Here is a 230,686-nt window from a genome sequence, read left to right on the forward strand (position 1 = left end):
GTTCCGCCATTTTCTAGGATCAATTTTTTTGTGATTTCAATATCTTTCACACCAAAAGTACAGACCCAATATTCATACGATCCTTTGTACTGATTGTCAATTTCTACAATATCAGCAATATATTCATTATTGGAATTGTAAACAGCATGCAATCCGCTAGTTTTTTGAATGATTTTCCAATCAAAGATTCCTTCGTAAAACGGAATGGCTTTGGAAGCATCTGAAACATGAAGTTCGTTCCAAATAAGCGTATTTGCTGTATTTTTTGTTCGAACATTGGTTAATTGATCGCCTTCATACACCGTGAATCCAGCACCAGAAAGATCGCGAATCAAAGCAATTTTAGTATTAGAAGCAATTTCAGATTGCAATTCGATAATTCCGCCTAATTCGCGCGCTTTTTCAACTGTTTCTGCAACATTGTCTACTTGAATATACGACATCCAAAAGTGCGGCATGCGCATTTGTTTGAATTTATCTGGCGTTTCATACAAACCGGTAACTTCAGTATTTTTAATAAACGCCGTATAATAGTCATCGTACTGATAGTATTTCCACCCAAAAACAGTTTCATAAAAAGATATCGTTTCTTTTGGCGTGTATGTAGAAAGATCGGCGTATATAAAATTATTAGTTTTCATTATTAATGAGGTATCAGTTTGATAATAATTAAATCTATTACAGAAAGCATTAGTAGTATAAACATCCAAACCCACCATTTTAGCTGTATTTTTTTAGCTATTTTCATTTCTGCCCAAGTCCATACTGTAATATAACCAATCCATAACCATATATTTTTGATTTTATACATGATCATAAGAATCATTCCGATCATAAAGATGATCATCACGAGTGTAAATTTAATCCAGTCTTTTTTGGTAGCATTTTGCCCAACAGCATTCATGATTTGGGAATCTTTTGATTGCTAGGCATCCAATCTGGCGGTTTTATAAAGGCTAATAATTTATTGTGTATGCCATCAATTTGCTTGAGTTTTTTAAAGAAACGTGTAATTCCATGAAAAAATACTTTGATAGGATTCGTACTTTGCAAAGGTTCCGAAATTCCATAAACCACTTTTTCCACTTCAGGTTCAAACGTACCTAATAATCGATCCCAAATAATAAAAATACCAGCATAATTTTTATCCCAATACTGTCGGTTTGATCCATGATGCACTCTGTGATGCGATGGCGTGTTGAAAATAAATTCGACAGGTTTTATGAGTTTCCCAATGATTTCTGTGTGCAATAAGGTTTGAAATACTTGTACAAATACTTCTGAAAGCAATACTAAAATAGGATCGAATCCTAACATGACTAACGGCAATGAAAATACAATAGGCATGATGGCGTCAAACGGCCCAAAACGATATGCAACCGACATGTTAAAGTGTGGCGAACTGTGATGTACAGTATGTGTTGCCCAACCAATTCCGATACGATGCATCATGCGATGTTCCCAGTAATATGCAAAGTCAGCCAAAATAATACAAGCGATGATGGTTGCCCAATTCAAGTCTAAATGTGGTAAACTTATATTTTGATAGATCCAAAAATAGAGTTTTGTAATGGCCAATATTCCTAAGAGAATTTCAATAGCAAAGAAGGCTCCGAAGGTGATGATATTCGCAAGGCTATCAAAAATTACGTTTGCGTTCAAGCGTTTTAAATAGGCGTATCGAATCAATTCCAATACAAAAAACGGAACAATGAGGTAGAGTAGACTTAGGTCATTGAATATGTAAAACCAATATTCAAGATCAATCCAACTGATTTTTTGTGATAAAAACTCTATCATGATTTAAATCTTTTCCAAGTTTCTACATCACCATATCCATAATAATCATAGCTGAGTTTAAATGAATTTTCATCAACCATATCAATATTACATTGTACATCATATGTTTCTCCTTCATATTCAATTTTATACGTGCCTTTGCCTTTGTAACCGTCAAATGAATTTATGGTAAGAGTTTTGGTTTTTTCAGCTTTTTCACCATATCCTTTTTCATCTTGATATTCATAAGTATAGGCATTGAATTTGTTGCCTTCTTTTTTGATGTCATATACGATAGCACCTTTATAGTCGTCACTGTTATAGTTTACAATCCATTTACCAACGATATAGTCTGTTTCGTAATTTGGAGCGGTGTTTTCAGTGTCAGGAATTACTTCATTTGTAGTGATTGAATCTTTGTTTTGAGCAGCATAGGTCACTAAATGTGCACCGCCAGCGAGGAGGATAATGACCAATAAACTTCTAAATAATAATGTTGAATTTTTCATCTTTTTTATATTTACCACAAAGATTCACCGACTTTTAAATTGTTTTTTTGATCTAGATCAAAAAATTATTTCTGTGTCCGTAATCGGCTCAACGTTTCTTGAGAGATTCCTAAAAAAGAAGCGATATAGCCTAATTTGACTCGCAATTCAATATCAGGAAAAAAAGAAAGCAAGGTTTGGTATTTTTCTTTTGCGGAAAAGAAGGACCAACCTTTATTGAATTCGTCTAAAAAGATCAACATTTCTTCGGCTAACAGTCGCGCAAAATTTCCAAAGGCAGGAAAATCGGCAATTAACTTTTGATAATTGGCGTAACTAATTTGATACACACAACAATCTTCTAATGCTTCAATTTCTTCAAAACCCGATTTTTGTGCATAAAAACTATGCCACGACGTAATGAATTGTTCTTCTTTATAAAACCATGAAGATACTTTTTTTCCATCGTGATAATAGTAGTTGTGTAAAACTCCTTTTTCTATAAAATACAGGTAATTTGCCTTATTTCCTTGCGATAAAATAATGTCGCCTTGCGGAATTTCTTTTCGCTCAAAACTTGTCTGAAGCCTTTGTAATAACTCAGGACTTACAAAGCATCGATTACTTATTTGCTGGAGTAAATTTTGCATTGATATATTGAAATACGTTACAATTGATAGTTAAAACTACAAGAAACCTTATAGAAAACCTAAGTAGAATGTATATTTTACGGTGAGCGTCATTCATGAATATTCCTTAGGTTTGTAGTTATGAAGTACATTCAATACGCAATGCTATTTTTCTGTAGTGTGTTATTTGCCCAAAAGCAAGCAACACATACGTACAGTGAATCCGAAGCTATTTCTTCAGAAGCTTATCAATCAATGACGTTTAACGGTGTTTGGAGTTGGTTTTCCGATCCAAGAGCTGTGTATTATGAAGGAAAGTTCAAACGAACGTATGCAGGTTGGATAGACAATTACGGTGATGTACATATTGGTTATTACGATCATGATACTAAAAAAGTAGCTTCAAAAGTTATTTATGATAATTTAGAAATTGACGATCATGATAATCCTACCATTTTATTGGATGATGACGGACGTTTATTAGTGTTTTTTAATACACATTTGCAAGAAGCGAGTCCGTTGTATATGCGAACGTCTACACATACCGAAGACATTACAGAATGGTCGCCCGTTAAGGAATTATTTTTAAATGACACTGAAAAGTTTCGGAATGCAAGCGCCATGCATCATACATATACAAACCCTGTGCGATTGTCTGCCGAAGACGGTAAAATTTATTTGTTTTGGCGCGGAACATTTTTAAAACCTTCGTATGCTGTTTCTTCGGATAGCGGAAAAACATGGTCAAAAGGAAAAATTTTATTCATGCCGACTCAGAAAGAAAATGCAAAGGCTCCGTATACCAAAGTCTATTCCGATGGTGTTTCTAAAATTCATTTTGCGTTTACAGACGGACATCCAACCAAAGAAACCAACAATGGATTGTACTATATGTATTATGAAAATGGAGCGTTTTACAAAGCCAATGGAACAAAGATTAAAGAGGTTTCGCAATTGCCTGTGTATCAATCGGAACTTGATGTAATTTTTGAATCTGATAGTGTAAAATCGTGGAATTGGGATATTGCGCAAGATGCAGAAGGAAATCCGATTGTGACGTATGCGAAGTTTCCAGATGCGCAAACACATATCTATTCGTATGCAACGTTTCAAAATGGACAGTGGAAAAGTCATGATGTGGTCAATGCTGGTGGATGGTTTCCCAAAACTAGAGAAGGAACCAAAGAGTTAGAACCGCATTATGCTGGCGGTATTGTGCTAGATCATGAAACACCAAATACAGTATATCTTTCCGTAAAACAAGATGAAGTTTTTGAAATAGAGCAGTGGACGACGAATGACAATGGAAAGTCCTGGAATGCGAAGAAAATCACATCGAATTCTACCAAAAATAATGTGCGTCCGTTTGCAGTTCGCGGTGCAAAAAAAGGAAATCCGTTGCAAGTATTATGGTTGCAGAATACAAAATATATCTACTATGCACACGATACACGCGGAAAAGAAACTACCTTAAGTTTTAAAGATCGTTATCATACGGCTGTGAAAATGAATCTAGAGAAACCAACGCTAAATTCTGAGCTTACTGAAGAAAGTGTACAAGAATTATTGCGCCAAATTGCAGAATACTTACTTGAAAATCCAAATCATGAGATAGCTCAAAACGATTGGCGTTTCGGAATTATGTTTGCTGGAATTGATGCTTTTTACAAGATGACTAAAGAAGTACGTTATAAAAATGAATTGGTAAACATTCAACAGTATCAACAGGAGGAAAGTGAAGATTCTGATGAAGATGAACTTGATGTGTTTGGTACAATTTGGTCATACAATGCAAGAAATGATCGTGTCGCGCTTCAGAAAATAGAAAATTTGATTCCTAAGGACTTTTCTTTGAAAACACTTTATTTTCCAACAGCTTCTTTGATATATGCGATTCGAAATTTTAATGAAAGTATCACAGCAATTGAAGCCTTAAAAAAAGAATTTACTAGAATTGTAGATGCTTTGTTAATTAATGAAATTGAATCAGCATCATTCATAGATGAAATCCCTGAAAATAAAGCGTTTGTAATTTACTGTTTTGCAGCAGGAATGAATGATGGTTTAGTCGATAAGAAATATACTGATATTGTGCTAAAGACTTGGAAACAACTCCAAGAAAAGCTTTTGGAAAATGATCAATTCAAAAAATTGGACGTAGAAACAAACGCCGCCATTTTATTAGCAGGAAAAGAGATTTACACGATTTTAAAACGTAACAACTAACATCTGTCTATTCCAATTTCTTGAAATCAGTTTCTGTAAAGTTTTTTTCTATGAAATTATAGCCTAAATCATAGGTTGTCATATGTCCGTCTTTTAGGTACACTTTGTATAATTGACCGTCAGATTCTATTTTTTTTATGCTTGACCTAAAATAACCTCCATGAAAAGTATATTTCTTTTCAAAATTCGCTGGTGTAATTGTTGCGTTTTGAAACGCTTGCCATAATAAAAATCCCTCTGATTTCTCTAGAAACAATCGTTTTGTGCCTTTTTCAAAATAGACTCTATCTAATATAGGCACCTTTGTGTTGAATGGAATTGAAGAGAGTTTTATTTGCTTGTCTAAATTTAAAGTAGCGCAATATGCCCACAACATTTCTTTGGTTCCTGCTTGCCCATAATCGCTGATGGTTTTTACGATGTTCCCATTTTTTAGGAATGTTGAAGAAATCGTTTCATCGTCTGTATGACCAACACTGTAATACTCATCTACTTTTGAGATTTGAATGTCTTCTAATTTTTTGAATATATAGTTGGTGAATTCTGGTGAAAGTTTCCCTTGAAACACTCCAATATGATCTGTAAATTTTTCTCCATAGTACACAAGTCTTCCATCTCGCTGAATAGAAATATTCATAATAGGGCAGGAGCCAAAACAACCAGAACGCGACAATACAACTTGATCAAACTGAAGCGAGTCTTTTGGTTTTTTGACCAATGGTACAAGCGTAAGATAGGTAGTGTCCTTTTTTTTCAGTAAGAGTGTATCTTTTTTAGAAGCATCTATCGTGCACTTAAACAAAAGTTTGTCCTTTAAAGGATGCTGTATAAATAGACTATCGGCTTTTAATTGATACGGAACAAATCCCACGAAAGTGTCATAACTACGTTTGCGCGTAATAGTATCTAGCTTATATTCAATAAATTGCTTGAAATATTCTAGTTTGTTTTTTTGAAAGTTTATTCCAATTGGTATTTGAAAAGGCGAAGAATTGTAAGTCTTTATAATTAAACCAGTATCCGTACTCTGTTCCGTTTCTGCATATCTGGCGTCAATCCAAGAGCCTTGTATTTTGGTTTGTAATGGAATTTGTTGTTGCTTTTTTGGTGTGCAATTATAAAGTAAAAGGGAAATAAAAATGCAATAGGTAATGCTTTTCATATACGAGGTTTTAATGTATATGTAAGGTATGAATATTATGAGTTTTTTACTGATTAGACTTTATAAAATATATTTTAAAGAAAAACCTTACTTTTTATATTGTGTAATTACTATTCTTTTAAAATATAGTTGCTACATTCATAGACTATAAACCATTAAAACACGAGAATCATGTTAAAAAGCATTTTAAACGTAAAAGGAACAGAAATCTTGACGAAGAAAAGTCAAAAAGTAATTGGAGGAATAGGAGGAACAGTTGGAGAAGGTTTTGGCGGTCCTTGCGTTGACAGCCATGATTGTACTGCAACCAATACTATACCTTCTATTTGTTGTTCAGGGATTTGCATTTACACTACAAATTGGCGAGATGTTTGCTAAAAAATGATTTTATTACAACTTCATAGTGACCCGTTTTGAAAAACGTTACAGTTTTCTAGGATGGGTTAATGTACTTTTTGTACTCGTAAGTATTTTACAAGAGAGAATAATGAAATCAAAGTCCAAATTCCTTCCAAAATTATAAATGGAATGTATTTTAAGAGTACAGAAGCTAGGCATGCCATTCCTGCGCCAATTAAGTTGAGTAGTATGGAAGACAGATCGTTGTGTTTAACTTTTCCAGTTATATTCAAAAAATAGGCGAGTAGTATTTGAAATACGCCAATAAAGCCAATCCAATCAATTAAATTCATATATAATATATTAGTGGGGTTGTATATAAACAACTCTTATGGCTGTCGAAAAAAATCCTGAAACTTTCATTATTATATATATTATCATTTTGCTTGTTGTAAAAATTAAACTAAAAAAGCCATTACAACGATTGTGTAATGGCTTTTTTAAATATATTTTTTCTAACTTTTCCTTACTGAATAGTTACATCAAATGTCGCAGAAATATCAGTTTCTCCACCTGCATCACCTAAACCAGTATTTGGTTTTGTTGGCTCATGACGTAAAGTTACTGTGTATGTACCGGTACTTGCCGCACCAGTAGTAACATCAAATGAAGTTCCTAAAACATTACCAGCTGTATCTAAATTAAAGTTTGCTGTGGTTACATTTAAACTTCCGCCAACTGTATAGAAAAATTGGTGTTCTAAATCTTCTTCTTCAACTTCAGTTGTAATGTTTTCAGCAGGTGTTTCTGTTTCGTTTAATAAAACCACTGTTCCATTATATGTTGTACCAGCTGCTAAATCTCCAGAAACCGTTATTACAGGAGCATCCGATCCGTCACCGTCTAAATCTCTAGACTGTAAAGTAACTGCAGTTCCGCCACCAGCAGGTGTTAAGGTAACAGTTAGTGTAGTAATAACCTCTTCTTCATTTACGGGCGCTGGTGCCGCATCATCGTCATTAGAACAGCTAGTAAAAAGTGTTCCTGTGATTGCAATGGCTGTTATGATTGAAATTTTAAATTTTTTCATTTTTGAATTTTTAATAAGTAATTTTTAGATTTATTGTAAAGTTTCTACCCAAATCATCTGCATAATAACGCAAACGGTTTAAGTAATTTCGATAGTTAGTATCGAAAATATTTGAGACTGACAATCCAATGTTGAGCGTTGAATTTTTACTCAAAGAAAAGTCAGCATTTGTATGTAAATGCAATAAATGATACGCATCAGGTGGCGTACTTACATCTACCAATTCTAACGTGCTTGTTTCAGGAATAAAAGCCTCAAAGTTGTTGTCTGGGAATTCATTTTGTCTAAATGTATATTCACTTCGCAATTCAACTCGTAAGTTTTTTAATTCCTTGTTTTGATATACCAATCCGTTCATTGTACTTACGGGTGGCATATCTATTAATGGCAAGTCTCGTGTTTCATCATATCCTTTTACCATTGAAAATTGATGGTAGAAATTCCAATTGTCATTAAATGTAAGCGACGCGTCAACATCAACTCCTACGAGAGTGGCGTTGGTTTGTCTGTATTCCCAAACTTGGAAATTTCCACGAATGGTTTGACGAATTTCTGTTGGCTCAATGAGCATAAAATCATTGATAAAATTGATATAAGGATTCACTGAAAAGCCAAATGTATTTCCTTGTTTTTGCAAGGTAACCGACACTTTGTGTGCAATTTCCGAGTCAAAACGCAAATCTCCTAATTCGATACGAGATGCAGAATGATGCAATCCTTCACTAAATAATTCGGATGGATTCGGAGCGCGCGAAGCCAATGAATAATTTGCAAATAATTTATAGTCATCATTAAATGTATAGCGTGTTCCCACAGTCGCTGAAACGTTTGAATAGTCCAATTTCGGGTTTGTCAATATTTGATTACCAAATACTTCGACTACGAGTTCTGGAAACAGTACATCGTAGTTTCGATCTTCCCAGAAAGAACTTCTATAAAACTTTTGGGCGTCAATATTAAAATAATCAAATCGACCACCAACTTCGACCAAAAAGTTGTCCGTTATTGAAAAATCAGCAACTCCATAGATTCCAAAATTGAATCGCTCATAATCAGGAATCAATCTTCGTACACCTGTACTTGGGTCTGCCACATTTTTTTGATATTGTGCCAAGATTCCAGTTTTTAGGTTGAAAAGATCGGAGTTATTTGTATCTAAATCCAAACGAATGGTTTGTGAGTTTAATGCTAAATCTAAAGATGCTCTATCGTTATCATCGCTACTTCTACGAACATCAAATTCGAGACGTTCATTTTTTTGAAAGTCGTATTGGAGCGTTACTTTTCCTAAATTTTTAAAATTTTTGAATCCACGTACTTTAAACAAGTGATGTGTTACATCCTGCTTTGGAGCGTCAATGTCATACGTGAAATCTCTAATTATAAGTGGAATACCACTATTGATGGAACGCACCTGATCGCTGGCACCACCAATATGTGATGCACGCAAAATGCCGATTTCATTTTTAAAGAAAGAATAATAAGCTTCTACACCATAGTCAAAACGATTGATTCCAATTCTCGCAGCAATACTGCGCCCAAAGATGCCTGTGTTGCTTAACACATAATCTGGTGCTTCATAATCACCAAATCGTTTGAGACTTCCTTGAATTGAACCATACCAACCATTTACATAACTTTTTGTGAGCGTTGAGGTAATTACTCCTCCACGACCATTGGATGCAGCCGCTACATGTGTTTTACCATATATGGTATCTTTTACAGGAACTTTGGCAGCTTCCGCTACAATAATTCCTCCAACAGCATCACCACTATATTTTAATGCTCCTGCACCTTTAATAAGTGTGATATTTCCGATGGAATTTACATCAATACTAGGTGCGTGTTCTGCTCCCCATTCTTGATCTTCCATACGGACACCATTGTTCATGATAACAACTCTGCTACTATGCAAACCATTAATCATTGGTTTTACTAATGTATTTCCTGTATTTAACGAAGAAACACCACTCAAGGTATTTAACACATCTCCTAAAGAACCGTTACTAAAACGATCTAATTGTTGTTCCGTTACTTTTTGTTCAAAGTTTGTCTTTGTTTTATTGCCAAAAATCGAGGCGCGTAACGTTATGGCATTCAGTTCTTCTAAATGATGTTCTAGTTTGAAATTTCGTTTCGTATCACTAGAAACTTTTACTTTAAAAGCCTGCGTGTCACAATTAGGATGTGATATTTGTATGGTGTACGTTCCTTCGCATAAGTTAGAAAACGTATAGATTCCATTGATGTCAGATTCAACTACTTTCTCTAGCCCTGCTATAATTAGCGTAGCGCCAGGAAGTACAGAGTCGTCATGTAAATCGATAATCTTACCAGATAGTGTATAGTTACAGTTTTGACTTTGCATAACCATAGCACTACATAGCATTAACATATATAAATATGTTCGCATGTAAATTCTTTAATTAAAAATAAATGTATCTTGATTGTACTCAAGAAAATACCGGCGGTGCACGAAGTTGCGTATTTGTAAGCGGTAAATAATAACATAAAGGCGTTGTAGAGCCTAATGTTGATTTTGAAATAATTGGAGATACTTCTAATTCTGGGTAACTTGTGAATTCAAAATAGAAATTCGTAAAGTGATAATTACACAAGTCACAATGCACATTGTTTTCATGAACGTGATCTTCTTGTTCATGACACGTAATGTATGCGTGATCTTCTTCTAATTGATGTGAAAACTGTATATAAGAAGGAAGCACCAATGTTACAAGTAACAATGAAGCAATCAATATTTCTTTTATGTTTTTTACGGTTTTCATTGGGTTTATCACCAATTCATAGAATGATGAACGCTCACAAAAATAGTAAAAGCTTTCTTGTAAAAAAAATAAGTGCTTACAGAATTGTCAAATTATAACAAAGTTGGTAGAGTTTGTAGGTATTTGAAGAGATAAATCTGTTATTAATTCACTATAAAACGATCAAAAGATTGCCAGTATTTGTCTTTATAGATATCGAAGTCTATTTTAATGCTGTTTTGATATTCTTGTTGAATGTTATAAAGAACTTTAGAAGGTTTTCTGAATTCTATACAGGCAAAATATACTTCTCGTGAAGAATCTGCCGTTTGCCTTCCAATATTTATATAACCATCAGCATCTTTCAATTCAGTCACTATTTTGTCTTCTATTTCAGAAAGCAATTGATAGGTTTTTTCATCAGGCATTCCGTTGGTGTTTTTACCATCGTATTTTATTTCTAAGACAGCGATCCAAGGATGTGAAGCTTTGCTATCCCAATTCAATACATCTGTATTTACGACGGCAAATAATGGAAGTCCATTTTCTAAAAAAGCTTCCAATCCTGCATAACTGTCGTTTTCAGTATCGTGACGTAAGCCTTTGTATTTTTCTATAAATTCTTTTTCTCTCCAGATTAAGAAGTCTTTTAGTTTTCTTATCGGAACTAGTTCTTTTGTAGCATCTTTGGTGTTGATAATGTGTATGTTATCAATAGTGGTGACAGTGTTCAATTCTCCCAAGAAATTATCTAAGGTAAGATATACGCCATTAACGACATTGTTTTTAGTTGCTTCCGAAAAGTCTTCATGTGTAATGGTAATATCAATTTCATCAGGCAGATGCGGATGATCGTTTGAATAGAAGAATAGCGTATCTTCACTAAATACATGTCCATTCATTTCAAGACTATATTTTGAAATATTGGAAGGTTGTTTGAGCGCAGTTATTTTCCAATGCTTCATTTTTGGAGCTGCAGCTACTAATTCTTCTGTAAAAACAATGTTTTTGGTAATACCATCAGCTGTTAAAATAAGTTCGGCTGTATCATCGTCAAACATACCTGCTAGATACCAAAAACCTTCTTTTAATTCAGTTAGTTTTGGACCAAGCTTGTGAAAGAATTCACTTTGAATATCGCCATCGTTTTTTAAAACTTTATAGAATTTATTTTCGTGTTTTTCAAACCATTCCCAAAAGTCAGCATATGAATTTATGGGTTCTTTTTTTCCGTTAAATAGTGATTTGAAAAAATTCATGTCTTTTGAGTTTGAAGTCTTATTTGATGATACGCATACGTTTGAGCATTTTCTTTTCAAATTCCCAGAAAAATTTAAATTGCCCTAGAAGCGTTCCAAATACAATCAATAGTACTTGATAAATTGGTAGAATGATGATGATTCGAATCATCCAATATAAAAAACCACCAAAAAAGCCTTCTGGAAAGATAGTTTGTGTAAATCCAACCCATTCTAACAACGGTTTTGCAATGCGTACTGAGCTTGTTCCTGTTAAGGCAAATACCAAAAATATGGCGATGATTTCCCAACGATAATTGGTAATCCATTTGCCTTCCAATTTTTTAAAACACCACAAAAAGAAACGCAACATGATGTAAAAAAACAAAATGACAGCGACTGTTACGAGTGCGTAATATAGTATTTTGGTTTCATGACGATCAATAAAAGAACGAATGATATTTTTTGAAAAAAGATATGCAGTATAGAATAACGAAAGGATTCCTAAAAAAGGAAAGATTAGTTGCCAGTTGTGTTTAATTTCCCAACGTTCTTTAAATGAAGTCATGTGTATTTTTTTGCGCTAGCAAATATACATAACTTCTACCTTATATCCGAGCAGGAAAAGCTGCTAACTGTTGCTTGTATTTTTGTTGAAAGAATACAAAATAATAATACAGTTGGTAGTTTACTTCATACCCATAATCAACATTTGAACGGTAATTGATTTGCTGCTGATACAACGTATTGTCATATCGAGAAGGTTCAATAACACGCTGATTCCACTCCGTTACATAAATAATGTTCTTGTTTTGTAAGAAGTTTTTAGAGTAATACTCTCTCGGTCTTGCATAACTTTGCAGCCAAGCACTAAAACCAGGTTCAAAGATGATAATTTCGTGCTCTAGCTCATCGCTAGCAATACGAATGGTATCAGATACTTTTTGAGGTTCGCCTTTTTTTTGGGTGATTGTTTTTTCTTGACTTGCACATGAATAGACGACAATTCCGGCCAAAGCCATTAATAAGAATACTTTTTTCATAAAATAATCATTTTACATAAAGGTACGATTTTTTCAATAGTTGCCATGCGGTAAGGAGCGAACTGCTTGTTTCAATTCGTGAACGTAGCTTTTGAGTGATTTTATTTTTTAGCATATCAGAATTTTTTATTTCAGTAAAAAAACTATCTTTATAAAGTCTCTCCCAAAATATAGTTGATCTAGCCATTCACTATAAACCAAATATTATTATTGTTATGTTATCAAAAATTACACGATTAGACATTTTTCAACTTTCACTACTTATTTTAACAATTACAGCGATTACTCAGATTTTTATTTTTTCTGAAAAAAATATTTATAATGAACAGAGTTCAAGAGCAATACAATTTTTAGGCGCAATGATTGGCTTTGGTCTGACTGCTGCAGCAAGTATTATAGGCATTATTTGGATCGAGGTTTTCAGAATAAAAAATAGAAAAGCCTAAGCTTATAATACGATCTCTTTATTTCCTCGGAATTTATGAATCACGAGCATACGAACTTGTAATGGACTTTAATATCTTTTATTTTTAAATGATTATTAACTTTAAAATCATTTGTCATGAAAAAAAGGAATCTTAAAACCTTGGATCTGAATAAAAAAACAATTTCAATTCTAGAACAAATAAGTGGAGGACGTGTAGATGCAAAAGAATCTTGGAGTGTATGTTTTTGTATGACTGATATGTGTCAAACAAAAACGATATGTAAGCCAAAAAAACCCGGACAAAACGATTGATACATGAGCGAACATAGTTCTGTAGAAAATTATGTTTTCTCTTTCAGTTATTATTCATTTAAAAATCATTAAATCATGAAAAAAAGAAATCTTACATCATTAAAACTCAACAAAAAAGTTGTGTCACAATTCTATTATGAAGCTCCTATCTTTGGTGGTGCTGCGGCGATTCAAAGTATACCGCTTACAAAATGTCCATGGGTGCAACGTGTTTGTAGGGAGAAAAAAGATGTGCCTTTAGATCACAGTCCACAGGCTTAATTTTTTTAGTGAGCTTCGGTTCGCTTTTCTCGTTGTTTTAAAGCTATTTTTTAGTCTTTAATTCAATAAACTCAGAACTATTCTTTGGCCTTACAGTTATTATTCATTTAAAAATTATTAAATCATGAAAAAAAGAAATCTTACATCATTAAAACTTAACAAAAAAGTTGTGTCACAATTCGAATATGAAGCTCCTATCTTTGGTGGAGCTGCGGCGATTGCTAGCACACCGCTTACAAAATGTCCATGGATGCATCGTGTTTGTTGGGAGAAAAAAGATGTACCTTTAGATCACAGTCCACAATCTTAACTTTTTTAGCGAACTTCGGTTCGCTTTTCTTTTGCCAAGTATTTTCATAATTACAACGGTTTGCATACGTAAATGAATTCATCTGCTACGCTTTTACATTGTGTATTTCATCTCTATGCTGCTTTCTTTACATTGCTCGCTCAACACTAAAATATAGTTATTATGAAAAAAAGAAATTTTACATCTTTAAAACTGAATAAAAAATCTATTTCTAATCTTCAAAGTGGAAACGTATTAGGAGGAGCAATTTCAATTTTTTCGTGTCCAACAGTTCGAAACTGTAAATCTGTACACATTGATTGCCATACTACAGATCCAGGAGAAATAGGACCTTGTACAGAGTGTGAAAGATAATCACATCGTATATTAAATAGACCTCATACCAAAGCGTATTCAACGGATTTTAATGAGTATGCGTTTATAGAAAGATCATATATTTCTACTGAATATGCAGGCGCTATTATTGCTTGTGGTTTTATTGCAATGTCATGTATTATTTCTATTGTTTGGATTGAAATTACAAAGGTAAAATTACAAAAGGACGGTTTGCATAAGGAAAACATGCAAAAGGAAAACCAGCAAAAACCATGGCTTTAATACCATTTATTAATGTGATTTTTTATACCAAAACCATCCGCCAAGTACTAACAAACTAATTAATACCGCAATGAGATAGTTTGAGAAATTACTTTTTTGTTCAAAAGTAATCGTAGTATTAGCTCCAATATGTGTCCACGCAGACCAATAAAATGGTAGGCGAGAAGCTGGACTGCTAATTTCATCGTTTTCAAAATATTCAATTTGTGCTTTTTGCAAAGCAATACTTTTGGAATGTCCTTCTTGTAAATAAGTGTAGTACAGTTTCATGATTGTTGCCGAAGATGCATCTGGAATGCTCCATAAGGTTGCCGTAACACTTGGTATTTTGGCAAAATTGAACGCGCGTGCAAGACTTTGCAAACCTTCTCCTTTTTGATATTTTCCAAATCCGGTATTGCATGCGCTCAATGTAATCATATTGGAATTGAAGGTATGATTGTAAATTTCATCTAATCGTAAAAGATTACTGATAGAATCCTGTGTTTTGGTAAAAATTAAGGATGAAAAGTTAGGATTTTTGGTGTTTATCAACGAATGTGTTGCTAAGTGAATTCCAGAAACATTTTTAGCATGCTTGATAAAGTTTGTTTTTGTTGCGGCTGAATTTGTCCATGAGTTTCCATGCATGAGTTCTGCAAGTAGCAAAGCTTCATCGTCTGAATATGTCAGTTTTTTCAGGGCTTCTCCACGTAAGTTTACATTGGCAGTCATGCTGTTAATGCTATCCTGCGTAAGTCCTTGCAAATAATTTAAGGTATAATCATCTAATTCTAAACCAAAGGAAGCAAACGTTTCTTTTGAAGAAGTTGTTGCTGTTGGATTTTGCATCATTTTACAAAAATAATGATAGCCAATAGCGTACTTTTTGATCACAGTATTTTCTAAAGTTGTCCATGAATCACTTTTTTCTATTAGCAATGCTTGAAAAGGAATGGTATGTAAAATACCATCTGGAATGATCACTAATTCCTTGAAATCACCATTTTTAATAGATTGTAATGGTTTTTCTAAAAGTGTTTTATATAAGGAATGTGCCGACTGTAAATATTGTTGTTCCGCAAGGTCTGGCGTATTGTTTATAAAGTCAATATCGCTTAATGCTTCTCGATATTGAAAAATAGTCGTTTGAAAATTTTCGGGGAGTTCAATCTGATGTACCTGGAAATCTTGTTTTGTAATCGAGAAAATATACAAGGTTTTAGCGCCTAAAAAGTACTTAATTAATACGGTATGATCGGCAATATTTTTTTGTAAATCGGTTACTAAAATACCTTCGAGATCATTGCGAAGCTTGTCGAACTTTGGATATTTTTCAGCGATCGCTTTTTTGAGATTTTGAAAATCTTCTTTTGTGCTGATGAGTTTTTTCTGAGAAGCATTAAAATCGATAGAGTCTTCTACTTTCCGATTGAGAATTGCTATGTTTTTTTGGTATTCCTGAAACAAGTTAAAAGTATCTTTAGGAATATTCGCAGCTCTCAACGCTTGTTGTTCATTGACCAATTCGCGTAATACAAATGCATTGGCATGTTGTGATATTTGAAAAGCTTCTCGTTGAAATTTTTGATCTTTCGTGCGTTCAAATAACGCCAATTTCACTTTGATGAGTTCTTCATAAAACTCGTTGGTATAGGAACCTAAAATCAATTTAGATTTTGTCTCTGAAAAGTTTAAACGTATCGTTTCGCTAATATTTACGGCAAATTCATAATTTTCAGCGGCAACTTGCAACCATGTATCATTACCAGATTCTTGGTATTTAGAAAAATAACAATCTCCTTTATTTCGAAAGATATCCATCAGCCAAATTTCCAATGTCCACATGTCCTTTGAAGGATTTTGAAGCGGATCATGTTCTTGAAAATCAGGAATAAATGAATGCAATGCTTTTTGGTAACTGTTTAAAGCTTTACCAAATTGTTTGAGCTGTTTATAAGCATCGCCAATAGCAATATGCAATTGACCAATTCTTCGTTGGTTTCCAATACTTTTTATGTGTCCTAGACAGCTTTGAAACTGAATAAGAGCTTTGTCTGGTTGTCCAAGTTGCAAATAAATTTGACCAAGCAATTCAATTGCGGAGTTGAAATTGCGTTGACATGTATACGTATCTTTAGAAACATCTTTTTTGCAATCACTAGTCAAGCGAATTGTTTCTTTAGTTACTAGTAAAGCCTTTTCATATGCTTTTAATTCATATAAAATTTCAGCATCAATAAGTTCAAATGTTCCATCTTTATCATCAATAATCTGTTGTGCTTTTTTGAATGTTTTTTGTGCTTTTTCAAATTCACTAGCATAAAAATAGGCATCTCCTAAAGCTTTTGTATTCTTCCAAATGGTGAGTGTGTCTTTATCAGTTTTTGCATAGGTAATTGCAATTTTTGAATAGTGTTGTGCGTTGCCATAATCGCCCTGCTGTGTATAAATTAGACTAATATTTCCGAGTATTTTAGCTGCTTGTTTATAATCGTTTGCCTCTTTAAAATACGCTTGACTCAGTTTGTAATGAGTTAAAGCATCAGAAATACTTCCTAATGCATTTGCTAAATATCCGAGTATGAATTGAATTTTTCCATGTACAAATAGTTCTGTTTTTGGAAGCTGTGAGATGTTTTTTTCAATCAGATCAATACTGGTTTCATAATCTTTAGCATAATAGCCATTATAAAAAATAGCATTATAAGCTTTGTACCATAAATTCCATTTTTTTGCTTTTTGGAATATAGTCGCTGCTTGTAATGCTACTTTATTGGCTTCTGTATATTTTTTTTCTTTAGCTAAAACTTTTACTTTTTGTAATAAGTCTTTCGCAAAAATGGTATCGTTTTGTACAGTTTGTGCGGTTGTTTTTGGTATTAAAAAAACAAAGACACACAGAATAATAATATTTTTTATACTTCGTAACTTGTAATAATGGCTCAATTTTTAATAACTTTTTTTGTATATATTCCCTTATAAGTTTTTAAAGTTATAAAATACAAACCGCTTGAAAGATTTTTTATGTCAATTGTTTTGGTAAAAATTGAAGAATCGTTTTTTTGAAGGTCAAATTCTTTGATTACTCTTCCTGAAAAATCAAGTAATTTTATCGTAAAATCTGAACTTTCTTGTGTACTGAAATTAATATTGAGATTTAAAGCATCTGTTGCAGGATTAGGAAATGCAGTAAACTGAAATTCTTGTTGGGTTTCTGTTTTTTCAAATTGTGTTGCAGCTTCTGCTTGATTTCGCTGATTAGGATCTATAGAACATACATCATAATCTGGACAATCTCCCATGATGCAAATTTTTGAAACATTGGTGTAAAAAACAGGTTGTGTGTCAAATACAATACTCGCTTGATTTTTAATACAATCAACTAAATTCGATTTGGTGCATATCTTAAATGAAAAATATGTGGAGGCATCATCGTAGGTGTACATATACGGAATTGTTTGATTGGTGCCAGGCAAATTGATGTTTAAAAAATTAAAATACAATATTCCATTATCTTCTAGCCAAGTTGGCTGTACTTCATAATCAATGAGTCTGATATTATCTTTATCAAAAGCACTAGCAAGTTGATCTTTTACATAAACATCTTGTGCAAAGTATTCTCCATCATTAAAAAAACCGATGGTATAAATTAACTCTTGTTTATCAGATATTCCTTCCTTTATACAGCTCTTATTGACGATCTTAAAATTTGGATCATGTGGATATCTGCGTGTTAAGAATTCATAGTTCAAATCTGTATTTTTTCCTCTATCCTTGCAATGAATATTATATTTTACTCTTAGGTCTAATTCTTCTCCAATGGCAGTTTTGGTTACTGCAGGGATGTATACATATCGCATTTCGTTGTATTGTAGTCCTGTAAATTGCCAAGATATTTTATAGTTGTGTATATTATTATTTAGTGTAGGAGTTCCAGATGAAATTGTATTTGGTGTCACCCAATTATTATACACTTCTATGTTTGGAAAATTAATGTCAATTTCGGCATCGTTATAATAAAATTCAATACAACCATCTATAGGAGTTTGAGAAGTCGTATTTGTAAATGCTATGATATAATAATTCTCATATCCATATGCAGTTGCCCAACTTGTCATTAAATGTATATCATTGGTCATTTGTATGGTTGGGTTTGTAAACGATGTTGGGTTTGGAGTTCCTGTAGCAGTAAAAGGCGGAACGTCTATGGTTTCTTTAGGTGGTAAATTGGGGTCATAAGCACGCGCAAAATATGTTTCTGTAGTATATCCAGTAGTACTTGGCTCAAATATGTGTCCAGGATTTTTTTGTGTACTAAATGTACCATCTCCAAATAAGGTAAAAGTGTATACATCTTCGATATTGTCAGTTCTCATTTCATACTTAACGTATCCGTTTCCATCAGTTAGAAAATCAATACCAGTATTATTTTGCGCCTGTACTGAAAAACAGCAATACGTCCATAGTAAGGATGTTATGATAAAATTTCTTATGTTTTTCATATTTTATTTTTTTGAGATTAAAAATTTACTATGTAGCTTTTAAATATACATAAAAGCAGTAAGAAAATATCACATAGCGATGAATCGCTATGTGATATAAAGTGTTAGCAATTTAGTTTAGTTGTCTCTAAGAATGTGTGCATCTCCAGTAATGGTATTTGTACCGCCAAACTGATCGATATAAGTTCCTGAAAAACTAACATCAATATAGGCACCTACACCACCAATACTTGTGATGTTAAATACAATACTTCCTGTAATACCTGTAGAAGAAACTGGATCAATACCCGTTGAAGTTCCCAAACGTTTTATGGCCATTGAAGGTGTTCCTGTAGCAAATGGATTGCTATCAAAAGGATACGTACCTAAAGTTGTAGCATTCCCAATAAGCATTGTGCCACCTCCAATAGGAGAAGTAGTTCCCATAGAAAGGTACATTCCTTGTTCAATATTTGCCCATGGACTTTGAATTTCATAGACCACTGGGTTTCCATTAATGCTATATCTAATATACTCTGGAGCTAATCCGCCACAAGCAGTTAAATTTGCGGTAGCGTTTGGATTGGCAATTACTGTGGTAGAAGCAATAACTTGTCCTGTACCTACATCAGCACCTTCAACATTAATAGTTGCAGGAATACTACATGATACGGCACTATAACTATGTGTTCCAGCTGTGACTAAAGTAGTTCCAAAAAATTGACCGCCACCGCTAGAGTAGGTAACATATCCATTTGTTACAGGAAGTCCGTTACAATCCAATACAGTTCCCGATACGTTTATGGAAGAAACGGATACTAAGGAGACTGGAATTGTAATACTCGTAGCGCCTGTGAAAGGACCAAAATTAGGATCGTTATAAAGAACAGTTCCACAATGATCCGTAATTGTTAAGGTCATTGTTTGATTCGTTGGAATTTTTCCACTAACGTTTCCATTGTTATCCGTAATAGCATAACGTGAAAAACTGTTATAATTGATTGTTACTGTAAGACCAGAAACAGGAACTAATGTTCCAGCATCAACTACGGTAGCATTAAAGTTGGCTACTGGGAATGGTGCATCACAATTCCAAAAAGAAAAATGATTTACAACTGCTTTATAGTATGCTCCATCTTTATAGGCAACAGTTTCTTCAAACCACGTGCCTGTTTCTTTAATGAATGACCAAAATGGAACTTGACTTGGAGCCGATGCCATTTGGTTAGGATGGATAGGCATTAAAATTGTTGCAGGATTAGAAATTTGTAATTTTTGTCCCATACTTCCTCGAAGTTCAACATGTACCATTCCGTACGAACCTAAAGCAACTTCTTGATAATTTCTGTCAAGTCCATATAATTCTCCAGGCATTGTATTGGCAGTTTCTTCAGATAAAGGATCTAAATGATTTACGGTTACTGCTACATTTCCTGAATATGGGTTTCCGTTTTCGTCTACAAAACCTCCGTCAAAAGCTATAATAACTTCTCTTCCTAATTCTGTTCTCACTGAAACTTCACCTCCCGAAGAAGAAATAGTTTGTGCATTTTCTAAACTAAAGAGTTTTATAGTAAAGGTATTTTCATTATTATCTCCATAATTTGGCACCATAACTCTTGAACCGTCTGTGTACCCTGAAGCAGTTGCAGTTGCGTATGCAAAATTTTCATATACCACAGCACCAATAAAAGTAACAATTCCATTATCATCAGTTACTTGTTGTTGTCCGCCTAAAGTAACCGTAGCACCAGCAATTGGTTGGTCTCCACGACCTATTACACGACCAATAAAGTTTGTTCGCACACGTCTTCCTTGAAATTCTCTGAGCGCTTCCCTTATACGATCAGTGTTTACGTATTGTGCTTTTTGTACAACTTGTGTTGCGTTGGAGGATTCCGAAAGTGGTTCATTTTCTTTTTGACATGCTAGTAAGGCTATCGCTATGATACCAAACATTGCCAAATACTTAAAAAGGTTTTTTTTCATGATTAAAAATTGATTAAAAATTGTTCCTACTCTATTGAAAGCTTTTCGGATCACGCTTTTTCTGTTAATTAGTGGTTAGGTTGATGTACTATTTGTGCTATTTTTTGAATGATGTTGTGATGATAATGAGGTGATCGTTGTTTAAAAATGTTTATAATTTGTAGTTTTATTTGTCATATAACTTTCGCGAAAAAGAAACGTGACAATTTTTTTAGTCACATTTCGTTTAATTTTTATTTATACTAGAGATGAAGACTTTTTTCTTTAGTTTTATAGGAAATTATGAAACATCAACCTGCCAAAAATATTACAGACGAAAAGCGTACTTATGCACACCAAAACTTTGGGCTTAGTGAAGCAGATTTTGAAGAGATGCTTCAAAAAATGAAAGAAGGTGATGATGGTTTGTTTGAAAAGATATTTTTAGCGCAGTTTGAAGAGACGATTTCTTATTTAATGTACCGTTATAAAGTCAACCAATCCAGTGCGTATGACGCTACTATGGAAGCGTTGTTAAAGTTTAGAAAGCGATTGTTAGAAGGGAAAATAGCGTATTTCAATATGCGTTTTTTGTTTACGCAAATCGCTGGGCAGTTTTTGATTGCTTCATTGAAAGAGAATAATAAATCGGTAGAAATAACAGTCAATGATGATGTTGGAGAGGAAGAAGAGGAGAAGATAGATGATGCAATTCTTGATTATTTGGACATTGCTTGGAAACAATTAGGAGAACAGTGCAGTAAATTATTAGAAAATTATTATTACAAAAAAATAGCGTTAAAAGAAATAGCAAAAAAACTCGGCAAATCGGATGTAGCATTAAGAAAGCAAAAACAGCGATGTTTAGAAGCATTGCGATCCTTTTTCCTAAAACAGTATAAACCTTAATGACTACCATTGCAGGCATGTAATGGGAAAAAAGTATAATGGATCATAAAAAATATACAGAAGGAACAGAACTTTCGGGAGATGAACTTGAAGCAATTAGCGAGAAATTGATTCAAGCGAAGTTTGATCGAGAGAAACGAAAAGCCTGGGAGCATCGGCTTAGAGATGAATATGGAGTAACGCGTGAATCTACTCCTAAAAAGAAAAAATTTCCCTTTTCGAACTTAGCAATTGCCGCAATTTTAATGTGTATTGCAGGGATTGTAACATACAGTGTTGTTTCATATTTGACGCCAAGCTATGATTCGGTTGTCAATGAATCTATTGAACAATTGATTACGATAGACAATCACGCTGTTGTGACACGTGGAAACAAATTGGTTAATGAAGAAGTTTTAGCAGCTATCAATGCCTATGAAGATAAGAAATATGACGAAAGTATCGCGATATGGAAAAAATTGATTTCTTCCGAAAAAATACGAGGAACTTTCCATTATAATTTAGCATTGTGTTATTTACAAAAAACACCTCCCGAAACAAGTAGTGCCATTACAAATTTAGAAGCAGCTCGTAAAACGAAAACCATTCAAGAAGAAGCAAATTGGGCATTGGCTTTAGCGTATTTACAAATAGATCAAAAAGATAAAGCAAAAAAAGTTTTACAAGAGATTATTCAAGCGAAAGCATATAAATATAAAAGAGCAGAAATAATACTAGCAAAGCTGTAACATAAAGCAGAAACTTTACGATCACTTTTTAAAAAACAAAACATTAAGTTTCATTTGTTAAGTTATAAAATGCAAAAAAGCATCAACTTTCGTCAATGCTTTTTTTAATGTATGTTTTGTAAGAACGCTTATTTTCCTCCAAAAAGACCACCTAGCAATCCGCCTAATCCGCCGCCGCTATTGTTATCGTTCTTGTCATTTCCTCCGCCGAAAAACATTCCAGCGATATCATCTAAAACACTTCCGTCATTATCACCATCTAAAATAGACTCAATAAAACTTTGTTGTTGAGGTGCTTGTGCTGCTGAGTTTCCACCACCAAGTAATCCGCCAAGTAAATCTCCAATTCCGCTAGAGCTTTGTACATTTTGTTGACGTTTTTGCTTTCCTAACATTCCCATTAATAATGGAGCTGCTACTTTTAAGATGTTTCCGATAGAAGAAGTATTTACTCCAGATTTTTTACTGATAGCATTTTCAACATTCTGTCTACTATTTCCTAATACATGTCCAAGAATTCCATCTCCATCATCTTTTACTTCTTGATCCACTCCGCCGCCAAAAAGACCAGCTAAATTATCTAAAATACTACCATCGTGTTTTTTCTCTAAAGCACTATTTAATCCTTCAGCTCCTTCAGGTGAATTTGCGTTTCTTTTCATTGCTCCCATAAGTACAGGTAGCGCCATACTTAATACAGAAGCAGTTTTGTTTTGATCTTCTCCAACTTCATTACTCACTCCACCAATGATTTGTTTTCCCAAATCACTATTTAATAAATCTAAAATTCCAGACATTTTAAAAACGATATTTATTGTTAATATGAAAACAAGATAGTAATATTCTGTAAGACTTGTAGTATGTGTTCTTATTTTTTAGATGAAGTGTATGAAATGCAGAAATATCAGATGAAAGGATTTTTTTCTCGTCTAAAAACACGAAAAGCACTCCGAAGAGTGCTCTTTTATATTGTTAAAAGTTTTCTTATCCTTTTAAAATAGTATTGATTTGTGAAGCCAATTCAAGTCCAATTCGGTCTTGTGCTTCGTTGGTTGCTGCTCCAATATGTGGTGTTAATGATACATACGGATTCATTAATACTTTGATGGCTGGCGTTGGTTCGTTTTCAAATACATCCAAACCGGCAAAACTTATTTTTCGTGCATCTAAAGCATCAATCAAAGCTACTTCATCAATAGTACCGCCACGAGATGCATTTACAATTCCTACACCTTGTTTCATCAATTCAATTTCTTTCTTTCCTATGATATATTCTTTCTGAGCAGGAACGTGTAAAGTGATAAAATCAGCATCTTTTAAAACACTTTCCATAGATTCAGTTGCAATATCAATATCAATAGATTGTCCGTTGAAGAAATCTACAGTAATAGTAGCTTTGTCAATAAACTTGTCTGTAGCAATAACTTTCATGCCTAAACCAAGCGCCATTTTTGCAGTAGCTTGTCCAATACGACCAAAACCGATAATACCTAAAGTCTTTCCTCGTAGCTCAACACCTTTTGCATATGATTTTTTCAATTCTTTAAAGCGAGAATCACCTTCTAAAGGCATATTTCTGTTGGCATCGTGTAAAAAACGAACACCACTAAATAAATGGCCAAAAACCAATTCTGCTACTGAGCTAGAAGACGCTGCTGGCGTATTGATGACATGAAGTCCTTTATCGCGAGCATATGCAACATCGATATTATCCATACCAACACCACCGCGGCCAATGATTTTTAAGCTCTCACAGGCATCAATAATATCTTTACGCACTTTGGTAGCACTACGGACTAAAAGTGCTGTAATTTGATGCTCATTGATGTAATTGATTAACTGTTCCTGTGCAACTTTTGTAGTAATTACTTCAAAACCATCATTCGTTAATGCGTCAACTCCGCTTTGAGAAATTCCGTCGTTTGCTAATATTTTCATGTGTATTTGATTCAAAAATTAAAAATAATTGAAAGCTTAGGCTTTCTTTTCAAGCGCTTGCATTACATCTACTAATACTTGTACACTTTCTAATGGCAAAGCATTGTACATAGAAGCACGATAGCCACCAACACTTCTGTGCCCGTTTAATCCATTAATGCCAGCTTCGGTCCACATTGTATCAAAAGTTTCTTTCAACGCTTCATTTGTCAATGTAAATGTAGCATTCATATGACTTCTATCTTCTGTGGCAACAACTCCATTAAACAATGGATTTCTGTCAATTTCATTATATAATAAAGCAGATTTTTGCTCGTTGATTTTTTCAATCGCAGCAATTCCGCCTAAATTTTTCAACCATTCTAAGGTTAGCATAGAAACATATACTGGAAATACAGGTGGTGTATTAAACATACTGTCTTTTCCAAGATGTACTTGGTAGCTTAACATTGATGGAATAACTCTGTTTACTTTTCCTAAGATATCTTCTTTAATGACAACTAAAGTAGTTCCTGCAGGTCCCATGTTTTTTTGTGCACCTGCGTAGATTAGATCAAATTTTGAGAAATCTAATTGACGAGAAAAGATATCAGAACTCATATCACATACCATAGGGACATTAGTTTCAGGGAAACTCTTCATTTGTGTTCCAAAAATGGTATTGTTACTTGTACAGTGAAAGTAGTTTGCATCTGTAGGGATTGTATATCCTTTAGGAATATACGTGAAGTTTTTATCTTTAGAAGAAGCAACTTCTACAACATCTCCAAACATTTTTGCTTCTTTTACTGCTTTAGAACTCCATGTTCCTGTATTTAAATAGGCAGCTTTTGTGTCTAATAAGTTATAAACAACTGCTAGAAACTGTGTGCTTGCGCCACCTTGTAAAAAAAGTGCTTGGTATCCTTTTCCTTCTAAACCTAATAATTCTATAGCCAAACTACGCGCGTTTTCCATAACGTTTACAAATGGCTTACTTCTGTGCGAAATTTCAATTAATGAAAGGTTGTCATCATTAAAATTAATCACTGCTTCAGAAGCTTTTTGTAATACTTCTTGTGGTAAAATACAAGGTCCTGCGCTAAAGTTATGTTTTTTCATTGTTATGTATATGTATTTGTCGTATGCTGTTAATTTGAGTGCAAAGTTGCTAAATTATGAACAAACTGTTGTTATGATTTTATTAAATATTTTAAGATAAATTGGTCAAAAATTCCAAAGTATCAACACCGTCTGCATAATCGTGTAATTCTGGATGTTGTGTGCGTCCAAATTGGACTTCATTTTTCATATTGATATCCGCTACAACACACTGAATTAGCTCAGCATCTGTATGAAGTTTTTCTTGAAGTGTATCCAAATCTTCATAATACTCATAAAAAACAGTAGCAATGGGAGAAGCATATTGTGCATCTTCTTTAATCATGACAAAACCATTTTCCAAAATGTCGAACAAACTCATTAAATAAACAGCTTTGTTATAATCGTAATTATTAGCGTATTTGGCGCTGTTCATAATATTACTTTTGGCATAAATACCTTTGAAAAAAGCGTCGAAGTTATAGTCTTTCGGAACAAAAATTTTAGAAACGCTTCTACAACCCAATCCGAAATACGTAAAAATATCGTCACTTAATCCTACCATTTGTGCTTCCGTTTCATTGCCTGTTAAGATGGCAACCGAATTTCTGTTTTTACGAATGATGTTTGGTTTGTTTTTAAAATAGTATTCAAAATAACGCGCTGTATTATTACTTCCTGTAGCGATGACAGCTTCAAAACCTGTTAATTTTTCATCAGTAAATGTTATTTTACCTTTAAAAGAAGGTTCTGCATATTCTAAGAATTTTGCCAAATAGGGTAGCAGGTGCTTATCATTTGATGATTGTTTTACCAATACTTCATGACCAGCAATTAACACAGATAAAAAATCGTGAAAACCTACTAGCGGAATGTTTCCAGCCATAATAATGGCCACTTTTTTAGGAGTTACCGTATCAATTGCATACTCAGCTGTCCAACGTTCCAATGAATCTTTTTGCAATGCTTTTGCCCAATTTCTGATAGCAAAACGCAGAGATTCTTTTGTAAACCAACCATTATTTTCTTGAGCCAGCTTCAATTGATGTTTCATTCCATCAAAAAAAGGATCGTTAAGATGCACCATCATATTGGGTTGTGGATTTTCTGTGGAAAATTGTGATAAAAAGTCACCTAATTTTACAAAAGCGTTAATTCTTTCTGCTAAAGCCATCTGAATTTGTTTATGAATAGTTTTGGCGTTATTTTTGTAATTCAATAAATGTTGCCAAACATTAATTTTTGGCGAATTTATAAAACTTTTACCGCATATGTGGTAGAACCTAAAAAGATTGTAAACGAATACGAAAAAATAATGGCAATAATTATAACTGACGAATGTATCAATTGTGGAGCTTGCGAACCAGAGTGCCCAAACACTGCAATTTATGAAGGCGCTGATGATTGGCGTTATGCTGATGGAACTGCTTTGACGGGAGATGTTGTACTTCCTAGTGGGACAGCAGCCAATGCTGATGAAGCACAAGAACCAATTTCGGACGAAATTTATTATATAGTTCCTGATAAATGTACTGAATGTAAAGGATTTCATGAAGAGCCACAATGTGCTGCAGTATGTCCTGTAGATTGCTGTGTGCCAGATGAAGATATTGTAGAAACAGAAGAAGAATTATTAGGAAAGCAAGCATTTATGCATCCTGAAGAATAGGATTTGCTTTAAAAAGCTGCGTGATTTTACGCAAATCACTAATGCTCAATAAAATATATAAAAATTAAAAAGCCACTAACAAACTTGTGTTTAGTGGCTTTCTTTTTTTGGTTTTTGGGTTGGTTGTAGCTTGTTATATATCTTCGAAATTGATATCCGTAAAACTTTCTACATCTGTTTTTGGTAATACTGAAGCGGTTGCATCTTCTGTATTGAATTCTCTTTTAAAATCTTTTTGGTGACGTTCAGAGATGACTTCTTCTCCTTTTTCGTTCACAATGTACTGAGTCATTTCGTTCAAAATTTCTGAAAATGCTGAGAAATCCTCTTTGTACAAATAGATTTTGTGTTTTTTGTAATGGAAAGATCCATCGTCGTTCGTAAACTTTTTGCTTTCAGTAATGGTTAGGTAATAGTCGCCAGCCTTGGTAGCTCTGACATCAAAGAAATAAGTTCTCCTTCCTGCCCGCAATACTTTAGAGAAAATTTCTTCTTTCTCTAACAATTCTTTGTCACTCATAATCCCTTTTTTCTAAAATTTAGTTGTTTGTTAATCTCCCTCAAAAATGTAAAAAAAAAATTAACTGAACAACAAAATCTTACAAATCTTTTTCGGAAAGCTGTTTTAAATAGAGCTCTTTGAAGTAACCATCTTCCTCTATAAGATCGTCATACGTACCGTTTTGAATAATGTTTCCATCGTCAAGTACAATAATCTTATCGGCATTTTTGGCAGATGAAATACGGTGACTTACAATGATAGTCGTTTTGTTTTGAGTCATTCGCTCAATGTTAGATAAGATTTCTTCCTCTGTCTCAGTGTCTACAGCTGATAAACAGTCATCTAGCAATAAAATATTTGGATCTTTAATGATAGCTCTTGCGATAGAAACACGTTGTTTTTGTCCACCACTTAAGGTAATACCACGTTCCCCAAGAATGGTGTCATATCCTTTCTTAAATCCGATAATATTTTTGTGGACAGAAGCAAATTTTGCAGCTGCAATGACCTCTTCTTCAGTAGCATCTTCTTTTCCAAACTTAATATTGTCCTGAATGGTTTCCGAAAATAAGAATGCATCTTGCGGTACAATACTAATTGCGCTTCGTAAATTGTTTAGGTTGAGGTCTTTAATTGGAACATTGTCGATTTCTATCACACCTTGACCAGTATCATACATTCTACTTATCAAATCTAACACTGTCGTTTTCCCAGAACCTGTTTTCCCAACAATGGCTAGGGTTTCTCCAGTATGAAGCGTAAACGATATATTTTTTAATGCCGTAATATTGGTGTCATCATACGTAAACGATACATTTTTAAATGCAATATTTCCTTGAATAGGTGTTGATTCGGTAACTAAGTTTTGAATTTCAGGTTCTACCTTCAAAAATTCATTGATACGTTTTTGAGATACTTCTGCTTGTTGCACAATAGAAGTTACCCAACCAATTGTTGCTACGGGCCATGTAAGCATGGCTACATACATAATGAATTCTGCCAGTACTCCAAATTCAATTTGTCCATTGATATATTGCAATCCACCAATATAGATAACAAGAATACTACTGGCGCCAATTAATAAGATCATCATAGGAAAAAACCAAGCATTTACTTTAACCAAGGCCATATTTTTAGTCTTTCCTTCTACAACCATATCGTCAAAAGTTTTTTTGATTTCTGGCTCTATTCCGTAGGCTTTAATAACTGAAACTCCCGAAAATGATTCTTGTGTAAACGTAGAAAGTTTGGATAAAAACTGTTGTACAATAGTACTTCGCTTTTGAATAGCTCGACTCAATTTATAAATTAGAAATGATAAAATTGGTAGCGGAATTAAGGTATAAATGGCAACTTTTGGTGCAGTAATAAACATTAACGGCACTAAGCAAGCAAACAAGGTAATGGTACGAATACTGTACATAATAGCAGGTCCTGCATACATACGCACCTTTCCAACATCTTCGCTAATACGATTCATTAAATCACCCGTACGATTTTTTTTATAAAAATTAGTAGACAAGTCTTGATATTGTTGATATACCTCATTCTTTAAGTCATATTCAACAAACCTAGAAATTTTAATAATTGTTTGTCTCATTAAAAAGGTGAAGAAACTTGCCAATATTGCGTAACCTATAATATAGAATATATTTTCTAGCAAGGCACTTTCTACAATCGCTATATCTGTAACTTCTCCTTTATTATATTTATCTACGATTGTGAGAGAATCTCCTATAAGTTTTGGAGGAAAAAGCGCAAAAATTTGTGCAATTATGGTAATTAATATTCCTAAAAGTAATCTTCCTTTATATTTTAGAAAGTATTTATTTAAGTATTGTAACTCTTTCATTAGCTAAAAATCAGGCTCTTAAATTTGGTTTCTATTTTGAAAAATATTCATTTTAACAACAAGTTTATTGCATAAACTGTAATTATCACTATTTTTGCAGTCTATTTTTTATATAATATATAATTTAACATACAGTAGCCTATGGTTTCAGATGTCGTAAACACAAGCGAATTACACAAGGTTGATCCTGTTTTTGGACAGCTATCTTTTGACAATCATGAACAAGTTGTTTTTTGTAATGACAAAGATACAGGATTAAAAGCAATAATAGGAATCCATAACACAGTTTTAGGACCTGCACTCGGAGGAACTCGAATGTGGCAATACAAAAATGAATGGGAAGCCTTAAACGATGTACTTCGTTTATCTCGTGGAATGACATTTAAATCAGCGATTACAGGATTGAATTTAGGTGGTGGAAAAGCCGTAATCATTGGAGATGCTAAGACGCAGAAAACACCTGAGTTAATGAAAAAGTTTGGAGAATTTGTACATTCTTTAAGCGGACGTTATATTACTGCTGAAGATGTAGGAATGGAAACTAGTGATATGGATCTTGTACGTGATGTAACTCCATATGTAACTGGAATTTCAGAATCAAGAGGTGGCGCAGGAAATCCATCTCCAATTACAGCATACGGTGTTTTTATGGGAATGAAAGCTGCCGCAATGCACAAATTTGGATCAAATCTTTTAGAAGATCGTATTGTATATGTACAAGGAATTGGACATGTTGGTGAAGCTTTGGTAGAGCATTTGTCAAATGAAGGTGCAAAAATTGTCATTGCAGATATCAATGAAGAGCGTTTGCAAGAAGTAAGTAAAAAATACGGAGCCGAAATTTACCGTGGCGCTGATATCTATGCAGAAGATATGGATATTTATGCACCATGTGCTTTAGGAGCTACTATTAATGATGATAGTATCTTTAAAATGAAAGCACAGGTAATTGCTGGAGCGGCAAACAATCAGTTGAAAGACGAAGTTAAGCACGGAGAAATGCTAAAAGATAAAGGCATTGCATATGCGCCAGACTTTTTAATCAATGCAGGAGGAATTATAAATGTATACGCAGAATTAGAAGGTTACGGAAAAACTGAAATTATGCGTAAAACAGAAAATATTTACAATACTACTTTGGAAATATTCAAACATTCTGAAAACAACAATTCCACAACACACAACTCTGCATTAAGTATTGCATTGGATAGAATAGAAACTAGAAAAAAAGAAGCGAACAAATAGTAGCATTCTTTTAAAATAATTATATTTTTGCGGGGCGAAAGAATTAATTTCTTTCGCCTTTTGTTTTTTATTTTTATAAAATTAAAGTTCTTACGCAGATGCTAACAAGAAGACATATTCGAGTTAAAGTAATGCAATCTATTTATGCATTGTCACAATCACACAGTGATCAAGTTGATAAAGAATTGAAATTCATCAACATGAGTATAGCGAATATGCATGATTTGCATGTGCTTACGCTTGATTTATTTGTGAAATTGAGTGAGTATGCACAAAATCAAATTGAATTATCTCAAAAAAAATATCTAGCCACTTCCGCAGATAAAAATCCAAATAAAAAATTCATCCAAAATGCCATCATTTGTCATTTGGTAGAAAATGAAGCATTAAAAGATGCTGTTCATGATCGTAATTTGAACGATTGGGAATTGAATGATGAGTACATTCGTGTGATTTTTGAAGCCATGCAACAAAGTGATTTGTATAAAAAGTATATGGCCGACACGGAAACGGGATATGAAAAGGATAGAGCTTTTGCCGCAAAGTTATTTTCAGAAATCATTGCGCCAAATGAAAAGTTATATGAATTCTACGAAGACCAAAAACTTACGTGGATTGATGACTTGCCAGTGGTAAATACGTTGATTCTAAAATCAATCAAACAAGCCAAGCAAGGAAAGGAACGTATTTTTCTATCAGAATTGTATAAAGACGATGAAGATAAGGCATTTGTGAGAGATTTGTTCCGAAAAACAGTACTGAACGATGAAATGTTAACGACAGAAATTCAAGGAAAAACACCAAATTGGGATAAAGATCGAATTGCTAATTTAGATTTAATACTCTTAAAAATGGCCATTTGCGAATTCTTAAAATTTCCTTCAATACCTGCAAAAGTCACAATAAACGAGTATATTGAACTCGCTAAAGAGTATTCCACATCAAAAAGTAGTATGTTTGTAAATGGAATTCTTGATAAGTTAATTAAAGAATATAAAAAAGAAAATAAGTTAAATAAAATCGGTCGCGGTTTGATGTAACGAAAACAATTATTAAATTTACCCCATTAAAATTTTAGATACTATGATCAGAAAAGGATTTTTACTATTAGGAGCAATGACATTAGTCTTATTCACATCATGTAAAGACGATGCTACAAAAAAAGTAGATATAGCGAAAGTTGAAGATGCAGCTAAAAGAGATGCACAACCAACAAATTTTGCAGCAATGAAGTTCGACAAGACGGAGCATGACTTCGGAACAATCAACGAAGGTGACCAAGTAGAAACTGTATTTAAGTTTGAAAATACTGGAAAAGCACCATTGTTAATTTCTCAAATTAAAGGTAGCTGTGGATGTACAGTTCCTAACGATTGGCCAAGAGAACCTATCGCGCCTGGAGCAAGTGGACAATTTACTGTAAAGTACAACTCTACTAACAAGCCAAACCTTAAAAAGAATACAGTAACAATTACTGCTAACACTGAAAAAGGAAGAGAAATTGTTCGTATCCAAGCATTTGCAAATCCAAACCCAGAGTTGGAAGCAAAAAGAGCTAAAGCAAAAGCTGAAAGAGAAGCTAGAATGAAGCAACAGCAAGCAGCTCAAAAAGCAGCAGGAGCTAACAATGCAGCTGCAACAAAGACTCAAGCAGGTCACGAAGGACACAATCATTAATCACTTATTTAAGAAAGATTGGAACAGATATTACCACTATTATTAATGGTTGCCGTGTTATATTTTTTAATCATAGCACCATCAATAAAGAAACAAAAAAAGGAGAAAAACTTCATGGCATCCGTTAAAAAAGGAGATCGTGTAATCACCAAAAGCGGAATTCATGGAAAGATTGTTGAGCTCAACGACAAAGATTTTACCTGCGTTATTGAAACAGGAGCAGGGAAAATTAAGTTTGAACGAGCTGCGCTTTCAGTAGAAGCAACAGCAAGACTTAACAAGACTTCTGAAAAAAAATAAATGTACTATAGTGTACAACAAAGAAAAAGCATCGTATGTACGATGCTTTTTTTATGTATAAATTTTTGTGAAATAGCGTGTTTTATGCTAAAAGATCAAAAACAGCTTTGCTATTGGTTTTACTAATTGGAATTTCTTGATTGGCAATCGTAACAGAGCGTTTCGATTTTGAAAATGTTGAAATATGCTTTCTATGAATCATCCAGCTTCTGTGCACGCGAATTATTGAAGCATGTTGCTGAAAAATACCTTCGTAAAAATTGAGTTTATGCGATTGTAAATAAGATGCTTCAGTGGTTTGAATGTGTGTATAAGCACCTTCTGCTTTAAAGTATAAAATATCGGAAACATTAAGTATTTTATAGCTGTCCTTGTATTTTATAGTTATGGTTTGTACTTCATTTGTAGCTAGGTTTGACTTTAACCCTTCGTAATTTAAAGCTTCTTTTTCCGTCTTTATCTGCTGAATCATACGTTCAATAGCAACTAGTAAACGTTCTGGTAAAATAGGTTTTAATAAATAATCAACTGCAGAAGCTTCAAAAGCTTTTACCGCAAATTTCTCATAAGCTGTAGTAAAAATTATTTTTGATTTGTGTTTCTTCAAACAATCAATGATATCAAAACCATTTCCACCAGGCAATTCTATATCCAAAAAAACAAAATCAGGTGTATAGGTAGCAATATCTTTTTTAGCTTCCTCTACCGTGCTAGAAATGTGTGCAATTTGTATAAGTGACTTATGTTTTTCCAGCAAATTGATCAACACACGTTGTGCAAAATATTCATCTTCAATAATTCCAATAGTATACATCATCATTTATTTCATTAAAGGAATTGTAATTATCACTTTAGTACCTAAACTTTCGTCATTTGAATCGAGCAAATCTTCATATAGATATTTCATCTCCATATCATGATGTTTTTTATACAAATCAAATCGTTTTTGTACCGAAGAAGTCGCCATATTTAAATGCGCATCTTTGCGGTTTTGAGAAAGTAATCCGGAAGCTTTTCTACCAATTCCATTATCTACAATGATGCAATGCACATGATTTTCGTCTGTTTGAAATTGAATGCTCAGTTTTTTTGTTCCTTGTTTGTGAAGTAAGCCGTGTTTAATGGCGTTTTCTACAAATGGTTGTATAATCATTGCTGGAATTTTATAAAAACGATCTTCCAAAGCCGTATCATCAATTTGGTAATCGAGTTGATTGTTAAAACGTTTCGATTCAATTTTTAAATAGGTTTCCAAAAAGGTAATTTCTTCATTAAACGTATTAAAAGTTTTGGAAGAGAAGTCAATGCTTTTGCGAAATAGATTGGAAAAGTGTGCCAAATACGTATATGCATCTTCTTTCTTATCATCCAAAATGAGTCCTTGTACTGTATTTAAAGCATTGAAAGTGAAATGTGGATTCATCTGACTCGTTAGATTTTGCAATTTGGCTTCTGCCAGATTCTTCTCTAAATCTAATTGCTCCAATTCAAAACGTTGTTTAGTTCTTATTTTTCCTAAATACAAACGCAAAATAATGAAAGAAATGCTTAGTACTAAAAGTAATATGGTTGTAAAAAACCACCATGTTTTCCAGTATGGATGTAAGATGGTAAATTGGATATTGTCTTCATGAATGACTTTATCATTTTGCAATGTTTGATAGGTTAGGGTATAATTTGCAGGCGATAAATAGCTGAGATAGATAGGATTTTGGATATCTGAAATTGTTTCCCAATTGTTAGAAATATTATTTAATTTATACCGAAATGTATACGTATTCCTTCCTGAGAAATCTATGTTCCTTAAAAATATTTTTACAGAGTTTTCATCGTATGAAAGTGCTGTTAATTCATTTTTCTGCTTGGAAATTTCATTCACTAAAATTTGCTGAATTACAGTTGAAGCAACTGAATTTTTGAAACTGTCTTTATATAAAGAAATTTGTAAAATACCTTGATTGGTGGTCAAAAAACAAGTTTGGTCAGTGACTTCGAAATCTACAACTTTTATATTTTTTATTTGTGAAGAAATATCTTTTACCAAATCTAACGAAAGTGCTTTTTCATTAATTTGAAATAGTTTTCCAGTCTCTAAAACATAAATATTATGATTTGATTTTTTTACAATTGCGTTTTTTCCTTGCAATCTAGAAAGTTGCTGAAAGGTATTATTTTTTGTATAAAACAGCCCTTGATTCTTCTTGAAAGCCCATAAATAATCAGCTCCTGCAAACAAACGATCCGTATATAAAATTTTATCTTGATACGTAACAGGCGTGTAGTTATTGTTGTGTATGCTAAAAGTACCATCTGCAAAAGCACCATAGAGTTTGCCAGCAAAAGATGCTACAGATAGACATCTTTTTTGTCTAATAGCTCTTTTTTTAGTAGTGCTTTGAAAGTTATCAATTTGATCCAAACTGTATGAATGTCCAATATAAAGTTTGCCTTTATGTTTCGTAATATCTTTAATAGAAGAAAAGCTAAAACCTTTTAAAGATTGCAAGTCGCTATCGATTTTTATAATGTAATTTTCATTCTCAATCACATAGGCTTTTTTATCAAAAGCAAATAATCTTTTCAGTTCCTTCGGACTCTGCCATTGATTTTTTAGTTGTAATTGCCCGTTTAGTTCATATTCATAGATGTTATTGCTAAAATCTGTTACAACATAATTTTGAGCATCTGTTTGTACAATATGGTTTAAATTGTTGGATTGCAAGCCAGAAGTTTCCGCTTGATATTTAAAATTCTCTTGTCCATCCCAATAATAAATACCGTTATTTAGCGTCGTGAAAATATAATTGCCAAAATCATCTTCTAAGATTTTTGATACTTTTGAGTTTTGTAAAAACGTATATTTTGATACCAATGCATCTTCGGTTTCTTCCATGACAAAGCCTCCTTTTTCTGTACCTAAGTATAACAATCCGTTTGAATCTTTAGATACATCATACACTTCAAGATATAGAGCTTTAGGAACAGAAAGTTTAACGAGTTTGCCATTTTTTAAGATACATAAATTTGTGAGTTTAAATTTTTCATCATGCAGAAGTATATAAAAATCTTCGTGAAGATTATATATTTTCGGATTGGTTCCTTTGAATGATAACGGAAAGATTTCTAAGGTATTTGTCTTAAGGTTTTTCTTGTTGAGACGATTCAGATTATGATAAAATAAATCATCCTGAAACCTCACAATATTTGTAAATTCTCCAACTGAATCGGTGAGTATGGTTTTTTCTTTAGAGTCAAAGTGATACTGAAATAGTTTGTTGTTATCTATTTTTACAAAGAGGTGTTTTTTATAAAGTTCGTATGCAGGCAACCGACCGATCAATTCCTCTGATACATCAATAAAAAACTCTAGCTTGTCTTTAGCAGGATCGATCACAAAAAACTGACCATTCAAGCTATTGCACCAAATGCGCCCAAAATCGTCTTCCTTTAAATTAAATAGTGATTGACTGCGTTGCGCTGGATTTGTATAATGTATAAACGAAATTCCATCAAAACGATACAAGCCAGAATCTGCACAGAACCAATAATTTCCCTTTGAATCTTGTAAAACATCGTAAAACTCATTGTCAGGCAAACTGGCAAGTTCAGCTACATTTTTAGTAACAACTTCTTGTGCATAACCCGTAGTCAGTACAAAAAGAAATATCCAAAAAAGATATTTTACAAAAAATGTATTCATATAAGAAGGTTTATAAAAAATATTTACAAAGTATATCAAAAGTAATAGATACAAAACAAGACAACAAATTACCTTGCTGCCTTGTTTTTTAAATAGCTTCTAAAATTTATTGTTTCACGATTTTAAAGCTGGTGTTTGAGGGTGATAATTTTAAAATATAAACTCCTGATTGTAGTGTGTTTATTGGGAATCGATTATTTTGAGAACTAAGTTCTTGTGTGCGAATCAGTCGTCCACTAATATCATATAAATCTCCACTTTTGACAGATGATGGTACGTTTGAAATGATAATTTCTGAATCTGAAGTAATTACTTTTATGTTTTTTGTAGAAACTTCTGGTGTACTTAATACGATGGCATCATTTCTCAAAATTTGAATAAATCCGCCAGAATTAGCTCCGCTGCCATTGTTACTGGTAAGAATATCTAAATCTCCGTCATTGTCCAAATCTACAGCATCAATCCAAGTAGGAGCGTTTGTAGTAGAACTTAATACGGAAGTTGTACCAAAAGAGATGTTTGTTGTGGCCATACCACTTGAAGCATTATTGGGGAATAATAAAACTTCATTTGTTACATTATCAATGGCAGCAATATCTGGTACATTATCATCATTAAAATCACCTGCAGCAATTGATATTAAATTTCGACTTCCATCGGTTGAGAAAAAATGTGAAGTTTCACCTTGACTCGGATTATAAGATTTGATACTTGTGGTAGTTCCCGCAGCACTTACAGCAATATAGTCATTCACACCGTTTTCATTAAAATCATCAATCACAGTCTTTCGAGTGCCTGCTACCGTATGTGTTGCATTGGTAATCAAACTAATTCCAAAGTTATATGAGGGACTTTGCAATGTTTTTACTCCATTTGTAGAACTTGTACTGTTGTTAGCTTCTGAACCTGTACCAAATGAAGAATAGATAAGATCTTGAATACCATCATTTGTGATATCAGTCGAAGTTACATGCAATGGTCTACGATTGGCATAATAATTTAATAAAACGATACTGCCACCTGAAGTGGTGATATTTAGTATTTTCAGATTTCCAATGGAATTATTATCACCTGCAACGACTAATTCATCGCGTGCATCAGTATCAAAATTCCCTTTATAAATGCCGCGACATCTATCATGGAAACGAATCAATTGAACACTTCCAAATGTTCTACTTCCTGTATTTTGCATCCAATACACGCCATCGGTAGCATTTGCAGTATTGGCGTAGTTTGAAAAAACAATATCGTCCGAGTTGTCATCATCAATATCCATAATTACAATTGCCCAAGGTTTCATGTTGCCACTTACTGTCGGATCTACGAGTGTATATCGAACCATGGTATAACTAGATAAATCGCCAGTACCATACAAAACACTAATGCTGCTATTGGTGTTTTCGGGAACAATGATGTCAATATGACCATCGCCATCAATATCTCCAGTGGCAAACTCTCTAGGATTAAAAATGTTCTGACTAGGAACGGAATATTCCGTAAACTGTTGTGCATATAGGCTACTAGCAATACAGCCAAAAAGAAGTAAAGAAAGTACAGTTTTTTTCATAATGTTTGTGAATTTTGACACAAACATAGAATTGAAATTAATGGAGAAAGAATCTATTTCATGAACGGGAACTTTTTCTTCATGAATTGATAGTTAGCTAATTATTTTTTAAAAAAGAAATTGAATACGAGTCTATGAAACAGTATGTTATCGATACTTATCATTCAAACCAGCACCTTCTAAAATCATCGGAATAATCTTTGCCAAGCGACTTTGTTTGGTAGCTTCTCGTTTTGCTGTATCAATATATTCAGCATATTCTCTGCGCTTTGAAAGTGATAGCTTTGAAAACGCTGCTTCAAGATCATTATTTGAAGTCAACACCTCTTGTAGTTCTTTTGGAACTTCTAATGTCTTGCTTTTTCGTACGGGTTTTACTTCTTTGCCGTCACGCTGATTCTGAATAGCTTCTTGTATATAGTTGCTCACCAAATCAGGAACGATATCTTCTTCAGAATTAAAACGCCACTGACGCATTGCTTTGGTTTTTCCTTCTTGTGCATTCATCAATACCTGTGAAGCATCTTTTAAGAAAACACCTTGAAAAAACCACAATCCTACATAAGACTTAAAAGCTCCAAGACCTACAATATTTTTTCCTTTAAAAGTATACGTCGGTGCTCCCCATTTTATAGTTTCCTCAAGTTCATCTTGCTGTAAGACGATATCATGCAATTTTCTGAGTGCAGTTTCCCATTGCGGAAAACCATTTATAAAATCTTCTACAGACGTATACTTTTTCATTTATTTAGCGTATTTAAGAGCTGTCAACTCTGTAATCTTTACAATTACATCAATGGCACTTTGAATGCTTTCTACAGGCACGTATTCATAACGTCCGTGGAAATTATGTCCACCTGCAAAAATGTTTGGACATGGTAAGCCCATGAAAGACAATTGCGAACCATCTGTTCCGCCACGAATTGGTTTAATTAATGGTGTAATTCCTAACGATTTCATTGCTTCTTCAGCAATTTCTACAATATGAAATACAGGCTCTACCTTTTCTTTCATATTATAATATTGATCTTTAATTTCTACAGAAATTGGATCAGTTGCATGCTTTTCATTGATGTCTGTAGCAATTTGTTGCATCAATACTTTTCTCGCTTCAAATTTATCCTTATCGTGATCCCTAATAATATATTGTAAGGTAGTTTCTTCAACTTTACCATTCATAGTATGTAAATGATAAAATCCTTCACGACCAGTTGTTTCTTGCGGAATTTCATTTGAAGGCAATGCAGCAATAAACTCATTGGCGATCAACATTGAATTGATCATTTTCCCTTTTGCATATCCAGGATGTACAATTTTTCCTTTAATCGTAACAACAGCTCCAGCAGCATTAAAATTTTCGTACTCTAACTCTCCGACTTGGCTTCCATCCATCGTATATGCCCAATCTGCACCAAACTTTTCTACATCAAACTTATGAGCGCCACGACCAATTTCCTCATCTGGAGTAAAACCAACACGAATTTTTCCATGCTTAATTTCAGGATGATTGATCAAATATTCCATCGCAGAAACAATTTCACAAATTCCTGCTTTATCATCGGCACCGAGTAGAGTAGTACCATCAGTAGTAATCAATGTATTTCCTTTGTATAATAATAAATCATCAAAATAATCTGGAGAAAGTACAATGTTTTGTTCAGCGTTCAATACAATATCTTTTCCGTCATAATTGGGTACAATTTGCGGTTTTACATTGGCACCAGTAAAATCTGGCGAAGTATCAAAATGTGAAACAAATCCGATGGTTGGTACTTCATGAGCTACATTACTTGGTAATGTAGCCATAATATATGCGTTTTCGTCAATAGTAACGTCTTGCATGCCAATTCGTCTCAATTCATCAACTAATAAATTAGCTAAATTCCACTGTTTCTCAGTACTTGGCGTAGTTTCAGAAGTTGGGTCAGATTCCGTATCAATAGTAACGTAACTTATGAATCTATCTATAATATGTTGCATGTGTTATGTTTTTGTCAAAAATAATGCATTTTCAAAATGATACATATTTTATGAAGGATTAATTTGTAACTTATTGAAGATGAATTTTAAAAAAATATTCATTTTAGTTTCCTAGTCTGGAAACTTTGTTGTAGTTTCGCATCATGGAAACCAAAGAAAAAAGAAAAAAAGATATCATTAATACTTTCGGAGAGCTATTGGTAAAAGACAATTATCCACCAATCGCTGGGAGAATATTAGGGTTATTTTATACGTCAGATCAAAAGTATTTCACCTTTGAGGAGATCAAAGAAGAACTGAACATAAGCAAAAGTGCAACGAGTAAAGCTTTATCATTTTTGCATAATATTGAAGAGGTAGGTTTTACATACGATGAAAATAACAAGCGTTTGCGCCTTTTTTATGTAAATATTGAAGGACTCGTTAAAAGAATTAGTCTGGTATTAGAAGCCTATAATGAACAAACGAAATTATTTGAGGAAGTACTGGAAATCAGGAGTAAAGAGAATGAATTATTGAACAATTATATAGACAAAAGCATCCTATTTAGTCAAGATATTTTAGGTTTTGTACAAGAAAAACTAGAACATCATTTCAAAGATATTTTAAAAGCGAACTAACAAACCATCATGAGGAATATTTTTTCAATCGTACTTATTTTATGTACAACATTGGCTTTTTCACAAGTAAAAAAGTCATACGACATTGGGATTCTGTTAGATAACAGAACTCAAGAACTAGAGCCACTACTACAACAGCTCGAAAATCAAATCAAAGCAGTTGTAGGAGAAGATGCCATCATTAATTTCCCAGCACAAAACATTCTGGTTAATAATTATGATTTAGAGAAGGCAAGAACGCATTACGAAAAGCTGATAGCAGGTGAAACAGATATCATTTTGGCGTTTGGAGTCATCAATAATTTTATCGTAAGCAAACAAAGTACACACAAAAAACCTACGATTTTATTTGGTGCCGTAAATCAAGATATCAGCGGAATTGATATTGCTAAGAAAACCTCAGGAATTCAAAACTTCACGTACCTTATTGAATCAAAAACTTTTAGAGGCGACTTGCAAAAGCTAAAAGAGTTGACCAATTTCAAAAAAGTAGGCGTAATTATGGAGAAACAATTGGTAGATGTACTATCAATAGAAGAAACATTTGCGCCCATTGTAAAAGAGTTGGAAGCCGAATTCAAAGTAATTCCGTTTACGTCTTTGGCAGATATTGTAGATAACTTAAACGGTTTGGATGCAGTATATCTTGCAGGCGGATTTTTCTTGACTAGCGAAGAAGTAAAAGCGTTGGCAAAAACGTTTATAGAGAAAAAAATACCATCATTTACGAATAACGGAACCAATCAAGTGAAGTTAGGATTTATGGCGACGAATCAAGCTGAAAATAATTTTGAGCAATTCTCCAGAAGAATCTCACTTACGGTAGAATCCTATGTGAATGGAACGCCGCTTTCAGAAATGCCCGTATTTATAGATTATAATTCGCGATTAACGATGAATTACAATACAGCTGAATTGGTAGATGTATCTATAAAATATAGTTTGATCAACGATACAGACTTTGTCGGCGAGTTTAAAAACGTATTATCTGAAAAGCAATACAATTTACTTTCTGTGATTGAAGATGTTATTGGTAAAAACTTATCGCTACAATCATCACAAAAAGATATTGATCTTGTAGAGCAAGATGTAAAAACATCCAAAAGTAACTATTTACCTAGTCTTACAGCTTCTGCAACGGGCGCGTATGTCGATCCGAATTTGGCAGAAGTGAGCAATGGACAAAACCCTGAGTTTTCAACTTCTGGAAATATTACACTGCAACAAACAATCTTTTCAGAATCGGCAAATGCCAATATTGACATTCAGAAAGACTTATTGGAAGCACAAAAAGAGAATTTTAATGCAGAACAATTAGATTTGATATTTAATGCTTCCAATGCTTACTTTACAGCATTAATTCTAAAAGCAAACGCACAAATACAATTGCAAAACTTGGCATTGACTAAGAAAAACTTAGAATTGGCAGAGCAAAACTTTGATGTTGGAGAATCTGGGAAATCAGACATGTTACGTTTCCGAAGTGAAATGGCACAAAACACACAAGCCATGGTGGAAGCTGTAAATCAATTGGAACAATCTTTTGTGTCCTTAAATCAATTGCTAAACAATCCTACAGGAACCGAAATTGACATTGAAGATGTAGAATTGGGCGAAGGAATTTTTAAAACCTACAACTACGATGAGTTAACGCAATTATTGGACGATCCAAAATTAAGAGAACCATTCATTGAGTTTTTAGTAGAAGAAGCGCAGCGAAATGCACCCGAATTAAAAGCATTAGGATATAACCTAAATGTAACGGAACGAAACATAAAGCTAAACGGAAATGGACGTTTTTTACCAACGGTTTCCTTGGAAGGACAATACAATCGTACCTTCAGTCGATCGGGCGTAGGAAGCACATTTCCTACGGGATTCCCTACAATACCAGATGGAAACTATAATGTTGGTGTCAATGTGTCAATTCCAATATTTAACAGAACACAAACAAACATCAACAAGCAAATCGCAACCATTCAAAAAGATCAAATAGGAATTAATATTGACAATACAGAATTGGCGATTTCTGCAAACATTCGAAATAGCGTATTGACATTGGTCAATCAAATTTCAAACTTAGAGCTCTCTAAAATTTCTGAAGAAACGGCAAAAGAATCTTTAGAATTAACACAAACATCTTATGCTAGCGGCGCTGTCAATGTTGTACAATTACTAGATGCACAAAACAATTATTTAAGTGCACAATTGGCGCGTGCCAATGCAGTATACAACTATTTAATCAGCATTTTAGAACTAGAACGCAACTTAGGATATTATTTCTTATTAAACACACAACAAGCAAATACGGCGTTCAGACAACGCTTTGTAGATTATTTAAATCAAAGAAACTAACCATCAACGCAAAATCATTTAAAGATGAAGCATTTATATAAAATATTAATCGTAATTACACTATTCTCGTTTACTTCTTGTGGAGAAGAAGAAAAAGAACAAGTACAAGTCAAACGTCCAGTAAAATATCAAAAAGTAGGATATTTAGGAGGCGAAAAAATCCGAACATTCAGCGGAACAGCACAAACAGATAAAATCGTAAAACTAAGTTTTCGAAACTCAGGTATTGTAACGCAGTTTGGTATAAAACTAGGACAAAAAGTAAAAAAAGGACAGCTTTTAGCAAAATTAGATAATGTGTCTTCTCGTTTAGCGTATGAACAAGCAGTTACACAAGTAAATAGTGCAGAATCACAGGTAAATACTGCAAAGTTAAGCTTAGACAGAATCCGTACTTTATACGAAAAAGGAAGTGCTTCCTTAAGCGATTTTGAAGCTGCCAAAAACTCACACAAAACGGCTTTAGAAAGCTATAAATCTTCTAAAAGAGGTTTGGCAATTCAGCAAGAACAAATCAATTACGGATATGTATATGCACCAGAAAATGGAACCATTTCGACAGTAGACGTGGAAATAGACGAAAATGTAAGCACAGGACAATTGATTGCAACACTCAACTCAGGAACAGACATGGAAATTACTTTGGGAATTCCTGAAAGTGTCATCAACGGAGTTAAAAACGGTATGGAAGTTTCTGTAGATTTCTCTTCGCTAGCAAATGAAAAATTTCAAGGAAAAGTTACTGAAGTATCGCCAGCAGTAGATGTCAATACTGCAACCTATCCTGTTCGTGTTACTTTAAACAATCCATCCGAAAAAATAAAAAGTGGAATGACGGCAAATGTTACCTTCGATTTTGGCGATCAAAAGATGAATAATAAAACTTTAGTCGTTCCAGCAAATGCTGTTGGAGAAGATAGCAATGGACGTTTTGTCTTTTTGATAGAAGGCGAAGGAGACAATGTGAAAGTGAAAAAACAACAAATAACGATCGGTACCTTAACTCCAGAAGGTTTTGAAATTACATCTGGATTGACTGTAGGACAAAGAATTGCAACAGCAGGTTTACAAACCTTACTCAACGGTCAAGCAGTAAAACTTAACTAATCGATCAACACAAAAGGTATGAATTTAGCAAAATTTTCCATAGAAAAGAATAGAATTACGCTGATGGTACTGATTACAATCATCCTTATGGGAGTAGTGATGTATTCAGGATTATCGCGAGACAGTATGCCGCCTTTCACCATTCGTGTTGCTTCTGTAGTTTCAGCATTTCCTGGCGCAAGTCCGGAACGTGTAGAACAATTAGTGTCCGATAAAATTGAAAAACTAGCACAAGAACTTCCAGAATTAAAAGAAGTGACAAGTACTTCCAGAACAGGATTGTCGATTGTGGCAGTAACGTTGAAAGATGAAGTAAAAGAAGAAAAATTACAAGCTGTTTGGGATCGTTTGCGTAGAAAAATAAACGCATTGCAAGGATTGCCCGAAGGTGTAGTTCCCGATTTGCAAGATGATGGAATTGGTGATGTATATGGAATTGTGATTGGAATTACTTCGGATGGTTTCTCGTATGCAGAAATGAAAGAATATGCAGATGATATCAAAGACGATCTCATCAAGCTTCCAGATGCCGCAAAAGTGGTTTTAGGAGGAACACAAGAAGAACGTGTCTTTGTAGAGTTTGACAATGCACGTTTAAAAGAATACGGTTTGTCCGCTTCCAAATTGCAACAAACAATCGCGGCAACCAATATTTTAAGTTCGGGAGGACAAGTAAATACAGGACAAGAACGTGTAATTTTAGAACCTACAGGAAACTTCAACTCTGTAGAAGAAATCAAAGAAATGTTGATTCCCGTAGGAGCCAATGGAACTCAATTGGTAAAATTGGGAGACATTACCACCATCAAGAAAGGATATATTGATCCGCCGAATCAAAAAGTACGTGTCAACGGAAAAGATGCGGTTTCAATTCATGTAAATCTAAAAGAAAACTCCAATGTCATAAAACTCGGAGAAGAAGTAGACAAAGTCGTCAATCGATGGAAAGCAAAACTTCCTGTTGGTTTGGAGTTAACACGTGTATCTTCATTGGATACGTATATTGATGATAAAGTGCAAAATTTCATCAGTAACTTAATGCAATCCATAGGAATTGTGTTAATAGTAATGCTCATCTTCTTAGGATTGCGAACAGGATTTGTAATTGCCAGTTTAATTCCTATCGTAACCATCATGACATTAATGATCATGGGCGTGATCAATATGGGGCTCAATCAGGTAACACTGGCAGCGTTAATTATGGCATTAGGAATGTTGGTAGATAATGCAATTGTGGTCGCCGAAACCATTATGGTAAAAATGGAACAGGGAATTGACCGAAAAACGGCTGCCGTCAAAGCATTTTCAGAATTGTGGATGCCATTGCTAATTTCAACCTTAACCACTTCGGCAGCATTCTTAGCATTTTACATGTCGCCAACGTCTATGGGAGATATCGTAGGACCTATTTTTGTGGTAATTACCATTGCGTTAATGTCTTCTTGGATTATTGCCTTGACAGTGATTACGATGTTTTGTTATTTATTCCTAAAAATAAAGCCAAAAGGAGAAAAGAAACCGAGCTTTATAGATAGAATCATCAATACCTTAAAAAAATATTATAAGAACTTAATTCTTTCCGCTTTGGCGAATAAATACAAAGTCATCGTCGGTATTTTTCTAGTATTTTTCTTGTCGCTATATGGTTTTACAAAAATTGAATTTCTGTTTTTCCCTGATAGTGATCGTAATATGGTAACGATAGATATTAATTTGCCTTCCGGGACAAAAATTGAAGTGACAACAGACTTGGTAAAAGAATTAGAACAATACATGACCGATTCTTTAAAAGTCAACGACAGCAGAACCAAAGGAATTATAGATTGGTCATCGTATATTGGTCAAGGACCAGAATCGTACGATTTGGGATATTCTCAAGACGAAGCTAATTCTAGTTATGCGCATATCTTAGTCAACACGTCTTCATTCAATGAAAACAACGAAATTATAGCGAAATTGGATGCTTATGGTTTTGAAAACTTTCCGAATGCAGATATAAAAGTAGGTTCGTTGGCAGCTGGTGGCGGAGGAACGCCAATAGAAATCAAAGTATCGGGAAAAAGTCCTGATGAATTGGCAAAAATTTCAGAAAGCATCAAAACAAAACTGTTCAATATTTTCGGAACTAAAAATATCAAAGACGATTGGGGACCAAAAAGTAAAAAGTTCTTAATTCAAATTGATCAAAACAGAGCGCAAACGGCTGGAGTTTCGAGTCAAGATATTGCTACTTCCTTAAAAACGGTGTTGGACGGATTTCAAACAGGAGAATACCGAGAAGAAGACAAATCAATTCCAATCTTAATGCGTAGCAATGCGAGTCAGCAACAATCGTTAGCGTCGTTAGAAACGTTAAATATATATGCGCAGAGTTCAGGGAAAAGTATTCCATTATTACAAGTAGCTTCGATCATTCCTCAATGGCAATATTCCAAAATAAAGCGTTTGGATTTAAGTAGAACCATCAATATTTCGAGCGAATTACGCGAAGGTGGAAACGCATCGGCAATTACGGCAGAAATTACGCCTTGGTTGGAAGAACAAATGAAAACTTGGCCAGCAGAATACACGTATGAATTTGGAGGAGATGCAAAAAGTTCAGCAGAAAGTATGGGATCTGTAATAGCATATTTGCCTTTATCAGGATTCATCATCGTTATGTTACTCATCATACAATTCAACTCGTTCCGTAAAATGATCATGGTTGTATTGACTATTCCGCTAGGAGTAATTGGTGTTGTTATAGGATTGCTAGTCTTTCAAGAACCTTTTGGTTTTATGCCGTTTTTAGGTGTAATTTCCTTGGCGGGAATCGTTATCAACAATGCCATTGTACTCATAGATCGCATGGAAATAGAACAAAACGAACTCAAACGAACCGAAGAAGATGCTGTCATTGCGGCGTGTTTGCAACGTTTTCGTCCAATTTTATTAGCTACATTTACGACCGTATTAGGATTGATTCCTTTATATTTAAGTGGAGGAGAAATGTGGGAAGGAATGGCTGTTAGTATCATGGTAGGACTGCTTTTTGGAACGGTAATTACCTTACTTTTCATTCCAGCATTATACAGTGCTTTATTTAGAGTGAATTACAAGAATTACGAGTTTAATGAAAAACTTTTAGAAGACTAATATGGAGTCTATTGTAAACTATTTATACAAACATCGATTCGAACTGTTTATAGCAACACAGTTCTTTATTCTGTTCGGATCGTTGTTTTTTCCAGATGCTTTGTTTCAAAATACCTTATTACCTGCATTATTTATCTTAAATATTGCCAGTGGAGTTTTGTTAGTATCTAAGCAGCGAAAAATCATGTGGTTTTTAATCATTTTATTCATTGTTGCCTTATCCGTGTTTGGAAACAGTTTATTTACAGAAGTAGAGCGAAGCGAGTTCATCCTTACACGATTATCTGTATATTTTCTATTTTACATCATCGTTACAATTCACATCATCAAACAAATTTGGATTGAAAAAGAAGTTGATAAAACGGTTATTATTGGCTTAATGAGTGGTTATATCTCGCTAGGGTTTCTAGCATTTTTTATGTTGGTTTCTATCGAATTGGTGACGCCAAATTCGTTTACAGGAATTCTATTAGATTCTCAAAATATTGAAGTGCGGGTAGACAGTCTCATGTATTACGCATACATTACTTTGTTAACTATTGGATACGGAGATATCATTCCGGTTACACCGATTGCACAAAAAGCAGTGGTTTTAATTGGATTGATAGGACAATTTTATATTGTAATTATTACTTCGGTTGTGGTTTCAAAATATATAAACACTGCAATCATTGGGAAAAAATAGCCATAGCTATAATTTCCTAAAATTACAGCGTTAAAATATTTGACATCTAAAGAATAGACTATATTTTTGCACAAACAAAACAACATGTACCAATTCCTCGTAAAACCTATTCTTTTTCGATACGATCCAGAAAAAGTTCATCATTTTACCTTTTCATTGATTCGAACACTGTGCAAAATTCCCGGAGTCTCTAGTATTTTTAGAGGAATCTACACAGTAAATGACAAACGTTTAGAACGTACTGTTTTTGGTTTAAAATTTAAAAATCCTGTAGGTTTAGCTGCCGGATTTGATAAAGATGCCAAGTTGTACAACGAACTGTCAAACTTCGGATTTGGTTTTATAGAAATCGGAACCTTAACGCCAAAACCACAAGTAGGAAATCCTAAAAAACGTTTATTCCGTTTGAAGGAAGACGAAGCGATTATCAATCGTATGGGATTCAATAATGGAGGAGTAGCGGAAGCTGTAGAACGTTTAAAAAAGAACAAAGGCGTTTTAATTGGTGGAAACATTGGGAAAAATAAAGTCACACCAAATGAAGAAGCTGTAGAAGATTACAAAATCTGTTTTGAAGCTTTATTTCCACATGTTGATTATTTTGTGGTGAATGTAAGTTCTCCAAATACGCCAGGTTTACGAGAATTACAGGACAAAGAGCCGCTCACTAAGTTACTTGCAACCTTACAAACGATGAATAAGGAGAAAGATGCTCCGAAACCAATTCTACTCAAAATTGCTCCCGATTTAACAAACGAGCAACTAGAAGATATCATCGAAATTGTGGCAGACACTAAAATTGCAGGAGTCATTGCTACCAACACAACTATTTCGAGAGAAGGTTTGCAATCAGAAGACAAAGGAGAAAAGGGCGGATTAAGCGGAAAACCATTAACCAATCGTTCTACAGAAGTCATTCGTTTCCTAGCTGAAAAAAGCAACAAAGCATTTCCAATCATTGGAGTAGGAGGAATTCACTCTGCAAAAGATGCATTAGAAAAACTAGATGCTGGAGCGGATTTGGTTCAACTTTACACAGGTTTCATCTACGAAGGTCCAAAACTGATCAAAAACATCAATAAAGAGTTGTTGAAAAGAGCTTAAAACAAGAAAATTAAAACAATACTTTTTTAGTCACAATTCCATTCTCTGATTGTAGTTTTACAAAATACAATCCACTCTTTGCTGTTGGAAAAGTCAGTGTTTTAGCAGCTTCATTTGTTGGCGTTGCATATTGTTTCACGAGATTCCCGATAGCATCATACACAGCAATTTGTTCAATGGTTTTTCTACTTGAATTGTATATCTGAATAGACTTCGTATTTGAATTGGTAATGATCTGAATTGGAGATTTCGCATCTACGTCTTCCGTACTTAACGAAACCAACGTAATGGTCAACGTACCCACTTTTGCATTTGAAAAAGGAGCAATGTTCTGTAACGGATGAATCAATTCTTGCGGATCACTTTCTGGATTGATAAATTCATACATATCTCCATCTTCGGTGCCTGCATCATACGGGAACAAATCCATCACAATAGACGGTTTCCAATCTCCATTAGTATCTATCAAAGACAAACTATTCACCTGAATCATCCAATCGGGACTAGGCGCAATCATAGAAGCTAAGGAAAGTAACGGAAAATTACTATTTGCAGTTACATTCACAGAAGCGCTAGCTGTTGGGGAAAACGCATCAAAAGGCTGATGAATATAAAGACTGGCATTTCCTGCAGTAATTGCATTCTGTACTTCATTGCTAAAAGCATCATTCACGCCTCTTTCTGCTACATCTTCAATTCCTGTAGTGGCCAATGTTCCCGGACTCACAAAAACAATAATATTATTATGCAGCGCGCCTACTAAATCAGACCAATGCGCATTTGATGGAAAATTAGGATACGGATGTGTAGCATCGCTCCAAGTTCCTTGAAATGAAATTATATAATTTGCAGTTGCGGTTTGCGCCTGTGTGACAAGTGTGAAAAATAAAATAAAAATACTAGTGTTTATATGTGTTTTGATCGCTTTCATAGTCTAATCCTATCGTTTATTCTAAGTCAGTCGTTGCAAAAAGGAATTTCATTACAGTGCGAGTTGTTAAATTAAAAAGATATATTTTTATACACTCAAAAATCATTGTATTGAATATAGAAATACTCATAGGATTTATCACGGCAACATCACTCTTAGCCATTTCGCCAGGACCTGATAATATTTATGTACTCATGCAGAGTATTGTAAATGGACGTAAATACGGAATTGCAACAGTTGCAGGATTAATGACAGGTTGCATCATTCATACCACATTAGTGGCATTTGGAGCTTCTACGATATTAAAACAGAATCCTAAAGTATTCTTTGCTGTAAAGCTTTTAGGTGCATTGTATTTAGTATATCTGGCATACAAAGTTTTCAAAAGTCCAAATACGATTGAATTAGAAGGCGATGCTGTGCCTAAAAAGTCAATGTTTGAATTATTCAAGCAAGGATTTATCATGAATGTGCTAAATCCGAAAGTAACCTTATTCTTTTTGGCACTATTTCCGGGATTCTTATTCAGTGATACGATGAGTGAAGTATTGCAATTCTACATTCTTGGATTCATCTTTATCTTGGTATCTTTCATTGTTTTTGGAGCTTTTGCGGTTTTTGGCGGAACCATCTCAGAATCGATCAAAAAAAATAAAAACATAGGAATATATATGAAGTGGCTACAAATAGTAGTTTTTATAGGAATTGCCGTGTATATTATGGTAACAGATTAAAAAGGCGAACCAAAGTCCGCCTTAGTACGTTTTTAGTCATCTGGACATGTCAATTTAGTTACACAAATTAATACGCAAGACAAAGTGGTGGGTTTTTGACAAAAAGGAATAATCGTAGTAAGATCGCCTATAATAATAGAAGTGGCACCTTCACCTGCTTTTATTTGATCAAGATTAGCAATAGACTTTTTGTTCAATTTCAAATTTTTTAAATTCTTTTTTTTCATGATAATATGTTTTAATGTAAATTAATATATATCAAGTTACTGGTAAATAAAGCATTATCATAAAGTTGTAACTCGTATTTATAAAATACAGAGTTGTTTTTTTGAGAGAGAATTAATTTTTAAAACATTGATTATTAGAATTTTAAAATGCTGTATGTAATAAATAAAAAATACTTTTTACTCTTTTCGTTAGGATTTTTTCTAGCAACGATTATTGGTACACAAACACATGAATTGGGACATATTGCTGTGGCAAAAAGTTTAGGCTATGAAACCACATTGAGTTATGGAAGTATGTCACATAACTACAAGGGATTTGCTGAAGATGAAGATGTGATTGCTTGGCGAAATATCTTTAAAAATATAAAATCAGATGAAGAACTTACACAATCTCAAAAAGAGGAAACAGGAAGACTATATAAAAAAATAAAAGAAAAATATCCAATAAACGAAAAGCATAACTTTTATGTGACACTTGGCGGACCTGCACAAACCATTTTAACATGTTTTATTGGACTCTTTATTTTGGCATATAGAAACACAAACAGACAAGAAAATTTCAAATTTGTAGATTGGCTAGCAGTGTTTATGTCGCTCTTTATTCTCCGCGAAGTATTCAATACAGTGATGGCGGGCGGAAGCTACTTTATCAATGGAACCAACAATTTTAGAGGAGATGAATTTGGAATTTCAATATATCTCGGATTCAGCAAATGGACAATTCCCATTATGACAGCTATTTTAGGAGCTATCATTGCAAGTTTTGTCATTTTTATGATTGTGCCTAAAAAGTACCGATTTACCTTTATGCTAGCAGGTTTTTTTGGAAGCATACTAGGTTTTGTTATGTGGTTCAATTACTTAGGACCATGGTTATTTTCTTAACAAAATCTGTTATAAAAAACATTTTCTAAAACGTTTTCGTTGTGTATCTTTGGCATTCTATGGAGAACATTAAAATAATAGAATGCCCACGTGATGCCATGCAAGGTATCAAGATGTTTATTCCAACAGAAAAAAAAGTACAGTACATTCAATCCTTGCTTCGCGTTGGCTTTGATACGATTGATTTCGGGAGTTTTGTATCACCAAAAGCTATTCCGCAAATGGTAGATACTGCTGAGGTATTGTCAAAATTAGATTTGTCTACGACCGAAAGTAAATTGCTTGCCATTGTAGCCAATGTTCGTGGTGCCAATGACGCAAGTACACATCCAGAAATTCAATACTTAGGCTATCCGTTTTCGATCTCAGAAAACTTTCAAATGCGTAACACACACAAAACCATTGCGCAATCCATAGAAACATTACAAGAAATTTTAAACATTGCCGATAAAACCAACAAAGAAGTTGTGGCGTATCTTTCCATGGGATTTGGAAATCCGTATGGAGATCCTTGGAATGTAGAAATTGTAGGAGAGTGGACAGAAAAACTCTCTCACATGGGCGTAAAAATACTATCGCTTTCGGATACTATTGGTTCTTCTACACCAGAAGTGATTGACTATTTATATTCGAATCTCATTCCAAAATATCCAGAGATCGAATTTGGTGCTCATTTACACACAACACCAAGTTCATGGCACGAAAAAGTAGATGCAGCTTACAAAGCAGGTTGCAGACGTTTTGATGGCGCTATTCAAGGTTTTGGCGGTTGTCCGATGGCAAAAGATGAACTCACAGGAAACATGCCTACCGAAAAAATGGTATCCTACTTTACAACGGCAAAAGCCAATGCAAATATTCAAGCCATGAGTTTTGAATCGGCATATAATGAAGCTTCTAAAATCTTCAACTACTATCATTAAAGTTCTGTTTTACTGTTGAATACGGTATGATTATTGATGCTTTTGTGTTATGCATTAACATAAAAAATTACGTATTATGATCAATTACCTTTACCCAGTAATAAAAAAAGCAACACTTTTCATTTTCTGTCTATTTTCTTTTTCGCTAACCGCGCAAGATGCAGGTTTAGAAATACTTGCTGTCACAACGCAACAACTTCAAAACAATGATGAAATGTACTTTTATAATGGAAGAATTCATCTCAAAGACAACACTGTTTTAGAAGGAAGAGTGAGCATTAACGATCGAAGATATGGAGAACACTTTACGGTAGTAAGAATGAAAGATTCTTGTAAATACATTCCAAATACTAAAATCAATGCTGTCATCATGTATGAAGAAAAGGATGATGTAATTATAGAGACAAAATTTGAAGCTTTAGATCATGGAGATAAATTGTACAGAGAAATTTTTTACAACGAAAAAAAGAACATTACTGTATATGATTCTTTCGAAAGACCTTTTAAGAATCATTTGGGCTATGGAGTCTTTGTAAAGGAAAATGGAGTCATTACAAATACCTATGATTTCTGGACATCAGGACCTAAAAAAGACCTAATCAACTACATCAATAAAAGAGATAAAACCAAATACAAACGAAGAGATTTTAAAACCTTACAAGACCTGTTTGATAAACTATAGCTAGCATTGAAGACCTGCGAAAGTAAACCCTGTTATTAATAAATTGTTATCTGCTGTAGCAAATAGTATTAATTATTGAAAAAGTAGTATATTTGCACGCAATTATATTTTAATTGCACAATGACAGCACACAACAACAAAATTCTAGGCGAAGGTTTAACATATGACGATGTCTTATTAGTTCCAGCGTTCTCCGAAGTACTTCCAAGAGAAGTTAGCATTCAAACAAAATTTACGAGAAATATAACAATCAATGTTCCTATCATATCGGCAGCGATGGATACGGTTACAGAATCGGCGATGGCAATTGCGATGGCACGTGAAGGTGGAATTGGTGTGTTACACAAAAACATGACGATTGAGCGACAAGCGCAAAAAGTACGCAAAGTAAAACGTGCCGAAAGCGGAATGATCATCGATCCAGTTACTTTACCACTAACAGCGATTGTTGCAGATGCCAAAGCAAGCATGCGCGAACACAGTATTGGAGGAATTCCAATTGTAGATGAAGAAGGAACTTTGAAAGGTATTGTAACGAATAGAGATTTACGTTTCGAACATAACAATCAACGTCCAATTATTGAGGTAATGACCAGCGAAAACTTAGTTACATCTTCTGAAGGAACTTCGTTAAAAGATGCTGAGGCAATTCTACAAAAAAACAAAATTGAAAAATTGTTAATTGTAGATGGAAATTACAAACTGAAAGGACTCATTACTTTTAGAGATATTACGAAAGTAACGCAAAAACCAATCGCAAATAAAGATTCTTACGGACGTTTACGTGTCGCAGCTGCATTAGGAGTTACGGCAGATGCAGTAGAAAGAGCAGAAGCTTTAGTAAACGCAGGTGTAGATGCTGTTGTGATTGATACAGCGCACGGACATACCAAAGGTGTGGTAAATGTACTAAAAGACGTAAAAGCAAAATTCCCTGATCTTGAAGTCATTGTTGGAAATATTGCTACTGGTGCTGCGGCTCGCTACTTAGTAGAAGCTGGTGCCGATGCAGTAAAAGTAGGAATTGGTCCAGGATCTATCTGTACAACAAGAGTTGTCGCTGGTGTTGGATTTCCACAATTTTCTGCGGTACTAGAAGTTGCTGCAGCGATTAAAGGAAGTGGTGTTCCTGTTATTGCAGATGGAGGAATTCGTTATACAGGAGATATTCCAAAAGCTATTGCAGCAGGAGCAGATTCTGTGATGTTAGGATCATTACTAGCAGGAACCAAAGAATCTCCAGGAGAAACGATCATTTACGAAGGAAGAAAATTCAAATCATACCGCGGAATGGGTTCTGTAGAAGCTATGAAACAAGGATCAAAAGATCGTTACTTCCAAGATGTTGAAGCAGATATCAAAAAATTAGTTCCAGAAGGAATTGTAGGTCGTGTACCGTACAAAGGAAACTTAGACGAAAGTATTCACCAATTTATCGGAGGATTACGTGCTGGAATGGGATATTGTGGAGCAAAAGATATTGAAACACTCAAAGAAACAGGACAGTTTGTGCGTATTACGGCAAGTGGAATCAACGAAAGTCATCCACATGATGTTGCTATTACCAAAGAAGCACCAAACTATTCAAGAAGATAATTATATATTTTACATAAAATACAAAAGGCTGTTTACATTTCGATTTCGCTCAATGTAAGACAGCCTTTTTTTCATACTAAGGTTTCCTTCTTAAGGATTCGTATCTGTTGGTGGGCATTGTGCTGCACACTTCAAGAAATTACTTGTCTGTACTCCATAACATAAATCTGCAAAAATAGTTGTGAAAAGTGTCGTTCCAGTTCCTCCTTTAGCAGCTTTATCAGAAAGTGAAGAAATAGTTCTCTTCTTTAAGGTTAATCCGTTTTTTAAATTTCTTTTTTTCATGATTAATTGATTTTGATTTGATCTCAAGATATTAAATCATCAATGTTTTGTGAAGAAAATCAGGAGAATAAACAGGAAGTACTGCCTCAAATTCAAGAATTTGAGATCAGTGATGAGCATAAAAAAAGCCTTGTACTTACATGAAATACAAGGCTTTGTATGTTTTAAAGAAGAATTTACTTCTTAGTTTCTAATTTAAGACCGAGTTTTGTCGCGGTTTTTAATGTAAGATCAAACGCTGGATCCACATACGCCAATTCGTTTCCATCAAGTGTAAAAACTTGTGTATACTTTTCAGTTTTTGCAACTGCTGCAACAGCATCACCTACCTTTTTATACAACGGACGCATCAATTCATCTTGACGTAACTGTACTAACTGTACTGCGTTTTGTCTGAATTTTTGAATATCATTTTCTAAATCGAAAATTTCTTTTTGCTTTTTCTTTTTATTTTCCTCCGTCATAGTTGCAAAAGCTTTATTAGCTTCTTCAACTTCCTTTCCGTAAGCGTCTAATTTAGCTTTTAAATCAGCTTGTAATTCTTTTTCATACGATTCCATTCCTGATTTAACACTAGCAATTTCTGGTAATTTAGAAACAAGAATGTTAATATTAACCGTTCCTACTTTTGTTTGCGCAGTAACTGTGTATGAACAAAATACGATAGCGAATGTGTAAAGTAAATGTTTAATTTTCATTAGATTATATTTTTTAATTTTCAAAGTTGGCTAATGTAATGAAAACATCATACCAAAAAAACAAAGTTGTACAAAATTAACGTTTTTAACATGCTTTTTTCACGAAAAACTATGCTTCAACTCGTTGTCCTCTATGTGGTTTTAACTTTTCTCGCATAAATGGAACATCTTCTTCATTAATAATCATAATAGCTGCAGCGTGCATTTCTGAAAATTCTACTACTTCGATCGATTCTCCATGGATATTTTCCATTTTAATAAAATCACGTAAGTGAATGCAATGATGCTCGGCAGTTCGTTTTCCGGATGGACCTCTAAAATCCCAAATCAATTTTACTTTTCCCATTCAAATATTTTTTGCAAAAATAACCATCTAACATGAAAAAATATGTAAAACATAAAAAAAGCGAATGAAAATCATCCGCTTTGTATATTATATGTTGTTGTAATTGTTGTATCTAAATTGATCTAAAATCACTTCGCAACAATCTTAAATGTTTTCGAAAATGTCGGAGAAGAAATTTTTACGATGTAAATATTATTCTTTGGTAAATCTAAATATTTAGTGAAAGTGCCATTAATCGCTACATTTTTTAAATCAACTACTTTGCGACCTAATAAGTTATAGATTGCGATATTTGAAGTCGTATTAATTCCAGAAATTTCTAGTTTTCCACCATTATAGCGTGTTAATACGTTTGTTTTAGAACGATCATTGGTACTCAACGTACTACTATTTAAAGTATCATCAACCAAATCTATAAACAAATCAACAGTTTGATTATTTCCGCCGCCGCCAAATTGATTTTGGAATAAAAAATTGATTCCTAAGATGTTTTCATTTTCTAAAGAAGGAAACATCATTCCTGGTGTGAACGTAATTTCATAAGTATTTGATGGAGCAGAAGCATCTCCGTCTGTCAAATTCAACACTGGTTGCCAAGTTAAATCATTAAAATCTCCTGGAACGGCTTGAAAAACGCCACTACTTGTTTGCAATCCTAAATACATATAAATAGAATTTTGATTCTCAGAATAAAAATTATTGATGATGTCTGTATCTTCAAATCGGATTGTAATTTCATCATTAATCGTGGAAGTAGTTGCCGTTACTGAATTAGTTGCACCATCATAGCCTACAAAACTCAACACTTCTTGAGAAAAACCTACTGTTGTCTGTAGTATAAAAAATAATAAAAAGTAAATTTTCTTCATATGAGTTAATTTTTAGATAAAATTAGGTTAAAAACACCAAAGTTCAAAGTTGTAATATTATGTTTTTTTATTGTAAATATTCAATAATTAAGCCAAAAAGTGAAAAAGCATATAATAATAGACTTTCTATTTAGTTGTGTAATATTGATGAATTCTTATTTTTGTCTTTCTCAAAAAACAGATTAAAGAAATTTACTGTATAATATATGTTGATTAAAGAGAAATTATATTTGACAGAAATACCTAAAAAAAGATACATGAAAAAGAGCATTCAATTACTTCTCATTCTTTTTATAACGTTCACAAGTTTTGGACAATCTAAAAAAGACAAAGTATTATTTACGATCGAAGATGAGCCTACGTATGTCTCAGAATTTTCAAGAGTATACAAAAAGAATCTTGATATTATTGACAAGAAAGATCAGAAAGAGATTGAAGAATACTTTGATTTGTTTCTTGAATATAAGCTAAAGTTGAAAGAGGCAAGAAGCTTAAAACTTGACGAAAAAGATTCGTATAAGAAAGAATTGGCAGGATACCGAAAGCAATTGTCTAGAAACTATCTTACAGATAATAAGGCTACTGAAAAATTGACAAAGGAAGCATACGATCGTTTGCAAAAAGAAGTGAAAGCGAGTCATATTTTAATCAAAGTATCACTAGATGCGGCTCCTCAAGATACATTGGCTGCCTATGAAAAAATCATGAAACTTCGTACATCTATTCTTGATGGTGCTGATTTTGGAGAAGTTGCGATGAAAAATTCAGACGATCCATCTGCAAAAGGAAACAAAAATATTCCAGCAAATAAAGGGAATCTAGGCTACTTTTCTGCATTCCGAATGGTATATCCGTTTGAATCTGCTGCATTCAACACGAAGGTGGGAGAAATTTCAATGCCAATTCGTACGCAGTTTGGATATCATATTATAAAAACAGAAGATATTCGCGATAATGTTGGTGAGGTAACCGTAGCTCATATTCTATTATTGGATAAAAAAGAAGGTGAAAACAAAGAAGATCCTGCACAAAAAATAAAAGATATCTACTCGCAAATTGAAGCTGGTGGCGATTTCGGAACATTGGCAAAGCGTTTTTCTGAAGACAGAAGCTCTGGTGTAAACAATGGAAAACTGCCAAAATTTGGACGTGGACGTTTGCGCTCAAAAGCTTTTGAAGAAATTGCTTTTTCATTAAAAGAGCCGAATGAAATCTCTAAACCATTCAAATCTGAATTCGGATGGCATATTGTACAGTTAGTGTCAAAACATGCAATGAATAGTTATGAGCAAGAAAAAGCAAACCTAGAACGTAAAATAAAGAATGACAAAAGAGCAAATGTGATTAACTCTTCAATTCTTAAGAAAATAAAAAATCTATATAAAATAGAAGAAGGCGAGAATGCAAGAAGTGATTTTTATGAATTGGCAGATGCAACCTTTTTCAGTAAAAACTGGAAAAAACCAACTGATGAATCATTCTTAAATAAAACCTTATTCCAAGTAAAAGATACGAAAGTAACGTATGATGAATTTGCGACGTATTTATTAAAAACGCGTGCACGTATGATGATTAAAAGTCCAGATGGAAAAGGATTTATCAATCGTTATTACACAGAATTCATGAATGGCAAATTGATGGCTTTTTATGAAAATGATTTAGAAAACATCAATGAAGAATTTGCCGCAATCTACGGAGAATACCGTGATGGTTTATTATTATTTGATTTAATGGAAACGGAAATCTGGGAAAAAGCAAAAACAGATACGATTGGCTTAGAAAAATTCTTCAATGCAGCAAAAGATGATTACAAGTGGAAAAAACGTGCAGAAGGCGTTATTGCTTCTTGTACAAAAGAAGAGGCTGCTAAAAAAGTACAACAACTTTTAAAAGAAGGAAAATCATTAGATGAAATCAAACAAGCGATCAACACAGACAACAAAGTAGATGTTATCTTTTCGCCTGGCGTATATGAAGAAGGACACAGAAACTTGCCTAAAGATTTCAAATTTGAAAATGGTGTTTCTAAAATTTTCAACGACGGAAAAACAGATTTTACCATTGTAAAAGTGAATGAAATCATGCCGGTGAGTTACAAAAAGCTTTCTGAAATCAAAGGAAAAGTGATCAGTGACTACCAAGTACATCTCGAAAAAGAGTGGATAAAAACCTTAAAAAACAATTACAAAGTAAAAATAAACAAGCGAACTTATCGTAGACTAGAAAAACTCGTAAAATAATCATATTGAGAAAACTAAGTGTCATAATTGCGGTCTTTCTATGTATTTCTTGTGAATACTTCCAATCTAAAGATGTGGGCGAACCTGTAGCTAGAGTTGGAGAAAGTTATTTGTACAAGAGCGATTTAGAACCGTTACTTTCAGACAATATAAATGCACAAGACAGTGCTATTATTGTCAGCAATTATATTGATCGTTGGGCTACGCAAGAACTCTTCATCCAAAGAGCTAAAATCAATCTTCCGCAAGAAAAACAAGATGCATTTGAAGAATTGGTGGAAGAATACCGAAACGATTTATACATTGAAGCGTATAAAGAAGCTATTGTAAAACAATCGATTGATACAATGGTGACAAGTTTTGATGAAGCATCGTATTATGCAACGAACAAAGAAAACTTTAAACTCAATGAAGAATTATTAAAGTTGCGTTATATTAATATTGCTAAAGACAATTCGAATATTGACGAAATCATAGAACGTTTTGAACGCTTTGATGTAGAAGATAAAACGGTATTAGATTCCTTAGCGATTCAATTCAATAACTACTCATTAAACGACTCTATTTGGGTAAAACAGACACAGATTTTCAATAAAATTCCTGTCATAACTAACGAAAACAAAGATAAATACTTAAAAAAATCACAATTTTCTCAGATAGAAGATTCATTAGAACTATATTTGGTGCGAATTGAAGATAAAATAGGTAGAAACGATATTGCGCCACTCGCGTATGTTCGTCCTACAGTTCGACAAATCATTCTCAACAAGCGCAAGCTTGAATATATCAGAAAATTAGAAAAAGACATCACAAAAGATGCAATTAAGCAAAAACAGTTTGAAACTTACAATTAACATGAAGCGAAGTATATATGTACTTATGCTGCTTGTAGCATTTGGAATGCAAGCGCAAGAAAAGGACGATGCAACCGTGGTTTCTGAAACCATGATGGAAGCGAAAACACAAGTGAAAGACTCTACAAAATCAAACACAAAACGTGTCAAAATTGATGGTGTGGCCGCAGTAGTGGGCGATTTTGTCATTTTAGATTCTGATGTAGATAAATTTTTGTTGGATTTAAAACAACAAGGAGTGAATTCTACAGACTTAACAAAATGTGGTCTATTAGGGAAATTAATGGAAGACAAATTGTATGCACACCACGCAATACAAGATAGTATCTCTGTTTCTGATGGCGAAATTAACGATCGTGTAAATCAATCTATAGAATACTTCAGCCAACAAACTGGAGGAATGGAAAACTTATTAAAGTTCTACGCAATGGAAGATGAAGCATCACTTCGTAAGCGTTTAACAGAAATCACGAAAGTACAATTCTTAACCAACAGAATGCAGTCAAAAGTGGTGCGTGATGTGGAAATTACACCAGAAGAAGTACGTCAGTTTTTTGAAAAAATTCCTGTAGATCAACGTCCAGTAATTGGTGTTGAATTAGAAGTGTCTCAGATTCTTATTGAACCAGAACCTTCAAAAGAAGCTGTAGACAAAGTCATCAAAAAACTAAAAGACATCAAAGCGGAAGTAGAAGCAGGTTCTAGTTTTGGAACCAAAGCAATCTTATATTCTAAAGATAGAGCTTCTGGTCGTCAAGGTGGTTTAATGCCAATTAACAAAAGAATGTCTTTAGCAAAAGAATTCAAGGACATGGCATTCTCATTGCAACAAGGTGAAATTTCAGATCCGTTTGAAACTGAATTTGGATGGCATATTGTAATGGTAGATAAAGTTCGTGGACAGGAAAGAGATGTACGTCACATTCTATTAATTCCTGAAGTAACGGCAGACAAATTAGAAGAAGCACGTAAAGAAATAGATACCTTACGTACACGAATTATTGATGGAGAACTTACCTTTGAAGAAGCAGCTCGATCATTCTCAGATGATAAAGAAACGCGTAACAATGGAGGGAAATTAATCAATCCTGCTACGTTTGATACACACTTCGAATTGACAAAAATGGATCCTGAGCAATATTCGCAAATCGAACCATTAAAAGGTGACGAAATCTCAATTCCTTTAATTGATGAAACTCGTACAGGTCAAAAAAGATTCAAGCTACTTAAAGTAACCAATCGTTACGATGAACACGTAGCAGACTATTCTAAAGACTACATTAAAATCAAAAGTTTGGCACTCAAAGAAAAACAGCTGAAAGAAGTTGGGAAGTGGATCAAACAAAAGATTGAAGATACCTACATTAATGTAAACTCAGACAATCGCAACTGCGAATTTCAAAATAACTGGTTAAAAAAATAATAATTCTATGTCAGACGTTGCTGCTATTGAAAACCTTGTAAAAAAACACAAGGAACTCAAGGATGAAATCTCTAAAATAATTGTTGGTCAAGAAACAGTAATAAATCAAATATTACTTTCTATATTTTCTGGCGGACATGCCTTATTGATTGGTGTTCCAGGACTAGCAAAAACGTTAATGGTAAATACCATTGCTACCACTTTAGGATTAGACTTTAAGCGTATTCAGTTTACACCAGATTTAATGCCGAGTGATATCTTGGGAAGTGAAATCTTAGATGAATCAAGAAATTTTAAATTCATCAAAGGTCCGATCTTTGCAAACATCATTTTAGCAGATGAGATCAACCGTACGCCACCAAAAACGCAAGCTGCTTTACTAGAAGCCATGCAGGAGCGTGCTGTAACGGTTGCTGGTCAACATTACAAATTAGATTTACCATACTTTGTATTGGCAACACAAAACCCAATTGAGCAAGAAGGAACCTATCCGTTACCGGAAGCACAATTAGACCGTTTTATGTTTGCCATTCACTTAACATATCCAACGTTTGCAGAAGAAGTAGAAGTTGTAAAAGCAACAACTACCGATGTTGAAGCTTCTGTAAAACCATTATTCAATGCGCAGGAAATCATTAAAATTCAACAACTCATTCGTAAAATTCCAGTAGCGGATAATGTAATTGAATATGCAGTGCGTTTGGTGTCTAAAACACGTCCAAAAGAAGCAAGTGCTATTGATATCGTAAAACAATATGTAGATTGGGGAGCAGGACCAAGAGCTTCGCAAAACCTAATCTTAGCAGCAAAAGCACATGCAGCAATCAATGGGAAATTTTCTCCAGATATTGAAGATGTGCAAGCAGTTGCCATAGGAATTTTATCGCACAGAGTCATTAGAAATTACAAAGCTGAAGCTGAAGGAATCACAATTGAAAAGATTATAGAAAGTTTATTCTAAAAGAAAACATACTTTAAAATCATATAAAAAATCACAAGCAACTGTTTGTGATTTTTTTTGTTTTAAATAATATCAAGTTGTTAATACGAATTTATATCACCATCAAATTTTAAAAAAGCAACGGTTCGTTGTATATTACGATTAAAGACAATCATATGAAGAGATTGATGCTATTAATACTACTAATTTTCACTTCCAATATTGCATGTGCTCAAACAATTAAAAATTTGAAAACATTCAAAGAAGTAGTAACATTCCTTGAAAAAGAAATCAATAAGGAATATACTTTTGAAGCAATTTTTGAAGGAGAAAACGAAATTGACACAGAAGATTTTAACGAAGTTGTTCAAAAAATAGACTTAGACAATAATGGAACTACGGATGTAATCATTGATTATATTGGTGATCCGATCTTTATTTTAGATAGAGGACATAATGTCTACAAAGAAATAAAAATGTTAGATGTTAATAGAGTTTGGGAAGGTGAAGAACTGACCTCAATGGTAATGAAACAAATTGATAACAAAACTATTTTTATTCGCGAAATAAAGTTGCCATCCTATACTACTGAGAAATCAAAAAACATCATTATTAAGAAGAATCAAAAAGACGTTGTTTATGATCGAAAAACAAATAAAGCAACTGAAGTTATTCGTGATCGTAAGTTTCGGGTTGATACTTTGGAAGTCAAATTTGGAGATTTCGTAGCATCTAATCCCAATAAGAAAAAAATAAAAAACAAAATCAAAGAAATTCATTTTGAAGCAACTCCTTGCTACGGAAGCTGTCCTGTATTTGAATTAAAAATAACTTCGGATGGAAATCTAGAATATCATGGAAAGCAATCTACCAATTTTATAGGACGAAAAAAACTAAAACTAGACGCAACGCAATTAGAAGAATTATTTGGACTTATTGAATATATGGATGTTAAAAGCCTAAAAGATCGCTATGCGGTAAATGCAACAGACAATCCATCTGGAAATCTCAAAGTTGTTTTTAAAAATGGAGATATAAAAGAAATTTATGATTACGGACGGTTCGGAACATATAACCTACGGGTTGTTTATAAAAAACTGATGCAAATAAGTGATGATATAAAGTAGCGCAAAAAATGCTCATATTTTGTTTGAATTTAATAAAATTAGCAATTTTAAGAGTTTCTGCACCAAAAAAACTAGCTGCAATCTGCCAAAAATACCATTCAAATACTATCAAAGAAACATATCAATTTCGTGTATTTTTGAGGATATCGAAATTTTAAACGCCTAAATTATGAATTTCGTAATTTGAAGTGTTTTTTTTATCCAATTTTAAATTTAATTCAACAAAATTGAATATTTGGTAAAAATAATTCGCTCAAAATAATGTTATACTGTTGATTTTTAAAAATCAAGATAATTTCGTAATTTCGCTGGACTTTCAAAAACACTAAAAAACGAATATATGGCCTTTGATATTGACATGATAAAAAAGGTTTACGAAACAATAGTGGAACGTGTAGACAAAGCACGCGAAATTACTGGTAAACCATTAACACTTTCAGAAAAAATACTATACTCACATTTATGGGATGGAACGGCAAACAAAGCGTTTGTTAGAGGAAAAGACTATGTAGATTTTGCTCCAGACCGTATCGCTTGTCAAGATGCAACCGCACAAATGGCATTATTGCAATTTATGCAAGCTGGGAAAAGCAAAGTAGCAGTTCCTACAACCGTTCACTGTGATCACTTAATTCAAGCAAAAGTTGGTGCAACTACCGATTTACAGTTTGCAATGAATAACAGTAGTGAAGTATTTAATTTCTTAGAGTCAGTATCAAACAAATACGGAATCGGATTCTGGAAGCCAGGTGCAGGAATTATTCACCAAGTAGTATTAGAAAATTATGCCTTTCCAGGCGGAATGATGATCGGAACAGATTCGCATACAGTAAATGCTGGTGGATTAGGAATGGTTGCCATTGGAGTAGGTGGAGCTGATGCAGTAGACGTAATGGCTGGAATGCCTTGGGAATTAAAATTTCCTAAATTAATAGGTGTAAAATTAACTGGAAAAATTTCTGGTTGGGCAGCACCAAAAGATGTCATCTTAAAAGTAGCCGGAATTGTTTCTGCAAAAGGAGGAACAGGCGCTATCGTAGAATATTTTGGACCTGGAGCTGTATCAATGTCTTGTACAGGTAAAGGAACCATCTGTAACATGGGAGCTGAAATTGGAGCAACAACTTCAACATTTGGATACGATGAATCTATGGAACGTTACTTACGTGCAACCGATAGAGCAGATGTAGCTGATGCAGCAAACGAAGTAAAAGACTATTTAACAGGAGATGCAGAAGTGTATGCAAATCCTGAGCAATATTTTGATCAAGTTATTGAAATTAACTTATCAGAACTTGGCCCATTATTAAACGGACCATTTACGCCAGATTTATCTACAACAGTTGGTTCAGAAATGACAGGTAGAGCACAAGAAAAAGATTGGCCACTTCAAGTAGAATGGGGATTAATTGGTTCTTGTACGAACTCTTCGTATGAAGATTTATCAAGAGCATCTTCTGTTGCACAACAAGCTTTAGACAAAGGAATAAAAATGAAGTCTGAATTAGGAATCAATCCAGGATCAGAACAAGTACGCTACACAGCAGAACGTGACGGAATCTTAGATATATTCGAAAAACTAGACGCCAAAATATTTACAAACGCTTGTGGACCTTGTATCGGACAATGGGCACGTTATAGCGATCCTAAAAATGCACCAAAAAACAGTATTGTTCACTCATTCAACAGAAACTTTGCTAAGCGTGCAGATGGAAACCCAAATACACATGCATTTGTAGCTTCTCCTGAAATTACTGCGGCAATCGCAATTGCAGGTCGTTTAGATTTCAATCCAATGACTGATACATTGATCAATGAAAATGGAGAAGAAGTAATGTTAGACGAACCAACAGGATGGGAATTGCCTCCAAAAGGTTTTGATGTAAAAGATAACGGATACTTAGCACCAGAAGAAGACGGAAGTGGCGTAGTCGTAACCGTAGCGGATGATTCTGAACGTTTACAACTATTAACTCCTTTTGTACCACTTGGAGATGCTATTACAGGAGCAAAACTATTGATCAAAGCACACGGGAAATGTACAACTGACCATATTTCTATGGCTGGACCATGGTTACGTTTCCGCGGGCACTTAGATAATATTGCAAACAATACGTTAATTGGAGCTGTCAATGCATTCAACATGAAAACGAACTTTGTAAAAAGTCAGTTAGATGGAGAATATGATGCTGTTCCAAAAACGCAAAGAGCATACAAAGCAGCAGGAATCAAAACAATAGTTGTTGGAGATCACAACTACGGAGAAGGTTCTTCTCGTGAGCATGCAGCGATGCAGCCAAGACACTTAGGTGTGGCAGCAGTAATTGTAAAATCATTTGCACGTATCCACGAAACAAACTTGAAAAAACAAGGAATGTTAGGATTAACTTTTGCAAATGAAAATGATTACGATTTAATTCAAGAAGATGACACGTTCAACTTCTTAGACTTAAACGAATTTGCGCCAGGAAAGCCATTAACAATTGAAGCAGTTCATGCAGATGGAAGCAAAGACGTAATCTTAGCGAATCATACATACAACCAAAGTCAGATTGACTGGTACAATGAAGGTTCTGCCTTAAACTTAATCAAAAAAGAAAACAACGCTTAGTAGTAAACAAGCACGTTTTTAATCATACAAAAGCTCTGAACGAAAGTTTGGAGCTTTTTTTTGAAATAATTTTAAAGAAAAATACAAATAGTATATACTAAATAACTTACAACTGGCGTTATAGTGTCATAGTATTGCTACTATTTCATTTGGAAAGCCTTGGATGTATGTTCAAGGTTTTTTGTTTTTAAAAGTCTTTCATTAAAAAAATACAAACGCCAAACACTAACAAAGCACACATAAATGCACAAACAAACCATAAAGATTTGGCAAACTGCTTAGTAATTGTGAAATTAGCAGCTTAAACTTGAATTCTTGAGAGTCACGTTAAAATTTTCCCTAGAAAACTCAGTATCTATAAAGCAACAATTGTTGTTATGGAGTCAACAATATCACGAAGTGGTTTGGCTCGATTCTAATAAGTATCACTCGCAAAGCAATGAATATGATGCGATACTTGCGGTAGATGCATTGACGCTTTTACAAACAGATGCCGTCAATGGTTTTCAAAAACTAGAAGAATATCAAAAAATAACTAACGACTGGATTTTCGGGTATTTATCGTATGATTTAAAGAATGATGTTGAAAACTTAATTTCACAAAATCATGATGGTTTAGACTTTCCAGAATTGTATTTCTTTCAACCTAAAAAAGTATTCTTTCTGAAAGGGAACATGCTTGAAGTTCATTATTTATCAATGGTTGATGATGAATTGCAAAGTGACGTTCATACAATTTTGAATACAAAAATTGATCAAGAAGTATTCAATCATGAGGATTCTAACAAAGAACATCGTCCCAAAATAAAACTTCGAATTCATAAAGATGAATATCATGAGAAAGTAACAAAAATGCTTGCGCATATTCATCGTGGTGATATTTATGAAGCAAATTTTTGTCAGGAATTCTATGCAGAAAATGCTGAGATTGATCCGCTTTCCACATATACACATTTAAATTCCATTTCAAAACCGCCTTTTGCAACCTATATGCGATTGGAAGACAAGTATATTCTGTCGGCTTCGCCAGAACGTTACATTAAAAAGAAAGGCACAAAAATTATTTCGCAGCCCATCAAAGGAACTGCAAAACGTTCAAAAGATGCGGAGGAAGATCAACAATTCATAGAAAATCTAAGAAACGACGAAAAAGAACGTGCAGAAAACATCATGATTGTCGATTTGGTACGAAACGATTTGTCAAAAACGGCCATCAAAGGAAGCGTACAAGTGCCTGAGCTTTGCAAAATATATACCTTTGATCAAGTACATCAAATGATTTCCACAGTAGTTTCTGAAGTTACAGAAACACAAAATCCTATCGAAATCTTAAAAACTACCTTTCCAATGGGAAGTATGACTGGAGCTCCAAAAATTTCTGCGATGCAAATCATAGAAAACTTAGAGGAAACCAAACGCGGTATCTATTCTGGAGCCATTGGTTATTTTACACCAAACAATGATTTCGATTTCAATGTGGTCATTCGTTCTATTCTTTACAACAGCACAAAAAAATACGTTTCGTATTCGGTTGGCGGTGCCATTACTGCCAAATCTATTCCTGAAAAAGAATACGAAGAATGTTTAATAAAGGCAAAAGCCATGCGCGAAGCTTTAGAATCATAAATTAGAATGGTCTTTTTATCTAATTTTTTGAAGTAAAACGATTCTCTTTTTTCTCAAATTCTTGTGAGAAACATAACACTTTGGTAACATTTCTAGGTCGTTTTCATGGTTAATTCGTCTATTTAATTATCTTTGGGAACAGTAAGTATAATAAGGGTTCTACTCTGTTTAATCTATTCGTTTGCTAGGAAATATAGAGAAACATATTGCTGAGCATTTATCATTTTTGAAGGCGTCAAAATTATTGATTGCCATCAGTGGAGGATTGGACAGCGTAGTATTGGCAAAACTTTTTTATGATTTGAAATTTTCAGTTGCTTTTGCGCATTGTAATTTTCAATTGAGAGGAGAAGAAAGTGATGGTGATGAAAGTTTTGTAAAGCAATTAGCCGCCAACTGGAATGTAAAAGTATTTACCAAGAAGTTTGAAACAGAAAATTTTGCAAATACTCAAAAAATTTCCATTCAAATGGCTGCACGAGTATTGCGTTACGAGTGGTTTCAGGAAATTGCCAATACCTATGAATACGATTATATCTTAACAGCGCATCACAAAGACGATGCACTGGAAACGTTCTTAATCAATCTGTCACGCGGAACAGGAATTGAAGGTTTAACTGGAATTCCTCAGCAAAACGAAAATATTGTACGTCCACTATTAACATTCACGCGAAGTGATATCAAAGCATATGCAGAAGCACATAATTTGCAGTGGCGAGAAGATAGCAGCAATGCTTCTACAAAATACATTCGCAATAAAATAAGACATGATATTGTACCGTTGTTAAAAGAATTGAATCCAGCGTTTATGGACAATTTCGAAAAAACACAAGAATATCTGCGTCAAAGCAAGGACATTCTTCACGAAAGTGTTCAAAAGCTTCGGGAACAATTTGTAGAAAATGTTGCAGACGGTCAGTATAGAATTGAAATTGACGAATTACAAAAACTCGCAAATCCGAAAGCATATACTTATGAATTGCTCAAAGAATTTGGATTTAATGCTTGGGACGATATTTCAGATTTGTTGACAGGACAGAGTGGGAAACAATTATTTTCACCCAACTATCGATTGATTAAAGACAGAGCGTATTTGTTAATTCAAAAACGCACAAATGAAGAAACTGCTTCCGAAATTCTAATTAACGATTCGGAATCAATAATAAAAACACCTATTCGACTACAAATCGAAGAAGTAACGCGCATAACTGATACAGGAAAAAACGTCTTATATGTTGAAAAAGAGATGTTAAAGTTTCCATTAATCGTAAGAAAATGGCAAAATGGAGACTATTTTTATCCATTCGGTATGAAAGGAAAGAAAAAGTTAAGCAAATACTTCAAAGATGAAAAGTATTCGTTGATTGATAAGGAGAATCAATGGTTGCTTTGTAGTGGAGAAAACATTGTATGGATTATTGGAAAACGCTCCGATAATCGGTACAAATTAACCAAACCAACTAACACAATTATTAAGCTAACATTGCAATGAAAAAATTAATTACGCTCTTACTTTTATGTGTGTCCAGCTTTGCGGTACATGCACAAATGAACGATCCTGTACAATGGACTTCTGAGATTGAACAAATTTCGGACACCGAATTCAACCTAATTTACAAAGCTGAAATTCAAACAAAATGGCGTTTGTATTCTCAGTATTTGGGAGAAGGAAGTGGTTTTCCAACAGAGTTTATGTATGACTCAATTCAACAAGTCAGTGATTTTAAACTGGTAGGGAAAAACGAGGAAAGTAAAGGAATTACCAAGTTTGATAAAGTATTTCAAGCAGAACTTACATATTTTACCGGAACTGCAACCTTCACACAAAAAGTAGAAGTCACAAACCCCAATTTGACTACAATTACTTCTGAAGTGATTTATCAAAGTTGTGACGATGAAAAATGTGTTTTAGGAGATAAAGAATTCACCTTTGAAATTCCAGGAAGAGAAAATGTACTTCAAAATCAACAATCAAAAATATTTGATCCAGTACAATGGAAAGGCTCTGTAAACAAACTGTCTGATGACGAATATGAGCTAGTCATGGATGCTACTGTAGAAGACAAATGGCATTTATACTCACAAAAAAGTTATGGAGACGATGGTCCTTTTCCAACTGAGTTTTCTTTTATCGATGCAGGTAAAGGTTATCAAACTGTAGGAAACGTAGAAGAATCAGAAACCAAAGAAGTATTTGATAAGGTCTTCAATAAAAATATTTCTTTTTACGAAGGAAAGGCAACATTTACTCAAAAAGTAAAGGTAACAGATAAGAATATCAAGGATATCATTGCAGAAGTAGTATTCATGGTATGTGATGATGAAAAATGCTTACCACCAACTGCTAAAGAAGTTAAGTTTAACTTGACGACAGCGAAAGCCGTTAAAAAATCTGGGAAAGGAGATTCTAAGAGAAGCTTGTGGGCTACATTCTTTATTGCTTTCGGACTCGGATTTGGAGTATTACTAACACCATGTGTATTTCCTATGATTCCTATGACCGTAAGTTTCTTTACGAAGCAAAGTAAAAATAGGTCAACAGGAATTAGAAATGCAATACTTTACGGATTATTCATTATCGTAATTTATACAGGTTTAGGAACCGCTATTTCTGCACTATTTGGATCGAATGTCATGTACGACATTTCCACAGGAGTTACCTTTAACTTGATCATGTTTTTAGTCTTAATGATCTTTGCATTCTCGTTTATGGGAGCATTTGAAATTATGTTACCTAATTCCTGGATGAACAAAGTAGACCAACAATCGAATCGTGGAGGAATTATAGGAATCTTCTTTATGGCATTGGCATTGGCGATTGTATCGTTTTCATGTACATTTCCAATTGCAGGAACAGCTTTATTAGAAGCAGCTACAATAGGAGGAATCACACCAATTATTAGTATGTTAGGATTCTCTTGTGCTATTGCAATTCCGTTTGCATTATTTGCTATTTTCCCTGCATGGATGAATTCTTTACCAAAATCAGGAGGTTGGTTAAATACGGTAAAAGTATTCTTAGGTTTCTTAGAACTTGCTTTTGCGTTCAAGTTCCTATCAATGGTAGATATCGTTTTAGAAACACATTTCTTAGACAGAGAAGTATTCTTAGCGATTTGGATTGCTATTTTTGGAACGCTTGCCTTATATCTTTTTGGAAAAATTCAATTGCCACACGACAGTCCATTGCAAAAAATATCAGTGGGAAGAGCCTCTTTAGGAATGCTAGTATTGGCATTTACACTATACATGCTGCCAGGATTATGGGGAGCGCCATTAAAAATGATTAGTGGTTTTCCACCACCAATGAATGGATTTAGTGAATCTCCATACGGAGTAGGTTATAAAAAGAATGTACAGGCTAATGTGAATTATTCTGATGCAAATCATAAAGATCAACCTAAACTAGAAGAAGAAGTATCGCATGAAGGACCACATGGAATTATTGCCTTCTTAGATTACGAAAAAGGACTAGAATACGCTAAAAAAGTAAACAAACCAGTAATGATTGATTTTACTGGAGTAACTTGCGTAAATTGTAGAAAAATGGAAGAGCAAGTGTGGACAGAAGGAAATATTTTGAGCATGATTAAAAACGATGTTGTTTTAATCTCTTTATATGCAGATAACAGAACGAAGCTTCCAAAAGAAGAGCAATATGAATCAAAATTAACAGGAAATAATGTTCGTACGATAGGAGATAAGTGGAAAGAATTTCAACAAACACGCTACAATACCAATGCACAACCATTATATGTGATTCAAGATGTAAATGGAAATGATTTAACAGAACCTGTTGCCTATACACCGAATCCAGTAGAATATGAAAAGTGGCTACAAGATGGTATTGATAAATTCAATAAAAAGAAATAAATCAACTCGAATAAGTATATGAAGAAGATCACCAAAAGTTTAGTAATGCTTCTAGTTTTTACAAGTTTTATTGCTTGTGAAAGTGAAAAAAAAGAAACTACAAAAACATACACAGAAGCAGAAATTACTGAACATTCAACACGTTTAAATAATTGGTTTCAAGAACAATTTAAGCAAGACTTAAAAGATTCGCCAGAAATGCAAACGCGTATTGGAGATAAAACCGATTATGGAAAATGGGACGATATTTCAGCTGCAGCCGAAGAAAAGCGCCTGCAAGTAGCCAAAGATCGTTTAAAATGGCTCAATGAAAATATCGATGTAGCTGCTTTAAATAAAGATGCAGCATTGAGTTATAAATTATACAAGCAAGATGTTGAAAATCAAATCAATGATTATAAATATCGTTTGTATAACTATCCATTGAACCAGATGCATGGAATGCAAGCAGAAATTCCAGCCTTTTTAATCAATATGCATCAAATAAAAGATAAAGGAGATGCCAAAGCCTATATCTCACGTTTAATAGGAATGAACAATCTTTTCACACAATTGGAAGGAAACCTAAAAGGCCGTGAAAAAGCTGGAATCATGCCTCCAAAATTTGTATTTGATCATGTCATTAGTGATTGTGAAAATATCATCAAAGGAAAACCATTTGACAACAGCAATAAAAACAGTACGCTTTGGAATGATTTTACATCTAAAATAGCTGCTTTAGCCTTAGAAGATGCCGATCGTAAAAAGTTAGAAATGCTGGCTAAAGATGCTTTGTTAAACTCAGTACGTCCAGCGTACGGTTCTTTAATTCTATTACTAGAAGAACAAAGAAAACGTGCAACCGATGAAGATGGTACATGGAAATTTCCAAACGGAATGGAGTTTTACAACACAGCCTTACAACGTACGACAACGACAAATATGACTGCCGATGAAATTCATGAGCTTGGATTGCGCGAAGTAGATCGTATTCATAGCGAAATGAAAAAAATCATGCATCAAGTTGGTTTCAAAGGAAACTTAAATGAGTTTTTTGTCTTCATGAAAAACGACAAACAATTTTATTACCCAGCTACAGATGAAGGGCGAAAAGCATATATGGACAAAGCTACAGCGATGATTAACACTATGAAATCTCGCTTAAACGAATTGTTCATTACCAAACCAAAAGCGGATATTCAGGTAAAGGTCGTAGAAGCTTTCCGCGAAAAATCTGCAGGAAAAGCATTCTATCAACAACCAGCATTAGACGGTTCACGACCAGGAACATATTATGCAAACATGTACGCTATGGAAGCTATGCCAAGTTACCAAATGGAAGCATTAGCCTATCACGAAGGAATTCCAGGACATCACATGCAAATTGCCATTGCACAAGAATTAGAAAACGTACCAATGTTCAGAAAATTTGGGCGTTATACAGCGTATATTGAAGGTTGGGGATTATACTCTGAGTTCATTCCAAAAGAAATGGGCTTCTATAGCGATCCGTATTCAGACTTTGGACGATTGGCAATGGAATTGTGGCGCGCATGTAGATTGGTAGTAGATACGGGAATTCACGCACGCAAATGGACACGTCAGGAAGGAATCAACTATTACACTTCACATACGCCAAATGCAGAGTCGGATGCTATAAAAATGGTAGAGCGACATATTGTAATGCCAAGTCAGGCAACGGCTTATAAAGTTGGAATGAACAAAATCATTGACCTCAGAAAAAATGCAAAGGAAAAGTTAGGAGAGAAGTTTGATATTCGCGAGTTTCACGAAGTTGTGTTAAGCAATGGAGCAGTGCCGTTAAATGTACTAAGCGATTTAGTAGACGAGTGGATTGACAGTAAAAAGTAATTCAATCTCATATAAAATATAGAAAAACGAGTGCTTTTAGTGCTCGTTTTTTTTATCCCTAATCCCTATTCTTCACACTTTCGTGGGATTGTACACGTTTCAAATAAAAGTCAGTAATCAGGAAATAAAAATAGCAAAAAGTACAGCCATTCTCTTTGTTTTCGTAAGGTTTGAAGCAACTCAGTAATATTAAATGAAAGAATTTGCTATTAGAAAAAAATCTAAAGAAAGCGAGTTAGCTATAAAAAATCATATTCTCATTCATGATGGAATAAATAGTGATCACTCCGAGCGTGTCATATCGAGCGCAGTCGAGATACATTCAAAATGAAAAATTTAGTGTATAAGAAGAACTCCAAGCCTTTATAAGTATGATATAAAAAAACGGATACAAAATGTATCCGTTTTTTTATGCTATATTAAAATCAAGAATTACTTGATAATTAATTTCTTAGTTGTAGAAGCATCATTCGTTGTTAACTTCATGAAATACATTCCAGTATTTAAGTTTAAACTTAAATCTGTATTTGTAGTAATTCCATTCATTTCAAATGATCCCATTGTACGACCATTCAAGTCAGTAATTGTAACATTTTGTAATGCTACACCTGAGTTACGAATTGTAATATTTCCATCAGATGGATTTGGATATACTGCAAATGAATTACTTAAAACCTCTTCAGTTGATAAAACCATTAAATTTAATTGATCTGGCATTGCTAAAACAGCATTACTATGATTAGCGTCTAATGTGTTAACTTGCAGGTAATTACTAGGGTTTTGAAAAGAAGCTTTGGCAGAATTAATAGCTTCAGCTTCTGTAGTAAAACCAGAAAAATCATATGAAGCGTTGTAAATTACATTGTCAAACTCATTATCAACTCCAGTGTTTGCTCCTAAAGCTAAAGCGCTAACAGGACTGCTTAATGTAGAAGGTAATGAAGTTTCATTACTATCAGTAGGATCTCCTGTAAAAAGAGTTGAAGCAGAACTTAAAATATATATAAAAGTAGGATTGCTAGCAGCATTTGTTCCACCAACAGGATTTCCAGTATCTTGAAATACTACAATTTGATCTCCACCAGTTGATAATAAAAAGTTAGTTCCAGTTATTCTACTATCAGAATAATTTGTAAAATCAGTTCCTCCACCAGAATACTTTATGATATCACCAGCATCTAGACCTCCAGCAGGAGCAGTATATTTTCTAGCACCTTCTGTACATGCAGGTGATCTAAATTGATCTGTTACAGAACTTACTCCACAATCTGTAAAGAAAATTCCAGTTCCAGCATCTATGTCTACAAAAGTTACAAATGCAAAAGAATCGGGATCATCTCCTTGTAATTGAATAACAACAATATCTCCAGGAGCTAAAGTTGTTTGTGCTAACGCACCGGTACTAAATAAAAAAATTGGTATTAAAACCAATAAAGAAAGTAATTTTGTTTTCATATTGTTTAGGATTTTTAAACAGTAAAGATAGTAAATTAAAAAAGATACCTACAAACTGCTAGGGAATAATTAATGTTAAGTTAAAATTCCTCTCTAAAAATTGAATTTCAGAGAGGAGTATAATTTTTAATTAGCTTCTTGAAGGAAAAGTTCCTTGCATTGCAATAATATAGTTAATACCTAAGAAAGGATTTCTTATATTAAATGGTTGATTATTACCAGAAGCCCCAGTATTACCAGTTATTTGAACAGAGTTAGGTGCCATTGCTGTAGTAGCAGTTATACCCGTATTGTACAGACTAATATCTCCGTTACTAGCTTGTGCTACCCCTAAATTGCCAGCAGCAGGATCGTCAGTAGTAGCATCTTCATCGTTTACACCAATGCTACCTTTCATATTTCCAGCATTATGGAAGTGATTAGGTAACTCTAGAAGAGTTAGTGTTTTTGTTTCAATACCACCTCTTTGTCCTAATTTGATGTCAGACAATCCTGGACCACGACCTGCATGGATTGGATTTCTACTTCTTAAATCTGGCAAAGCAAACGTTGTTCTTCCATCACCTCCGTACGTAGTACCCAAAAGTGAAAAAAGCGCTTGGTTAGATGCTATTGGCAGTAATTGTCCGTCACATAATGCCCAACCTCTTGGAGCAAAATTTCCGGCAAACATTACTATTTGCGCTAAAAATGGATTCATAATATATTTTTTTAATGTTAATTAATTCGATTTTATAAAAGCCCAAATTTTAGCTTCTTGATGGATATACTCCAAGCATTGCAATGATAAAGTTTACACCTTCAAATGGATTTCTAATATAGAAAGATTGATTACCTCCTGTCGCTAATGTGTTTCCTGTAACAGAAACAGAGTTAGCTGCCATTGCTGCATTATTATTTATAGCATTGTATGGACTTACATCTCCTTCACTTGCCTGTGCTACACCAAAATTTGCATTAGCAGGATCATCTGTAGTTGCGTCTTCATCATTTACCATAATACTACCTTTTAACGTAGCTCCACTATGTGAGTGATTAGGCATTTCTAATACATTTAACGTATGGTACTCAGCACCACCTCTTTGTCCTAGCTTAATTGTAGACAAACCTGGTCCTGTTCCTGGGTGAATAGCACTTCTACCACGTAAATCAGGTAAAGCAAATGTAGTTCTACCATCTCCTCCATAAGTTGTTCCTAAAATAGAAAACAAAGCCGAGTTTGATGAGATAGCTAATAATTGTCCGTTACATAATGCCCAACCTCTTGGTGCAAAATTTCCTCCGAACATAACAATTTCTCCGATAAATGGATCCATAATAATATAGTTTATAAGGTTAAAAAAATAAAGATAGCATTTTTTATTAAATACCAGTGTTTCAAAATTATATCTATTATGTTATGATTACAGAGGTCAAATCACTTAAAAATAAAAACACGTAGAAGTACGTAATTCTAAATAAAAATTATTCTTTTAAGTAAGAATTGTAGAAAGTAGAACCATATATTTTACTATTTTTAAACCATACTAACTACAAAATTTAATAATTATGGATTCAAAATTCGGAGAACAAAAAAAAGGAATCGTTTACCCAACAAATGCAATTCCTTTATCCACAGCAGAAGACTGGACAAAAGCTTGGAGAAATAGAACATCGATTCAAGATATTGATGGTTTCTTTATACCTATGGCAGATATTAATGAAGCTCGTGCGGAACTAGGAATAGAAAATATGAGAGGATATTTAGGAATTGATGGAACTGGAGTTTGCCATCTTCTTCTTGTAGGCGTAGACGCAAAAGGAAATGATATGATTGATGAAGCTGCTGGTCAATTTGTATACGATTATACCAAACCATGTCCTCAACAATGTGGAAATAATAATGGATTAAACGGGAGAAAATAATTTATGTCATTATTAGATATATTTTCTGATGGCTCTACAATAGTTTTACTATTGAATGCAATACTGTATTCAAAGCATGCGATATCAAAAGATTTGGCGTACAAGTATTTTGCCATTTATTTATTGTTAATGGCAATAAACCAAAGTATTGTTACTATTTTTTTTGAATTAGAAATAGATAATACTTTTTTGGCGCATACATATATGATTGCGCAGTTTATAATGTTGAGTCTATTTTATCATGCAATATTTGAAACGCAAAATCAAAGAAAATATATTTTAATAATATTATTAATTGTATCAATAATATTAGGAGTCCAATATACTCGGACTCCTGATTTATTTTTTAATTACAATACTATAGGAATTATTGCTACATCAACGATCCTTATATCATATGCAATTACCTATTTTTTCTATCATATTGGAGATAAGGAGCTTAAGTTGTATTTAGTCAATAGCGGAATATTGATTTACCTTTTGGGTACCATATTAATATTTTCAATTGCAAATGTTGGCTTAAAGTTAGATCCAAAGATAGAGAGTGCTTTATGGATACTTAATGCAATAATATTTTTAGTCTTTCAAATTATCATATTGATACAATGGTTTGTGGATAGAAAAAAGAAGAAAAATAGTTTAAAACAATTTTAATGGATTCACCTTTTTTAGAAGATATTGGAGTCATTACAGTCGTTATTTTTGGCGTAATTCTTCTGTTGGTTATGGGATTAACACTGATTCTGTTTTTCTATTTGTCACGAAAAAAAATTATTCAAAAAGAACTCGAAAAGAAAACATTAGAACTCAATCATCAAAAAGAAATGCTCAAAGCTACAATTGTAGCGCAAGAGGTGGAACGTAATCGTATTGCGCAAGATCTACACGATGCTATTAGTGCCAAATTAAATGTGGTAGCATTAAGTGCAAATTTTTTACTAGAAGAAGAAAATGTTACAGAGCAAGAAACCGATGAAATTATTACGCATGTGCTAAATGTAACCAATAAAACGATTGAAAGTTCGCGTAAAATTGCACATAACTTATTACCACCAATTCTCGAAAAGTTTGGACTTGGCGCAGCTTTAGAAGAATTGTGTGATGAATTTAGCAACAGTAAAAAAGTAAAAGTCTTCTCAAAAATCGATTACAAAGCAGGAAGACTTGCAAAAGATAATGAATTGCATGTCTTTAGAATAGTGCAAGAACTTATGAATAATTCCATGCGTCATGGAAAAGCAAAAGAAATAGAATTAAATTTTAATCCGAAAGCAGCGAACTTATTTTTATATTATAAAGATGATGGTTTAGGATTTGACACCAAAAAAATTGGAGAACAGAAAGGATTAGGGTTGCGAAACATAGAAAGTAGAGTATCTTTACTACAAGGAGAAATTAGCTATCATAGCGAAGACCAAAAAGGAGTAAAAGTAGAAATTACCATATAAATACACCAAATCATGGATACACCAATTATAAAAATAGCCATTGCTGACGACGAAGCTCTGTTTAGGGCAGGAATGTCGTTTATACTAACACGTATAAAAAACTTTGAAATTATTTTTGAAGCCGAAAATGGCGCGGACTTAATAGAAAAGTTAAAAGTAGCAACCGAAAAGCCAGATGTAATACTAATGGACTTAAAAATGCCATTACTCAATGGTGTTGAAAGCACAAAAATTCTACAAAAAGAGTATCCCGAAATCAAAGTCATAGCAGTCACAAGTTACGATGGTAAATCATTTATTACAAACATGATAGATGTTGGAGCTTCTTCTTATCTACTCAAAAATACATCCCCAAAAGTAGTAGTACATACTATCAATGAAGTGTATGACAAAGGCTTCTATTATGATGAACGTGTGTTAAAAATTATTCATGAAAACCTATTATCTGCCAAAAGCAAACGCATCAAAAGCGACTTAGATAACAATCTCCTCACAAAGCGTGAAAAAGAAATATTAGAACTCATCTGCAATCAATATACCACCAACGAAATAGCGGATAAACTCTTTATCAGTCCGCGAACAGTAGAAGGACATCGAAATAACTTATTACTAAAAACAGAATCTAAAAATGTAGCAGGTTTGGTAATTTATGGAATTCAAAAAAAGCTCATAGAATTATCACCTGATTTTTAATCGCTACGTATTGACAATTTTGTAATAAACTTATCACGATAGAAAATAACAAATATATTCATGATGTTATTTTCTACACGCTATGAATATCCAGAATATTATCTTTACTTTTGAAGCCTACAAGTAACATTTACATGAAGAACAACATATTCATTGCTATAGAAGGTATTGATGGAAGTGGAAAAAGTACACAAGCTAAAAACATTGCCAAACGATTAGAAGCAGACGGACACAAAGTCTATCTCACATTTGAACCAACTGACATGCGTATTGGTAAAATGATTCGTTCGATTCTTGGCGGAAAAGAAAAAGCAGATGAAAAAGTAATTGCGGCTTTATTTGCTGCGGACAGGTTGGATCATTTGCTACATGAAACACAAGGAATTCTCAAAAAACTAGCAGAAGGATATATTGTTATTACAGATCGTTATTACTTTTCTTCCTACGCGTATCACGGAGCGCATTTAGATATGGATTGGGTAATTTCGTCCAACAAAATGGCGGCAGAAATCTTAAAACCTACGGTAAACATATTTGTCGATGTTTCTCCAGAAGTGGCCATGAAACGTATCAATGCCAACAGAGAAACAATTGAAATTTATGAAACGTTGGACAATCTAAAAGCAGTACAAACGCAATACATGCGAGCGTTTGAAAAACTAAAGCAAGAAGAAAATATTGTGTCGGTAAATGGTGATGAAACGCCCGAAAAAGTAACAGAAGCACTTTGGGAAGTCATTCAAAAAGAAATTAGTATCAAAAAATAAATTCAATTCGTAGTGGCTTAAAATTCGAATTTACAAAAGATAGCCACAAATTTTAATTCTATCGAAACGTATATATATTCTGTATTGTGAATATTTAGATTAAAAAGGATCTTTAAAACACAGTGAGCTTGTACTTGCTGAAAAAAGATTTATAAATTTAAATTATTCATTATGAAGAAAAGATTTTTCATGATTTTTCTAGCAGGACTATTTTTCTACGCTTGTTCGGAAGAATTAAAAGAAACGACAGAAACTACTCTGAAAACCGAATTGCTAGCTCAAACTCAAAAATCAAAATGGGTTGCAGCTAAAATCTCAAAGGAAATTGTTCAAAATCAAAAGAAAATCTCCCATTATGATTTTGATGTAAATGCATTAGAAAAACTCATACATACAGAAGATGTAACCTATATTTGGTTTGATCTTGGACTCAATGAAAACAATCAAATCACATTTACAGCTACAGGAGAACAAAGAGAAACTGGAGAAATAAAAGCACAGGTATCTTCCCAAATTATAGGAAAAGATACATACAAAGCTGATTTATCAATATTCCATAAAATCGGAAACATTCCATTAGATGATGTACAAGGATTCAATCATATCTTAGAAAACACAGATGCTTATGAATATATAACTTCTATGGAAAAGGCGTATGATAACTTTGAAGCAGCGTTAGATCAAGAAGGGCAACGTGTAGAACGTTTCGGATTAGACGTGATGGTAGTAAAACGCATGTTAACAACTCATAACATTCATTCTTTGGCGTTGTTTTTAGGAAAAAACAAAAAGCAAAAAATGACAACTGTATTTATTGGGAAAGACAAAAAAGGAAATCTACTCATAAATAAAAGTACAGATGCTTCTACAGCAGGCAAAGCTTATGATTTTACGCACCCATGTCCTACAGAATGCGATCCGTGTAGAAAATGTGTGAAATATTGTGAAGGTTCTTGGTGGGAATGTTGTAAATACGAACCATGTGGTGGCGGACCAAGATAGTTAGTTCATCATAAGAATTAAAAAACCAAGCTTTACGGCTTGGTTTTTTTTGATATCTCATTAAATATTACTTCTTATAAATTCTTAAAAGGGTGTTTTTCCTTAATAACTTAATTTTTTACACTGAATTTAAAAGCGTGTTTTTCCTGTGTCAAATTAGCGAATTGACTCTACTAAATCGTCATTACTATACATAGATTTGTTTTCGTAATCAATAAGGGGAAAATGATTAATAAATTCGTAGATAAGCTAAACGCAGATGGGCTCGTAACCTATATTAATACTTTGGCAGGAATCACTGTCAAATTAGGAGCACAAAATGTGGGCGATATTCAATCGGACGAAAGTGATATAGAAGGAGATAATTTACTAATAACCATTGTGCGTATAGAAGAAGAAAGTACCTTAAAAAACTTTCCGAACAAACGATTGGTAGAAAATGGAGGAACTTTCAAACTCGACAAACGTTTTCCAAAAATTCATCTCAACTATTACTTACTATTCTCTTGCACATTACAATATGACAAAGCAGTAGCAGTCATATACAAAACAGTCAAATATTTTCAGCATTTAAAAAAGTTTGCTTTTACAGCAGATGAAGACGATATAGAACTCAATATGGAACTATGTTCGCCAAGTTTTGAACAACTCAATAATATTTGGGGAATGTTAGGAGGGAAACAAATACCTAGTATACTCTACAAAGCAAGAGTATCTGCGCTCGAAAGAGACATAGAAAAACTAGCATCAGTAATCACAACCATTGGAGGAGAAGAAAAACACTATGAGTAGATTCAGCTACATATACGTACCATTAACCACGGTGAGATTAAACCATGAAAACGAGTTGGAAGCACAAAACTATGTGAAAATCTACCCAAGTAAAACTTCTGAAGCACTCATCCAAAAATACAAACTTGTGGTGAAAAAGATTCCCGAAGGTTTTGTGCTTCTTTATAAAAAACAAGAAGAGTTTGTAGCGCAAACAGTCGATGAAGTTTTTATGATTGATGAAGATGAAGTTACTGATCAACGAATTGTCGGATATGTGTCAACAACTCCAAATCCTACGTATTCAAACTGGTTGCCAGATGTAGTTGATTTTGATTTGGAATTTTATGCTGTCGCCGATAAAGAATATAAAAATGATACCGATTGGAACAACTTAGCATTGCGCGACTTTGTAGTATACAGTGCCACCGATTTACAAGGAACCATAACAGAAGATACCACGGTAAACGAACGAATACAACCCGATGCAATTTTGCAACTCAACATAAAAGATACAAACATCACGACGCCAGTTTCATTGGCGTTTGAAGTCAATCTTAATCCATAGATACTCATAACAATAGCGTTAATGTCGAATTACATTTTAATTAAATACTAACAAAACTTTTAAATCATAAATATTATGCCTAGTACATTAAAAACACCAGGAGTTTACGTAGAGGAAATTGTAAAATTTCCACCTTCCGTAGCGCAAGTTGAAACGGCTATACCTGCATTTATTGGATATACTGAAAAAGCAACCAATAAGCTTCCAGGAGATCTAAACAACATTCCTACACGAATTACATCTTTACTAGAATACGAACGTTTCTTTGGTGGTGCCAAAGCTGAAACAACCATCAGTGTAACGGTAACAGAAGATTCAGATAACAACAAAACAATTGCGGTAACACAACCTTCAGCAAAGCAACCTTTTATAATGTACTATTCAATGCAATTATACTTTGCCAATGGCGGAGGACCATGTTACATTGTTTCTGTAGGACGTTATGGAAGTGAATTGGCAGATGCTGAAAGTGCAGTAGCAACTATTGCAGATACAGTAGCATTGAAAGCAGGATTGGATGAAGTAGCAAAAGTTGACGAACCAACATTACTTTTATTTCCTGATTTAACTAGAGCAGATGGCATTGATACAAATACATTTTACGGATTGTACAACGATGCATTAACACAATGCAACAAACTACAAGACAGATTTACCATCATCGATACATTAAGCTATGACGGTTCTACATCAACAGATCCAAATGTTGCAGCATTACGTAGTGGAATCAGCTTAGGAAAAGACTTCGTAAAATATGGAGCTGCTTACTATCCACACTTAGAAACCATTCTAAACTATGTAATTAGCGAAACAGGAATTTCAGTAGTACATACTGGAGGAAGTTCACCAGCGCCAATTGCACAAGCAAAAGCAAATGCTGCTAAAGATGTGTTAGAAGGATATACAACAGATGGAGTTTTAGCTGCTTTAGAAGCTACCATGGAAGCTGCCATTACAGCAGTAGCAGGAGCTTCAGATGATTCAGGAGCATTAGCATTAGTGCCAGATGTAATCAATGGAGTCGATGCTATTATTGCTCATTTAGAAAATGTAATTTCAGAAGCTGAAAAACTAGTAGATGCAGGTAGAGATGCTGCAGATGCTTCTTCGGTTCCAGCAGATACTGCAGCAGTAAATGCCGCTGTAAATGCTTTAGACACGGTAATTACATCGCATGTTCGTAGTGGAATTGTAAGCTTAGAAGGAAATAAAGATAGCTTAAGCGCAGCAGCAGATCAAACGGAGGCAGATGCAGCAGGAACAAGTGCAAATGCAAGCGTAGATACTCTTGATATTGCAACAGAAATAGATGCCAGAATCGCAGCAATCATCACAGCAATTGATACAATTGTAACTGCAGGAGGAAGCGCAGGAATCTTAAACGGAAAAACATTAGCAGAAGTAGAAACGCTTGACAATGCTACCTATAATAAAATAAAAACGGCTATCAATAACTTACCAATGGAATTGCCGCCAAGTTCAGCTGCTGCCGGAGTATACGCTAGAGTAGATAGTACTAGAGGTGTATGGAAAGCGCCAGCGAATGAAGGATTAAACTATGTAGTGAAACCAACAGTTCGCATTACAAACGATATTCAAGATGGTTTAAATGTCGATACAACTGCAGGAAAATCAATCAATGCAATTCGTTCGTTCACAGGAAAAGGAATCCTAATTTGGGGAGCAAGAACGTTGGCCGGAAATGACAACGAATGGAGATATATTTCAGTAAGACGCTTCTTCAACATGGTAGAAGAATCTGTGAAAAAAGCAAGTGATCAATTTGTATTTGAAGCAAATGACGCTAACACATGGGTTCGTATCCGATCAATGATTGAAAACTTCTTAACCAATCAATGGAAAGCTGGAGCATTAGCAGGAGCAACTACAGACGATGCATACTATGTAAAAGTTGGATTGAATCAAACCATGACGGCAGACGATATTTTAAACGGTATCATGAATGTAGAAATAGGAATGGCAGTAGTACGTCCAGCAGAATTCATCGTATTGAAGTTCTCTCACAAAATGCAAGAATCATAATTGATTATTACAACAAAACAAGAAGAAATAACTCATTAAAAACATAAAACTATGTCATATCCATTACCAAAGTTTCACTTCCAAGTAGAATGGGGAGGAACTAAAATCGGTTTTCAAGAAGTATCAGGACTCGATATGGAATTCGAAATGTTAGAATACCGAGAAGGATCAAGTCCAGAATATAGCAAACTCAACATGCCAGGAATGGTAAAATACACAGATATTGTACTCAAAAGAGGTGTGTTTAAAGGCGATAACGAATTTTACGAGTGGATGAAAACGAACAAGCTTAACAAAGCAGAGCGTCGCGATATCACCATCAGTTTACTAGATGAAGAACACGCACCAGTAGTTGTTTGGAAAGTATTGAACGCTTGGGCGAAAAAAATTCAATCTACCGACTTAAAAGGGGAATCAAACGAAGTCGCTATCGAAACATTGACCTTAGCACACGAGCGTATAGAAATTAGCAACGAAGGATAATCCAAACTATGGCACTTTTTGACAGTTTTAAATATCCAGTTTCTGGTTTTCACTTTGTAGTCTATTTCAATGGACTCTTACCAAATCCTGTTGACATGAGTTTTCAGTCAGTATCAGGTCTAAGTGTTACTGTAGAAACAGAAAGCTACGCAGAAGGTGGAGAAAACAGATATGTTCACGAAATACCAAAAGGATTAAAATTTAGCACGCTTACGCTCAAAAGAGGACTCAAAAGTGTACCATCGTCCATAGCAAAATGGTGTGAAGATGCGTATGAAAAATTCGAATTCAAACGCTTAAATCTAATCGTTGTATTGCTAAGCGAAAATCACATTCCTATCAAAACTTGGAATGTTGTTGGAGCCTATCCTATCAAATATGAATTGGGAGAATTTAACGCAGAAACGCAAAGCATACTTATAGAAACCTTAGAGTTGAAGTATGATTATTTTAAACTTTTATCAGTAGGAGATCTAATATAATGGGAATCGAAATAAAAAATTTGCGAATCAAAGTAAATGTCAACGCTCAAAAAGAGGAAGAAATGTCATTGGTCAAAGAAGAACGCTCCAATTGGACGTCTCATGAAATCATGACAACAGTTTCAAAAATGATCACTAACAAAAAAGAACGCTAACTATGTCTATACTTGGAGAATTAGAAAAAATGCTCATATACAAGCTTGATGACAAAAGCAACAGAGTTGGTGATCCCATTAAAGTAGCGATCAATCCTGAAGGATACAAGGAAACATTCTCTGTTGAGTATAATCAAGATCAAGAAGCAAACTCAAGTGGTAAAACACCAAAATTTGTCAAAGTAAAACCAGGCGATTTTACGTTCAAATTACTATTTGATGCTACCGGAATCTTTGAAATTGTAGACTTAAACCTAACAGATACGCTCAACAGTATTGCGGATGACATTGCAGGATTCAATCCATTTCAAGATGATGAAGCCAGTGAAAAGAATGTTGTAACCGAAATCGATAAAATAAAAGAACTAGTCACATACAAAGGCGAAATGCATAAACCGTATGAGCTAGAAGTTGCATGGGGATCATTAAATCTTAAATGCTTTCTCATAAAACTAGATATCGATTACAAACTATTCAACACCAAAGGATATCCAATTCGCGCAGTTGCCACACTTACGTGTAAAGATAGTACGGCAGATGTACTTCGTGAAGCAGCAGTAAACAAACAATCGCCCGATTTAACACACATACGACGTGTGCAAGAAGGTGATACGTTGCCACTAATGAGCTATCGAATCTACGGAGATCCAAAATACTATTTAGAAGTAGCGAGAGTAAACAACTTGCTCAATTTTAGAAATATAGAACCAGGAACTGAATTATTTTTTCCACCATTAAATAAAACGCAAAGCGCATGAGTTTAGTCGGCGACATATCGACAGATCAACAAAACTTAGTCACGTTTACGGTACTTATCGGAGATGCGGAAGAAGAAGTAAGTGCAACATATGGCGTAAAAACCATTACGGTAGAACGTACTTGCAATCGCATTCCAACAGCAACCTTAGTAATTGTAGATGGAGACAGCGTAACACAAGAATTTGAAGCAAGCAACGCTGCATCATTTGCGCCAGGAGAAAAAATTCATATAAAAGGAGGTTACGATTTTGATGATAAAACGCTTTTCAAAGGAATCATCACCAAACATTCAATCAAATCAAATAATACAACAAACTATCTGATTATTGAATGCAAAGATGAAGCCTTCAAAATGACGCAAGCACGTAAAAACAAAATCTTTTATGAAGCTACAGAAAGTGATGTTGTAAGTGATATTATTAGCGAAAATGGACTCAGTGGTTCCATGACTTCGACCTCACATACGCATCATGAAATTGTACAATACCAAGCTACGGATTGGGATTTTATTCAGTGCAGAGCGCAAGTCAATAACATGTTGTGTTTTGTGCAAGATGGAGAAATCACGATAGAAGCACCAACGCTAAGCGGAAGTGTATTTACAGCAACATTTGGAGACAATGTATTCTCTTTTGAAGCAGAAATTGATGCCCGAAATCAGTATGATGCATTTGAAGCATCTGCTTGGAACTATTCAAATCAAGAATTAGTGACCAAAACGGCAAGCAATAGCGGACTAAACACAGCAGGAAATCTTGACTCAGGAGCATTGGCAGAAGCCGCAGGAGCAAATACGGTTACACTCACACATACGGGAGACATTCCAGATGAAATATTGACATCGTGGGCAGAATCTAAAAGTATGTATCAACAGTTGGCTAAAATATGCGGAACTGTAAAAGTGCAAGGAACTGAATTAGTTCTGCCAGGTTCGGTAATCACACTTGCAGGAATGAGCGATCGCTTCAATGGAGATGTATTTGTATGTGGTGTACACAGCACAATTACGGATGGAAACTGGCTCACAACCATAGAATTTGGATTAAATCCAGAATGGTTTGCCGAAACCTACGAAGTAAGTCAACTACCAGCTTCAGGAATGTTACCAGCCATTGGCGGTTTACAAATAGGAGTAGTTTCAGCCTTAGAAGGCGATCCAAAAGAAGAACACAGAATACAAGTCAAATTACCAATCATAAGTCCTGATGAAGAAGGCGTTTGGGCACGTGTATTAACCATGCATGCAGGAGAAGAATATGGCGTACACTTTTTACCAGAAATAGGAAATGAAGTCTTGGTAGGTTTCTTAAACGACGATCCAAATCAAGCTGTTGTATTAGGTTCATTATTCAGTAATACCAATGTATCACCTGTAGAATATTCGGATGATAATTTTGAAAAAGTCATCAAGACGAAAAGTGAGATTAAAATCACGATGAACGATGAACTAAAAAGCATCAAACTGGAAACGCCTGCTGAAAAATTCATCAATATTGACGATGACGAAGGAGTAATCATGCTTCAAGATGAAAACGGTAATATAATTACGATGAATGCAGACGGAATTACGATTGAATCTGCAAAAGACATCATCATGTCAGCAGCGCAAGGAAACATCACCATGGAAGCTATTAATATAGAATTGGCCGCTTCCGCAGAATTTAAAGCAGAAGGAGCAACGGCTACTTTAGAAGGTTCAGCCAGCACAACCATAAAAGGCGGAATCGTACAAATAAATTAAAACAACAACACAATGCCACCAGCAGCTAGAATAACAGATATGCATGTATGTCCAATGGTCACAGGAGTTGTGCCACACGTAGGCGGACCTATTTTGCCACCAGGAGCACCAACAGTACTCATTGGAGGATTGCCAGCCGCAAAAGTAGGAGATATGTGTGTATGTACGGGTCCACCAGACACCATTGCTGCGGGTTCAGGAACAGTAATGATAGAAGGAATGCCAGCCGCAAGAATGGGCGATTCAACAGCGCACGGAGGAAGTATAATACTAGGAGAACCAACCGTAATAATAGGATAAAACTATGGATTCATCAATAGCAGCATACTTAGGAAAAGGATGGGATTTTCCGCCAAAGTTTCTAAAAAATCAAGGAGAAGTAAAAATCATCTCCGATATAGAAGACATTGAAAAAAGCTTACACACCATCATTACGACACGTCGTGGCGAACGTGTCATGCGTCCAAAATTTGGTTGCGATCTCACAGATCAAATATTTGAGAACCTAAGCGCGACGCAAATGACCATTATGAAGAATAGAATTGAAGAAGCCATCATACTGTATGAGCCAAGAGTTGAGGTCATAAAAATAGCATTAGACACACAAAATTTCTTAGAAGGAAAGTTTCTAATCAAAATAGAATATCTAATACGAGCAACAAACACGAGGAGAAACATTGTATTCCCTTACTATATAACTGAAGCAACAGACATATAATCATGAGCGATTGTACAGAAAATACACTAATAAAGTTACGCGAAGGCACTACGCAGCAAGAGCGTTACCTTTCTTTGCTCGATCCTGAGAATGTAAAACTCATGGGATTCGAAGTAAAAGATTGGATGAACTTTGCGGAAGAGTTTTCGAAGCACGTACAATTATTCGACCAAAAAAATTACAAAACTCCAAGCGGAACTTGGGAACCGTTTCACAATGCTTCTGAGGAAATTAAAGAAGTTATTGAAACCTATACAGAAGGAGACATTACGCCACAATTGGCATTATTTATAGCGTTCTTAAAACTATTAAACAAGAGCAAAGAACGATTCAATCAAATTACACAACGTCATCTTGATTTTTACTACAAAGAAGTATTACAACTCAAGAAAAACGACGAAAAAGCAGATCATGCATACATCATTTTTGAATTAGCTAAAAACGCAAACGAACAACATTTAGATAAAGAAACGCAGGTAGATGCTGGAAAAGATAGTAATGGAAATACGATTCATTACAAACTGGAAGACGAAATTGTAATCAACAAAGCTACCATTGCAAAGTTGCGCAATACCTATGCTTATCAAGACGAATCAAATTGGCATGCTTCTGACATTGCAGATTCTGCCGATGGAGAAGGAGGAGAAGCTGAAGATGGAGGAAAATCTTGGTTGCCTTTTGGTGATGATAAACGCAATTTGGCGAAAAAAGGATTCTCGCTCAGTGCACCATCATTACTACTATCAGAAGGTGTTAGAACCATTACAATCAACGCAGCATTTACGTCATTGCCAAGTGGAGAAGAATTACGCAACATCTTAAAAATAGAACATACAGGAGAAAAAGGTTGGGTAGCACTTCCGTTTACGGCCGTTACAAAAGCACAAACACTCACCAATGCTGTAGAAATTGTTATTGAACTGACTGAAGACGATGAAAAAATAACAAACTACGATGCAGAAATACACGAAGGTGCTTACAACACAGCACATCCAATTGTACGTGTGTTATTCTCGCAAGAAGATACTTCGGAAGATACCTACGATACCTACTTATTGCTAGCAAATGCCGTATTAAAGGAAATTACAATTACAACGACAGGATCTTATGCTGAAAACCTAACCATAAAAAACGATCTTGGAAAGGTAAAAACAGACAATCCATTTTATCCATTTGGAATTCAAGCAAAAAAACGTGCCAGTCTTAAAGTATCTTCTGATGAATGGATTGGAAAACGTATCAGTGATATCGAATTGACTTTAAGTTGGAAAGATCGTCCAGATAGTTTCCAAAAGCATTATCAACAATACATCAAAGAATATATTGAACTAAAACCAACAGAAACGTTCAAAGTTGTTTACGATGAAATCAAGGATGAAACAAGAACAGCTACAAAATTAGTAACAGGAATTGATGGAGAAAATCGTTTCAAAGTAGATGCAACTTATATTGGAAAAGTAAAAACACGCACAGAAAGTGTGGCAGATGCAGTAGCAAAAGAAGAAGCCGATGAAGCAGAAGCTGCACGCAGAAGAAAGTTAAAAGAAATAGCAGATCGCGAAAGAAGAAGCAGACGTAGTAGAGATCGAAGATGGTACGGAAGAAGAGATAAAAGATCAAAAAGACATACCGAAGAAGAATCGCGCGCAATGCGTCACACACATTCTGATGATAAAACGACGAGTGGTGGTACAGATGCAGCAGCAGCAACGACAGCTTCAGGCGGATTAGGACAACGTATGTTTAACGGATTTTCAAGTGTAACATTCAAGAATTTTTTACCGACAAACGCAACATACGTACCTAAAAAGACAGACGATCATTTTATAAAATTGTCTTTACAAAACAGTTTTTTACACGATGCGTTTCCAAAAATATATACCTATCATGCCTTAAACGAATTGGCATTACCAAATGCGGCGTATACACCATTTGCGGAAGATCTATCAGTAAAAATTACAACGGTAGAAAAAATTGGAGCGACTAAAAATGAAGTTCAATTATACCACGAATTGCCTTTCGGAATCAACAAAGTAAAACGTTCTAACCTATCACTAATGGCCTTGCCAGAAGATGGAGGACAATTATATATTGGAATAGACAAAGCTATACCAGATCAAAACATACAACTGTTATGTCAAATAGAAGAAGGTTCTGAAAATCCAGATGCGATTGAAACCTATAGCAAAGCAACCGTTATTTGGCAATACTTACACAACAATACATGGAATAACCTAAAGCCAGCATATTTACTCAAAGACCAAACGGACAATTTTTTAAAAGCTGGATTGGTAGCCTTTACAGTGCCAAAGCAATTTGGAGACAATACGCTCTTTGCAGAAGATTATTTATGGATTCGCGCTACGATTTCCAAACCTTATGATACGGTATCAAAATTTACAAACATTCATGCGCAAGCAGTAGAAGTTAAATTTGTAAATAAAGAAAATACCCTAGAACATTTGGAAAAAGGAATGCCAGCCGAAACCATTTCCAAACTAGAAGACCGTTTGGCAACTGTAAAAAAAGTAACGCAACCGTATGCTTCTTTTGATGGTTTTCCAAAAGAAAGTGACTTGGATTTTTATCGAAGAGTTAGCGAACGATTACGTCATAAAAACAGAGCCATTACACTTTGGGATTATGAACACCTCGTACTCCAAGAGTTTAATTATTTACACAAAATCAAATGTCTTAATCACAGTACAAGCACTAGCTTTAAAGCTCCAGGAGAAGTATTATTGGTTGCCATTCCAAACATCATCGATCAAAATGTATATGACATATACAAGCCGAAATTGAGCCAAACGAAACTCAATGCTATCGAAACCTACATTAACGAGCTAAACACTTTGCATGTAAAAGCAAAAGTAGTGTCGCCAGTATATGAACCCGTTAAAATTATGTTAGATGCACGATTCTATGAAGGATTAGACGCTAATTTCTATGCGAAAAAACTAAAAGAAGACCTAGCACAATACTTGTCACCTTGGGCATTTGACAAAAATCAACCGATCTCGTTCGGAAATGCACTATACGCAAGTGAAGTCATCTTTTACATTGAAAATTTAGACTATGTAGACTATATAAAAGATTTCAAAATGTTGCACGATGGAGACGAAAAAGATGAAATCATACCAACAGATCAAAAAAGTATATTAACCTCAGTAGTGCCAGAAACACACGCTGTTAACGCTATTACAACTGTAGAATGTTAAACGTAGACGAACATATCACCATACCGAGCAATGTAAGCTATCAAAACGACTTGGATTTTCAACATCTAAGAGATGCGGGACAGCAATACATTGAAAATCTCAGTCGAAAAATCTGGACAGATTACAACATCACAGATCCAGGAATTACGATCATGGAATTGTTATGCTATGCCATTACAGATTTAGGATTGCGCATGGATCAGCCAATTGAAAATTTGGTAGCATCCGAAGAAGATAACTTCGAAAAAATGCACGAGCAATTCAAATCGGCTAAAAACATTTTAACCTGCAGACCTGTAACAGCTTTAGATTACAGAAAATTATTCATCGATATCAAAGGTGTAAAAAACTGTTGGTTAGCAATTCACGCATTACCACTGCATGCAGAATGTAATGAAGAAAATCCGCGCATCAGTTTCGAACCATTTGTAGGTTCAGCATACACTACAGAAACCATCAATATCAAAGGATTATACACCATTTTAGTCGATTTTGATGATGATGAGGAATATATAGAAGAAGACATTATTGCTGCCATCTTTACAAAATATCATGAAAACAGAAACCTTTGTGAAGACTTAGTAGAGGTAAAAAAGATATCAAAACAATGCATTCGTGTATGTGCAGAAGTTCAATTGGAAAATGATGCAAATGAAGAAAAAGTACACGCTACCATTAATTGGGAAGTAGGGCAGTATCTATCACCAAGTGTAAAAGCAAACTCGCTGACAGAAATGTTAGATAGCGGGCTTTCGCCAGATGAAATATTTGAAGGTCCAATCTTAGAAAATGGTTTCTTAACGCCAGAAGCATTACAAAAGTCAGAGCTGCGAACGCAAGTACGCTTATCAGACATCATGAACATCATCATGAAAATTGAGGGCGTAAAACTAATAGAAGACATCAGTATTGACAATTGTCCGCCAAAAATAAACGGTGAAGATGGCGATTGCAATCAAAACATAACAGCAAAAAGTGATCCTTGGCTCATTTGTGTAGAACCAAATCACTTGCCAATACTTTGCGATCAAAGTACATTCAAATACAAAAAAGGCTTCTTGCCAGTTGGATTGAACCAAGAAATGGTTGCACAATTCACAGAAGAATTAGAAGCAGAAGAAAAAGCAAGTACAGAAAAATCATTTGACGATTTACCAATGCCATTAGGTGTGTACAGTCAAATCAAATACAATACGGTACAACATCATTTGCCAGAAAACTACGGAATTTCTAAATACGGATTGTCCAATACAGTGGCAGACGAACGCAAAGTACATGCAAAACAATTGCAAGGATATTTGCTCTTTTTTGATCAAATATTAAGTACATATTTCTCGCATTTAGAACATGTAAAAACACTTTTAGCAGCAGATGAAAACTTGCAACAAACGTATTTTTTCAAAGCGGTAGAAGGCATCAACGGAATAGAAACATTGCTTGACAACTATTCAAAGTATCAAAACAATGTAGAAAGTATCATTGACAAATTGGAAGATTTCAACGAGCGCAGAAATGAACTCTTAAATCACTTAATTGCGCGTTTTGCAGAAGTTTTTGAAGACTACACCAACACGATGCACAAACTCTTTGGGAAAGACAAAGACAGTGTGGAAGCAAACATCATCAGTACAAAAAACAGATTCATCAAAGAGTATGACAAAATCAGTTCGGAACGTGGATTGGCTTTCAATTACAGAGGTGCAGAACAATGGGATACAGAAAATGTATCAGGGTTTCAAAAACGAATTGCACTCTTATCTGGATTAGACGATTATTCTCGACGCGATTTATTCAATGATCATATCAGTATAGAAACATTGAAACGTGATACCGAAAAAGATGGCGTTCATTTCGAATACCGATGGTTAATTAAAAGTGATTCGAAAGTATTTCTATCATCGCAAAAAGACTTTGTATCAAAACAACAAGCAATCAACGAGTTGTTGGAAGTATTGAAATTGGCAACCAATCAAAACAATTACGTATTACGCCAAACGGAAACAAAATCGCAACGATACTATATCGCATTAGTGGATGAAGAAGGAGAAGTTGTTGGAAGACAGTACAATCACTACTATGCTACGCTAGAAACGGCTCAGGAAAGACTAGGAGAAACCATTGCATACATCAATAGTTTAGTATTTGATGAAGGGTTTTACTTAATAGAAAACATTTTAACCTTACCATATCACACCAAAAAAATAGACGATTTAAATGACTGCTTGCCTTTATGTTTAGATGGATGTAATACCTGTAAAAAAATAGATCCATTCTCGTATCAAGTAACCATTATATTTCCAGGTTATACGCCGCGATTCTCTAATATTGATTTCCGCATTTTCATGGAAGATTTAATTCGTAGAGAATTACCAGCACACATATTACCACGTATTTGTTGGGTAGGACACATTGACGGCGCATTGACACGTGTAGAAAAGATAGAAGTTATAACCAATCCAACTGATGGTATACCAAACATGGAAATTATTGCGGAACCCGTAGAAGTAGCATCCGAAATAGAAGCTGCAGAAGCATCCGTATTTGAAATAGCAGAAGAACTCACGGAGGCCGATTTATACCAAATTATTGACAATGATGAAGACTATGACATGAAGCACATTCAAAAAGCCTGGAAACAATTTTTAGAATCTAAAAAAGAAGCACCAGACTATATGGCATCGCACAAAACAACCAAAGCATTACTCTGCGCGATCAACCAAATGAACACTATTTACGCCACAGGAACACTACATGATTGTAATGACGATGACGGCGAAAATAAAAACAGAATCATACTTAACAGAAGCGCGTTAGGCTCACTGTAAGTAGTATAAATTATATACTAGGTATTAGGTATTGGCTGTAAGGTCTTAGGACTCACCAAAAAACCAAGACCCAAGATCCAAAACCAGTAAAAAATAAACAGAGATGAAAACAATAGAGAAAAGAGAACCGTATTTACACACCTTGAACACACGCGGCAATATCTATGAAGAATTTTTGCCAGATCAAGTTTTAACACATAAAAATCTAAATAAAGTTGTAAATTACTTCGAAGATCAAGATCGGTTAGGTCGTGTGTACTTAATTGGTGTTGGAGTTGGATGCGGATTAAACATTGTTTCATACTCAAATTCATACATAGAAATTGGTCAAGGTGTCGGTGTAACGACCGATGGCGACATTATAAAATCAGAAACACGTAGATTTCACTACTATTCGGTACTGACTGATAGAGCGTCTTACGAACTATTTGATGGACTACAGGTATATGAGATCTACGAACAAGAGGGAGCGGGACGCCCAAACGGCGAGCTTCCGCTCTCCTCTTTTACAAGTAATGAATCCGGTGCGCTCAAAGATTATATTTTAGTTGCATATGTAGAAGATTACACAGAAGATGAAGGTTTGTGTGGAGGTTCAGGTTGTGATGAAACAGGGAATAAAGTATACAGCAATCTAAAGTTTCTCTTAGTTCATAAAAGTAATAAAAGTGCGCTTGTTGCTGAGGATACCATATACAACAGTCACGATGTACTCTCGTACTATGACACACTTCCTGAATTGTGTATGCCACGTTTATTACTGACTAAAGACAATACAACTTCCGGAATCTCTATTCACGATCAGTTTACCACAAGCTTTTCACTAAAAACAGATTTATACAACGGAATTACTACGATTATTGATCGTTTCAGTCATCGTATCAACTTTGCAAAATTTGGAGTTACCATTCCACAAATCACAGCCTATTTTGATGATATTTTTGTAGTTCAGGATGAACCATACATTCAATACAAATACGATTTATTAAAAGACTTAATAGATACCTATCGTGAAATTAGAGACTTAATACTATTCACTCGTTTTGAATGTGTAGCCAACATAAATGCGTTTCCAAAACACTTACTCTTAGGAACACTAGAAGAAGCAACACGTTTACAAACACGCCACGAATTTTATCCTTCACCGACAGTTTCTGAAAATGATGAAAATTTAATGGCAATCAGAGCGTTGTGTATCAAATTTTTCAATCAATTAAAAGAATACAGAATACCAAACACAAGTTCGGCTGCCATCAAAATAACGCCATCAAAGAATTACGAATTCAAACTCAGTGAGCGTTCCATTCCGTACTATTACGAAACAAAAAATTCGCTGATTTCCAACTGGAATCCATTGGCGATTCAATTGCGAAAACTAAAAAAGCATTTAGGATATCATGTAGCAAACCTACAGAACATTCCATGTGTGCAAAAACCATTAGAATACAGTCATTTAGACAAAGATTTTTATCGAATTGAAGGACATATTGGAAAAGATTTCCGTTCTGCATTGCGTAAAATCAACAGTCTAAAAGCAAAATATAACTTAGCATTTGATGTAAAAACAGTTAGTATCGGATTTCCTGTAAACAAAGTTTCTTTGGAAGATGATACCTGCAATACAAAAGATTATTCCATCTTACTACAAACATGGGAACAAGAATTTTGCTGTGTAGCAGAAAGCGCGACGGAATTCTTTTCAAAATATCAATTTGACGATTTAGGAAACAACGATACTAGCACTTCCATCTACGCGCTTGCTACCCAAGATCAGCAGCAAGTATTACAATTACTAGGAAGAAGAAGCGCTACGGGAGAAACAACGAATCCAGAAAAAATAGAAGGAAGAACCATCAATACAAATGTAGATGCGTTAGAAGTAGACGCTGGACAACGAACGGAATCAGCTCGCTACAGTCAATCACTTCAATATGCCATTGATGAAGCATACTCGTATGTAGGAACGCAAAATGTGGCAGGATTATACCTAGCTACTGTAGCTTTAGGAATCATCGATCAAGCACAAGGAACGGTAGATAGAGGAAGCGATTATTTCTTCTACACGGAAGCGCCAATCAAAATCATTGCAGGATTAGCAGATATCAAGCGTAACTTCTTAAAATCATTGGATGAAGTGTATGTTACTGAAAAATGGACAGCACTCAACAATGCTATTGACGGACTATGCACGCATGTTGATCAAGTATTATTTGCCATATCAGAAGCTACAGACGACGCTACGTATGGAACAAAGACGCATGATAAAATGTATGAATTCTTTATCTATGAATTGTCTAAAATCTGTTGTCTAAAAGAAAAATTAGCGTGGCTAAAAGCGCAAATAGATGAAATAAGAGACAATCTATACAGAGAACTCATTTTATCAAGACTCATAGAAAAACATCCAGGAATTGAACACATGGCAGGTGTACCAAAAGGAGGAACATTCTTAATGGTATATCTTGGGGGAACAGAAGAATTACTAGAAGATGAAACCAGATTAAGTCAGTTTAATGGAATTGTACAATTTGACTTTGCATTACCATACATGTGCTGTTCAGACTGTCCGCCAGAAACCATTGTGTACAATGCGGAACCAGACATTACACTGACCATTTCAAAAACAAAATACTGTTTACCAACAGACGAAGGACAAGTAGACTTTATCATCGGTCCAGCGGATGGCATTATAACTTCTCCACAAGGAGATGCATTCATTGTGGCAACAGACTCAGGGTACGCTTTTGATCCTACAGCAGTGCCAGACGATTTATTAGGGCAACCGTTAACGTTCTTAGTAAATGGAACAACACCATTAGTACCATTAGAACTTTGTGTATTCAAATTGCCTACAGATATTACGCCAAGCGTAGAATTTTTATCGTGGGATGAAACAGGAATCAACTTAGATTTATTGCTAAGTCACGATTTAGACACACAAACCTATTATTCATACATTTGGAATCGTGCTGACGGATCAGAAATAGCAATTACAAAAGAGGTCATAGCAGCATTCTTTGCAAATCCGGGAGACACTTTCCAGGAAACGTTTACGGTAACAATCAGTATCACAGGAAATCCAGTGCCATGTACCGTAACAACTGATTTAGAATTAGATTTCTCAAGACCTGTAGGCAACAGTGTAACGGTACCGCCAATTATCTGTCACCGACTCATAGAAACAACGCCTGCGTGGACACAAATTATCATAACACCTTCTGATGCAACATTAACGTCTCCAGAAGATGCTTCGCCAAGCTTTATAGAACAAAACAATGATGGAAACTACTTCATTGATCCAGCAAAAGTACTAAATGAACTAGCAGGTAATCCAATTACATTTGCTATAAATGGAGAAATTGTAGATGGCGTATCAACACGTGTCGCTAAATTGCCAAGTACTATAAATACAGACATACCAACTTTTGATGTGATAGCATGGGATGAAACAGGTGTGAATATAAATATTAGAGCTGAACACACATTCCAATCAGAAAACTATATTCAATATCGTTGGATTGATTTAAACAATGATAACACAGAAATTGGAACTACAAGAAACCTCCCGAATTTTAGAATTGAAAACGGAGGAGAAGCCACAGTAACCGTAAATTACAGACTTGTGATGAGTGTTATTGGGTTGGAAGATTCTTGTACAGAAACGTTCAATATTAATTTTACGATTAACAGACCTAGTCTAGAAATACCACGAGGTATTTGTTTCGGACAATCGATAGAATTAGGTGTAAACGCAGGTGATGTAGTCACTACTTCATTAAGCAATAACGTAATAGAAAACAATGATGGGATCATTACTTTTGAATCAGGATTTGTATTAGACGCAGATATAGATCAAGAAATACAAATTTTTATAAACGGCTCGCCAGTAGGAATAACAAGAGTATACAAACTTCCAACAGATGGCAATATTGATAGAGGTTATCAATTGGATCGTTGGGATGGAGGTGATTTAATCATAGATCTTGGACATGATATACGAATACCAAATATCGCTAATCCTGAAAACTATTTAGAAGCAAAATGGTTTGATGAAAATGGAAACCCAATCGCAACCACTACAAATCATAGAATTCTTGCAGGTGGAAATGACGTAAACTTAACATATACAATAGTTATTTGTGTACAATCTAGCTTAATGGATGCAGATCCTTGTGAAACAATTCCAATTAATGTGACAATTAGTGAAGACGCACCAACACCAGATCTACCAACCGATTTAGGTTTACTAGATAGATATTGTTGGAAAGAAGGAGATCCTGCATTCAGCATTCCTATTGCTGTATCACCAACCGATTTTGTGATTACGTCACCACAAGTAGGAACTAGTATATTAAGACAAAATGCAGCTTCACATACATTCAGAGCTTCGGCAATTTCAAATACGCTCGCTGGAGAACTTATTGAATTTAGAATTGGAACAACGCCAATCGATTCAACAACAGTATACAAATTGCCAGCAGAAAATACGATTGCACATGATCGATCAAACTCACAATTTCAAAATGGAAGCTATGAATTTAGATTCAGTCATACTTTTGATGACAAAGACTATTTTGAATATGAAGTTATAGAAATACAAACAGGACAACAAATTGGTCAAGTAGCGCCAGGTGTCTTTAAAATATCTGCAGACAATTCTGTTAATGTAAGATGTAGTGTTAGAATATCTATTCCAAATTTATGTACAACAGAAGTTGTTACTGTAACGGTTTCTGATATAAGGCTCACCGAACCAACAGAACCAACAGAACCTACAAATCCAACAACAGGCTTTAGAACACTCAATTGTGGGACGCCTTATGTTGACAGGTTGAACGAATTAGGAGTAAATACGGGCATACAAGACTTAGAAAACAAATTCTTCTCTGAGCCATTTAGTAATGCTATTACGGGCAATGTCATAAACCCAATGAGAAATGTAGTCAAGCAAATACAAGAATCTACAGACGTAAACAATGATAGTATTGGAGCAATCAGTCAAATTAATGGATTGCGTCAAGAATTAAATAATAAATATTTGCGAAGTTCAGGATTCACGGGTGATAAAAAATCCATCTTAGAATTAGACGAACTCTTGGAAATCATGTCATTAGAATTACTGCGTTGTGTAGATGAAAATAATGCTGAATTAAGAACGATTTACAATGAAATGATTAACGTTTCCAATACTAGAGAAGCTGATTATGGAGACAATTCACGATCAAAAATCACACAAGAATATCTAGATAGTTTTGACACCAAAGATGATACATTTAAAACAACGATCAGCAATACATTTGTCAAAGGAGGAAGTGTAAGATAATATGCATACAATCCATAACATAGCGTTTGAAGTAGATGTCAACTACGACAATTCGTTGGTTTCTTGGGAACAATACTATGTCGATTTTTTTCAAGAACGATTATTGCCGCGGGTAGAACGTATGTGCGATGATTGGGATAAAAAACATCCAAATACGAGATGTATAATCGATGAAATTGATATTGATGTTGAGGTAAATGATTTAGATTTAGAAACCTTGCAAAAAGAAATCATTCAGCAAATAAGTCAACAATTAAACAGCATACAAGCGGATGGAAATAGTTCCGATGGAAACATAATAGCAACGATTACCAAAGAAGCTTCTCCGTTTGATGCTTTGATAAGTTATTTGCATGATGGAATCCTTCCGGGATACATTTCTGTAAAAGTTTTTAAAGAATGGTTGGGAACTATTATTGAGTTCACTTCCGTGGAAAAAAACAAATTAACGACACTATTTGCCAACAAAAAAGATGCTATAGAACGTATGTTGTCGCTATTGCGGAATGATTATGAGAAATTTTCAAAACTCATCGAAAGCAAGCAAGAAATCACGTCTCAATTTATAAAACTAGAAACCACATTCTTTCAACAATTCTTGAAGGTTATCTGCACGCAATTCAAACTGACTTACAAACCAGAAGAAGTTGAAATTTGGTTTAAAACTTTAGGATTTAGTAGTTCTTTGCCACAATTCTCAAAAACATTCATGCAGTTGCTTACGCCAAAAGCACAAGCGGAAAACAAACGTTTCAAACAAATTGATGAACTACAACTAACAGTATTGGTTTTACAAGCCATTACACAATATGAGCAAGGAGAAAGTATCACAATAAAGGCTTCAAAAATAGCAACAATTGTCAATGATGACAAAGGAAAAGCGGAAGCAGGCAATGTACCAACGATAACAACATCTACTAAAAACACGAGTTCCAAAGAAACAGCAAAAAACACGGAAAGTAAATCGCAAAATAGTGAGGATAAACATAAAATTCAAGAAAGCAACAACGCAGAAAAAGCAACAACAAAGGAGTTTCAAACAACGCAAAATCTAAACGACGAAGCAAAAGAACATCCAACAAAAACTACCAAAGAAACGGCTGAAACGACTGAAATAGGTAACGATCAGGCTAAGAAAGCGGCAGAGTCCAATCTCGCGAAAGCGCATTTACTACAACAAAAAGCAAAAGAGTTTTCAGAAACGACAGTAACTCGAAAATCAACGGCAAAAGATATGGCATTAACCACAGAAAAAGCAGGACTAATTTTGCTACATCCGTTCCTATTAAGGTTTTTTGAGGGTGTCGGATTGCTCTCAGAAGACAAGCAAATCACCGATATTGGCAAAGCATGTATGCTCTTACATTTCCTAGCAACCGAAACAGAAGAAGTGACAGATATTGAGTTGACACTCGAAAAAATACTTCTAGGAATTCCATTAGAAACCATCATAAACTATCAAACACCACTTACGGAAAAAGACAAAAATCTTTGTGAAGAACTGTTATTAGCAGTATTAGAACATTGGGTTGTACTCAAAAAAAGTACGATCAATACGTTGCGAGATATGTTTTTAAAGCGAGAAGGAAACCTCACTGTTTCAGAAAGCAATATAAAGCTCAAAATAGAAAGAGCAGCACAAGACATTTTACTAGAAAGAGTCCCGTGGAACATTAGTTTAATCCGCTTAAAATGGATGGAAAAAATGATGCATGTAGAATGGTAATATAACTACAAAATAACTATAAATAACAATGAATACAGCGCGCGTTCAAAAAAATACAACTGAAAAATCCAAAGGAAATTCCTCTGGATCAAGCTTGTTTATTGCGCCAACTCAATTAAAGAAAACGAACGAAAAATCTACTGAAAACGAAAGTCCAGACTTATTTATTGTTCCTTCACTTCAACAAGAAATGCAGGGAACACAAGAAACTTCTCAAATGTCTGAGATGGGAAGTACTTCTTTTATAAATAAAACTGCACAACCACAAACCACTGCTGTAGCGAATCCTACTGCGATAGAAGAACAAAAAGAAGAAAGTGTAGAAACGCAAACTCAAGAAAAAACGGAAGCTGTAGCTCCAAAAGCAGAAACAATCGCAGAAAAAACAGCAACTGCAGAAGTAAATGGAACTGCAAAAACACAGACGGAAGGCAAAGGAGAATCGAAAGCAGGACCGAATGGAAAAGGTACCAAAGGTAAAGGAAAAGGTGCAGCAGGAGGCGGAAAAGGATATTCCGTTCCAGGAGCAGCACAAGCAGGTATTCCAGAAATAGAAACCGTCAAAGAAGACGATGCGCCGCTAGCACTACCAACAGAAAATGGAAAAGTATATGCTGACGGATTGGTGAGTCAATCACCAACAAACTTCATGCGTGGCGTTAAAGAATCAAATACAACCTTATCGGAAGTTCGAAAAAATGAACAAACAACACTTACAGATTCACTTCCAGAAATAGAACAACCTACAGGAGTTCCAACGAAATCTGCCGCACTAAAAGAAAAAGCGAAAGCAGCTTCCGATCAAGTTGGAGCAGAAATACAAGGAGACAAGTCAATTCTGGGCGATTTAACACCGACAGGAAAAGCAGAAGGCGCTCAAATTCCTACCGAAAGTGTACAACCTGCAAGCTCTGTATTGGCCAAAATAAAAAGCTTCTTTAGTATTGGAAAAAGCGGAAGCGAAGAAGATCGCAAGTCGGAAATAAAAAGTAGTATCAATAAATTACCAACTTCAGAAAGTGTAAGTACCAATCCTGGAGAAAAGCCAACGGTTGATTTAACCGGACAGGCAGATCCAAACAAAAACAAAGATAATTTAGACGAATCTGCTGCAACAACCAATAAAGAACAAGAAAAAAATCTTGCGGAAAGTAAGCTCTACAAAGGAGAAGATGATATCTATCCAGAAATGGAATTGGAAATGTTATCGCCAACAGTCGAATTGACTGCACCGCCAGAAACGGCAGCACTTTCAGAAGAAATACCAAACGTATCTGCAGAAGTAAAAAGTAGTTTTGATACGCAAGCAAAATCATACATCGACCAAGAATTGGAACCTGATATGCAAAAGCAAAATGAGGAGTATGATAAAATGCAAGCAGATCAGGAAAAAGAACGCATACAATCTGAACAAGACATTGATGCAGAAACACAACGCGTAAAGCAAGAGCAAGAGACAGCGCAAAGTGATGCAAAATCGGATGTTGAAGCACAGCGTACGGAATGGCAGCAAGAAAATGAAAATGTCAAAAAAGAATACAGCGAAAAATCAGAAGCTGAAAAGAAAAAAGTAGATGGTGATATTGATACACAAGTAAAAGATGCAGATACCAAAATCACTACTGAATACGATAAAGCTAAAAAAGAAGCAGACAAAGAAGTAGCCAAAACAGACCAAGAAGCAGCAGCGAAAAAAGCACAAGCGAAAAAAGATTCTGAAAAGAAAAGTTGGTGGGACAGAGCTATTGATGCCGTAAGTAGCTTCTTTGACAAGCTAAAAGAAGGACTCAACAAGCTTTTTGATGGTTTACGAAAACTCGTCAAAGGACTAATTGAAGCTGCGAAAAAATTGGCCAACAAACTCATTGATCTTGCGCGAGATGCTATTGTGGGAATGATCAAAGCCTTTGGAGAAGCTTTAAAAGCTCTTGTAAACGTTGCTTTGGCAGCTTTCCCGAAACTTCGAGACAAATTTAATGCAGCTATTGATAGTGCCGTAAATGCCGCTGTAAAAGTGGTAAATACATTGGCAGAAGGACTCAAAAAAGCAGTAAGTGCTTTACTCGATGCACTCGGCGCCGTGCTCGACGCCATACTCGCAGCATATCAAGCTTTATACAATTTATTGTTGGATGCAATGAAGTTCTTAGTGTCTGGTTTAATTCAAATCATACGTTTCTTATGGAATTTACAAGTAGGAGCGTGGTATGCGCCAGGACAATTCTTTGGAGCATTGGCAGAAGTTGCTTTAGGAGGAAATCCTGCAGAACCATTAAAGAATTTTGAAGTTCCGCTCGGACAAGAAGAAGCTTGGGCAGCAGCTATGGGTAAAAATGCGGGAGAACAAACAGCAGATGCAGCAAGTGCTACACAACCAATTCCAGAAGCATTACAATCAGTATTGACAAAATCAGAACTAAGTAATGACGATGTTTCCATAGAGCCAAATCCAGCAGTAACCTTAGAACCTGAGTTGGTATCTAGCTTGCCACCATTACAAGAAGGCGTTCCGTTTGAGCTCGGAGGTGCAGGTCCAGATGCTGTAACCGCACAAGATTTCCAAGCGTCTGCAGCAGATGCAGCAGGATATGCATTACCGCCACAACAAGTAGAGCAAACGGCAGAACAAAGCGCAGGAACAGCAAGTCAGTCTGTAGACCAAGCCGCTGAAAAGCCGCCAAAACCAGATTGGATTAACATGACCGATCCAGCAAAACTAGATCATTACAACGCACAGATGTTGGTAGAATCGGAAGAAGTTGGAAACGCAGAACCACAACCAGGAAAAGCACCTTCTACACCAAATATGGACAATGATCCAGCAACATTAATTACAAAAACGGGACGTTTAGACATCGCAACACGTTTAGCGTTTATGGGACGTCAAATGATGACCGGACTGCAAGTATTTTGGAATAAAAACAAAGTATGGATTATTGCTGCCTTAGTAGCCGCATTAATTGCAGCAGGACTCATAGCGTTCTTTACAGGTGGTGCAGGATTAGTAGCCGCTGTAGACATAATTGTAAAAGCAATGGTGATTATTTTTGGAGCGTATGCAGTTTACCAAGCACTAGGACATATTTGGGATTATGTCAAAAAAGCCTGGGCAGGAGATGCTGTTGGAGCAGGTAAATCATTAGCGATGGCAATGGCTGTCATTGTGATGGAATTCTTATTAGATAAAATTCTACTAGGAATGGGGAAAGTCTTCAAGCGTGTCATGGCAGCAGCAAAAACAACTCGAATCGGTCAAAAAGTAATGAAAGGTGTCAACTTTGTTCGTAGCGGAGTTACCAAAACTGGAAACGTCATCAAAAAAGGAGTTGCCAGAATAAAAAATACACGCTTAGGAATACGAATCCAAGGTATGGTTGGAAAAGGAACTAAGAAATTAAGTAACTTACGTCAGAAAATATTAGAGAAGTTCAAATTCAAAAGAATTTGGTTTCAAAAAAGAGGAAAGTGGGTTGAACTTTGGGCTGAATTTAATCCTGATTTCATGCTCTCCAGAACTGATCCTGATACTGGGAAAAATGTAGAAGTACATGCAGATAATAGGTTTAAAGCGCAAGCAGATAAACCAGAATGGAGAAGAAATACTGATGGAACCTATGAAGTGAAAGTAGATGCAAATTCTCCTTGGGAAAGTGCTAAAAGAGTCGATGATCAAATAGATGTAAATGCTAAATTTAAAACAGATGCTCAAGGTAACATCATAGAAGATTCATTTGCTCGTAATAGACCACAAAACCCTAAAAACAAAGCAGAAGTTGATGCACTTCCAGAATTAGATAGAAAAATGCTAGATGCTGAAACAAGACGTACACAAATTGATACAGAAATAACAACAAGTAAAACACCAGAAGTAGAAGCAGCCTTAGCTAAAAAGAAAGCAAAACAAGATTTAACACCGCAAGAGCAAGCATTATTAGACGATCATTTTAAAGTAACTAATAAGAAAGTTAAGAATAGTGAACAAATTGGTGATATTGGAGCAGAAGATGCTATCAAAAAGAAACATGGAAATATAAATCATACAGATACCTTTGAAGGTCCAGGTGTATTTGACCAAGTTCATAAAACAGATACGGGTGACTTTATTTTAGTAGAAGCAAAAGGAGGAAGTTCTACCTTAGGTTCTGCTAAGCATGGTACACAACGTGTAGAACAAGGAACAAAAGAATATTTTGATTATGTTCTTGGAAGAATGCGAGGTTCTGGTGATGCTGCAAAAATGCGTATGGCAGATGATTTAGAGGCAGCGTATGATTTAGGAAATGTAAGATTTTATAAAGCACAAACACCAATTAACTCTGCAGGACAAGCACAAAGTACAGTACTTACTGAGTTTTTAATATAAAAGAACAAGATGGGTAATAAAATAGATTTTAAAAATTGGGATCAGGAAATCTTTGAATATAAGTTATCAAAAAACTTTACAGGTTTTAAAGAAAAATTTATTGGAGTTGTTCAAGGAAATGCAACTCGACTCCATAATTTATTTATCAGAAATAGGCTTTGGTTCACATTAAAATATATAGAAGATAAAACTTCAATAGAAGAACTGAAAAACTATTTCAGACATGCAATGCAAAGTATTTATGGGCATATTATTACTGAAGAACATATAGGTGAGTCACAAGAAATTTGGGTAGCAGATAAGAAAGTACAGCTTAAAAAAGAGCGAAGAGGTTCAGATACATCGATAGACACTCTTATCAATTTCTTTAATTTTGCATCTATCTGTCGTTGTGAAAAAGCAATAGAAGCTATCTTTAGACAAGATGGTACAGGTCCTTTTCTAGATAATCCAAATTCTGTAAAATCGTATTACTATGAATACTTTTTTTTAGAACGATCCTTGCATAAAATTGACGAATCAATCATAAAAAGAGAGTTAGATATTGGAAATAAAAAGGCTGAAAAATTTTATGAAGGAGAAGACGAATGGAAAGATTGGTATCAAGGAATTTATATTCCTTTGAGTGAGTTAAAATATGCCTTCTTTTTGGGAGATGAAACTTCGTTTAATGAAAAATTACAAATAGCATTAGACAAAGATCGCGCTTTTAGTGACGATTCAAAAGGAAGATGCTCAAATTCAGATTATTGGATTCCTTGGGATATTATTGCGCTAGCCTGCAGAGCCCATGACAAAGGATGGAAAATCACAGTAGAAGATAGCCGATTGCTTACATTTTTAATAGAAGGAAAATGTAATGTCTCGAATTTGGAACCTTAACAGTATAGGGAATAATACCCAAACATAGGTAAAAGTCGTACAAATCTATTTTTGTATATTTAAAAAAAACAAAAGTAAAGTCGTACTCGTATGGAAACCAATCTGTCTAATGAAGAAAAAACCAAAGAATCTATGATGGTCAAAATTGGCAACGGATTCTACAACTTCTTTACATCAATCAATAAATTTCGACGCTCTTCTTTTTTAAGTATCATCATACTTATTGTAATGTTTTTATTGATCAAAGGACTCGATCAGGCATATACGCTTTTGGTTGATATGATTGAAGACGATGCTTCTTGGTCTCTGATTTTATGCTATGTCATTATTTCTGTGTTTGCGTTGGTGATTTCGCATTATCCCATCTACATTTATTATGCAAAAGATATCAATGACAGTAAAGATGAAAACTATTGGTATGCGCATGTTTGGTTAAAATTTTACAAAATCTTTACGTTTAGTAAAAAGCCAACTCCTCAACATCAGATAGTGTCCGAATATGAAGATGATAAGAAGGAATATAAGCAAGATTATATGGCAAAATACTTCCGTTACAGTTTGGGATTGCTCATATTCTCTATATGGACGTATTATATTTACAAAACCTATGAGCCTAAATTATTCTACGCGTATGATACTTTAGATGGAATATGGTGGTGGAATTTAATTTTTTACGGTTTTCCTTTTTTAGCAATGTCGTACATGCTTACCCGAAAGCATAAAGTGGAAAAAGAAAATGCTTTATACAAAAAGGAACATGGAGAAAATTCCAAAGCCTATGAAAAGTTTTATACGTTTGGAGTCATATCATTTTACTCAATCACAGTAATTTCCATTATATTATTGCTCTTAATAGCGTTTTGGGCAAGTTTCAATACAACGTCTTATTTCTTATTACAATTTCTAACGCTTTCATTATCCTTAAACTATATTAGTTTCCGACTCTTTCGATCAAAACTAGATACCTACGCTTCCATACGATTGGTAAAATATATAGAAGTGAACTTCAATTATGTTGTCTTCTTCTTCATCATTGCACTATGTCTTCTAGGATTAATTATCTACAGTAATATTGCAGTAGCGTATGATTGGCACATGCCAAATGCAATGGTCATTTTGTTCAGTTACTTTTATATTATTTACTACGGATTGGCCTGTGTGTTAAAATATCTCTTTGTAGTACAAGCAATCAAAAGACAGAGCGAAGCGTATTCAAATGGAAATATTGATGAAGATGAATATTTAGCCTATTCAGGATTACAAGAAGGCGGAATTTCTAGACTCATTCAATTATCTGAGCAAGAAAAATTTGTAAAAAAAGGGCAAAAGAAAACCGTGTATTATTTAGCGGCGCTTATTCTTGTTGTTGGCATATCGATGTTTATAAAAGAAAGTCCAGTGCATGAATTAGATACCTGTGAATCGCGCGTTGATGCGGAGGTTTTACACATGAACGATTATATAAACACGCTTAAAACAAAACTACAAAAAGACAAACCGCTCATTTTTGTAGCATCACATGGAGGAGCTTTAAAAGCCAATATTTGGACTATGAAACTCTTAAATCATATTCAGAAGGTTACGGATGGTGAGTTTTTAAATCAAACGGCTTCCTTTTCAGGTGCTTCAGGAGGAATGATGGGACTTTCCATGTATGCAGTATTGGCAGGGAAATTTCCAAAAAATACGGAAGATTGTTATAAAAATATTGCTGACAGGATAGATGCTGTAGCTTTAAAAAATTATGCTTCTATGGATGTTTCCTATACTTTAGGTTGGGATTTTCTTCGTAAAGCAATCTTATTCAGATATTTTAGTCAGCATAAAGACAGATCTTATTATTCCATGGTTTCGTATCGTAATTTATTAGAAAACAGAAAAAATGATCGAAAATTAGACACGTTTTCATTTCAAAACTATTGGAAAGATAGTATCTATGATGAAAATAAATACTTTCCAGCAATCTTAGTCAACACGGCTAAAACCAATGGGCGAAGAGGTGTTTTTAGTTCTGTTCGTTACGATCAAAAGGAAACAGATTTGTTTTTGAATGCAGACAATTTAGCACAATTACAACCTATAGAAGCCGATGGAAAAAGACCTGTAATTTCGTTTTATCAGGCAGTTTCTTGTACCAATCGTTTTCCGGGATTAAGTCCCGCCGCAAAAATAACAGGTTACGGACATTATATTGACGCAGGCGCCATTGATAACAGCGGATTGCTCACGAGTTTAGATTGGTATGACCGACTTAAGAATATGAATGATTTTGTCATTAAACCAGAAACCAATGTCATATTTGTCGAAGTCATCAATGGGAAATCTAACTACATCAAATATTTAGTTGAAGAATTTAAAAAGAAAGCAGAGATAGATTTTATAGTATTTAATGAGAAAGAGCAAGGAAACCTCTCGGCAGTCATCAGTGCAGGCGCCAACTTAGATAAAAATCCTGACTATTTTAGTGATTTAATCAAGCGTCTTGAAAAACGTGGAAGAAAGCCTGTTGCACAAGTAAAAGATTCTTTAGATGCTGTGGCGAATTCTAAAAAGTATCGCGTGAAACACTTACCAATCTACTTGCCAAGAATCATCACGATAAAAGATGTAGAGAGTTTTATTGGTGGAGTTGTAGCAGATTCTATCAAAAATTCTGAAGGAAAAAAAATAGGAGTCAAAGCTAAATTAATTGATTATCTCTCTACAAAAAACAAAGAAATTTATGCAATGACAGAAGATACCTTGCATAAAACAGAATGGGAAACGTACGAGCCTACTTTGGCAAGACACTTAAGTCCAAGTACGCTTTTATATTATGATAAAATATTATCGGATTCTACTAGTCAAATACAAGAAAAAGTCAAATTTATAAAGAAAGCACTAAAATTGTAAGGAAAGAAAAGGGGAAAAACACCCTAAAAAAAAGTGTTTCAACGGTTTTATAAAACGAGAAGTATCCTTTTATTTATATGTTAGAAATCAGCACCTAAAAAGTGTGTTTTACCATATAAATTCATAGGATAACCATGACTACAGAACTCATAGACTACATTAAACAAGCTGTACGATTTCGATTGGCAGATATTTCAGGAAGTGACGAAACTGTTGAATTTCCTACCTTCGACTTTGCCAATGACGATTCGGAGTTTTCAAAATTCATAACAGAAAACAATTTCCAAATCTATGAAACGCTCATTCTGTTGCTCTCTATGTTGCCCTATATTGCACCTGGTTTCTTAACAAGTATTCTCTCAGAATATTTCCCGAACGGAAGTGACTTTCCAGAGTTTGGAGGCGTAAAAGGAACACAATACCGAGGAATTTTACCAACAGGGGAAACAGCTATCTTTATTGTGGTTGGAGACAATTACAGAGCGCGAAACTTTATCATTTCTATATTTAATGAAGAACATGCTTTTGCCAAAAAATCAATCTTACGATTAGGAAATGTGCCTATTGGCGAACCAAAAATAAGCGGAACGCTGTTGTTAGATTTTGAATATGTAGAACTGTTTGTATACGGTTCGGTTTCTAAACCAAAACTAAGTCAAGATTTCCCTGCCGAGTTGTTAGAAACACAAATGGAATGGGACGACTTGGTACTCAATGAAAATACGCTCGAAGAAGTCAACAATACCTTAGTTTGGATGGAACACAATGAAACCTTACTAAACGATTTCAACATGCGAGACAAAATAAAACCAGGCTATAAAGTCATGTTTTTTGGAGCGCCAGGAGTTGGAAAAACACTTACGGCAAGTTTGATGGGAAAACACACAGGAAAAGATGTCTACCGAATCGATTTATCACTTGTGATTTCCAAATACATTGGAGAAACGGAAAAAAATCTCTCCAATCTCTTCAACAAAGCCAAAAACAAAGACTGGATTCTATTTTTCGACGAAGCAGATGCTATCTTTGGAAAACGTACTGGCGTTCGCGATGCGCATGATAAATATGCCAACCAAGAAGTATCCTACTTACTGCAACGCATTGAATCACATTCAGGTTTGGTCATTCTCGCTTCTAATTATCGCAGTAATATTGACAAAGCTTTTACCCGAAGATTCCAATCCATCATCGATTTTGAAACACCAGGAGTTCCTGAACGTTTGCGACTCTGGCAAAAATACATTCCAGAAGCGTTTATGAATGATGAAATTGATCTCCAAGAAATCTCAGAAGAATACGAAGTAACAGGAGCCAATGTTGTGAATATAGTACAATACGCTTGTTTACAAGTGCTAGCAGCAGGAGGAACGCAATTAACCAACGAAATCCTAATCGATGCTATTCAAAGAGAATTCATCAAAGAAGGAAGAATGGTGTAGTGGTATGTTTTATATATAAAAACTAACAACTACGAAAATGTCAATAGCCAATATAAGACTGAGTTCTATTATGATAGCGATCCACTATAAACGCATTGCCTTCAGCATCAAAAGCTTTTGCAAAGCCTTCATTTTTAGAAAAATAGATAAAGTCGTCTATGTTGGTGTATAATAGAGGAATCATTTCTTTACCCGTAACAACGTCTATAAAGCCTTGCAAACCATTCAAAGAAACCTGTAAAAAACCATTATGAGATCGATTACTAATTCCATCATATTTTAAAGGAATTACGATACGATTCGTTTTGGTTACAATACCAACTTTTTTATGAAGACTTACAATATAGTGTTCATTTTTAGCCGGATAGTAATTTGATATATTCTCATATTGAATAGATATTAGAACAGTCCCTTTTTTATCAAACAATCCCCATTTATGATCTAAACGGACAGCGTAATTTTTGCCTAACTTTCTAATTTCTTGATACATAAAAGGAATCATTGTCTTTCCACGTTTATTGATAACGCCCCATTTTGAATCTTTTCGAAGTGGAGAACTCTTTGCAATTCTATAACTTACATTATCGTATATCATAGGAATTTTAAGTTTTCCTTTTCTATTGATATATCCGTGTTTTCCTGTTTCTTCATCTATAAGTGGCGCAAGTCCGCTTACAAAATTTCCAAGAAGCTTATACTGAGCTAATACTTCCTTACCAGATTTAGCGTCTACATATTTGTTTTCGGAATTAAATTTCCCGCCAAAAATGCCTTCTCCCAAGTAATATAAAGGCAAATCGTATTTTGTAGGAACGATAATTTTGCCCTTAGAATTCATAATTCCCCAACAATCACCATCGCGAATTGACAAAAACTCCTCTGTTAATTGTTCTACCCTTGTATACTGTGTTGAAGTTATTTTTTCTCCTTTTTGATTGAATACAAGAAAACCTTCCTCAGATCTTACAACCAATGTTTCTGCTTTAGCATTTGATTCATGCTTCGTAATATTATAATCTTGTAAGTTCGCTGTACGTGTTATAAATGGTGTCAATTGTTTTCCTGTTTCATGGTTTAGCAGAGCAAACTTTTCACCACTATATCCTAATAAATAGCCGTTGTAAATTTCGAATCGATCATATATAAAAGCAGAAGCTGGTTTTCCTTTTGAGTTTAAAAGACTCCATTTTTTGTCTTTAGATACCATCGTAAACGTTGTATATTGTTTGATGTCATCATATTCAAAAGGAAGGAGAACTTCACTTTTATAATTGGTTATTCCTGCTTTTTCATTTTTAAATGCAACGACAGTATCAAAATACAAAGATGCTATTCTGTCATACGTATCAATCGTATTTCCATGAATGTCTATAAGTTTATACTCATAACTAATTGTATAATCAGTAGTTCCACATCGATCAATAAACGCTGCATTTTTATATATAATAGACGAAACTACAGCGATTCCATCTTTAAAATAACTTGGAAAAGCATACGCAGGCTTAATGACTTCGTTTCCGTAGGAATCTATAAATCCCCAAAGATCGTTTCGCAAAACTGGAGCATAATAGATTTTTGATCGTTTTTTGACTTTTGAAAAATTTCCTATCAATTCATATCCTTTTTCTTTAATAAGTTCATGAAAACGAATATCTGAAATATATCCGTTTGCGTCAACTTCAAATGCTTTCTGGGCAAATGTTGTAGCAGTATAAAAAGTGATGAATACTAAAGCAATATAATATTTCGGAAACATGGTTGCATCTTTTTAATAAATCAAATATATGGCTTACCTAAAGTAAACGAAATGACAAAAGAGTAAACAAACCTTTTGAATGCGTAAAGTGTATCAATCTTCTTGTTTTGTAGTTTTGAAAACAGAAGGTCTAAAAGGTAAAAGGTTTGTTACATAAAAAAATGCGCCTCTGAAATTTTCAAGTTTCAGCAAAGTGCTAGATTTTAAGGTAATACAAATTGAATTAATATAGAAGAAAACTAGTTAGTTAGAAGCACAATTTTTACTTCATTTTATTCTAAGCGAATTCATTTGAGGTAGGAGTATTTTATGTAACGCTTGTTTACAAGTGCTAGCAGCTGGAGGAATGCAATTAACCAACGAAATCTTGATAGATGCAATCCAAAGAGAGTTTATCAAAGAAGGAAGAATGGTGTAATATTAGTGCATACTTGTTAAATTTATGATAATTTTCAGATAGTATACTGTAAGAATTTGTTTAGTTTAAAAAGTGTATATATTTTGCGGAAAACCGATAAACTATATACTTTATGAAAAAACGATTACTCTTACCACTTACTTTATTTTGTTGTGTCTTAGCTTTAGCACAAGTTCCTGCAAATGACAATATTGAAAATGCAACAGATATTACTTCAATACCTTATGTAGAGCTTTTTGCCAGAACTGGAGAAGCCACTGTAGCGACAAATGGTGACCTTACTGGCTGTACTATTGCCACTTTTGGATTTACAACCATACATTATCGATTTGCTCCTACAAATGATATTTCTTTAAAAATGGAGCTAAGTAATGGAAATATCAATTCCTTTATTATGGTGGCAAAATCCAATGTAGATGTCGCAACTTCCTACGATGATATTTTTTTAGAGGATGATAGTATTTGTGCTTTTAGAACTGAGTTTGAATACGACTTTATAGGAGGTGATGTTTACTACATCATTATCCATAATTCAGTAAATAGTAATATAACTTTTAGTGATGCTAATGTAGATTATGACATTACATTTCAAGATAGTTCATTGGAAAATGTACTTATCAATACTAGTTGTGTAGTTCAAGATATCGATGTAGATGAAGTTAACTTTTCATCGAGTGTAAGCAGTCCAGTTTATACTCCTTTTGATGCTGACTTAAATGATGATGGTAAAATACAAACATATGAAGCTGCTGTTATAAATGGATTAAGAATCTCATACGGATCAATTGGAAATCTTTCAGGTTTAGAGTTTTTTTCAAATCTATATTACTTAGATATTAGCAATAATAATATTTCAGATATTTCTATGTTGTCTAATTTTGAATTACAAGTTTTGGATTGTGAAGTAAATCCGTTACCAGCATCTTTAAATTTTTCTCAAAATGAAGAACTAGTTGTTTTACACTGTGGACATGAAAACTTGACTAGTTTAGATATTTCTCAAAATACGATCTTAAAAAAACTAAGCTCTTCAGTAGAAGAAAATAGTCAGTTAAATACTTTAGATATTTCAAATAATCTACAGCTTGAAGCTCTTAGGCATGAAAATTCGCAAATGAGCGCAATAGATTTTAGCCTTAATTTAAATTTAAAAGAGATTAGATTGTGGAGAAATAACCTTTCATCTGTAGACGTATCTCAATTATCTATGTTAGAATATTTGGATATATCTAGGAATAATTTTACAAATATCGATGTTACTCAAAATCCACAGCTTACATATTTAGGTTGCATTGAGAGTCAATTGACTACTATTGATGTATCTCAAAATCCATTACTTGAGAATCTGAGTGTAAGTTTAAATCAACTCATAACTATTGACATCTCTCAAAACCCGTTGCTAGAATCTTTATTTTTTCAAGGTAATCAATTAACAACAATTGATATTAGTCAAAATCCTAGTTTAAAATTTTTAAATGCAATTGACAATGAAATCAGTGTATTTGACTTTTCACAAAATCCTATTTTACAGATTGTTGGAGTGTCAATGAATCCTATCACAACCTTGGATGTTACCAACCTGTCAAATCTAACATACATAGAAAGTAATAATACATTATTAACAACTTTAGATCTTAGTCAAAATACAGCATTAAATGCTTTTGAAATTGAAGACAATTACTTTTTAGAAAGTCTAAACATTAGAAACGGAAATAACTCAGCAGTTACGAATGTTAACTTTCGCCTAACCAATACACCAAGTTTGCAAGCTATTTGTGTAGATGATATTGCCTATGCAACGGCTAACTTTCTTGATAAAGGACCCAATGCGTACTTTACTGATGACTGTAGTGCAGTTACAACACCGCAAAACCTTATTATTGGTAATGTAAATTACGATTTAGCAAACAATGGATGTGGTTCAGGAAACATTTCAATGGAAAATGTAATGGTTACAGCATTGACAAGTAATAATTCTTTATCTACGTTTACCAATTCAAATGGTGAATATGCACTTGCAGTACCTGAAGGAAATTATTTTGTAATACTCAGTGGAGGATCTTCTGGCTATATGGTAAATCCAAATAATATTTCTCAAAACTTTACAGGATTAGGAGCAAACAGTACAGGAAATGATTTCTGTGTAAGTTCTAATGAAAATACAAGTGATGTAAACATTGTAGTTTTACCAATATCTGAAACAAGACCTGGATTTGATGCTGAATATCAAATTGTATATCAAAATGCAGGGAGCATTTCTACAAATGGATCTATAACATTTGAATTTAGTGATGCAAGTCAAAATTTTATCAGTGCGTCTCCAGCAGAAAGTTCTGTTTCTGGAAACATAATAACATTCAATTTTACAGATTTACTTCCTTTTGAAACACGTACTATTGATTTGGTTATGAATACCAATCCGCCACCAACAGTAAATGGAGATGATATACTAAGTTTGACTGCTACAATTACACCAACTGCTACAGATGCTAATCTGGAAGATAATCAATATGTATTGACTGAAGTAGTAGTAAACTCATTTGATCCGAATGATAAACAGGTCTTAGAAGGATCACAAATTTTATTGGAGCAAGCAGACGAGTATTTGCATTATTTAGTACGGTTTCAAAACACGGGAACAGCAAGTGCCATAAACGTTGTTGTTACTGATGAATTAGATGATAAGTTAGATTGGGTAACATTACAACCAATTTCAGCAAGTCATGCATACAACACTCGAATTATTAATGGTAACTTTTTAGAATTTAGTTTTCCAAATATTAATTTACCAGACAGTACTACTGATGAACCAAATTCGCATGGATATATTGCATTCAAAGTAAAACCAAAATCAGATGTTGTAATTGGTGATATAATTAATGGAGAAGCTAAAATTTATTTTGATTATAATGCGCCAATAATCACAAACATGGTATCAACAGAAATTGCAAATGTCCTCTCTGTTACAGAAAATACAAATTATAATGAATTCGAGGTATATCCAAATCCAGTTTCAGATAATTTGACTGTAAATGGAACGACTCCTATCCAAACGATTTCTATATATGATATTCAAGGTAAATTATTAAAAGAGTTAGATTTTAATAAAATATCACCTCAAAAAACAGTCGAAATGAACAGTCTTACTGCAGGAATTTATTTCGTGAAGATAAAAACAGCTTTTGGAATACAAACTGTAAAAATCATTAAAAAATAGATGGGTTTCTTTTAAAACATTTATCTGTAAAAGAACTTCTATCGACATAAGAGAATTTTTTTTCTTGTGAACGCGTACAAAGACGCAATACCAATAAAATAAGGTATTGCGTCTTTTTTTATATCCAAAAACCAATCCTCTCAATCCAAAATATCACATAAATAGGTGAGACTAAAATCACATATCTGTGTGTTTCGCTGCCTATGTCTCAACACTACTTTTGGAGGGTACAATTAAATGATCATTTAAGTGAAGGAGGCATCTGAAAATCCTAAACAGAGTAAGAATCAAATTATAAAATTAAAGTGTTATGTCATTTCATACTACAATAATAAAAGCTGAAAATGGTGCTGTCTACGAAGGATATAATGTCCGTTATGTGGAAAAAAGCACACCAGAAAAATACAAGTTTCAACCAAGTGTCAGATTTACCGCAGATGGAAGCGGAACGGTAGTTTTAGAAGTAATTGCCAAAACTGCCAAAGAGAATTATGCCAAAGTTTTTACAACCAATGCAGCAACAAGTTTTGTATATGCGCCTATCAAAAATATTACGATCGAAATAAAAATCACAGATTTCAAAAAGAACGATAAGCATATAGAATTTAAATTTTTCATAAAAGGTTGTGGGGAAGTTCCACTCTTAGGAAAACAATGTGTTGAACGAACATTTCCTGTAAAATTACCCATGCCACTTGCATTAGCTGAAGAAGAACAAGACTACAATATCAGTTCGGGCGATTTGGCGCTACTTCTTATTGCTGAACAATACGAAAAATGCAATTGCAAATAATCATCAACCTTAAAAATTAATATCATGGAAAATGTGTTTGAAACTGCTGTAAAATTTATAGAGCAGAACAAAAAAGATGACCCGAGAGTATGGAATCATCTAAAAATCGCAGGATCATCTAATGAAATACAAAATGTATTCTGGTGGAATCATACGATTCGATTATATGATATTCCGCTTGAAAACAAGGAAACAATGGAACGAGCAGGTTATTTATTAGTCTCTGAATCTAAAGAATTGCCGCCAGTTGTTGAATATGCCACAGAAGGACTATCACTCAAAGAACAAATTGATCAAATGTTACAACCAACTTTGGCAATTTCGCAAATGAACGTGATGCCCAAAAAGTACTATTTCGCTTCTTCTACAGAGTTGTATGTATCGTTAGAAGATGTAAGTAGCAAAGAAGAAGTCCTGCTAAATCTTCCAAACTTTTTCATACTAACTAGCGATGTTAGAAGAGATTTGGATAGAAAACCTTCAGATGAATTCACCTCTGAAAACGTTGCAAAATACTGGAAAGAACTAGATGAAGTACGCACCGAAAGTTTGCCAAGTAAAACCTTAAGTTCAAAACCTACAAAATACCAACAAAACTGCAGTTCGTATACGTTTGGTGAAGTCTGTACGGTAGATAGAAGTTCTGGTAATACACCATGTCATCCAAGAAAAATTTCAGGCTGTGTTCCTGTGGCGTGGGTCATGTTATTATCTGCCTTAAAACGTGCACGAATTTCAGGCTATGATAAAATTTGGAAAGGAAACACTTGTTGGACCATCGATTGGCCAAGTCACTTCAGTACAAGCAATCCAAGTCAATGTGCCAAAGTAGAAGAAACCATATGGAAGTTGCATACGCTTATGGAAACATCTGATAGTGGCAGTACAAAAGATAGCAATACCATCAAAGGAAAAGAAATCTTAAAAGACTTCGGACTTACCTGGGAAATGCTTCATAAAGATGGTGAGAACTTCGCTTTTCTTCAAAAAATCATTGATGGCAACGAACCTTTTCTCTTTGACGGTCATGGAAAATGGAGTGACGATAAAGCAGGACATGGAGTCGTGGTGTATGGTTACAAGCAAGAAGGACACATGATGAAAGTGTCTTTAGGATGGGGAAAAGCATTCCCAGACAAATGGATAAATTTTGATCAATTCTCAAGCAAAGGTTTTACATATAGAGAAAATTCAAAAACTCAAGAATAAAATTGATATACAATGGCGGTATCCGAAAAGCCATAAAAGAGTAGGAACAAAAATCAAAACTATATATTATGTCTACATTTCAATTAGAAATCGCCTTTTCAGACGATGAATTAAGAGCTATTTACGATTCAGGAACGAGTGTTATTATTGCCAAACCTTCTATTGGCGGTGACGATCCAAACGTTGCTTGGCAAGTGTTCAAGCCATTTCAAGCCAATACACTCTCGTGGAAAGAAGAATACGGGATTTATGCTTCTACGAGCGAAGTGAAAAATGGTGCGCAATTAAGTCAATTATCAAGTGTTCCTGTGGGAGCTTCAATGAACAAATTGTATGTCTTAGAAGACAATGCTACCGTTTCAGGACCTTTAAGTGGAGGAGAAGCAAATTCGTATGCATTAACTAATAGCTATTCTGGAGGAATCATTCCAGGAACCGACAATCCAAACAAACGAATTATGACTGTCGGATTGTTTCAAGATGCTAATGTAAATGGAACCGATATCAAAGGAAACGCCGTATCTGCTGCACCTGTATTATTAGCAAGTACCGCAATGATGACGCCGTACACAACGGTTTACATTTGGTTGCAATCACAAGTAAAAAGTAATTCTGTAGTAACTACGGTGACATCTAAGAAAACTGCTTTAAAATTTGGTGGTGGTATCAATGAACTTTCTGTAACCTACGATGCGCCTACAGGAAAATTTCTTCCAGCCTAAATACTGAAGAATAACAAACAGAGTGATAAAACACATATTGCTCTGTTTTTTTCTTTTCAAAAAAAGTAGTTTGTTTTCATCTTTTCATGAAAGAATTTTTAACTAAATTGATGGTATATTAATCACGAACTATATATACCATGAAAACTGATGACAATCCGGTAAAATCATTAAAATTAGTAAAAGTAGCAAAAGAAAAAGATAAAAAATCTACCAATAAAATTCATGTGGAAGTAGCGATAGAAACCATATTTGAAAACCTTAAAATAGCAGAATTTTCTGCGGAAGACATAGAGAATCTTAAAACTGATGGAAAAGAACCGCTAAATATTGTCCGACTATTTGTGAACTTAATTCCTAAAGGAGAACTTGTAATAGCAGAAAAACCAGGAGATCCACTTAAAGACAAGTTAAAAATAGACAAGGCAGAAGGAGCTAAGTTTGAATTTAACGATGATGATAACTCTATATTAGTGGTAGAAACCCGAATTCTTGGAATTAGACCAGAAGGAACAAAACGTAAGGTAATAACTTATGAAGATTCTGATGTTATCGATCAAACAGAAGACTAAAAATTACGATTCAAATTCTAACAATCTATTATACATGCGAGAAAAAAAAATCCTTTCAATTTGTACGATTCTTTTTTTTGCGCTCATCTGTGTACAATGTGAAAAGAAAAAATCAGCAACACAAAATACGTTTCAAGTTGCAGTTGATAGTTTAAATGCTGAGGCTTTTAAATTTATGATACAGAAAGAATGGGAACTATCTTTTAAAACAACTAAAAGGGCAGATTCATTGGCTACGCATATCAATTACGCTAAAGGAAGAGGCAAAAGCTTTCGAATACAATCCTATTATTGGAATCAAAAAGGAAGGTTAGATAGTGCTTTTTCCATATTACAACATGCAGAAGATATTGAAAAGAAAGCAATGCATTATAAAGGCTTGTTGGCTGTGTACAATACCAAAGCGCTGCTGTACAAACGAAATGAATTGTATGAAGATGCTTTGGAAGTCTATAAAAAAGCATTAACGATTCAAGATAGTAGCATTACTAATGCACAACGCAGTAATACGCATGTAAATTTGGGTAATGTTTATGTGAAGAAAAGTGTCTATGATTCAGCAGTATATCATTTACAACGCTCTTTATTGATCAACAAAAAGGATTCTTTGAGCAGACAAACCATTCAAACATATACTAATTTAGGAAATGTGTATAGTCTTTCATACGATTATAAGCTGGCAGAATCGTATTATCAAAAAGCACTACAACATTATCAGACCACTAAAAATCAAGAAGGAATAGCCAAATTGTATAACAACTTAGGCGCTTTATTCTATGAAAAAGGAGAAGATTCTATTTCATTACATTATTTTACAAAAAGCATTCATCTCAAAGAAAAATTACAAGACTCTTCCGCGTTAGTAGATAGCTATTTAAATATTGCCGAATTATATTCAGAACGCAATACAAAACTAGCTTTTGAATATTTGAATAAAGCTACAGGATATATGACTGAAGAAAAATTGGCAACCAATTTGGCTAAAGTTCACCTTTCGAAAGCCTCCATGTATTTAGAAAAAGATCAATTGATAAAAGCTAAAAACGAATTGAATCAAGCTATGCAACTTTCTGAAGATATCAATAAGCATACAGTCAATAGATATTTTGCGAAAATGCAAGCAGAAATAGCTTTTAAAGAAGGAAACTTTCAAGAAGCATACAAACATCGAATTGCTTACGAAAAATTAAATGATGCAGTTTTTAATGAAGAAAAACTCTGGGAAATAGCGGCTATACAAAGGTCTTCACAAGCAAAAGCAAAAAAAGCAGAAGTATCTTTATTAGAAAAAGACAATGCGTTGGCAGAAGAAAAAGCGTTGCGAAAGCAGGAAGAGAATGAAAAATTGTATGCCTTTTTAATAGCTTTTGGTGTGATTGTGATTTTAGTATCGATCATTGCTTTCTATTTCTATAAATTGAAAAAAACCACGAGTCAACTCGCAAAACAACAAGAATTATTACTGCAAGAACGCATTCAGAATTTAGTAAACGATCAAGAAATTGAAATCATCAATGCAACATTAACAGCACGTACCAAAGAGAAGGAGGAAATTTCGAAAGAATTGCATAACAATATTGGTAGTTTGTTGACATCTATGAATTTTCACTTCCAAGCTTTTGATCAAAAACTGCTTTCTGCACATAAAAACACTAAAAAACTGTATGACAAAACTTTGCAAATCATTCAGGCTATTACGTATGAAATCAGGAATATTTCGCATCGTTTTGATCAAGATCCGATTCCAGAATTTGACCTAAAAACCGCAATTACTAATTTCTCTGAAAAAGTAGGGAATGAGCAACTCAAAGTACATACAACAATTCATGGTTTGGAGCATTTTCAAAACTCGCAAATCAGTATTTTTATCTTTCGAATCTTGCAAGAATTGGTCAACAACACCATCAAACATGCAGAAGCAACGACATTGACTATTTACATTACAAAAAATAGAGATGCTATCAATATCATGGTAGAAGATGATGGAAAAGGTTTTCATGAAGATCAATTAGCCAACGGAATTGGATTGAAAAATCTCCGAAAAGACATTCACATCATGGAAGGAAGCTGCGATATCGATTCAAACCCAAATCGTGGAACGACTATAAACATTGATATTCCAATAAGAAATTAATAAAACATTAAAAATGAAAAAGTTACAATTACTTATATGTGATGATCACAATTTGGTTTCAGAAGGCATTGCCATCATGTTGCAGAGCGAGAATCGTTATGAAATACAAATTGTCACTTCCGGAAAACAAGCATTGCAATACATTCACACACAGGTTGTCGACGTTTTGATTTTAGATATTTCAATGCCAGAAATGAGCGGTTTGGATGTTTTAGATGCATTAACAGCAGCAGAAACAACACAAAATGTATTGATGCTTACCATGCATGATCAAGTCAAATTTATCAAAGATGCCATTTCCAAAGGCGCCAAAGGATATGTTTTAAAAAGTACCAGCAAAGCAATGCTGATAGATGCTATTGAAAAAGTTGCCAAAGGAGAGAATTTCTATGATCCACGATTGACAACCATCTTACTCAATGATCCGCAAGAAGCTTCTCAAAAGAAGCAAACAGAACTTGTAAAACTCACACCAAGAGAAATAGATATTTTAAAACTCATTGCACAGAATAAAAAGACAAAAGAAATCGCGGATATGCTGTTCATCTCTGTAAACACGGTACAATCGCACAAAAAGAATTTATATAGCAAACTCAATATTCATTCCGTTTCAGAATTAGTAACCTATGCGTTTCAACATGGTTTTGTGGAAATTTAGAGGAGAATATTATTTATTTGAAATATAACTAACAAAGGTTTTATATTTAGTTTATGAGACTTTTCTTTTAGTAATTGTCTTCAATATTTGACCTCTATTTTTCATGGCATAACCAAAAACTAAGGTTGTAAAAAAGGAAAAAATAGCAAAAACCAATGCAGGTTGCGCCATAATTTCGTTTTGAACAATGGTGGTACTTACAAGCAATGCCAATCCAGTATTTTGCAAACCTACTTCGATTCCAATGGTAGTTGATTGTAGATTATTCAATTTTAACTTTAAAGATAAAAAATAACTGCCCAGCATTGAAATCAAATGTAGTAATAGGCAAGAAGGAAGTAAAATGTAAATTATTTCTGTGTTTATACCGCTTCCTCCATTCGTTTCAGATGCAAAAAACTTTACACCAAAAACAAACGCCAACAAAATAATGTTGAAATACTTTAGATAGCTTTGTATTTTTTGAATGATTTTAGAATACATTTCATTCAAAAAGAGTCCGATTAAAACTGGAAAAATTAAAGTCAAAAAAACTTGTGTAATCGTATTTACAAGACTGAAATTATCATTACTATTTTCCAATTCAAAATAGTCCAATCCCAAAAAAACTAACGTTGGAATGGTAAATAAGATAATAAAAGAATTGACCACTGTTAGTGAAATTGATAAAGCCACATCTGTTTTCAATAAATAACTTATGAAGTTTGATGTGGTACCACCAGGACAGATAGATACTATAAAGACTCCCATTTTCCATTCAGGACTCAAATTTGTAAAAGAAACAATGACCAAAGCCAATATTGGTAAAGCTATAATTTGTAATAATAAGCCAATTGTTAGGCTTTTTGGGGTTTTAAATACATTTTTGAAATCTTCTATTTTTAAAGAAGAACCTATGCCAAACATTATGAGTCCTAAAGCAAGGGAAATTAGAAAGTCGATATCCATATTTAATCTCTATACCGCCAAGATATGCAATTATATTTTTTATAGAAATATAATGCTCTTATTTGTACCATTAAACACAATTTTGTGGAGTTTCGAGTAATATAATTGATTGATAAAAAGTTGATTATGTGAAAATAATTTCTTCTCATTACGGGAATCCTCATGATTTTAATGTTGACATATTTTATATTTAACTAAAGTAAATATATAGTATGTCAAATTCTAGTCTATCCAAGTATTCCGCAAAAATTAAAGATGTATACATTGAACTAAAAGGGTATGAGTTTTTTCATAGTCCTTTTTATAAAGATAAAGAAAGTAAAGATTCTGCGAACTGTAATAATCGCTTTATTGGTAGGGAGAAAATTATAGAACGAATCATATCTATACTAGCGAATACTAAAATTAAGTCAGGAGCTTACTTGATTACAGGTTTTCGTGGTATGGGAAAAACAAGTGTAATTAGAGAAGCTATTTTTAATTTTAATGAAAAGGAAGTCATAAAGGAAAATAAATGGCATTTATACATATCCATATTTCTTAAAGTCATTTTTTTTACATTAACAATTATATTTTTTATATGCTCAGTATTTAAGTTTGAAACTCAAGCAGTGTTTTATGCTATTATAATTTCATCAATAGTACTTATAATAGCATTAACCTTTTTGTCGCAAAAATCAGAGAATTATAAATTACAGAGAATTTTATCTCTATTGAAACGAATATATTTTATTTTCTTTATTTGTTTCGTGTTTTTAGTCAACCTGATTAAATTTTATATTTCCGAATTAGACATTTTTCATTTTCCCATTTTAGAAGCATACTGTAGAACCTTATTCAATGGAGATATTCAAGCATTATATAGTCTAGGCGAAAAATTTGTAGATATTTATGAGCCAGTAACATCATATAGTAGTATAGAATGGCTTAAACTTACTCTTAGTATTATCGTTTCCTATTTGATATTGATTTCTATTTTTGGACTTTTTGATCTATTAAAATATTTACTTAGAAGAAGGAAGCAACAAAAAAAACAATTAGTTAAATACGAAAAATTTGAAATTAACTTATCGCAAGAAGGTCTCAATGAAATTGATGTATTGCGCCGAATAGCAATTAACGTAAGAGAATATTGGAAAAATAATGAACAATTTTTAAGAACTGAAATTTTTCGCAGAAAAATATACCAACCTATAAAGTTTTTGATGTTTTTGGTCAATGATAGGGTTTTAAACAGATCTCAAGTTAATTATAATAATGTTCTAAAAAAGTTAGATAACCTGATTAATCGTATGAGTGGTCAAGTAAGTTCTCATAAAGAACTTAAGTTAAGTACAGAATCAACATCAAACTCATCTTGGTTAACAAATTTTTCTATGCCTATAGGCTCATATTCGGATAGAAATGCCATTACCTACCCGGTTGCTAATTCTAAAGAAATAGAAGACTACTTAATAGAGATATTCAAAGACATTGATGTCTTAAGAGAAAGAACCCACAAAACAATTAGTCAATTTGCTTTTATTATAGATGAGTTAGATAAAGTAGAACCACAAAGTACTATAGTACTTCAAGAGAAAGAATTTGCTAACCCTACATTAGATTTTAATTCATTAGAAGATAATAAAATACGTAAGCGTCAAGCAGCAGTTGCTAATCTTTTGGCTAATTTAAAAGGATTTTTAAATGTAGTAAGAGTTAAGTTTTTCTTTATTGGAGGAAGAGAAATGTATGATGCTTATTTAGCAGATATAGCAGATAGAGATTCATTTTATAGTAGCATTTTTAATGATGTAATCTACGTAGAAAGTTTTTTTAAAGATTCTTTTCGAGATATTCCGGGTAGCGGAGGAGTTACTCAAATGACAGAAAGATACCTGTGTAATATTATTATGAATAATCTTGGAGGCAATGAAAATAAAGAGAAATTATGTCCAAAACCTAATCTAAAAAAATTATATCAAAGTATTAAGAGTCATAGTATAAACGAATTTGATGAAAATAGAAAATTAATAAATGTTGTCGATTTATTAATGCTTAGTTATTCTGATAAAAAAATCGCATATAATGAACTAAGTGATCAATTTAGTAATGCATCTGAAGAAGAACGAAAAAAAATTTTTAAGATAATATCGACACTTCAAAATTATATTATTTATTTAACATACAGGAGTAATGGAACTCCTAAGAAACTTACAACACTTACAGAGAAAATAATAGTCTCTATACCGTTTGAAAATGAAAAATTCCCCGAAAATTTTCTGCAAGATAATTTAGTTGTTCTCCAAGAGAATGATAAAAATGCGAAAGAGAATAAAAATAAAAAAGATCAAAATACAGATCGGTTATTTTTGAAATTTAATTTTAATTTTCAATATGAAATTGGCTTAACAGCAAGTTTATATAGACCTTATATAATTAGTAATAGTAGGCATTTAAAATCTTTAGGAGATAAATTATTATTCTCATCATCATTCATTATAGACCATATATTTAAGTTTCATTCATTTGGATTTTCATGGCGTAATTTAGAATTAATTCCAGAAGTAGTTTTGGTGAACAGAGAACCAAACCTTCGAAAGTTTATAGAAGATTTAATGCGTTTTTATTCTTCAAATTACATTGAGAATACTACTAGTGGAATTTTTGATTATAAATTTAGGAGCATTGTTAGGAGAGAATTAATATACCTTTCTAAAACATCTGATTTGAGTTCTGCTGCTTTTAATTTTACATTAGATGAATCTTTATTTACCAAAAGACACTATAAAAAAAAGCTACACGAATTAGAAAAACGATATGAAAAATATATTCCAATAGCAGATGATAATCAGTTTATTCATTCTGTAAGTTTTGTACAAACCATTTTAGGGGACTTACATTTTTATGACAAAGAATATGATGAAGCAATTGTTTATTACTCAGAATCAATTCAATCATTACGTTTTCCAAGAGCTATAACTGATAGAAAAATTACACGACATCAGTTTTTAATATGGTTAAGAAACCAGCTTAAACTTGGCTTAACTTTAGAAAAAATACGCGCTTTTGACTCTGCATTTTCGTTGTATAAAACATTAATCTTAGATACGGAACGCTATTTAAAAATAGTTGTTGGCTTAAATGAAAACAATAATAAACATTATGCAAGAAATATATATAACAGTGAGAATATAGAGGTCTCAGAGGATCATAGAACCTTGCAAATCATAAGTATGCCGTTTCTGGCATTACTAGCAGCTACAGAAAAGTCGCGTCTAGATGGAATAACTTATGCAAGCTTATCACGTAATCGAAGTGAATTTAAACGAGTTATAGGTATTAATAATTTAGGACAAAACCCAGAAAATGAAAATCAAAAACTAAGTGTATATAGAAAAAATTACTTATTGGCAGATTATTATAACAATATCGGAAGTTTGATATATTTTAAAAATTGTCAGTTTCCGAAATTCTTTTTAAATGAAAATTACTTTCTTGAGGTTTTTAAACTAAAAAATAATATAACATCAGATAAAATTTTAAAACAGCAACAAAATATATATGATAAAACAAAGAGGAAAGATTATGATTTCTATCCATCACTAACATCATTTAACTATTATTGGAATTCACTGTATTTTTTGGTTGACAGTCATAAAAACAGGATAGAAGAAAAAATAAAAAAGAAGTTTTCTAGTAAAAACGCCTCAGCTGTTACTAATAAAGAAATTTCAGAAAAATTGAATAATAATCTTTTGGCAATAACGGCTGGTTTTTTATTACCAGAGTGTATAGATATGATTAGTAGTAAAAGAATGTTTTACATTGCTAATATAATCGTAAAATTAGGAGATAGTATTTTAGGGTCGTTAAAACATGCAAATTTAAAGATGCCCATTAAGAAATTAGATATTTTTAAAAAATATAATGAAGCTAATAAACTATCATCACAAAAATATAAAATACGATTATTTTTAGATTCAGTAGGAACCTCTATGTATACTATTGAAATGGTTATTAATATATATTATTTAGCAGCAATTTTGTACAGACGTTCAGGAGATAATACTTATTACGCTTCATTACTAATGAAAATTCTTTATTTATTGAAGGATTTGATTGTTTTAAGCTCAAACAATAGAACTAGAGAGAAAACAATAAGGAAATTTAATACGAGTCTCAATATTAATGTGAAAAAATCAGACTTTAGAAGTATTGAAGGAATTGCAGAAAATATTTTTCAAATAACTAGTTGGAATAATCAAATATCAAATAGACCTCAAATTCTTAAGTACAGAGAAGTACTAGGAATTTATGATAATAAAGATATTGGGAGAGATATATTGTATAATAATTTAAGTAATACATCTGATAATAGAGAAGTTATAATACTTGTTGAAAGTATAAAAATGAAACTATATTCATTAATTGAAAACATTGGGGATAATAATATCAAGCATTTTGCATTAGGGAAAACAATTGTATCACCCTATGGTTCAATGAACAATAGATATATTAGAATGTTAGAACTTAAATATAGGGCAGAGCGTTGTTATTTTATTATGAAAAGAGTTCTGAATTTAGATGAGTTATTTTTAGTAGATCTTAAAGATCAAGTTTCATTACATATGCTACATGCTAATAGACTAAAGAAAATAAAAGAAAATATCAAAGTAATTTTAAATCATGATACAAATATAATAGATAGAGAAAGAAAAATTCAAATAAGCAATGTTATTGAGTTTTTGATTAAGGAAGCTTTGTTCTGTTTTGGAGAACTCATAAAAATGTTCAAACTTTACGATCCAGGTTACGTAATAGGATATTCGTATATTGCTTTAACACATGATAGAATGGGGGATTGGTGTAACGCATATGAGAATTATAAAAATATTCTGTTAAATGCCTTCAACTTCAGCAATTTTGATGATGAGAGTAAAGAATCTATTAAAAAATTTGATAAAAATAGTACTATTGAAAATATAAAATTTGATAAGAAAAAAGGAGAAGTTTTTATTTCAAAAATAGAGTATTTTCAAAAAAGTATACAGCAGATACTTGATTCGGAAGTATCTTCCTATATTGATTCTAAATCTCATTATGAAATTGCTGCGCAATATTATTATAAAATGATACAATTACATTCTGATGGTAAATCATATAATGATAAGCTTCATGAACTATATATTTTAGAAGATGATTATAATGATATTATAACTCATCATATGATAGCAGAGGAAAGGTTTAGGATAAATACTGGTTCTATTAGAAAAAAAATATTGAGAATAGAAGATAAGTTGTTTGATGAAAAATCGCGTGTGTATCAATATAAATCTTATTTGCCTGAAAACATTGAAAAAGATAATTTAGATTATGAAAAGGAATTTAAAAAAATATACCTAACTACAAAGTATTTAGATTTTTTTGATACACCTATATAATGTGTATAATTCTAAATTAAATGTACATTTAATTTAGTCATAAAATATATTTAATTCCTCTCAACACGGTTTTGTGGAGTTGTGAAAAGTTCTTACTTTTAAAATAAACAACCAAACCATTTTCGCATGTTAAAAGTAACGCACATTCTTTGTATTCTATTTTTAACATGTACATTTTCTCATGCACAAAAAGTATCTGCAGAAGTGTTGGCAAAACAGATAAAATCTTCTTCAGTACATGAAAAGGATAGTATTTTTAATGAGTTTTTAGATATTTCGAATAAAGATGAAGTCTGGACAAAACATGCTTTGGATATAGCATATCATTTCTACAAAAAAGAAAAATATGATAAAAGTATGCTCTTTACAGAAGCTGTCATTGAAGTCAGTCAAAAGATTCAAAACAAAACCGATCTCTCCAAAGCCTACTTGCGTAAAGGAAACATATACATGCAGCAAGGAGCACATGAAAAAGCGTTAAATGCTTATTATTCATTGTTACAAATTGCGGAACAAGAAGAAAATCTAAACTACCAGTTTTTTGCTAGAATGAATATTGCGGTCATTCACAGAATGATGCGTCAATACAAAAAAGCTTTGGAAAAGTGTACAGAAGCATTGCAAATCATTGATCAGACGAAATATAAAAACAAGCGAAATCATGTAAACTTACTCACCATTTTAAGCGAAACCTATTTGGATATGGAACAATTGGATGACGCTTTACATCATATAGAAAAAGGACTTCTAATTAGTGAAAAACTAGACTATTCACACGGAAAAGTAGATTTGCTCATCAAAAAAGGAATCATTTCTTATAAAAAAGAAAATTTTGAAGAAGCATTGACATATCTGCGGCAAGCGGAAAATATCTTAAAAGAAGATGTCTTAACGAATGATTTCTACCAAAAAACATACACAAACTATTTCTTAGCTGCCTGTTTCTTCAAACAAGAAAAATACCAACAAACTGTTGATCAACTGCTGAAAACGATCAAACTTCTAAAAAATGATACCAAAAGAGATGCGTACATCTTAGATACGTATTTGCTGTTATCTAAAAGCTATAACAAACTTAAAAATACGGAGCAAACATTATTGTGGCATGATGAATATCTTAAGTTGAATGCAATTTTAGAAAAAGATGAAGACAGAGTTCAAACCAACATATATGAGCAAGAAACACAGCTTTTCAAAAATCAAATAGCATTGCTCAAAAAAGAGAAGGAGCAAAGCAACACCATTATTTGGTACGCTGTAGGTTGTGCTGCCATTTTTATCATTGTCTGGATATTTACCTTGTCTAAATCTGTAAAAAAAGAACGATCTAACAAAGTTGTCTTTAACAAACTGACGTCAAAAATAGAATCTCTAAATGCACAATATCAAAATTTGACGAATAAGAAAAGTGCGCAAAAACTATTTGATATAGAAGATGAAAAAGTAGCAAGGATTTTAAAAGGAGTTGAGAAACTAGAAACGTCTCATTACTTTTTAAATTTAGATTGTAGTTTAAGTGCGATGGCAAAAAAACTAAAGACCAATAGGAGCTATTTATCACAAATCATAAAAACGCACAAAAAGAAGAAATTCAACGAATATATCAATGATCTTCGCATCACGTATACCATCAACAGACTGAAAACAGACACACAATTCTGCAAATTTTCAATTGCTTCCATCGCAAAAGAAGTTGGCTATAAAAGTGATTATTCCTTTGTAAAGCACTTTAAAGAAAGAACAAAAGTGAAGCCATCGGATTATATTAAAAACCTTCTACAAGAAAATGCTTAAAAACATAGAATAAGTACCGCATTTTGTTCAAAATTAGGAACACTGTTTTTTAAAGAACGCCTTTATTTACTATCATTGAAGAGAATATTTCGCCAAAAAAAACTTTGGAAAATATACTACTAGTATTAACTTTTTAAAAACAATCACATTATGAAATCAAAAACGAACAGAAAAATTGAGTTAAAAAAACGTACAATTGCAACGGTACTAATGACAAAATTAATTGGAGGACAATGCGTCATAGGCGACGATACAGAGCCGATTCACATTGATAGACCTACGGATGGAGAAATCTGTAATCACTAAAAAAAATAATTCTAAATTCATAACGAAAAAGCGTCTTTATTTTGTTCAAAATAAGGATGCTTTGTTTTTTTTCATACCGATACCAACATAACTTTCGGTCACATTAATGCATTAATCTACAAGGCGAAACCGAAAACCTTTTAACAGAGTAGGTATCATGTATCAAAACGATTATTATGAAAAAATCAAAATTAAGAGCACCAAAACTTAAAAAAGAAACTATTAGTAACTTTCAGGTTAACAAAGTAAAAGGAGGTGTAACATTGAGAAACGGATGTGAGATTGAAACAACACCTCCTGGAGCATGCCATTCATTTGGACAACAGTGCGATCAAACCATTGGATTTGCTTGTAACTCTTTGGTCATTTGGTGTCCGTAAATAGTACAAATCAACAGACTTGGGTTTTGCTCAAGTTTGTTGATTTTTTATTTAAAATTCAACACTCACAAAGTAATTTACGACTTGTATAGGATAAAAGATTGCTTTATCATAAACACGTCTTTAGTATGCTTAAAAAAGTCTACAGAAATACCATTTTTGGTATTGAAGCTACTAAAACTATTGTTGAAGTAAATATTGCGAAAGGAATTGACTATTATTTTGTTGGTCTGCCCGATAATGTCATTCGTGAAAATAACTACAGAATTACTTCAACTTTACAGAATATTAATTACAAAACTACTCTTTTCATAATCGAAACTGATTTTGACAACCAATAATACCCATTCATAGGTATTGTGCTGTGCTTTTTATATGCCGTATTTAGTAATCAATAATGTTTTGATTATCAGTTTAATAAATATCAATATAAAATGACACCAGCAAATATATTTTTCAATAAACTAAAAGGAACTTGGCAAAATAAGTTAAATGGTAAATGGGTTGATAATTGGGGATGGAATATTATTTCTCAACCAAATTTTGGAAGACCAGTAGCAGCCGATTTTACACTCCGATTTGATCAAATGCGTGAGACTATAGTATTTAAAAAATTAGGTGTAGCTAGAAATATAGGCATCAGTGGAGAAGAAGGATTTTGGGATGGAATGAGCTATGAAATAACGATTCGGAATCCTGCGATAAAAGATCCAGATGGTCATAAAGATGGCAAGGCAATACATCAAGAAATGGGGCATTTCCTTATACGTGTTATAAGTGAAAAAGAACCTTTGGCAAAACTGCCGCCAGAAGAAAGTGGAAATGGAGAAAAGGCGCAAATCATCAGACAAGCTGCAATTCCTAGAGCAAACTCATTTATGACTCATGGGATGTTGTTTATTGATAGTGTAAGCAACGCTTTGAATTCTAAATTTGAAGATATAGACTTTTTTTATAGTCCAAAAGTTGTTTCAAATGATAAAACTCTACAAAAGGAAATAAACAAACAATTTAAAAGTGTTCAAGGAAAAGTTACTAGGCGTAAAGGACCTAACCTACAAAAAATGGTGACTTTCTTGAACGATACTTCTATAAAGGATTTAGGAGAAAAATCAGAAGATCCACTAGATTGGGTGTTTTCTTTTAGGCAAGATAATACTCCAACACAAATGTCCAGTGGACAACGCGTTCCAAATCCGGTTTCAATAGGAAACTTATTGAGTGATTTCTGGATAGGAGATCGAGGTGAAGGAAGTGAGAAAAAAGAAATTCTTCAATACAGTCAAAAAGTAAACATTGGTTTCAATCAGATAGACTGGCCACATGTAGCAATTAATACACTTATCAAACAATCTTAAAAATTATATACGATATGAAGATGAAAGAAGAAATATTCAAACTGTGTAACAAATTGGCACAAAATGGATGGAGAGAATTAATTTTATCTGTTACTAAAAACCAACTTGACATTGAGCAAAATTCGGCTGATAAGCTTAAAGAAGCATTGCTTATGCCTATTGATGAAATAAATAGAGATTTAGAAGGCTTTGATGATTATAGACTTGATGGAAATCAAGGTATCACTCCAATGAGTTTTTCAAAAAGTCTGCTATATCATGCACTTGCAAGTCCAGATGTAATTGATTCAAATATTACATACTATCCATCTTTAGAAGAATTGGACTTAATTGAAAATTTTATTTATTCAAATGAGATACAAAAAGAAGGAAACAAACAAAGTTTGGCTAGTCTTAAAGCAAATTATGGTTCCAAATTAGTCGTCGCAGTCTTTGCGTATCAGTATCGAACTTGGGAAGAGAGTTCACATAGAGCTCATGCAGGTATGAATTATTCCAGAACAGGAATATCACGAATAGGAACTTCTGAATCTATACATGATCCAAAACGCAGATCCTTTTGGGTAGGCGACACTGATGGTGCTATTTCTGCATTACCTTGTCGTTATGGTGCTTTTTTGGCTATCAAAGATACTGGGGAAAACATTAAAACTAACTTCTCTATAATGGACTCTAATTCAGATGATTCTGATATGGATTTTGTAGTCCCTGTATACAAATTATTTGAAGGAGATGAGTGTTTATCAGATATTCAAGATTTAAAGTTAGAGTTTGAAACATATCATAAAAATGAAAAATTAAGAAAAGCTCACGATTCCCAAATAAACTATACTATCCCAATTGATTCTAGTTATGATCAAAAAGCATTTCCTTTCATAATTGATGATATTACAAAACCTGATTTTCTCTATTCAAAAAAAGATTTAAAGTATTCTAGTAACAATTTTATAGGTTCTATACTAATTGAACCTACAAAAGGAGCCATTTCGGAGCCAGCTATCCAAAATAATAAATATGTAGCTTTTAAAGTTCCTGAACATGATGAAAATTTGGCAAACAGAGGTAATCGCTATAATTCATCATTTCAAATTCCAGCAGGACAAGGTAGAAGCGCTCCTGAATATGTAAATATTCGACAAAGAGTTAAAAACCTTAACGTTGTTAATCCAGAATTGGATATCGAAAATATTAATAATCTTCGTTCAGATAAGTTTAATGAATTGTTAAATAAAGGAGGATATTTAGCTGTTGATTTTATTGATCGAACCGGAGATGGTTTTGTTAAAATTAAAGAATTTGAAGGCTTGTCTAGTTTAGCGGCATATTCATTGATTACAGCTATTGACTTTTTTCCATTAGTTAATCAAAGAGATATTTTTAGGTGGAACTCAGTTCCTGGGATAATTCAGAATAGTCAAGGAAATTGGCAAGTCAACCCAGATTCTGATGCTCATTTTTTACAAGGTGGTACTTCTCCACTTTCAGATGGGAGAAGAGTAAGGGCAAATATCAATCACTCACCTTTTATTTCAGATATTAGTGTGACTAATACATCTGTTATCAGTAATAAGAACTCTCTTCAAATCAAAGAAAATCTAAAATCAAACGATCAATTGTCTATTAGTTATTTACCAGATGCAGCATCTAATGTATTTGCACCAGGTTGGGACATATCGGTAGATATAAATAATGGTACTGCCTTCTATGCAGCTTACGGACTAGGAAGCCCTTTCCCTGAGGATGCCAAACTATGTGCAGCTTTAAATTCATATTGGCCAGCTGCTGCGCCAGACGCATCCAGAACATTTTTCTTATCAGATACTTTTATTGAATTTAGAAAGAAAATGACAGCGATCCCATTAACAGATGAAGAATTAGGTATTCATCCTAAGGTAGCCAATATTATTGGAGTTTCGTCTTTCACAGGTTGGGATGGGGAGTATGGTCCATTCTTAGAATCTGATTCAGATGACGAATATGTGAATTATGCTGATATTGCCCGTAGTGATTACACTTTTAATGCATGGCAAGGTTTTATGAATATGGATTTACTAAAAAAAATTACTACCTCACAGTTAATAGGACGTATGGAAGCTTTACGAAAATGCATTTTAGAACTTCTTCCTCCTGTTAATGATTTAGTTCATTTCAATCAATTATGGCTTGCTTCTTTCCAAGAAATTGATAATTGGAGCACACAAAATGATCGTATGAACAATAGACTTAATGGAAGTGGCTTTAGATTTATTTTTATTACACCAGAAGGCGATACGCCTCTTGTCGATACTACAGACATAAAAAGACTAAGAATGAAAGTAGATAAAAAGTACGAGTGCCAACTTGATAAAGATACTTTTGTTTGGCAAGAAATAACTCCAATTAATATGGTAGCATTTAATGATAATGATATTCCAAAAATCAATTTTATTTCTGGAATGAATTTATGAAAATCCTAATCCTAGGAGCCGGTCCAGCTGGCTCCTCAACTGCGATTCAATTACTGAAAAATGGACATCAAGTTACCATGATTGATCGTGCTAAATTCCCTAGACATGCACCCGGAGAAACACTCCATCCGGGAATAGAACCGTTACTGAAACAATTAAACATACTAGATGAAACATTACTATCAGCACCACTTCGTCATTTGGGAATTGAGAATATTGTAAACGGAACTTCAACTTTTAAAGCTTATAATGAAGCTGAAAATTGGAGAGGATTTCAGTTGTTTAGAGAAGAATTTGATACAATTCTTCTCAACAAAGCTATTGAACTTGGAGCAGTTTTTCATGGAGGAGTGAGTCCTACGAAAGTTAATTATTCAATTCAAGGAATTCAATCAATTGAAACTAGTACAGATATATTTGAAGCGGACTATTTTATAGATGCAACAGGAAAAAGAGCTTGGCTAGCAAATAACTTTGCTATTAAGTTTAATGAGTATTCATCCAAACTAATCGCTTATTATGGTTATGTGAAAAATAGTAAACATGATTCATTACATCCAGAACTGATTTGGGATGAAAACGGATGGACGTGGATAACAAAAGTTAAAAAAGACCTTCATACTTGGGTTCGATTAGATCTAAATGAACATGTAAAAATAGGAAGTAAATGGCTACCTAATCAGTTAACAGATGGAACTCAAACTGGTATAAGAAAAGCTGTTGATGTGACATGGAGAAAAGCTAAAACTTGCGCTAAAAACAATTGTTTTCTAATAGGTGATGCTGCTTTTGTACTAGACCCAGGTTCTTCACACGGAGTTTTAAAAGCTATAATGAGTGGTATAATGGTAGCATATCTCATCAATCAATCATCAAGTCAATCTACACATACAATAATGAATCAATACAATCTGTGGGTTCATGAGCAATTCCATAAGGATATTACAAAACTGAGAGCGCTTTATTGTGAATACAATATTAAAAACAGTAAGTATTGAATTAAAAACAAATCATCATTTATCTTTTTAAAATTACTTGACTCCAATAGTGATAATTCAACGTTTATTTAAAAAAATCAACGCTTACAAAGTAATTTACGACTTGTATTGGATAAAAAGATAGCTTTATCATAAACATGTTTTTACTATGCTTAAAAAAGTTTATGGAAGTGCCGTTTTTGGTATTGAAGCTACTACAATTACTGTTGAAGTAAATATTGCGAAAGGAATTGGGTATCATTTGGTAGGTTTGCCCGATAATGCGATTCGGGAAAGTAACTACAGAATTGCTTCTGCTTTACAGAATAATGGTTATAAAATTCCAGGGAAGAAAATTACCATTAATATGGCTCCAGCCGATTTACGCAAAGAAGGCAGCGCGTATGATTTGACTTTAGCCTTGGGAATTTTGGCTGCGTCCAATCAGATTCAATCTGAAAATTTAGATCAATATTTAATTATGGGTGAATTGTCTTTGGATGGAAGTTTGCAACCCATCAATGGTGTATTGCCCATTGCCATCAAAGCGCGCGAAGAAGGTTTTAAAGGTTTTATACTACCTGAGCAAAATGCCAAAGAAGCAGCCGTTGTCAATAATCTAGAAGTATATGGTGTGCAAAATATCAAACAAGTCATTAATTTCTTTGACAAGGATGAACCTTTGGAACAGACGGTCATTGATACACGCGCCGAATTTTTGAAAAATTTGGCTTTTCCAGAATTTGATTTTTCGGATGTTAAAGGTCAAGAAAGCATTAAGCGTTGCATGGAAATTGCTGCGGCTGGCGGACATAATATTATTCTCATTGGTCCTCCAGGTTCAGGAAAAACGATGTTGGCCAAGCGATTACCATCAATACTTCCGCCATTAACGTTGCATGAAGCCTTAGAAACGACCAAAATTCATTCGGTTGTAGGAAACATCAAAGATAAATCGGGACTCGTTGCAGAAAGACCCTTTCGGAATCCACACCACACCATTTCAGACGTCGCACTAGTCGGCGGTGGAAGCTATCCGCAACCAGGAGAAATCTCATTAGCGCATAATGGAGTATTATTCTTAGATGAATTACCAGAATTCAAAAGAAGTGTCTTAGAAGTGATGCGACAACCGTTAGAAGACCGAGAAGTCACGATTTCTAGAGCCAGATTTACGATTACCTATCCAAGTAGTTTTATGTTGGTGGCCAGTATGAATCCGAGTCCAAGCGGATTCTTCAATGATCCAAATTCTCCTATGGCAGCTTCTCCCATGGAAATGCATCGCTATATGGGAAAAATTTCAGGACCTTTGCTAGATCGAATCGATATTCATATCGAAGTCACGCCAGTACCTTTTGAAAAGCTCTCTGAAGAACGAAAAGGTGAGACCAGTGCAGAAATTCGTGAACGTGTCATCAAAGCAAGAGAATTTCAAACAGAACGTTTCAAAGAATCAGAAATCTTACATTATAATGCGCAAATGAACACCAAACAAATTCGTTTATATTGCAAGTTAGACAAAGAAGCACTTAATCTTCTCAAAAGCGCTATGGAACGCTTAAACTTATCTGCCCGCGCATACGACAGAATCTTAAAAGTTGCACGTACCATTGCAGATTTAGGACAAGAACCAAATATTTTACCAAATCATATCGCGGAAGCTATTCAATATCGAAGTTTAGATCGTGAAGGTTGGTTGGGTTGAAGTATTTGGTGATTATAAATTAGAGTTTAAGATGAGTTCTTTTCTAAAACTACCCTTTTGAGTAATACATAGCAACCAATTAGTTATTATTTTTGCTCAAAACCTAATAATAATGAATACTAGATACAGTAGAAATAGAATTTATCTTTCCCCAGAAGAGCAAAAAACAATTAAAGATTGCCCAATATTTTTAGCAGGAGCTGGCATTGGTAGCGTAATTGCTGAATGTGCTCTTAGAGTGGGCTTTGAGAATATAACAATCATAGATGGAGATCAGGTAGAAATGTCAAACTTAAACAGGCAAAATTATACCCAAGAAGATATTTCTACAGATAAGGTCAATGCGCTAAAGAAAAGGTTATTATCAATTAATAAAAATGCAAACATAAAGATCCATAATTGCTTTTTAACGCCAGATAATGTTAAAGAGTACGTAAGTGATCATAAAATCGCAATCAATGCTTTAGACTTTTCTTCTGATGTGCCTTTAATTTTTGATGAAGTCTGTCAAGAAAAAAATATTCCGGTACTACATCCTTATAATTTAGGTTGGGGAGGATTAGTCACCGTAATTTCACCAGAAGACTTGGCTTTAAATTCTATAGAAAAACCTGGTCAAAAGTTTAATGAAGTAAAGATGGTAGAATATGCATCTAGTTATTTGAAGTTTTGGAGAACTCCACATGATTGGATCGATGAGGCTTTGGAAAAGTATATGAAAGAAAAAAGCGTGATACCACCACCACAATTATCTATAGCTTCATGGACAGTAGCTGCTATGTGCACACATCTACTATTTAATATTGCTACAAATAAAGAAATAAAAAAATTCCCGAAATTTTACTTATCAACAATAATGAATGAATAATTAAATTAATTTATTATTTGTAGCATAAGTAATTGCTTCAGAAATATTGGCCACTGCTAATTTTTCAAACAGTTTTTTTCTATGAAATTTTACTGTATCAGGAGACACAAACATGATTTCTGCTATTTGGCTTATAGTATAGCCTCTAGTGGAGTGTTTTAGAATCTCTTTTTCCCTATTAGTTAATTTAAGAGCTTCCGTTTCTTTCCAAAAATCACCTTCTAAATCGTAGCTATATACTTTATTACTTTTCTTATTAGTTACTTTAATATTACCAGATTTAGCTTCAGAAGAAAGAGAAATAATGGCAATAGCTTTCCATAATTTTCCTTCAGCCGTTAGAAATAAAGGTGTCATTTTGTGATTGATCAAAGTTTTCTCACCTTCTTTATTAATCAAATGAAAATCATAGGATATTGTATAATCTTTACGTTCTTCAACAGGTACTTTTTCATAATATTCAAAACCAATTGTATTAATTTTCAGAAGAAGCTCTAAATCTTCTTCAACTACATGTTTAAAATAAAATGCATATCCCATTTTCTTTACTTCTTCTGCGGTATTACCGCATAAAAATAAAGGGTTATCAGAAACATAATCGAATCCTTTTTCTTTGTAATCTATTACATAAAGACTTTTATAAGTAGTCCTGGCAAAGGCATCAATTGATTCTAAATAATTAACCGCTTGTTTTTGATCTTCTTTAGAGACATCGTCGACTCTATTTATAAAAGAAAAAAAGTCATCTACATCTGGCATAATTCTAAGTTTTCATTACAAAGATAGTTCTTTTTAAAAAAAACTACACTAACGGGTAGTTTTTACGCTACCTATTAGTGTAGTTTTTCCGTAAGTAATTCATTACTACACTTTTGTGTAATTAAATGAACGTTCTATCTAAATAGATTTGAGTATCAAAAAACAAAAACCATGATGCTAGAAAAAAAATACTTAGAAAGACTTCCAAAAAATCAATTGATCAATTTAGCTGAATTTGTCGTTAAAGAAAACTTTAAACATCATTCAGATAATAAGCTACCTGAAAGTTATCAAAATGATGTGAATTCAATTTATAGAGAAGAATTAAGTTTTTATGAGAAATCCGATGTTTTTACCGCTAAAGATCATACAGGAGCTATTTTAGGAGCGATTCGCGTTTTAAAATGGAACTATACAGATGTTTTACCTCTTCAGAAAATCTTTGGAATTAATCCATTTCTAGCAATTAATATACCCGACGTAAATAATATTTATCACATAGGACGATTTGCGATAAAAAAAGAGGTGCGTGACATTAACTTATTTAAAAAATTATTGGCTTGTGTAGCTGAACTTATTTGCAGTCATAGTGGAAATGTAGCTTTTGCCGAATGTGATAGCAAGCTATTAAGAATACTAAAACTATTAGGTGTAAAAGCTATGGTTATAGGAGATTCAGTTAATTATTTGGGCTCTGAAACGATACCAATTGCGATGACTTATGATGGAGTAATAGATTTCTACAATAATAACAAACATTTAGTAGATCACAACTTTAAGCAAACTTCAAAAGCTTATGTAATTCCAAATAATAAAGTTGTTGCTCCAATAACCTACAGTGCTTAAAACAAATGAATAACTAAAAAATATAAAAATGGATCTTAATAGAAAAAATATAAATAATAGTTCTTCAGATGTTTTAATACAATTAATAAAGAACATAGAAACTCCTTTAGCTTCTATTATTGAAGCGAATAAAAAGTTTTCAAAATTGAATACGATTAAAGAATCAAACTCTAAATCAAATGAAGTTATTTTATCAAGCAGTAAAGAAATAGCAGATTTAATTGAAGAGATTGTAAAATTGGCAAGTGGAGATAAGGTCATAGAAAGAGTTCCTTTGATTTACAAAATATACCATTCCAATGAACGGGTTAAATCGATGTGTAAGAATGAAATTAATCCGCAAAAGATATCTAAACAAGATACTTCGTGGCTTCTAAATTTAGAAGACGAAGTTTATAAAAATATTAAGCATAAGGACTTAAATTTATACGATCTGTCATATAAATTGGCTGTTAGCGAAAGACAATTACATCGCAAAATAAAAAACCTTGTTCACCTAACACCTAATAAATACATTAGGGTTTTAAGACTACATAAGGCTAAACAGTATATTGACGATTATTTGTATGATACCATCTCACAAATTTCGTATGAGGTAGGATACTATGACACTCATTATTTCTCTAAATTATTTAAAGAGCAATACAATATGTATCCAAAAGAACTGCTGAATACGAAACGATTCTAAGCTTCAGTTATCACAGGTTTATTTACATTTTTATCAGTATTCTTTTAAAGAAATTTATGGTATTAATTTAAAAATCAAAGATTAAGAGATCAATTGAAAACTCTAAAAAGAAGGAATTAACAAATAAACAGTTAGAAAAATACATGGCGAAACAATACCAATAAGTGAAGATTTACTCAATGCCATAGAGAAAGCTCTTTACGATTTGGTCTCTGACTAGTAATAATTATTTCAGCCCAATCTAACTTAATTCAAAGAACAATGCAATCTATCTAAAAAACTCATAATAAAAGCTGACCTCAATTTATAACTATCTCAGTCTTTTTGGCAATTTTGTGAGCGTACATAAAGGTACATTTGGTGTTCAAATAAATATAATATCATGGAATCAACGGAACAACAGGAAAAAGCAAATGAATTTTTAGCAAGCATTTATAAAAAGGCATGGGAAGATGAAGGTTTTAAAAGAAATTTAATCAGCAATCCAATAGAGACCTTAAATAAATTTACTGGTAAAAAAGCAAATATATCTATTGATAAAAATGTGATGGTGGAAGATCAAACCAATCCTAATCATGTGTATATAAATATCCCTGCAAAGCCGGCTGGTATGGAAGATGTTGAATTGACAGAGGATCAATTAGAAACGGTTTCTGGAGGTAATTTTGAAAACCCTTTATACATTGATTGGGGAAGCTTAATCGATGGAGTTAAAGAAGAAGTAAGTAGTTGGTTTGACTAAACTGTTCAAAAGGCGATGAGTTTTTTTGATAAATAGTAAAGAAACTACCTGTATACATAATCAATTTAGAGTATTCTAAACTTGAATCCAATTTTAGAAGCGATCTTTTTAGATCGCTTTTTTTGTTTTACAAGCAATACTGTCACTTTCAACTGTGTCATTGGCAGTTTTAAAATACTATCAAAATATAACTTAGCAATATTAATATTTAATACGATAAAACATGAAACGAGTACTTTTTTTACTGGGTCATTTAAACGATTTAGATATCGAGTGGATGATAAATAATGGTAGTAAAGCTGATCTAGAAGCGGGAGACAGATTAATCAGTAAAGGCAAAACTATTGAAAATCTATACATAGTCTTATCAGGTGAATTATCTATTAACGATGGTGTTAGTCAAAATCACATTGCTCTTATAGGTTCTGGAGAAATTGTTGGAGAAATGTCTTTTTTAGAATCCAGACCACCATCAGTATCTGTTATTGCAACACAACCAACATCCGTTTTTTGTATCTCTAGAGAATTGATGAATAGCAGACTTGCAACAAACTTAGAGTTTAGAGCTAACTTTTATTATGCTATTTCATTATTCCTATCAAACAGATTGCGTAAAACAACAAGTCAACTCGGTTATGGTTCACCAGATGAAGCAGATGTAATAGATGAAAATGTATTAGACGGTGTTTCTCAAGCAGGATCAAGATTTGGTCAAATATTACAGAAATTTTCAGAAGTATAAAAAAGCAATAGAATGAACTACAGAGTCATATTTTTTAGTTTTCTACTAGTTGGAATGTATCAAGTACATAGTCAAACAGCAATTTCCGTTGATATTGTGAAATTGTCAGAGGTTATGCTTGAGGAAAACCCAATCATAAAAAGAAATATTTTAAGTATCAATAGTGCTGAAGGCGGTTTGCAAATACAAAGTAGCGTCTTTGACTATCAATTGATATCTAGAGCATCATTTAGTCGTGATGCCTTAAATCTTTTTGAAGCAGATCCCAGAAATGATTTTTTAGATGATAAATTAAAATCAAGAAGCACTGGTGTATCTGTAGGTTTTCAAAAAACATTTCGATCTAGTTTAACAGCTAATTTGAGTGTAGATTATTCTATGGCAAATGATAACTTTCCTATCAATAGGTTTAACCAAAATGTAGGTTCTTACTTTGGAGACCATTCAATGTCTACTACTTTTTCTTTAACACAGCCATTGTTAAGAGGTAGAGGAAGACGAATAGCTACGGCTTTAGAAGAAGCTTCTGTCTTAAACCTAGAAAGTACGAATGAAAATATAGTATTTGCAAATTCATTTGAATTGCTACAAACTGGAGGAGCCTATTGGCAATATGTTGCCGCAACAAAAAGATTGAAAATTTTTAAAGAAAATGAAGCGCGTGTTAGGCGTGTTTTAGAAATAACTGAGGAATTAGTCAAAGCCGACAAAAGACCTGCAGGAGATGTATTTCAGGTAAAAGCAGATTTAGCAAATCAGGAACGACAAACAAAAGTTGCAGAGCAATCATTATACAGTGCAAAACTCAATCTTGGACGTGCTATTGGTTTAAGTGAAGAAGAAAGTAAACAACTAGGAGATCCGTTAGATGAATTTCCAAGCATATTAGAATCTGGTTATACCAAAGATTTTGATAAGAAAAAATATTTAGAATTAGCTCAAAATAATAGAAAAGACATTTTGGCTTCTAAAAAACTACAAGAATCAATAGAGTTGCAGTTTAGTCTAGCAGAAAACAACAAAAAAGCACAGTTAGATCTTACTGGTTTTGTGCGTTATGGCGGTATGAATATGGGGAATGGAGTAGATCGTGCTTTGGCAACATTTTCACGTAATGAAGGAAATAATATTGGTTACGGACTTAGTTTAAACCTAACATTTCCTATCAACAATAATCTAGCAAAAGGAACATATAAACAAAACGAAGTAGCACTAAAAGATCAGCAAATAGCAGTTGAAAATTTAGAAAGAAATATAAACTTAAATGTTTCCATTGCACTCAACAACTTAGACAATACTGTTGAAGCTCTAAAACGAGCGAAAGAATCTCTTGATTTCTACCAAGAGGTTTATAACAATGAACAAGTAAAATTTAAGAACGGTTTAACCATTTTATTAAACCTCATACAATTTCAAGAACGATTAACTTTTGCAGAATTAGACTATTTACGAGCGCATCAACAGTTTGCATCAGCAATCATTAATCTTCGATATGAAACAGGAACGTTACTCGTAGATAAAAATGGACTTACAGGAATAAGTAAAGAATTGTTTTATACAATCCCAACATATAACTAATTATTAAAAAACAACATCATGGCAGCAGGATTTTTTAGAAAAGCAGCATTGGAAAAACTTTCCACACCCGAAAAGTTAGATCAACTTATTAAAGTTACAAGCCCAAAAGGATGGATTGCCTTATTAACGATTACCCTAGTTTTAGGAACTGGAATTGCTTGGGCATTTATGGGAAGTGTAAAAACAAAACTCAATGTTGTAGGTGTAATATTGGGTGGAGAAATTCATGAAGTAGTTGCTACATCACAAGGGCAATTAATAAGTGTTAACGTCAATGTTGGAGATGAAATAAAAGAAGGAGACGTTATTGCGAAAATTGAACAACCTGAACTTTTTCAACAAATAGAAGGAGTCAAAGCAACTCTTAAAGAACGAAATTTTGATCTACAACAATTACTTTCTTATGGTAATCAAGATACGCGATTACAAGGAGAGATGATTCAGCAACAGCGAAGCAGCATTGAAATGCAAATTCAATCTGAAAATAAGACTTTAGAATTTTTGAGAAATCAATTAGACACAGAAAAAGGATTGCTAAAACAAGGTTTAATCACTAGATCTCAGGTTGTGAATACAGAACAGCAAATAGAATCTTCTATGAACTCTATAGAACGTCTAAAAGGACAAAGAGTTCAAACTTCTAGTCAAAAACTAAATTTAGGATTCGATTTACAACAAAAAATAAGCATCAGCAAACAACGAATTGCTGAAATGGAAAGAAACCTAGCAAATTTGCAAGAACGATATGATATCGAAACAAACATAAAGAGTTTATACTCAGGTGAAGTTGTTGAATTATTAACTGATGCTGGTATCGTAGTTAGACAAGGAACACCTTTATTCAAGCTTAAAAATCAGAGTCAAGTCGCAGGAAACAAATTAAGAGGTGTATTATACATTCCTTCTCAAGACGGTAAGAAAATTAAAGAAGGAATGGAAGCGTTGGTAGTTCCTTCTACGGTTCAGCCACAAGAATATGGCTTTATGAAAGCTAAAGTAACCTATGTTTCTGACTTTCCTATTACACAAAAAGGAATGATGATGACTGTAAAAAATGATCAATTAGTACAAGGACTATTATCAAGAGGAGCAATGTTTGAAGTATATGTAGAATTTGAAAAAGATGAAGAATCGTATAGCGGTTTTAAATGGACATCAGCCAAAGGACCTCAAATTGCAATAAATGAAGGTACTTCTTGTATGGGGAAAATAACTGTAAAAACAGAACCACCTGCAACGATGGTTGTACCAGCTTTAAAGAAATTCTTTGACCTTTATTAATACCATTAGCCATGACTAAAAAGAAAGATATTAAAAAAGAAAAAAAGCTGCCGCGTCCAGTTAAAACACCTACCGTTTTACAAATGGAAGCTGTAGAATGTGGAGCTGCTGCTTTGAGTATTATTTTAGGATATTATGGGAAATATGTTCCATTAGAAAAACTAAGAATTGCTTGTGGTGTGTCTAGAGATGGACTAAAAGCTTCTAATATTCTGAAAGCTGCACGAGGACTTGGTTTGGAAGCAAAAGGATATGCAAAGTCAATCGAAAAGTTGAAAGCGCTTGAAATGCCAGCGATCATATTTTGGAATTTCAATCACTTTCTTGTTATTGAAGGGTTTACCAAAACCAAAGTATTCCTAAGCGATCCAGCACAGGGAAGATACAGTGTAACACATCAAGAATTTGATGATGCCTTTACAGGAGTAGTATTGACTTTTAAACCAGGAGAAAAATTTGAAAAAGGAAATGAGAAAAAAGGATTACTTAGTTCATTAGGATCAAGAGTGGCAAACTCAAAAATGAGTATAACTTATATTCTTTTAGCAAGTCTTTTTCTAGTAATCCCAGGACTTGTAATTCCTTCCTTCACAAAAATATTTATAGATAAATTTCTAGTAAATCAGATATCAGGGTTTGTGATGCCTTTACTTTTAATCATGGGAGGTGTCTTGATCGTTAATTCCATACTTGTATATCTTCAGCAATACTATTTATTACGATTAGAAACAAAATTAGCACTCGCAACATCCAGTAAGTTTTTATGGCATGTATTTCATTTACCCATTGCTTTTTTTACGCAACGTTACAGTGGTGAAATAGGAAATAGAGTATCCTTAAATGATAAAGTTGCAAGGCTATTAAGCGGAAACTTAGCAAATTCAGGGTTAAATGTAATTGTAGTTGTGTTTTATGCACTAATGATGTTTTCGTATGATGTTTTACTGACAGTAATTGGTATTAGTATGGCAACATTAAACATTGTAGCATTAAGATTTGTATCAAGAGCCAGAAAAGATGGAAATCGAAGTTTTGTAAATGAAAACGGAAAACTTTTAGGAACAACAACATCGGGGATAAGCATGATTGAAACCCTAAAAGCTTCTGGTAGAGAAAATGATTTCTTTACTACATGGACAGGCTATTTGGCTAAGGTAACAAACGCTCAACAAGAGTTAGGTTGGCTAACAACACGTCTCAATGTTATTCCACCTTTATTAATGTCATTAACGACAACAATTGTATTGGGAATTGGAGCCATGCGAATCATGGATGGAGATATGACTTTAGGGATGTTAGTTGCCTTTTTATACTTAATGAACAACTTCATGGGACCTGTAAATCAATTAGTGACTGTAGGTAGTATACTTCAAGAGACAGAAGGTGATATGGGACGTATAGACGATGTTTTGAATTATGAGATCTCTAGTGAATTTAATGAAGAAAATGCAGTAACAAAGGAAAAAAATGGAAATGTAAGTCTAGGAAAACTTACAGGACATTTTGAAATGAAAAACGTAACATTTGGTTACAATCCTACAACACCAGCTTTAATTACGGATTTTAGTTTAACCTTAAAACCAGGGAGTAGAGTAGCGCTTGTAGGAGGTTCTGGTAGTGGTAAATCTACTGTAGCAAGAATAGTTTCAGGATTATACGAACCATGGGAAGGCGAAATACGTTTCGATGGCAGACTAAGAAAAGATATTTCGAGACATGTAATTACAGAATCAATTGCAGTAATTGATCAAGAAGTACTAATGTTTAAAGGTTCTATACAAGAAAATATTGCTTTTTGGGATGACAATATTCCTGAAAAACACATCATTCAATCGGCTAAAGATGCAGCAATTCACGATGTCGTGGCAGCTAGAACAAATGCCTATGATAGTGAAGTAATGGAACGAGGAGCTAACTTTAGTGGAGGACAACGTCAGCGATTAGAAATTGCAAGAGCTTTGGCTTTAAATCCATCTATTCTCATCATGGATGAAGCAACAAGTGCTTTAGATCCTAAATCAGAAAAAATAGTAATGGATAATATCAAAAAACGCGGATGCACGTGTTTGATAGTAGCACATAGATTAAGTACAATTATGGATTGCGATGAAATAATTGTAATGGACTTTGGAAAAATCGTAGAAAGAGGAACTCACAAAGAGTTATTAGAGTTAAATGGTACATACGCTAAGTTAATTGATTCAAAATAAAACGTTATGTCTGAAAATATAAAAATAAGTTTAGAAGAAAATCAGTCATTAATCCTAAGAGAGCATGACAGGTTTTGGATGATTACTTCTGGAGAAGTAGATGTTTTTTATGCAGACATCGACGAAAATGGAGAATATGCAAGTACATTAAAATATTTATATAGTGCTGTAGCCGGAGAATTACTTTCGAGTCTAATTTCTTCCGAAAAGCAGGAAACAAACATCAAATTAGTGCTTGTAAGTAAAGGAGCTTCTTTAGTTGCAATCAATAAAAACAAACTATTAGAAATTGATCATATTTTTCTAAAAAGTATGATAGATAAGTGGGTTTTAAAAACAGCTCATCAAATACAACAAGTCAATGCACCAAGATTATACACGCCTTTAGTGATTTCTAAAACGATTCCTCTAAAGAATGAAAGTATAGCATTTCCAACCAAAGGTTTGGTCTGGTGTTCTGTAATGAAAGGAGAAATTAGCAAATATTCACAAGATGCTTCTTTAAATACTGAATCAGAATTTAACTATCCATTTCCGGTATCAAACAATTTATGGATCAAAGTAGTAAGTAATGATTGTGAAGTAAAAATATTGAGTACTAGAGAAATGCTCAAAGATGAGATTTACTTCATGCTCTCTTTAAATGATTTACAAAATCATTTATATGCAAAACTGATTAAAAACTTTGAATTAAAAAAAGGCGAAGAAGAACAACGCATTACAGAAAAAATAACGTCTGAAACATCAAATTTAACAAAAACATTAAACCAATTACGAACGATTGTAGTAGGTGAAAAAAAACAAGAACTAACTTCTTCAACAGATAGTAAAAAAGTTAACAGTAACTTATTTGAATCTTGTAAGTTAATAGGGGAAGCTGTTGGATTTGAGTTTAAAGCTCCAAAATACATGGAGTCTTATAAAAACAGTACTACTAACCAACTATACGCTATTGCACAAACTTCAAAAGTCAGAGTTAGAAAAATTATACTAAGAGGTACATGGTGGAAAGAAGAGAATGGACATTTATTGGCTTTTTATAAAGAAGATAAAAGACCTGTAGCACTTATTCAAAGTACACCTACGAGTTATACGCTCAAAGATGTTACAACTGGAGAACAGTTAAAAGTAAATCATGAAATTGCAGAAAAGTTAGAACCTATCTGTTACATGTTCTTTTACGGTTTTAATGATACAATGACATCCGTAAGGAAAATTGGGAAATTTGCAATACAAGGAATTAAAAAAGATGCTAAGTATTTAATTTTAGCTGCTTTTGCAGGAAGTTTAGTCGGATTACTAGTACCAATATTATCTGGAATTATGTTTGATGATGTAATACCTTCCGCAGACAAATCGTTGCATTTTGAAATATTCGGAATCATGTTAATGTTAGGTGTTGTTTCTGCTGGTTTACAACTGATTAAAGGTGTTTTACAGCTTAGAGTTGAAACAAAATCAAGCCTTAACCTACAGGCAGGAGTAATGGATCACTTATTACGATTACCAGTAACATTTTATAAGAAATTCTCTGCTGGAGATCTTACAAATAGAGCGTTAAGTATCAACGGAATTCGTCAAATATTGTCTAGTACAGTAATGACAGCAGTTTTAAGTGGAGCTTTCTCATTCGTAAACCTAGCATTACTATTTTATTATGCACCTAGTCTTGCTTGGATTGGAGTTCTATTAGCAGTAATTGCAGTTGTATTCATGTCCGTTATTGGTTTTATGAAGCTTAAATACGATCGACAAATTTCTAATATTCAAGGTGACTTACAAGGATTTCTTTTTGAATTTTTATCAGGAATTACAAAAATTAGAATAACTGGTGGAGAAAAAAGAGTATTCACACTGTGGGCAGATAAATTTGCCAAACTAAAACAACTAGGATTTACGTCTGGTAGCTATCAAAATTATGTAGAAGTTTTCAATGCTTCGTATCCATTATTTACAAGTGTTTTCTTCTTTGCATTTATCTATTATACAGTAACAAGTGCAACAACAGCAGGAACAATGCTATCTGTGGGAGCTTTTATGGCCTTTATCAGTGCTTTTAATCAATTCTTAAGAGATTGTTTAAAAATGAGTATGGCTTTAATTACTTCGTTGAATATTATAACACTATACGAAAGAGTAAAACCAATTTTAGAAGAAGTGCCAGAATCTTCAGAAGATAGTACAGATCCAGGTGAATTAGTTGGAGACATAGAAATGAATTCAATATCATTTAGATATCATGAAGATCAACCACTTGTTTTAAACGATGTTTCATTCAAAATTAATCAAGGAGAAATGGTTGCTTTCGTAGGAACTTCAGGATCTGGAAAATCTACTATAATGCGACTCTTACTAGGGTTTGAATCGCCAGAAGCGGGTTCTATCTATTATGACAATGATGCATACGATTCTATGAATAAAGACTTAGTGCGAAGACAAATTGGAGTGGTACTTCAAAGTGGTGCCTTAATGTCTGGAAGTATCTACAAAAACATTGTAGGAAATTCTGAATTAACATTGGAAGATGCTTGGGAAGCAGCTCGTATGGCTGGTATGGAAGAAGATATCAAAAATATGCCTATGGAAATGCATACAGTGATCAGTGAAGGTGCCGGAACATTCTCAGGAGGACAGCGTCAACGTCTTATGATAGCACGTGCTATTGCTCACAAACCAAGACTTCTATTTATGGATGAAGCTACAAGTGCTTTAGATAATAGAACCCAAAATATAGTTTCAGAAAGTTTAGACAAATTACAAGCGACAAGAATCGTTATTGCACACCGTTTAAGTACTGTGAAAAATGCAGACCGTATCTATGTGTTAGACAAAGGAACAATTGTAGAATCAGGTTCTTACGAAGAATTAATGGACCAAAACGGAATATTCTCAAGTTTAGCAAAAAGACAAATAGCATAGAAACATTAGTAAAGAATGAATGAAAAAGAAAAGTATTTATTTTTAAAAGAATTTGTCAAAAGTGAACCTGCTATTGACGAGCTATTACGATATGCAGAAAATAAATTCATTTCCCCCAAAAAAAATAATTCGTTACCAATAGAAGACTCCTATATTGATGCTTGGGAAAGTTATCATGAAGAATCAAGAGAAATAGGTGCTTTTGAAACCTTAAAGAAATATGTAGTACGATTACAGTTTCCTGTCCAAGAAGGAATTTCAAAGACAGAAGCATATAAAAATGTTACCTTAAGAGGTAAACCAAATACTAGCAATGCTGGTTTAGTATTAAATGAACCAGCGTTGATAGAATTAGTTATTTACGAAAATAATATGATTGGAAAAGTACCAGTCATAATAGTGCCTAATAACGATGATTTCAATACAATTATTTCCGCTCTTACTAACAAAAATGAGCCTCAAACACTCCCTAAATCAATGGGCGCTTCATTTATTAACGGAATCAATAATTGGGATAGAATACATCGATTAAAAAAGGATTGGCTCACACAAAATCCTACAGGAAATTGGAATGTATATTTTAAGGAACATGTACTTCCAAATCCACATTTATTTAAAGATAAATTAATGGTACTTAGTACCAAAGCATACAGTGGAATTACAAGTGAAATCATTGGAGTTTCCCAAAGCGATTGGAAATCTTCATCCTTAATGATTAGGCGAGCGCATGAATGTGCACACTTATTTACATTACAATATTATGGCTGTATGGCAATAAATATGCATGATGAAATCATTGCAGACTATGCAGGTATTACTGAAGTATTAGGAAAATTTAATAAAGAATGGTTTTTACAATTCATAGGTTTAGAAAACTATCCAGCATATAGAAATGGTGGTCGTTTACAAAACTATCAAGGTACAACAGAGCTTTCCAAAGAAGCTTTTGACGGACTCAAAACAATTGTAAAAAAAGTTGCAGATACAATTTTCAGATTTGATACTATTTTGGGAGAAATTACAACTTCGTCCGATCAATTAAATAGAATTAAAAGTATTTGCGAGACAGATTTAATTACAATGGCTTCTTCTGGAGGAGTCGAGAAGTTAATAGAAAAATACAATTGCATAAAGATATCCCCGTATCATGATCATAAAAAACAAGAAAATATTAGGAGAAGTTAATGTTATATTAGATCAAATTTCTAAAGTCATGCAGGTAGAAAGAAGTACTTTTTATCTACTTGACAAAGAAACAAATGTCTTGGAAAGCATTGTAACACAAGGCGTTCATAATATAATTATAACTGTTCCTGTTGGGAAAGGAATTGTCGGAACAATGTTTCAACAAAAAAGACCTATCATAGAAAATAACACGCAAAAAAGCACTTTGTTTGATAATTCGTATGATGAACAGTTACACTTTACAACAAAATCTGTTTTATGTGTTCCTATCTTCAATGAAAAAGGAAAGCCAATTGGCGCACTTCAAAGTTTGAATAAAAAAGGAGGTCTTTTCACCGAAAAAGACATCAAAACACTCAATAGTTTTGCTACTGCAATTTCACTGATCATAAAAAATAGTGAGTTATATTTAGCGAGTGAACATATCAAAAACAACTTTTCTACATTGCTAGATGTTTTCAAAGTTGTTTCTTCTGAGTTAAACTTAAACAAGCTTATTCAGGTAATTATGAATAAAGCGGCTGAAATCACAAAATCAGATCGTAGTTCATTATTTCTAGTAGATGAAGAAACAGGTGCGTTGTGGACCGTATTTGCAAAAGGTCTTGAAAATCAAATTGTAAGAACAAAAACAGGGATTGTTGCAGAAGTTGCAAAAAATAAAAAAGCACTTATTGTCAATGATCCTTACAATCATCCACACTTTAACGCTTCTGTAGATAAGCAAACAAAATATCGTACAAAATCGATTTTAAGCGTTCCTGTGTTCAATTCTAAAAATGATGTTTTAGGCGTGATTCAGGTGATTAACAAGCTTGAAAACGACTTCAATTCAGCCGATTTAGATATCTTAACGGGTTTTGCTAGTCAAATTCGTATTGCTATTGAAAATGCAAAACTATTCGATCAAATTCAAGGGATGAAAAACCATCTCAATATATTAGTTCAAAATCTAGATAATGGCATTGTAACTATAGATGAGTCACTTAAAATTAATACGGTTAATGACACATTTAATAAAATGTTTGGTCTAAAAAAATCTCAAGATCTAACCAATACACATATTGATGAGTTAAGCAACTCTCTAAAACCATTATTTTTATTTTGCAAAGAGACCATTGCTACTGGCGAAAAAAATTATCAAGAAGAACTAAAAATTAAAATTAGCTCCAAAACATCTGTAACCATTAATGTTAGCGTACTTCCAATGCAAGATGCAAAAGGAAATGTTATTGGCGCCATTGCAGTTTTTAATGATATTTCTAAAGAAAAAAGAATACAATCCAACCTAAGCAGATACATTCCACAACATTTAGTAAAGCAGGTAATGAATCATGATAATTTATCTTTATTAAAAGGTACGTATTCTAAATGTAGCATTTTGTTTTCTGACATTCGAAATTTTACCACATTGACTGAAGAATTTGGAGCCATTCAAATAGTTGAATTGTTAAATAAGTATTTTGAAGCCATGATCACTTCAGTGCATAGATACAATGGAATCTTAGATAAATATATTGGTGACGCAATAATGACGGTTTTTGGAGTGCCTTACGCCAATATTTCAGATGCTAAAAATGCAGTGAATTGTGCCTTAGATATGTTTGCAATGTTGCACAATTTAAACAAAAACAACTCAAAATCACCAACGTTAAATATTGGAATTGGCATCAGTACAGGAAATGTAGTTTCGGGTAATATTGGATCGGAAAAACGCTTTGAATATACGGTTATTGGCGATTCTGTAAACCTGGCAGCACGATTAGAAAGTGCAACAAAAGTGTACAATGTAAATTTACTCATATGTGAAGAAACCTATAACGAAGTGAAAGACGATTTTCATTGCAGAGAAATTGATACATTGCTTGTAAAAGGGAAAAATATTCCGGTAAAAGTATTTACTGTACTTAGTGATAAAACGAAGCAACTTACCAAAGAGCAACATGATTTTAACGCAACATATTCTGAAGGATTAACTCACTATAAAAATGAAGAATTTCAAAAGGCAATTGCGTGTTTTCAAGCAGCAATACAATTAATTCCGACTGATGGTCCTACAAAAGTATTTATAGAAAGATGTAGCAACAACTCTAAAATAAGTATTTAATCCATTTCATCTAAAGTAGTTTTAACATGTTGTTGAACTACTTTTAGTTGTGTTTCTAATTGTGTGTAAATCATTATTTTAAATTCTCGACTAGATTCCAATTGCCACAAATAGCTATAAATTTTTTTCTTGTCTAATTCAGAAATTTCAATAGGTTGTTTTATCTCAATAAGTTCACCTTTATCATTAAATTCCATATAATTTGCCAATACATTATTAATTGGAAAAAAGTAATTTTTAAAGGCTTGTACAGCTTCGTTTTGTTCTTCTATTTTAGTGAGTACATCAAAGTAATAATTGTAATAATATGTAATTCGGACACGAAGTAAATCATCTTTTATAATGTCCAATCCTTTAGAAGTTAAACCTTCATATCCCGTTTTATTAGGTGTAAAACTAAAATCTGCGAATACGTTATTATAATAATCTTGAATAGAATCTTGATTGACAGGTTTATTATTAATCAAATCTCTTAAATAGACACAAGATTTTTTTGCAAAAATATTTCCTAATTTATTGTTTTCTATTGTAATTAAGTCATTGTTTAGCGCACTTACAACAGCTTTCAAAATTTCTCTTTCAGCATTAGAATCTCTTCTATCTTGGCTCCAGTTGCTAAGTGCGAAAGCTGAAACTACTGCAATAAACATTGACAAGGTTTCAAAAAAATATTTTTTCCAGTTGAATACAAATTTCTTCTTCTTTTTCATCTAAAAAGCATTTTTATCAGTCTTTTTGGCATTTTTATCCTTCATCTTAAATGTAAATTTACGCAACACTCATTATAAAGAACATAAAATTAATTATTATGGAATTAACAAAAAAACAAAAATTATTTCAAACTATTGTAAGTAAGGCGTGGGAAGATAATGCTTTTAAACAAGAGTTAATAAATAATCCAATAAGCGCCATCGAAAGTTTGACCGGAGAGTGTTTAAACATACCAGAAGGTAAAACAATTGTTGTTCGTGATCAAACAGATGATTCAGTGGTATACATTAATATTCCTGCAGAACCTAACATGGACGATGTAGAATTGACGGAAGAGCAATTAGAAGTTATATCAGGAGGTGGAGACCCTAGTGCAGTTATGCAACTTGACGATCCTCTTCCAGGACTATAATTCATAATTAGAAATCAAAATTAAAGAATGCTCATAGCTAAAAAAACATATTATAAAAAAGAAGAGAAGCGAAAATTAATATCGCTTCTCTTTTTTGTTTTAATATCTTCTATTCTTTCGGGGCAAGTTAACACTGATATTAGCAACCAAAAGAGAATAGGAGATAGTTTGTTTTTAGTAAGTAAAGACGAAATTAAAAAAGGGAACTATGAAGAGGCGCTTTCTTTAGCAGAAAAAAGCTTAACGATCTTTAAAGATTTAAATGAAAATGAATCTATTGGAAATTGCTATAAACAAATTGCTACGGTAAATTATTACCAAGGTGAATTTTATGATGCATTAACTTCTTTTGAAAATAGTAAAGAGTATTTTACGAAAGCAGGTGTAAAAAATGGAATTGCCTCTACTACAAATAATATTGGCGCAATTTATTACTACTTAGGGAATTACTCGAAAGCACTGGACAATTACAAAAATGCACTAGAGCTGCATGACGATTTAAATAATGAGGCACAAATTGCAGGAACAACACAAAATATTGGGAATATTTATCTAATACTTAACGATTTTGAAAATGCGAAGAAGTATTATAAAATTGCCAAAGAAATTCATCAAAAAATAGCAAACAAAAAATCACTTTCCTTAGTGTTGAGTAGTATAGGAAGTGTTTATATGAATGAAGAAAATTATGATACAGCGTTAAGCAATTATGAAGCTTCCTTAAAGCTTGCGGTAGAAAGTAATGAAAAACAAGTACAAACTGAAGTGTTTTTCAATCTAGGAAAATTATATGAAGCAAAGAATAATTTTTCTGAATCCGTAAAGTTCTACAATAAATCACTAAATATAGCACAAGAGATAAAAAGTAGTCGTCATGAGAGTTCTGCTTTTATTGCTTTAGGCGCCATTCAACTAAAGTTGAATAAAAAAGAACAATCCATAAAAAATTGTAAGCTAGGTTTAGAAATTGCAGAAAAACTAAATATCGTTTCTGCTCAAGAACAAGCATGTAAATGTCTATATGATTCCTATAAATCATTAAATAGAGTAGGGAAAGCATTGCTGTATAATGAGCGAATGTATCTGCTAAAAGACAGTTTGAATTTAAAGAAAACTACAGACAAACTCCTAAACATGGAGTTTGAAAAAGAAATGCTTTTAGATAGTATTGCCAATGTAGAAAAAGAACGCAAAGCAGAAATAGCACATCAAAAAATTGTAGATAGAAAAGAAAAACAACGAAATATATTTCTGCTTTTAGGTTGCTTTGCCATTATAATTGCTGGAGGAATTTTTAGCAGATTAAACCTTGTGAAAAAATCAAAAGCAATATTACAAGTAGAAAAAGATCGTTCGGAGCATTTATTACTTAACATCTTACCAGAAGAAATTGCCGAAGAACTAAAAGAAAAAGGATTTGTAGACGCGCAAGATTTTGAAACGGCTTCCATCTTATTCACAGATTTTAAATCTTTCACAGAAACGGCTTCTCGATTAACACCACAACAATTAGTTGAAGAAATTAATGTGTGTTTCAAAGCATTTGATCATATCATGGAAAGCTATAAAATTGAAAAAATAAAAACCATTGGAGATGCGTATATGGCTGCAGGTGGTTTGCCTAAGCCAGATGCAAATGCAGTTAAAAATACCATTTTAGCGGCTATTAAAATGCAGGCTTTCATGATTAAAAGAAAAAGAGAAAACGATATACAAAATAAACCAGCTTTTGAAATGCGAGTAGGTATCCACGTTGGACCTATTGTAGCAGGTATTGTAGGAGTTAAAAAGTTTCAATATGACATTTGGGGCGATACTGTTAATACAGCTAGCCGTATGGAAAGTAATAGCATGGTTGGAAAAGTAAATATAAGTCAAGACACCTATTTATTAGTTAAAAATGAAGAAGACTTAGCTTTTGAATATCGTGGAAAAATTACTGCAAAAGGAAAGGGCGAACTCGAAATGTACTTTGTATCACTTAAAGCATAAGTAATAGATAACATTTCATCTTTAAAATAGATGTAATGACATATACTTTCTACAAGAGAATTAAGCCATTTGTTTCAGAATATTATCAAATCTAGATTTATTGATTTATCTAAGAATTGCGCAATATGTTACGAAATCACAAAGTGTAACTCTTAAAATCTTCAACATAATAAGGTAAAATATATAAAAAACAGTTTTATCAGTTTTAATGGCATTTTTATCATTCATCTAAAAAATATCTTTACACCATAGTTAATAAGAAAACATTTAATAACTGAATTATGGAATTGACTAACGAGCAGAAAAAATCTCAGGAATTATTGCAAAAGATAATATATAAAGCATGGGAAGATGAAACTTTCAAGCAAGCATTAGTAGTAAATCCTATAGAAGCTATTGAAAAAGCTACTGGAGAGAAAATCAATCTTCCAAAAGATAAAACCTTGATAGTTAGAGATCAGACATGTTCGTCTACAATTTATATCAACATTCCTGCTGAACCAAATATGGAAGATATAGAATTAAATGAAGAGCAATTAGAATTTATTGCCGGTGGAGGAGCTTGGCCATCAGCTGTACGACCAACATTACCAACATTACCAACAAAATCATAAATAACACTTTAACGCTATAAACCATGAAATTAACACAAGAGCAAGAATTGTATCAAAAAATTGTACAAAGAGCATGGGAAGATGCTCAGTATAAAAAAGAACTAATGGCTAATCCTTTGGCAGCAATTGAAAAGTTAACGGGAATAAAATTAAATATTCCATCAGACACGAAAATAGTTGTTAATGATCAAACAGATGCTTCAAAAGTATACATCAACATTCCAATAGAACCAAATATGGATGATGTAGAATTAAATGAAGAACAACTAGAAGCAGTTGCAGGAGGTGAAGGGAAATATTATGAAATCATAAAATTGCCCCCAACTTTCCCAGGAGGATGCTTCCCTTACGATAAATAAAAACTTAAAATAAATATTCAAACATTATTAATTAAACTTAAAATTATAAAATTATGGAATTCACACAAGAAGAACAATTATTTCAACAAGTGATAAACGAAGCTTGGGAAAATGCAGAATTTAAGGCGGAATTAGTAGCTAATCCTGTAGCAGCTATTGAAAAGTTAACAGGACAAAAGTTAAATATTCCTGAGGGTAAAACTTTAGTAGTAAGAGATCAAACTTCTTCGGAGACCCTTTATATTAATATTCCAGGAAAAGTAGATGTGGAAGATGTAGAATTAAACGAAGAGCAATTAGAAGCAGTAGCTGGTGGTTGTTGGGATGGACCTAACCCTGTTATTGATATTATCAAAGATATAAAAACAATATTTGCACCAACAACTGGTCCAACTGTAGGAGAATTTTAAAATTTAGCATTATGAAAGTTACAAAACAAGACGTAGATAAAGGACTAGAGTTACACCAACAATTGGTATCTAAAGCATGGGAGAGTGCTGCCTTTAAAGAGCAACTTATCAATAATCCAAAAGCAGTCATTGCTGAGATGATAGGAAAAACTGATACTGAACTCAATGCAACGGTTGTTGTAGAAGATCAAACAGATGCAAATACTATTTATTTGAATATTCCTGCAAAACCAAATTTTGATAATTTGGAGTTAGAGCTAACTGAGGAGGAATTAGAAATGGTTTCTGGTGGAGATCTTTCTTGTTCTGTAGTTGATTTCTTCGATGGCGTAGGATATACAATTGGAGCTGGTTTAGGAATGTTAATTCATGATACTGGAGAAGCTATTGGAAATCTATTTGATTAATTATAAAAAACAAAAATTATGAATAGTACAGAATTAAAAAATGCAGAGAGTTTTTTAGCAGATATTACACAAAAAGCTCAAAACGATAAAGAATTCAAATCGGACTTAATTAGTAATCCAGTAAAAGTATTTAAAGAAAAATATGGATTAACTGTAAAACCAGATTTACACTGTGTTGTAGAGGACCAATCCGATGATTCTATTATTTATTTAAATATCCCAAGACCATTTGATCATGATGATAGTGTAGAGCTTACCGAAGAACAACTTGAGAAAGTTGCTGGTGGTGAATTGAGTGTTGGATTTATTTGTGGAGCAATTGCTGGAGCTATTTTAGTAGCTGTAGGTGATGGCTTTATAGAAGGATTCATTGATGGTCTTGGAGGAAGTGGAGATGTAGATTTCGATCGAGGATTATAGATAAAATTATTTTATGTGTTTTTACAAAATGAACATGAATATAGAAAACCCTTTTCTCATCTAACATTGATAATGTTTAATTACAATTTTAATTATGTATATTATCAACGTTAAATACAAATCAATTTGAAATGGTTAAAAAAAAATGAGAAAAGGGTTTGTATTATTTTATCAAATAACAATAAAACGAAAGTTTTAAGACTATTTAATTTATGAAAAGCTCACAAAATAATAATAAAATTATGAACTTTATTTTAGGTCTCATATTCGGTGTAATTGTAATGTTATTATTAAAATACTTTGATGTTGTTTAATAAGAACAAGTTTTATCTGCCAAAATAACTTTGCAAATCATTTGAGAAACATTCAAGTGATTCTTTATAATTACCAATAGTGAAAAGTGATTCTAAGAATTATAAATATTAGTTTTACCTTTTTCTTTTCTATCATATAAAATTGAATTACTCCAACTTTATTTCTAAGAATTAGTAGTACTAGTTCTATACTAAAACATCCAATATTGTAATTTATACAACGTGTTATGGGACTTGTTTCGCAAAAAATAGAATTAGATGATAAAAAAAATGATTTTTTATTAAATTCTTATGAAAAAAATCTTCTCGCCTTTTTATCAGAAAATAAAATATCAGTTCCAATAGAACAAAAAAATATTTTAGAGATTCTTAAAAATGATATTGCAAATTCTTATCCTGTTTTTAAAACTATTTATCCATTAGAAGAAGAAAAAATAAGAAATGTTTTTTCTAGTATAATTCAAGCAATATCGTCTGATAGAGAAGAATTATATAAACAAAAAATAATTAATGTTACTAGTGGTAGCATACAAGATATTAAGATAGGAGAAGGAGATTTTCATAATGGATCATGCACAACTATTCTTCAGTTAGAAAACAACCAAAAATTAATCTATAAACCTACAAATGGAAAAATTTCAAAGCCATACTTTGGTTTATTAGATTGGGTAAATAATTGTCTTTCATTAGGAGATTATAGTTACAAAATTCATAATAAACAATCCCACCATTGGCAAGAATTTGTAAGTCAGAAAGATTGCGAAACTGAAGAGGAAATAAAGGTATATTACACAAGGAGCGGTTACTTATTATGTATTTTATACCTTCTCAACAGTACGGATTATCATTCAGAAAATATCATTGCAAGAGGTGATTCTCCTGTACTAATAGATCATGAGACATTATTAATGCCAAAAATAAGAGAAAAGTATAAAAACTACTTTAGGCAATCTAATGCCCGAATAGAGGACACTGTATTTGATTCATTTTTATTACCAAACGAAAACGCTAAGTATTCTTTCCCTTTAGGAATGTGTGGTTTGGGTTATGCAAAGCAAACGTATACTTATGGACATAAAAAAGTAGGTATTAATCGTTTTACTAAAGACTGGAAAATGTCGATAAAATTGATTAAACAAGACTATGTTAAAAACAATGTGCCTACAATTAAAGGACGTAAAATCTTTTTAGATGATTATCAAAATGAATTTTTAAAAGGCTTTACAGATGCATATAATCTTTTTTTGAAAGAGAAACTATTTCTTTTATCCGAGAAATCACCGATTAATAATTTTAGAAAAGTACCTGTGCGTTATATATGGAGAGCGACTAATGTTTACGGTAAAATTTTGGATTTTATGAAATTACCTAAAAATCTAAAATGCAAAAAAAATTATGAACAAAAAATAAGAAATTATTTATCTGTGGCATATAAAAATGTACCTAAAGATTCAACCTTGCAATTAATTTTAGAGCATGAAGTAACACAAATGTTAAGAGGAGATATTCCTTATTTTGAGATAGATTCTTCTTCCAGAGATTTGCATACTGAACATGGTGTTATTAAAAACTTTTTTGAATTAAGTTGTGTAGAAAACTTTGAAAGAAAGCTTCAGAAATTATCCAAAGAAGATTTACAATATCAAAAGGAGTTAATTAAAACAAGTGTAGAATTTTAAATTATTTATTTAAATTGTCCTAAAATAGGTTGACAGTTTATAAATAAAATTAAATCAAACCTGCGAAGCTAACTTTGCTGGTTTTTTGCTTTAAAAAAGGATCAAACAAAACGCTTTACACAATCGAGAACCTTACATTACAATACGCAGATCAGCACCAAATAAATTCGAAAGTATTGCAAATTAGACTAAGAAGCCTCAAATCTTCATAAAACTGCCATGAAACGCTTAAACATATCTTCAAGAGCGTATTATAACAGAATTCTAAAAATATCTAGCACTAATTACCGATTTAAATCAGCCAAAAAATATGCTATATAAGCGCGCGCTCTTATAGCAGATGAATTTTTAAAAACTGAAAACCAAAATGATACCAGTATATTTAAATTTTTGTCAAGTACTTAGAATTTTTTTGCTTTGTAAAATAGTGTAGAAAAATAAAAAACAGTATAATTGTAGTATAAAAAAATACATTATTTCAAACCATTTCTCCCCTTAAGAAATAATTGATTTTTAGAGAATATACATATAAGATAAAAAAGCCTTGCTTTTATTGTATTAATAAAAAAACAATTCCAATCAGTCAATACCAGTTGCTTATGATATAGCAAACACGACTATAGAAATCGCCAAGATCAAAAGTATGCTAAAAGAAGTGTTACCAGCCTATATGATTCCTGCTGTTTTTGTTGAAATTAATGACTTTCCACTGACACCAAACAAAAAAAAAGATGCAAAATATCAAACGCCTTTTCAGTTAGGAACTGATTTGCTAATCAATGCAAGTCTATTTAAACTTGAAGCTAAAGTCCGCGTTGACTTCTTAAAATCGAGACAATTACGTCACAAAAACTAAATATAATTTTATATAAAAAGAGAAAAAATAAAAAAATGATATACCAAAAACCACAAATATTTATGTTGCATTTTGCAGGAGGGAACTCGTATTCATTTGTGTTTTTAAAAGAAAAGATATCCCAAACTTTTGAAGTTCATACCTTAGAATTGCCAGGAAGAGGAAAACGTTTCAAAGAACAATTACTCACCAACAGTCAAGAAGCAATTGACGATTATGTACAGCAAATAAGAGCCAAACGAAATGGAAAACCATTCATTATTTATGGACATAGTATGGGCGCAACATTAGGATTATTTGTTGCCAAAAAACTAGAGAAAATCATAGATATGCCAGAAGCATTAGTACTCACAGGAAGTGTTGGCATTGGCGTAAAAGATGAAGAAGAAGAAAAAAGAGGGAAACGATATTTAATGAATGAAGAAGATTTTAAACAAGAATTACGAGAGCTAGGCGGCGTTCCTGAAGAAGTATTGGAAAATGAAGAACTTTTTAGCTTTTTCAGTCCGCAAATGCGTGCCGATTTTAAAGTGATAGAAGAAGGATTACCTACAGAAAACTTTGCGATACAAGCTCCTATTTATGCCATCATGGGAACCGAAGAAAAGTGCAGTGATCGTTTGGATAATTGGAAACGATTTACCGCGAGCTATTGCAATTGTGAATTATGGGAAGGAAATCACTTTTTTATCAACGATCATTCAGAAGCATTAGTACGCATATTAGAAAAGTCATTTGACTAAGCAATCAACTAAAACAACAAACAATGTTAAAACTAAAAGCAAAAGACATTATCTATCTTATTTTGTATGCCTTACCCAATACAATTTTAAGTTTTGCCATCATATACATTATCAATAATGTGATGGCGGCAAATCCTGTATTCACCAGAAAATATATGGGAATTGTATTTGTGGCAATCATAGTGTATACATATTTACTCAATATCATTTTCCAGAAACGACTCAACCTGTATGCTTTTAAGTTTCTTTATGAAAATGAAAAAAGGGTTTTTAGTCAAATTTTAAAAGCATCGTTGATCAAATTAGAAAAACTCGGTCCGCAACGCTTTTATACAGCAGTAGAAGATTTAAGAACCTTCTCGATGTTGCCATACACAGTTACACATACCGTAAACTCAGTACTTATGCTTGTACTTTGTTTAATATACATGTTTACACTCTCTTTTTCATCGGCATTAATTGTCATCATTCTTATTGCGCTGGTAGCTGCTTGTTATTTTGTGGTGATGAATACAATGACCAAACAAGTAGCAATTCTTCGAGAATATAATGAAGATTACTATCAATATGTAGATGATGTAATGCGAGGATTTAAAGAATTAAAACTAAGTTTTTTTCGTCGTAATAGCTTAATGAATAACTTCTTAATTCCGAACCGAGACAAGGCAATGGACTTAGATTTTAGAATTAACTATGTCTTTCTATCAATCAACTTAATAAGTCAATATGGATTGTATTTTGTGGTTGCTGTCATTCTATTTGTATTGCCACAATACGGACTGCTTACCACCGAAGATGTTATAGCCTATGTTGTCATCATCCTTTTCATTTCTGGACCTATCAACAACCTGATTAATTTACAACAAATGTACACCCGATTCATGGTTGCCAATACTAGAGTTAAAAAATTTATAGGCGATTTTGAAATTGTAGATGATGGAAAACAAGAAAAGGCAGTGACCTCAGATACATTCAGTTCACTTGAATTTAATGACGTTGTATTCTCATATCCAACAGACGAAAAATTGGAGGAAAAAACAAAACCTTTTGCGCTTGGACCATTGAATTTATCCATAAAACAAGGAGAAGTCATTTTTGTAGTAGGAGGAAACGGTTCTGGGAAAAGTACTTTCATCAATGCGTTGACAGGACTGTATTCCATATCTGATGGTGAGATTTTAGTAAATGATTCCATCAGTGAAAAATCGAATAGAAGCTTGCAAGATATGACGGCGGCTGTATTTACAAACAATCACATTTTCTCAAAAAACTATGATGATTTTGAGCTTGAAAACAATAAGAAATATAGACAACTTGTGGAAACGATGGAGTTGGATCATATCATAACAGATGATAAAGAAAAATCGATTCGAAGACAATTCTCCAAAGGACAAAGCAAGCGTGTATCATTGATACTAGCCTTATTAGAAGAAAAGCCAGTATTGGTATTAGATGAATGGGCAGCAGATCAAGATCCGCATTTCCGTAAATATTTCTATGAAGTATTAGTTCCAAAACTAAAAGCAGAAGGAAAAACAATCATCGCAGTAACACATGATGATGCGTATTTTAACAATGCAGATCGAGTGATAAAGTTTGATTATGGAAAAATAATAAAGGACGTCGATATCCATTCAAATAAAAGCAATTTAAAAGATATTTGGGTATCATAAATCGAAAATTTAAACATTCACTTACATCAAGAAACATCTTCTGAAATAGACATAGATTTTAATTTTTAGAAATACGAATTATGAATACATACATGAAAAATATTTTTAATGCACTTTTGCTACTGATTACTTGTACAGCCTTACACGGGCAAGAAGGTACATTTAAAAAAGTAGATTCTTCCTATCATCGATATGCAGATTATATAGAAGATGATGCCATTACATGGGGTTATTTATCGGTACCAGAAGATTGGAATCAACCGATGAGCGATTCTATAAAAATTGCAGTCTCAGTCTTAAAAAACACTTCAGGAAAAGCAAATGCAGAAGCATTGGTCTTTATTCAAGGTGGTCCAGGACAAGGAAGTGTAGACGATGTTTGGTCTTGGTTGAATCATTCTTTGCGAAAAAATCATGATATCGTATTGTTTGATACTAGAGGAACAGGCTATTCACAGCCGCGTTTGTGTCCAGATTTAGGAAAAGAATTCTTAGCCATTTTAGCAAAAAATCAATCACCATCTAAAGATGAAGAACAAAAAGCAAATGCAGCATTGGCTTGTAAATCTGATTTGATAAAAAAAGGAATCAATGTGGAAGCCTATCAAAGTACTTCGGTTGCCAAAGATTTACACGCACTAAAAAACAGTTTGGGATACAAGCAATGGAATATTTACGGAGTTTCCTACGGAACTTATATGGCGCAAGTATATGCAAATATGTTTCCTAACGATATTAGTAAGCTTATTCTAGATTCTTCGATCTCAAACATTACTGAATATTACACGGCAAATACGACAAACTATATGACAAGTTTGCAAAAGGTATTCAAAGCCTGTGAAGCCGATGAAAACTGTAACAAAAATTATCCAAATATTGAAAATATCTACTATGAAGTCATTGCAGATTTAGAGAAAAATCCAATCACAGTGGATGTAGATAAATTTTTGATTGAATCAGAATCGTTCACTTTTAATGCAGAAGACTTTAAAGTAGCCTTGCAACAAGCTTTGTATAACAAGCAATTGGTTGCGGTAATACCGTTGCTTATTTATGAGTTTAAAGCACGAAATAAAATCGCTTTAGGGAATTTAGTGCCTGCTTTTTCAGCGCTGTTAAATATGGATTACGGAGTGTATTATTGTGTGAGTTGTAACGAAACTTTACCGGTAAACGATATAGAAACGCTTGAGCAGAAATCTAACTCTTACAAAGGACTCAAAGGACCGATTTCATTCTACAAATCAGATTTTGTGGTATGTGATCAGTGGAATATTCAAAAAGATTCCATCATATACCAAAACTTAGACAAGTTGAAAGAAAGCAATATGCCAGTATTGGTATTTGGAGGAGAATTTGATCCAATTACACCAGAAGGTAATGCAGAAAAGACGGCCAATTTATTTAACAACGGAACGGCGGTTACGGCATATACTTACGGACATGTACCAAGTTTCACAAGAATAGGAACGGAAGTAGTCACAGCATTTATTGATAAAAATGAAGTGCCAGAAAAAGAAGTGTTCAAAAAAGCACCAGCATTACAAATTGTCAACTCCATCACGGTCAATGGCGGCGTTTCTTCTATGGGAAACAGTTTAGATGAACAAGATCCATTATTTCTCACGCCATTATTAATTGCACTTGGAGTTGCATTGGCATTTATCATTGCACATGGAATCAAATTGATTCGAAGAAAATATAAAAAACTATCAGACAAAATTGTTAGAATCCTATGTTTATTAACGTCTGTATTTGGAATTATAAGTTTGATAGGATTTGTAAATGCACTCTTGACAACGGTAGATCAAAACTTTTACATTTTGGCGTTTGGTTTGCCGAGTTCCTATGACTATTTATACATTTTCATGTGGATATTTCTAGGATTATTGTCACTCACACTACTATTTTACGTTATAAAGATCAAACAACTCAATGAAAGAAGTATTTTATTCTCAATTGTATTTTCAAATATATTGATTGCTGTCTACTTTTTGTATTGGGGAATTATTTAATGTACACAATAAAAACAACCATGAAAAAGACTGTTTTAGCCAACCATTATGAATACATCGCAAATCCTTCAAAAAAATCACTTCCAGCTTTCATAAATAAAAATGTTCAGGAAGTCCCGGAAGCATTGAGAGATTTTAAATATCCGATATCTTCTTGGCCAGTAATCTTGTCCAAAGAAGAAGTAGAAGAATTGACTGCGTGTAGTATATTAATACCAAAACTATCACAACAAATATCAGAGTTGTACTTTAAAAATGATCTTGAAAAAATAGCTAATTTCTACTATGAAGGAGATCAAACCAAAGCACAATTTGCAAATTTTTGCAATCAGAAAAAGATAGATGTAAGCTGTCGATTAGATTTGATAAAAGCTGCATCTGGATTTAAAGTTTTAGAAGTAAATTCTGGTTCGTCCCTTTCTGGTATGGAAATTCAAAATTTCAAGCCAGTTTTTGATGTGATGCACCCTGAATTAAGTGATGAAAAATTAGGTTTAAAAGTTCGAAATACACAACAAATTTATATTGATTTCATTATTCAAAAAGCAATTGAATTACTTTCAGATGGAGAAGATGAAATTACCATCTTCATGCTAGAAATGATTTCAACAGAGGAAGATCGGCTTGCATATTCAGAAGCAGAAAAATTTTATAATGAAATCCTCAATGAAGAAATTGCAAAATATCATAAAAAAGGAAAAGTAGTCATCAATGGCATGTCTGAAGTGAGCTTGCAAAACAACAATCTCACATACAAAAACGAGCGTGTACATGTAGTATTAGTAAGGAATTATGCTATAAAGGACATTTCGTCAGATATTTTTAGAGCTTTTATGATGAATAAAATCTATTTCCCAGATCATCAAGGAGTAGAAATCTTGGGCGATAAACGTAACTTAGTAATCCTTCGTACACTTGCCGATGAAGGAAAGTTTAGTCCAGAAGAAAATGAACAAATACAAAAATTTATTCCTTGGTCGGTATTAATGCAAGAAACCGCAGTTACGTACAATGGAGCTACACATGATTTGCAAACTTTACTCAAAGAGCAAAAAGATAATTTTGTTATAAAAATTGCTGATGGATTACAAGGAACCGATGTATTCATAGGAAAAACGTTATCAGATGAAGCTTGGAGTGAAGCTATAAAAAAAGCAATTCAAGAAGAAAAATACATAGTTCAAGAATTTATAGGATCAGATGATATTTATGTGCCTAACAAACAGAATGAATGGGCTCCACACTCATTAGTTTGGGGCGCTTTTGGATTTGGAAATACATATGGAGGCGCTTGGGTGCGAATGTCGGCAAAAGAAAATAGTTCAAGAGTCATCAATTCTGCAACAGGTGCTGTAGAAGCTATTGTGTATGAAGAAGCTATTGATACTAGTGAAATGTACACAAAGCAAGAATCGGAGATGCAAACAATACTTGGGGAAGCATACGAAGATTTAATGATTGATGCATCGAAGAAATTGCCCGCTTTTTTAGACGCCACATCTGAAAAATTACCAAAATTTCTAAGAGGATATGCATATCCTGTGTCGTCATGGCCAGTAGTTATCAATTGGGAACAAACCAAAAGTTTAGAACAACTCAGTACCAAAATCCCAAAACTTCTTACCAAAATTCCAGCATTGTATTTTGAAAATGATATGAAACGAATTGGCGATTTCTACTTTCAAGGAGATGAGATGATGACGCAATTTGGTATGCTGTGCCATGAAAAAGAAATGGAACTAAGCTGTCGTTTAGATTTATCATTGGATGTTGATGGATTTAAAATATTAGAAGCCAATGTTGGTTCTTCTATTGGAGGATGGCAAGTGCAAAGCTTTGAACCTCTCATTCGTAAAGCACATTCAAATTTGGATGAAGATTTCACTACAGAAAATACACAAGCTAATTACATCGACTTCTTGGTGAAAAACGTGATCAAACATGTTTCACATCTTCAAACAGAGATCAATGTATTTTTAGCCATTGGAGAATATGAAGAAGGTTTCCAAAGGGAAAATATTACGAGCTTCTTTAATGATTTATTGGCAGCGTCATTAAAAGATACCAACTACAAAGGAAATACGTTTATCGGAGAATTTATAGATGTAGAATTGCAAAATAGTAAACTGATCTTTGAAGGGAAAGAGATGCATGCAGCATTGGAAATTGTAGTCAATGATGTGGGAATTCCTCTGAATATTTATAGAGCTTTTATGATGGATACGGTATATATGCCAGATCACTTAGCAACAGGAATGTATGGCGACAAAAGAAATTTAGGAATCTTAAGAGAATTAGCCGAAAACAATAAATTCACCGCAGCAGAAAATGAACTCGTTATAAAAAGTATTCCGTGGACGAAGGAAATTAAAGATAACGTTGAAATGTACAGAGGTCAGAATTTGAATATGACAGAAATCCTGAAAAATCATAAAGAAGACATGGTGATCAAAGCAGCGCAAGGATATCAAGGGAAAGATGTTTTTATAGGAAGGTTTTCGTCTGATGAAGAATGGAATGAAGCCATACAACTGGCTTTATCTAATAAAAACTTTATTGCGCAAGAATTCAGCGATTCTATAAAGTTACTAGCACCAAACAAAGAAAACCAATGGACACCGCACAAATTAATATGGGGCGCGTTCGGATTTGGAAAAAAATATGGTGGCGTTTGGGTGCGAACATCCGAAGTAGCCAATGATATCGGAGTTATCAATTCTGCCACAGGAGCAGTTGAAGCGATTGTGTACGAACACCATTTGATCGATGAAGTAATTATATGATCACAATTTATGATTGCCAAATAATGCAAAATGTATCTGCTATATTGATGAAAAAAGACCTTCCTAAATTCTCCGTAGAATTTCAAAAAAGAATACTACGGTTTAGGAAGTAGCAGAAACGTATATGTGTTAAATAGCGTGTAATAAAAAAATGAACATGGAAAATATCAATATAAAAATAATCCCCGTTTTTGGTTCGTTCATACGTGTTATTTGAAATAAAAATTGTAAGTGAATTTTGAATATAAACCATTAAAAATTATGACATGTATGTGATAGTCCAATTTTTACATTTTTTTCAATATAAAGTTTTTTATGTTGAAAAAAATTACCATATTTGGACAGTAAAATAAATAAACTATTCAAGTTTTTGAAAAATTAAAATATCTATTTTTCTAATTTCTCCCCCCTAAAACTATTGATAGATTACTAAGTTCATGTGAGTAGATTTTTTGCTCTCATTTGAAATTTAATGATTGTATTGCTATGAGTTTTGCCATTAATTGGTATGTGTTGAATGTGAAATCTCCCTGGGTGAGGAAAATGTATGAATCTTTAACAAAAGTTTCATTAAATTCCCTGTTTCCTCTATTAAAAACAATTCAACAATGTAGTGAAAGAAATAAAGTAATTCTTTCAAAACTATCTTCTTCTTATGCTTTTGTAAATATTAATTCCTCTCTGGAATTCCGCAGGACTTTGTCTGTTAATGACGCCGTAGTTCCTGTAAAAATATATGCATTAGATAAAACTCTAAGCCTTAATAATAAGATTGATTAATACGAATTCAAATAATTTTAAAGAATTTGTTTTTCTAATAAAAAAAGATAATGGACCAATTAGTAAACAAACTATATCAACTAGGTATTCGAATAGAAGCTAAAAATGGAGAGTTGCAAGTAAAAGCACCAAAGAATACGTTGACTCCTGAGCTCATTCAAGAAATAAAACAGCAAAAGGAAGACTTAATAGCTATATTGGGAAATCCTGAAATAGAAATACCTAAAGCTCCTATTCAAGAATATTATCCATTAACAGCTGCTCAAAAACGAATATGGATTTTAAGCCAATTTGAAGGAGGAAGCAAAGCATATAATATTTTTGGAGCTTTTGAAATGGAAGGACAATTAGATATGGAAGCATTGCAAAAAGCTTCTAAGTTTCTAATAGAACGACATGAAAGTCTTCGAACTAAATTTATACAGAAAGACGGCGATATTTGGCAAAAAATTCTACCAGTTGCAGAGATCAATTTCTCCGTAGATGTTCTTCCGCAAACTACAGATGTAACAAGTGTAATAGCAGAATTCTACGAAACTGAATTCGATTTAACGCAAGCGCCATTACTTAAAGCACAAGTAATTCCTGTAACACCTACAAAACATATATTGGTATTTGCTATTCATCATATTATTGGTGATGGATGGTCTATGGAAATTTTCTCTGGAGAACTTATAAAATCTTACAATGACATTCACCAAAATCAAGAAATAACATTACCAGAATTAACAATTCAATACAAAGATTATGCATTCTGGATGGAAAGTGATGTAATGCAAGAAAAGCTCAATAAGCAAGAAGCGTATTGGCTTTCTGAATTTTCGGGCGAACTTCCAAAAATGACATTGCCAACATATCAACCAAGACCGTCCATAAATGGATATGAAGGAGATGTTACACACAACAGGTTTTCGATTGCTTGGAGTGATGCTGTCAAAAAAATGGCAGAGAAAGAAGAAGCAACACTCTTTATGATGCTTATGGCTGGTATAAACGGTATTTTATATCGTTATGCAGGAAACTCTGATATTATTTTAGGTGTCCCAACTTCAGGACGTGGACATTCTGCTGTAAAAAATCAAATCGGATTATATCTAAATACACTTGCAATTCGAACACAACTCAACAATGAAATGAGTCTTCGTGAACTCATCAAATTGCAAAAGCAAAAACTCATTGATGCTTATACCAATGAAATGTATCCGTTTGATCAATTAGTTGAAAAACTAAAACTAGAAAGAGATGCTTCTCGTACCGCTTTATTTGATGTGATGGTTGTGTTGCAAAACCAACAAAACATGACTTTACAAGAATCGAAGTCGTTTGAAGGAATTACTATAAATCCATACAATGCGGTAACTCCAAAAGTAAGTTTGTTTGACATGACGTTTTCATTCTCTGAATACAACGGACATATAGAATTGGCTTTGGAATACAATACAGATCTTTACGAAGAAACATTTGTAAAACAATTAATTCAACATTTTGAAAACTTATTAGCCGACGGAATTAAAAATCCAAAAACTTCGGTGGATACGTTGCAAATACTTTCTGAAAATGAGCAACAAAACTTGCTAACAAACAATACTGTAAAATTAGCGTATAACGCGACACAAACAATTACAGATATGTTTGAAACTTCGGTGGAAAAATACTCTTCTCATACCGCATTAATTGTGGACGATAGTTCGCTTACATATGCGGAAATGAATGCCGAAATCAATCAGTTTGCTCAGTACTTGGCAGAAACATTCAAAATAAAAAAGGGCGATTTTGTAGGTGTAAAACTTGAACGAAATCAGCAATTACCAATAGCGATACTAGCAGTAATGAAACTAGGAGCAACGTATGTTCCTATTGATACTGCATATCCAGAAGAAAGAATACAATACATACAAAACGATAGCAATTGTACGTGTGTAATTGATCAAAAAGTATACGAGGATTTTTTACCAGAACAAGCTAAGTTTTCAACCGAAAATCTACAAGTAAACATTGACGCTGCAGCTGTAGCATACATTATTTACACTTCAGGAACAACAGGCAAGCCAAAAGGAGTCATGATTACGCATAAAAACGCGATGGCAATGCTAGCTTGGGCCAAAGAAGAATTTAAAACAACCAATTTTGACACTGCATATGCGGTAACGTCGCATTGTTTTGATTTATCTATCTACGAATTATTCTTCCCTCTTTCAGTAGGAAAAACAATTCGTTTATTACCAAATGCATTGGCAATACTAGATACGGTAGCAAAAGATAAAAACATTCTAATCAATACAGTGCCATCAAGCATGCGTTCATTGCTAGAAAGTAATATGAGTTTTGATAATGTACGAATGGTTAATTTGGCAGGAGAAGCATTTCCTGTTGATATAGCAGAAAAGTTACTCAAAACAAATGCAGAAATACGAAACCTGTACGGACCATCAGAAGATACAACTTACAGTACTGTATACAAACTTGATGCTGCAAAATCATACAAAAATTCCATTCCAATAGGAAAACCTATTGCAAACACAACTGCCTATATTCTGGACAAAAACTTACAATTAGTACCAACAGGTGTAGTAGGTCGCTTGTACATTACGGGTGATGGTGTGGCAAAAGGGTATTTAGGGAAAGATGCTATAACGCAAGAAAAATTCATAGAAAACCCATTCAAAAAGGGAACACTTATGTATGATACCGGAGACATTGCTTCTTGGCAAGAAAACGGAAACATCATGTTCTTAGGAAGGGAAGATAATCAAGTGAAAATTAGAGGATATCGTATTGAATTAGAAGAAATAGAAACGGCAATTCGCGCATCCTCAGAACATATTTCACAAGTTGTAGTGCTTGTCAAAAAGTATCAACAACATGATACATTAGTTGCATACTACACTGAAAAAGAAGCGGTAGATACGAATATCATAAAAAGTAATCTCGCAGAAACATTGCCAAGTTATATGATTCCGAATCATATAGAAGCATTGGATGAAATTCCTTTAACACCAAACGGAAAAATAGATCGCAAAGCATTAGAAAAACTGAAAATTTCATTACAAGCCAACATCGAATATGTAGCTCCAAAAAATGAAATAGAAGAAGCGCTTGCCGAAATATGGAAAGAAGTATTAGGCGTTGAAAAAGTAGGAGTAACCAATAACTTTTTTGAATTAGGAGGACATAGTTTATTGGCAATAACACTCATAAACGAAATCAATAAAAAGTTTGATAAGACCAACTTTCACATCCGAAACCTTTTTAAGAACAGTACCATTGAAAGTATGGCAGCATTAATTGCGATTGCAGAACGAAAAACCATGACAGACGATTTAGAAGATGAAGACACAGAAAACTTTGTCATTTAAAAATGAGTCAAAGCTATTGCTGAACTAGTTAGTAAAACCAGATTCCTAAAGTCTATCAATCAAGTAAAAAAACTTAGCATTGATAGCAAAGCAGAAAAATCTATAGAAAGATACAGACATATAAATGAAATTATTTATCAAACTTAATGAATTAGGTGTTCAACTTACAGTTGAAAACGGAGAACTAAACCTAAAGGCGCCTAGAGGTGTGCTAACACCTGACATTATTTCTGAAATTAAAACGCATAAAAGTGATTTAATAGCGTTGCTTTCCTATTCAGATGAAAGCATTCCAAAAGCAGAAAAACAAACTTCCTATCCATTGAGTTCTGCGCAAAAACGCATGTGGTTATTGTATCAACTAGATAAAAAATCATCTGTATACAATATTGTCTCTTATATTTCCTTAAAAGGGAATTATAATGTAGAAGCTTTAAAACTTGCGCTACATGAAACCGTTAAAAAACACGAAACACTAAGAACCGTTTTTAAAGTAAATGAAGAAAATGAAGTAAGGCAATACATTCTAGATGCTTCTCAATTTAATTCTTCTTTAGATTTCAAAGACTTCTCTAATGTTGATGAAGACACGAATTGGAGTGTGTATTTAGACGGAAAATTAAATTCCTATTTTGATCTTGAAAATGGACCCTTATTCCATGCGCATTTTCTAAAAATTGCAGCAGACGAATACGTATTTTGTCTCAACATGCATCATATCATTTCTGACGGACGTTCCATAGAAGTTTTTAAAGAAGATGTCTTTACATTCTATGAAACATTAACGCATCAACAAGAAATTGAAAGCAAACCATTAGGCATTCAATACAAAGACTATGTAATATGGCAAGAAACTCAGAAAGAAAAAACTGCGTATAAAGAAGACAAAAGCTATTGGTTAAACCAATTCAAAACAACGCCTTCAATAATTGATTTACCGAATCAGAAAAAAAGACCGAAAATAAAATCTTTTAACGGTAGATTGCTGAACTACAATTTTTCTAAAGAAACTTCAAACCAGACATTTCAGTTTTTCAATGAAAAAAAAGTAACACTATTTGTTGGTTTACTAACTGCTTTAAAATCGTGTATACATTTGTACACATCTGAAGAAGATATAGTGTTGGGAACGCCTGTAGCGGGAAGAACTCATGAAGACTTAAAGGATCAAATAGGTTGTTATATAAATACGCTGGCAATTCGTAATGAAGTATCTCCAAATACGTCTTTTAATGAGCTTTTACTAAGCGTTAAAGAAACGATGTTGGAAAGTTTAGTGCATCAATCGTATGCTTTTGATGAGCTACTACATGAATTAAATTTACAAAGAGACAAAGCTCGAAATCCACTTTTTGACATTTTTATATCGTTAGAAAATGAAGATGTTTCTCAAAATAAAAATATAGAACCAGGATCGAAATACAACGCTGCTTTTGATGAAATCAATATGGCGTGTAAGTTTGACATTGAATTCATGTTTTTTCATTCAGAAAACAGTCTTTCATTAGGAGTTAACTACAATTCAGATGTATATCAAAAAGAAACAATCTTAGGATTTATCAAACATTTTGATGCGCTCCTCAATTCTGTGGTCAATCAACCAGATGTTCGTATTGCTGAGATCGATCTATTCTCAGACGATCAAAAGTCCGAATTGCAACTAAAAGGAACAAAACATACAATATCGAGAAAATTTGGAGACCTATTTTCTACAATTGTTGAAAAACATACCAAAGATATTGCTGTAAAACATAAAGATAAAGAACTGTCGTACCTTGAATTGGACGAACAATCCAATCAATTTGCTCAGTATTTAAGAACTGAAAAAAAGATAAGCAAAGGCGATTTGGTAGCTGTCATGCTCACAAAAGATGAATTTCTTATCACCGCGATGTTGGCAATATGGAAATTAGGCGCAGTATATGTACCAGTCGATACCGAGTCACCATCTAGCAGGATTTCTTTTATAATGGAAGACTGTAATAGCAAACTGTTATTAAATGATGAGCTAAAAAACGGCTACTTAGCACAAGAAACAGCGCAGGATAAAAATCCTTTAGCAAGTGAAATTAATGACGATGATTTGGCGTATGTAATCTATACTTCAGGTTCTACAGGAAAGCCAAAAGGTGTACAAGTAACGCATGCAAACCTCAATCATTTTGCTAATTTTCTTCATGAATATTACCAAGATTTTGACAAAGTGGTGCAACCATTAATAGCATCTCATGCGTTCGATATTTCACTCTTTCAAATAGTAAGTCCATTATTATCAGGAGGTACTGTTATTGTATTGCAAAAAGAACAAATGCAAAACATTTCTTCTGTCATTGAAATCATTAAAGAAAGTACGGTTATTGATACGGTTCCTGCTTTTTATGAACTCATCGTTTCGCATATTAATGAACAAAATCTCACAGGATTTTCCAACATCAAAAAGGTATTCATTGGCGGAGATAAAGTATCTGATGCTATTCTAAAAAAGCTGTCTAAAGTGTTCGCTTCCGCAGAAATATCAAACACCTACGGACCAACAGAAGGAACTATATTCTGCTTAGAAAAGAAATATCCAGCTGGTACTATTGATGAAACTACGGCAGGAAGCATCATTGGTTCGCCTATAATGAACGCCGAAATCTGTATTCTTAATTCATACGACAAACTTGTTCCAAAAGGAGTCACAGGAGAAATTTGTATTGCAGGTTTAGGAGTTTCGAAAGGATATCTTAATAGACCAGATTTGACGCAAGAAAAGTTCATTTCACATCCGTATCAAGCCGATAAAAAACTATATAAAACGGGAGACCTTGGTCGATTACTTGATAATGGTTTGATTGAATTTGCAGGTAGAAATGACAATCAAGTAAAAATTAGAGGATACAGAATAGAATTAGGAGAAATTGAACATTGTTTGCTCAAAATTACGAAAGCTAAAGAAGTCCTTGTAAGATTAGTAAAGACTGAACAAGACACGGAAATTCTTGTGGCATATATTGTGGGCAATACTGACATAGCTATTGATGCTATTAGCGAAAAACTAGCGGTGGAATTGCCAGACTATATGATTCCGCAAAGCTATATAGCGCTAGAAAAAATGCCATTAAATCATAATGGAAAAGTCGATATTAAAAAATTACCAATTCCTGCTTTACAGGAAAATACTACTGATAGAAGCAACGCAAAAGCACCTGAGGATGAAATAGGAATACAACTTGCTAACATTTGGAAAGGCATTCTTGATGTAGATTTTGTGTCGGTTGATGATGACTTTTTTGCGCTTGGAGGACAAAGTCTAAAAATTATGCACCTAAGTGGTCAAATAAACGGAGTTTTCAATCAAACACTTGCGTACAAAGACTTATTTCTTAACTCTAAATTTTCAGATCAAGCAAAATTAATCAATACAGCATTGGCTGAAGAAAAAGATAACTTCACAAACGTTCCAGAAAGCGGGCCGTATGATCCATTTCCTTTGACCAATTTGCAAATGGCTTACTATGTTGGTAGGGAAGATGGACTCGAATTATCAACGTCTTCGCATATCTTATTGGAAAATCAATTATTAGATTTGGATTTGGATCGCTTCCAAGATTCCTTAACCAAAGTCATAAAACGTCATGAAGCATTGCGTACGATTTATGATACGGAAGGAAAACAACGCGTGCTTCCTTTTGAAGATTCAATGACGAAAGCGTTCGAATTTATTGATCTTTCTCAAGAAGACAATCAGTTTGAAAAACTAGAAGAAGCTAGAAAAAAAATCTTTGAACAAAGATTGCATCTAGAAATTTGGCCATGCTTTAAAATCGTAGTACTTCAATTAAAAGAAGAATTTCACTTATTGGCACTTGTAGATGCTATTGTAGCAGATAACAGCTCACTAAACATCATTGTAGAAGATTTTCAACGCTTTTACAAAGGAGAAGACTTGGCGCCGCTCAACTTTACCTTCAAACAATACATAGAAGAATTAGAAAAAAAGAAACAATCTTCAGCATTTACAGAAGCGCAAAACTACTGGGAATCGAGAATAGAAGACTTGCCTTTAGGACCGCAACTTACGTTAAAAACAAAAGCGTCAGAAATAAAAAGTCCTACATATAGCAATCATTTTCACCCTTTTCCTCCAGGCAGTTGGGAAAAACTAAAAAACATCGGATTAAAACATAAAGTATCACCAACAATACTACTAATAACTGCGTTTTCAGAAACATTGGTAAAATGGACTTCCAATCCTAACTTTTTACTAAATCTTACGTTATTTAACAGATTACCTTTTCATCCAGATGTGATGAAAGTAGTGGGAGATTTTACAGATTTATTACTATTAGAAGTTCATCAAAATTCGTCAAAATCATTCATTGAAAAAGCAGTTGCCTTAAATCAGCAGTTCTTAAATGATATGAACCACAATCTTATCAGTGGAGTTGAAATCAATAAAGAATTGGCAAAAAGAGAAGGACTTCTAGGAACTTTAGTAACGCCTGTAGTTGTGACAAGTATACTAGAAGATGGAGGTACTGAAGACGAGCAAGCGGAAGTATACAAAGTACTTACAAATCCAGATAGAAAAGAAGATTTTGTACGAACGTCTCAGGTTTGGCTTGATCACCAATTAATCTTAGTACAAGGTTTACTTTGTATCAATTGGACGGTTGTAAAAGAATTGTTCCCAGCAGGAATGATTGAAGACATGTTTACAGATTACATCAGTAGACTACAATACCTTTTAGAACTTACGAATACAGCTAGTTTTGAAGACACCTTACCAGCACATCAACTCACTCAACTTGAAGCCTATAATAGTACCGAAAATAAATCATTACTAGAAGATGAAAATCTAATAGATGGCTTTTTAGCGCAAGTAGCAAAAAATCCTTCCAATGAAGCGCTAAAGCAAGGAGACAAAAGCTTTTCATACAAAGAATTAGACGAGCTATCAGATAAAGTAGCGATATGGCTTCAAACGAAAAAATTACCCAAAGAAACACTTGTAGCCATTGTTTCAGAAAAAAGTTGGAAACAAATTGTTGCTGTTTTGGGAATACTAAAAGCAGGAGGCGCTTATTTACCTATTTCGAGTTCGTTGCCAGTAAAACGAATCAATCATATTATAGAAGACGGACAGGCAACATGCGTGCTTACAGACGGAAATATAGAAACACATACTTTTCATGATTCGTTGCATGTTTTTGAAATTACGGAAGATAATATTGCAAACGTAGAAGGAGAACGAAAACCGATCAAAAGCAATCAGCATGATGTAGCCTATGTAATATACACATCAGGAACTACAGGGAATCCAAAAGGTGTTATCATAAATCACAAAGGGGCTGTAAACACCAATCGCGATATCAATCTCAAAATCAATCTTTCCAGTGATGATGTTGTTTTAGGTGTATCATCGCTAAGTTTCGATTTATCTGTGTACGATATTTTTGGAACATTCCGAGAAGGTGCAAAACTCGTATTACCTCCGTATTCCAAATATCCTGATCCACAAATTTGGAAAGAGCTTGTGCTTACAGAAGGTGTCACTGTTTGGAATTCTACTCCAGCATTGGCAGAAATATTTGAAAAATCAATTGCATTAGAAAACAGCAATATCAAAGAAAACTTAACGCTAAGATGCTACTTATTAAGTGGCGATTGGATTCCGGTTTTACTTCCATCACAATTAAAAGCTTATGGAACTAAAGCACCAGAAGTGTATAGCTTAGGTGGAGCTACCGAAGCTTCTATTTGGTCCATATTTCACAAAACGGATGGTAGCGAAATCAACATGACAAGCATACCATACGGAAAACCATTGCAAAACCAAAAAATGTATGTGCTCGATACGCAATTAATGCCATGTCCATTATGGGTTGAAGGAGATATATACATTGGTGGAGAAGGTTTATCATTAGGATATTGGAATGATAGCGTGAAAACAAATGCAGCCTTTATCACACATCCAATTTGGGGAGATCGATTATACAGAACAGGAGATCGTGGACGATTTACAGACGATTTAAATATCGAATTCTTAGGGCGAAAAGATACGCAGATCAAGATCAACGGATACCGTGTTGAAATTGGTGAAATTGAAAACGTATTGAACAAACATGAAGAAATACAAAAATGTGTAGTCAACGCGATTGTTTCTGACTCAAAAGAAAAAATATTGGTTTGTTACTACACAGCAAACAAAAACATACAAGACAGTACCATTACAACATACCTAAAAGAGTATTTGCCACACTACATGGTTCCGCAGTATTTCATTAAAATGGAAGCGATTCCTGTAACGTCAAATGGTAAAATAGACAGATCAAAGCTTCCGATTCCAGATATAACAGCAGAAGAAATGGAAAGTCTTCAACAAGCAGAAACTGCAACCGAAATCACCTTGGAAACCATTTGGAAACAAATTTTAGGAAGAGATGAAATTGGAATGAATCAAAGCTTTTTTGAAGTTGGAGGCGATAGCTTAAAAGCACTTAGAGTACTGATTGAAATAGAAAAAGAATTTTCTGTTAGAATAAACCTAGAGAAACTATTTTCAACACCTACAATAGGATTTCTCTCCAAAGAAATAGATCGAGAAGTATGGCTTTCTATGGAAGATGAAAATAGTACTAATGAGATTTCAATTTAATGACAATGGAGGTAAAAAATATATTAGACATTCTTATTGAAGAAAAGGTTCAAATAAGGCTTAGTGACGATAAAAACCTAAAATTATCATCTCAAAATGGTAAAATTGGCACTAAGGTCATTTCATTAATAAAAGAGAATAAACCTGCAATATTAGCCTATTTAGAAGCCAGACAAGAACAATCTAACAAAGCAGCGGTTCAAATTGCTAGAGCTCCTAAAATGGACTATTATCCAGTATCCGCAGATCAATACAGAATGTGGGTATTAAGTCAATTTGAAGAAGCTTCTGTAGCATACAATATATCCAACGGTGTCATCATTAAAGGTGATATTGATATTGCTACATTAAAGGAAGCCAACAAAAGGTTATTTGTAGACAACGAAATTTTAAGAACCACGTTTTTTCAAAATGAAAAAGGGCAACTTCTTCAGGAAATACATGATGTCTCTAAAGTTTCAACCAATGTCATCTATCAAGATGTTTCCAACGCAACTGATGGTTTAACAGAAGCCAAAAATAGTATCAAAGCCAATTGTCAAATTCCAATGGAATTTACAACGGGACCAATGTATAAACTGTTTTGTTTTAAAATAAGTGAAGACAGTTTTTTCATCGCTATGATCATACATCACATCATAAGTGATGGTTGGTCGCTTCAAATATTGAATGCTGAATTACTTCAGAATTATGACGATATTAAAAATGGAATACAGACGCAAAACACTCCAGAAAAATTTGGCTACAAAGACTTTGCCTATTGGCAGAATGAACAATTAAAACGATCAAAAAGTAAATCGTTAGACTTTTGGAAAGAAAAATTAGCGGGCGAATTACCAGTTTTAAACTTAGTCAACCCAACTCAAAGACCCAATGTAAAAACCTATGTTGGTAAATATATTGAGAACGATTTTACTCCCGAACTATCAAAGAATTTAAAAACATTCTTTGGCAAGCAGCAAAGTACCATGTTTATCGGAATGATGGCAGCGGTCAATGTACTTTTAAATAAATATTCAGGAGATAAAGATATCATAGTAGGAACGCCTGTAGCGGGAAGAGAAATTGAAGAATTCAGAAATACAGTTGGATTATTTGCCAATAGTGTACCGATTAGACTTCAAGTGGATACACAAATGTCTTTTCTTGATTTCTTAGGCAATACCAGAAAGGAAGTTGTAGAAGCGTTTGATCATCAAAACTTTCCGTTTGAACAAATGGTAGAATTGGTTGATGAAAAAAGAGATATTTCTCGAGCAGCTATTTTTGATGTATTGGTAGTAATGCAGAACATGGATTTTACGCCTGATGCAGTACCTAATTCTCAACCAAAAGAAACCAACGTACTTTCGGTTGAAACGGTTGATATAGACTCAAAAGTGTCTCTGTTCGATTTAACTTGGACTTTTACCGAAAAAGAAAACGGTATCGGTTTATTGTTGCGATATAATACAGATCTATTTGATGAAACGTATGTAAACAATCTCATCAATCATTTTGTAAATCTACTTGAAGAAATAGCCGAAAATCCTAACAAATCAATCGCAAGTCTAAACATATTAAGTAAAGAAGAGCGATCAAAAATACTAGAATTAAGTAGCAATAAAGGAGAAGATGTAGCCAATACACATATCTGGAAACAGATAGAAAAAAACATTCTCAACAATTCCGCAAACACAGCATTTGTATTTGAAGATAAACACTATTCTTTCAAAGAATTAGACGAACACACAAAACGTTTAGCAGTCTATTTAAAAGAAAAATATGAGTTAACTACCAGTGATCGTTTAGTGCTACAATTACCAAAAAATGATGCCCTATTGCTATCTATTTTGGCTTGTATTAGAATTGGTGTGACTTACATGCCAATACCTGAAAACTCACCTGAAAAAAGAGTACATTTTATTTTAGAAGATTCACAAGCCAAAGGACTTGTAAATACCACTGCTTTAGAAGATTTTGAAAACTATAAAGCTGAACATACGTTTATTCAAGAAGAATTAGATCCAACTCAAGCACTTTACGGAATTTATACTTCAGGTTCTACAGGAACTCCAAAAGCAGTGATTGTATCAAGTATTGCGGTAAATAACTTCTTAGAAGGTCTAGAAAAAGATGTCTATCCACAAAAAAACAACGGATTAAAAGTAGCGCAAATGGCATCGTTTTCATTTGACGCTTCTGTGCAACAATTTTTATACTCATTAACAAGAGGTTGTGAGTTGCACATCATTTCAGACGATGTAAAATCAAACATTCCTGATCTTTGGGAATATATTATTGAGCGTAAAATTCAAGTTACAGACGGAACACATTCGCTATATCTTGAAATGTCTAAAAACTTCCCTGAAAACATTCAAGAAAACGTACTTGAAAGAATCATTTTAGGAGGAGAAAGCTTTAAAACAACGACTGCATCAACACTATTTTCTACCATAAAACAAGCGGCAAATTTTGAAATCGTTAATGTATATGGACCAACGGAATGTACTGTGAATGCTACATTCTACAAAGTAACATCTGAAGAAGATATTCCTGAAAATGCAATTGATTTGCCAATAGGGAAACCTTCGCTAAACTACGGCGTTTACATATTAGATGAAAACAAAGAACCTTTACCAATTGGTTTTGAAGGTGACTTATACATAAGCGGACCAAGTTTAGCAATTGGGTATTTGAATAGGGAAAAACTGACCAATGAAAGTTTTACAAATGCACTAGGAATCAGAATGTATCGCACAGGCGATTTGGCAAAATGGGATGCTAACGGATTATTACATTTTATTGGTAGAAAAGACAATCAAGTCAAAATACGCGGATATCGTATAGAATTAGGAGAAATTGAAAGCAAACTACTTGAATATGATGGCGTAACACAAGCAGTTGTTATTGCCAAAGACATGGAAAGTGGCGACAAAGAATTGTTAGCTTTTATCAAGGTGAATACGATCATTGACAACAATGAAGTCCGAAACTTTTTAAAAGGAGAACTAACAGATTATATGTTGCCTTCTTCGATTACACAAGTAGATAATTTTGAAATGAATTCGAGCGGAAAGCTCAACACAAAAGCACTCTTATCTCTTGATGTACATCATACCACAAATGAACAAGTATATCTGCCACCAATTAATGCAGAACAAGAAGCAATACAAAGCATTTGGCATGAAGTTTTAGGACACGAACCAATCGGAATTGACATAGATTTCTTTGCCGTTGGCGGAAATAGCTTAAAAGCGATGCGATTGATAAGTGAATACCACAAAAAATTCAATTCAAAACTAGCGTTAAAAGATATTTTTGAGCACAATACCATAGAAAAACATCAGCAATTAATGATCAATTCTAGCGAAGATCAATATGCAGAAATTCCTAAAATTGGTACGCAAGAAAATTACATTTTATCCGATGCGCAACGAAGAATTTGGGTATTAAGTCAGTTTCAAGAAGGACTCGTAGCTTACAATATGCCTTCTTTCATTGAATTGGAAGGAAAATACGATACAAACATCTTATTGCAATCTATACATGCGGTTGTAGAAAAACATGAAATATTACGTACTGTTTTTAAACCCAACGAAAATGATGAAATCAGACAATGGATTCTTCCAGCTTATGACGTAGACATTCCAATTTCAGTAGAAAACGTTGCTCATATTGACAATTCGTACAATCATATCTCAGCGTACATCAAAGAAGATTCGTTCAAGCCTTTTGATATAGAAAATGGACCGTTACTAAGAGGGAAAATCTTCTGTATTGCCGACGATCAATTTTTAATTTACTTCAACATGCATCATCTTGTGGGAGATGCGTGGTCAAATGAAGTACTAAAGAAAGAGATTCTAAAAATATACAACACACTCATTGCAAACGAAGCCTTATCAACGGAATCATTGCGAATTCAGTATAAAGATTATGCAGCATGGCAATCCAATCAATTAAAAAGTGGAAACTGGGACATTCACAAAAAATATTGGCTAAATGAACTAAAAGGCGAATTGCCATTAATCGATTTACCATCAGAAAAAGTAAGACCGTCCATCAAAACATACAATGGAAACAGTCTACAATTAGTATTTAATACGGAAGAAGCCGCGCGTTTAAATGAATTCTCAAAAAAATATCAAGGGAGTTTATTCTCAACATTACTATCGGTTTTCCACATTCTCATACATAGATACTCAGGACAAAAAGATCAAATCATTGGAGTTCCAATAGCAGGTAGATCACATGCCGATTTGGAAGATCAAATTGGTGTATTTATCAATATGTTATCTATCCGAAATGAAATCAAAACAGATTTGAGTTTTGTTGAATTTTACAAAAATGTTACCGAAAATCTACTAGAAGCGTATCAAAATCAAGTATATCCTTTTGACCGACTTGTGGAAGAATTAGATATTCCTAGAGATACAAGTCGTAGTCCTATTTTTGACATTTCAATCAGTTTGCAAAACGTATCGTTAGGAGCAAATCCAACAGAAGAAGACTATCATTTCAATACTGAAGTTGATGATGTTTTGGTACTTGGCGCACACAAATCTAAAAATGATTTAGAAGTTGCTTTTGAGGAAACGAATGAGGAAATTATATGCAATGTCATTTACAATACCAATGTGTATGAAGAGGAAATGATAACGCAATTTATGAAGCATTACAGATTATTGGCTTCTGTATTAACAAGCGATCCAAGCATACAATTATCTGCTGCCGAATTTTTAAACTCAAAAGACAAATCTACGTTACTAGATAAATTTAATGATACCGAATATGATTTGAATGAGGATGAAACGACTATTTCATTATTCAAAAACATCTTGGTAGAAAAAGGAAGTGAATTAGCTGTACTATATGAAGGCGAAGAATTAACGTATGAGGAGTTAGATACTTTATCAAATCAATTTGCATACTATTTAAAAGCAGAATTTCACATTACTGAAGGAGATGTGGTTGGTGTCATGCTTCCTCGAAGTCAGTGGTTGCTAGTCACCATTCTCGGAATTATGAAAACGGGCGCAATCTATCTTCCGATCTCTTTAGAATATCCTCAAAAAAGAACAGATTACATTTTAGAAGATAGCGGATGTAAAGCATGCATAAACCAAGCACACTTACACACATTTACAGAGAATTTAGCAAAGTATGGCAAAAGTGAAGTTGCTTACGAAGTTACCGCGAACCAATTAGCATATATCATTTATACATCTGGTACAACGGGACAACCAAAAGGAGTGATGATTGAACACAAAAGTTTAGTCAACTTCATTATGGCAATGCGCAATAGTTTGGATTTAGATGCTTCCGATCATTTATTGGCGCTTACATCAACTTCGTTTGATATCTCTATATTGGAACTTTTATACACCGTATGTTCAGGAATCTTAGTAACTGTAGCAAGTTCGAACACAGATTTTAGCATTTTTGACACCTATTTACAACAACATAAAAACAAAACAACAGATTTCAGTGTATTCTTTTTCTCCAGTCAAAAGGTAGATCAGAATAATAAATACGATTTGTTATTAAAAACAGTCAAATATGCTGATCAAAATGATTTTAGCGCTGTTTGGTTGCCAGAAAGACATTTCCATGAATTTGGAGGAATATTTCCTGCTCCGTCGGTTGTTGGTGCTTCCTTAGCTACGATTACGAATACCATTAACATTCGTTCTGGTAGTGTGGTTTTACCATTACATGATACAATTCGAGTGGCAGAAGAATGGTCTGTGGTTGACAATTTATCTAACGGAAGAGTTTCATTATCAATTGCTTCTGGTTGGACGCCAAATGACTTCGTACTACGACCTGATGATTTTTCAAACAGAAAAGTCAAAATGTTTCAGCAAATAGCAGAATTAAGAAAACTCTGGAAAGGAGAAACCATCAAAAGAATCAATGGTGTAGGAGAAGAAATTGACGTTGAGGTATTTCCAAAGCCAATTCAAAAAGAAATCCCAATATGGGTAACAACTGGTGGAAATCCGGAAACTTACGCGGAAGCTGGTAAAATAGGAGCGAACATATTAACGCATCTTTTGGGACAAACGCTAGATCAATTACAAGAGAACATAAAAGTCTACAAAAAAGCGCTTTCAGAAAATGGACACTCGGTAAAAGATGCCAAGATTTCACTGATGCTACACACATATATTGGTGAAGATATTGATGAGGTGAAAGAATTGGTACGCGAACCCTTCAAATCGTATCTAAAATCTAGTTTAGGACTTATTGGAAACATGCTAAAGGAATTTAGAGATGGTGAAAATACAAACCTACATGAAGATGATTTAAACAATTTGGTCGATTTAGCTTTTGAAAGATATTGGCAAGATTCTGCTTTGATTGGAACCCAAGAAAGTGTTGCAAACATGCTTCAAAAAATACAACTCATTGGAGTTAATGAAATCGCTTGCTTGGTTGATTTTGGACTAGATAAAGATGTCGTAGTCAATGGTTTGGAACAGTTAAATGAAGTTCGAAAGAAAAACAAATCATTCAAAGCCAACGACACAAAACCAACGCGACCAATTACCGCGATACAAACAACACCTTCTTTCTTAAAAATTCTAAAAAGTGAAGAGCATTCGATAGACTTTCTAAAATCCTTAAAGCATATCATCATTGGTGGAGAAGCATTGAGCGATAATTTAAAGAATGAAGTCAAGGAACTCACAAACGCAGAAATTTACAACATGTACGGACCTACGGAAACTACGATTTGGTCGGTTATGGAAAAAATGTCTGAATCTCCTGTAGTGCTAGGAAAACCAATAGCTAACACACAAATTTATGTGTTAAACGAAGATTTAAATGTGTGTCCAATTGGTGTTGCAGGTGAAATTTATATTGGAGGAAAAGGTGTGGCCAGAGGTTACATAAACAAAGAATCTCTAACAAAAGAAAAATTCATCCCAAGTCCTTTTGATCCTAACAAAAAAGAAAGACTCTACAAAACTGGCGATTTGGCAAAATGGAATGCCAACGGAACGCTTGTATTTTTAGGTAGAAAGGATTTTCAAGTGAAAGTTCGCGGACATCGAATTGAACTATCTGCAATAGAAAAAACCTTAACAGACTTTCAAGGTATTGAGGAAGCTGTTGTCATTATCAATGAGCTAAATGGTGAAAAAGAAATTGCAGCATTTTATACAGGAAATGAAAGAATTGCAATTGTAGATTTAAGGAATTACATCGCTGAGATTCTTCCAAACTACATGACGCCTTCGTATTTCATTTATCTAAACGAATTCCCATTAAACTTTAATGGTAAAATAGATAAAAAAGCACTTCTAAATTTCAAGGAAGAACAAACACTGAGTACTACAAACTATGTAGCACCAAATACAGAAGCAGAAAAAGCATTAGCCGAAATATGGAAAACAATACTAGATACCGAAAAAATAGGAATTCACGATGACTTCTTTGAGTTAGGTGGACACAGTTTAAAAGCCCTCAAATTACTAAGTGAAATACGTAAAACATTCAACGTCAATTTAAGTTTAGAAAAAATATTTAATGAAACTACCATAAACAAACTCGCATTATACATTGAAGCCATGAAATTGGATACTCATGTAGAATCTAGCGAAGAAGATGGAGAACTCATTTTTTAAAAAAATAACATATGATAATGATATCAAAAGAATCTAATGTAAACGGATATGCAAAATCTTTTCCAACGGTATTTGAAAAAGCCCAAAAGGACACCTTGTCAAATACTGATGGAAAAGTATATATCGACTTTTTTAGCGGAGCAGGTGCATTAAATTATGGACATAACAATCCATTAATAAAGCAAGACTTACTTGAGTTTTTTGAGTACAGTTCGCCTGTTCATTGTTTGGACATGGACAGTGTTGTGAAATTAAAGTTTCTTGACTGTTTTGAAAATTATATTTTAAAACCTAGAAACCTTGATTATAAAATTCAATTTCCAAGTCCGTCAGGAACCAATGCAGTGGAGGCAGCTATAAAACTTGCAAGGAAATTCACAAAAAGATCAAAAGTAATTGCTTTTACAAACTCTTTTCACGGAATGACAGCTACAGCACTGGCAGTTTCTGGAAGTCAAGAACATAGACATACAGACATACCAAGTCAGGATATAATCTTTTTTCCTCACGAAGGATTTATGGGACCAAACATCAATTCGTTAGAATTCTTGTCAAAAATGATAGAGACAAAAGGTAGTGGCGTTAATGCTCCTGCGGCTATCATTGTGGAAACCATTCAAGCAGAAGGCGGTGTAAATGTAGCAAGTATTGAATGGTTACAAACACTATCAAGTATCTGTAAAAAGCACGATATCTTTTTAATTGTAGATGATATTCAAGTAGGTTGCGGTAGAACCGGAGACTTTTTCAGCTTCGAAAAAGCAAACATATATCCAGACATTGTTCTCTTATCAAAATCAATCAGTGGTTACGGATTGCCGCTATCAATAGTGCTTTTAAAGCCAGCGTTTGATATTTGGTCTCCAGGAGAACACAATGGTACGTTTAGAGCAAATAACTTATCGTTAGCTGCTGCGACTAGTGCGCTCAATCATTATTGGAAAGATGACGCTTTGCAAACTCAAGTCAAAACATTAGAAAAAATAATAACGGACAAGCTACAACACTTAAAAAATAGCTCAACGAAAGTGTTGAAAATTAGCGGACGCGGATTAATCTGGGGAATACACCTAGAAAATGGTGAAATGGCGGAAAATGTTTCAAAAATAGCATTCAACAAAGGATTGATCATTGAAACCTGTGGAAATCATGGACAAGTATTAAAAATATTGCCACCACTAGTGATAGAACCATCTCATTTAACACAAGGTATTGACATACTAATTGAAGTAATAAACTCTCTTTAATATTTCATAACACACGAAGTGAGTTAATTAAAAATTACAAACTGAATGAACGAATTATATACTTTCATTATTAGCCTAAAACAAAAAGGCATACATATCGATGAAACTAATGGGAATCTGAAGGTTTTTGGGAAAGTCGCGAATCTTACTGATGAAGACAAAACAAAAATTAGAGAATATAAATCAGACCTCATTGATTTTTGTCTCCAACGTCAAGTATCCGACGGAGACAACAGCGCTTTCATTCCTGTTATTGAAGAAGCAGAAGACTATGAAGTATCTTCTTCTCAATACAGACTTTGGATTTTATGTCAACTAGAAGAAGCATCTATATCCTATAACATGCCCGAACATTTGATGCTTCATGAAACTATTGATTTTGAAAAGCTCGAAGAAGCCATCAAACAAACAATCAATCGACATGAAGTATTACGAACGGTATTTAAAGTAAATGATTTAGGGAAATTAAGGCAACGTGTTATTGCCTTTAACGATTTTGATTTCTCAGTCAAAACAATCGATTATACAAAAGATAGTGATGGAGAAACCAAAGCTATACAATACATAAGTGGTAATTCATTCCAACCTTTCGATTTAGAAAAAGGGCCATTGGTTAGAGTTAGTATCATCAAATTAGCCAATTCCAAAACAATTCTATACACCAATACGCATCACATTATTGGAGATGGTTGGTCTAACAATGTATTAATGTCAGATGTTCTGGCTTTTTACAAAGCTTTTGCCGAAAATGAACCTGTAGCATTGCCTAAATTAAAACTGCAATACAAAGATTATTCTGCATGGCAACAGGTGAAAATTTCTGGACAAAAATACGAGCAAGCAAAAAAATATTTTGCTGAATACTTAGCGGGAGATTTACCGTTACTAAACGTTCCATCTAGCTATGCAAGACCTGTCGTAAAAACACACAAAGGAAAAAAACTAGGCTTTTCTATAAAACCTGAAATAGCTGATAAACTCAAAAACTATCATCTGTCTAAAGGAGGAAGTTTATTCATGGCATTGCTGTCGTCAATGAAAGTCTTGTTACACAGATATACTGGTCAAAAAGACATCATTGTTGGAAGTCCAGTTTCAGGAAGAGACCATGAAGATCTTGAAAATCAAATAGGTTTTTATGTAAACTCAATCGTATTAAGAAATAACATCAGCGGAAGCGATAGTTTCAATGAAGTATATGAAAAAGTTAAAAAAACAACCTTAAAGGCATATCAATTTCAAGACTATCCTTTTGATCATTTAGTAGAAGATTTATCGCTAAAAAGAGATGTAAGCCGAAGCGCCATATTTGACATTATGATTACGCTTCAAAGCAGCAGTCAAGAAACCATGTTGGATGCAGCATATAAAAATGATGATGTACACGATTTAGGCGATTGTATTAGTCGATTCGATTTAGAAATTGACTTCGAAGAAAAAGAAGGTTATATATGGATGACCGTACTTTTTAATGCTGATATCTACAGCGATGCAGACATTGAAAACCTTATGCGACACTATTCTAACCTGCTAGAAGGTTTATTAGAAAAGTCGGAAACACCAATAGGAGAAGCTAAATACACGACTGTTGAAGAAGAAAATAAACTGTTACAGTTCAATAAAACGGAAGTAGCAACAGATGGAAATGAAACGTATGTAGATCGATTTTACGAACAAGTTCAAAATTCGCCAAATGCCATCGCGATTCAGGACAAGGATAGAAACATTACGTACAAAGAACTTGACCAGCGATCAAATCAATTGGCTCATTTTCTAATGTCTTGTGAACATTCAGGGAAAGAAAACATCTTAGGAATCATTACAGATCGAAGTTATGAATTAATTCTATCCATCATTGCAGCATTCAAGGCAGGTTACAGTTATGTTGCTATTGATGCAAACTATCCTGAAGAACGCATAAAACCAATCATCAGTGATGCAGAAATACATGTTGTTTGTACTTCAAAAAATCATGTTGGACTTGTCTCTAAATTACAAATTGAATGTACAAACCTTACACATTTTGTATGTTTAGATAGTGAAGATGTATATGCCGAATATGAAAATAAAGATCACGAGTACAAAGAACTCTGGAATTATGTTGGAGAAACATCAAAAGACGATGTAGAAGGCGGTGGTTGGATAAGCAGTTACACGGGAGAACCATTCTCTACACTAGAAATGGACGAATATGGTGAAAGTTTCTACAACTCTATCAAACCATACTTACACAAAGAAGCACGTGTCTTAGAAATTGGTTGCGCATCAGGAATTACACTAAAAAAGGTAGCTCCACATGTAAAAGAATTTGTAGGAGTTGATATCTCAGAAAGTACCATTAGAAAGCAGAAGAAAAAATTAGCTTCAATTGAAAATGTATCACTTGCGTGTCTGAGCGCGTCTGAAATAGACATGCTAGACAAAGGAACATTTGATGTTGTCATCATAAACAGTGTGGTACAAGATTTTGAAAGTCCAAACTATCTAAGAAATGTCATTGACAAAATTTCTGAAATCCTAAATCCATCAGGAGTAATTGCTATTGGTGATGTTATGGATGCAGCACTGAAAGACGACTTGTTAAAGAGTTTGCTAACTTTTAAACGTAACAATTTAGCAAATGACTATGTAACGAAAACTGATTTCTCATCCGAATTATTCCTATCGAAAGCGTTCTTTAAGGACTTAGTAGCAGAAAACAATCATTTTACGTCTGTTGTTTTTGAAGAGAAAGATTTTACAGTGTCAAACGAGTTAACAGATTATCGATTTGACGCAATTTTAGTAGCAGGAACAGCAACTGAAACCAACATATCCAAACAAAAATTTCAATACGATGCACGTGTCTTAAACGTACAGAGTGAAGAAGCGCCACAAAAAACAATTTCACCAAATGATACTGCGTATATCATATACACTTCAGGATCAACAGGAGTTCCAAAAGGGGTTTTACTACATCACAAAGGATTGCTGAATCACCTAGATTCAATGATTGAAGAATTGAATTTAACCCAAAATTCAAAAATCATTCAAAATGCATCTGTAACATTTGATATTTCTGTGTGGCAATTGCTCAATGCATTATTGATTGGCGGAACTACCTTGATTTACGGAAGTGAACTTGTCAATGAACCAACGCGATTTATTGAAAAATTACGAGACGATAAAGCGTCTATATTGCAAGTTGTACCAAGTTACTTATCTATCTTATTAGATGAAGCTAACCAGGGAGATTTTGATGGACTTGAATTCCTATTAGTAACTGGAGAAGCGGTAAGTCAAGATATTTTAATACGATGGTTTGATGCATATCCAAACATCAAAGTAGTCAACGCATACGGACCAGCAGAAGCATCTGATGATGTAACCTTACACATCATGAGCAAAGCTCCAGAAAGTTACAATGTTCCTATTGGGAAGCCAATACGAAACATGAAAGTACATATACTTGATGATTTCAATCAAAAATGTCCAATTGGCGTTATTGGAGAAATCTGTGTCAGCGGAATAGGAGTTGGAGACGGTTACCTAAACAATTCAGCACTAACTGCCGAAAAATTTGTCAGTGATCCGTTTGATGCTTCTCAGAAAATGTACAAAACGGGCGATCTTGGAAAATGGTCGTGGGATGGAGAACTCTTCTTTTTAGGAAGAAAAGATTTTCAAGTAAAAGTAAGAGGTCACAGAATTGAATTGGGCGAAATAGAAAGTAAAGTCAATCTATTTGTTGAAAAAGCGATCATTCTTGAAGAAGAAGGTGATTTAGTCGGATTTATCAAAAATAGTAACAAAGTCAACGTTCAAGAATTAGAATTGGCTTTAAATAACTATCTGCCAGACTATATGATTCCACGAAAGTGGAAGCAATTGGAAGTATTTCCGCTCTCGTCCAATGGAAAAATAGATAAGAAAAAATTATTTTGGGTAAACGAAGAAATTACCAATTATGTTGCTCCAAAAAACGAACGAGAAGAAAAAATTCAACTGATTTGGCAACGTGTGCTCAATCTTGAAAGTATAAGTATGCACAATGACTTTTTCCAACTTGGAGGTCATAGTATCAAAGCAATGCGCTTAATTAGTGAATATCACAAGACGTTTGATATAAAATTACAATTAAAAGACATCTTTGCGAATACTACAGCAAGTGCCCATTCGGCATTACTCGAAATTGAAACTACAGAAAAATACAATGCCATCACACTGGCACCACAACTTGAAAATTATCCACTTTCTGACGGACAAAAAAGACTTTGGGTAATAAGTCAATTTAAAAACATGTCGCAAGCATACAATATGCCAGCACATGTATATTTAGATGGCGCACACGATGTTGCTATGTTACAAGAAGCTATAGGTAAAGTTGTAGCGCGTCATGAAGTGTTAAGAACAATCTTTAAAAATGACGTTGACGGAGAAGTAAAACAGTGGATTATTCCAACGGACAAATTCTCTTGGGAAATAGCTTTTGAAGATATTACTGCAATGGAATCGTCAGACGATTACGCACTCGAATATGTTAGAAAAGACAGTTTCATTCCGTTCGATTTCGTGAATGGACCGTTATTCCGTGGTAAAATATTTAAGCACAGCGACACTAAATTTTCGTTATACTTCAACATACATCACATCATTGGCGATGGTTGGTCTGATGCTACTTTATTTAGAGACATTTTGGCTTTTTACAAAGCTATTAGCAACAAACAAAAAGTAGCACTTGTTCCACTAAAACTAAACTATAAAGATTATGCTTATTGGCAACTAAACCAAATAAAAGAAGGAGTTTGGGACGCACATAAAGATTTTTGGCTGGAAACTTTTAAAGGTGAAATTCCACAATTAGAATTACCAATTCAAAAAACAAGACCATTAATAAAAACGACTAATGGAAAATGTTTGCGAATGATTATTCCGGCGAATACGATTGAAAATTTAGTAGAATTTTCGCGTGAAAAATCCAGCAGTTTATTCATAGGACTTTTATCCGTTTGGCAAGTATTATTTCATAAATATTCTGGACAAGAAGAAGTTATTTTAGGTTCGCCAATTGCTGGAAGAGAACATCCCGATTTAGAAAATCAGATTGGTTTCTATGTAAACACACTCGCCCTAAAATCGACCTTAAACGAACAAGATACATTTTTAGACTTTTTCAATAGAAATACAGCGCATGTATTAGAATGTTATGCACACCAAATGTATCCTTTTGATGGTTTGATCGAACTATTAAACATAAAGAAAAGTCCAAACAGAAATGCACTTTTTGACGTTTTAATTACATTACAAAACACCGTAGAATCTAACGCAGATGCAGAATTAGCAAATATTGGACAGATTCAAGATTTAGGCTTCAAAATGGTAAAACTTGATATAGAAGTCAATTTTGAAGAGCAAGGCGGATGCGTTATTCTAGATTTAGTATACAATACAGATGTGTACAGCGATTTTGCAATGAGAGAAATGCTTCACGGATATTTGAAAACGCTTGAAAAAGTAGTATCAGAACCAAAAACTGAAGTTTCAAAAATAGCTGTGGTTTCCTCTGAATGGAAAAGAAACTGCCTAGAAAACAAAGGACTTCAACAACAATTACCAGCTGAAAAAACGGCGATCGATCTGTTTTATGAAAATGTATCTAAATACCCAGACAATATTGCGGTTGTATTTGGAGATAAAAATGTAAGCTATAAAGAATTAGACATCATTTCAAACAAAATGTCTCATTGTTTACAGGCTACATACAATATAAAAGAAACGGATGTTGTCGCTGTGTTGCTTGAAAAAAGCGATTGTAGCATTGTTACGATTCTAGCAATTTTAAAATTAAAAGCAATATATGTTCCGTTAGATACTACAAATCCTGAACGTAGACTCACTTCTATTGTCAATGAAGTCAATGCAAAACTAGTAGTGGTTGACACAGAAAACATGCAAAAGCTAAAAGATACTGCATGTGCTAAGTTTAACATACACACTAATTTTGAAATTGAAAACTATCCAGAAACACGAGTTTCTGTAGCGACAGATAGCAAAGCAGTAGCTTATATATTATATACATCAGGTTCAACAGGAAATCCAAAAGGAGTAAAAATTCAACATGAAGGCATATTAAATTCGGCATTAGACTATGTAAACGAATTCAATATCACTCCAGACGATAAGTATTCTTTATTTTTCTCTACGGCATTTGATGGTTCCATCTTAGACATTTTTACATCGCTTGTCGGTGGTGCGAGTTTGGTAATTTTTGATAAAAACAGTCTCGCAGATCCTTCCACTTTTGTCGCTCAGATAAACCGTCATAAAGTATCTATTTTACTAATCGTTCCAGCATATTTAAATGCAATAACGCAGTACAGTATGCCAACGGTTAGAACAATAATTACTGCGGGAGAAATGGCAATTACCAAAGATGCTATGTTGTATGCCAAATCGAAAAACTATTACAATGCCTACGGACCTACAGAATGTTCGGTAGTATCAAGTTATTACAAAGTCGATCCTAAAAAAGAATATACGAGTATTCCAATGGGATCAGCTTCTACAAACAAACAATTACTCATACTAGATAAAGACATGAATATCATGCCTCCGTATGGCGTTGGTGAAATATGTATTTCTGGAATTGGCTTGTCTACAGGGTATCTAAATGATGAATTAAAGACGAATGAGAAGTTTGTAAATCATCCTTTTGAAGTTGGAAGTATATTATACAAATCGGGTGATACTGGCTATTTAGATGAAGAAAATATTTTTCATTTTGTTGGAAGAAAAGATGATCAGGTTAAAATTCGCGGATACCGAATTGAAATTGGAGAAGTAGAAAGTGCCTTATTACAAATTCCAGCAATCAGCAATGTGGCAGTTGTTGTAAAAGGAAATAATTCTGACGAAAAAAATCTTTTTGCATACTACACAACCACAAAAAATCTTGATGTAGCAGCTATTCAATCTGAAATATATCAAATACTTCCACCATATATGATTCCCCAAAAAATAATACAGTTGGATAAAATTCCAATGACGTTGACAGGGAAAATAAACAGGAAAGAATTAATGTCCTATACGGACGAATTGACGAATTCAGAGCGAATTCTAGTGCCACCAACCAATGAATTAGAAAAACAGTTGGTAGAAATCATAGCAGCAGAATTAAACCTTGAAGCTAGTATAATTGGTGTGGAAGATAACTTCTTTGATATAGGAGCAAACTCTATCAAGATTATTAAAATTCTAAACACAATCAACATGAAATTTAAAACGGAACTAGAAACCGTTACACTCTTTAAATTTCCAAACATAAAAGAACTCGCTCAAAATATTAACAGCACCACAGAAAAAACAATACAAGAAGAAACTGATTTAAATGCCGATGATGTATCCGACATGATGGATGACATGATTAATTTAATGAATATTTAAAAATTTATGAAGCAGCAAAATAGAAAAAAAGATATAGCCATTATAGGAATGTCGTGTAAGTTTTCATCTACTGAAAATTTAGCAGACTATTGGGAAAGTTTAATAAATGGAGATGAATTAATTGAGGTCGTAGAAGATGAAACGAACGAAAACCCTGCTTTTGTAGATGTGCACTCGCGCATGCGAGATGTTGAAAGTTTTGATTATGCATTTTTCGGATATACAAAAGATGAGGCAAAAGTAATGGATCCTCAAATCCGCGTAATGCACGAACAAGCGTGGTTAGCATTTGAAAATGCTGGATACGATATCTCAAAATATAAAAAACAAGTCGGTGTCTTTTTATCAGCATCCGATAATTTGAATTGGCGTGCAAACACATTAATCAATTCGGTTGATAATGTAGATTTCTTTAAAGTAAAACAACTTTCAAATAAAAATTTCTTAAGTACGCTAATTTCGTATAGTTTAAACCTCCGAGGACCGTCATATTATATAGATACAGCTTGCTCTAGTTCTTTATCTTCCATTCACATTGCATGTAGAAACTTGTTAATGGGCGAATGTTCTATGGCCTTAGCTGGTGGCGTAAGTATCAATACACATGTAGAAAAAGGGTACGAATATGCGGAGGGAATGATTTTGTCAAAAGATGGACATTGTAGAGCATTTGATGCAGATTCATCCGGAACAATAAGTGGAGAAGGTGTAGGTGTCGTAGTTTTAAAAAGATACGAAGAAGCGGTACGAGATGGAGATCATATTTATGCTGTCATCCGATCTTCAGCGGCAAACAATGATGGGAAAAGAAAAGTTGGATATACAGCTCCAAGTATTGGCGGACAGTCTGATTGTATTACACTAGCACATAAAATTGCAGGAATACAACCAAACGAAGTTTCGTATGTAGAAGCACATGGAACAGGAACAAAAATAGGCGATGTTATAGAAATAGAATCCTTAAACAAAGCATTTCAATTCGATACCAATCATAAATGTGCTGTAGGATCTGTAAAAAGTAATATGGGACATTTGGATGCCGCAGCAGGAGTAGCAGCGTTAATTAAAACGAGTTTAATGCTCGAACATGAATTGCTAGTTCCTTCACTTCATTTCAAAAGTCCAAATCCAGAAGTAAATTTCAAATCAGGACCTTTCTTTGTAAATACAGAAACAAAACCTTGGCAAGCTACTGAAATCAACAAACCATTACTTGCAGGTGTAAGTAGTTTTGGTATTGGAGGAACAAATGTACACGTACTTTTAGAATCTTATGAAAAAGCAGCGCAGCCAGAATCATCTCCTAAAACAGCATTGATAACTTACTCTGCAGCTAGTGAATCCTCTGTAAATGCTTATGAAAAAGAATTAAGTCGATTCATAAAAGAAAATGAATCAGCGCAATTACAAGCTATTTCGCAATCGTTAAATACGGGACGTAAAACTTTCGATTATAGAAAATATATCGTTGTTGAATCTAACAATGGTGAATACTCGTTCAAGTACGGAAACCTAAATATAGCTTCGGGAGCAAAAGATGGAAAAATTGCGTTTGCCTTTTCAGGACAGGGAACACAATACTATCAAATGGGGAAAGACCTCTATGAATCTGAGCCTAGTTTCAGAGAAATGATGGATAAAGGTTTCGCTATTTTAAGTAAAAACTCTTCAGTTGATTACAAAGGTATTCTTGGGTATACTGATCGTACTTATGATCCTGAATTCATTCATAACACATTAAATACACAACCATTACTTTTTCTTTTTGAATATTGTATCGCCAAACTATTGATGAATTTAGGTGTACAACCTTCCATGTTAATTGGGCTAAGTCAGGGAGAATATTGTGCAGCTTGTTTAAGTGGCGTGTTCAGTTTTGAAGATGGTTTACGAATCATGGAGAAAAGAGCAGAACTCATGGATTCTATTGAAAAAGGAACCATGGTTGCTGTAAATGCTCCTTATACAGATGTGGCAGCTTTATTACCACCAGAAATTCAAGTTGCAGTAATTAATACAGCTACGTCTTGTGTCATTTCAGGTACAAAAGAAAGCGTTCAGAATACATTGCCAATATTGGAAGAGAGAAATTTTGACTATACAGTATTAAAAATTTCCATTGCATCTCATTCTAAAATGATGGAGCCTATTTTGGAAGAATTTGCAGCTTTCTTCCACGACATTCCATTACAAGCACCTCAAATTCCTTTTATCTCAAGTTCTACAGGAGCGTTCATCAGTGATGAAAATGCAACTTCTGCAGCATATTGGGCAAAACACATTCGAAATAGTGTCAACTTTTTATTGGGAAGTCAAGAAATCATTCGATCAAATCCTTCATGTGTCATCGAAATTAGTCCTGGAGCTTCGATATCCAATCTAATACAACAAAATAACCCAGAAGCAGACACAACCGTGTTTTTACAATCGGTTAGAAATGCAAAAGAAGTTAACAATGATTATTCACAGATGCTACAACTGGTAGGGCAACTTTGGCAAAACGGTATTTCAGTAAACTGGGATTCGTTTTACAACAATAAAAAGTACACCAAAGTACCTTGTCCGACGTATTGTTTTGACAAATACAAATTCAATGCGCGTGTAAATGTGTTTGAAGCACTTGGCGGTTTCAATACGAATTTACTCTCTGGTCCAGGAAACCAACCAAAAGATTGGTTATACAAGGAAAACTGGAAAGAAATATCTGTACAACCTCATGCGGCAAACACAGATTCAGATTGGGTAATTTGTTTTGTAAATGAACATTCAATCTCTCAAAACATCAAGGAATCTTTCAAGAATTTTGCAGGAGATCTTTATATGATTCAGCACGGAACTCATTTTGAACAAACAGCTTCAAATATCATCACAATAAATCCAAAACGTTCAGAGGATTATGCGAAGCTTGGGGAATTGTTATCAACATCTATCAATGGCGGTCATGGTACAATCATTCATTCGTGGAGCATACAAGAAAATACTGCACTCGATTTTGAGCAATGTCAAGACTTAGGGTACTTTTCGCTTCAATTCATTACTCGTTTTATCCTCGAAAAAATAAGTTACGAAACCTTAAAAATAGATGTTTTAGGAAACGATCTTTTCAACGTATACGGTAATGAGACCGTGAATTATAATTTTTGTACACTTCTAGCGGCAGTAAAAACAATTCCGAAAGAATACAAACATGTTACGTGTCGCTTCATAGAATATTCAAGCGAATCTAATTCATCAACACTATTAAATACGCTTATTAATAACCAATTTGCTTTTCAAAGTGGTGAAAACGTATTGGCAATTCGCGGAGAAAAAGCGTGGACATTATATCACGATAAAATTCAAATAAACGATCATCAACAAACAACGGTTTTTGAAGAAAATGGTTGTTACCTTATAACAGGAGCTAGTGGTGGAGTAGGACAAGTAATTTCTAAATTTTTACTTGCCGAATATAACGCGAAATTAATTTTAGTTGGACGAAGCGAAGTTTCTGCATCCTTGAGTGCTATTTTAAGCGAAAAAGTTAAATACGTACAATCAAATATTGAAGACGAAAAACGTCTACAAGAAGGTGTAAAACAAGCGATGACTGAATTAAATGAAACTACTATAAACGGAGTTTTTCATACAGCTGGTATTGGAGATTATTTTGGACTCATCAAAGATAGATCACGAAGCAATTGCGAAACCATATTTTCACCGAAAATTGAAGGTTCTGTAGTTCTTAATAAAGTTTGTAAAGAATACAATCCGACATTCTTAATGCTTTTCTCTTCGTTAGCTGCTCTTAAAAATCCTTTCGGTCAAATAGGATATGCTGCGGCGAATACGTATCAAAACTTCATGGCAAAAAATGAAAGTGCTACAACTAAGATTGTAAGTGTTTTGTGGGATACTTGGAAGGAAAGCGGAATGGCTTTAAAATCAGACGAACGCATTTCAACAAATACGGCAAAAGTTTTAGACACAGGAATTTCTGATGTAGAAGGTATGGCTTGTATACAGTTTGCACTTCAATCAAACCAAAAAGAAGTCATTGTTTCAACGATTCCAATTGAAAGATTCAAAGCGGAAGCAGAAAGTCATACACTATTTGCTGTTGAAGCAATGATCAATGAAGAAGCAGCCAATCAGCAGTACTCTGCACGTCCAAATATAAATATCGAATACATAGCACCAAAAACAGAATTAGAAATACAAATTGCCGAATTGTGGATTGCATTTTTCGGATACGATAAAATTGGATTAAAAGATGATTTCTTCGAATTAGGAGGCGATTCTTTAAAAGCCATGACCATTCTAAAAAGAATCGAACAGATAACTGGTTTAGAAATAAAACTAAAAGAATTCTATGGTTCACCAACGGTAGAAAGTATTGCAAAAGAAATTCAGATTTTTCAAGAAACACAAGAGATACAGCAAGTTACTTCAGGTAATATGTTAAGGATATAGGTATGATAGACTTCTTAAAAAAATTAAAACAACAACATATAAGCCTTGCAGTTGAAGGAGACGAATTACTTGTCTCTTATCAAACCGATGAAATCGATGCTGTAACGGTTCAAGCCATCCGAGATAACAAACAGGAACTCATTACGTTCCTGAAAAAATATGCTATAGGAAAAGATAATACTGCGATTCCTAAAATTCAAAAGCAAGAAAGTTATCCTATCTCAGATGCGCAAAGAAGAATATGGGTGTTGTGTCAATTTGAAGAAGTCTCCCGAGCCTATAACATGTCAGTACAAACAGATATTTCTGGTTCGCATGATTATAAAAAGCTTATAAAAGCAATAGGCTGCATGATTGAAAGGCATGAAATATTAAGAACAAATTTTAGAGAAGATCATACTGGAGAAATTCGACAATGGATCAAACCAATTGATAAAATAGAAATTTCGTTTGATTTTGAAGATGTAAGAAATAAAAAAGAGCCGCTACGTTATGTAAACGAATTTATTAAAAATGATTCCTACATTCTTTTTGATCTAGAATATGGAATGCTTCTAAGAGGACGTATTTTTCAATTAAGTGATGATGTATTCAAAATTTACATGAATAAGCATCATATCATTGGAGACGGATGGTCAGAAGGAATCTTTATAAAAGAGCTTACAGTATTTTATGAAAGTTTACTAAAAGAACAAGATCCTAAACTAACTCCGTTAAAAATTCAATACAAAGACTATACTTCTTGGCAGTTAGATCAGATGAATAAAGACATTTGGAAAAAGCAAGAAGAATATTGGTTAGAACATCTCTCAGGGAAATTGCCAGTATTAGATTTGCCTACAAACAAAATTAGACCTACTGTTAGAACAAGTAATGGGAAAAGTTTAAAAGTGTTTATTCCGTATGAAACTACATCTAAATTACTGTCTTTTGGATTGGACAACAAAGGAAGTTTATTTTCGAGTATTTTCTCTATTTGGTACTTGGTATTTCATAAATATACAAATGACAAAGACATTATTTTGGCGTCACCGCTAGCAGGAAGAGCGCATCCCGATCTTGAAAATCAATTAGGTTTTTATGTGAATATGATTGCGTTGCGAAACAAAATTGACGTAGAACAAACATGTTTAGATTTTTACAAACGTACTACAGATATTTTATTGTCTGGAATCGAAAACCAAATGTATCCTTTTGATAAACTTATTGAATCCTTAGAAGTAGCACGTGATATCAGTAGAAATCCAGTATATAATGTAATGATTTCTTTGATGAATGCAGGTGATGTTCACAAAAAAACAAACTATGATCATACCGAAGCTATAGATAAATTAACAATTATTGATGATGGATATTTTATGTCTAAATGGGACATGGAAATCGCCTTTAAAGAATTAGATGGATATCTTTCTTGTGATATCATTTTCAATCCAGATGTATATGAGCAAAGTTTGATAGAAAACATCATTCGCCACTATCATGAAATTATGGTTTCTGTAATTGACAATCCGCATCAAAAAATAAAAGACATTGATTTCTTGCTTCCCGCAGAGCGAGAAGAATTATTGGAATTCAATACAAATCATGTAGAAGAAACCAAACTAAAAGGATTTTCTACGATTCTAGAAGCATTTCAAGAGCAAGTTAATATTCGTCCAGAAGCAACTGCTTTAGTTTCAGGAGAATCATTAAGCTATGCAGAAGTGGCTTCACTGTCCAATCAATTTGCCAATTACCTGCAAAGTAATTATTCTATTGAAGAAAATACGATGATTGCCATGCAGCTTCCAAGAAACAACTGGATGGTCATTATAATTCTTGGAATTATGAAATCGGGAGCTGCGTACATTCCTATGGCACTTGATTTGCCTAAAAAACGAAGCGAATACATTCTAGAAAACAGTGGATGTTCACTATGTATTGATGTTACTGAATTAAATGTCTTCTTAGAAAATCAATCGAAATACAGCGAAAAGGCACCTGAAATAACAATTTCTGCTGAACAACTAGCATATACAATATATACTTCTGGAACGACGGGAACTCCAAAAGGAGTCATGTTAAAACATGAAAACCTGCTTAGTTTCCTACGAAATTTTGAAACCAACTTCCAATTTGAAAATGTTGATAAAATAGGAGCCACCACAAACTATACGTTCGATATTTCAATATTAGAACTCTTAGGCGGACTTGCTTATGGGAAATCAATTAGTGTATTTACGGATGATGAAATTGCAGATCCGCATTTACTATTAGAGCGCATAGAAAACGATCAGCTTGACTTTTTGCAATTAACACCTTCTCGATTGCGACAACTTACAGAAATCTCTCCGGTGTTACCAAAAAGTTTAAAAACCTTGATGTTAGGAGGAGAATTGTTACCACAATCACTATTTGACAAGCTATGTGAACACAACGATCTTCATGTAATTCATGTATACGGACCAACGGAAACTACAATTTGGAGTACAAGCAATGTTCAGAAAAAAGGAAGTAGAGTAGTACTTGGAAAACCACTATTTAACGAAGAAGTATACATACTTTCCGAAAACTTAAAACTAGTTCCCCGCGGTGTTGTTGGTGAAATATGTATCGCTGGTGAAGGTTTAGCGAAAGGATACATCAATGATGAAGAAAAAACCAATGATAAATTCATTGAAAATCCATTCAAAAAAGGCAGTAAAATGTACCGTACAGGTGATTTAGGAAAATGGACAAGAAACAATGAATTGGAATTTATTGGCAGAAAAGACAGTCAGTTAAAACTACGAGGTTACCGAATAGAATTAAAAGAAATAGAACATCTGTTAATGAATCATGAAGGTGTTGGCGAAGCAGTGGTTGTTGCTGTTGATACTTCTAATAATGGAGACAAACAATTAGTAGCGTACGTAGTTTTAATAGAAGAACTATCAGATTTGGACTTAAGATTGTACTTAAGTGAACACTTACCAAATTATATGATTCCAGCGCTCTTTTCTTTTATTGACAAAATGCCGTTAAACGCCAATGGTAAAATTGACAGAATACAGCTTGCAAAAGAAACTATCGAAGTAAAAAGTGCAGTCTATGAAGCTCCTAGAAACGAATTAGAAGAAGCATTGCTAGTTATCTGGGAAACAGTTTTAGGATTAAAAAGAATAAGTATACATGACAGTTTTTTCCAGGTTGGAGGAAACTCATTAAACATCATAAAATTGCGTAAATCTGTCAATTTACAGTTAAATCAAGATATCGACATTGTACAATTTTTTAACTATCCGACAATCAATTCAATGGCTGAATATATAAATGGGTTTACCAACGAAGAAGAACAAAAAGATCACGATTTAACAATATTAAAATTTTAAAAACAATGAGTTTTAAAAACAACGAAATAAATATATGTACGTAATATGAACAAACCAATAGCCATCATAGGAGTTTCATTCAAATTGCCTGGTATTGATACATGGGAAGACCTTGAAAATTCAATATCAAGTAAGAATGTATGTATTGGAGACGCACCTGAAAATAGGAAAGCGGATATCTTTCCATTTACTGGTGAATTCGATATACTCGATAGTGGCTTCTTAAGTGAAATAGATAAATTTGATAACTGCTATTTCAACTTTTCAAAAAAAGAAGCCGTACGTATGTCTCCAGAGCATCGCTTTACATTGATGCATTCCCTAAAGGCATTTTATGACGCTGGCTATACGGAAGAAAACTTAAAAGAGTCAAACACAGGTTTTTTCTATCCAACAAATGATTCAACGTATAATGAATTGGTTCCAGAAAACGCAGGATTACTAGATGTAATAAGTGGTTTTGAAGGAACAAGAGTCGCTAATTTCTTAGATTTAAGAGGACCCATACTTTCGGTAAACACTACCTGTTCTTCATCTTTAATGGCAATTGATGTAGCATGTTCAAGTTTGCTACTAAACAACTGTACTATGGCAATGGTAGGCGGTGTAAAAATGGCAGTTCCTTCAAAGCAAGAAGTAAGGCACTCAAAAGTTTTATCGCCAACGTTTAAATGCAAGCCTTTTGACAAAGATGCAAATGGTACATTACCAGGTGAAGGAGTCGGTTTCTTAATCTTAAAACGATTAGAAGATGCTAAAAAAGACAACGATCCTATTTATGCTGTCATTGAAGGAAGTGGCGTTAATCACGGCGGTCAAAGAATCTCAACAATGACTTCACCAAGTGCTGAAGCGCAGACAGAAGTACTATTAAAAGCATGGAAAAAAACAGAAATTAATCCAAATGAAATTACATATATAGAAGCGCATGGAACAGGGACTATTCTAGGAGATCCAATTGAATTTAAAGGGATAGAAAATGCGTTTGTTGAAACAAAAGAGACAAATCATACGTGTTATATCAGTTCTTTTAAAGGACAAATTGGACACTTGGATACGCTCTCTGGCTTGGCATCAGTTATTAGGTTGATAGGAGGTATGAACTCGAAAAAATATCCGATTCAAGCAGGATTTGAAACCTTGAACCCTTTTATAGAATCAAATACAAACACACTTAAAGTTGTAAATGAAAAAATAGATTGGAAAGCCAAAAATAACAGACGTGTAGGCGGTGTGAGTTCTTTTGGACTCTCAGGAACCAATGTTCACTTATTAGTATCAAAGGAAGATGAAAATTTCAATGCAAAAGAAGATGTAGCGTTAAAATTCATACAACTCAGTGAAAAAACTGCTTCACGAATGTCTTCTTTAAAAAAGCATCTAGTAAATTATTTAGAAACTAAAAAGAACATACATACTAGATTATTTGCCAACAAAATCAACAGATTATACACACAAAGAGATCTTTGCAAAGGCTATGTTTTTAGAACAAAAGAGGAGTTAATATTACAGTTTAGGGAAGAAACAATTGAAAATATTGAGACAAAGGATTTCTTTTTAGTAAACCTAGAAATTCTAAATTATAAGAAGGAATTAATAGAAGAAATTACCCAAGAAAATATACTCATTCGCGAATTGTGGAATACACTTTTGGATGAGAATCCGAACGTAGCCATCGAAATAGGAAAAAATGAATCACTTCGAAATGTCGTTTTTCAATATGCATTGCTTAAATATCTAACAAATTCAATACAAGGAGAATTAAAGGTAATTACCTCAGAAAAGAATAATTATGCTCAGAAATTGTTAACGGGTGAGATAACACTTGACGAATTACTTCATGTAGAAATTGATTCAGAAAGTAAGATTGAAACTCCTTTCAATTACGAGAAATTTCTATCGTATATAAATTCCACTTACGAAAACAAAAAATTAGTTGTTGTTGGATTTACAAATAACTCACTATTAGAAAAACTATTCATATCGGGGGAAATCAAATACATACAAGGAGATTTTCAAGTAGCGAATCGATATCACATATTCAAAGAAATTGTAGAAGCAGGAAACAAAGCATTACAAGTTGAAAATACACCTCACATATTTAAAGATTTAGGATTACCAATATTTGAATTGGAACGTTGTTGGCATGAGAAACCAACACAAACAATCAGCAAGGAAAAAAATAAAGAGCAAGTAAAACTTAGAAAAGAAGTAACTGAGCAGGATATTAAATCGACATTGAGAGAAATTTGGGAAAAAACCCTCGAAATAGATGATTTTACCGAGCAAGACGATTTCTTTTCTTTAGGAGGAAGTTCGCTCACAGGCTTAGATGTTATCACGGAATTAGAAAGAAAATATGATATAATTATAAACTATCAGGACATTTTCGATTTCCCAACATTTGACAGTCAAGTGAAGCTAACACAAACTCTTTTACAGGAAGAAGCTATTACAAAAATTGAGGAAGTTGAAGCCAAAGATACGCTTGTAAAAACGACAGCAGCTAGTTATCAGAAACTTCTAGATTCTTTTGAAACAATAGACAAAGGAGAAAAATTAAACGCGCAAAATATTTTAATAACTGGAGGCACAGGTTTTTTGGGCGCATTTTTAATACATAGATTACTCGAAGTTACCGAAGCTCATTTGTATGTGCTAACAAGGTCTACTAGTGAAGAAGAGGCTTCAATCAGATTTTGGAAACGATTTTCAAGTTATTTTAACCTAACTTCTTCAGATAGAATTACGGTACTAAAAGGAGATATTCTTACAAAAAATCTATCTCCCGAATTGGTAAATATCAATATTGACACAGTGTATCATGCTGCCGGAGTTGTTTCGCATTTTGGAAAAATAAAGCAATCCTTAGACATTAATTTCAACGGAACGAAGCATGTAATGGATTGGTCTATTGCTAATAACATTACGTATTTCAATCATTTCTCAACGATTGCTGTATCTGGATTAACGGCAGATGAAACGTTACAATACTATGAAACAGATCTTGATTACGGTCAGGTTTTTTCAAATCATATCTATAGTAAATCCAAATTCCTATCTGAAAAATATGTCTCCGAACACAAGGGGGAAATTGCTGTAAACATATTCCGTTTAGGAAATATTGGAGGTAGATTTTATGATGGTCTTTTTCAACACAACATCAACCAAAACAATATTTATACAGAATTAACAGCGCTCGCAAAAATTGGAATGTATTCAAAATCAATAGAAAACATATCAATGGATTTGATTCCAATTGATACAACAATTAAAAACTTAGTTGACTTGTCGTTACTAGAAAATAAAAAACTAAACACATTTCATTTATTCTTAAAAGACACTTATAAAGTTTCTGATGTAGCAAAAGAACTCAATAACAACGGAATTCAAATAGAATTAGTAGATGACATTACATTACAAAATAGAATAGAAACACTAAATGAAAAAAGTGCTAAAGATCAAGAATTCAGCACTGTGAAAAAACTATTCTATACAAATCGAAATCAAAGAGGTCTGGACGATTTTAGATCTCCAGAAATCAGCATCGAGGCAACTAACAAATACTTGCACAAGCAAGGAATTAAATACCAATATGACAGAAAACAATATTTATATAATACCATAAACTATTTAGTAAAAAACAATCTAATATAAAAAGAGATGCATTTCAGCTAGACAACAAATCGAATTTATCAGTAAAAAAACAATCAATTTAAGCTAGGATGTTACAGAAAAAATAAAACAAATAACAGGATTACAAATAAAATTAAAAAGATTCTACAGTACGCTAACTGTAGAAAGTATTGCAAAAGAAATACAAGAAGTTTCTAGGTAATACGCTAAGAATATAGTTATGATAGATTTTTTAAAAGAACTAAAGAAACAACACATAAGCATTGCAGTGGAGGGAGACGAATTACTCGTTTCTTTTCAAACCGATGAAATTGATCCTACAACAGTTCAAAACATAAGGGAAAATAAACAGGAACTTATTACATTCCTCAAAAAATATACGGTTGGGAAAGACAAAAACGCTATTCCTAAAACGCAAGCGCAAGAAAGTTATCCAATCTCAGATGCACAAAGACGTTTGTGGGTACTGTGTCAATTTGAAGAAGGTTTACGAGCCTACAATATGCCAATGCAAATTCATCTTGAAGGTGAATATGATTTTAAAATACTCATACAATCTATTGGTGCTTTAATTGAAAGACATGAAATATTAAGAACAAATTTTAGAGAAAATCATACTGGAGAAATTCGACAATGGATCAAGCCAATTGACAAAATAGAACTTCCATTCGATTTTGAAGATGTAAGAGGTCACAAGGATTCTGAAGCATATATGGATGAATATATCAAAAAGGATTCTTACGTTCCTTTTGACATAGAATACGGAATGCTTTTTAGAGGTCGTGTATTTCAAGTAACGGACTATTCATTCCAAATATGTCTCAATATGCACCATATTATCGGAGACGCATGGTCGGAAGTCATCTTTATGAAAGAGCTTGCAGTATTGTATAAAGACTTAGTATTTGGACAAGAGAATTCGTTAGAACCGCTAAAAATTCAATACAAAGACTATACAACTTGGCAGTTAAATCAGATTAACAAAGGTGTTTGGAAAAAGCAAGAAAACTATTGGTTAGAACATCTCTCTGGAAAATTACCAATATTAGACTTGCCTACAAATCAAATAAGACCCGCTGTTAGAAGCAGCACGGGAAGAACAATTAAAGCATTTATTCCTACTGAAATAACAAGCAAACTACGCGCGTTCGGATTGGATAATAAAGGAAGCTTATTTACGAGTATATTTTGTATTTGGTACCTAACATTTCATAAGTATACAAATGATAAAGACATTATTATAGCGTCTCCGCTTGCAGGACGTTTGCATCAAGGACTTGAAGATCAATTAGGATTCTATGCAAGTATGATTGCAATGCGAAACAAAATCGACGTAGAAGAAACATTCTTAGATTTTTACAAGAGAACTACCGATATTTTGTTGTCTTCTTTTGAAAATCAAATGTATCCTTTTGACAGACTTATCGAATCTTTGGATATGGTGCGTGACACCAGTAGAAATCCAGTGTATGATGTTATGATTTCGTTACTCAATGCTGGAGTAGGTCACAAAACAAGAAATGATAATTATGAAGAAATTGTAAAAGAATTTACGATTGAAGATAAAGGAGAATGTATGTCTAAATGGGACATGGAAATTGTCTATAGAGAATTAGACGGATTCCTTTTTTATGACTTTATTTTCAATCCAGATGTATACGAACAAGAACTTATAGAAAGCGTAATTCGCCATTACCATGAAATTATGATTTCTGTAATTAACAATCCGCATCAAAAAATAAAAGACATTGATTTCTTACTTCCTGCAGAGCGAGAAGAATTATTGGAATTCAATACAAATCATGTAGAAGAAACCAAACTAAAAGGATTTTCTACCATTCTAGAAGCATTTCAAGAGCAAGTTAATATTCGTCCAGAAGCAACTGCTTTAGTTTCAGGAGAATCATTAAGCTATGCAGAAGTAGCTGCACTGTCCAATCAATTTGCCAATTACCTGCGAAGTAATTATTCTATTGAAGAAAACACCATGATAGCCATGCAACTTCCAAGGAATAACTGGATGGTCATTATAATTCTTGGAATTATGAAATCGGGAGCTGCGTACATTCCTATGGCACTTGATTTGCCTAAAAAACGAAGCGAATACATTTTAGAAAACAGTGGATGTTCACTTTGTATTGATGTTACTGAATTAAATGTCTTCATAGAAAATCAATCGAAATACAGCGAAAAGGCACCTGAAATAACAATTTCTGCTGAACAACTAGCATATACAATATATACTTCTGGAACGACAGGAACTCCAAAAGGAGTCATGTTAAAGCATGAAAACCTGCTTAGTTTCCTACGAAATTTTGAAACCAACTTCCAATTTGAAAATGTTGATAAAATAGGAGCCACCACAAACTATACGTTCGATATTTCAATTCTTGAACTCTTAGGCGGACTTGCTTATGGGAAATCGATCAGTGTATTTACGGATGATGAAATTGCAGATCCGCATTTACTATTAGAGCGCATAGAAAACGATCAGCTTGACTTTTTACAACTGACACCTTCTCGATTGCGACAACTTACAGAAATCTCTCCGGTGTTGCCAAAAAGTTTAAAAACCTTGATGTTAGGAGGAGAATTGTTACCACAATCACTATTTGACAAACTTTGTGAACACAACGATCTTCATATAATTCATGTATACGGACCAACGGAAACTACAATTTGGAGTACAAGCAATGTTCAGAAAAAAGGAAGTAGAGTAGTACTTGGAAAACCACTATTTAACGAAGAAGTATACATACTTTCCGAAAACTTAAAACTAGTTCCACGCGGTGTTGTTGGTGAAATATGTATTGCTGGCGAAGGCTTAGCGAAAGGATACATTAATGATGAAGAAAAAACCAATGATAAATTCATTGATAATCCATTCAAAAAAGGCACTAAAATGTACCGTACAGGTGATTTAGGAAAATGGACAAGAAACAATGAATTAGAATTTATTGGCAGGAAAGACAGTCAGTTAAAACTACGAGGTTACCGAATAGAATTAAAAGAAATAGAGCGTTTGCTCATGAATCATTCTCTTGTAGATGAAGCCATTGTAGTAGCAGTTGAAAATGCTCGAAACGATGACAAACAATTGGTTGCGTATGTGGTTTTAACGAATGAAGCAGAAGAATTAGACTTAAAATCGTACCTAAAAGAATACTTGCCAAGTTACATGATTCCAGTACTATTTTCTGCAATTGATAAAATGCCATTAAACGCCAATGGTAAAATTGACAGAGTACAGCTTGCAAAAGCAACTGTTGAAGTAAAAAATGCAGTTTATGAAGCACCAAGAAATGAAATAGAAAAAAGCATTGCTCAAATTTGGGAAAAGACCTTAAACATTGAAAACATAGGAATCTCAGATAACTTTTTTAGTCTCGGAGGAAACTCAATCAATATGATAAGAGTCAAAAAAGAGATGAAAAAAGAATTAAAAATAGAGATGACGTTTGCGGAAATGTTCCATTACATAACCATAAAGGAAATATCAGATTTTGTTAAATCAAAATAAAGTAGTAGCTACAAGATGTTAGAAAAGTTAGAATTTTTAGAGAAAAGAATCGGGAATACACCATTGATTAAGCTTAGTTCAATGACGAATCTCTATGTGAAATTAGAATCGTACCAATTGGGACAAAGCATCAAAGTGCGTCCTGCGTTAGCCATTCTCAAAGAAGCCATAAAATCTGGTGTATTAAAAAAAGACAGTGTCGTTATAGAATCAACCTCTGGAAATTTCGGAATAGCACTTGCTATGTGTTGCAATCTATTATCCTTAAAATTTATCGCTGTAATTGATAAGAATACACCTGCCGAAAAGAAAAAAATGCTAAAGCTGTTAAAAGCAGAAGTTGTTCTTATTGACAAAAAAGATTCGCAAGGAGCTTATCTTTTAAATAGATTAGAATTTGTGAAGAACTACTTAGCTTCAAATGCTAATTGCTTTAATCCGAATCAATATTTAAACGCAAATAATCCAGGAAGTTATTATAAGAGTTTGGCACCTGAAATTTGTGGTGAAATGGAAAAACTAGACATCGTATTCATCGCGGTAAGTACAGGCGGTACTTTACACGGTTTATCCAAAGCATTACGCGAACATTATAAGGATATACAAATTGTTGGAGTAGATGTAAAAGGATCTCAGGTTTTTGCCGATGAAAAAATAGATAGAAAACTTTCCGGAATTGGCTCTAGTCAAAAATCTAACTTTTTAAAAGAATCGGATACTGACTTTGTAGATTTATTAACGGAAACACAAGTGATTCAAGGCTGTAATGACTTACTAAATTCAGAAATGATTTTTGCAGGAGCTTCTACAGGAGCAGCTTTTTATGCAGCAAGAAAATACATGTTGGAAAATCCAGATAAAGTTGGACTTTTTATCAGTCCTGATGGCGGACATTCGTACGTTGATAAAATTTATAACCTTAGTTAAAAAAGAAATAATATGAAATATATAGACGAAAAAGAATTATCACAAATTCCAATCAATTGGAATGATATGATTCAATCAATAAGTAAAGCAACAGACATTTTTGAGGCAGGAGATTTTGCACAACCTATAAAACCTTATTTAAGATATAAAGAACCTCAAAATAGAATCATTGCAATGCCTGCATATATAGGAGGAGAAATTAATACAGCAGGAATAAAATGGATTGCGAGTTTTCCAAACAACATTCACAAAAACATCAAACGTGCGCACTCAACAATTATTTTAAATGAAGCAGATACAGGAATTCCGTATGCCATTATAAATACAGCTAAAGTAAGTGGATATCGTACGGCAAGTGTTACAGGAGCTATCATTCAAAAATATGTAAAAGATGACGAACGCAAAGAAGAAGACAAATATACGGTAGGTATCATTGGGTTTGGTCCAATTGGTCAGTTGCACCTTGAAATGATAGAAGACATCATGGGACCAAAAGTAGCTCAATACTTATTGTTTGACCTCAATAAAGAGACTGCGAATCGAATTCCCGATTATTTAAAGGGAAAAACCAAAGTGGTTTCAACATGGGAAGAAGCGTACAGTACCGCAGATATTTTTTGTACATGTACCGTAAGTTCAGCTCCATACATTGACAAGAAACCAAAACCAGGCTCATTACACTTAAATGTTTCTTTGCGAGATTACAAAGCTAGCTGTCGTTCATTTTTTGATACAATCATTGTAGACGATTGGGATGAAGTGTGTAGAGAGAAAACAGATGTAGAAATGATGCACTTAGAAGAAGGTTTACAACGAGAAGATACAATTACCATTGGCGATTACATATTTGATAAAAAGAAAATAGATAAATCTAAAAATATCATGTTCAATCCAATGGGAATGGCGCTTTATGACATGGCCGTTGCCGAATACATTTATAACCTGTCTAACACCGTGAACGCAGGGAAAAGCCTTTAAAACCTATAAAACAATGAAAAAAAGCATCTTAATCATACTCTTAACTTGTATTGCAATCGTTTCTTGCGATAGTAAAAAACAAGTTAAAACGGAAAAAGAAACGAAGGTTGAAATAGCTCCGGAGCTTATAAAAAACTTAAAAGTTGATCATTTCAATCTTTGGACAAAAAAACCAGAGGAATTTAAAAAGAAACTCGTAAAAGCTGGGTTTACTGTCATTCCAGATTCGTTAAGACCACCACACGTAGGTCAAGGAACTCAAGGAAAATACATCAATTTTTTAAATATGTATTTTGAAATTATCTCAGTATATGATGAAGAAGAATTGATGGCAAATCAAAAGCAGAATCCGCTTCTTGATTTTGAAACCAGAAAAAATTATGAGAAGAATGGCGCTTCTCCTTTTAGTATTTCATTACAAATGAAAGCCTATGATGCTTCTAAAATTCCATTCGAAACGGTTAAATATCATCAATCATGGATGAGTTCTGATAGTGTAAATATTGAATCTGCAAAAAGTTCTAAAACTAACTTTTCAGAACCTTCTGTTTTTGTTGTGTATCCTGAAATAAGCTCAGATGACTTTGCTACGATTGAAGATTTAGTCAAAATTCCTGAAGAATATGCTATGTGGCGAGAATTCTTTAAGCATTCTAATGGCGCAAAAAGAGTCACAAATATGAAAGTGCATATGGTACGAAAACATGAAGTTTCAGATGTAATTCCTGTATTAAATGGGATAGAAGGTCTTCAAATCATAGATGATACAAGTCACTTCATAGAAGTTGATTTTGATCACAAGATTCAGAATATAAAACTAGATTTCAGACCAGATTTTCCAGTAATTATCAATTTATGATTAAAGACTACAACATAAACCAGAATTTAAGTGTAAACTTCAATAATGCAATTGGCTTCTTAAACGGAATTCAATTCAATTATCCTGAAGCGATCTCTTTTCTTGCTGGACAACCTGACGAAGATTATTTTAACATAGAAGCCAACATGCTTCAATTTAATAAGTTTGTTGAGTATCGATTGGTTAATTCTGAAAAAACCAGATTGCAAGTCATCAATGCGATTGGACAGTATAATAAGACCGCTGGTATTATCAACGACATCTTAGTCAAATACGTACACAAGGATTATAATATTACTGTTGATGAAAATGAAGTTCTTGTCACTGTTGGCGCACAGGAAGCTTTCGCAATAATTGTTTCAACAATATGTAATATTGATGAAGATATCATTCTTGTTGAAAATCCTGGTTATGTTGGATTAAGTTCTTTTGCAAAAATATATGACTATTCCATCAAAGGTATTGCTATCGATGAACAGGGAATCAACTTAGAAGCATTAGAAAAAACACTCATCTCATCAAACGAAGGTGACAAAAAGGTGAAATTGGTATATGTCATACCTGATCATCAAAATCCTTCGGGAGTAAGCATGCCAACAGAAAATAGGCTAAAATTGCTAGCATTAGCAGAACAATACAACTTCTTAATCGTAGAAGACAGTGTATATAACAATTTCAGCTATGAAGAAGCACAATTGCCTACGTTAAAATCGCTCGATACCTCCAATAGAGTAATTTACGTTGGTTCATTCTCAAAATCATTATTTCCAGGGTTAAGAATTGGGTTTATTCTTTCTGATCAGATTATTGAAAATAGCAATGGAGAAAACATTCCATTAATTCAAGAAATGACCAAAGTAAAATCGCAAACAACAAACAATACACCAAGCATTACGCAAGCAATATTAGGAGGAATTTTAGTAGATCTGGATTTCAGTTTAAGGGCGTACAATACAGAAAAACTTAAGAGTTATAAAAACAAGTTACAACTCATGTTATCCTGTCTTGATGAATATGTAGGGAATAAAACGTGGTCTGAAAATATTTTTTGGACCAAACCAAAAGGAGGTTTTTTTATAAAAATGAAACTCCCTTTTACCATAGATAAAAATGAAGTAATCAAATGTGCCAAAGAATACAACGTGCTATTTTGCCCGATGTCTTTCTTTTATCTAGATGATGGAGGCACGAATGAATTGCGGTTAACATTTTCCAATGTAGCACCTAAAGCAATCAGACAAGGAGTAAAAAACCTTTCAAACTATTTAAAAAATCAAATTGAACAAAGCAAGCATTAATAGCATAAAACAGTTTTATAATCCATGAATAAAAAGAAACATATAATTTCTCTAAAAGACATATCTCCTCAAGAAATGATGAAAATCGTAAACAGAGGTGTAGCATATGCAAATAATGAAGTAGAATTAGGACATCAGCTAAAAGGAAAAATTGTGGGTATATATTTCACAAAAATATCTACCAGAACAAGAACTTCCTTTTCAAGTGCAGCCCTTCGATTAGGAGCGCAAATAATTGCCTATGGTCCAAACGATTTGCAAATCAATACGGGAGAAAGTATAGAGGATACAAAAGAAGTCTTTTCTAGAATGTTAGATGGTTTGGTGGTAAGAACTGCGGGCGATCCAGCTTTATTAAGAACATTTGCTAGTCAAAGTAATATGTCGGTTGTAAATGCCATGACTGCAGACGAACACCCTACGCAAGCATTGGCCGATTTGACCACAATGAAACTGCATTTTGGAGAATTGCAAGGACTCAATATTGTATATCTTGGAGAAGGAAATAATACCACAACTGCATTAGCACTAGCAATTTCTAAACTTCACAAAATGAAGATTAGTTTCTTTACTCCTGCAAATTATAACATTGATCCTATGTTATTAAAATATGCACAAGAAGAAGCCGCTAAACGAAATACCATCATTGAAGAATTCCATGATTTAAAACACCTTCCAAGCGGAGCTGATATTGTATATACAACACGTTGGGAAACTACCGGATCTGTAAAAGCTGATCCAAACTGGAGAGAAATGTTTGAACCATTTACAATCACACAGGAGCTTATGGACAAATTTCCAGATGCAATTTTTATGCATGATCTTCCTGCACATAGAGGTGACGAAGTAGAAAGCTCGGTAATTGATGGAGATAAAAGTATTGTATTTAATCAAGCAGAAAACAAAGCACATAGCGCAAAAGCAGTGCTTGAATGGTGTATGCAATAAAGAATTAAAGATTTAGAATAATATGAATCACATTATACAAACTATAAAAAGTAAACTAGAGCTCATCAAAAAGCTTGCAGCGCTGTCTGATTGGATTGAAAATGAAGAACTAAAATTAGATGCTTCAAGCAATTCCGTAGACAAAAGTGTACACCGAGAATTACAATCCAAAATATCGTATTTACGTGGTTTAATTGTAAAAACTCATGGAGAAGAAATATATGAAAAGGCAACGGAAGGCTTCGAAAAAAACTATCGCATCGAACAACTTCTTGAGTTACTAGCAGAAACATATCCTGCGTTACTTCCTTCCAAAGAACAAGTAGCGGAAGACAGCAAGGTAAAGCTATCAATGAAAAAAGGGCACGAATTGAGCTATGGAACTGTTCTTTCGGAGTTTTTAAACATACCTGTAATTGCATATCATATCATGGAATCGATGCAACTTCCGATGGAAGAATCTATTTCGTATCAAAATCAATTCCTTACCGAAGGGAAAATTGAATTTCAAACAGTAACACTTGAAAGAGTGAATAATATAGGTTTCCTAACCTTAACAAACATTGATTGTTTAAATGCAGAAGATTTTACTCTAATGCATGAAATGGAATTAGCAGCCGATTTGATTTTATTAGATCCAAAGATCGATGTTGGTGTCATAAGAGGAGACGTAATGAATCATAAAAAATATAAAGGAAAACGTGTTTTCTGCTCTGGAGTCAACCTTACCAAACTCTACAACGGAGAACTACCGTATATGTTTTATGTGGCGCGTGAACTTGGTCTTATGAATAAAATATACCGTGGTCTTACATCTTTAGATGGAATAAAAGACGGTATCGAGAAACCTTGGATTAGTGTAGTAGATACACATGCTATTGGTGGAGGATGCCAAATTATGCTGATCTGTGATTATGTAATTGCTGCCGATGATGCATACGTTACAATTCCTGCTAGAACAGAAGGTTTCATTCCAGGATTAGCAAACCTAAGACTTAAAACATATACAGGGCATGTACTAGCTCGTAAAATGATCAATATGAATCATAAAGTACAAGCAAATACAACAGATGGAATGCTGCTAGTAGACGAAGTGCAACCTACTAAAGATATAGATACGGCTGTCTATAAAGTAGTGAATGAAATATCTCAAACGGGAATACAAGGAATGATCAGTAATAGAAAAGCATTTCGCATTGGTGCAGAACCATTAGAAACGTTTAGAAACTACATGGTGATGTTTAGCAAACAACAGGCACAATGTATGTTTGACAATGAAATTATTGAAAATCTTGAAAAATTTTGGGGAGAAAAACTTAAACGTAAATAATGCTATACAATAGAACTATAAATCTATACATAGTATAAACTATATGATGATGACTGAAAAAAGATATGACCGTTTTGTAAATGTTTCGATGGTTGAAGGGCATGATGAAATCAAAATTGTGCACTTAAACAGACCAGAAAAAGCAAACGCTTACAATGAAGAAATGATAAATGAACTAGAGGCAACTCTGAATGAAATTTATGATGATGATACTGTAGGAGCAATCATCTTAACGGGGAATGGAGAAAGTGCATTTTGTGCAGGAGCTGATAAAAATGAATTCTCAGGTAAAACTGCAGAAAACGGATTAAATCTAAAAAGTAGAATGCTTTTTGATAAGTTGGCAAACGCATCAAAAATAAGTATTGCAGCACTTAACGGAGCCGCAATAGGAGGCGGATTAGAACTTGCTTTAGCTTGCGATATGCGTGTTTGTGCTCCAAATGCTGAATTTGGTTTTCCTGAACTTGAATTAGGATTAACACCAGCAGCAGGAGGAATGCGAAGATTACCACCTGTAATTGGTCTTGGGAAAGCGAAAGAAATGATCTTCTTTGGCAAAAAACTCAATGCAGACGAAGCTGCGCAATGCCACTTAGTAAGTCATGTAGGTAACGATTTTATGGCCGTGGCTATAAAACATGCAGCACATGTTGCGCAATTAGATCCACTTGCAATTACGCTTGCTAAAAAAGTATTGCACAGTTTAAATCAGCAAAATAACGAAAGTCTTGAATCTGTTGTTCAAGCATTACTATACGAAAGAAAATTTAAATAAAAAATACAATACACATTGGAATCACAAACAAGATTATTAGGAATAGGAACTGCAAATCCAGGAAAATCTTACCAACAATCAGAAATAGCAGAAATGTTAGGGGTTATGGATACTAAAATTGCTAGAATTTTTAACAATTCACATATAAAAACCAGAAATGTATGCTTCACTGATTTCGATGAAAATGGAGCAGTGAAAGAAGAAACAAGTCTTGATCTTTGGAATAAACATCGAAAATATGCTGTTGAAACTGCAGAAAAAGCCATAGAAAACGCACTCGAAATTGCTGGTTTAACAGTCAATGATATTGACTATATCGCTTGTGTAACGTCTACAGGATTTTTATGCCCGGGATTAAGTGCTCATTTGATAAAAAATATGGGATTTAGACAAAATACCCAAAGAATAGATATTGTCGGAATGGGATGTAATGCAGGACTCAATGGAATGCAACCTGTTACGAACTTTTGCAAGTTACATCCAGAAAAATTTGGACTACTTGTCTGTTCTGAAGTCTGTTCAGCACTTTATGTAAAAGATGATACCATTGGAACAGCAGTCGTGAACTCACTATTTGGTGATGGTTCTACAGCAGCAGTATTTGGAAATAGATCAGAACTCAAAGAAGGAGTCGGTGCAGAAATATTAGCATTTGAATCTTTTATCATTCCTGATCATATAGATGCGATGCGATTTGATTTTAATGGAGACAAATATGAATTCTATCTAGATCGTCAAATCCCTTATGTTTTAGGAAACAATATTGAAAAACCTGTAAAAGCACTTTTAAAAAAGCACGGTTTAAAAATAAGAGACATTGATCATTGGGTTGTACATTCTGGTGGACGTAAGGTAATTGATTCTATCAAGTACAACTTAGATATATCTAGTCATGATGTCCGTCACACTATTGATGTGTTAAGAGAATACGGGAATCTGTCTTCGGGCGCATTCTTATTCTCGTACAAACGATTGATTGATGAAAATATAGCAAAAAAAGGCGATAACCTATTTATAATAACTATGGGACCTGGAACTACTGTAGAATGTTGTTTGGGGAAATTTTAAAAAAAAAGAAATGATAAACGTAAATATAAACGTCGAAACTCAACTTCTTACAATTAAAGAAGAAACAAACTTGACAATTGTTGAATTAGCAGAAACACAAGAAAGTATTGACAGAGATGCTTTCTTAAGTGAGTTAAGAATAGTAGCGGACTACTTAGAAGATGAATCAATTTCAAATGTAGTTGTCTTTAAAGGTTTATGCTTGGAAATGACTGGAGACACAGAAGTTCCTAGTTCAGACTTTTTTAGACGCTGGGAAAAAGTATTAAATCAATTAGAAAAACTACCCAAAGTATTAATTGCGGTACTAGATGGAACATGTGAAAACTTCTTAATGCAATTGGCATTATGTTGCGATTACAGAGTTGCTACTGAAAACACTACTTTTATTTCTTCTGAAATAAAAGTAGGATACTTGCCTGGAATTTCTACCCTTTACTTAACAAAATATGTAGGTATGGGATTGGCTAGGAGAACCATTTTAGCAGGAATTCCACTAAAAGCAGATAAAGCGTATGCAGAAGGACTAATCGATGAAATGTGCACAAAAGAACAGCTAAATGAAAAGGTATATGAATTTATAAAGTTAGTAACACCTAAAAGCATCAAAGCGTTTCAATTAGGCGCTAGATTATTAAGAGAATCTTATGCGAACTCTTATGAAACTGCATTAGGTCATTATTTAGCGGCACAAAATAAATGCATTGATAAATAAATTGAATCATCTTTACATAGCATTTGTCATATTAGCGTAATAGTTGATAAGTCTTATACAGACAACAGAAACGATTCAGGCTCAAAACACAGTTATAAAGAAATAATGAAAAACATATTTTCTTCTGTTTAAATAAAATAAAATAGTATAAGTGTTGAAAGTTAATTTTTATTTTTTAGCAAATAAAATATATATTAGAGGAAACTAACTCTAATATAACTACCATGGCAAGATCAAGTAGAGAATTGAAAAAAGGTACAGATTACAATGTTCAATTAACAGCTAAAGGCATTGGACCGCTATCAGATGAATTAATTGAAAAAGACTCTCTAGGACCATTCATGAGAATTAGTCAAATGAATGATAATGTCATTTATTTATACGCTTATTTTCATGAAAAAGTCAAGGAATTTCATTTCAAAATTACTGAAACTACAGATGATACCACGAGTGTTTTAGGAATTCTCTTGGATTCCTATGCGCTCAATATAGATGTAATAGAAAAGTTTGAAGAACCAACAACTCCTCAGAATTTATGGGCTTTTATTATTCAAACCAACGTTAGTATTAAAAATGAAAGAATCGTTAATTGTAATATTAATTTCAATTACAAATCTAAAGAAAACACAGACACACATACCAAATCATCACTTTTAGATCCAGTTGGAGTACCAAGGAGAGGAACGAAAGTAATCATCGCTAAACTTACAGATGAAGACTAGATGTTTTTGTGTATGAAAATTTCTAAATTTTATTTTCTAAGTTGTGCAATTTTGTTTTCAGTATCGGTTTTTACACAAAACACATATTCAGAAACATGGTTTGTAAATTGTTGTGAGTATTGCAAAGAAAATCCAAACGATCAAGGTAAAATCCAAACCGGAAACGAATATGCCTGGCACAATGCACATGTAAGTCTGTTAAAAAGAAATTATAAAAGAGCTAAAAAGTATATCTTAGAAGATAGGGAAACAAATGATTCACTCAAACAATTATTTGAAAATCACTTATTATATACTTTAGGAGTTGAAGAAGAGGCAAAACGTTATCTTTTAAGCCTTAGAAATACATCAAATCTTAATATAAAGCAGTTTGTTTTCAAGAATTTGGGAACTTGTTATTTGCGAAAACAGGAGTATGATTCTGCCAATTTTTATTTTGAAGAAGCTTTAAAAGTCCCTTTGCAACATTCGTATCAATTTAAAACTGAAATTGCAGAGAATCAAGCATATATCTTGGTCTTTAAAAAACAATATGCGCAAGCGAATGAAATATACCAAGAAATTGTAAAAACAAGTAAAAAGAAATTAGATACACATCAAATCGTAAAAACATATTCAAACATTGGTAACTCTTATTTTGAACAATATAAAGATGAGTTGGCCAAAACGTATTTTGACTCTGCGTATGTTTTTTCCAAACCACTCAAGGACTTAGAACTCAAAAGTACTATTGCCTACAACCTGTATTTATTGGCTGAGGTTTCAAAAACACATGAAAGTGCCATCCAATATTTTAAAGAGTATACCATGTTGAACGATTCGCTTCAAAAACAAAATATGCTTTGGCAAGTAGCACAAGAAAAAGAAGCGTTTAATATTGCCCAAAAGCAAGCAGAATTGGATCTGAAAACAGCACAACGAAATCTATTTATGGTAATTTCTGTTGGAATTCTTCTAGTATTATTAATTGGTTTCATTTTCTACAGAAAGTTGATAAAGCAAAACAAAAAGATCAAAAAACTAAATCATGAATTGAATGAGACAAATACTGTAAAAAATCAGTTGTTCACAATCATTGCGCATGATTTACGAAGTCCCGTAGCACGCTTGAAACAATTATTTCAATTGCGAACTATCAAACAAGATGCAGATGGAGTTTTGTCAGATAAAAAAGTTTCTAAAATTGTAGACTCACTAAGTTTATTGTTAGATAACTTATTGAGTTGGTCACTGAGTCAGTCAGATTTACTCATGGTACAAAAAGAATGGTTTCCGCTATGGCAAATCATTCATCAAATAGAATTGCAATACCAATCTTTAATTGATGAAAAAAGCATTCAATTCTCTGTAGATATCCAAAAAACGATACTCGTGTATGGTGATATGGAAATTTTTAAAATTGTGATTCGAAACTGTTTAGACAACGCGATCAAATTCACACCCAAAAACGGAAAAATCGTCATTTCAGGAACCGTCAATAACGAATCATTTGCAGTATACATTACAGATTCAGGCATTGGAATTCCTGAAAAAGTACTCAAAACCATCTTTGACATAAAAAACAATAAATCTCAAGAAGATACTACGGGAAGAAAAAGTTCTGGTTTAGGTTTAATGCTTACCAAATCAATGATTCAGCTCAACGGTGGCAGTATTCAAATTAAATCGAATCCAAAAGGAGGAACCATTGTAAACATTTCATTGCCTTACAAAAACGTAGCATAAACAATTATGGAAAAAATAAACATATTCATATTAGAAGATGATCTAGACGAAATAGAAATACTAAAAATAATACTTTCAGAGGAATATGCAATTACTGGATTTGCAACAAATTATGAAGATGGCGTCAAAGTTTTTCATAAAAAATTGCCAGACATCGCCATACTTGACATTTTTATGAATGGAAAACGCGAAGGAATTCGATTTGCGGAGTACATTCAAGAAACATATCCGATTCCTATCTTATTTTTGACAAATTCCAAGGACAAGCTATCATTCTCTGAAGCTAAAAAGCAAAATCCGTACAATTATTTACTTAAACCAGTAAATCCGCAATCCTTAAAATTTGCGATAGAATTGGCTTTTGAAAAACAGACCAATCAAGTGGGACAATTATCTACTAGGGAAGAAGCTACCTTACAACTGGATAATAAATTGCTCATCAAAAAAGGGAATGCACTTGTAAAAGTTGTGATCAATGATATCTTTTACATCGAATCAGAAGATAAATACTGCTTCGTACACACAGAAAATGCACGTTTTTTAGTCCAAAAATCACTCAAAAGTTTTGCTGAAACCTTGCCAAATAATTTTGTGAGTTTACATCGAAAATATGTGGTGAATATCAATCAAATTCAATCTGTTCTTCCATCAGATTATACATTCACACTTAAAAACAATGTAACATTGCCAGTGAGTCAACGGCATCGTAAACAATTATTAGAAATCTTTACCATCATAAAATAAAAGACTTCAAAAGAAACCAATCTTCAAAGTCTTTTATCTGTGCTATTAAATTGGAGTTACACAACATCCAAATTGGCAATAGGCAGGAAAACCGCGGTGTACAGGATGACATTGTTCATCACTTGTACATGAACCCAATAACGATTCGCATTCTTCACCGAAACCTCCGTGAATAGTACGTTGTTCTGATTTTGACAATGCAGTTCCAATACTTAAAATTCGTTGTTTCATAATGTTGATATTTAATTAATTAATTAATACTATTTATGTAGTACAGTTTGAAGAAGCTTGACAAAAAAGACCTGTAGCACAAATACATCTGGAATTTAACGGATCAAAAGTAAGTGGAGGCTCCGCTGTACCTGTAGTATTAGTTCCGCCTTTTATGCTAGTGCTGCCTAATTTAGAAATGGTTTTTTTCTGAATTTGTAAATGATTCGTTTTTCTTTTTTTCATGGTTGAGAAATTAACGTTTTTGGTGTAAATAAACATTTAAAGACACTTATTCTGTATGTCTGATTCAAATTGATTCAAACAAAAAAATGTTGAAAATCAATAGTTTGCAACTTTTTGAAAGCAACATTCATGAATCGGGAGTATATATTCATGAATATGTATTTCTTTTCCTTAAAAATGGTTATTTTTAATTGGTTCATTTTGAGAAACCATAAAAAACACTACCTAATTGAAATCCTACACATACCAAAATATTAGCTTTTGCCTGCTCTTTTTAATGATAATTTCTGGTTGTAAAAAAACAGAAGATGAGTCTATCACAAAAGATTACAGACAATTATATGCCTTGTTTGCAGAAGCAACTTCATTCAAAAAAAAGCTAAACTATTGTGATATCTTTCTCAAAAAAGCAAAGCAAGAAAAGAAAACGGACATGATTTTGGCAGGATATCGAATGTTTTCTATTACACGTACGGATGAAAATGTATTAATCTATTCCGACAGTATTATTGCACTAACCAAAGACAAGAGTAATGTACATTATCCTGCAGTTGCCTTTGAGATAAAAGGAGACTTTTACTATGACAAAAGAGCGTATAAGCAAGCTTTAGATAACTATATACAATTTGCGAAGTATGCCAAAAAACATCAACAAAAAGAAATGATTTCAAATGCCAATTATACTATTGGTGTTATAAAAAGGCGCACAGGAAACACGGAAGAAGCATTAAAACTCTATCAACACAATTATACATATACCAAACAACATCAAGACAGTATTACTGTAAAAACCTACCTTAATTCAATTACAGCATTAGCCAATGTTTACAATGATATGGAATTGGGTGATTCTGCCGAATACTATAACAAATTAGGGTATAAAGAAGCAATTCGACTAAAAAATGAGCGTTTTCAGTACCATTTTGCCTTAAATCAAGGAATTGCGGCTTATCATCAACAAAAGTTTGTCACGGCCATTGATAGTATGGAAAAGTACATTCCATATTTTGAAAACTTAAATGACTACGATAAACTTTCCTTTGCGTATTATTACAATGGAGAAGCGTATTGGAAGCTTGATCAAAAAGAAAAAGCAATTCAGTATTTCAAGAAAGTTGATACTGCTTTTCAAAAAACACAATCGCTCTTTCCATTGCTTCGAAAAGCTTATATACAGCTAAATACCTATTATGAAAACAATAAAGATATTGCACAGCAATTGCATTACAGAAACAGACTTATAAAACTAGATAGCGTACTAAATTCAGATGAATTGTATCTCAATAAAACCATCTTTAAAGAATATGAAATTCCAAAATTGCAAGCAGAAAAAGAAACCATTCTTGCCGAAAAAAAACATCAGCAAAACACGTTCAAAAAAGTAATCATAGCATTAGTGTTTCTATTATGTTTTGTATTCATAGGATTCGGTTTTCAATACAAAAAACGTAAAATGGCACAACGCCGTTTTCAAGAAGTCATTCAATCAAAAACAAGTGAAAAGCCAGAAAACAAACAAAAAACGGCTGTAAAAGGACTTTCCATACCTTCGGAAATCATAGAAGACATTATAGTAAAACTGGAAAAATTCGAAAAAGAAAACGGTTTTATATCCAATCAAATTACGCTGAATTCGTTGGCAAAACAACTCAACACAAATCCAAACTATCTTTCAAAAATTGTAAACCATGTAAAACAATGTTCCTTTTCGAGTTACATCAACAATTTGCGAATCGAGTATGCCATCGAACAACTAAAAACTAATCCAACCTACCTAAAATACACGATAAAGGCAATTGCAGCCGAAGTAGGATTCAACAATGTACAATCGTTTTCCAAAGCATTTTCCAATAGCAAAGGCATCAATCCTTCGTACTTCATTCGCGAACTCAAAAAGACTAAAAAGGTGTAAATACGACTAAAAACTTTCTACCGATTCATGAATCTGTATCATCTCTTAGAAAAAAAGTGAACCAATCATTTTTAATTTTTTAGTTTCAATCATCAAAGTAAACTAAAGACCAATGAACAAGAAAAAACTAACCTTGAAAAAAGTACAGATTGCAAAAATCAATCAATCAATGCGGATTAAAGGAGGAGCGGGAACCATAACAATATCAATACTTCTAGATTGTAAAATTCCCACAAACGATCCCACAAATAACAATACCACGGTTCCTACTTTCATTACTGTTTGTATAACTTTTACATGCTAACTATTCATAGAAAAAATCAACAACCAATTTAAAACCGACATGAAAGCATCCAAATTAAAACTACACAAAATCAAAATTGTGAAGCTCACACAACGAGCTCATATTTTTGGCGGATCGGAAAATACGGAGACGACGTATACAACTACAGGAAATGATGATACCACCACAAACTCGCCAACTTCTGCCGCAACAAGCAATCAATACGCTTGCAATAGTATAAATCCTAATGAGGAATGTCCCACTAAAACAAACGATACTACCAATGGTAATAACAGTGTGCCAACTTTTAACCAAACTATAGAGCCTGGACCATAAATCTACTTTCAAATAGTTCTCAATTGGCATTGTAATTGTGACATATTTTCTGAGGAATGATATTTGTTTTTAAGTCTAAGAAGATGTTTTTTAATCGTTCTAATACTATTTTTCTACACTTTTTTAAAGCTAAATTTAGTATCATTGTTTATCCTCTTTATAACCTCAAGAAAATATGTGCATGATGCGATTTATCTATGTATTCGTTCCTATAATATTGTTTAACACATTCCTTTTTTCGCAACAGTCAACACATACGATAGATTCCTTATCTCGTCTTTCAACAAAACAATTGAATGCATACTATGACAGTATCTCATCGACTAAAGATGTTCTATTATATACGGATGCGATTATACAAAAAGGAAGGAAAGAGCAAAACTTAGAACTCGTTGCGCATGGATATTATAAAAAAGCATACATATTAAGTAGTCAAGACGATCCAAATACAATTCCTTATATAAATCATGCGATAGCGATTGCAAAAGACTCCATTCATAACGATTCGCTAACTCACAGGTATCTGCTTTCAAAAGGTGTTATTTTGTATGACTGGGGAAGTTATAAAAATGCTTTAGATAACTATTTGGTAGCCTATAAATATTATGAGAAGGTAGACAATGAAGTTATGATTCTGGCAATTCAAGACAATATTGCATTGCTGAAAATTGCTGTTGGTGACTTTAATGAGAGCTTGGAAATATTAAAGAAGAATAATCTAATTTATAAAGATTCAACACATTCTTTATATGATAAAAATAGTCACCTAAGTTCCTTAATTGCTATTACTGATGCATACCTTAAAAAATATGGGGAAAACGAACCAAAAGACACAAAACTATTAGACTCAGCAGCTTTTTATAATACTACGGGACTTCAAAAAAGTAGTGCATATAAAGACAGTTTAATGCTGAATTATTTCCAGATTTTACAGGCAATCATTCTTTACGAAAGAAAAGATTTTCATGGAACCATACAAGAAATGAATACCCTGAAGGAAGACACCAAAAAATTAAAACTAGTACACAATTATAGTACGATCGATTTTTACTTAGGAAAAGCCTATTATGGTTTGCAACAATATGATGAAGCTGAGTTTCACCTAAAAAAAACAGATTCTTTATCGCTAAAAAAGAGTTTTAATTATTCTGTTTTACAAGAAACATACTTATTACTGTCCCAATTAGCTTTTAAAAAGAAAGATATAGTTGCTTATAAAAAGTATGTCGATTTGTCTCAAGAAAACGATAAAAGAAATGAAAAAATAGACATTGCAATTCGAAACAAATACAACGAGAAATTCAAAATAGAACCTCTTGAATCATTGAATAAAACGTTGTTGTCGTCAAATAAACTACAGAAAATAATTCTTGGCATTTCGTTTATATGTATTTGCTTTTTAATATATCTACTTTATAAGTACAAGAGGCGTCAAAAAGAAAATAGAGTAGCATTTGAAAGTTTACTGCAACAAATGGAGAACCCGAAAAAGCCAACAGTAAAAAGTGCTCAAAAACTAAAGATTAATGACGAAAAAGTAGCTCAAATTTTACAAGAATTAACAAAATTTGAAGAGAAAAAATTATTCTTGGGAGTGCAATGTAATGTAGATTTTGTGGCTAAAAAAGCAAAAACCAATAAAGCGTATTTATCCAAAGTAATTCATACACATAAACAACAAACATTTATAGAATATATTACAAAATTACGTATTGATTATGTATTAGAACGTTTAAAAAATGATTCTTTATTTAGAACCTATGATATAAAATCTATCGCCACAGAATTGGGATATAAATCCCAAAATTCTTTTTCGAAAGCTTTTAAACTTCGAACTGGAATTTATCCTTCGTATTATATTAAAAACCTAGATAAAATGCAGGATGAAGCATAAAAAAATCATCACAAATTCGATAATTTACAGTAGTATTATTTTAATATAAATCCTAATTTAACTAAGTTCAGCAAAACTCAATTTAAAAAGAATGAAAAGAAAACAGAAAAAATTATCCCTTAAAAAACTTAAAATTGCAACCGTTTCACAAATCCATTTATTGAAAGGAGGAATGACAGTTACTTGCGGCGAAACTAACATTACTGGAGAAACCTGTGTTGATACTTTTGTAGTATGTGAAACCGACGAATGTGCATCTGCAGGCTCTTGTGAGTGTACAACACATGCACCCTCAAAAACTAAATAATTTAGTTAAGCTGAGTTTCATGTAAAAGAGAAACTAAAAAGCGAACCAAAATTCAGTCATTGTTTGAAGATTTTTTCTGCCGACTATGACTGAGTGAAGTTCGCTAAAATTTATTATTCAGGACAAGGACCAATATCTCTCGGGCCATAAGTATAACAATAACATCTACTAGGCATACATGTCAAAACTGAACAAATTTTTGGGTGTGTATCACAAGTCCAAAAAAGCCATGAGCCTTCGTCAACATTCGTATCATTACCTCCATTAGTTTTTGAAGCTAGATTAGAAATAGACTTTTTATTAAGTGTTAATGATTTGAGATTCTTTTTTTTCATACTGATATTTTTAAAATAAAATCATAGAAAAAGCGAACCGAAGTTCGCTTAGACTAATACGTTTTGTAATTAACAAATTCCTGCTCCTGGACAAGAAATAGTAGGAAAACAAGCATCAGTTGGTGTTACTGTAGTATTTCCACAAGTTCCGTCAGCAGAAGGATCAGGACAATTTGCATCATGCGTTGGACAACAAATTCCTAGCGGCACACAAGATTCAGTTTTAAAACCTCCAACGATAGAATGTTGGGTTTTTAGGTTAGAAACTGTTTTCTTATTAAGCAGTAACGATTTAAAATTTCTTTTTTTCATAATAATAGTTTTAAAATTAAATATTGCAGTAAACCTAGATAAAGACAAAAAGCAAAACAAGAATTGGCATCTCGAATTATCGAATTTGAGGTAGTGGAATAGATCAAAAACAGCACTCATAAAAACATAAGAGTACAGATTTATACCATACAAATTAGCGCGTAACCTGCGAGAAACTTAAGGAATGGACAGCTTCTTATTCTATCAAAGGAATTTTTAGTATTTTCTACAATTATAAGGATTGTATAAGTGATGCAATTTTATGATTTACATTCACAAATAGCTTACGGATAGCTTTTTAGTATTTCATCTCACTAAAATTATGATTATATTTAAGAAAAATATTCATCATGACAACAATTCAAAACTTTTCAGATCAATTGAACACAGACAAAAGTCAATTGATAACATCACTCAATGCACTTACAAAAGTCAACTTAAAAGAATTCAAAGATAAATCTGAATTTATAGGTTGGGCTCCTTGGGCAGAATGATTAAGCAGACAAATATAATATACTTATTTGCGAAGAACCGTTAAGTGTAAAGCTTAGCGGTTTGTTATGTTTATAATCATATCATTCATGGAAAAAATACCAATCAATCAAATAAAAGAAAAGCTCTTACAGCATGCTATTTTTAATAGATGGCCGCAGCTTACAGGAATAATTGAAAAATATTCAGAAAAGGAAAGTTTTGCTACTTGGGACTATGTAACATGGGCATGTGAATTAGTTGGAGGAAACAAAGAAGCTGCAATTAATGGTTCAATTTCTAATCTATGTATGTTTCAAAGCATTCATTTGGTAGATGACTTACTTGACGAAGATCCTTTAGGATATCACATACAAAATGGAGTAGGAACAACAGCAAATATCTCGCATATATTTTCATCTTTAGCATCGCTGTTTATAGAATACACTCATTTAAGCGAAAGCAGTAAGATAATAGCGTTCAAAAATATAGCACAGACAATTTTGA

170 protein-coding genes (2 of these 170 only partly in view) are annotated in these 230,686 nt (G+C 33.5%); 127 read left to right on the plus strand and 43 right to left on the minus strand.

All coding sequences use genetic code 11. The features are described from left to right. The 5 genes from Q0845_RS08225 to Q0845_RS08245 form a co-directional block, all read right to left on the minus strand. On the minus strand, nucleotides 1-641 hold the 5' portion of the coding sequence (locus tag Q0845_RS08225) for a VOC family protein (RefSeq protein WP_298511622.1). It extends 82 nt beyond the left edge of the window; the window shows 641 of its 723 coding nt (coding positions 1-641); the start codon lies at nucleotides 639-641; the stop codon falls past the left edge of the window. Nucleotides 642-643: 2 nt separating this feature from the next. Then, a complete protein-coding gene (locus tag Q0845_RS08230; protein WP_298511623.1) occupies nucleotides 644-904 on the minus strand; it encodes a hypothetical protein in 261 nt (86 codons plus the stop codon). Next, nucleotides 901-1,800 carry a sterol desaturase family protein gene (locus tag Q0845_RS08235; protein WP_298511624.1) on the minus strand — a complete coding sequence of 300 codons (900 nt, stop codon included), beginning with the start codon at nucleotides 1,798-1,800 and terminating at the stop codon, nucleotides 901-903. Before Q0845_RS08235 ends, Q0845_RS08230 begins: the two co-directional genes overlap by 4 nt. Then, nucleotides 1,797-2,288: a hypothetical protein gene (locus tag Q0845_RS08240; RefSeq protein WP_298511625.1), complete on the minus strand. Its 492-nt coding sequence runs from the start codon at nucleotides 2,286-2,288 to the stop codon at nucleotides 1,797-1,799. The genes Q0845_RS08235 and Q0845_RS08240 overlap by 4 nt, the downstream gene beginning before the upstream one ends. A 65-nt stretch (nucleotides 2,289-2,353) precedes the next feature. Continuing rightward, the gene (locus tag Q0845_RS08245; RefSeq protein ID WP_298511626.1) at nucleotides 2,354-2,917 is read right to left on the minus strand and encodes a Crp/Fnr family transcriptional regulator; all 564 of its coding nucleotides are present in this window, start codon (nucleotides 2,915-2,917) and stop codon (nucleotides 2,354-2,356) included. Between the two features lie 120 nt (nucleotides 2,918-3,037). On the opposite strand from Q0845_RS08245, the gene Q0845_RS08250 reads away from it, so the two are divergent. Then, on the plus strand, nucleotides 3,038-5,122 hold the full coding sequence (locus tag Q0845_RS08250; protein WP_298511627.1) for a BNR-4 repeat-containing protein: 2,085 nt from the start codon (nucleotides 3,038-3,040) through the stop codon (nucleotides 5,120-5,122). A 7-nt stretch (nucleotides 5,123-5,129) separates the two neighbouring features. On the opposite strand, the gene Q0845_RS08255 is transcribed toward Q0845_RS08250, so the two are convergent. After that, the gene (locus tag Q0845_RS08255; RefSeq protein WP_298511628.1) at nucleotides 5,130-6,284 is read right to left on the minus strand and encodes a DUF6438 domain-containing protein; all 1,155 of its coding nucleotides are present in this window, start codon (nucleotides 6,282-6,284) and stop codon (nucleotides 5,130-5,132) included. Between the two features lie 171 nt (nucleotides 6,285-6,455). On the opposite strand from Q0845_RS08255, the gene Q0845_RS08260 reads away from it, so the two are divergent. Continuing rightward, a complete protein-coding gene (locus Q0845_RS08260) occupies nucleotides 6,456-6,662 on the plus strand; it encodes a hypothetical protein (protein ID WP_298511629.1) in 207 nt (68 codons plus the stop codon). A gap of 65 nt (nucleotides 6,663-6,727) precedes the next feature. Here the strand turns inward: Q0845_RS08260 and Q0845_RS08265 are convergent, their stop codons facing one another. The 7 genes from Q0845_RS08265 to Q0845_RS08295 all read right to left on the minus strand — a co-directional run bounded on the left by Q0845_RS08265 (nucleotide 6,728) and on the right by Q0845_RS08295 (nucleotide 12,759). Beyond that, nucleotides 6,728-6,976 carry a hypothetical protein gene (locus tag Q0845_RS08265; RefSeq protein WP_298511630.1) on the minus strand — a complete coding sequence of 83 codons (249 nt, stop codon included), beginning with the start codon at nucleotides 6,974-6,976 and terminating at the stop codon, nucleotides 6,728-6,730. A gap of 173 nt (nucleotides 6,977-7,149) precedes the next feature. Beyond that, nucleotides 7,150-7,713, minus strand: a complete 564-nt coding sequence (locus Q0845_RS08270) for a type 1 periplasmic binding fold superfamily protein (RefSeq protein ID WP_298511631.1) — start codon at nucleotides 7,711-7,713, stop codon at nucleotides 7,150-7,152. Between the two features lie 10 nt (nucleotides 7,714-7,723). Further along, nucleotides 7,724-10,126, minus strand: coding sequence for a TonB-dependent receptor (locus tag Q0845_RS08275; protein ID WP_298511633.1), 2,403 nt, complete (start codon nucleotides 10,124-10,126; stop codon nucleotides 7,724-7,726). A gap of 40 nt (nucleotides 10,127-10,166) precedes the next feature. Continuing rightward, nucleotides 10,167-10,499 (minus strand): hypothetical protein, encoded by a 333-nt coding sequence (locus Q0845_RS08280; protein ID WP_298511635.1) that lies wholly within the window; start codon nucleotides 10,497-10,499, stop codon nucleotides 10,167-10,169. 143 nt (nucleotides 10,500-10,642) lie between these two features. Beyond that, nucleotides 10,643-11,737 carry a DUF695 domain-containing protein gene (locus Q0845_RS08285; RefSeq protein ID WP_298511637.1) on the minus strand — a complete coding sequence of 365 codons (1,095 nt, stop codon included), beginning with the start codon at nucleotides 11,735-11,737 and terminating at the stop codon, nucleotides 10,643-10,645. Between the two features lie 19 nt (nucleotides 11,738-11,756). Next, a complete protein-coding gene (locus Q0845_RS08290; protein WP_298511639.1) occupies nucleotides 11,757-12,284 on the minus strand; it encodes a DUF6787 family protein in 528 nt (175 codons plus the stop codon). Between the two features lie 40 nt (nucleotides 12,285-12,324). Continuing rightward, nucleotides 12,325-12,759 carry a DUF6146 family protein gene (locus tag Q0845_RS08295; protein ID WP_298511641.1) on the minus strand — a complete coding sequence of 145 codons (435 nt, stop codon included), beginning with the start codon at nucleotides 12,757-12,759 and terminating at the stop codon, nucleotides 12,325-12,327. Between the two features lie 215 nt (nucleotides 12,760-12,974). On the opposite strand from Q0845_RS08295, the gene Q0845_RS08300 reads away from it, so the two are divergent. The 5 genes from Q0845_RS08300 to Q0845_RS08320 all read left to right on the plus strand — a co-directional run bounded on the left by Q0845_RS08300 (nucleotide 12,975) and on the right by Q0845_RS08320 (nucleotide 14,423). Then, nucleotides 12,975-13,205 carry a hypothetical protein gene (locus Q0845_RS08300; protein ID WP_298511643.1) on the plus strand — a complete coding sequence of 77 codons (231 nt, stop codon included), beginning with the start codon at nucleotides 12,975-12,977 and terminating at the stop codon, nucleotides 13,203-13,205. 116 nt (nucleotides 13,206-13,321) lie between these two features. Then, a complete protein-coding gene (locus tag Q0845_RS08305) occupies nucleotides 13,322-13,498 on the plus strand; it encodes a hypothetical protein (RefSeq protein ID WP_298511645.1) in 177 nt (58 codons plus the stop codon). A gap of 75 nt (nucleotides 13,499-13,573) precedes the next feature. Continuing rightward, complete coding sequence (locus tag Q0845_RS08310; protein ID WP_298511647.1) at nucleotides 13,574-13,759, plus strand: hypothetical protein; 186 nt, start codon at nucleotides 13,574-13,576, stop codon at nucleotides 13,757-13,759. A 124-nt stretch (nucleotides 13,760-13,883) separates the two neighbouring features. After that, the gene (locus tag Q0845_RS08315; protein ID WP_298511649.1) at nucleotides 13,884-14,069 is read left to right on the plus strand and encodes a hypothetical protein; all 186 of its coding nucleotides are present in this window, start codon (nucleotides 13,884-13,886) and stop codon (nucleotides 14,067-14,069) included. Between the two features lie 162 nt (nucleotides 14,070-14,231). Continuing rightward, complete coding sequence (locus tag Q0845_RS08320) at nucleotides 14,232-14,423, plus strand: hypothetical protein (RefSeq protein WP_298511651.1); 192 nt, start codon at nucleotides 14,232-14,234, stop codon at nucleotides 14,421-14,423. Nucleotides 14,424-14,675: 252 nt separating this feature from the next. Here Q0845_RS08320 and Q0845_RS08325 read toward each other — a convergent pair whose 3' ends face one another. From Q0845_RS08325 to Q0845_RS08335, 3 genes are all read right to left on the minus strand, one after another. Beyond that, nucleotides 14,676-17,594 (minus strand): CHAT domain-containing protein, encoded by a 2,919-nt coding sequence (locus tag Q0845_RS08325; RefSeq protein WP_298511653.1) that lies wholly within the window; start codon nucleotides 17,592-17,594, stop codon nucleotides 14,676-14,678. After that, complete coding sequence (locus Q0845_RS08330) at nucleotides 17,591-19,150, minus strand: T9SS type A sorting domain-containing protein (protein WP_298511655.1); 1,560 nt, start codon at nucleotides 19,148-19,150, stop codon at nucleotides 17,591-17,593. Before Q0845_RS08330 ends, Q0845_RS08325 begins: the two co-directional genes overlap by 4 nt. 117 nt (nucleotides 19,151-19,267) lie before the next feature. After that, entirely contained in the window at nucleotides 19,268-21,118 is a 1,851-nt protein-coding gene (locus Q0845_RS08335; protein WP_298511657.1) for a hypothetical protein, read from the minus strand. A 282-nt stretch (nucleotides 21,119-21,400) separates the two neighbouring features. Here Q0845_RS08335 and Q0845_RS08340 point away from each other — a divergent pair, with 282 nt between their 5' ends. Beyond that, nucleotides 21,401-22,006 (plus strand): hypothetical protein, encoded by a 606-nt coding sequence (locus Q0845_RS08340; protein WP_298511659.1) that lies wholly within the window; start codon nucleotides 21,401-21,403, stop codon nucleotides 22,004-22,006. 38 nt (nucleotides 22,007-22,044) lie between these two features. Continuing rightward, the gene (locus Q0845_RS08345; RefSeq protein ID WP_298511662.1) at nucleotides 22,045-22,734 is read left to right on the plus strand and encodes a tetratricopeptide repeat protein; all 690 of its coding nucleotides are present in this window, start codon (nucleotides 22,045-22,047) and stop codon (nucleotides 22,732-22,734) included. A 128-nt stretch (nucleotides 22,735-22,862) separates the two neighbouring features. Here the strand turns inward: Q0845_RS08345 and Q0845_RS08350 are convergent, their stop codons facing one another. From Q0845_RS08350 to Q0845_RS08365, 4 genes are all read right to left on the minus strand, one after another. Further along, nucleotides 22,863-23,531, minus strand: a complete 669-nt coding sequence (locus tag Q0845_RS08350; protein ID WP_298511664.1) for a DUF937 domain-containing protein — start codon at nucleotides 23,529-23,531, stop codon at nucleotides 22,863-22,865. Between the two features lie 187 nt (nucleotides 23,532-23,718). Then, nucleotides 23,719-24,672: a D-2-hydroxyacid dehydrogenase gene (locus Q0845_RS08355; RefSeq protein WP_298511666.1), complete on the minus strand. Its 954-nt coding sequence runs from the start codon at nucleotides 24,670-24,672 to the stop codon at nucleotides 23,719-23,721. Nucleotides 24,673-24,708: 36 nt separating this feature from the next. After that, entirely contained in the window at nucleotides 24,709-25,773 is a 1,065-nt protein-coding gene (serC, locus tag Q0845_RS08360) for a 3-phosphoserine/phosphohydroxythreonine transaminase (RefSeq protein ID WP_298511668.1), read from the minus strand. A 91-nt stretch (nucleotides 25,774-25,864) separates the two neighbouring features. Continuing rightward, nucleotides 25,865-26,926 (minus strand): acyl-CoA reductase, encoded by a 1,062-nt coding sequence (locus Q0845_RS08365; protein WP_298511670.1) that lies wholly within the window; start codon nucleotides 26,924-26,926, stop codon nucleotides 25,865-25,867. 141 nt (nucleotides 26,927-27,067) lie between these two features. Here Q0845_RS08365 and Q0845_RS08370 point away from each other — a divergent pair, with 141 nt between their 5' ends. Continuing rightward, on the plus strand, nucleotides 27,068-27,421 hold the full coding sequence (locus Q0845_RS08370) for a 4Fe-4S dicluster domain-containing protein (protein WP_298511672.1): 354 nt from the start codon (nucleotides 27,068-27,070) through the stop codon (nucleotides 27,419-27,421). A 133-nt stretch (nucleotides 27,422-27,554) separates the two neighbouring features. Here Q0845_RS08370 and Q0845_RS08375 read toward each other — a convergent pair whose 3' ends face one another. Together Q0845_RS08375 and Q0845_RS08380 are read right to left on the minus strand one after the other, a co-directional pair. Further along, complete coding sequence (locus Q0845_RS08375; protein WP_298511674.1) at nucleotides 27,555-27,941, minus strand: PUR family DNA/RNA-binding protein; 387 nt, start codon at nucleotides 27,939-27,941, stop codon at nucleotides 27,555-27,557. A gap of 79 nt (nucleotides 27,942-28,020) precedes the next feature. After that, nucleotides 28,021-29,775: an ABC transporter ATP-binding protein gene (locus tag Q0845_RS08380; RefSeq protein ID WP_298511676.1), complete on the minus strand. Its 1,755-nt coding sequence runs from the start codon at nucleotides 29,773-29,775 to the stop codon at nucleotides 28,021-28,023. A 141-nt stretch (nucleotides 29,776-29,916) separates the two neighbouring features. Between Q0845_RS08380 and Q0845_RS08385 the strand changes: the two genes are divergently transcribed. The 4 genes from Q0845_RS08385 to yajC all read left to right on the plus strand — a co-directional run bounded on the left by Q0845_RS08385 (nucleotide 29,917) and on the right by yajC (nucleotide 32,997). Next, nucleotides 29,917-31,020, plus strand: coding sequence for a Glu/Leu/Phe/Val dehydrogenase dimerization domain-containing protein (locus Q0845_RS08385; RefSeq protein ID WP_298511678.1), 1,104 nt, complete (start codon nucleotides 29,917-29,919; stop codon nucleotides 31,018-31,020). Nucleotides 31,021-31,118: 98 nt separating this feature from the next. Next, on the plus strand, nucleotides 31,119-32,060 hold the full coding sequence (gene nusB, locus Q0845_RS08390) for a transcription antitermination factor NusB (RefSeq protein ID WP_298511680.1): 942 nt from the start codon (nucleotides 31,119-31,121) through the stop codon (nucleotides 32,058-32,060). A gap of 43 nt (nucleotides 32,061-32,103) precedes the next feature. Next, nucleotides 32,104-32,697, plus strand: a complete 594-nt coding sequence (locus Q0845_RS08395; protein WP_298511682.1) for a DUF1573 domain-containing protein — start codon at nucleotides 32,104-32,106, stop codon at nucleotides 32,695-32,697. An 18-nt stretch (nucleotides 32,698-32,715) separates the two neighbouring features. Next, complete coding sequence (gene yajC / locus Q0845_RS08400; protein ID WP_298511684.1) at nucleotides 32,716-32,997, plus strand: preprotein translocase subunit YajC; 282 nt, start codon at nucleotides 32,716-32,718, stop codon at nucleotides 32,995-32,997. Nucleotides 32,998-33,079: 82 nt separating this feature from the next. Here yajC and Q0845_RS08405 read toward each other — a convergent pair whose 3' ends face one another. The 5 genes from Q0845_RS08405 to pepT form a co-directional block, all read right to left on the minus strand. After that, nucleotides 33,080-33,814, minus strand: a complete 735-nt coding sequence (locus Q0845_RS08405; RefSeq protein ID WP_298511686.1) for a LytTR family DNA-binding domain-containing protein — start codon at nucleotides 33,812-33,814, stop codon at nucleotides 33,080-33,082. Nucleotides 33,815-33,817: 3 nt separating this feature from the next. After that, the gene (locus Q0845_RS08410; RefSeq protein ID WP_298511688.1) at nucleotides 33,818-36,697 is read right to left on the minus strand and encodes a histidine kinase; all 2,880 of its coding nucleotides are present in this window, start codon (nucleotides 36,695-36,697) and stop codon (nucleotides 33,818-33,820) included. Between the two features lie 106 nt (nucleotides 36,698-36,803). Next, nucleotides 36,804-38,264 (minus strand): T9SS type A sorting domain-containing protein, encoded by a 1,461-nt coding sequence (locus Q0845_RS08415; RefSeq protein ID WP_298511690.1) that lies wholly within the window; start codon nucleotides 38,262-38,264, stop codon nucleotides 36,804-36,806. Nucleotides 38,265-38,411: 147 nt separating this feature from the next. Beyond that, nucleotides 38,412-39,008: a DUF1801 domain-containing protein gene (locus tag Q0845_RS08420; RefSeq protein ID WP_298511692.1), complete on the minus strand. Its 597-nt coding sequence runs from the start codon at nucleotides 39,006-39,008 to the stop codon at nucleotides 38,412-38,414. Continuing rightward, nucleotides 39,009-40,244, minus strand: a complete 1,236-nt coding sequence (gene pepT, locus Q0845_RS08425) for a peptidase T (RefSeq protein WP_298511694.1) — start codon at nucleotides 40,242-40,244, stop codon at nucleotides 39,009-39,011. It lies immediately after the preceding gene. A gap of 143 nt (nucleotides 40,245-40,387) precedes the next feature. On the opposite strand from pepT, the gene Q0845_RS08430 reads away from it, so the two are divergent. The 6 genes from Q0845_RS08430 (at nucleotide 40,388) to Q0845_RS08455 (ending at nucleotide 49,250) form a co-directional block, all read left to right on the plus strand. Then, nucleotides 40,388-40,864: a hypothetical protein gene (locus tag Q0845_RS08430; protein WP_298511696.1), complete on the plus strand. Its 477-nt coding sequence runs from the start codon at nucleotides 40,388-40,390 to the stop codon at nucleotides 40,862-40,864. A 9-nt stretch (nucleotides 40,865-40,873) separates the two neighbouring features. Further along, entirely contained in the window at nucleotides 40,874-43,219 is a 2,346-nt protein-coding gene (locus tag Q0845_RS08435) for a TolC family protein (RefSeq protein ID WP_298511698.1), read from the plus strand. Between the two features lie 24 nt (nucleotides 43,220-43,243). Beyond that, entirely contained in the window at nucleotides 43,244-44,326 is a 1,083-nt protein-coding gene (locus Q0845_RS08440; RefSeq protein ID WP_298511700.1) for an efflux RND transporter periplasmic adaptor subunit, read from the plus strand. Nucleotides 44,327-44,344: 18 nt separating this feature from the next. Next, nucleotides 44,345-47,461: an efflux RND transporter permease subunit gene (locus Q0845_RS08445; protein WP_298511702.1), complete on the plus strand. Its 3,117-nt coding sequence runs from the start codon at nucleotides 44,345-44,347 to the stop codon at nucleotides 47,459-47,461. A gap of 1 nt (nucleotide 47,462) precedes the next feature. Next, nucleotides 47,463-48,146 carry an ion channel gene (locus Q0845_RS08450; protein ID WP_298511704.1) on the plus strand — a complete coding sequence of 228 codons (684 nt, stop codon included), beginning with the start codon at nucleotides 47,463-47,465 and terminating at the stop codon, nucleotides 48,144-48,146. Between the two features lie 84 nt (nucleotides 48,147-48,230). Beyond that, the gene (locus Q0845_RS08455) at nucleotides 48,231-49,250 is read left to right on the plus strand and encodes a quinone-dependent dihydroorotate dehydrogenase (RefSeq protein ID WP_298511706.1); all 1,020 of its coding nucleotides are present in this window, start codon (nucleotides 48,231-48,233) and stop codon (nucleotides 49,248-49,250) included. Nucleotides 49,251-49,260: 10 nt separating this feature from the next. Here the strand turns inward: Q0845_RS08455 and Q0845_RS08460 are convergent, their stop codons facing one another. Next, on the minus strand, nucleotides 49,261-50,181 hold the full coding sequence (locus tag Q0845_RS08460) for a spondin domain-containing protein (RefSeq protein ID WP_298511708.1): 921 nt from the start codon (nucleotides 50,179-50,181) through the stop codon (nucleotides 49,261-49,263). Between the two features lie 110 nt (nucleotides 50,182-50,291). Here Q0845_RS08460 and Q0845_RS08465 point away from each other — a divergent pair, with 110 nt between their 5' ends. After that, entirely contained in the window at nucleotides 50,292-50,915 is a 624-nt protein-coding gene (locus tag Q0845_RS08465; protein WP_298511710.1) for a LysE family translocator, read from the plus strand. A gap of 32 nt (nucleotides 50,916-50,947) precedes the next feature. On the opposite strand, the gene Q0845_RS08470 is transcribed toward Q0845_RS08465, so the two are convergent. Next, nucleotides 50,948-51,142 carry a hypothetical protein gene (locus Q0845_RS08470; protein ID WP_298511712.1) on the minus strand — a complete coding sequence of 65 codons (195 nt, stop codon included), beginning with the start codon at nucleotides 51,140-51,142 and terminating at the stop codon, nucleotides 50,948-50,950. A 147-nt stretch (nucleotides 51,143-51,289) separates the two neighbouring features. On the opposite strand from Q0845_RS08470, the gene Q0845_RS08475 reads away from it, so the two are divergent. The 4 genes from Q0845_RS08475 (at nucleotide 51,290) to guaB (ending at nucleotide 55,228) form a co-directional block, all read left to right on the plus strand. Continuing rightward, nucleotides 51,290-52,027 (plus strand): hypothetical protein, encoded by a 738-nt coding sequence (locus tag Q0845_RS08475; RefSeq protein ID WP_298511714.1) that lies wholly within the window; start codon nucleotides 51,290-51,292, stop codon nucleotides 52,025-52,027. Between the two features lie 59 nt (nucleotides 52,028-52,086). Beyond that, complete coding sequence (locus Q0845_RS08480) at nucleotides 52,087-52,950, plus strand: hydroxymethylglutaryl-CoA lyase (RefSeq protein ID WP_298511717.1); 864 nt, start codon at nucleotides 52,087-52,089, stop codon at nucleotides 52,948-52,950. A 76-nt stretch (nucleotides 52,951-53,026) separates the two neighbouring features. After that, a complete protein-coding gene (locus Q0845_RS08485) occupies nucleotides 53,027-53,632 on the plus strand; it encodes a hypothetical protein (RefSeq protein ID WP_298511719.1) in 606 nt (201 codons plus the stop codon). Nucleotides 53,633-53,752: 120 nt separating this feature from the next. After that, the gene (gene guaB, locus Q0845_RS08490; RefSeq protein WP_298511721.1) at nucleotides 53,753-55,228 is read left to right on the plus strand and encodes an IMP dehydrogenase; all 1,476 of its coding nucleotides are present in this window, start codon (nucleotides 53,753-53,755) and stop codon (nucleotides 55,226-55,228) included. Nucleotides 55,229-55,318: 90 nt separating this feature from the next. On the opposite strand, the gene Q0845_RS08495 is transcribed toward guaB, so the two are convergent. From Q0845_RS08495 to Q0845_RS08510, 4 genes are all read right to left on the minus strand, one after another. Continuing rightward, on the minus strand, nucleotides 55,319-55,513 hold the full coding sequence (locus Q0845_RS08495; protein WP_298511723.1) for a class I lanthipeptide: 195 nt from the start codon (nucleotides 55,511-55,513) through the stop codon (nucleotides 55,319-55,321). 176 nt (nucleotides 55,514-55,689) lie between these two features. Continuing rightward, the gene (locus tag Q0845_RS08500) at nucleotides 55,690-56,211 is read right to left on the minus strand and encodes an OmpH family outer membrane protein (protein ID WP_298511725.1); all 522 of its coding nucleotides are present in this window, start codon (nucleotides 56,209-56,211) and stop codon (nucleotides 55,690-55,692) included. A gap of 109 nt (nucleotides 56,212-56,320) precedes the next feature. Then, a complete protein-coding gene (locus Q0845_RS08505; protein WP_298511727.1) occupies nucleotides 56,321-56,557 on the minus strand; it encodes a hypothetical protein in 237 nt (78 codons plus the stop codon). 128 nt (nucleotides 56,558-56,685) lie between these two features. After that, on the minus strand, nucleotides 56,686-57,426 hold the full coding sequence (locus Q0845_RS08510; RefSeq protein ID WP_298511729.1) for a T9SS type A sorting domain-containing protein: 741 nt from the start codon (nucleotides 57,424-57,426) through the stop codon (nucleotides 56,686-56,688). A 257-nt stretch (nucleotides 57,427-57,683) separates the two neighbouring features. Here Q0845_RS08510 and Q0845_RS08515 point away from each other — a divergent pair, with 257 nt between their 5' ends. The 10 genes from Q0845_RS08515 to Q0845_RS08560 all read left to right on the plus strand — a co-directional run bounded on the left by Q0845_RS08515 (nucleotide 57,684) and on the right by Q0845_RS08560 (nucleotide 73,971). Then, nucleotides 57,684-59,666, plus strand: coding sequence for a peptidylprolyl isomerase (locus Q0845_RS08515; protein ID WP_298511731.1), 1,983 nt, complete (start codon nucleotides 57,684-57,686; stop codon nucleotides 59,664-59,666). A 5-nt stretch (nucleotides 59,667-59,671) separates the two neighbouring features. Continuing rightward, the gene (locus Q0845_RS08520) at nucleotides 59,672-60,520 is read left to right on the plus strand and encodes a peptidyl-prolyl cis-trans isomerase (RefSeq protein WP_298511733.1); all 849 of its coding nucleotides are present in this window, start codon (nucleotides 59,672-59,674) and stop codon (nucleotides 60,518-60,520) included. A 1-nt stretch (nucleotide 60,521) separates the two neighbouring features. Next, complete coding sequence (locus Q0845_RS08525) at nucleotides 60,522-61,943, plus strand: peptidylprolyl isomerase (protein WP_298511735.1); 1,422 nt, start codon at nucleotides 60,522-60,524, stop codon at nucleotides 61,941-61,943. Nucleotides 61,944-61,950: 7 nt separating this feature from the next. Next, the gene (locus tag Q0845_RS08530; RefSeq protein WP_298511737.1) at nucleotides 61,951-62,904 is read left to right on the plus strand and encodes a MoxR family ATPase; all 954 of its coding nucleotides are present in this window, start codon (nucleotides 61,951-61,953) and stop codon (nucleotides 62,902-62,904) included. A 227-nt stretch (nucleotides 62,905-63,131) separates the two neighbouring features. Beyond that, nucleotides 63,132-64,010, plus strand: coding sequence for a DUF6438 domain-containing protein (locus Q0845_RS08535; RefSeq protein WP_298511739.1), 879 nt, complete (start codon nucleotides 63,132-63,134; stop codon nucleotides 64,008-64,010). A 340-nt stretch (nucleotides 64,011-64,350) separates the two neighbouring features. After that, on the plus strand, nucleotides 64,351-66,621 hold the full coding sequence (locus Q0845_RS08540; protein ID WP_298511741.1) for an aconitate hydratase: 2,271 nt from the start codon (nucleotides 64,351-64,353) through the stop codon (nucleotides 66,619-66,621). A gap of 315 nt (nucleotides 66,622-66,936) precedes the next feature. Beyond that, nucleotides 66,937-68,247, plus strand: a complete 1,311-nt coding sequence (gene pabB / locus Q0845_RS08545) for an aminodeoxychorismate synthase component I (RefSeq protein WP_298511743.1) — start codon at nucleotides 66,937-66,939, stop codon at nucleotides 68,245-68,247. A 181-nt stretch (nucleotides 68,248-68,428) separates the two neighbouring features. Beyond that, nucleotides 68,429-69,739: a tRNA lysidine(34) synthetase TilS gene (gene tilS, locus Q0845_RS08550; RefSeq protein WP_298511745.1), complete on the plus strand. Its 1,311-nt coding sequence runs from the start codon at nucleotides 68,429-68,431 to the stop codon at nucleotides 69,737-69,739. Further along, a complete protein-coding gene (locus Q0845_RS08555; protein ID WP_298511748.1) occupies nucleotides 69,736-72,120 on the plus strand; it encodes a thioredoxin family protein in 2,385 nt (794 codons plus the stop codon). The genes tilS and Q0845_RS08555 overlap by 4 nt, the downstream gene beginning before the upstream one ends. Nucleotides 72,121-72,138: 18 nt before the next feature. Continuing rightward, nucleotides 72,139-73,971, plus strand: a complete 1,833-nt coding sequence (locus Q0845_RS08560; RefSeq protein ID WP_298511750.1) for a DUF885 family protein — start codon at nucleotides 72,139-72,141, stop codon at nucleotides 73,969-73,971. A gap of 432 nt (nucleotides 73,972-74,403) precedes the next feature. On the opposite strand, the gene Q0845_RS08565 is transcribed toward Q0845_RS08560, so the two are convergent. The 3 genes from Q0845_RS08565 to Q0845_RS08575 form a co-directional block, all read right to left on the minus strand. Further along, nucleotides 74,404-75,426, minus strand: a complete 1,023-nt coding sequence (locus Q0845_RS08565) for a T9SS type A sorting domain-containing protein (protein WP_298511752.1) — start codon at nucleotides 75,424-75,426, stop codon at nucleotides 74,404-74,406. A gap of 130 nt (nucleotides 75,427-75,556) precedes the next feature. Further along, on the minus strand, nucleotides 75,557-76,126 hold the full coding sequence (locus Q0845_RS08570; RefSeq protein ID WP_298511754.1) for a phage tail protein: 570 nt from the start codon (nucleotides 76,124-76,126) through the stop codon (nucleotides 75,557-75,559). Nucleotides 76,127-76,175: 49 nt separating this feature from the next. Then, entirely contained in the window at nucleotides 76,176-76,742 is a 567-nt protein-coding gene (locus Q0845_RS08575) for a phage tail protein (protein WP_298511756.1), read from the minus strand. A gap of 232 nt (nucleotides 76,743-76,974) precedes the next feature. On the opposite strand from Q0845_RS08575, the gene Q0845_RS08580 reads away from it, so the two are divergent. The 24 genes from Q0845_RS08580 to Q0845_RS08695 all read left to right on the plus strand — a co-directional run bounded on the left by Q0845_RS08580 (nucleotide 76,975) and on the right by Q0845_RS08695 (nucleotide 111,629). Further along, complete coding sequence (locus Q0845_RS08580; protein ID WP_298511758.1) at nucleotides 76,975-77,331, plus strand: hypothetical protein; 357 nt, start codon at nucleotides 76,975-76,977, stop codon at nucleotides 77,329-77,331. Between the two features lie 3 nt (nucleotides 77,332-77,334). Beyond that, nucleotides 77,335-77,985, plus strand: coding sequence for a hypothetical protein (locus Q0845_RS08585; RefSeq protein ID WP_298511760.1), 651 nt, complete (start codon nucleotides 77,335-77,337; stop codon nucleotides 77,983-77,985). After that, nucleotides 77,985-78,779: a sensor histidine kinase gene (locus Q0845_RS08590; RefSeq protein WP_298511762.1), complete on the plus strand. Its 795-nt coding sequence runs from the start codon at nucleotides 77,985-77,987 to the stop codon at nucleotides 78,777-78,779. The genes Q0845_RS08585 and Q0845_RS08590 overlap by 1 nt, the downstream gene beginning before the upstream one ends. A gap of 12 nt (nucleotides 78,780-78,791) precedes the next feature. Beyond that, the gene (locus Q0845_RS08595; RefSeq protein WP_298511764.1) at nucleotides 78,792-79,472 is read left to right on the plus strand and encodes a response regulator transcription factor; all 681 of its coding nucleotides are present in this window, start codon (nucleotides 78,792-78,794) and stop codon (nucleotides 79,470-79,472) included. A gap of 134 nt (nucleotides 79,473-79,606) precedes the next feature. After that, a complete protein-coding gene (tmk, locus tag Q0845_RS08600) occupies nucleotides 79,607-80,239 on the plus strand; it encodes a dTMP kinase (protein ID WP_298511766.1) in 633 nt (210 codons plus the stop codon). A 171-nt stretch (nucleotides 80,240-80,410) separates the two neighbouring features. Further along, a complete protein-coding gene (locus tag Q0845_RS08605; protein ID WP_298511768.1) occupies nucleotides 80,411-81,241 on the plus strand; it encodes a hypothetical protein in 831 nt (276 codons plus the stop codon). A 225-nt stretch (nucleotides 81,242-81,466) separates the two neighbouring features. Next, complete coding sequence (locus Q0845_RS08610; protein ID WP_298511770.1) at nucleotides 81,467-82,033, plus strand: Pvc16 family protein; 567 nt, start codon at nucleotides 81,467-81,469, stop codon at nucleotides 82,031-82,033. Then, entirely contained in the window at nucleotides 82,026-82,580 is a 555-nt protein-coding gene (locus tag Q0845_RS08615; RefSeq protein WP_298511772.1) for a hypothetical protein, read from the plus strand. Before Q0845_RS08610 ends, Q0845_RS08615 begins: the two co-directional genes overlap by 8 nt. A 75-nt stretch (nucleotides 82,581-82,655) precedes the next feature. Further along, nucleotides 82,656-84,623, plus strand: coding sequence for a phage tail sheath C-terminal domain-containing protein (locus Q0845_RS08620; protein WP_298511774.1), 1,968 nt, complete (start codon nucleotides 82,656-82,658; stop codon nucleotides 84,621-84,623). 51 nt (nucleotides 84,624-84,674) lie between these two features. Beyond that, nucleotides 84,675-85,106 (plus strand): phage tail protein, encoded by a 432-nt coding sequence (locus Q0845_RS08625; protein ID WP_298511776.1) that lies wholly within the window; start codon nucleotides 84,675-84,677, stop codon nucleotides 85,104-85,106. Nucleotides 85,107-85,114: 8 nt separating this feature from the next. Further along, nucleotides 85,115-85,588, plus strand: coding sequence for a phage tail protein (locus Q0845_RS08630; RefSeq protein ID WP_298511778.1), 474 nt, complete (start codon nucleotides 85,115-85,117; stop codon nucleotides 85,586-85,588). Next, nucleotides 85,588-85,743 (plus strand): hypothetical protein, encoded by a 156-nt coding sequence (locus Q0845_RS08635; protein WP_298511780.1) that lies wholly within the window; start codon nucleotides 85,588-85,590, stop codon nucleotides 85,741-85,743. The genes Q0845_RS08630 and Q0845_RS08635 overlap by 1 nt, the downstream gene beginning before the upstream one ends. 2 nt (nucleotides 85,744-85,745) lie before the next feature. Next, a complete protein-coding gene (locus tag Q0845_RS08640; RefSeq protein WP_298511782.1) occupies nucleotides 85,746-86,501 on the plus strand; it encodes a LysM peptidoglycan-binding domain-containing protein in 756 nt (251 codons plus the stop codon). Continuing rightward, nucleotides 86,498-88,243, plus strand: coding sequence for a type VI secretion system tip protein VgrG (gene vgrG, locus Q0845_RS08645; protein WP_298511784.1), 1,746 nt, complete (start codon nucleotides 86,498-86,500; stop codon nucleotides 88,241-88,243). The genes Q0845_RS08640 and vgrG overlap by 4 nt, the downstream gene beginning before the upstream one ends. 12 nt (nucleotides 88,244-88,255) lie before the next feature. Then, nucleotides 88,256-88,543 (plus strand): PAAR domain-containing protein, encoded by a 288-nt coding sequence (locus tag Q0845_RS08650; protein WP_298511786.1) that lies wholly within the window; start codon nucleotides 88,256-88,258, stop codon nucleotides 88,541-88,543. Between the two features lie 4 nt (nucleotides 88,544-88,547). Beyond that, a complete protein-coding gene (locus Q0845_RS08655) occupies nucleotides 88,548-88,961 on the plus strand; it encodes a GPW/gp25 family protein (RefSeq protein ID WP_298511788.1) in 414 nt (137 codons plus the stop codon). Between the two features lie 2 nt (nucleotides 88,962-88,963). Then, nucleotides 88,964-92,179, plus strand: coding sequence for a hypothetical protein (locus tag Q0845_RS08660; RefSeq protein WP_298511790.1), 3,216 nt, complete (start codon nucleotides 88,964-88,966; stop codon nucleotides 92,177-92,179). After that, nucleotides 92,173-95,004, plus strand: a complete 2,832-nt coding sequence (locus tag Q0845_RS08665; RefSeq protein WP_298511792.1) for a hypothetical protein — start codon at nucleotides 92,173-92,175, stop codon at nucleotides 95,002-95,004. The genes Q0845_RS08660 and Q0845_RS08665 overlap by 7 nt, the downstream gene beginning before the upstream one ends. Nucleotides 95,005-95,107: 103 nt before the next feature. Continuing rightward, complete coding sequence (locus Q0845_RS08670) at nucleotides 95,108-100,327, plus strand: hypothetical protein (RefSeq protein ID WP_298511794.1); 5,220 nt, start codon at nucleotides 95,108-95,110, stop codon at nucleotides 100,325-100,327. 1 nt (nucleotide 100,328) lies between these two features. After that, on the plus strand, nucleotides 100,329-102,053 hold the full coding sequence (locus Q0845_RS08675) for a contractile injection system tape measure protein (RefSeq protein ID WP_298511796.1): 1,725 nt from the start codon (nucleotides 100,329-100,331) through the stop codon (nucleotides 102,051-102,053). A 28-nt stretch (nucleotides 102,054-102,081) separates the two neighbouring features. Then, nucleotides 102,082-106,416, plus strand: coding sequence for a hypothetical protein (locus Q0845_RS08680; protein ID WP_298511798.1), 4,335 nt, complete (start codon nucleotides 102,082-102,084; stop codon nucleotides 106,414-106,416). Nucleotides 106,417-106,425: 9 nt separating this feature from the next. Continuing rightward, complete coding sequence (locus tag Q0845_RS08685; protein WP_298511800.1) at nucleotides 106,426-107,298, plus strand: immunity 49 family protein; 873 nt, start codon at nucleotides 106,426-106,428, stop codon at nucleotides 107,296-107,298. Nucleotides 107,299-107,388: 90 nt separating this feature from the next. Continuing rightward, nucleotides 107,389-110,190, plus strand: coding sequence for a hypothetical protein (locus Q0845_RS08690; protein WP_298511803.1), 2,802 nt, complete (start codon nucleotides 107,389-107,391; stop codon nucleotides 110,188-110,190). Nucleotides 110,191-110,324: 134 nt separating this feature from the next. After that, complete coding sequence (locus Q0845_RS08695; protein ID WP_298511805.1) at nucleotides 110,325-111,629, plus strand: ATP-binding protein; 1,305 nt, start codon at nucleotides 110,325-110,327, stop codon at nucleotides 111,627-111,629. A 40-nt stretch (nucleotides 111,630-111,669) separates the two neighbouring features. Here the strand turns inward: Q0845_RS08695 and Q0845_RS08700 are convergent, their stop codons facing one another. After that, nucleotides 111,670-113,385 (minus strand): WG repeat-containing protein, encoded by a 1,716-nt coding sequence (locus tag Q0845_RS08700; RefSeq protein ID WP_298511807.1) that lies wholly within the window; start codon nucleotides 113,383-113,385, stop codon nucleotides 111,670-111,672. Between the two features lie 530 nt (nucleotides 113,386-113,915). Here Q0845_RS08700 and Q0845_RS08705 point away from each other — a divergent pair. The 7 genes from Q0845_RS08705 (at nucleotide 113,916) to Q0845_RS08735 (ending at nucleotide 123,108) form a co-directional block, all read left to right on the plus strand. After that, on the plus strand, nucleotides 113,916-117,020 hold the full coding sequence (locus tag Q0845_RS08705) for a T9SS type A sorting domain-containing protein (RefSeq protein ID WP_298511808.1): 3,105 nt from the start codon (nucleotides 113,916-113,918) through the stop codon (nucleotides 117,018-117,020). A 310-nt stretch (nucleotides 117,021-117,330) separates the two neighbouring features. Next, on the plus strand, nucleotides 117,331-117,813 hold the full coding sequence (locus Q0845_RS08710) for a hypothetical protein (protein WP_298511810.1): 483 nt from the start codon (nucleotides 117,331-117,333) through the stop codon (nucleotides 117,811-117,813). Nucleotides 117,814-117,837: 24 nt separating this feature from the next. Further along, on the plus strand, nucleotides 117,838-119,022 hold the full coding sequence (locus Q0845_RS08715; RefSeq protein ID WP_298511812.1) for a hypothetical protein: 1,185 nt from the start codon (nucleotides 117,838-117,840) through the stop codon (nucleotides 119,020-119,022). Nucleotides 119,023-119,090: 68 nt separating this feature from the next. Beyond that, a complete protein-coding gene (locus Q0845_RS08720; protein WP_298511814.1) occupies nucleotides 119,091-119,744 on the plus strand; it encodes a hypothetical protein in 654 nt (217 codons plus the stop codon). Nucleotides 119,745-119,884: 140 nt separating this feature from the next. Continuing rightward, complete coding sequence (locus Q0845_RS08725) at nucleotides 119,885-120,316, plus strand: hypothetical protein (RefSeq protein ID WP_298511816.1); 432 nt, start codon at nucleotides 119,885-119,887, stop codon at nucleotides 120,314-120,316. A 34-nt stretch (nucleotides 120,317-120,350) separates the two neighbouring features. Then, the gene (locus Q0845_RS08730; protein ID WP_298511818.1) at nucleotides 120,351-122,450 is read left to right on the plus strand and encodes a tetratricopeptide repeat protein; all 2,100 of its coding nucleotides are present in this window, start codon (nucleotides 120,351-120,353) and stop codon (nucleotides 122,448-122,450) included. A 13-nt stretch (nucleotides 122,451-122,463) separates the two neighbouring features. Continuing rightward, a complete protein-coding gene (locus Q0845_RS08735; RefSeq protein ID WP_298511820.1) occupies nucleotides 122,464-123,108 on the plus strand; it encodes a response regulator transcription factor in 645 nt (214 codons plus the stop codon). A 51-nt stretch (nucleotides 123,109-123,159) separates the two neighbouring features. Here Q0845_RS08735 and Q0845_RS08740 read toward each other — a convergent pair whose 3' ends face one another. After that, a complete protein-coding gene (locus tag Q0845_RS08740; protein ID WP_298511822.1) occupies nucleotides 123,160-124,056 on the minus strand; it encodes a bile acid:sodium symporter in 897 nt (298 codons plus the stop codon). Nucleotides 124,057-124,268: 212 nt separating this feature from the next. Here Q0845_RS08740 and Q0845_RS08745 point away from each other — a divergent pair, with 212 nt between their 5' ends. From Q0845_RS08745 to Q0845_RS08790, 10 genes are all read left to right on the plus strand, one after another. Further along, on the plus strand, nucleotides 124,269-129,479 hold the full coding sequence (locus Q0845_RS08745) for an ATP-binding protein (RefSeq protein ID WP_298511823.1): 5,211 nt from the start codon (nucleotides 124,269-124,271) through the stop codon (nucleotides 129,477-129,479). A 126-nt stretch (nucleotides 129,480-129,605) separates the two neighbouring features. After that, nucleotides 129,606-131,273 carry a helix-turn-helix domain-containing protein gene (locus Q0845_RS08750; RefSeq protein ID WP_298511825.1) on the plus strand — a complete coding sequence of 556 codons (1,668 nt, stop codon included), beginning with the start codon at nucleotides 129,606-129,608 and terminating at the stop codon, nucleotides 131,271-131,273. Nucleotides 131,274-131,423: 150 nt separating this feature from the next. Further along, nucleotides 131,424-131,579: a hypothetical protein gene (locus Q0845_RS08755; RefSeq protein WP_298511827.1), complete on the plus strand. Its 156-nt coding sequence runs from the start codon at nucleotides 131,424-131,426 to the stop codon at nucleotides 131,577-131,579. A gap of 176 nt (nucleotides 131,580-131,755) precedes the next feature. Then, nucleotides 131,756-131,959 (plus strand): hypothetical protein, encoded by a 204-nt coding sequence (locus tag Q0845_RS08760; protein ID WP_298511828.1) that lies wholly within the window; start codon nucleotides 131,756-131,758, stop codon nucleotides 131,957-131,959. Between the two features lie 128 nt (nucleotides 131,960-132,087). Further along, on the plus strand, nucleotides 132,088-132,300 hold the full coding sequence (locus Q0845_RS08765) for a hypothetical protein (protein WP_298511830.1): 213 nt from the start codon (nucleotides 132,088-132,090) through the stop codon (nucleotides 132,298-132,300). A gap of 93 nt (nucleotides 132,301-132,393) precedes the next feature. Further along, nucleotides 132,394-133,317, plus strand: a complete 924-nt coding sequence (locus Q0845_RS08770; protein WP_298511832.1) for a hypothetical protein — start codon at nucleotides 132,394-132,396, stop codon at nucleotides 133,315-133,317. Between the two features lie 20 nt (nucleotides 133,318-133,337). Continuing rightward, on the plus strand, nucleotides 133,338-135,764 hold the full coding sequence (locus Q0845_RS08775) for a hypothetical protein (protein WP_298511834.1): 2,427 nt from the start codon (nucleotides 133,338-133,340) through the stop codon (nucleotides 135,762-135,764). After that, nucleotides 135,761-136,762, plus strand: a complete 1,002-nt coding sequence (locus tag Q0845_RS08780; RefSeq protein ID WP_298511836.1) for an NAD(P)/FAD-dependent oxidoreductase — start codon at nucleotides 135,761-135,763, stop codon at nucleotides 136,760-136,762. Before Q0845_RS08775 ends, Q0845_RS08780 begins: the two co-directional genes overlap by 4 nt. A gap of 148 nt (nucleotides 136,763-136,910) precedes the next feature. Next, nucleotides 136,911-138,449, plus strand: a complete 1,539-nt coding sequence (locus tag Q0845_RS08785; RefSeq protein WP_298511837.1) for a YifB family Mg chelatase-like AAA ATPase — start codon at nucleotides 136,911-136,913, stop codon at nucleotides 138,447-138,449. A gap of 112 nt (nucleotides 138,450-138,561) precedes the next feature. After that, nucleotides 138,562-139,317: a ThiF family adenylyltransferase gene (locus Q0845_RS08790; RefSeq protein WP_298511839.1), complete on the plus strand. Its 756-nt coding sequence runs from the start codon at nucleotides 138,562-138,564 to the stop codon at nucleotides 139,315-139,317. On the opposite strand, the gene Q0845_RS08795 is transcribed toward Q0845_RS08790, so the two are convergent. Beyond that, a complete protein-coding gene (locus Q0845_RS08795) occupies nucleotides 139,318-140,076 on the minus strand; it encodes a LuxR family transcriptional regulator (RefSeq protein WP_298511841.1) in 759 nt (252 codons plus the stop codon). It abuts the gene before it with no gap. A 171-nt stretch (nucleotides 140,077-140,247) separates the two neighbouring features. Between Q0845_RS08795 and Q0845_RS08800 the strand changes: the two genes are divergently transcribed. The 10 genes from Q0845_RS08800 (at nucleotide 140,248) to Q0845_RS08845 (ending at nucleotide 154,374) form a co-directional block, all read left to right on the plus strand. Then, complete coding sequence (locus Q0845_RS08800) at nucleotides 140,248-140,922, plus strand: hypothetical protein (protein ID WP_298511843.1); 675 nt, start codon at nucleotides 140,248-140,250, stop codon at nucleotides 140,920-140,922. 28 nt (nucleotides 140,923-140,950) lie between these two features. Beyond that, nucleotides 140,951-141,610 (plus strand): helix-turn-helix transcriptional regulator, encoded by a 660-nt coding sequence (locus Q0845_RS08805; protein WP_298511845.1) that lies wholly within the window; start codon nucleotides 140,951-140,953, stop codon nucleotides 141,608-141,610. A 382-nt stretch (nucleotides 141,611-141,992) separates the two neighbouring features. Further along, nucleotides 141,993-142,352 carry an NHLP leader peptide family RiPP precursor gene (locus tag Q0845_RS08810; RefSeq protein ID WP_298511847.1) on the plus strand — a complete coding sequence of 120 codons (360 nt, stop codon included), beginning with the start codon at nucleotides 141,993-141,995 and terminating at the stop codon, nucleotides 142,350-142,352. A 223-nt stretch (nucleotides 142,353-142,575) separates the two neighbouring features. Next, on the plus strand, nucleotides 142,576-143,094 hold the full coding sequence (locus tag Q0845_RS08815; RefSeq protein ID WP_298511849.1) for a cyclic nucleotide-binding domain-containing protein: 519 nt from the start codon (nucleotides 142,576-142,578) through the stop codon (nucleotides 143,092-143,094). A gap of 12 nt (nucleotides 143,095-143,106) precedes the next feature. After that, on the plus strand, nucleotides 143,107-144,672 hold the full coding sequence (locus Q0845_RS08820) for a TolC family protein (protein WP_298511851.1): 1,566 nt from the start codon (nucleotides 143,107-143,109) through the stop codon (nucleotides 144,670-144,672). A gap of 18 nt (nucleotides 144,673-144,690) precedes the next feature. Then, on the plus strand, nucleotides 144,691-145,953 hold the full coding sequence (locus Q0845_RS08825; protein ID WP_298511853.1) for an NHLP bacteriocin system secretion protein: 1,263 nt from the start codon (nucleotides 144,691-144,693) through the stop codon (nucleotides 145,951-145,953). 11 nt (nucleotides 145,954-145,964) lie between these two features. Continuing rightward, nucleotides 145,965-148,163, plus strand: coding sequence for an NHLP family bacteriocin export ABC transporter peptidase/permease/ATPase subunit (locus tag Q0845_RS08830; protein ID WP_298511855.1), 2,199 nt, complete (start codon nucleotides 145,965-145,967; stop codon nucleotides 148,161-148,163). A 6-nt stretch (nucleotides 148,164-148,169) separates the two neighbouring features. Next, nucleotides 148,170-151,082 (plus strand): NHLP bacteriocin export ABC transporter permease/ATPase subunit, encoded by a 2,913-nt coding sequence (locus tag Q0845_RS08835; RefSeq protein WP_298511857.1) that lies wholly within the window; start codon nucleotides 148,170-148,172, stop codon nucleotides 151,080-151,082. 15 nt (nucleotides 151,083-151,097) lie between these two features. Continuing rightward, nucleotides 151,098-152,267 carry a hypothetical protein gene (locus tag Q0845_RS08840; RefSeq protein ID WP_298511859.1) on the plus strand — a complete coding sequence of 390 codons (1,170 nt, stop codon included), beginning with the start codon at nucleotides 151,098-151,100 and terminating at the stop codon, nucleotides 152,265-152,267. After that, nucleotides 152,230-154,374 (plus strand): adenylate/guanylate cyclase domain-containing protein, encoded by a 2,145-nt coding sequence (locus tag Q0845_RS08845; RefSeq protein WP_298511861.1) that lies wholly within the window; start codon nucleotides 152,230-152,232, stop codon nucleotides 154,372-154,374. The genes Q0845_RS08840 and Q0845_RS08845 overlap by 38 nt, the downstream gene beginning before the upstream one ends. On the opposite strand, the gene Q0845_RS08850 is transcribed toward Q0845_RS08845, so the two are convergent. Then, a complete protein-coding gene (locus Q0845_RS08850; protein WP_298511863.1) occupies nucleotides 154,371-155,084 on the minus strand; it encodes a hypothetical protein in 714 nt (237 codons plus the stop codon). The genes Q0845_RS08845 and Q0845_RS08850 overlap by 4 nt on opposite strands. Before the next feature lie 98 nt (nucleotides 155,085-155,182). Between Q0845_RS08850 and Q0845_RS08855 the strand changes: the two genes are divergently transcribed. The 35 genes from Q0845_RS08855 to Q0845_RS09020 all read left to right on the plus strand — a co-directional run bounded on the left by Q0845_RS08855 (nucleotide 155,183) and on the right by Q0845_RS09020 (nucleotide 223,873). Next, nucleotides 155,183-155,497, plus strand: a complete 315-nt coding sequence (locus tag Q0845_RS08855; RefSeq protein WP_298511865.1) for an NHLP leader peptide family RiPP precursor — start codon at nucleotides 155,183-155,185, stop codon at nucleotides 155,495-155,497. Nucleotides 155,498-155,524: 27 nt separating this feature from the next. After that, a complete protein-coding gene (locus tag Q0845_RS08860; protein ID WP_298511867.1) occupies nucleotides 155,525-157,489 on the plus strand; it encodes an adenylate/guanylate cyclase domain-containing protein in 1,965 nt (654 codons plus the stop codon). Nucleotides 157,490-157,770: 281 nt separating this feature from the next. Next, nucleotides 157,771-158,103, plus strand: a complete 333-nt coding sequence (locus Q0845_RS08865; protein ID WP_298511869.1) for an NHLP leader peptide family RiPP precursor — start codon at nucleotides 157,771-157,773, stop codon at nucleotides 158,101-158,103. Between the two features lie 23 nt (nucleotides 158,104-158,126). Continuing rightward, on the plus strand, nucleotides 158,127-158,462 hold the full coding sequence (locus tag Q0845_RS08870; RefSeq protein ID WP_298511871.1) for an NHLP leader peptide family RiPP precursor: 336 nt from the start codon (nucleotides 158,127-158,129) through the stop codon (nucleotides 158,460-158,462). Between the two features lie 53 nt (nucleotides 158,463-158,515). Further along, entirely contained in the window at nucleotides 158,516-158,872 is a 357-nt protein-coding gene (locus tag Q0845_RS08875) for an NHLP leader peptide family RiPP precursor (RefSeq protein ID WP_298511872.1), read from the plus strand. An 11-nt stretch (nucleotides 158,873-158,883) separates the two neighbouring features. After that, a complete protein-coding gene (locus Q0845_RS08880; protein ID WP_298511874.1) occupies nucleotides 158,884-159,279 on the plus strand; it encodes an NHLP leader peptide family RiPP precursor in 396 nt (131 codons plus the stop codon). 18 nt (nucleotides 159,280-159,297) lie between these two features. Next, the gene (locus Q0845_RS08885; protein WP_298511876.1) at nucleotides 159,298-159,699 is read left to right on the plus strand and encodes a hypothetical protein; all 402 of its coding nucleotides are present in this window, start codon (nucleotides 159,298-159,300) and stop codon (nucleotides 159,697-159,699) included. A 541-nt stretch (nucleotides 159,700-160,240) separates the two neighbouring features. After that, complete coding sequence (gene lanM, locus Q0845_RS08890; RefSeq protein WP_298511878.1) at nucleotides 160,241-161,692, plus strand: type 2 lanthipeptide synthetase LanM; 1,452 nt, start codon at nucleotides 160,241-160,243, stop codon at nucleotides 161,690-161,692. A gap of 643 nt (nucleotides 161,693-162,335) precedes the next feature. Continuing rightward, entirely contained in the window at nucleotides 162,336-162,548 is a 213-nt protein-coding gene (locus Q0845_RS08895; protein WP_298511880.1) for a hypothetical protein, read from the plus strand. Nucleotides 162,549-162,583: 35 nt separating this feature from the next. Further along, nucleotides 162,584-163,291, plus strand: coding sequence for an alpha/beta fold hydrolase (locus Q0845_RS08900; RefSeq protein WP_298511882.1), 708 nt, complete (start codon nucleotides 162,584-162,586; stop codon nucleotides 163,289-163,291). Between the two features lie 23 nt (nucleotides 163,292-163,314). Further along, on the plus strand, nucleotides 163,315-164,964 hold the full coding sequence (locus Q0845_RS08905) for an ATP-binding cassette domain-containing protein (protein WP_298511884.1): 1,650 nt from the start codon (nucleotides 163,315-163,317) through the stop codon (nucleotides 164,962-164,964). Between the two features lie 80 nt (nucleotides 164,965-165,044). After that, nucleotides 165,045-166,979: an alpha/beta fold hydrolase gene (locus tag Q0845_RS08910; RefSeq protein WP_298511886.1), complete on the plus strand. Its 1,935-nt coding sequence runs from the start codon at nucleotides 165,045-165,047 to the stop codon at nucleotides 166,977-166,979. Nucleotides 166,980-166,999: 20 nt separating this feature from the next. After that, complete coding sequence (locus tag Q0845_RS08915; protein WP_298511888.1) at nucleotides 167,000-169,762, plus strand: hypothetical protein; 2,763 nt, start codon at nucleotides 167,000-167,002, stop codon at nucleotides 169,760-169,762. Nucleotides 169,763-170,248: 486 nt separating this feature from the next. After that, nucleotides 170,249-170,542, plus strand: a complete 294-nt coding sequence (locus tag Q0845_RS27890; protein WP_367180652.1) for a transcription termination/antitermination NusG family protein — start codon at nucleotides 170,249-170,251, stop codon at nucleotides 170,540-170,542. A 50-nt stretch (nucleotides 170,543-170,592) separates the two neighbouring features. Further along, nucleotides 170,593-173,898 (plus strand): amino acid adenylation domain-containing protein, encoded by a 3,306-nt coding sequence (locus Q0845_RS08920; RefSeq protein WP_298511890.1) that lies wholly within the window; start codon nucleotides 170,593-170,595, stop codon nucleotides 173,896-173,898. A gap of 124 nt (nucleotides 173,899-174,022) precedes the next feature. Beyond that, the gene (locus tag Q0845_RS08925; protein ID WP_298511892.1) at nucleotides 174,023-180,538 is read left to right on the plus strand and encodes a non-ribosomal peptide synthetase; all 6,516 of its coding nucleotides are present in this window, start codon (nucleotides 174,023-174,025) and stop codon (nucleotides 180,536-180,538) included. Between the two features lie 5 nt (nucleotides 180,539-180,543). Next, a complete protein-coding gene (locus tag Q0845_RS08930) occupies nucleotides 180,544-188,154 on the plus strand; it encodes a non-ribosomal peptide synthetase (protein WP_298511894.1) in 7,611 nt (2,536 codons plus the stop codon). 11 nt (nucleotides 188,155-188,165) lie between these two features. After that, entirely contained in the window at nucleotides 188,166-189,401 is a 1,236-nt protein-coding gene (ectB, locus tag Q0845_RS08935; RefSeq protein ID WP_298511896.1) for a diaminobutyrate--2-oxoglutarate transaminase, read from the plus strand. Between the two features lie 45 nt (nucleotides 189,402-189,446). Next, a complete protein-coding gene (locus Q0845_RS08940) occupies nucleotides 189,447-196,823 on the plus strand; it encodes a non-ribosomal peptide synthetase (protein WP_298511898.1) in 7,377 nt (2,458 codons plus the stop codon). A 6-nt stretch (nucleotides 196,824-196,829) separates the two neighbouring features. Beyond that, on the plus strand, nucleotides 196,830-201,275 hold the full coding sequence (locus Q0845_RS08945; RefSeq protein ID WP_298511900.1) for a type I polyketide synthase: 4,446 nt from the start codon (nucleotides 196,830-196,832) through the stop codon (nucleotides 201,273-201,275). A gap of 2 nt (nucleotides 201,276-201,277) precedes the next feature. Continuing rightward, nucleotides 201,278-204,625, plus strand: coding sequence for an amino acid adenylation domain-containing protein (locus tag Q0845_RS08950; protein WP_298511902.1), 3,348 nt, complete (start codon nucleotides 201,278-201,280; stop codon nucleotides 204,623-204,625). A gap of 45 nt (nucleotides 204,626-204,670) precedes the next feature. Beyond that, the gene (locus tag Q0845_RS08955) at nucleotides 204,671-208,282 is read left to right on the plus strand and encodes a beta-ketoacyl synthase N-terminal-like domain-containing protein (protein ID WP_298511904.1); all 3,612 of its coding nucleotides are present in this window, start codon (nucleotides 204,671-204,673) and stop codon (nucleotides 208,280-208,282) included. A gap of 199 nt (nucleotides 208,283-208,481) precedes the next feature. After that, nucleotides 208,482-211,781 (plus strand): amino acid adenylation domain-containing protein, encoded by a 3,300-nt coding sequence (locus tag Q0845_RS08960; protein ID WP_298511906.1) that lies wholly within the window; start codon nucleotides 208,482-208,484, stop codon nucleotides 211,779-211,781. Between the two features lie 15 nt (nucleotides 211,782-211,796). Beyond that, a complete protein-coding gene (locus tag Q0845_RS08965; RefSeq protein WP_298511909.1) occupies nucleotides 211,797-212,708 on the plus strand; it encodes a cysteine synthase family protein in 912 nt (303 codons plus the stop codon). Nucleotides 212,709-212,720: 12 nt separating this feature from the next. Further along, a complete protein-coding gene (locus Q0845_RS08970) occupies nucleotides 212,721-213,686 on the plus strand; it encodes a 2,3-diaminopropionate biosynthesis protein SbnB (protein WP_298511911.1) in 966 nt (321 codons plus the stop codon). A 13-nt stretch (nucleotides 213,687-213,699) separates the two neighbouring features. Beyond that, nucleotides 213,700-214,545, plus strand: a complete 846-nt coding sequence (locus Q0845_RS08975) for a hypothetical protein (RefSeq protein ID WP_298511913.1) — start codon at nucleotides 213,700-213,702, stop codon at nucleotides 214,543-214,545. After that, nucleotides 214,542-215,843, plus strand: a complete 1,302-nt coding sequence (locus Q0845_RS08980) for a PLP-dependent aminotransferase family protein (RefSeq protein ID WP_298511915.1) — start codon at nucleotides 214,542-214,544, stop codon at nucleotides 215,841-215,843. Before Q0845_RS08975 ends, Q0845_RS08980 begins: the two co-directional genes overlap by 4 nt. Nucleotides 215,844-215,867: 24 nt before the next feature. After that, nucleotides 215,868-216,791, plus strand: a complete 924-nt coding sequence (locus tag Q0845_RS08985) for a hypothetical protein (RefSeq protein ID WP_298511917.1) — start codon at nucleotides 215,868-215,870, stop codon at nucleotides 216,789-216,791. 22 nt (nucleotides 216,792-216,813) lie between these two features. After that, the gene (locus Q0845_RS08990) at nucleotides 216,814-218,121 is read left to right on the plus strand and encodes an enoyl-CoA hydratase/isomerase family protein (RefSeq protein WP_298511918.1); all 1,308 of its coding nucleotides are present in this window, start codon (nucleotides 216,814-216,816) and stop codon (nucleotides 218,119-218,121) included. Nucleotides 218,122-218,170: 49 nt separating this feature from the next. Further along, on the plus strand, nucleotides 218,171-218,899 hold the full coding sequence (locus Q0845_RS08995; protein WP_298511920.1) for an enoyl-CoA hydratase/isomerase family protein: 729 nt from the start codon (nucleotides 218,171-218,173) through the stop codon (nucleotides 218,897-218,899). A gap of 15 nt (nucleotides 218,900-218,914) precedes the next feature. After that, nucleotides 218,915-219,967, plus strand: a complete 1,053-nt coding sequence (gene dpgA, locus Q0845_RS09000) for a 3,5-dihydroxyphenylacetyl-CoA synthase DpgA (protein ID WP_298511923.1) — start codon at nucleotides 218,915-218,917, stop codon at nucleotides 219,965-219,967. A gap of 10 nt (nucleotides 219,968-219,977) precedes the next feature. Continuing rightward, the gene (locus Q0845_RS09005; protein WP_298511926.1) at nucleotides 219,978-220,682 is read left to right on the plus strand and encodes an enoyl-CoA hydratase/isomerase family protein; all 705 of its coding nucleotides are present in this window, start codon (nucleotides 219,978-219,980) and stop codon (nucleotides 220,680-220,682) included. A 224-nt stretch (nucleotides 220,683-220,906) separates the two neighbouring features. After that, nucleotides 220,907-221,404, plus strand: coding sequence for a hypothetical protein (locus Q0845_RS09010; protein WP_298511929.1), 498 nt, complete (start codon nucleotides 220,907-220,909; stop codon nucleotides 221,402-221,404). Nucleotides 221,405-221,416: 12 nt separating this feature from the next. Continuing rightward, the gene (locus Q0845_RS09015) at nucleotides 221,417-223,129 is read left to right on the plus strand and encodes a HAMP domain-containing sensor histidine kinase (protein ID WP_298511931.1); all 1,713 of its coding nucleotides are present in this window, start codon (nucleotides 221,417-221,419) and stop codon (nucleotides 223,127-223,129) included. Between the two features lie 6 nt (nucleotides 223,130-223,135). Beyond that, complete coding sequence (locus tag Q0845_RS09020; RefSeq protein ID WP_298511933.1) at nucleotides 223,136-223,873, plus strand: LytTR family DNA-binding domain-containing protein; 738 nt, start codon at nucleotides 223,136-223,138, stop codon at nucleotides 223,871-223,873. A 45-nt stretch (nucleotides 223,874-223,918) separates the two neighbouring features. Here the strand turns inward: Q0845_RS09020 and Q0845_RS09025 are convergent, their stop codons facing one another. Both Q0845_RS09025 and Q0845_RS09030 read right to left on the minus strand, forming a co-directional pair. Continuing rightward, nucleotides 223,919-224,104 carry a hypothetical protein gene (locus tag Q0845_RS09025; protein ID WP_298511935.1) on the minus strand — a complete coding sequence of 62 codons (186 nt, stop codon included), beginning with the start codon at nucleotides 224,102-224,104 and terminating at the stop codon, nucleotides 223,919-223,921. 33 nt (nucleotides 224,105-224,137) lie between these two features. Continuing rightward, complete coding sequence (locus Q0845_RS09030) at nucleotides 224,138-224,329, minus strand: hypothetical protein (protein WP_298511937.1); 192 nt, start codon at nucleotides 224,327-224,329, stop codon at nucleotides 224,138-224,140. A gap of 229 nt (nucleotides 224,330-224,558) precedes the next feature. On the opposite strand from Q0845_RS09030, the gene Q0845_RS09035 reads away from it, so the two are divergent. The 4 genes from Q0845_RS09035 (at nucleotide 224,559) to Q0845_RS09050 (ending at nucleotide 229,061) form a co-directional block, all read left to right on the plus strand. Beyond that, the gene (locus Q0845_RS09035; RefSeq protein WP_298511939.1) at nucleotides 224,559-226,241 is read left to right on the plus strand and encodes a helix-turn-helix transcriptional regulator; all 1,683 of its coding nucleotides are present in this window, start codon (nucleotides 224,559-224,561) and stop codon (nucleotides 226,239-226,241) included. 343 nt (nucleotides 226,242-226,584) lie between these two features. Next, a complete protein-coding gene (locus tag Q0845_RS09040; RefSeq protein ID WP_298511941.1) occupies nucleotides 226,585-226,860 on the plus strand; it encodes a hypothetical protein in 276 nt (91 codons plus the stop codon). Nucleotides 226,861-227,041: 181 nt separating this feature from the next. Next, nucleotides 227,042-228,754, plus strand: coding sequence for an AraC family transcriptional regulator (locus tag Q0845_RS09045; RefSeq protein ID WP_298511944.1), 1,713 nt, complete (start codon nucleotides 227,042-227,044; stop codon nucleotides 228,752-228,754). A gap of 91 nt (nucleotides 228,755-228,845) precedes the next feature. Next, nucleotides 228,846-229,061, plus strand: a complete 216-nt coding sequence (locus Q0845_RS09050; RefSeq protein ID WP_298511946.1) for a hypothetical protein — start codon at nucleotides 228,846-228,848, stop codon at nucleotides 229,059-229,061. 404 nt (nucleotides 229,062-229,465) lie between these two features. Here the strand turns inward: Q0845_RS09050 and Q0845_RS09055 are convergent, their stop codons facing one another. Then, nucleotides 229,466-229,708: a hypothetical protein gene (locus tag Q0845_RS09055; protein WP_298511948.1), complete on the minus strand. Its 243-nt coding sequence runs from the start codon at nucleotides 229,706-229,708 to the stop codon at nucleotides 229,466-229,468. Between the two features lie 350 nt (nucleotides 229,709-230,058). Between Q0845_RS09055 and Q0845_RS09060 the strand changes: the two genes are divergently transcribed. Both Q0845_RS09060 and Q0845_RS09065 read left to right on the plus strand, forming a co-directional pair. After that, nucleotides 230,059-230,202: a hypothetical protein gene (locus Q0845_RS09060; protein ID WP_298511950.1), complete on the plus strand. Its 144-nt coding sequence runs from the start codon at nucleotides 230,059-230,061 to the stop codon at nucleotides 230,200-230,202. A gap of 87 nt (nucleotides 230,203-230,289) precedes the next feature. Continuing rightward, nucleotides 230,290-230,686, plus strand: the beginning of a protein-coding gene (locus Q0845_RS09065) for a polyprenyl synthetase family protein (RefSeq protein ID WP_298511952.1). The gene runs 569 nt beyond the window's last position; 397 of the gene's 966 nt are visible here — the first part of the coding sequence; the start codon lies at nucleotides 230,290-230,292; the stop codon falls past the right edge of the window.

This window comes from uncultured Kordia sp., from assembly GCF_947489565.1.
Lineage (GTDB): Bacteria > Bacteroidota > Bacteroidia > Flavobacteriales > Flavobacteriaceae > Kordia.

Bases quoted from the DNA above. Each gene is read 5' to 3' on its own strand.
- Q0845_RS08230 (WP_298511623.1), bottom strand. From the start codon at position 904: ATGAATGCTGTTGGGCAAAATGCTACCAAAAAAGACTGGATTAAATTT.
- Q0845_RS08235 (WP_298511624.1), bottom strand. From the start codon at position 1,800: ATGATAGAGTTTTTATCACAAAAAATCAGTTGGATTGATCTTGAATAT.
- Q0845_RS08240 (WP_298511625.1), bottom strand. From the start codon at position 2,288: ATGAAAAATTCAACATTATTATTTAGAAGTTTATTGGTCATTATCCTC.
- Q0845_RS08245 (WP_298511626.1), bottom strand. From the start codon at position 2,917: ATGCAAAATTTACTCCAGCAAATAAGTAATCGATGCTTTGTAAGTCCT.
- Q0845_RS08250 (WP_298511627.1), top strand. From the start codon at position 3,038: ATGAAGTACATTCAATACGCAATGCTATTTTTCTGTAGTGTGTTATTT.
- Q0845_RS08255 (WP_298511628.1), bottom strand. From the start codon at position 6,284: ATGAAAAGCATTACCTATTGCATTTTTATTTCCCTTTTACTTTATAAT.
- Q0845_RS08260 (WP_298511629.1), top strand. From the start codon at position 6,456: ATGTTAAAAAGCATTTTAAACGTAAAAGGAACAGAAATCTTGACGAAG.
- Q0845_RS08265 (WP_298511630.1), bottom strand. From the start codon at position 6,976: ATGAATTTAATTGATTGGATTGGCTTTATTGGCGTATTTCAAATACTA.
- Q0845_RS08270 (WP_298511631.1), bottom strand. From the start codon at position 7,713: ATGAAAAAATTTAAAATTTCAATCATAACAGCCATTGCAATCACAGGA.
- Q0845_RS08275 (WP_298511633.1), bottom strand. From the start codon at position 10,126: ATGCGAACATATTTATATATGTTAATGCTATGTAGTGCTATGGTTATG.
- Q0845_RS08280 (WP_298511635.1), bottom strand. From the start codon at position 10,499: ATGAAAACCGTAAAAAACATAAAAGAAATATTGATTGCTTCATTGTTA.
- Q0845_RS08285 (WP_298511637.1), bottom strand. From the start codon at position 11,737: ATGAATTTTTTCAAATCACTATTTAACGGAAAAAAAGAACCCATAAAT.
- Q0845_RS08290 (WP_298511639.1), bottom strand. From the start codon at position 12,284: ATGACTTCATTTAAAGAACGTTGGGAAATTAAACACAACTGGCAACTA.
- Q0845_RS08295 (WP_298511641.1), bottom strand. From the start codon at position 12,759: ATGAAAAAAGTATTCTTATTAATGGCTTTGGCCGGAATTGTCGTCTAT.
- Q0845_RS08300 (WP_298511643.1), top strand. From the start codon at position 12,975: ATGTTATCAAAAATTACACGATTAGACATTTTTCAACTTTCACTACTT.
- Q0845_RS08305 (WP_298511645.1), top strand. From the start codon at position 13,322: ATGAAAAAAAGGAATCTTAAAACCTTGGATCTGAATAAAAAAACAATT.
- Q0845_RS08310 (WP_298511647.1), top strand. From the start codon at position 13,574: ATGAAAAAAAGAAATCTTACATCATTAAAACTCAACAAAAAAGTTGTG.
- Q0845_RS08315 (WP_298511649.1), top strand. From the start codon at position 13,884: ATGAAAAAAAGAAATCTTACATCATTAAAACTTAACAAAAAAGTTGTG.
- Q0845_RS08320 (WP_298511651.1), top strand. From the start codon at position 14,232: ATGAAAAAAAGAAATTTTACATCTTTAAAACTGAATAAAAAATCTATT.
- Q0845_RS08330 (WP_298511655.1), bottom strand. From the start codon at position 19,150: ATGAAAAACATAAGAAATTTTATCATAACATCCTTACTATGGACGTAT.
- Q0845_RS08335 (WP_298511657.1), bottom strand. From the start codon at position 21,118: ATGAAAAAAAACCTTTTTAAGTATTTGGCAATGTTTGGTATCATAGCG.
- Q0845_RS08340 (WP_298511659.1), top strand. From the start codon at position 21,401: ATGAAACATCAACCTGCCAAAAATATTACAGACGAAAAGCGTACTTAT.
- Q0845_RS08345 (WP_298511662.1), top strand. From the start codon at position 22,045: ATGGATCATAAAAAATATACAGAAGGAACAGAACTTTCGGGAGATGAA.
- Q0845_RS08350 (WP_298511664.1), bottom strand. From the start codon at position 23,531: ATGTCTGGAATTTTAGATTTATTAAATAGTGATTTGGGAAAACAAATC.
- Q0845_RS08355 (WP_298511666.1), bottom strand. From the start codon at position 24,672: ATGAAAATATTAGCAAACGACGGAATTTCTCAAAGCGGAGTTGACGCA.
- serC (WP_298511668.1), bottom strand. From the start codon at position 25,773: ATGAAAAAACATAACTTTAGCGCAGGACCTTGTATTTTACCACAAGAA.
- Q0845_RS08365 (WP_298511670.1), bottom strand. From the start codon at position 26,926: ATGGCTTTAGCAGAAAGAATTAACGCTTTTGTAAAATTAGGTGACTTT.
- Q0845_RS08370 (WP_298511672.1), top strand. From the start codon at position 27,068: ATGGCAATAATTATAACTGACGAATGTATCAATTGTGGAGCTTGCGAA.
- Q0845_RS08375 (WP_298511674.1), bottom strand. From the start codon at position 27,941: ATGAGTGACAAAGAATTGTTAGAGAAAGAAGAAATTTTCTCTAAAGTA.
- Q0845_RS08380 (WP_298511676.1), bottom strand. From the start codon at position 29,775: ATGAAAGAGTTACAATACTTAAATAAATACTTTCTAAAATATAAAGGA.
- Q0845_RS08385 (WP_298511678.1), top strand. From the start codon at position 29,917: ATGGTTTCAGATGTCGTAAACACAAGCGAATTACACAAGGTTGATCCT.
- nusB (WP_298511680.1), top strand. From the start codon at position 31,119: ATGCTAACAAGAAGACATATTCGAGTTAAAGTAATGCAATCTATTTAT.
- Q0845_RS08395 (WP_298511682.1), top strand. From the start codon at position 32,104: ATGATCAGAAAAGGATTTTTACTATTAGGAGCAATGACATTAGTCTTA.
- Q0845_RS08405 (WP_298511686.1), bottom strand. From the start codon at position 33,814: ATGATGTATACTATTGGAATTATTGAAGATGAATATTTTGCACAACGT.
- Q0845_RS08410 (WP_298511688.1), bottom strand. From the start codon at position 36,697: ATGAATACATTTTTTGTAAAATATCTTTTTTGGATATTTCTTTTTGTA.
- Q0845_RS08415 (WP_298511690.1), bottom strand. From the start codon at position 38,264: ATGAAAAAAACTGTACTTTCTTTACTTCTTTTTGGCTGTATTGCTAGT.
- Q0845_RS08420 (WP_298511692.1), bottom strand. From the start codon at position 39,008: ATGAAAAAGTATACGTCTGTAGAAGATTTTATAAATGGTTTTCCGCAA.
- pepT (WP_298511694.1), bottom strand. From the start codon at position 40,244: ATGCAACATATTATAGATAGATTCATAAGTTACGTTACTATTGATACG.
- Q0845_RS08430 (WP_298511696.1), top strand. From the start codon at position 40,388: ATGGAAACCAAAGAAAAAAGAAAAAAAGATATCATTAATACTTTCGGA.
- Q0845_RS08435 (WP_298511698.1), top strand. From the start codon at position 40,874: ATGAGGAATATTTTTTCAATCGTACTTATTTTATGTACAACATTGGCT.
- Q0845_RS08440 (WP_298511700.1), top strand. From the start codon at position 43,244: ATGAAGCATTTATATAAAATATTAATCGTAATTACACTATTCTCGTTT.
- Q0845_RS08445 (WP_298511702.1), top strand. From the start codon at position 44,345: ATGAATTTAGCAAAATTTTCCATAGAAAAGAATAGAATTACGCTGATG.
- Q0845_RS08450 (WP_298511704.1), top strand. From the start codon at position 47,463: ATGGAGTCTATTGTAAACTATTTATACAAACATCGATTCGAACTGTTT.
- Q0845_RS08455 (WP_298511706.1), top strand. From the start codon at position 48,231: ATGTACCAATTCCTCGTAAAACCTATTCTTTTTCGATACGATCCAGAA.
- Q0845_RS08460 (WP_298511708.1), bottom strand. From the start codon at position 50,181: ATGAAAGCGATCAAAACACATATAAACACTAGTATTTTTATTTTATTT.
- Q0845_RS08470 (WP_298511712.1), bottom strand. From the start codon at position 51,142: ATGAAAAAAAAGAATTTAAAAAATTTGAAATTGAACAAAAAGTCTATT.
- Q0845_RS08475 (WP_298511714.1), top strand. From the start codon at position 51,290: ATGCTGTATGTAATAAATAAAAAATACTTTTTACTCTTTTCGTTAGGA.
- Q0845_RS08480 (WP_298511717.1), top strand. From the start codon at position 52,087: ATGGAGAACATTAAAATAATAGAATGCCCACGTGATGCCATGCAAGGT.
- Q0845_RS08485 (WP_298511719.1), top strand. From the start codon at position 53,027: ATGATCAATTACCTTTACCCAGTAATAAAAAAAGCAACACTTTTCATT.
- guaB (WP_298511721.1), top strand. From the start codon at position 53,753: ATGACAGCACACAACAACAAAATTCTAGGCGAAGGTTTAACATATGAC.
- Q0845_RS08495 (WP_298511723.1), bottom strand. From the start codon at position 55,513: ATGAAAAAAAGAAATTTAAAAAACGGATTAACCTTAAAGAAGAGAACT.
- Q0845_RS08500 (WP_298511725.1), bottom strand. From the start codon at position 56,211: ATGAAAATTAAACATTTACTTTACACATTCGCTATCGTATTTTGTTCA.
- Q0845_RS08505 (WP_298511727.1), bottom strand. From the start codon at position 56,557: ATGGGAAAAGTAAAATTGATTTGGGATTTTAGAGGTCCATCCGGAAAA.
- Q0845_RS08510 (WP_298511729.1), bottom strand. From the start codon at position 57,426: ATGAAGAAAATTTACTTTTTATTATTTTTTATACTACAGACAACAGTA.
- Q0845_RS08515 (WP_298511731.1), top strand. From the start codon at position 57,684: ATGAAAAAGAGCATTCAATTACTTCTCATTCTTTTTATAACGTTCACA.
- Q0845_RS08525 (WP_298511735.1), top strand. From the start codon at position 60,522: ATGAAGCGAAGTATATATGTACTTATGCTGCTTGTAGCATTTGGAATG.
- Q0845_RS08530 (WP_298511737.1), top strand. From the start codon at position 61,951: ATGTCAGACGTTGCTGCTATTGAAAACCTTGTAAAAAAACACAAGGAA.
- Q0845_RS08540 (WP_298511741.1), top strand. From the start codon at position 64,351: ATGGCCTTTGATATTGACATGATAAAAAAGGTTTACGAAACAATAGTG.
- Q0845_RS08555 (WP_298511748.1), top strand. From the start codon at position 69,736: ATGAAAAAATTAATTACGCTCTTACTTTTATGTGTGTCCAGCTTTGCG.
- Q0845_RS08560 (WP_298511750.1), top strand. From the start codon at position 72,139: ATGAAGAAGATCACCAAAAGTTTAGTAATGCTTCTAGTTTTTACAAGT.
- Q0845_RS08565 (WP_298511752.1), bottom strand. From the start codon at position 75,426: ATGAAAACAAAATTACTTTCTTTATTGGTTTTAATACCAATTTTTTTA.
- Q0845_RS08570 (WP_298511754.1), bottom strand. From the start codon at position 76,126: ATGAATCCATTTTTAGCGCAAATAGTAATGTTTGCCGGAAATTTTGCT.
- Q0845_RS08575 (WP_298511756.1), bottom strand. From the start codon at position 76,742: ATGGATCCATTTATCGGAGAAATTGTTATGTTCGGAGGAAATTTTGCA.
- Q0845_RS08580 (WP_298511758.1), top strand. From the start codon at position 76,975: ATGGATTCAAAATTCGGAGAACAAAAAAAAGGAATCGTTTACCCAACA.
- Q0845_RS08585 (WP_298511760.1), top strand. From the start codon at position 77,335: ATGTCATTATTAGATATATTTTCTGATGGCTCTACAATAGTTTTACTA.
- Q0845_RS08590 (WP_298511762.1), top strand. From the start codon at position 77,985: ATGGATTCACCTTTTTTAGAAGATATTGGAGTCATTACAGTCGTTATT.
- Q0845_RS08595 (WP_298511764.1), top strand. From the start codon at position 78,792: ATGGATACACCAATTATAAAAATAGCCATTGCTGACGACGAAGCTCTG.
- tmk (WP_298511766.1), top strand. From the start codon at position 79,607: ATGAAGAACAACATATTCATTGCTATAGAAGGTATTGATGGAAGTGGA.
- Q0845_RS08605 (WP_298511768.1), top strand. From the start codon at position 80,411: ATGAAGAAAAGATTTTTCATGATTTTTCTAGCAGGACTATTTTTCTAC.
- Q0845_RS08610 (WP_298511770.1), top strand. From the start codon at position 81,467: ATGATTAATAAATTCGTAGATAAGCTAAACGCAGATGGGCTCGTAACC.
- Q0845_RS08615 (WP_298511772.1), top strand. From the start codon at position 82,026: ATGAGTAGATTCAGCTACATATACGTACCATTAACCACGGTGAGATTA.
- Q0845_RS08620 (WP_298511774.1), top strand. From the start codon at position 82,656: ATGCCTAGTACATTAAAAACACCAGGAGTTTACGTAGAGGAAATTGTA.
- Q0845_RS08625 (WP_298511776.1), top strand. From the start codon at position 84,675: ATGTCATATCCATTACCAAAGTTTCACTTCCAAGTAGAATGGGGAGGA.
- Q0845_RS08630 (WP_298511778.1), top strand. From the start codon at position 85,115: ATGGCACTTTTTGACAGTTTTAAATATCCAGTTTCTGGTTTTCACTTT.
- Q0845_RS08635 (WP_298511780.1), top strand. From the start codon at position 85,588: ATGGGAATCGAAATAAAAAATTTGCGAATCAAAGTAAATGTCAACGCT.
- Q0845_RS08640 (WP_298511782.1), top strand. From the start codon at position 85,746: ATGTCTATACTTGGAGAATTAGAAAAAATGCTCATATACAAGCTTGAT.
- vgrG (WP_298511784.1), top strand. From the start codon at position 86,498: ATGAGTTTAGTCGGCGACATATCGACAGATCAACAAAACTTAGTCACG.
- Q0845_RS08650 (WP_298511786.1), top strand. From the start codon at position 88,256: ATGCCACCAGCAGCTAGAATAACAGATATGCATGTATGTCCAATGGTC.
- Q0845_RS08655 (WP_298511788.1), top strand. From the start codon at position 88,548: ATGGATTCATCAATAGCAGCATACTTAGGAAAAGGATGGGATTTTCCG.
- Q0845_RS08660 (WP_298511790.1), top strand. From the start codon at position 88,964: ATGAGCGATTGTACAGAAAATACACTAATAAAGTTACGCGAAGGCACT.
- Q0845_RS08665 (WP_298511792.1), top strand. From the start codon at position 92,173: ATGTTAAACGTAGACGAACATATCACCATACCGAGCAATGTAAGCTAT.
- Q0845_RS08670 (WP_298511794.1), top strand. From the start codon at position 95,108: ATGAAAACAATAGAGAAAAGAGAACCGTATTTACACACCTTGAACACA.
- Q0845_RS08675 (WP_298511796.1), top strand. From the start codon at position 100,329: ATGCATACAATCCATAACATAGCGTTTGAAGTAGATGTCAACTACGAC.
- Q0845_RS08680 (WP_298511798.1), top strand. From the start codon at position 102,082: ATGAATACAGCGCGCGTTCAAAAAAATACAACTGAAAAATCCAAAGGA.
- Q0845_RS08685 (WP_298511800.1), top strand. From the start codon at position 106,426: ATGGGTAATAAAATAGATTTTAAAAATTGGGATCAGGAAATCTTTGAA.
- Q0845_RS08690 (WP_298511803.1), top strand. From the start codon at position 107,389: ATGGAAACCAATCTGTCTAATGAAGAAAAAACCAAAGAATCTATGATG.
- Q0845_RS08695 (WP_298511805.1), top strand. From the start codon at position 110,325: ATGACTACAGAACTCATAGACTACATTAAACAAGCTGTACGATTTCGA.
- Q0845_RS08700 (WP_298511807.1), bottom strand. From the start codon at position 113,385: ATGTTTCCGAAATATTATATTGCTTTAGTATTCATCACTTTTTATACT.
- Q0845_RS08705 (WP_298511808.1), top strand. From the start codon at position 113,916: ATGAAAAAACGATTACTCTTACCACTTACTTTATTTTGTTGTGTCTTA.
- Q0845_RS08710 (WP_298511810.1), top strand. From the start codon at position 117,331: ATGTCATTTCATACTACAATAATAAAAGCTGAAAATGGTGCTGTCTAC.
- Q0845_RS08715 (WP_298511812.1), top strand. From the start codon at position 117,838: ATGGAAAATGTGTTTGAAACTGCTGTAAAATTTATAGAGCAGAACAAA.
- Q0845_RS08720 (WP_298511814.1), top strand. From the start codon at position 119,091: ATGTCTACATTTCAATTAGAAATCGCCTTTTCAGACGATGAATTAAGA.
- Q0845_RS08725 (WP_298511816.1), top strand. From the start codon at position 119,885: ATGAAAACTGATGACAATCCGGTAAAATCATTAAAATTAGTAAAAGTA.
- Q0845_RS08730 (WP_298511818.1), top strand. From the start codon at position 120,351: ATGCGAGAAAAAAAAATCCTTTCAATTTGTACGATTCTTTTTTTTGCG.
- Q0845_RS08735 (WP_298511820.1), top strand. From the start codon at position 122,464: ATGAAAAAGTTACAATTACTTATATGTGATGATCACAATTTGGTTTCA.
- Q0845_RS08740 (WP_298511822.1), bottom strand. From the start codon at position 124,056: ATGGATATCGACTTTCTAATTTCCCTTGCTTTAGGACTCATAATGTTT.
- Q0845_RS08745 (WP_298511823.1), top strand. From the start codon at position 124,269: ATGTCAAATTCTAGTCTATCCAAGTATTCCGCAAAAATTAAAGATGTA.
- Q0845_RS08750 (WP_298511825.1), top strand. From the start codon at position 129,606: ATGTTAAAAGTAACGCACATTCTTTGTATTCTATTTTTAACATGTACA.
- Q0845_RS08755 (WP_298511827.1), top strand. From the start codon at position 131,424: ATGAAATCAAAAACGAACAGAAAAATTGAGTTAAAAAAACGTACAATT.
- Q0845_RS08760 (WP_298511828.1), top strand. From the start codon at position 131,756: ATGAAAAAATCAAAATTAAGAGCACCAAAACTTAAAAAAGAAACTATT.
- Q0845_RS08765 (WP_298511830.1), top strand. From the start codon at position 132,088: ATGCTTAAAAAAGTCTACAGAAATACCATTTTTGGTATTGAAGCTACT.
- Q0845_RS08770 (WP_298511832.1), top strand. From the start codon at position 132,394: ATGACACCAGCAAATATATTTTTCAATAAACTAAAAGGAACTTGGCAA.
- Q0845_RS08775 (WP_298511834.1), top strand. From the start codon at position 133,338: ATGAAAGAAGAAATATTCAAACTGTGTAACAAATTGGCACAAAATGGA.
- Q0845_RS08780 (WP_298511836.1), top strand. From the start codon at position 135,761: ATGAAAATCCTAATCCTAGGAGCCGGTCCAGCTGGCTCCTCAACTGCG.
- Q0845_RS08785 (WP_298511837.1), top strand. From the start codon at position 136,911: ATGCTTAAAAAAGTTTATGGAAGTGCCGTTTTTGGTATTGAAGCTACT.
- Q0845_RS08790 (WP_298511839.1), top strand. From the start codon at position 138,562: ATGAATACTAGATACAGTAGAAATAGAATTTATCTTTCCCCAGAAGAG.
- Q0845_RS08795 (WP_298511841.1), bottom strand. From the start codon at position 140,076: ATGCCAGATGTAGATGACTTTTTTTCTTTTATAAATAGAGTCGACGAT.
- Q0845_RS08800 (WP_298511843.1), top strand. From the start codon at position 140,248: ATGATGCTAGAAAAAAAATACTTAGAAAGACTTCCAAAAAATCAATTG.
- Q0845_RS08805 (WP_298511845.1), top strand. From the start codon at position 140,951: ATGGATCTTAATAGAAAAAATATAAATAATAGTTCTTCAGATGTTTTA.
- Q0845_RS08810 (WP_298511847.1), top strand. From the start codon at position 141,993: ATGGAATCAACGGAACAACAGGAAAAAGCAAATGAATTTTTAGCAAGC.
- Q0845_RS08815 (WP_298511849.1), top strand. From the start codon at position 142,576: ATGAAACGAGTACTTTTTTTACTGGGTCATTTAAACGATTTAGATATC.
- Q0845_RS08820 (WP_298511851.1), top strand. From the start codon at position 143,107: ATGAACTACAGAGTCATATTTTTTAGTTTTCTACTAGTTGGAATGTAT.
- Q0845_RS08825 (WP_298511853.1), top strand. From the start codon at position 144,691: ATGGCAGCAGGATTTTTTAGAAAAGCAGCATTGGAAAAACTTTCCACA.
- Q0845_RS08830 (WP_298511855.1), top strand. From the start codon at position 145,965: ATGACTAAAAAGAAAGATATTAAAAAAGAAAAAAAGCTGCCGCGTCCA.
- Q0845_RS08835 (WP_298511857.1), top strand. From the start codon at position 148,170: ATGTCTGAAAATATAAAAATAAGTTTAGAAGAAAATCAGTCATTAATC.
- Q0845_RS08840 (WP_298511859.1), top strand. From the start codon at position 151,098: ATGAATGAAAAAGAAAAGTATTTATTTTTAAAAGAATTTGTCAAAAGT.
- Q0845_RS08845 (WP_298511861.1), top strand. From the start codon at position 152,230: ATGATCATAAAAAACAAGAAAATATTAGGAGAAGTTAATGTTATATTA.
- Q0845_RS08850 (WP_298511863.1), bottom strand. From the start codon at position 155,084: ATGAAAAAGAAGAAGAAATTTGTATTCAACTGGAAAAAATATTTTTTT.
- Q0845_RS08855 (WP_298511865.1), top strand. From the start codon at position 155,183: ATGGAATTAACAAAAAAACAAAAATTATTTCAAACTATTGTAAGTAAG.
- Q0845_RS08860 (WP_298511867.1), top strand. From the start codon at position 155,525: ATGCTCATAGCTAAAAAAACATATTATAAAAAAGAAGAGAAGCGAAAA.
- Q0845_RS08865 (WP_298511869.1), top strand. From the start codon at position 157,771: ATGGAATTGACTAACGAGCAGAAAAAATCTCAGGAATTATTGCAAAAG.
- Q0845_RS08870 (WP_298511871.1), top strand. From the start codon at position 158,127: ATGAAATTAACACAAGAGCAAGAATTGTATCAAAAAATTGTACAAAGA.
- Q0845_RS08875 (WP_298511872.1), top strand. From the start codon at position 158,516: ATGGAATTCACACAAGAAGAACAATTATTTCAACAAGTGATAAACGAA.
- Q0845_RS08880 (WP_298511874.1), top strand. From the start codon at position 158,884: ATGAAAGTTACAAAACAAGACGTAGATAAAGGACTAGAGTTACACCAA.
- Q0845_RS08885 (WP_298511876.1), top strand. From the start codon at position 159,298: ATGAATAGTACAGAATTAAAAAATGCAGAGAGTTTTTTAGCAGATATT.
- lanM (WP_298511878.1), top strand. From the start codon at position 160,241: ATGGGACTTGTTTCGCAAAAAATAGAATTAGATGATAAAAAAAATGAT.
- Q0845_RS08895 (WP_298511880.1), top strand. From the start codon at position 162,336: ATGCTAAAAGAAGTGTTACCAGCCTATATGATTCCTGCTGTTTTTGTT.
- Q0845_RS08900 (WP_298511882.1), top strand. From the start codon at position 162,584: ATGATATACCAAAAACCACAAATATTTATGTTGCATTTTGCAGGAGGG.
- Q0845_RS08905 (WP_298511884.1), top strand. From the start codon at position 163,315: ATGTTAAAACTAAAAGCAAAAGACATTATCTATCTTATTTTGTATGCC.
- Q0845_RS08910 (WP_298511886.1), top strand. From the start codon at position 165,045: ATGAATACATACATGAAAAATATTTTTAATGCACTTTTGCTACTGATT.
- Q0845_RS08915 (WP_298511888.1), top strand. From the start codon at position 167,000: ATGAAAAAGACTGTTTTAGCCAACCATTATGAATACATCGCAAATCCT.
- Q0845_RS27890 (WP_367180652.1), top strand. From the start codon at position 170,249: ATGAGTTTTGCCATTAATTGGTATGTGTTGAATGTGAAATCTCCCTGG.
- Q0845_RS08920 (WP_298511890.1), top strand. From the start codon at position 170,593: ATGGACCAATTAGTAAACAAACTATATCAACTAGGTATTCGAATAGAA.
- Q0845_RS08925 (WP_298511892.1), top strand. From the start codon at position 174,023: ATGAAATTATTTATCAAACTTAATGAATTAGGTGTTCAACTTACAGTT.
- Q0845_RS08930 (WP_298511894.1), top strand. From the start codon at position 180,544: ATGGAGGTAAAAAATATATTAGACATTCTTATTGAAGAAAAGGTTCAA.
- ectB (WP_298511896.1), top strand. From the start codon at position 188,166: ATGATAATGATATCAAAAGAATCTAATGTAAACGGATATGCAAAATCT.
- Q0845_RS08940 (WP_298511898.1), top strand. From the start codon at position 189,447: ATGAACGAATTATATACTTTCATTATTAGCCTAAAACAAAAAGGCATA.
- Q0845_RS08945 (WP_298511900.1), top strand. From the start codon at position 196,830: ATGAAGCAGCAAAATAGAAAAAAAGATATAGCCATTATAGGAATGTCG.
- Q0845_RS08950 (WP_298511902.1), top strand. From the start codon at position 201,278: ATGATAGACTTCTTAAAAAAATTAAAACAACAACATATAAGCCTTGCA.
- Q0845_RS08955 (WP_298511904.1), top strand. From the start codon at position 204,671: ATGAACAAACCAATAGCCATCATAGGAGTTTCATTCAAATTGCCTGGT.
- Q0845_RS08960 (WP_298511906.1), top strand. From the start codon at position 208,482: ATGATAGATTTTTTAAAAGAACTAAAGAAACAACACATAAGCATTGCA.
- Q0845_RS08965 (WP_298511909.1), top strand. From the start codon at position 211,797: ATGTTAGAAAAGTTAGAATTTTTAGAGAAAAGAATCGGGAATACACCA.
- Q0845_RS08970 (WP_298511911.1), top strand. From the start codon at position 212,721: ATGAAATATATAGACGAAAAAGAATTATCACAAATTCCAATCAATTGG.
- Q0845_RS08975 (WP_298511913.1), top strand. From the start codon at position 213,700: ATGAAAAAAAGCATCTTAATCATACTCTTAACTTGTATTGCAATCGTT.
- Q0845_RS08980 (WP_298511915.1), top strand. From the start codon at position 214,542: ATGATTAAAGACTACAACATAAACCAGAATTTAAGTGTAAACTTCAAT.
- Q0845_RS08985 (WP_298511917.1), top strand. From the start codon at position 215,868: ATGAATAAAAAGAAACATATAATTTCTCTAAAAGACATATCTCCTCAA.
- Q0845_RS08990 (WP_298511918.1), top strand. From the start codon at position 216,814: ATGAATCACATTATACAAACTATAAAAAGTAAACTAGAGCTCATCAAA.
- Q0845_RS08995 (WP_298511920.1), top strand. From the start codon at position 218,171: ATGACTGAAAAAAGATATGACCGTTTTGTAAATGTTTCGATGGTTGAA.
- Q0845_RS09005 (WP_298511926.1), top strand. From the start codon at position 219,978: ATGATAAACGTAAATATAAACGTCGAAACTCAACTTCTTACAATTAAA.
- Q0845_RS09010 (WP_298511929.1), top strand. From the start codon at position 220,907: ATGGCAAGATCAAGTAGAGAATTGAAAAAAGGTACAGATTACAATGTT.
- Q0845_RS09015 (WP_298511931.1), top strand. From the start codon at position 221,417: ATGAAAATTTCTAAATTTTATTTTCTAAGTTGTGCAATTTTGTTTTCA.
- Q0845_RS09020 (WP_298511933.1), top strand. From the start codon at position 223,136: ATGGAAAAAATAAACATATTCATATTAGAAGATGATCTAGACGAAATA.
- Q0845_RS09025 (WP_298511935.1), bottom strand. From the start codon at position 224,104: ATGAAACAACGAATTTTAAGTATTGGAACTGCATTGTCAAAATCAGAA.
- Q0845_RS09030 (WP_298511937.1), bottom strand. From the start codon at position 224,329: ATGAAAAAAAGAAAAACGAATCATTTACAAATTCAGAAAAAAACCATT.
- Q0845_RS09040 (WP_298511941.1), top strand. From the start codon at position 226,585: ATGAAAGCATCCAAATTAAAACTACACAAAATCAAAATTGTGAAGCTC.
- Q0845_RS09045 (WP_298511944.1), top strand. From the start codon at position 227,042: ATGATGCGATTTATCTATGTATTCGTTCCTATAATATTGTTTAACACA.
- Q0845_RS09050 (WP_298511946.1), top strand. From the start codon at position 228,846: ATGAAAAGAAAACAGAAAAAATTATCCCTTAAAAAACTTAAAATTGCA.
- Q0845_RS09055 (WP_298511948.1), bottom strand. From the start codon at position 229,708: ATGAAAAAAAGAAATTTTAAATCGTTACTGCTTAATAAGAAAACAGTT.
- Q0845_RS09060 (WP_298511950.1), top strand. From the start codon at position 230,059: ATGACAACAATTCAAAACTTTTCAGATCAATTGAACACAGACAAAAGT.